Genomic DNA, 167,251 nt, shown 5'->3' on the forward strand with positions numbered 1-167,251 from the left:
GGCAGACGGGTGACAGCTTCCAGCACGGCCTCGGTACGGTCCTCCTCGGAGGAGTACGAATCGAGGAAGTAGGCCGGTTCCTGCCGCAACTCCGAGGCCCACACCATCTTTGCCCGCCGCGGGCGGGCAAAGAGATTTTCCAGGGTGCGCACCTGCTGCTGCGTGAGAGTGGCGCTCATGGCGACGGTCCGTGGCGCCCGACCCGGCAGAGCCGCCGTCATCCAGGAGCGGCGCTGTGCGGCCAGGGATTGGAAAGCCGTGCGGAAGTCGTTGCCCCACTGCTCGACCAGGTGAGCCTCGTCCAGGACGAGGTAGTTGAAATGTCCTGCTTTGGCGGCCTCCAGCAATGCTGCCTGCAGCCCCATGGTCACGGCTTCGGGAGAGGCCACCACCAGACCTTGGCGTCCGGAGACGATGCTGTCGCGCATTTCTTGTTTGGTGGCAGCATCGAGCGAGCCGACATAGGCATAGCGGCGGTGGGAAGCGCTGGGATCGTTGCGGCCCAGCAGGCTGCGGATTCTGCGTTCCATGTCGATGGCCAACACCACCGTGGGGACCACGAGCACCGACACGCCGCCGTGGGCGCCGGCCAGCATGCACGCTGCCAGAGCGACCGGTGTCTTGCCGTGCCCGGTGGGAAGGCACACGATTGCGGTTTCCCCCGGCGGCATCATGGCGAGCGAACGAGCGGCCTGCTGCTGGCCCCGCGACAGGTAGTGGTGGTAATCCCAGACATGGGTCCAGAAGGGGTCGGCTGGCGTGTGGTCCAACGCGCGCCGCATCGGGGAGTCGGTGCCCAAAACCGCGTGGCGGACCTGGTCAAGCCCTGCTTCCCGTGCTGCAGCGGATTCCTCGGCCGGCGCCCACATCACGCCCCGCAACAGAACGCGCTCGCGGTCGAAGAGCGCGTCACATCCGCCCGCCCGCCACTGCTCGAGCGTCGGCAGCCCGGCGCGCAGCGGGACCGGCAGTCGATCGGTGTTGCCCAGGACTTGTGCCCGCAACAGAATCTGATGCGTCAGCGTGACGACGTCGCGCCATCCGCTGTCGCCACTGTGCAGTCCGGCCAGTGCGTCGCCCAACCGGCGCACCGTTCCTTCCTGCGTAGGATCCGGGGTGACGGTCGGCCACGCGGCAAACAGGTGCCGTGCCTGCCCCCATTCGTCTTTGCTCATTTCTGCACATGCTCCAAGCCGCGACGCACGACACACACCGCGGCGACGATGCGGATCACCGGACGGGACAGACCATTGGCCAGGGCCTGCAAAATGGCCGCGTCGGTGACCAGGCCTTCGGTGTCTCCCACCAGGTGTCCTGCGGCGCGCCGCGCACCGCACTGGGCGTTGAGAACGGCTGCTACTTCCAGGGCCTGCAGCTGGGCTTCTTCGCAGGTGGCCGCCAGATTCGTGTGCTGGTGCAAGAAGCCCAGGGCGGCCTCCGCAGCCTCGCGGGCAAAGGAGCCGGCAGCCTCCTGCCCGCCAAACAAGGCAAAGTACTCATCAGCGCGTGCGCTGTTGTAGTTGCGATCACCCTTGCTCTTGTCGTAGGGGCGATTCAGCCAGTCGCACTGCGCCGGGTGGGTTACCGCCCGGTTAGTGCCCCCTTGCACCCACACCCGACGCACGAACGGAGCCAGGATGCGGTCCGCCTGCCGACGCAGGGCACGCGCCGCATCCGGGCTGTCTTCCACACACGACAGAGCGTCCGAGACGTCGGCTTCAACGAGAAAGTCAAAGCCGTAGTACGGCTGGGGCTCCTCACCGCGAGGCATCTGTGGATCGATCCGGCGAAAGACCGCGCTTTGGCCCAGGTCATCGTTGAGGACTGCTTCACTGAGCAGGTCCACCAGCGGGCTGCCCAGCCGGAACAGCCGTGTGCCAGGGCGCCGCAGCGCCGATGAACGGTTGAACAAGCCCAGCGCCAACGCGTCATCGCTGATCCGTTGTTGTACCCGCTGCCAGTGCCGAGGCGCCAGCAGGGGGTGCGCTGTCCGCACGCTGAACTGCACCGCTGGCGCGCCATCCACCGAGCGCGTCACGTGCGGCAGTTTGATCCCTCCTCCGTCCGCGGCGGTGTAGCCCAGAAGCGCCGACTGCATGTGCGTCCAGTCCGTTTCCGCATCGATCAAGGACGCCGGCACGCTGCGCAGACCCTGGCCCGCGGTGTGGATGGACTCCAAGAGGTCCATCTTGGCGATCTCCTGCTGCTCCTCACGCAGTCGTCCCCGCACCTTTTCCCGCTGCGCCAGCAGCCCTTCGGGGCCGGCGGCAAAGGCCTGTGCCCACACCCCGTCTAGGGACTGGGCAATGGCATCCTGCAAAGTCGAGGTGGAGGCGTCAAAGACCTGGTAGCCCTCGGTCAGCAACGTCGCCCACGCCTCAGTAAAGGAGGCATCGCTGCCGTTCTCGTCGGCCAGACGGAACTGCGCTGCGGGCACGTCCGCTCCTGCCTCCTGCGCACCGGGGTAACGGTCGACTCGGCCCATCCGCTGCTCCAGTTGGTTCGCGGACCAGGGCAGCCGCAGGTGGAACACTCCGTCGGCCACCTGCAGGTTCAAGCCGTCCTCGGCGGAGTCGTCCGCAACGAGCACCGCCTGTCCCGTGGCACCAGACCACGCTGTCAGCGCATCCGCAGCATTGCCTGGCCCCTGGCGATGAGTGTGCTCGGCCACCGTCAGACGGCCGAAGCGGCTGCGCAGATACTCGGCCAGGTGACCGGCCAACTGCCCCGGTCCGCAGAAGATGACCGACTTCGTTAGCCCACGCAGGTGCGGCAGCAGAGCATCCACGAGTACCCGCAGGTCCTGCCGAGCAGGAGAGTGGTCCTGTTCCTCCACGCCGCTGAGCAGGCTGCGCTCCTCGGCCACCACCGGCGCCGCGGCCAGCAGAGCCACCTCCGGCGCGCTCAAACCGGCCCGCTTGGCGGCAGCATGGTCCTCGTCCACACGCCACCGCAGCACGTCCACGACATCCCCCGGCCACACCGTCGCCCGAGCCACAAGGACCGCGAGGACCATGCCGTAGGCGCCGCTGCGCTTGTCGGTGGTTTCCTCGTTGTCCATATGGTCGCGCAGTTGACTCCACCAGCGCAGGACCAACTCTTCCCCCGCTTCGCCGGCGCCGGGGGGAGCGGGTATGAGCGTGGGCTGCATCCGCCCCCGCACCGCATACGCCAACCCCACCGTGTCCGGGTCGGGGCTCTCCCGCAGCACCGCCTCGCGGCGGTGCCGGATCACACGCCGGTGAATGCGGTAGGACTCGCTGAGATGAGCACGCACCTGCGCGACCCGGTAGCTGAACTCGCCCTGCAGTGCGTCATCAACCAACTCGTCCTCATCGTCCAGCAACGCCAGGACATCCTGAGCAAGTTGGTGGAAACGGGTGTCGGTGTCCGGGAGCAGTTTGGCGATGTCCTCGAGGCTGTCGCGGATCACGTAGTTCAAATCCGGATCGAGCGATTGGACACTGTCGGCCAGGGCCGAGCGCATCGCATAGCGCTGCTCGAACTCTGATTGCCGATCCCACCGGTACAGCTCCGGATCCAGCAGGTGCAGCAGGCCCAGATTGGTCAGATAGTGCGAGGTGACGGGCGTCGCGGACAGCAGAAGCAACCGCTCCGCAGAGTGCGCCAGCGCACACAGTTCCCGATAGGGCGACTGCTGCGGGCCCGACTGCACCAAAGCGTGCGCCTCATCCACAACCACGAGCGCACACCCCTCGTAAGCCTGCCACTTGTGCGGAGTCTCATGCGAGGTGACGACCAGTCGCTCCATCGGGAAGTCTCCGACGTGAAACTTCTCCTGAAGTTCCCGCAGCCACTGCCGGCGCAGCGCCGCGGGAGAGACGACCACCACCCGCGCAGAAGGATCATCCAGCAGGACCTGCCGGATCACATATCCCGCCTCGACCGTCTTGCCCAGACCCACCTCGTCGGCCAGAAGATAACGCTGGACGGGATCAGACAACACCGTCAACGCAGCCTCTACTTGATGCGGGTAAATCTCCACCGAAGAGGACAAAAACGTCGCCATGCCTGCGCAGGCGCCACGCTGCCGCACCAGGCTGCGCAGCATCGGCAGACGGGCGTCCCGGAAGGGAGCCGTGCTACCTCCCCGCACGGCGAGATTGGCCACGGGATTCTGCACCGGACGATCCCAGCGGACGTAGAGATCGTCCACGGGGACCGGGAGGTCGTAGTCCGCATTGGGGAACCGCACGATGTACTCACGCTCACTGGCATGAACCACCCGCCCCGCGTTCCACGCCCCGCTGCGGCTCTTCCACCAGATGCGCTCCTCGCGCTCCAGGAGCACCCGCTGTACCAGTTGATCCGCAACCCACTGCGAGTCCGCGACCGTCGCGACCGGCGACTCGAAGTAGTCGACGCGGACGCGCCCCCCCTCTACCTCCCCAATCTTGCCGATCCCCAGGCCGCCCGACACTCGGACAAAAGCACCACGTCTGAAGCCACTCGCGTGACCGTTCTTCATGATCTTGCCCCCACCTGCTGTGCGGCTAGCCCCTCCCCAAGGCGCACCCCCCAGGTGCTATAGCCGCATATCCTTCGCCATTTGATCACATGCTCTATGGGTTGTTGAACCCTTGATAATCCGCTGATCTCGAAGAGGAGATGCGACGACACACTAAAGATGTAGCGCGCAACGGATAATAGGGGGCGGAAGACTCCCCTCGTCACCGTTTCCGCAGGTCGGACGCCACAAGGGACAAAACCCCATGTATCAGCCGGACGGGACAGCTCGCCCATAATCGACGTCACCGCGTCGCTTGCGCCCGCCCTGCGTCCAGAAGTCACGTCACCCTCCAAAGTCCCAAGTTTTCGCCCCAATCGACGACGCTGCCCGACTTCGCGACCCGCGCATTGCGTCCTCCGGTGGACTCTGCAGCAGTGCAGGCGCACGGTCCTCCATGGCCCAGGGGCGCCGACGGGACGGTAACTGGCGGGCGTTCGCGTCCTCTCCCCAACACGTATCCGAGTCCAGGTACTTCTTGACGGTGCCCGATAGGGGCGGCGCGACAGCGCCGCCCCTATCGGTTACTTCCTCCAGGTTCCTTCCGGGTCGCGCTCGGGCATTCGGCTCGGGTGGCCAAGCTGTCCGGTGGCGGCTTTGGCAAACCAATCGGTCCACCTGTCGATGAACTCGTCCAGGTCCCCGACCGTGAGCGGGATGAAGGGCCAGGCCACCTGGTTCATAGCCATGCCAGGGCTGACCGCCCCACGAGCCTCGTGGTGAGGGTTGAGCGCGAAGGGGTCCATTAGGGATGACATACCACGCAGCGGGCTTGCCATGAAGGCGGTCTCGAACCACTGGTACCGCTCCGCTGTCTGAGCGTCGGAGTACCAGAGGGAGTGGCTGCGTCCCTCGTAGCCCTGTCGGTTCTGAGGGATCTTTAGTTGCACGGCGGCGTAGGCGATCACATCGAACGGCGCCCTCGTATCCGTGTCCCAGGCGCCGGGATCAGTTTCCTTCGAGCTGGTGAAGGTCAGCTGAGCATCGGATAGTCGGACGGTCCAGCCTCCGTCTTTCCCCTTGCGGACGTCCGCCGTGGAGACAATGTTCGTGATCGTCGTCAGGAGTTGGTCGGAGATGAAGTTGAGCGACGTGCGGGCGGCTTCCAGAAGGTCCCGTCGGCGTTCGGCTTCGGTGGCTTCCGCTGACGCCTGACGATCGGTTTCGGCGCGGCGCGCGGCCTCGGCCCGGTTGGCCTCGGCCAGGGCGGCCAGTCCGCCTGACAGGGCGGCGGCGGGGAGGCGGCGCAGCCTCTCCAACACGTTGCCGGCCGCGGGGCGGCCCTGCGGGGCTCGGAAGAGGCATTCGGTGATCAGCGCCGCCAGGAGGGCGGGAGCGGTGGTGAGGGGCGGCGGGGTTCCGTGCAGGTGCTGCTCGTAGAAGTCATGCTCGTGCGGTCCGGTGAAGGGCGTGGCGCCTTCCAGAAGCTCGTACGCGAGGACACCCAAGGCGTAGATGTCACTCGCGCTCGTGGCCCGGCCACCCTTCCAACGTTCGGGGGCCATGTAGGCAAACGTGCCAGCGAACTTGTAGGTCTGCTGGGCGGTGGTCGCCTCGGCGTAGCGCGCTATTCCGAAGTCGGCCAGACACCAGCGTCCGTTGAGCAGCAGGACGTTCTCCGGCTTGAGGTCGCGGTGAACGATCCGGTCGTCGAGGTCGACCAGAGTTTCGGCCAGGTCGGACAGCACAGAGACGGACTCGCTCAAGGACAGCGCTCCGTTCTGCTCAAGATGGGCGCGCAGAGACTTCTCAGCACGGGGCATCACCAGCACCCACTGGTCTTCGTGCTCACCGCTGTCGATGATCGGCACGATATTGCGGACGCCGCCCAAGTCGGTGAACAGCATCTCGCGCTCGGCGCCAGGCTGCTTGTGCACGAGCTTCACCGCCGCCCGCTCTCCGGCGGCGTTCTCGGCCTCATACACGGTGCCGAAGCCGCCGTTCCCGATGGGCTCGCCAACGACCCATTCCTCGTTCAGTACCAGCCTCATGGTGCGTGTTGTCTCCATCGTCAACTGCGGTCCCTGTAGGGCACCTTCGCCCACACTTCTATCGTCCCAGGCCCCACTGACAATCGAGCGTCTGTCCAGGTCAGGACAGGTCGGTGGTGCCGACGGCGGCGCGACGCCCGTTGCGGGCCCACCGCTTGAGGTCGACGACCTGGTAGAGGAGTTCAGCGCCACGCTTGCCCGCTGGGACTGGGAAGGTCGGGTCGTTCGCGCGGGCGTAGCGCAGTGCGGCGAAGCCGGTCTCCGGCAAGTGGTGTTCGTGGGCTTGGCGCAGGCCCACCGCCTCGTCGTCTGCGTCCGCCAGCGACGCAGCCGCCCAGACTGCCGAGGCACTGCGATGAGCCAGCAGCACCAGGACGAACGGACTCGCATCCACGAGGCCATGGACCGGACCCTGGTCGGGTGACGGCGGCCACGACATCTACTGGCGCCGTCACCCGAGGCGAGCAGCACGCGATCAAGGTCCTGTTGCAGCTCCTCGACGAATTCGCTGCCGAGCGAGAGGCAGGCAGCACAGGGCGCACAAGTATCAGACTGACCGAGACGTCCCATCGGTCATGGCTAAGCACCCCCTACATAGCAGCAGATCCCCGGTTAGCGAAACCGGGGATCCACCGCACCCTTAAGTAATCCACCGCCACTCCCTGACCACTACATCGAAAGGCAGCGCCACGACGAAGTCCCACAACCGCATAACCCGCCCGGCCGTCCGCCAGGACGAGAAGCCACTACGCCGCGGCGTAGCTGAGGCGGAACAGGTCCTGGGCGCGTTCCAGGTCCCGGTCCGTGCGCAACTGCACCTCCAGATCGCCGGTTCCGTGGTGTCCGAGCCCCGTCACGTCCCGGGTGAAGCTGGGGGCGAGGTCGACCTCCTTGGGGTCGGCCTTGAGGTAGACGAGCAGCTTGGTCTTCTGCGGCGGGCAGACGCAGGCGAAGTTCCGCAGCCGCTGGTACGCCCGGTAGGTCCTGTTCTCGACCTTGGTGATGTCGTCACCGAGCCCGAGCAGCACCTCGTCGACCGCGGCGGCCAGCTCCGTCATCGCCCTGTCCTCCCGACGGCCGCGCGGCGTCTCCGCCCCGCGGCGACGCCGGGCGGCCCTGGAGACGGCGGTCTGGCCGGTGACGGAGGCGACCGTCTCAAGGCCGATGTGCTCGTTGCCGAAGAATCGGTAACGGACCAGGTCGATCGAGCGGCGGTGCTCGCGCACGGCATGAACGTCGTAGCGAGTGAAGTCGCCGGCCACGCAGATCAGCCTCGGCGCGCTCCACAGCACCTGGGACGCGACCGCAGCCCCGAGCCGGTCGCGGACCAGGTGCCGGAACGCGTCCTTGTGGTCCATCAGCCACGCCATGTAGAAGAGGCCCTGATGGATCACGCCTGCGTCGGTACCGCGCTTGTATTCCACGACCGCGGGCGCGTTGTTCTCGTCGATACCCAGCGAATCGATGCGCCCGCCGTGGACGGGACCGGTGCTGTACTCGCTCGCCAGGAACCGCACCCCGAGCATGGTCTCCATGTGCGCCTCGATGAGGTCCTGCACATCGGCCTCTTCCTCGGCCAGACGCGGCATGACCTCGGTCACGCCGCCTTTCGTCGTGTGGAACAGCTTCAGGCCCGACACCTTCCCCTCCTCGGCTCGGAGAGCACCAACGCCGGGCGGGAGCAGAATTGTTTCCGCGAGGGGCTTCGGAGCCGTGAAGAAAGTGTGAGACCCTACGTTCGGTCTAACTGGGGAGCGCTTGCTTCCCCCAACCACCAGGGATTTACGATTCCCCCATGCGTCCCCCGCACCCCGGGGGACACCGCTAGGAAGCCGCGTTTTCGCAGGTCATCCCCGTAGCTCAGTGGATAGAGCAGGCGCCTTCTAACCTTGATCGTTCATGAGTCCCCGTCACTTGCTGACGGGGATTCTGTGTCTGTGTGGTGGGGTCTTTTCAGGGTTGGGGCAGGTTGAGGGCCCGGCTGTCGTGTCGGGTGGGCGCCGGGTTCCACTTCGCCGGTGTGATGGTGCGGGTTGTCGGGACGGTTGAAGTGGCTGGTCAGCCGGGGTTCGGGAGGGGTGTGGAGCCGGTCGATCGCGTGGGTGATGACGTCGGTCCAGGGCCATCGGGTGGTGAAGCGGAGCCAGTGGCGGCGGCCGGTGTTCACGAGCTGAGCGGCGGCGGAGAACAGGCGCAGGCGGAGTTTCTTGGGTTCCCAGCGGCGGGCCTCGCCGGGCGGTGCGAGCATCGGCATCCAGGCGAGGAGGGCGAGCGCGAGGGAGATGATCTCCAGCCAGATCTGGTTCTGGGCGGTGTTGTGCAGGGGCAGGTTGCGCAGGCCGGTGGCGCGGGCGTTTCGGATGCGGTCCTCGCAGCGGGCCCGTCGGCGGTGGCGCAGTTCGAGGTCGGCGAGCTGGCCGCCTTTGGTGTTGGTGGCGAAGCAGGTGAGCCGGTTGCCGTCGATGTCGGTGAAGCGCAGCTGGGCGCCGGGGTGCGGGCGTTCCTTGCGGACGATCAGCCGCATTCCCTTGGGCCAGGTGCTCAGGTCGGGCATGTCGGTGATCTCTGCGACCCAGGCGCCGGGCCGCTCGCTGCCACCTGCGTCGTAGACCGGCGTCCACGCCTTCTTCGGGATCTTCAGCACGGCCTGGTGGATGGCGTCGGTGATGGTCATTCCGACGGAATACGACAGCCATCGTCCGCGCCGGGAGAGCCAGTCGAGGAAGGCGTGGGTGCCGCCGCCGGAGTCGGTGCGGATCAGTGTCTGCCGTCCCCGCCGCAGCCGTTTCGGCAGTTGAGCCAGGGCGAGTTGGGCGGTTTCGATGTGGTCGGCGGCGGTGTTGGATCCCGCGTTGCCGGGCCGCAGCAGGGCGGCCACCGGCTCCCCGGACCCGGCCTGGCCATGGTCGACGAACGCGACGAGCGGGGTACCGGTAGGCCACCGGCGAGGTGCCCGCGCGGAGCGCGGGTCCTTTTCCGGTGGCCCCCGGCCCGAACCGCCCGTGCGGCTTTCACCGCAGGCGGCTCTCCAGTGATCTTCGTGGTTCCGTCAGCGGTCGGTGTGGATGGTGGCGTGACAGGGCTGGCAGGTCACGAGGGACTTGCGCCGTTTCCTGAGCATTACCGTCATCCATGCCGGGTGTGGCTGCCTGCGGGTCGACAGGTCCGTGAGGCTGTGGACGTGGTGGACGGTGATGCCGTCCGTTGCGCCGCAGATCTCGCAGCGCCCGGCGAGGAGCCGGGAGATGAGCTCTTTGCGCCGGGGGGCCGCTCTGGCCGTGGTCTTGTCCACGATCAGGGCGGTTCGCTGTCGTCGCAGCGGAATACCGCCGAACCGTACGACCAGCGCTTTCCTGCCGGGACGCTCGGTGGTGACCTGGAGGCACCTTCGGGGCCCGACCGGGGTGTCGACCTTGGACCGGTACTTGCGGGCCATGGCCGCAACCCTGGTGCGGTGCTTTCCGGCGAGTGTCTTGAGCAGCGATGTCTCCATGACCCAGCGGAGCCGGGACAGGCGGAAGACATCGCTGGCGAGCAGGTAGTACTGGACGATGCCCCGGTACTCGGCTCCGTAGATCCTGATGATGTCCCGGTCCGGGGCACTGAACAGGTCGGAGCGGTGTGCGGGTTTGCCGCGTTTGAGGTAGCGGGAGCAGTTGGCGTTGATCACCGCGATCGGCACGCGGAGTCGGATCACGCCGTTGACGGATCTCCGTCCGTTCGTGACCTTCGTGCTGCTGTGCTGGACGGTGATCTCGTAGCCGAGGAACCGTGCCGCCTGGGAGCGGGCGTGGGTGATCAGGGTCTTGTCCGGCGACAGTTCGAGCTTGAGGTCCTCGTGCAGGAACCGCGCCAGCCGCTTCTTGATCTCCTCGGCTTCGGCCCGGGGGCCGATGAACCCGAGCAGGGTGTCGTCGGCGTAGCGGACATAGCGGAGTCTGCGATAGCCCGGGTCCTGTGGATCCGAGCTGGGCAGCGACCGCAGCCGCTGGCGCAGTTTCCGGAACGTGGCGTCGTCGCCGCGTTCGCGGGCCCTGCGCAATTGCGTAGTACGTCCTGTGGTACTCCCGGCTGGGCCGCCGGGAGTGTCCTCGGGTGTATTCCGGGATGAGGACGTTCTCGATGAAGGAGTCCAACCTGTCCAGGTAGATGTTCGACAGGATCGGGGACGCCACCCCACCCTGCGGCGAGCCGCTGAGGGTCGCGTGATGGATCCAGTCCTCCAAGTACCCGGCGCTCAGCATGTGTCGGACGAGCCGGAGGAACCGGCCGTCGTGGATCTTCGCCGCCAGCGTCGCCATCATGACGTCGTGGTCGAGGCTGCCGAAGCAGTCGGCGATGTCCCCTTCGATGAACCAGGTCGTGCCCTGCCAGGTGTCCGCGATCTTGCGGAGCGCGGTGTGGCAGCCCCGGCCTGGGCGGAAACCGTGGGAGGCGTCGCTGAATGCCGGCTCGTAGTACGCCTCCAACAACAGGCGTACCACCTCCGCCACCAGCTTGTCCGACCACGAAGGCAGGCCCAGCGGGCGGCGTTTGCCGTTCTTCTTCGGGATGTAGACCCGTCGTGCGGGACTCCATCGGAAGCGCTCGTGGCGCAACGCGTCGATGACGCGTCCGATCTTGTCCAGTGACATGCCGTCCACGGTTTCCCCGGTCACCCCGGGCGTCATCGCTCCCTGGTTGGAGTACAGACGCCCGTAGGCCAGTAGATACAGCTGCGGGTTGAACAGTTGTCGATACAGCTCCTCGCACGGCAGGCCGCGCCTGCCGCGTTCACGCAGGACACCCAGCACCGTTTCGGCGCTCTGCATTTCGCATACCTCCCAGACCGGGATGTCCGATCACCTGTGCCCCTTCGCCCTGCGGACGGCGTTACCGTCCTCCCCGGCAGGCCGTGACCCCTGGTAGGGTCGGCCGAGCGGCGAGGTGCCAGCTTGTGAGCTGGTCCTTTTCCGCTCGGCCTCCCACCGAACCCGGCGGGCCCGTTTCCGGGCACCGGGCTCTCCAGCGATTTATGCCGCGTGCGTGACCGGGTTCGCGTGGATCCAGTCATGGCACGGCGCGCAGACTACGAGCGTCTTGCGCCGCATTCTGGCCATGAGTTCGGCCCACGCAGGCCGGTCCATTTCTGGCCGTTCGAGTTCTTTGAGGCCGGCAACCTGGTGCACTGCTACCGTGGTGCCGGCCTCGCAAAGCTCGCATTTCCGTGTCCGGAGCCGCATAAGCAATTCTTTGCGTGGGACACGGGCCGGGACCGGGGCCGGGTCGGTGATGACCGCTCGCCGGTCTTGCCGCAGGATGATTCCGCCGAATCGTGCTACCAGGTCCGGCTTGCCCTTTCGCTTTCGCTTGGCCTCGAAGCAGGTCCTGAGGCCGTCGCCGGTGATGACCTTCGCCTGGTGGCGGGCGGCCATCTTGGTGACGGTGGACCTGTGCTTGGCAGCTAGCGTTTTCAGCATCGATGTCTCGGCGTGCCAGCGCAGTGTGCGCAACCGCCAGACGTCCTGGGCGAGCAGGTAGTAGTTCACGACGCCCCTGTATTCGGCTCCGTAGATCCGTACGATGTCGTAGTCGTGCAGATTCTGGAGCCGAGACCGGTGCCACGGCTTGCCGTGTTTCCGGTAGCGGGCGCACTGGGCCTTGACCGCGTCCGACGGCACCCGCAGCGCAATCTTCCCATTCACCGATCTCCGGCTCCTGGTGATTTTCGTGCTGGAGTGCTGGACGGTGATGTCATAACCGAGGAACCGCGCCCGCTGGCTGCGGGCATGCGTAATCAAGGTCTTGGTTGTGTTGAGTTCCATTCCGAGGGTCTCCCGGAGGAACGTCGCAATCCTGGCCTTGATCTCTTCGGCTTCGGCCTTCGGCCCGGTGAATCCCAGCAAGTGATCGTCCGCGTACCTCACATACTTGAGGCGGCGGTAGCCAGGGTCCATCGGGTCGGTTGACGGGAGCGAGCGCATCTGGTGTTCCAGGCGCCGGGCCTCTGCCCGGTCCCCGCGCCGCCGTGCCCTCCTGAGGTGACTGTCTACCAGTCTGTAGGCGGGATTGGCGGTTCGGAGCGCGCCTCGTGTGTACTGCGGAATCAGTTCCCGCTCGACGAATTCGTCGAGCTTGTGCAGGTAGATGTTGCTGAGGATTGGGGATACCACTCCGCCTTGCGGAACGCCGCTGAGCGTGTCACTGTATTCCCAGTCTTCCAGATACCCGGCTTGCAGCATGTGGCGAATAAGCCGAAGAAGCCGCTGGTCATGGATTTTCTCTGCCAGTATCCCGAGAAGGATCTCATGGTTGAAACTGCCGAAGCAGTCAGAGATATCGCCCTCGACAAACCATGCGGTTCCGGTCCAGGTGTTGTTTATCTCCCGCAGTGCGGTGTGACACCCTCGTCCTTTCCGGAATCCGTGTGAGCGATCGGAGAACCCCGGATCGTAGTACGCCTCTAAAAGTAGGCGGACCACTTCCCCCACTAGCTTGTCAGACCATGACGGAAGCCCGAGAGGGCGGAACTTCCCGTTCTTTTTCGGAATGTAAACGCGGCGGGCGGGTGAGAACCGATACCGCTCCTGCCGCATCAGCCCAATGATCTGTTCGATCTTGTCCTCGGACATACCGTCTGCGGTTTCTTCGCTGGCCCCAGGCGTCATCGCCCCCTGGTTGGAGTAGATGTTCCCGTACGCCAGCAGGTACAACTCCTTGTTAAACATCTGCCGGTAAAGCTGCGTAAGCGGCAGGCCCTTCCTGCCACGCTCGCGGAGAACGTTCAATACCACTTCGGCTTCCTGCATTGCGCATCCCTCATGGCTCTTAACCGTTCATCGCCTGTGCCCCTTCGCCCTGTGGACCGTCATTAGCGGTCACCAGATTGGCCGGACGTTACCCCGACGACTACTGCGGGCACTCCGTCGCCATAAGACTCGCGTCTCTTAGGCGATCCCATGTTCACGACTGCTGTACGTATCGAGCACGACGTAGGCGTCCTGTTCGTCTCCTTAAATGCCCTGACAGGACATCGCTCCTGCGCCCCAGAGGATTGCAGCGGGCAAGTCGCTAACCCACCGCAGGGGCCGGTACCGGTTTCAGGCGTCTTTCCGGCAGGTGCCATATTTCACCTTCTGGAGACTAGGATTCAGGCAATCCAGCTTTCGCCATATCGTGCGGATCCCCCGGCACGCCACCCCGTACGCCTGGGCGTGAACTGCCGGTTTCCTGGCATGCTATTTTCCCCGGCTACCCTTTCGAGGCCGGGTCAGCCATCAGATCCAGAGACAACTCCTCTCGTCCCTGCCCGCTGCGCGGGCGATACACCAGCGCACCTCATGGCGCACCGACTACTACGGGCACTCCGTCGCCTTGGGACTCTCATCCGGTAGGCGATCCCATGTTCGTCTCCGACGTACGTAACAGCGTGAGGTAGGCGCCCTACTCATCCCCTTGAACATCCTGACTGGACGTCGCGTCGCCGTCCGGAAGGTGCAGCAGCCACACCATCAAGCCGCCGCAGACGACGACACCGGCCTCAGACGCCTTGCCGGTGGAGTCTTCGTTGCCTCCGCTGGGGATTGGGGTTCAGGCAATCCAGCTTTCGCCATGTCACGCGGGCCACCTGACGCACCGCCCGCAGCGTCTCGGCACGGCCACCAGTTTCCTGACATGCTCTTGTCCCGTCACCGTTTCCGGATCGGGTAAGTCATCAGGCCCAGGAACCTCCTTCCAAGTCCCTCCCGGCTCAGCCGGGGATACGCCAGTGAGGTCGACCCGGAGCGCGGTACTGGCCTCTCGACCAGCCCGTTTCTCCGGGTCGCCTCCCGAACCCGGCGTGCACCGCTAAGCGCACCGGGCTCTCCACAAGTCCCGTGAGTCGGTGTTCACTTCATGCCGTGCTCGGCCATGGTGTCGGGATGCGTGTTCCCCGGTAGTAGTAGCGCTTGGCGCTCACTCTTGCCGGATCGAACAGTTCCATCCCGCCCTCGGCGGGCCAGATGCCGTAGCGTCGGCGCAGTACCTTCCAAGGCACGCGCTTGTGCTTGCGCTCCTGCCATCTGATGATCTCCTTCCAGAGGTAGGCCCTCAGATAGCTGAAAGTCGCGTTCGAGCATCCGTACTTGAAGTACGCGGTCCAGCCCCGCAGCATCCGGTTGAGCTGACGCAGCAGGTCTTCGAGCGACAGGTTCATGCTCCGCCGGCAGATCGTCTTCACCTTGGCCATGACGGCCGCCAGGGCTTTCTTGGCCGGATAGACGTAGACGTACCGTTTGCCGGTGCCTCGTTTCCGGTGGCGCTGGATGCACCAGCCGAGGAAGACGAGGCCCTCGTCGATATGGGTGATCAGAGTCTTCTCCGGGGACAGGCGCAGGCCCATCCCGGAGAGGACCCCGGCGAGTTCTTCCCGCAGGGCTTCGGCATGCGCTTCGGTGCCAGAAACGAGCAGGCACCAGTCGTCCGCGTACCGCACGAGGCGGTAGTTCGGCAGACCTTGACGGCGCCGCTTTGCCCTTCCATACGGGCTGGCTCCGGGGCCGCCCGGACCTTGGGCGATATGCTCGTCCAGGGCCGAGAGAGCCACATTGCTCAGCAACGGGGAGAGAATCGACCCTTGCGGAGTCCCCGCGTTGGTATCCACCAGCGTGCCGTCCTCGTCGAGGATACCCGCCTTCAGGAACGCCTTCACCAGATCCAGGACGCGTTTGTCTCCGACACGTTCCCGCACCCGGTCCATGAGAGCCGAGTGCGAAATTTCGTCGAAGCAGGCTTTGATGTCACCCTCAACAACCCACTCATACGAGCGGGATGCGAAATGGTGCACCTCAGCCACTGCGTCATGAGCCCGGCGATTCGGGCGGAACCCGTAGGAACACGGGAGGAAATCCGCCTCGAAAATTGGCTCCAACACCAGTTTCAAGGACGCCTGGGCAACTCGGTCACGGATGGTCGCGATTCCCAGGTAGCGGACCTTGCCGCCAGCCTTGGGGATCGCGCGCCGCCGGGCCGGGAGGGGCCGGAAGGTGCGGGCTTTGAGATCTTCCCGTAGTTCCGAGAGGAACCCTTCCAGCCCACGCACGGACTCAATGTAGTAGGCGGTCTCGCCGTCCACTCCCGCCGTGCGCGCGCCCTTGTTGTTCCGCACCCGGTCCCAGGCCACCAGCAGGAAGCCCGGGTCCGCAGCGAGGTTGTACAGATCATCGAACCTGCGATGAGGGTCATCACTGGCCCAACGGTGCAGCTTGGTCTGGATTTCCAGTACCCGGCGTTCCGCCTTGAGTAAGACGTATTCCAGTTCGTCGGTATTCACCAACGGCCTCCCGGCATTCCAGCATCCATACTGCCGACTTGCTGGCCCCCTTCGCCATGCGCGAACCTCTCGTCCGCTCGGACTACTACGGGGCCTCCGCCCCGTCCCGCGCCTTCAACAGACGACGTATCTATCCCACCGGCCCGAATGGATTCCGGGCCAGGGGAACAACGCGGGACGGTTCCCGTGTTCACGGTGAATCGATCGATCAGTCCGGCATCCAGCTTTGCCCCGGCAGCATCGCCACGGTTACGCCGCAGGCTTTCACCGTGGCCTCCCCACCGACACGCCAAGTCGGCTACGGAGTCAGTCCGTTCAGTTAACGGACTGTGCACTGCAACCCGGCCCATATCCACCAGATTTGAGCCGGTGCCACGCTTACGGAGCTTTACCACTGGTTCCTCTCGTATGCCCTCTGATCTCGCTCGCCGGACCCGGCCCGTCTGGTAGTTCCGAGCAGTCCCGGCTTTGTCAGCGCTGCTTCCCGCCCTTCCCGGCGTCTCCCGGGTCGGACTGCGCTCAGCTCCCACCAGGCTGCTGCGACAGCCTGGCGAGGAGGTCTTGCACCTCCTTCGATTCACCGCGCCTCACGGCGCACGAGCGCCTCATGGCGCACTGATGGCCGAAGGTCTTCTTCCAGGTCGGGGTGGCGTCCTGCTTCTCGGAGTGTGCGAGCACCAGCACGCCGTCGATGTCCACGATCACCTGGCCGTTGGCGGCCGGACTGCTCTCACCGGCCAGCTCCCAGACTCGCTCGCGCACCTCGGAACGTGCACTCCGGATCGCCGAGGGGGTCTTGGGGCCGGACGCGGCGAGCACGTCGATGAGACGGGAGACCGTCGGATCGGAGGCCACCGGGCCGAACACAGCCGGCTCGGCCCGCACCATGCCGACGTCGGCCAGGCAGTCGCCGCCGAGTGCGACGGCCATGGCCACATCCAGCAGGATCTTGCCCGGGTCGTGCACCGCTCGCGGCTTGCGCCAGGCGTGAGTGCCGCCGATATCGCGGTGTCCAGGCCGGACTTGCGGACCGTCTCGACCAACAGCACCGACCCGGACTGTGAGACCACCCCGCGGCCACCGCCCTCGACACGGACACGTGGGTACGACCCGCTACGCTTCTTCACCTGGAGAGTGCTTCTTTCCTTGCAGCTGACAGGACCCTCGACAAGTCCCATCGTTGCAGGTCAGCAGCACTCTCCACTTATTTGATCAAGGCGTGGACGAGCGCGCTCATGAAAGCGCGAGGCTAAGGGGTCCTTTCAAATAGCTGGGATCTTGCGGGCGAGGGTCATGCAGTGGGCGATCTGTAGGAGGGCCTCGTGCATGTCGTCTCGGGTTTCCCAGCGGGTCCGTAGGCGGCGCGGGCCGTGGAGGCAGGCGATGGCGGACTCGGCAACCCATCGCACCCGACCCAGGCCCGAGCCGTGCGGTTCACCGCGCCGGGCGATCATCGGGACGATGCCGCGCTCGCGCAGACGGCGGCGGTAGCTGTCGTGGTCGTAGCCGCGGTCGGCGTACAACGCCCGGGGCTTGCGCCGGGGCCGGCCCCGTTTGCCACGCACCGGCGGTACGCCGTCGACCAGCGGCAGCAGCTGGGTGACGTCGTTACGGTGTCCGCCGGTCAGCGACACCCGCAGCGGGGTGCCGTGCCCGTCGGTCAGCACGTGATGCTTCGAGCCCGGCCGCGCACGGTCAACCGGACTCGGGCCGACTTTTGGGCTGCTTCGCCCCCGCTTGGCCGGCACGTGCGAGGCATCGACGGTGACGCGAGAGAAGTCCAGGCGGTCCGCCGCTCGAAGCCGGTCCAGCAGCACGCGCTGGAGTTCCTCCCACACCCCGGCCTCCTGCCATTCGGTCAGCCGCCACCAGCAGGTAGAACCAGAGCCGAAGCCCAACTCCTGCGGTAGGTACTCCCATTGGATACCGGTGTACAGGACGAACAGCACACCCTGCAGCGTCTTGCGGTCATCGATCCGCTTGCGCCCCGGGTACCGAAACCGCCGCTCATGCTTCGGCAGCAGCGGCTCGATCACCGCCCACAACTCGTCGCTGACCTCCCACGGCTTCCGCCGTGTCATGGTCACCCCCACACAGCACGGGACCACATAGATCTCCACCGTGCCACAACAAGATCTTTCTGCAAGGACCCCTAAGTCGAGATGGTCTCATCACGCGGGGATGCTGACGCCCGACAGCAGATGGGCCCTCAGTTGCGAAAAATCTGCAACTGAGGGCCCATCTGTGAGTCGGCCCATCTCCGCCGGACTGCGGGGTCCTCCGCGACCCCAGGGGCGTGAGGCTGTCCCTGGGGGTTTCACCAGCCGATCCAAGGCGGGATCCGCGGCGGTGGCCCTCAGGTACAGCAAGGCTGCGGGCTAAGGGTCGACGGCTACTAGATCAGCGTCGACCGGGGCGTGGGTGTCTAGTTGGTGGGCTCGGATTCGCCACTAGTGAGGTCGGTCCAGGTGTCGGACAGGATCTTGTTCTCGACCTGGCTGATGTGCGCCGGGGTGTTCGAGGCTGCCGCTGCGACGACGGTCTCCCCAGTGCTCTTGAGCTTCACCGTCTTCTTGGTGCCATTTTTCTCCTGCAGACAGCCTGTGATCCGAATCCAGTGCCGGCGGTCACGCCGCCAGTCGATGGCAGCCAGACGCTGCTTGAACTCGTCAAAGGACACCGCCGGAGTAGGCACCGACTGTTCCGCGATGATCTCGGTGAACCTCTTCACCAACTGCTCAGTCGTGTCGTCTCCAGTTGCAGTCTCCTTCTGCATCGCGTCCATGATCGGCCCGAGTTTGTCGCGCCGCACCTGGTTGTAGGCCAATGCGAGGGCCTTGAGGGCGAACGCCCATCCATGGACGTACAGCCGTCGGTAGGTGTCGGCCTGCTTGGTGTCGCTCCAGGCGCCGCCGAATTGACCTTCCAACGTTTGCAGGAACTCGCGGCAGTACGGCAGCACCGCCTCGATGTGGTGGTGCTTGATGTGCTCGCGCTTGCGGTTGCCGTGGGAGATCACGTTGAGCAGCATCTGTTCGAGCGTCGATGCGTCGACGATATTTTGCACCGCGGTGAGCGTGGCTCCCGTACTGCGGCCATCGGCGACGCGGTTCTCGAAGATGGTGCCCTTGACTGCCTGGTTGCGCAGCTTGGCCAGGGCGGACGAGGTGTCGAAGGTCGCCACCAGGTTGGTGTTCTTCTTCGTGCCGCGTCCATTGCGATCTGCGAAACTCTGGGCCGCCGCGTCGACGTCAACCTTTAGTTCGACCTCAAGGGTCACGAAGAAGGTGTCAAGTGCACCGTTCTGGAGAGCGAGACGATTCTGCGCTGCCTCGAAGAGGGCTGCGGTCTGGGTCTGTCCGTCGGCCTGCATGATGGGTCGTTTGGGCAGGTAGATCTCGCCGTAGAGGGCAGCCGGGTTCGCTTCATCGAATGCGACGAAAATGGGCTGAGGGTCCTCCTCGAACTCCTCGACCGACTGCCATCCGGTGACGGTAGGCAGGTATGCGACCCGCTCACCGCGGACGGCCTCCAAGATGTACCGACTGAAGTCACCACGGTTGGCGGCCTTCGCGCCCTTGAAGTCGCTCTGCGTCTTGAGGTGGGCGGCCTTCATGCCGTTGGCCTCGTAGTCGACAGCGCGTGGCGGATCGGAAGGGTTATACCTTACGAGGTCCGTAAACTGCCGCAGGCTGGGATGGACTGTGACGCAGATGCGGTATCCGTCCTCCGCACCTTTTAGGCACAGAGTGCCGCGGATAGCATGCCGCTTCTCACTCTCATGCTGGAAGCGGTAGCGATGCTGCTCGAAGTTGGCTCGTGCCTCCTCGTCAGAGCTGACACGCAGGATGCGCAGGCCCCGGTACCTCTCATCCTCGGGGATGTCGTCGGTGTTGATCAGCTTCTGCTGAATGATGAACGGCGTACTCATGGCGTCTCCTGCTGGTGGGGCTCGGCCCCCGTCGAGGCGAGCAGCCCGGACTGGCGGGGAATCTCGGGAAGCGATGTGGGTTCTGCATAGGTCGGGATGCCGCCTGCGTGGGCGAGGACGGGCGGCAGAGCGACTAGCTCGATCGAAAGGTTCAACCTTTCAACGGTGTAGACGATCTCGGGTTGAAAATCGAACGCTGCGATGACGCCACGGATTAAGCAGTCGCTGCCGGCGGCTTCCTCAGCCCGGCGCGCCATGGCCACATAGACCAGGATCTGTCCAAGCGCCTCGTAACTCGCACTGATCTTGAACTCCCACAGGCGAGTGATGTTGCTCCGATCGATCGTGCGCATGTCCGCGCGCACGGCCGTGCCGTCGTAACTGTTCTCCCGCGCGATAAGCAGCTCGCCTGGACGGTGCTGGGCCAGTTCCGAAGCGTAGTAGTCCCGCACTCTGCACTCGCGTTCATGCAGCACCACCCGATCTCGCGTCATTGCGTCCAACTCTCGGCTCGTCAACCCCTGCCTCGAAGAGGTTAGTTGACACCTCGTCAGTCTGCAAGTAAATCTCGGAGATGCAAGAGGGAACCGCCGAGACGACTGCGTGCACGCACAGTTGAACATCCACCGGCAGCCTGAGTGATGCACTGCGCCCGGACTCCACCCTCCGCAGAGGCCGCGGCCTCCGTTCTGTCCGGTGGCGAGACTCATCAGAGCGTGGCGGGTGTCGGTGCGTCGTTTCCGATCGCGCCTGAGGACATGCGACAGCCTCAACCGGTGAGGGCCGGCGCTGTGTTGAGTCTGGGGCGCTTCAGTACGACCTCTGACTCCCAAGCCCTTCCAACGAAATCCGAAGCTGTCCAGGGACTTCGGCAACCTCCGAAGGCGCCTAGCCTCGATCTCTCGTGACGGGTCGTCGGATTCTCCGGCGGCCCGTTTCGGTTCGTCGGACTGTTCGCGGGCATGGTGAGGTCCCGGCTGTCGCGACGGGTGGGCGCCAGGTTCCACGGCACCGGTCGGGGTGGCGCTGCTCGTAGGGACGGGAAGCTGCTGGTCAGCCAGGGTTCGGCAGGGCCGCGAGCCGTCGCACGGCTTCGGTGATCACGTCGGTCCAGGGCCAGTGGTTCGCGAGGCGGAGGATGCGACGCCGGCCGGTGGTGACGACTCGGGCGGCGGCGGAGAACAGCCGCAGCCTCAGGCGCTTGGGTTCCCATAGCCGGGCGGGGCCGGTCAGAGCCAGCATCGGCAGCCAGGCCAGCAGGTCGAGGGCGATCTGGACGATCTCCAGCCAGAGCTGGTTCTGCGCGGTGTCGTGGAGAGGCAGGTTGGTAAGGCCGGTTGAGCGGGCGGTGCGGATGCGGTCCTCGGCGCGGGCCCGCTGGCGGTGGCGCAGTTCCAGCGCCGCGATCGCGGCGTCCTTGGTGTTGGTGGCGAACGCCGTCAGGCGCATGCCGTCGGCATCGGTGAACCGCAACTGGGCGCCGGGATGCGGGCGTTCCTTGCGGATGATCAGCCGCATGCCCTTGGGCCAGCCGTCCAGTACGTCTCCGGCGAGTTCGGCGACCCAGGCACCGTCACGGATGTGGCCGCGCGGGTTCGACGGCCGGGGTCCACGCCGAGGCGGGGATCTTCAGCACCGCCTGATGGATCTGCTCGGTGATGGTCATGCCGACCGAGTACGACAGCCACCGGCCGCGCGCGGTGAGCCAGTCGAGGAACTTGTGGGTACTTGCCGGCGGAATCGGTGCGGATCAGGGTGTGCCGACCGCGCCGGAACTTCCTCGGCAGCTGGGCCAGCGCCAGGCGGGTCGTCTCGATGTGGTCGGCGGCGGTGTTACTGCCCGCCCTGCCCGGCCGCAGCAGCCCCGCGACCGGCTCTCCGGTGCCGCCGCCTGCGTGGTCGACGAAGGCCATGAGCGGATGATGCCCATAGGTCTTCTTCCAGGTCCGTGTGGCGTCCTCCTTGTCGGAGTGGGCCAGCACCAGTACGCCGTCGATGTCCACGATCACATGCCCGTCGGCGTGCGGAGCATCGGACCCGGCCAACCGCCAGATGCGGTCGCGGACTTCGGCCCGCGCGGTTCGGATGGCGGCCAGTGCCCGAGGGCCCGCTGCGGCGAGCGTGTCGACCAGGCGGGAGACGGTCGGGTCGGAGGCCACCGGCCCGGAGAGGGCCGGTTCGGCCCGCAGCATCGCGACATCGGCCAAACAGTCCCCGCCCAGGGCGGTCGCGAGCGCAAGGTCCAGCAGGATCTTGCCTGGGTCGTACACCGCCCGCGGCTTGCACCACGGCGCCATCGCCTGATCCAGGCCGGTCTTGCGGACCGTCTCCACCAACAGCACGGCACCGGCCTGCGAGACCACCGCACGGCCGTTGCCCTCGACTCGGACAGGCGGGTACGACCCGCTTGGGAGCGCTTCTCTCTCGGCGACGAACAGGACCCTCGACAAGCCCTATCGTCCCAGCTCAGAGGCACTCCCCGCTTATTTGATCAACCCTCGGACGGCCCTCTTCATGAAAGCCCGAGGCTAGATGGTGGCCGCTCTGACCTAGGCTGACCGATCCGTAGATACGGATCAGAAGGTGGCCGTGCCACTCTCGTGCACATCCACGCCTGTCGAATGCGCGTCGAAGTCGCCGGGCTTCTGATCGCGGCAACCTGATGAGGCCAGGTCAGAGGCCATCCTCTCGTGAACCGGCCCAGCCCCTCCTAAGCGCCCACTCCATTCTTCGCTCCCTCACCTGCCGTGCCCCTCAACGGCCCACGTCAGAAGAGCAAGGCAGCCTCGCCTCGCTTTGCCGACCACCCCTGACAGGTCTGAGATCCCGGATGCCGGCGACATCACACCGCCGCACAGGTGACGATCGAGTTGCATCAGTAAACGGTCAGTTCCACATCCTTCCGATGAACGAGCGAGCCGCACTTCTGTTCTGGGAAGCCGTCGGTACCCCCCACCCAGGGAGCCACGCGGGAACCCTCCTGGGGCTCACGCCCCGGTCGTGAACGCGCCTCAACCCGTCCAACGAGGAGCACCGCACGGTCTGCAAGCGATCGACATCGGCGACATCCACGACCGGCGCATACGAGGCACGGCGGGGTGACTATTGACCCTCGGGATCAGCGAAGAGAGCCGCCGACCGACCCGCTCAAAGCCGGGTTGGTCGGCGACCTTCCCGCACCTGATTACTCGTCAGAACATGCGTCAAACGTGCGTCAAACATACGCCGCATGCGTCAAACATGCGTCAAGGTATCGCCCGTAACGCCCACAGCGCACATAACGCACACCACCCGAACCTGCAGGTCAGGAGCCCTTTCCGGCAGGCTCAAGGATCGCCACACACTCCACATGATGCGTCATCGGAAACAGATCGAACGCCCGCAGCATCCGCACCCGGTACCCGCCCTCCCCGAAGTACGCGATGTCCCGTGCGAGCGCCGCCGGGTCGCAGGCCACGTAGGCGATGCGGCGGGCGCCGAGGGCGGCGAGCTGGGCGACCGTCTTGCGGCCGGCGCCCGCGCGGGGCGGGTCGAGGACGATGAGGTCGACGTCGGTGATACCCGTGCGGGGCAGGATCGCGTCGACCTTGCCCTGCTCGACGCGGACGCGCGGGAACTCGGCCAGGTTGTGCCGGGCGTCCTCCACCGCGCGCTTGCCCGACTCGATGCCGAGGACCGCGCCCTTCTCGCCGATCCGGTCGGCGAGGGCGCCGGCGAACAGGCCGACGCCGCAGTAGAGGTCGAGGCACATGTCGCCCTTGCGGGGCAGCAGGCCCTGCATGACCGCCGTGACGAGCGTGTCGGCGGCCTTCGGGTGGACCTGCCAGAAACCTCCGCTGCCGACGCGGTGGGTGCGGCCGTCGGCGCGCTCACGGACGAACGGGCGGCCGTGGACACGGTGGACACCGCCGTCCTTCTCCTCGACCCGCATCACGGAGACCGGCTTGTCCAGCTCGACCAGGGGCAGCCGGCCGCCCGGCCGCGGCGTGAGGATCACCTGGCGGTCCTGAGAGCCCGTGGCCGCGATGGCCTCCACCGACTCCATGCCGGTCCAGTCGCGCTTCTCCACACCCAGCTCGCTGACGCCCTCGGCGGCGATCATGCAGTGGTCGACGCGCTCGACCTCGTGGGAGCGGTGGCGGCGCAGGCCGGCGTGGCCGTCGGCGTCGACGGCGTACTGCACACGGGTGCGCCACTGCGGTACCTGCCCGGCGGGCAGCTTGTCGCCCTCGGCGGGCATCACCGTGCCGTCCCAGCCGACCTGCTCGGGGGTGAGGCCCGCGAGCCGCTGGAGCTGCTCGGCGATCACCTCGCCCTTGAAGCGGCGCTGGGCGCCCGGCTTGGCGTGCTGCCAGTCGCAGCCGCCGCAGCGGCCGGGGCCGGCGTAGGGGCAGGGCGCCTCGACGCGGTCCTTGGACGCCGACAGCACCTCGACGGCGTCCGCGCGCAGGAAGCGGTCGCCCTCCTCGCCCTCGGTCACCCGGGCGACGACCCGCTCGCCGGGCAGCGTGTGCCGTACGAACAGCACCTGCCCCTCGGACGTACGGGCGATGCAGTGCCCGCCGTGCGCGACGGGTCCCACCTCGACCTCGTACTCCTCGCCCACCAGCGACTTCTTCGGTTCTGCCTGCATGGCGGGTGACTCCAGATCGGGGAAGGGTACGGCGGGACGGCGGACGGCCCGCGGACAAGGGACGACGGACGCCCGTGCTCGCGGGACACTCGCGGGACAACAGCCCACCAGTTTACGTCGTCCGGGGCGGCGTACGGGCCGCCCCGGAATCCGTCATTCCTTGCCGGTCGACTCCTTGGGCCGCTCCTGCGCGGGCCCCCTGCGCACCGAACCCGGCGCGTTCCACTCCGACCGCTTGCGGGCGCGCTGCTTGGCGGCCTCGGAGGACTCGAGCTGGTAGGGGACGGAGGTGACCATGATGCCGGGCGTGAAGAGCAGCCGGCCCTTCAGGCGCAGGGCGCTCTGGTTGTGGAGCAGGTGCTCGTACCAGTGGCCGACCACGTACTCGGGGATGATCACGGACACCGCGTCCCGCGGCGACTCGCGGCGCAGGCTCTTGACGTACTCGATGACCGGCCGGGTGATCTCGCGGTAGGGCGAGTCGAGGACCTTCAGGGGGATCTCGATGCCGCGCCGTTCCCACTCGTCGCGCAGCGCCTTGGTCTCGCCCGGGTCCACGTTGACGGTGAGCGCCTCCAGGGTGTCGGAGCGCATCAGTTTGGCGTAGGCGAGGGCGCGCAGGGCGGGGCGGTGGATCTTGGAGATCAGGACCACCGAGTGCACGCGGGAGGGGCGGACGCTGTCGTCGCTGGGACCCTCCGGGGCGGCGAGCTCCCGGGAGACGTGGTCGTAGTGGCGGCGGATCGCGGACATGGTGACGTAGAAGATCACCATGCCGAGCAGGGCGACCCAGGCACCGTGGGTGAACTTGGTGACCAGGACGACGACCAGGACCAGGCCGGTGAAGAACGCGCCGAAGGTGTTGATCGCGCGGGAGCGGACCATGTGGCGGCGCTTGCCGGGGTCACGCTCGGTGGCCAGGTGGCGGTTCCAGTGCCGGACCATGCCGATCTGGCTCAGCGTGAAGGAGACGAACACGCCCACGATGTAGAGCTGGATCAGGCGCGTGGAGTCGGCGCCGTAGATCCAGACCAGCAGCACGGCCGCGCCGGCGAGGAGCACGATGCCGTTGGAGAACGCCAGCCGGTCGCCGCGGGTGTGCAGCTGGCGCGGCAGATAGCGGTCCTGGGCGAGGATCGAGCCGAGCACGGGGAAGCCGTTGTAGGCGGTGTTGGCGGCCAGGAACAGCACGAGGGCGGTGGCGGCGGCCAGCACGATGAACAGGAAGCTGCCCGCGCCGAACACGGCCTCGGCGACCTGGGAGATCACCGGGTGCTGGATGTAGTCCGGGCCGACGGGTACGCCGTTGTCGAGGAGGTCCTTGGCGGGGTTCTCGGCCATCCGGACCTCGGACACCATGGCGAGCGCGATGATCCCGCAGAACATGGTGGTGGCCAGCAGGCCCATCATGGCCAGCGTGGTCGCGGCGTTGCGGGACTTGGGCTTGCGGAAGGCGGGGACGCCGTTGGAGATGGCCTCGACGCCGGTGAGAGCCGCACAGCCGGAGGAGAAGGCGCGCAGCAGCAGGAAGACGAGGGCGAAGCCGGCGAGGCCCTGGTGCTCGGGCTTGATCTCGTAGCCGGAGGTCGGTGCCCGCAGGGTGTCGTCCAGGACCAGGCCCTTGAAGGCGCCCCAGGCGATCATGATGAAGACGCCCGCGACGAAGACGTACGTCGGGATCGCGAAGAGCGCGCCGGACTCCTTCACCCCGCGCAGGTTCATCAGCGTCAGGAGCACGATCACGGCGATCGCGCAGAGCACCTTGTTCTCCACGACGAACGGGACGGCGGAGCCGAGGTTCTCGATGCCTGAGGAGATGGAGACGGCGACGGTGAGGACGTAGTCGACCAGCAGGGCGCTGGCCACGGTGAGGCCCGCCTTGGGCCCGAGGTTGGTGTTCGCCACCTCGTAGTCGCCGCCGCCGCTGGGGTACGCGTGGACGTTCTGCCGGTAGGAGGCCACCACCGTGAACATCAGCACGACGACGGCGGCCGCGATCCAGGGGCTGAAGTGGTAGGCCGACACACCCGCGATGGACAGGACCAGCAGCACCTCCCCGGGGGCGTACGCCACGGAGGACAGCGGGTCGGAGGCGAACACGGGAAGCGCGATGCGCTTCGGCAGGAGCGTTTCTCCGAGCCGGTCGCTGCGCAGTGCGCGCCCGATCAGAATCCGCTTGGGCACGTCGGTCAGTTTGGACACAACAGAACATCGTAAGGGTTCGAACAGCAGCCCGCCCACCGGCCCACCCGTAACACCCGCGCGCCAGTTCACGGCGGGTGCCGGGGCGTGTCGCGGGCGGGCCGTGCCCCCTCTGCCTCACGGGTGAAATCGGCCTCCGGTCCCGCAGGGCGTGGCCCCGTCGCGAGCGCCCCCATGCCTATATGACAAACCCGCCCCTCCCCGCAGCCGGCCCAGGAGTCCTCATGTCGTCCGCCGCAGAACTGATCGGGGCGAGCGCCACGCTCGTCGCCCTCGCCGTCCTGACCCTCGCGAGCGTGCGCAGCATCAGCCGCCGCTGAGTCGGTGGCACGCCGACCGGCACGCCCGTGCACGGGGGTGCCGCCCGCGGACCGTGCGTGTGTAGCTTGGGCGGCGGTCTGAGACCCTGTTCAAGCCAAGTCAACAACTCGTGACACCGGAAGGACGGTCGTGCACATCGTCATCATGGGCTGCGGCAGAGTGGGTTCCGCTCTCGCGCAGACCCTGGAGCAACAGGGGCACACGGTCGCGGTGATCGACCAGGACCCCACCGCCTTCCGTCGCCTCGGCTCCTCCTTCGGCGGCCGCCGGGTCACCGGCGTCGGCTTCGACCAGGACACCCTGCGCGAGGCGGGCATCGAGGAGGCCGGGGCGTTCGCCGCCGTCTCCAGCGGTGACAACTCCAACATCATCGCCGCGCGTGTCGCCCGCGAGATGTTCGGCATCGAGAACGTCGCGGCCCGGATCTACGACCCCCGCCGCGCCGAGGTCTACCAGCGTCTGGGCATCCCGACGGTGGCCACCGTGCGGTGGACGGCCGACCAGATGCTGCGCCGGCTGCTGCCCTCCGGGTCCGAGCCCCTGTGGCGCGACCCCACGGGCGGCGTCCAGCTCGCCGAGGTGCACGCGTCGGACGACTGGGTCGGTCACAAGATCAGCCGCCTCCAGGAGGAGACGGGTGTGCGGGTGGCGTTCCTGACCCGGCTCGGCGAGGCGATGCTGCCCACGTCGCAGACGGTGCTCCAGGAGGGGGACCTGGTCCACGTGATGATGCGTGCCGACGAGGTGGAGAAGGTCGAGGCGGCGTTCGCCGAGGGTCCGAAGGAGGGCGGTCACTGATGAGGGTCGCCATTGCCGGTGCCGGCGCGGTCGGCCGGTCGATCGCCGGTGAGCTGCTGGAGAACGGCCACGAGGTCCTGCTGATCGACAAGGCGCCCACCGCCATCTCGGTCGAGCGCGTCCCGCAGGCCGAGTGGCTGCTCGCCGACGCCTGCGAGATCACGTCCCTGGACGAGGCCGCGCTGCAGCGCTGCAACGTCGTGATCGCCGCGACGGGTGACGACAAGGTCAACCTGGTCGTCTCCCTGCTGGCCAAGACGGAGTACGGCGTCCCGCGCGTCGTCGCCCGCGTCAACAACCCCAAGAACGAGTGGCTGTTCAACGAGTCCTGGGGCGTGGACGTGGCCGTGTCCACCCCGCGGCTGATGTCGGCCCTGGTGGAGGAGGCGGTGAGCGTCGGCGACCTGGTCCGGCTGCTGCGCTTCAGCCACGGCGACGCCAACCTCGTGGAGCTGACGCTGCCGGAGGAGTCGGCGCTGGCCGGCACCCAGGTCGGCGCCGTGGAGTGGCCCGAGGACACGTCCCTGGTCACCATCATCCGCGGTACCCGCGTGCTGACGCCGTCCAAGGACGACTCCCTGGAGGCGGGTGACGAGCTGCTGTTCGTCGCCGCGCAGGCGCGCGAGGAGCAGCTGGAGGACCTGCTGTCGGTGCGGCGCGACGACACCGACTGACGTCTCCCGGGAAGACGGGTGGACGCGAAGGGCGCCCCGGCCGTTCGGCCGGGGCGCCCTTCGCGTCGTACGGGTCGGGGGCGGTGTCTACTCGCCCGCGCGGGCCGCGGCCTCGCGCTCCTTCTCCGCCTGCTCGGCCGCTTCCATCTCGGCGAACACGTCGATCGGCGGCGGCGCCTTCGCCAGGAAGACCCAGGTCAGATAGACGGCGAGCAGGAACGGCGGGATCTTCAGCGCGACCAGCACCCAGCCTAGCTGGGTGGTGTCGGCCCACCAGTACAGCGGGAAGAGGATCGCGCACTTGGCGAGCAGGATCAGGCCCCAGGCGTAGCTGGCCTTGGCGTACGCCTTCTTGCGGCCGGGGTTGCGGGTACGCCAGGAGAGGTTCTCCTTGAAGACCGGCCCGAGGATCAGGCCGATCAGCGGCACCCCGCACAGGGTCGTGACGATGTAGGCCAGTGCCAGGCCCAGCGTGTAGAGCATGCCGGGCAGATAGAAGTCCTTGGCGTTGCCCGTCATCATCGCGAACACGACACCGAAGGCCACGCCGAAGACACCGCTGAAGGCGTGCTTGACGGTGTCCTTCATCGCGAGGCGGACCACCACGAGGACCAGCGACACCGCGAGCGCGGCGATCGCGGACATGTGGAGGTCCTTGTTGATGGTGTAGATGGTGACGAAGAGAAGGCCCGGCACCACCGTCTCGACCATGCCCCGGACCCCGCCGAACGCCTCGAACAGCGCGGCTTCCGTCACCGCCCGGGCATCGTCCGCTTGAGTGTCCTGGGTCGGCTTGTCGAGCGACGTCACCGGCTACTCCCTACCGAGGGGTCTCAGTTCGTACTTCGGGTTGAAAAGCACCCGGCGGCCCCGGCTCATCGAGATCCGGCCGGACGCGATCAGTCTGCGTCCCGGCTCGATCCCGGTGATGGAACGCCGGCCCAGCCACACCACGTCCAGGGCGGCGGAGCCGTCGAACAGCTCGGCCTCCAGGGCGGGCACGCCCGCGCGCGGGCGCAGGGTGACCGTGCGCAAGGTACCAGTAACGGTGACGACCTCGCGGTCGTGACAGTCGCCGATGCGGGTGCAGCCCGCTGTCTCGGCGTCCTCTCGCAGCTCCTCGGACTCCAGGTCCTCCTGCGACGAGGAGAGCCGGTCTAGCATGCGCCGGAACCGGCCCACCGGCTTGTCGGATCGAGGAACAGCACTCATGTCTGAAGGGTACCGGGGGTCACCGACAGGCCAGTAGCCCCGCCCGGCGGGAGATCGCTCACTCGCCCTTCCTCGCCCGGGCCGGCCCCACCCCCACTTCTCGAAGCGGTAGCCGTCCCCGGCTCCGTGACGAAGTGCTTCGGATGCGACGGATCCGCCTCCGGCTTCCGGCGGAGCCGGGCCGTGTACACCCGCAGACAGTTCGTCTCCGTGCCGTACGAGGGCCCCCACACCTCCTGGAGGAGCCGCTTCCGGCCGACCGGACGGCCGGCGCCCCCGCAGCCGGGCAGCCTGATGGGTCCTGCCCCCGCCAGGCCGACCACGGAGGCCACCGAGAGCCCGATCCCGATGAAGATCGCGATGGCGACGATGTCCTTGGGGTCGGCGATGGTGAAGCGGTGCAGCGGCGGTGTGTAGAAGTAGTTCGGCAGCAGCGAGCCGAAGGCCGCCGAGGCCAGCGCCGGGAACAGTCCGCCGAGCAGGGCCGCCGCCACGACGATGGCGAGGAACAGCAGCATGCCGTTGGCGAGGCCGAGGTCGACGGTGTTCAGCAGCGCCGCCGCCACGACGGCGATGGCGTCCTCGCGCTCGTCCGTGCAGCCGTGGTCGAGGTCGGAGTACGAGCCGCATCCGACCACGGCGCGGGGTTTCGGGGCGCGGTTCGGGTCGGCGTGCTTGCTCGCCATCATCTGGTCCCAGGCGCCCTTCCAGGACTGGGCGCCGGCCGGCACCCGGTCGCGGGCGAAGTCCAACTGCCCCCGGGAGACGGTGACTCCGGGGTGGGCGAAGGTGGCGGAGGCGGCCGTCGCGGGCCGCTGCGCGAGGGCACCGCCGAGCAGGAGGGCGAGGGCGGGGAGGGGGTACGACGCAGGACAGCTCTGATCTCGTATGCGAACGATGGTCGCTCTCATGAATCGAGCGCCGCCCGGTGACCACAGGTCCAGACCAATCACCCGTCAAGGGGTCCGGACACGCCGAAGGGCCGCACCCCTGGTCGGGGGTGCGGCCCTTCGGGACCTCGCGGGTCAGCGGACCTCGGTGATCTCCGGGCCCCGCTGGAGCTGGCCCATGCCACCGGAGAAGCGCGAACCCTCCTCCTGGGTGACGCCCTCGGGCACCATCTGCGCGTCGTTCGGCAGCTTCAGGACGATCGGGTCGCGGGGCGCCATCGGGCCCTCGCCGCGGACCACGACCGTGTCGCGGAAGATCTGCTCCAGGAGACCGGCGGCCTGCGGCTGGACCGCGCCCTGGCCGGAGATCACACCGCGCAGGAACCAGCGCGGACCGTCCACACCCACGAACCGCACGACCTGGAAGCCGCCCGTGCCGTCGGGCAGCTGCACCGGCACCTGCGCGCGCAGCTCCCAGCCGAGGGGACCCTCGACCTCGTCGACGATTCCGCCCTGCTGGGTGATGCCGGTGGCGATCTCCTCGCGCACCTCGCCCCAGATGCCCTCGCGCTTGGGCGCCGCGAAGGCCTGCAACTGGACCGCGCTGTCACGCAGCACGACCGTGGCCGCGACGATCGCGTCGCCCGCGACCTCGACCCGGAGCTCCATGCCGTCGACGCCGGGGACGAAGATCCCGCCCAGGTCCACACGGCCCTCACCGGGCTCGCGCACCTCGGTGCTGTCCCACGGCCCGTCGGGGCGCGGTTCCGGCTCGAGCCTCACGCGCTCGCGGCCGCCCGCGTTCCCGTCCGCCTCAGTGTCGACGCTGTCGACGACCTGCTCGGCCTCGCCGGCCGCGCCCTCGGCGGCATCCCTCTTCTTGCGACGTCCGAACACGTCACTGTCCTTCCCGGTCGGATACGACCGAAGCGTATCGATTCCCACCCGTCGTGCCGCCGTCGGCGGCCGGACCCCTCGTCGCGGTTGTGCCGCTCCCGCCGCCCACGGCGCCATGGCCGCCGGTGGACCCGAAGCCCCCCTCGGCCCGCGCCGAGCCGGGAAGCTCCGCCACCTGCTGGAAGCGGACCCTCTCGACCTGCTGGACGACCAGTTGGGCAATCCGGTCGAAGCGCTCGAACCGCACGGACTCGCGCGGGTCGAGATTCACCACGATCACCTTGATCTCCCCACGGTACCCGGCATCAACCGTCCCCGGGGCATTCACCAGGGCTACACCGCAGCGGGCGGCCAGCCCCGAGCGCGGGTGCACGAAGGCCGCGTACCCGTCCGGCAGCGCGACGGCCACCCCGGTGGGCAGCACGGCCCGTTCCCCCGGCCCCAGTTCGCACGCCTGGGTGGTCCGCAGATCCGCCCCCGCGTCACCGGGGTGCTCGTACGCCGGAAGCGGTACGTCCGGATCGACGCGCCTGATGAGCACGTCCAGCGGCGCACGGCTCACGGGTTCACCTCGAAGGCACGGGCCCGCCGGACCTGGTCGGGGTCGCTCATGGCCGCCTGGATCTCCTCCTGGCGGCCGTTGTCGATGAAGTGGTCGACCTTCACCTCGATGAACAGGGCGTCGGCACGGACCGCGACCGGCCCGTCGGGGCCGCCGATCCGGCCGGTGGCCGTGGAGTAGATCTTCCGCCCGGCCACCGCGGTGACCTCGGCCTCCAGATACAGCGTGGTACCCACCGGCACCGGCCGCCGGAAGTCCGTCTCCAGCCGCCCGGTCACCGCGATCGTGCGCAGCAGCCAGTTCAGGGAACCCAGCGTCTCGTCCAGGGCCGTGGCGAGGACACCGCCGTGCGCGAGCCCCGGAGCGCCCTGGTGGGCGGCCTGCACGGTGAACTCGGCCGTGATGCTGACGCCGTCCCCGGCCCGGGCCTGGAGATGCAGGCCGTGCGGCTGTCCGCCGCCGCAGCCGAAGCACAGGTCGTAGTGGGCGCCGAGGAGCTCCCCCGGAGCGGGGGCGTCGGGGTGCCGGACCGGCTTCGCGGCGTCGGCCGGCGGCTGAAGGCTTGCGGAAGTACCACTCACAGGCGCAGACCTTACCCGCGCGTCGGTGATATCAGGACACCGTGCCAAGCTTGGCACCATGCAGCTCTCCACCACCCCGTACGAAGAACGCCTCACGGCCCCCCGCTCCTGGTGGCTGGTGTGCTTCCTGGTCGGCGTCTCGCTGGCGCTGATCCTGCTGCCGTTCGGCACCCTGCTGATGCTGGGCGGCCTGGTCGGCGGCACCGCGGCCTCGGCCGTCGTCGCCAGTTCCTACGGCTCGGTGCGCATCCGCGTCGTGAACGGCTCGCTGATCGCGGGCGAGGCGAGGATCCCGGTGACCGCGCTGGGCGAGGCGGAGATCCTGGACGCCGAGGAGGCGCGCGCCTGGCGCACGTACAAGGCAGACACCCGCGCCTTCCTGCTGCTGCGCTCCTACATCCCCGGGGCGCTCAAGGTCGAGGTCACCGACCCGGCCGACCCGACGCCGTACCTGTACCTGTCCACGCGGGAGCCGGAGCGGCTCGCGGAGGCCATCCGGGCCGCGCGCACGGCGGCCGCGTAACCCCTTCCGAGAGGCCAGGCGGCCGCTCAGCGGCCGCCGAGCTCCCTGGCGATGTCACCGACCTCCAGCGGCTGCCGGGGCTGCTCCAGCGGCGGCAGGGCGGGCAGGGCGTCCCAGGGCACCTGAAGTCTGCGCAGGTCCGTCCGGATGCGGGCGGCGAGCTTCTTGGTGTCACGGCGGTTCATGACCGCTCCCACGGCGGCGCCCACCATGAACGGCATCAGGTTCGGCAGGTCGCGCACCATGCGCTTCATGATCTGCTGACGCAGCTCGCGCTTCATGTGGCCGCCGACGGCGGAGTTGATCGACGTCGGCTTCATGACGTCGATGCCGCGCTCGCCCGACCACGAGCGCAGATACGCGGTGCTGCGCTCCATGAGCGTGCCGGGCGGCCGTACGCCGTAAACCTCGTGGAGTTCGGCGATGAGCTTGAGCTCGATCGCCGCGACGCCGGTGATCTCCGCGGCCAGCTCCGCCGGCATCGCGGGCGGCACGGGCAGCATGGCCGCCGCGCCGACTCCCGCGCCGACCGTAGCGGAGGCGTTCGCCGCGCCCGCCACGAGCTTGTCGGCGATCTGCTCGGGCCCGAGGCCAGGGAACTGCCGGCGCAGCGCCGCGAGGTCGCGCACGGGGATTCTGGGCGCGATGTCGATGATCCGGTCGGCGACGTATCCGAGGCCCGCCCGAGCCCGGTCGCCGCTCCTGCGGGCGCCTTCCCTGGCCAGGTCCTTGGCCCGGTCGCGGATCACCGCCGCCCGCCGACGGGCGACGGGCGCGGGGCTGGGCGCCGGAACCGGCGCACGGCCGGGGTCTCCGGCCGGTCCGAGCGAGGCCGATCCAGGGGTGGACTGCACCGGAAGAACCGTTCCCGTGGGAGGCGGTTCCGGGGCAGCCGTGCCCGTGGGAGCCGGTTCGCCAGGAACCGGTCCCGTCATGGATGAGCCCCGCTCGTCGTCACGCGCGCCGTACGGGCCGTCGTGCGGCCCAAGGTCCGTCCTCCCGAAGGAGAGGCGGCGCTTCCGAGGCGGGGTCGAGCCAGTCACGCCCGACCCGTCCTCAGTCGCAGTCGCGGCAGATCGGCTGGCCGTTCTTCTCGCGGGCCAGCTGACTGCGGTGGTGGACCAGGAAGCAGCTCATGCAGGTGAACTCGTCCTGCTGCTTCGGAAGCACCCGGACAGCCAGCTCCTCGTTGGAGAGGTCTGCGCCGGGCAGTTCCAGGCCTTCTGCGGCCTCGAACTCGTCGACGTCGACGGACGACGCGGACTTGTCGTTCCGCCTCGCCTTCAGCTCTTCCAAGCTGTCCGAGTCGACGTCGTCGTCGGTCTTGCGTGGGGTGTCGTAGTCGGTTGCCATGTCGCTCTCCCCCTCCGGGTGTCTGCGGTGTCTCCAGCGCACGTAACGCGTGAGAGGCCGGACTTGTGCCCGACCTGAGGCGGAGATTTTGCCTCACATCAAGGTCTGTTACTCAATCGACACCCAACCGGACTCCTCACGAGTGATCGGGTTTGGGTGGCGATCGGGACCGTACACGGCCCTATCTCTGCACTTCAAAGGCGCCTCCCCGTGTACTTCCCGTGATCAAGACCCCGGAAAACACGGATTTTCCCGACTTTCCGACGGTCCACATGATCACGGAGAGTAGATGACTGGAAATTCGCCTTTGTGATCGATCACACACGTGGAACCTCACCGGGTGCCCGGAAAATTCCGCGCAAAGCGAACATCCCCGCGTGTGTCGGCGACATGATCTCAGACGGGGAAGGTGACTCGCATCACGAGCCCCCCTCCCTCCCTCGGCTGGGCCGCGATATGCCCGCCGTGCGCCCGTGCCACGGACCGCACGATGGACAGACCCAGCCCGACCCCCTTGTCGCTTCCGGTGCGCTCGGTGCGCAGCCGGCGGAACGGCTCGAAGAGATTGTCGACCTCGTACGCCGGAACGACCGGCCCCGTGTTCGACACCACCAGCACCGCCCGGCCGTGCTGCACCTCGGTGGCGACCTCCACCCAGCCGCCCTCGGCGAGGTTGTAGCGCACCGCGTTCTGGACGAGGTTCAGGGCGATCCGCTCCAGCAGCACGCCGTTGCCCTGGACCACCGCGGGCGCGCGCGTACCGCGGATCTCCACGCCCTTGGCGTCCGCCTCGGCGTGCACCTGGTCGACCGCCTGCGAGGCCACCTCGGCGAGGTCGACCGGCTTGCGCTCCACGATCTGGTTGTCGCTGCGGGCGAGCAGCAGCAGGCCCTCCACGAGCTGCTCGCTGCGCTCGTTGGTGGCCAGCAGCGTCTTGCCGAGCTGCTGGAGCTCCACCGGCGCGTCCGGGTCGGAGAGATGCACCTCCAGCAGCGTGCGGTTGATCGCCAGCGGGGTGCGCAGTTCGTGCGAGGCGTTGCCGACGAAGCGCTGCTGGGCCGTGAAGGCCCGCTGGAGGCGCTCCAGCATGTCGTCGAAGGTGTCGGCGAGCTCCTTCAGCTCGTCGTCCGGGCCGTCCAGCTCGATCCGGCGGGACAGGTCCGAGCCTGCCACCTGACGGGCGGTGCGGGTGATCCGGCCCAGCGGCGACAGCACCCGGCCCGCCATCGCGTAGCCGAACGCGAAGGCGATCACGGCGAGCCCGAGGAGGGCCAGCAGCGAGCGGCTGAGGAGGTTGTCCAGGGCGTCGCGGCGCTGGTGGTCGGTGCACTCGCTGATCGCTTCGTTGAAGGCGGTCAGCGGGAGGTTGTCGGTGTTGATCGCGGGACAGCTGTCGCTGGTGACCTCGATGGCCTTGCCGCCGACGATCTTGAACAGCGGCTCGTTGCCCGAGTTCAGGGCCTGGGCCGCCAGCAGGTAGATGATCGACAGCAGCATGATCCCGGCGATCAGGAACATCCCGCCGTACAGCAGCGTGAGCCGTATCCGGATGGTCGGGCGCAGCCAGGGGAAGGGGATCTCCTGTCGTCGCGGGTCCCAGGTGGGTTTCGGAGGCGCCTGCGGGGGCGCGGGGGTCGCGGCCACGGGGGATCAGATCCGGTAGCCGGAACCGGGGACCGTGACGATCACCGGAGGCTCGCCCAGCTTGCGGCGCAGGGTCATCACGGTCACCCGCACCACGTTGGTGAACGGGTCGGTGTTCTCGTCCCAGGCCTTCTCCAGCAGTTGCTCCGCGGAGACCACCGCGCCCTCGCTGCGCATGAGCACCTCCAGGACGGCGAACTCCTTCGGCGCGAGCTGCACCTCCTTGCCGTCGCGGAAGACCTCGCGGCGGTTGGGGTCGAGCTTGATGCCGGCCCGCTCCAGGACGGGCGGCAGCGGCACGCTGGTACGCCGCCCGAGGGCGCGCACGCGCGCGATCAGCTCGCTGAAGGCGAAGGGCTTGGGAAGGTAGTCGTCGGCGCCGATCTCCAGGCCCTCGACACGGTCGCTGACGTCACCGGACGCGGTGAGCATCAGCACGCGCGTGGGCATGCCGAGCTCGACGATCTTGCGGCAGACGTCGTCGCCGTGGACCAGGGGCAGGTCGCGGTCGAGGACGACCACGTCGTAGTCGTTGACGCCGATGCGCTCCAGGGCCGCCGCGCCGTCGTACACGACGTCGACGGCCATGGCCTCCCGGCGCAGTCCGGTGGCCACCGCATCGGCGAGCAGCTGCTCGTCCTCGACGACGAGTACGCGCACGTCGCTGTCCTTCCTGATGTCCACCCGCGTAGCGGAGCGCACGCGGGCAGGGGCTTGGTGGGTGTTGGCGTCCATCCTGCCCTTTTCGGCCATAAGTCGGGGGTAAGGCGAGGTGAGCGGGAGATGGCGGGGCCGGGGACTGCGGTCGGCCGGGCCGGGAATGCCAGATTTTCTCGGGCTGTTGAGGTTTCCGCGGAAGGGAGCACGGGGAGGACGGATTACACCCCGCGATCACACTCTGCTTGTGCCGCAGCACCATGCGGTACGTCGTGTTCCGCTTGCCGCGGAGCGGGCGTGGAGGTCCTGGCACCGTAGCCGCCCGGCACGGTACGCCCGGGCAGCCACGGGAGACGTGATCGCCCCTTCCCATCCGGCACACCCCCGTGCCATCGACCCACGACCCAGGACGAGGGGGCGCAGCATGGACGCATTCACCACAGGACTTCTGCAGCGCATAAAGGCGACCGAGTCCGACCTGACGCGGGCCCGGAACGACGGCGACGACTTCCTCGTCGAGGTGGAGCAGGGCGAGCTGGACGACCTGCGCCGCCTCGCGGCCGAACACGGTGTGGAGGTCGGCGCGTACCGCGTCTGACCTGATCTTCGCGTAAGACGGCGGGCCCCCGGTGAATCCAGCACCGGGGGCCCGCTGCTGTGCCGGGGGCGCCGCGGTCTCACCCCGGGGCCTGTGGCTGCGCCGGGCGCTGTGGCACCGTCCCGAGGGCGGCCTGCGGCTTCGCCGGGCACTGGGGACCCTGCCCCAGGGGGCCTGCGGCTTTGCTGGGGCACTGTGGCCCCGTCCCAGGGAGCCTGTGGCTTCGCCGGGCACTGGGGACCCCGCCCCAGGGGGCCTGCGGCTTTGCCGGGGCGCTGTGGCACCGCCCCGAGGGCGGCCTGCGGCTTCGCCGGGCACTGGGGCCCCGCCCCGAGGGCCTCAGTGCTCCGGGACGTCGGCCTCAGTGCTCCGGGACGTCGGCGGGAGCGCTCAGTCGTGCCAGGCTCCGAAGTCCTCCAGGAGGCGCTGGAGGGGCTCGAAGACGCCCGGGGTGGCGGCGACCGTGAGAGCCCGCGAGGGGCGCTCCGAGGGGCGTCCACCGGTCAGCGCGCCCGCCTCCCGCGCGATCAGGTCACCCGCCGCGTAGTCCCAGGCGTTCAGGCCGCGTTCGTAGTAGCCGTCGAGACGGCCGGCGGCCACGTCGCACAGGTCGACCGCGGCCGAACCGCCGCGCCGGATGTCGCGCAGCAGCGGGATCAGCCGATGGGCGACCTCGGCCTGGTGGGCGCGGACCTCGGAGACGTAGTTGAAGCCGGTCGACACCAGCGCCTGGTCCAGCGGGGGCGCGGGGCGGCAGGCGAGGGCGCGCTCGCCCTCCCAGACGCCGGTGGCCCAGGCACCGCGTCCGCGCACCGCGCAGTGGGTCTCGCCCCGCATGGGGATCGCGACCACGCCGACCACGGTCTCGCCGTCCTGCTCGGCCGCGACGGAGACGGACCAGGTGGGCAGTCCGTAGAGGTAGTTGACCGTGCCGTCGAGCGGGTCGATCACCCAGCGGACGCCCGAGGTGCCGTCGCTGGAGGCGCCCTCCTCGCCGAGGAAGCCGTCCTGCGGGCGGTGCTCGGAGAGATAGCCGGTGATCAGCTTCTCCGCCGCGATGTCCATCTCGGTGACGACGTCGATGGGGCTCGACTTGGTGGCGGCCACCGCGAGGTCGGCGGGGCGGCCGTCGCGCAGCAGGGCGCCCGCGCGGCGGGCGGCCTCCCGGGCGAGCCGGAGCAGTTCCGTGTGCAGGGGGTCGGTCACGTCGCTCCTCAGGCGAAGGGGCTGTCGGCGCCCGCGGCGGCCGCGCGGGGGGCACGGGCCGGACAGCAGCCGACGGGGCAGAGGTCGTGGCTCGCGCCGAGCGCGCCCAGGGCGCACGGCGTGACCTCCTGGCCGCGCTCGACGGCGGCACGCTCCAGGACCAGGTCGCGGACGGCGGCCGCGAAGCGCGGGTCGGCGCCGACCGTGGCCGAGCGGCGCACGGGCAGGCCGAGCTCGGCGGCCTTGGCGGTGGCCTCGGTGTCGAGGTCGTACAGGACCTCCATGTGGTCCGAGACGAAGCCGATGGGGGCCATCACCACGGCCGGCACCCCGGCGGCGTGCCGCTCCTCGAGGTGGTCGCAGATGTCGGGCTCCAGCCACGGGATGTGCGGGGCACCGGAACGGGACTGGTAAACGAGCTGCCAGGGGTGCTCGGCGCCGGTGCGCTCGCGGACCGCCTCCGCGATCAGCCGGGCCACCTCGAGGTGTTGCGCCACGTACGCGCCGCCGTCGCCGTGACCCTCGACGGGGCCGGAGGTGTCGGCGGCGGAGTCGGGGATCGAGTGGGTGGTGAAGGCGATGTGGGCGCCCGCGCGGGCGTCCTCGGGCAGGTCGGCGAGCGAGGCCAGGACGCCCTCGATCATCGGCTCGACGAAGCCCGGGTGGTTGAAGTAGTGCCGCAGCTTGTCGACCCGGGGCGGTTCGAGACCCTCGCCCTGGAGCGTGGCCAGCGCGTCGGCGAGGTTCTCGCGGTACTGGCGGCAGCCGGAGTAGGAGGCGTAGGCGCTGGTGGCGAGGACGAGGATGCGGCGCCGCCCGTCGGCGACCATCTCGCGCAGGGTGTCGGTCAGATACGGCGCCCAGTTGCGGTTGCCCCAGTAGACCGGCAGGTCCAGGCCGTGCTCGGCGAAGTCCTTGCGCAGGGCGTCCAGCAGGGCGCGGTTCTGGTCGTTGATCGGGCTGACCCCGCCGAAGAGGAAGTAGTGCTGCCCGACCTCCTTGAGGCGTTCCTTGGGGATGCCCCGGCCCCGCGTCACGTTCTCCAGGAACGGGACCACGTCGTCCGGGCCCTCGGGACCGCCGAAGGAGAGCAGGAGCAGGGCGTCGTAGGGGCTGGCTTCGAGCGCGTCTGGCATGCCTCCGATCCTGCCACCAGCCACTGACGGCCGGGAAACCGCCACCGCTCCCGGGGGTGCGTTAGGGTTACCTAACTCGTAAGCTGTGTGGGTTCACTTCGTGCCTTACTGAGTCGCCGCCCCTCGCCCTGTCCATGTCCCGGACGCGGCGTCCCGTTCCCTCGGAGTGCCCTGTGCCAAGCCCTTATCGCGCCTTGTTCGCCGCCCCCGGCACCAGAGCCTTCTCCGCGGCGGGCTTCCTCGGCCGCATGCCGCTGTCGATGATGGGCATCGGCGTGGTGACCATGGTGTCGCAGCTGACCGGCCGGTACGGCCTGGCCGGCGCGCTGTCGGCGACCATCGCGCTCTCCGCGGCGGTGGCCGGGCCCCAGATCTCGCGGCTGGTCGACCTGCACGGGCAGCGCCGGGTGCTGCGGCCGGCGACCCTGCTGTCGCTGAGCGCGGGCGCGGTGCTGCTGCTGGCCGCGCACTACGGGTGGCCGGACTGGGTGCTGTTCGTGTCCTGTGTGGGGATCGGCTGCGTGCCGAGCGTCGGGGCGATGATCCGGGCCCGCTGGGCGGCCCTGTACCGCGGCACCCCGCAGCTGCACACCGCGTACTCCTTCGAGTCCGTGGTGGACGAGGTCTGCTTCATCTTCGGGCCGATCATCTCCATCGGTCTGTCCACCGTCTGGTTCCCTGAGGCCGGGCCGCTGCTCGCCGCGTGCTTCCTGGCGGCGGGCGTCTTCTGGCTGACCGCGCAGCGCGCCACCGAACCCGAGCCGCATCCGCGCGAGCACCACGGCGGCGGCACGGCACTGCGCTCCCCCGGACTCCAGGTGCTGGTCGGCACGTTCGTGGCCACCGGCACGATCTTCGGCGCGGTCGACGTGGTCACCGTGGCCTTCGCGGAGGAGCAGGGCCACAAGGCCGCCGCGAGCGTCGTGCTCGCGCTGTACGCGGCGGGTTCCTGTGCCGCGGGCGTGGTGTTCGGGCTGCTGCAGTTCAAGGGAGCACCCGAGCGCCGCTGGCTGCTGGGCGTCTGTGCGATGGCCGTGAGTATGATCCCCCTCCTACTGGTCGGAAACTTGCCGTTTCTGGCCGTGGCACTGTTCGTTGCGGGTCTGGCCATCGCTCCCACGATGATCACGACCATGTCCCTCATCGAGCAGCACGTACCCCGCGCACGGCTGACCGAGGGCATGACCTGGGTGAGCACCGGGCTGGCGGTCGGGATCGCGGTGGGCTCCTCGGTCGCCGGCTGGGTGATCGACGCCTCGGGCGCGCGCACCGGGTACGTGGTTCCGGCGGCCGCCGGGGCCGTCGCGGTCGCGGTGGGTTTCCTTGGCTACCGCCGGCTCGGCAAGCCGGCTCCGGGTCGGGGAGGCACCGTTGAGCAGCACAGCGAGCGGGAAGAACGGCACGTGGCGTAACTGGGGCGGCAACGTCAGCGCCCGTCCCGCGCGGGAGGCCACACCCGCCTCCGTGGAGGAACTGGCCGCCGTGGTGCGCTCGGCGGCGCGGGAGGGGCTGAAGGTCAAGCCCATAGGCAGCGGCCACTCCTTCACGTCCATAGCGGCCACCGACGGTGTGTTGATCCGCCCTCAACTGTTGACGGGCATCCGCACCATCGACCGGGACACCATGACGGTCACGGTCGAGGCGGGCACCCCGCTCAAGAGACTCAACATGGCCCTCGCGCGCGAGGGGCTGTCGCTCACCAACATGGGCGACATCATGGAGCAGACCGTCTCCGGCGCCACCAGCACCGGCACCCACGGCACCGGCCGTACGTCGGCCTCCATCGCCGCGCAGATCAGGGGCCTGGAACTGGTCCTGGCCGACGGCTCGGTGCTCACCTGCTCGGAGACGGAGAACCCGGACGTCTTCGCCGCCGCCCGCATCGGCCTGGGCGCCCTGGGCATCGTCACCGCCATCACCTTCGCCGTGGAGCCGGTCTTCCTGCTCACCGCGCGCGAGGAGCCGATGCCGCTGGACCGCGTGCTCTCCGAGTTCGACCAGCTGTGGGCCGAGAACGAGCACTTCGAGTTCTACTGGTTCCCCCACACCGGGAACACCAGCACCAAGCGCAACAACCGCAGCGCGGGCCCGGAGCGGCCGGTGAACCGGCTCGCGGGCTGGTTCGAGGACGAGTTCCTCTCCAACGGCGTCTTCCAGGCCGCCCAGTGGGTCGGCCGCGCGGCGCCCGGCACGATCCCCTCGATCGCCAGGATCGCCAGCACCGCGCTGTCCGCCCGCAGTTACACCGACATCCCCTACAAGGTCTTCACCTCGCCGCGGCGCGTGCGGTTCGTGGAGATGGAGTACGCCGTTCCGCGCGAGGCGCTGGTCGGCACCCTGCGCGAGCTGAGGGCCATGGTCGACCGCTCGCGGCTGCGCGTCAGCTTCCCCGTCGAGGTGCGCACCGCCCCGGCCGACGACATCACCCTGTCCACCGCGTCGGGCCGGGACAGCGCGTACATCGCCGTCCACATGTTCCGGGGCACGCCCTACCAGGAGTACTTCACCGCCGCCGAGCGCATCTTCACCGCGCACGAGGGGCGGCCGCACTGGGGCAAGGTGCACACCCGCGACGCCGAGTACTTCGCGGACGTCTACCCGCGCTTCGGGGAATTCACGAAGCTGCGGGACCGGCTGGATCCGCAGCGGCTGTTCCAGAACGACTACTTGCGGCGGGTCCTGGGGGCGTGACGCAGGCGTGGGGCGGCGGGGCGCCGGGGCCTCGGGTGTCACAGATCCGCTTCCCCGCGCGCTGGAAGGAATGCCGCTGGAGCGAATGCCGGAGGACGTCGCCCCACAACTCGCCTTCCTTGTCGGGCCTTTCACGCATTCCGGAATTCCATCCCCTTTCCGTCACGCACCCGACGGACCGTACGAGAGGGGGACGTACGGTCGAAACAGTTCGTTCCGTTTCGGTCGATTGCGTGAAGTGCGCCACGCCCAAGATCAGGAAATCCGCTCGAGGCGGCCTACTCCCGCGTTCCGGGGGAAGTTGAGCGGTGCGCCCATCACCGCACATGGCCCGAATGGAGTACTGTTGCGAGCCCTGGGTCCGGCCTCCCGCCAGGGTGTCCACGACCTTCAAGGACCGCCGGGAGGGGGCTTGTTGCACAGGGTGACGGAGTTGGTCACTTAGCGTTGCGAATAGGTAACCGTGCCATAACGGCGGTCCAGGGCCCGTGCCCGACACGCCGGGCAACTCGGCAAGGTTGTGGCAGGCTGCACCCGGGCAGGCCACACTCGACTAGCGGAAGCAGCGACGCACGTGACGTCGGCAGGCACCACCCGGGAGGTCCCCATGCCCGAACTGCGTGTCGTGGCCGTCTCCAATGACGGCACACGGCTGGTGCTGAAGGCTGCGGACAGTACGGAGTACACGCTTCCGATCGATGAGCGGCTCCGCGCCGCCGTGCGCGGCGACCGTCCCCGCCTCGGCCAGATCGAGATCGAGGTGGAGAGTCATCTCCGCCCCCGCGACATCCAGGCGCGTATACGCGCCGGCGCGACCGCGGAAGAGGTCGCCCAGATGGCCGGCATCCCCGTCGATCGCGTACGGCGTTTCGAGGGCCCCGTGCTGGCCGAGCGCGCCTTCATGGCCGAGCGCGCGCGCAAGACACCCGTACGGCGTCCCGGCGAGAACTCCGGCCCACTGCTGGGCGAGGCCGTCCAGGAGCGACTGCTGCTGCGCGGCGCCGAGAAGGACACCGTGCAGTGGGACTCCTGGCGCCGCGACGACGGCACGTGGGAGGTCCTGCTGGTCTACCGCGTCGCCGGGGAGCCGCACTCCGCGAGCTGGACGTACGACCCGCCCCGGCGGCTCGTCCAGGCCGTCGACTCCGAGGCGCGCTCGCTGATCGGCGAGTCCGACGACCTCGGCTCGCCGGAGCCCAGCTTTCCGTTCGTACCGCGGATCGCCCGGCTGCCGCGTGACCGCCCGCTGGACCGTACGGCCGACCGTGAGCGGCCGAGCCTGCCCGCGCCCGCGCCGGAGCCCGTGGAGGAGACCGCGAGCGAGCGGGACTCGCTGACGAGTCTGCTGGAGGCGGTGCCGAGCTTCCGGGGCGACCTGGTGGTGCCGGAGCTGCCCTCCGCGGAGCCCGTGGAGGAGCCCGTCGACGAGCCGGTGGCGGAGGAGCCCCCGGCCCCCGCGGCCTCGGCCGGTTCCGCCTACGCGGACGTCCTCATGCCGCGCTCCGTCGGCAGCCATCGCGACCGTCTCGTCGGCGCCACCGACCGCCAGGCCGAGGCCGACGGCGTCCGGCCGGGCCGCCGGGCGGCCGTCCCGAGCTGGGACGAGATCGTCTTCGGCACGCGCCGCAAGAAGCAGGAGTAGCTCAGGAGCGGCGAGGGAGCGGTGCAGGGGTAGCACTCCTCCGAGTGTCAGGGCCCGCGCGCGGGTTGACGCCCTCGCCGTCGGGTAGCCGCCTCACGCTGTGCGTGGCGCGAGGTCGTGTGTCCGTCCTGCCTGCCTCGAAGAGACGGCGCCAGGGCACCCATTCCAACGGCGTTCCGGCCGACGGCCCTTGGGCGTCGGCCGCGACGCCGAGGGCGTCTCACCCGTCGACCCGGGGCCTACACCCCCCGCGCCCCGCGGCCTCCGCCCGCGTCACTGCGGGTCCGGGCCCACCGCCACCGGACGGGAGGGGTCACGGGACCACTCCGACCACGAACCGACGTACAGGGCTGCCGGAATGCCCGCGACGGCCAGGGCGAGGACCTCGTGGGCCCCGGAGACGCCGGAACCGCAGTAGACGCCGACCCGGGTGCCGTTCCCGGCGCCCAGGGCCGTGAAGCGCTGCCGCAGGGCCTCCGGGGACAGGAAGCGGCCGTCCTCGGCCACGTTGTCGTCGGTCGGGGCGGACACCGCGCCGGGGATGTGGCCGCCGACCGGGTCGATGGGCTCGACCTCGCCCCGGTAGCGCGCTCCCGCGCGGGCGTCGAACAGGACGCCGGAACGGGCGAGTCCGGCCGCCCCGTCGGCGTCGAGCAGTCCGACGGCACCCGGGGCCGGCTGGAAGTCGCCCTCGGCGGGCGCCGGGCGGTCGGTCGACAACGGGCCCTCCCAGAACGGCAACCCGCCGTCCAGAACACGCACGTCCGGGTGACCCGTCCACCGCAGCAGCCACCAGGCCCGCGCCGCCGCCCAGCCCTGGCCGCCGTCGTACACGACCACACCTCGCGTGGAGGTGACGCCCGCGCGGCGCATCGCGGCACCGAATCCGGTCACATCCGGCAGCGGATGCCGCCCGTTCGTGCCCGGCTCGGAGGCCAACTCCCGGTCCAGGTCGACGAAGACCGCGCCGGGAACGTGCCCGGCGGCGTACTCGGCGCGCCCGTCGAAGGGCGGTTCGCCCGCGGCCTTGGCGACGCTGAGCTGCCAGCGGACGTCGAGCACCACCGGCGGGTTCTCACCGGTCAGTTCGCTCGCGAGTTCGGGTGCGGAGATGATGGCGTTCATGGCCCCCATCCTTGCGCACGGGGTGGCCCGAGCGTCCAGGTCCGGCTACTCTGCCGGACCTGACCGGTCACCGCACGTACGGAATCGGGCACATGCTGTACAGCCGATCTCCACCCGTCGGCAACCACACGGAAACGGCCGGGAAACCGCGCGCCGGGCATCCTCCGGCGTGGAGCGGCTCACCGGCCGCACCACGGCGGCGCGCCCGGAGCGCACCGGACCACGGGTGGTGCGAGCATCGGCACCGGAATCCGCAGAGCGAAGGCGACACGGCCACCGCGAAGGGGCCGAGGAGAGAGTGACGATGACCGAGGCACGGGGTTCGGCCGGCCAGAACGGCGCAGCACACGCCCGGCGCGCGCCCGGCACGCCCTGCTGGGTGAGCCTGATGGTGCACGGGCTGGCCTCGACCCAGGAGTTCTACGGAGCGCTGTTCGGCTGGGAGTTCCGGCCGGGCCCGCGGCAACTCGGGCCGTACCTACGGGCCGTGCTGGACGGCCGGGAGGTGGCCGGCATCGGTCAGCTGCCCCCGGACCGGCAACTGCCGATCGCCTGGACGCCCTATCTGGCCTCGGACGACGTGAACCAGACCGCCGAGACCGTCCGGTTGTGCGGCGGCACGATCGGGGTGGGGCCGCTGGACGCCGACGAGGCCGGACGGCTCGCGATCGGCTCGGACCCCTCGGGCGCGGTGTTCGGCATCTGGCAGGCGGCTTCGCACCTCGGCGTCGCCGTCACCGGCGTACCCGGCGCGACCGCCTGGAACGAACTGCTGACCTTCGAGTCCGCCACCGTCCTGAAGTTCTACGAGACGGTCTTCGGCTTCGAGCGCCGCCCGGCCGACTCCCCCGACTCGGACGACATCACCCTGCTGCTGCGCGGCAGCCCCGTCGTCAACATCCGCGGCGTCGGCAACGCCCTTCCGAGGGACCGTGGCTCCCACTGGCTGACGTACTTCGAGGTCGCCGACGTCGACGGGACGCTCCCCCGTCTCACCGCCCTCGGCGGCCACGTCCTCACCCCGGCCCATGACGGCCCCTGGGGCCGTACAGCGGTCGTCACCGACCCGGAGGGCGCCCGCTTCGCCCTGATCCGCAGCAACGCCTGACGCTCGGCTCCCGGCGGGGTACGTACGGGCGCGGCCGGTGCCGTCAGGCCGGCTGCACCGGCAGGACGTCCGGGGAGAGCGCCGCCGCGCGGGCCGAGGCGGCGGTCATGCGGCGGCGGTGGTGGCGGCGGCACAGGACCTCGTAGCCGACGATCTCGTCGGCGGACTGGGTGACGTCGCCGACGACCACCTGGGCGCCCTCGACGACCATCTCGCCGCCGACGGTACGGGCGTTGTGGGTGGCGCGGGCGCCGCACCAGCACAGTGCCTCGACCTGGAGGACCTCGACGCGGTCGGCGAGCTCCACGAGGCGCTGGGAGCCGGGGAAGAGCTTGGAGCGGAAGTCGGTGGTGATGCCGAAGGCGTAGACGTCCAGACCCAGGTCGTCGACGACACGCGCGAGCTGGTCGATCTGCTCCTCCGCGAGGAACTGCGCCTCGTCGGCGATCACATAGTCCGCGCGCCCACCCTGCGAGAGGAGGTCGACGAGGTAGGCGTACAGGTCGGTGCCGTCCACGACCTCGACCGCGTCCGTCACCAGGCCGAGGCGCGAGGAGAGCTTGCCCTCGCCCGCGCGGTCGTTGCGGGTGAGGATCACACCCTGGAGGCCGCGGGCGGAGCGGTTGTGCTCTATCTGGAGAGCCAGCGTCGACTTCCCGCAGTCCATGGTTCCGGAGAAGAACACCAGCTCGGGCATGGGAAAGTGAGCACCTTTCGGCGTGGGGGACATACGGAGCGGGGTCAGGAGCGTACTTCGAGCAGCGGGACGAGCTGCTCGACCGGGGTCATCGAGCCGTGGTTGCCGACCATGACCGACTCCTTGGGCTCCCGCTCGGAGGCGATGATCAGGACGTCGTCCCGGGCGGCCGCGACGACATCGCCGATCCGGCCGTACACCCGCTCGTCGATGTGCGGACCGAACCAGCCCGCCGCGATCGCCTCGTCCCGGGAGGCCACCCAGAACTGCTCGCCGAGCACCTCGCGCCAGCAGGTCAGGACGTCGTTCTCGGCGCCCGGGAGCGCGTAGACGTGCCGGGCGCGGCCCTCGCCGCCGAGCAGGGTGACGCCGGCCTGGAGCTCCCAGTCCTCGTCGAAGTCGATCCGGTGCTGCTCGTCGAACGGTACGTCGATCATGCCGTGGTCGGCGGTGACGTACAGCGCGGTGCGCGGCGGGAGCTGCTCGGCGAGGCGCTGCACGAGCCGGTCGACGTACATCAGCTGGCCGCGCCAGGTGTCGGAGGCGACGCCGTAGCGGTGCCCGGCGCCGTCCAGTTCGGCGTAGTACGTGTAGACCAGGGCGCGGTCGGCGGCGGCCAGCTGCTCGGCCGCGAAGTCCATGCGCTCCTCGCCGGTCAGCCGCCCGTGGAAGGTGCCGCCGCTGAGGGCGACCTTGGTGAGCGGGGTGTTCTGGAAGGCCGGCGAGGACACCTGCGCCGCGTGCACACCGGCGTCGGAGGCGAGCTGGAAGACGGTGGGGTACGGCTGCCAGGCGACCGGGTCGCTGTAGGGCTGCCAGCGGAGCTGGTTCATCAGCTCGCCGGTGGCCGGATTGCGCACGGTGTAGCCGGGCAGGCCGTGGGCGCCGGGCGGCAGACCGGTGCCGACGGAGGCGAGGGAGGTCGCGGTGGTCGCCGGGTAGCCCGCGGTGATCGGGCGGCCGGTGCCGCCCCGCGAGCTCGCCAGCAGCGAGGCCATGAACGGGGCCTCGTCCGGGTGCGCCCGCAGCTGCTCCCAGCCGAGGCCGTCGATCAGGAAGACGCAGGCACGGTCGGCGGCGGCCAGCTCGGGGATGGCCGCTGCCGTGCCGGGCACGCCCATGCCGGCGGCGAGCGTGGGCAGCAGGTCGGCGAGCGAGCCGCTGCCGTACTCGGGTACGGGCGCGGACGCGACGGCGAGGGGTTCCGGGTGGTCCCAGGAGGCGGCGTGCACCATCAGCGGGCGGTGTCCGCGGTGGCCTCGGAGATGGCCTGGGCGAAGACGAGCGCCTGGCGCACCGTCTCCGGCCCGTCCCCGGCCTCGCTGACGCGCAGGCTGAGGTCGTCGGCCGTGGAGCTGCCGGTGTAGCCGTGGTCGGCGTCGCAGTTGGGGTCGCCGCAGGCGGCGGGCTCCAGGTCGATGCGGGAGACCGCGCCCCAGCCGATGGTCAGCACGACCTCGCGGGGCAGGGTGCCCGGCGCGTACTGCTCGGGGTTGGCCACGACCCGGCTCACCACGACCGACGAGATCCGGTCGAGCTTCACCGACTCCGTGGAGGTGGTGGCGTACGGCGTCGGAGAGGTGGTGTCCGCGGCCTGCTCGTCGGTGTGGCTGACGATGAACCGGTTGCCGGTGAGGACGAGCACGGTCACATGCCTGCGGACCTCGTTCTGGTCGAACGTGGTCTCCTGGTGGACCAGGTACGACCGGATGGGCTCGCCGCCCACGGCGGCCTCCACCGCCTCGGCCACGAGGGCCGGGTAGTAGCCGCTGCGCTCGATCGCCGCACGCAGCCCCTGGGTCGTCGTACTGGTCTTGGCCATGACGTCCATCCTACGGTGGCGCACTGACTGCGAGGGACCGGTCACGCACTCCCCGGTGTACCGGGGAGTGGCCTGAGGTCCTCATACCCAGGGACGGCCCGTGGGCATCAGTACGCGGGCAGGGTGCGCGGGCCGAGGTCGTCGCGCGCGGGCGGCGGGGCCAGGCGGACGGTGGCGCCCAGGACGCTCAGGCCGTGCGGCGAGACGACGACCGGCTCCAGGGTGACGGCCACCACCTCGGGATGGTCGTCGACCAGCCGGGAGACGCGCAGCAGCAGCTCCTCCAGGGCCGGGGTGTCGACCGGTGTCGAACCGCGCCAGCCGAACAGCAGCGGCGCCGTCCGGATCGACCTGACCAGCGAGGTCGCCTCCCGGTCGGTGACCGGGATCAGCCGGTGCGCGGTGTCCCCGAGCAGCTGGGACGCGGCCCCGGCCAGCCCGAACGACAGCACGGCACCCGCCGCCGGGTCGATCACGGCCCGTACGACGGTGTCGACGCCGCGCGGTGCCATCCGCTGCACGACCGGACGCAGTTCCTCGGGCGAGCCGAACAGCTCGGTCAATTCGGTGTACGCCCGCCTCAGTTGCTCCTCGTCGGCGAGGTCGAGCCGGACCCCGCCGAGGTCGGCGCGGTGGCGCAGGTGGGGCGCGGTGGCCTTCAGGGCGACGGGGTACCCGAGGTCCAGTGCGGCCCGGGCGGCGGCGTCGGGGGCGGGGGCGGGCAGGGCGCGCAGCACCCTTATGCCGTAGGTCCCGAGCAGGTCGCAGGTCTCGTCGGTGCCGAGGGTGAGCCCCTGCCCGCGTGCGAGCAGTCCGCCGATCAGTCCGGCGGCCCCCTTCTCGTCGACGTCCTCGTACTCGGGCACCTTGCCCGGGTCCGTCGCCTCCCGCCGCCACTGGGCGTACTTCACGGCTTCGGCGAGGGCGCGCACGGCCCGCTCGGCGGCGGGGTAGGCGGGGATGAGGCGGGGGGCCGTGGGGCCCGCGGGGGTGGTGGGGCTGGTGCCCGGCGCCACGGCGGGCGGGTCGGCCGGGGCGGCGGGCTGTCCGGCCGGGGTGGCGGTGGCGCGGCGCAGGGGCCGGAAGGGGTGGGGGGCGGCCGCCCGGTCCCCGCTCTGGGGCGCGGTGCTCGTCGCGGCCGACAGCGCGGCGGCCAGTCCGCCGAGCTCGACGTGCACGACCAGTACGGGCTTGCCCGGTGTCTCCGCCGCCGCCGACCGCAGGGCCTCCGCCAGCTCCGCGTCGTCGGGCGAGCCCTCCCCGATCGCCGGGATGGCCGTCACGACGACCGCGTCACACGTCTCGTCGGCCAGCGCCCGGGACAGCGCTCGCCGGAAGTCCTCCGCGGAGGCCCCCGTCGTCAGGTCCAGCGGCGGCAGCGGCCGCAGGTCCTGGGACAGGCAGGCGTCGTACGTCAGCAGCCCGAGGGACTCGGAGTTGCCGAGGATCGCCACCCGGGGGCCGCCGGGCAGGGGCTGGCGCGCGAGCAGCAGTCCCGCGTCGACCAGCTCGGTGATCGTGTCGACGCGGATCACCCCGGCCTGCCGCAGCAGCGCGGACACCGTGTCGTGCGGCAGCCGCGTCGCCCGTACCGCGTGGCCCTGCGGCGCGGCGCCTCCGTGCCGGGCGCCCTGCACGACGACCAGCGGCTTCATCGCCGCCGTCCGCCGGGCGAGGCGGGTGAACTTGCGGGGGTTGCCGATGGACTCCAGGTACATCAGGGCGACGTCGGTGTCCGGGTCGTCGTACCAGTACTGCACGACGTCGTTGCCGGAGACGTCCGCGCGGTTGCCCGCGGAGACGAAGGTGGACACGCCGGTGACACCGGTGACGCCGCCACCACGCCGGTGCAGCCGGGACAGCAGCGCGACGCCTATGGCGCCGGACTGGGTGAACAGGCCGATGCGGCCGGGCCGGGGCGGTTCGGGCGCGAGGGAGGCGTTCAGGCTCACCTCGGACGAGGTGTTGATGATCCCGAAGGCGTTGGGCCCGATGATCCGCATGCCGTACGCGCGCGCGTGGCGGACGAGTTCGCGCTGGCGCGCGCGGCCGTCCTGCCCGCTCTCGGCGTATCCGGCGGAGATCACCACGAGCCCCTGCACCCCGTGCTCGCCGCACTCGGTGACGACGTCGGGCACGCGTGGGGCGGGTACGGCGACGACCGCGAGGTCCACCGGCCCGGGGATGTCCCGCACCGAACGGTGGGCGGGCACCCCGTCGATCTCCTTGAGGTCCTCCGGGAAGGCCCGGTTGACCGCGTACAACTGCCCGGTGAAGCCCGCCTGCCGGATGTTGTCGAGGATGCCGCGGCCCACGCCGCCGGGCGCGCGTCCGACGCCGACCACGGCGACGGACCCGGGGGCGAGCAGCCGCCGCACGGACCGCGCCTCCGCACGCTGCTCCCGCGCGCGCTGCACGGCGAGCGAGCGGTCGGTGGGTTCGAGGTCGAACTCCAGGCGTACGACGCCGTCCTCGAAGCTGCGCTTCTGGGTGTACCCGGCGTCGGTGAACACCTTGATCATCTTGTTGTTGGCGGGCAGCACCTCGGCGGCGAACCGGCGGATCCCGCGCTCGCGCGCGACGGCCGCGACATGCTCCAGGAGGGCGGAGGCGACACCGCGCCCCTGGTGGGCGTCCTGCACCAGGAACGCCACCTCGGCCTCGTCGGCGGGGGCGGAGGCGGGCAGGCCGTCGGCACCGATGCGGTCGTAGCGCACGGTCGCGATGAACTCGCCGCCGACGGTGGCCGCGAGGCCGACCCGGTCCACGAAGTCGTGGTGGGTGAAACGGTGGACGTCCTTTGCGGACAGGCGCGGGTAGGGAGCGAAGAAGCGGTAGTACTTCGACTCGTCGGAGACCTGCTCGTAGAAGCTGACCAGGCGTTCGGCGTCGTCCGCGGTGATGGGGCGGACGCGCGCGGTGCCGCCGTCGCGCAGCACCACGTCGGCTTCCCAGTGGTCGGGGTACTCCTGCCGGTCCGGCGCGCTCTGCATGGGGCCCAGCGTACGGCTCGCGTACGACAACGGCGCGGGGCAGTCTGTGGAGAAAACAAGCCGGGCCGCGGTCCGGCGGCCGGGCCGGCGCGGGACGGAGGGCCCTTCCCGTGCGGGACGGAGGACTGCTCCGGCGCGGGACGGAGGACCGTTCCGGGCACCCTCACAGCGGACCGTTCCGGGCACCCTCCACGGTGTGGAACACTGGTCTAGACAACCCTGGGAAAGTGAAGGGCAGCATCACATGGCTGAGCGCCGCGTCAACGTCGGCTGGGCCGAGGGTCTCCACGCCCGCCCCGCCTCCATCTTCGTCCGAGCCGCCACTGCCTCAGGCGTCCCGGTGACGATCGCCAAGGCCGACGGCAACCCCGTCAACGCGGCCTCCATGCTGGCCGTCCTCGGCCTGGGCGCCCAGGGCGGCGAGGAGATCGTGCTCGCCTCCGAGGCCGAGGGCGCGGACGTCGCCCTCGACCGTCTGGCCAAGCTGGTCGCCGAGGGTCTCGAGGAGCTCCCCGAGACCGTCTGAGCGGCCCGAGCAGCTCACGTACAGAAGCCGCGTCACCCGTCCGGGTGACGCGGCTTCTGCCGTTTCCCGGGACACCGGCAGCAATTCCCGCGGCGGGCGAGAGAACTCTCCGGGCATACCTTGGAGCGCACAGCCGGAATTACCGGCGCACGCGAAAAAGGCAGCGGAAATACACCTCCACCGCGAATATCTCCTCTTTGTATACGGCGCGCTTGTTAATGCCGCAGACCCGACATGTTTACGGGATGTTGCGAAGTCCTCACGCGGTCGGCGCGGTCCACCGCGCCGGGAATGCGCAGCCGGTGCGCCGCGCTCGCCCGCTCGGCGTGCAGGGCGGTGACCGCCCGCGCGCGCTCGCTGTCGCCGCGCGCCACCGCGTCCACGATCGCGCCGTGCTCGGCCCAGGACTCCACGGGACCGGCCGGCGGCTCCACGGAGTACATCCAGGCGATCTTGTGTCGCAGCAGGGTCAGCACGGAGATCAGCGCGGGGCTTCCGGAGGCCTGGGCGAGCGTCTCGTGGAACCAGCTCCCCAGGGACCTCAGATCGTCGCTGCTGCCCCGTCTGGCCCGCTCCTGGCCCAGCCGCACCAGACCGCGCAGCACCTTCAGATGGGCCTCGGTGCGGCGCTGCGCGGCCCGGGAGGCGCCGAGCGGCTCCAGCAGCATGCGCATCTCCAGCAGGTCCGCGGCCTCCTGCTCGGTGGGTTCGGCGACACAGGCGCCCGCGTGCCGCCGGGTCACCACGAACCCCTCCGCCTCCAGCGTGCGCAGGGCCTCCCGGACGGGGACGCGCGAGACGCCGTAGCGCTTCGCCAGCACTTCCTCGGTGAGCCGGCCGCCGCGTTCGTAGACACCCGCGACGATGTCGTCCCGGATCGCCGTGCACACCGAGTGCGCCGGAACACGCATGACCGACCTCCGCATTAATCCCCGTGAAACGTCGACGATTGACGTGTGTTCAGCGACTCTATTGCAATCACGCCGAATTTCCGAAGGCCGGCCGGAATCCATGAATATTTTTTGGACATACGACCGCCTCCGGACGGCCGAATCGAACGCTCGGCGACGGGCGGCGAACACCTGGGCTACAGGAGCGGCGCCCCTCCGAGGGGGCGGGAACGTCGAAAGCCCCGGCCGTGACGGCCGGGGCTTTCGGTACGGCGTACGTGGTCACCCGCTGAGCGGTGCCCACGTGGGCGCGGACACGGGGATCAGATGTTCACGCCGTGCGAGCGCAGGTAGGAGACCGGGTCGATGTCCGAGCCGTACTCCTCGCCCGAGCGGGCCTCGAAGTGCAGGTGCGCGCCGGTGACGTTGCCGGTGGCGCCGGACAGCCCCAGCTGCTGGCCCGGGACGACCGACTGGCCCACCGCGACGGCGATGGAGGACAGGTGGCCGTACTGGGTGTAGGTGCCGTCGTGCATCCGTACGACCACCTGGTTGCCGTACGCGCCGCCCCAGCCCGCCTCGACGACGGTGCCCATGCCGACGGCCTGGACGACCGTGCCGCTGGCGGCGTGGAAGTCGACACCGGTGTGGCTGCCGGAGGACCACACGGCGCCGCCGGTGCGGTAGCCGGTGGAGACGTAGGAGCCGGCGATCGGCGACACGAAGGTGTTCAGACGCTTGCGCTCGGCCTCGCGGGCGGCGCGCTCCTCGGCCTCGCGGGCGGCCTCCGCACGCTCCTCCGCGCGCTTCTTGGCGGCCGCCTCGGCACGCTGCTCGGCGAGCGCCTTCTCGGCGGCCAGCTTCTGCGCGTCGGCCTGGGCGTCGATCTGGTCGGCGACCGAGTCGCCGAGGGTGATGACCGGCAGCAGACCGGTCTGCTCGGTCTCGGGCTGCTCGGCTGCGAGGGCCGGAGCGGCCAGGGTGCCGATGGCGCCGGTGGTGGCGAGCGCCGCGACGCCCGCCGCGCGGACGGTGCCGCGCTGCATCCGGCTGGGACGGCGGTGCTTCCCGGTGGCGCGGGTGAACGCCATGTAGTGGCTGGTCCTTTCCTTCCTTCTCGCCTACCGGGTTAGCTGACGGGTTCGGAGCAGGAAGGTCTCCTACGGACCCCCTCGCCTGCGCGCGGGCGTCCGATTCACCCCAGGGACTTCGGTGGGTCCCCGGCTCCCCTGGCTCGCGCCGTGGGGGACTCGGCGATGACTGTCCGGTGCCGCGGCTGCGGCGCACTGCCTGACGAACAGCCCGCATGACGCTAAGGGGACTGTCTTCCAATCCTCAAACCGATCAGAGGATTTGTAGCGCATGCCACAGGGCAGATGGGACTTCTCTCCCGCAATCCCCTGTCAATACAGACAAAAACGGGCCCTGGTGACACTCCGGTCACCAGGGCCCCGCGCGCGCGTGACGTGGATTGTCCGCGTTCGGGTCCTTCGCGCTCGTCACCGCAGGACCTCACGCGCGTGACGCCGGCCTCCTCGCCACGCGCGCGTGCCCTCACGTCCCTACTCGGCCGCCACGACGGTCACTTCACCGATGCCGAGGGCCTCCACCGGCTCCTTGATCTCCGCCGCGTCGCCGACCAGGACCGTCACCAGCCGGTCCACGGGGAAGGCGTTCACGACGGCCGCCGTGGCCTCCACCGTGCCGGTGGCGGCGAGCTGCTGATACAGCGTCGCCTGGAAGTCGTCGGGCAGGTGCTGCTCGACCTGGTCGGCCAGCGTGCCCGCGACCGCGGCGGCGGTCTCGTACTTGAGCGGCGCCACCCCGACCAGGTTCTGCACCGCGACGTCCCGCTCGGCGTCGGTCAGGCCCTCCGCCGCGAGCGTGCGCAGTACCGTCCACAGGTCCGCCAGGGCGGGGCCGGTGTTCGGGGTGTCGACGGAACCGCTGATGGCGAGCATCGACACGCCCGAGCCGTCGGGCGCGGAGCGCAGCACCTGGCCGAACGACCGCACGCCGTAGGTGTAGCCCTTCTCCTCGCGCAGGACGCGGTCCAGGCGGGAGGTGAGGGTACCGCCCAGGCAGTACGTGCCGAGGATCTGCGCGGGCCACACGCGGTCGTGCCGGTCGGACCCGACGCGGCCGATGAGCAGCTGCGTCTGGACGGCGCCGGGCCGGTCCACGATGACGACCCGGCCGGTGTCGTCGGCGGTCACCGCGGGGACCGGCCGGGGCGCGGCCTTGGAGCCCGTCCAGGCGCCCAGGGTGTCGCCGAGAAGCGCGTCCAGGTCGACGCCCTCCAGGTCGCCCACGACGACCGCCGTGGCCGTGCCGGGGCGCACGTGCCGCTCGTAGAAGGCGCGCACGGCCGCGGAGTCGATCGCGGTGACCGTCTCCTCGGAGCCCTGACGCGGGCGGGACATGCGCGAGTCGGCCGGGAACAGCTCCTTGGAGAGCTCCTTGGCCGCGCGCCGGGCCGGGTTGGCCAGCTCGTGCGGGATCTCGTCGAGACGGTTGGTCACCAGCCGCTCGATCTCGCTGTCGGCGAAGGCGGGGGCCCGCAGCGCGTCGGCGAGCAGGCCGAGCGCCTTGGCCAGCCGGGAGACGGGAACCTCCAGGCTGAGACGGACGCCTGGGTGGTCGGCGTGCGAGTCGAGGGTGGCGCCGCAGCGCTCCAGCTCGGCCGCGAAGTCCTCGGCGGAGTGCTTGTCGGTGCCCTCGGAGAAGGCCCGGGCCATGATCGTGGCCACGCCCTCCTGGGCGGCCGGCTCGGCGTCGAGCGGCGCGTCCAGGAGCACCTCGACGGCGACGACCTGCTGGCCGGGGCGGTGGCAGCGCAGCACGGTCAGGCCGTTGTCGAGGGTCCCGCGCGCGGGCGCCGGGAACGCCCAGGGCCGGGCGTCGCCGGGCTGCGGCTGGGGGTGGAAGTCCATGGTGGCGAGCTCGGTCACTTGGCCGTCTCCTCGTTCGTGTCGGCACCGGCCTCGACGGTGGCCTCGGCCTCCGGGTCCTCGGGGAAGTCCTCGTCCTCGGTGTGCTGCGCGGACTCCGGGGACAGCGGCTCGTAGACGAGCACCGCGCGGTTGTCGGGCCGCAGCCGGGCCGCGGCGACCTCGCGGACCTCCTCGGCCGACACCTCCAGCACGCGCTTCACCGCCGTCAGGGCGAGCTGCGGGTCGCCGAACAGCACGGCGAAACGGCACAGTTCGTCGGCCCGGCCCGCGACCGTGCCGAGCCGGTCCAGCCACTCGCGCTCCAACTGCGCCTGGGCGCGCTCCATCTCCTCGGCGGTCGGCCCCTCGGCGGCGAACCGCGCGAGCTCCTCGTCGATGGCGGCCTCGATGACCGGCACCTCGACGTCCCCGGAGGTCTTGACGTCCAGCCAGCCCAGCGAGGGCGCCCCGGCCAGGCGCAGCAGGCCGAAGCCGGCCGCGACGGCCGTACGGTCACGGCGTACCAGCCGGTTGTACAGGCGCGAGGACTCGCCGCCGCCGAGGACGGTGAGCGCGAGGTCGACGGCGTCGCACGCGCGCGTGCCGTCGTGCGGCAGCCGGTAGGCGGCCATCAGGGCCCGCGCGGGGACCTCCTCCTCGACGACCTCGCGCAGCTGCTCGCCGATGACGTCGGGGAGGGTGCCGTCGCGCGGGGCCGGCTTGCCGTCGTGGGCCGCGATGGAGCCGAAGTACTTCTCGATCCAGGCGAGGGTCTGCTCGGGGTCGATGTCGCCGACCACGGACAGGACCGCGTTGTTGGGCGCGTAGTACGTCCGGAAGAACGCGCGCGCGTCCTCCAGGGTCGCCGCGTCCAGGTCGGCCATCGAGCCGATGGGGGTGTGGTGGTACGGGTGGCCCTCGGGGTAGGCGAGGGCGGTCAGCTTCTCGAACGCGGTGCCGTAGGGCACGTTGTCGTAGCGCTGGCGGCGCTCGTTCTTGACGACGTCGCGCTGGTTCTCCATGGACTCGTCGTCCAGGGCCGCGAGCAGCGAGCCCATGCGGTCGGCCTCCAGCCAGAGGGCGAGCTCCAGCTGGTGGGTGGGCATGGTCTCGAAGTAGTTCGTGCGTTCGAAGCTGGTGGTGCCGTTGAGCGAGCCGCCCGCGCCCTGCACCAGCTCGAAGTGGCCGTTGCCCTTGACCTGTCCGGAGCCCTGGAACATCAGGTGCTCGAAGAGGTGAGCCAGACCGGTTCGTCCCTTGACCTCGTGGCGGGAACCGACGTCGTACCAGAGGCACACCGCCGCGACCGGGGTCAGGTGGTCCTCGGACAGCACCACGCGCAGGCCGTTGGCCAGTCGGTGCTCGGTCGCTGTCAGGCCCCCGGAGCCTGCCTGGTCTGTGGCCGTGTGACCCATGGGCATGTACGTCCCTTCGATCGCTGTCGCGGTCGCTGAAAACCGCTGTTCTCCTGCCGGTCCTGCCACTGTATGCAAGCGTGCGGACCACCGGTGGAGTTCCCGGCCGCCGTACGCCGAGAGCGAGATCCCGTAGCCTGCGGGCACGTGTGGCCGGGTCCTCGTCCGGTGTTGTCAGTACCGAGGTCCACAATGGTCCGCGTCAGATCCCGTTCACGCTTCAGATCAAGGAGCCGGCAGCGATGGCCCGCCGCAGCACGAAGACCCCGCCGCCCGACGAGTCGTTCGAGGAGAAGATCCTCGACATCGACGTCGTGGACGAGATGCAGGGCTCCTTCCTCGAGTACGCGTACTCGGTCATCTACTCCCGCGCCCTGCCGGACGCCCGCGACGGCCTCAAGCCGGTGCACCGCCGCATCGTCTACCAGATGAACGAGATGGGGCTGCGCCCCGAGCGCGGCTACGTGAAGTGCGCCCGGGTCGTCGGCGAGGTCATGGGCAAGCTCCACCCGCACGGCGACGCGTCGATCTACGACGCCCTGGTGCGAATGGCCCAGCCGTTCTCGATGCGGGTCCCGCTGGTCGACGGACACGGCAACTTCGGCTCGCTGGGCAACGACGACCCGCCCGCCGCCATGCGGTACACCGAGTGCCGGATGGCCGAGGCCACCAGCCTGATGACCGAGTCGATCGACGAGGACACGGTCGACTTCGCTCCGAACTACGACGGCCAGGAGCAGGAGCCGGTGGCCCTGCCCGCCGCCTTCCCGAACCTGCTGGTCAACGGCGCCTCGGGCATCGCCGTCGGTATGGCGACGAACATGCCGCCGCACAACCTGCGCGAGGTCATCGCGGCCGCCCGCCATCTGATCAAGTACCCGAACGCCGATCTCGACACCCTGATGCGGCACGTTCCGGGCCCGGATCTGCCCACCGGCGGCCGGGTCGTGGGCCTGGCCGGCATCCGCGACGCCTACGAGAGCGGCCGCGGCACCTTCAAGATCCGCGCCACGGTCGCCGTGGACACGGTCACAGCGCGCCGCAAGGGCCTGATCGTCACCGAGCTGCCGTTCACGGTCGGCCCGGAGAAGGTCATCGCCAAGATCAAGGACCTGGTCGGCTCGAAGAAGCTCCAGGGCATCGCCGACGTCAAGGACCTCACCGACCGCGAGCACGGCCTGCGCCTGGTCGTCGAGATCAAGAACGGCTTCGTGCCCGAGGCGGTCCTGGAGCAGCTCTACAAGCTGACGCCGATGGAGGAGTCCTTCGGCATCAACAACGTCGCGCTCGTCGACGGCCAGCCGCTCACCCTCGGCCTCAAGGAGCTGCTGGAGGTCTACCTCGACCACCGCTTCGAGGTCGTGCGGCGCCGCAGCGAGTACCGCCGCGGCAAGCGCCGCGACCGGCTGCACCTCGTCGAGGGCCTGCTCACCGCCCTGGTGGACATCGACGAGGTGATCCGCCTGATCCGCTCCAGCGAGAACTCCGCGCAGGCCAAGGAGCGCCTGATCGAGCGCTTCTCGCTCAGCGAGGTCCAGACGCAGTACATCCTCGACACGCCGCTGCGCCGCCTGACCAGGTTCGACCGGATCGAGCTGGAGTCGGAGAAGGACCGGCTGAACGCCGAGATCGAGGAGCTGACCCGGATCCTGGAGTCGGACACCGAGCTGCGCCGGCTGGTCTCCAACGAGCTGGCCGCGGTCGCCAAGAAGTTCGGCACCGACCGCCGTACGGTCCTGCTGGAGTCCGCGGGCGCCCCGGCCCCCACGGTGTCCCTCCAGGTCGCCGACGACCCGTGCCGGGTGCTGCTGTCCTCGACGGGCCTGATGGCGCGTACGGCGACGGGTGAGCTGCCGGAGGACACCGACGGGCGGCGCACCAAGCACGACGTGATCGTCTCGGCCGTGCCGGCCACCCAGCGGGGCGAGGTGGGTGTGGTCACCTCGTCCGGCCGGCTGCTGCGGCTGAACGTGATCGACCTGCCCCAGCTGCCGGACACGGCGACCGCGCCGAACCTGTCGGGCGGGGCGCCGCTCGCGGAGTTCGTCTCCCTGGAGGGCGACGAGACGATCGTCTGCCTGACCACGCTCGACGAGTCCTCCCCCGGTCTGGCGCTCGGCACCGAGCAGGGCGTGGTCAAGCGCGTCGTGCCCGACTACCCGTCGAACAAGGAGGAGCTGGAGGTCATCACCCTCAAGGACGGCGACCGGATCGTCGGCGGGGTGGAGCTGCGCACCGGCGAGGAGGATCTGGTCTTCATCACGGACGACGCGCAACTGCTGCGTTACCAGGCCGCGCAGGTGCGTCCGCAGGGCCGTCCGGCGGGCGGTATGGCGGGCATCAAGCTCACCGAGGGCGCGAAGGTCATCTCGTTCACGGCGGTGGACCCGGCGGCCGACGCGGTGGTCTTCACCGTGGCGGGCTCGCGCGGCACGCTGGACGACTCCGTGCAGACCACGGCCAAGCTGACCCCGTTCGACCAGTACCCGCGCAAGGGCCGGGCCACCGGTGGTGTGCGCTGCCAGCGGTTCCTGAAGGGCGAGGACTGTCTGTCCCTGGCCTGGGCGGGCCCCGCTCCGGCGCGAGCCGCGCAGAAGAACGGCACGCCGGTGGAGCTGCCCGAGCCCGATCCGCGCCGTGACGGCTCGGGGGTCTCGCTGGCGAAGACGGTGTCGGTGGTGGCGGGGCGGGTGTTGTAGGGCGGGCTTCTGGGGCGGGTCTTCCAGGGTGGGTGCCCTGGAAGGGCCGGTCTTCCGGAGGAGGCGTCCTCTGGAGGGGGGCTTTGGGAGGGTGCCCTCTGGTGGGCGCCTTCTCGGGGGCGGGCTTCTAAGGGCGCGTGTCTTCTGCGGGGCCGGGGTCGTCGCCCGGTTCCGCCGCCGGTTGCGGGCCGAGGTCGGCCTCGGGGTCGCGGACGTAGCGCAGAACGCCCCACATGCCGTGTTCGTCGGCGTGCGGGACGTCGCTCCTGCACGCGTCGAGCTCCTTGGCGAGGGCGGCCGCGTCGATACCGGAGCCGATGAGGACGAGCTGGGTCAGGCGGTCCTCGGCCTCCGCACCGGCCGCCCAGGGCTCCGGCCGGAACCGCAGGAACCGTCCCACGGCGTGCACGGCGTACCGGTTGCGCGGGTCGTGGGGTCCGAAGTCGACGTAGCCCTTGATCCGGTAGAGCCCCTCCGGTCGGCTGTCGAGGAAGCTCATCAAGCGGCGCGGGTCGAGGGGCAGTCCGGAGACGAAGGACACGCTGTCGTAGGCGGTGTGGAGGTGGCCGGCGTGACGGGCGTGGCCGTCGGCCGAGGGGTGGTCCGCGTGGTGGTGGCCGACGGCTCCCTCGGCCACCTCGCGGTCGTCGTGGGCCGTGTCGTCGTGCCGTTCGCGGCGTTCGTAGAGGTCGTCGAAGGAGAGCTGTCCGACGCGTTCCTCGGCGGGCCGGCAGTCGAAGAGGAACTCCGGGTCGATGCGGCCGTAGGCGGCGGGGACGACGGCCGCGCGGTCGGCGAGGGAGCGGACGAGGCCGATCACGCGCTCGGCGTCCGTCGCCCGGTCGGTCTTGTTCACCACGACCAGGTCGGCGAGGGCGAGATGCCGGTCGATCTCCGGGTGCCGCGCGCGCGTGTCGTCGAACTCGACCGCGTCCACGACCTCGACGAGCCCGCCGTAGACGATGTCCGGCAGCTCGCTGGCCAGCACCATCCGCACGAGTTCCTCGGGTTCGGCCAGGCCGCTGGCCTCGATGACGATGACGTCGATCCCGGCCGCGGGGTGGGCGAGCCGCTCCAGGTAGGCGTCTAGTTCGCTGGCGTCCACCGCGCAGCACAGGCAGCCGTTGCCGAGGGAGACGGTCGAGTCGCCCAGCGCGCCGGCCACGGCCAGGGCGTCGATCTCGATCGCGCCGAAGTCGTTGACGATCGCGCCGATACGGCTGCCTCCGCTGTGGTGCAGGAGGTGGTTGAGCAGTGTGGTCTTGCCGGAACCCAGGAATCCGGCTAGCACGACGACGGGGATCTGCCGCGGACTCTGACCCAATGTGCGACCTCTCTCGCGCCCACGCGCACACCGGATCGCAACCGTGCGCGCCTTTGAGGACTGACTGCCGCCCCAGGATACGAGCCGCAGGAAACCCGGTGTTGTGAACGATTGTTAGCAGCATTTGCGGGGCAGACGTCTGGCAAGGCGCCGGGGAGTGCGAGACGCGTGCGACCCTCGCATCCCTCCGTGCGCCTCCTCCCTCCGCCTCCCCGCCGATCAGAGCCGCTCGGCACTCTGGGAGACGGCCGGAGACGCCTGCCGTGGGCCGGGTCCGGGGTGAGTCGGCTCGAGGGGTTCTCGGGGCCGTCGGCTTTACGGGCTGTCGGAGCTGTCGGCTCGGCGCGCTGTCGGGGCTGTCGGCTCGGTGGCGTCGGCGAAGGGGGCTCGGCAGATCGGGGGAGGTACCCCCGCAGGCCAGGAAAGGCCCTGGACGCCAGAGTGCCTCCCGCTCGTCCACCGCACGACGCTCTGGCGCCACCCATCGCTCGCCGGATCCCCCGTCGACCCGCACCCGACGACCGGCGGCCTGCCGCACGATTCGGGGGTTGACATGGGCACACTGAGTTTTGGAGCACGGGGGCCGGGTACGGCGGTCGCCGCCGGCCTCGGGCTGATGACGGGAGCGCTCGTCACCCTGGCCGTCCACCGCCAGGCGCTCGCGACACTGACGACACGCCTGGAACGACTGGAGTCACTCGCCACCCGGCTGGACCGGCTGGAGACGCTCGCGTCACGCCTTGACCAGCTGGACCGGGCCGCCCGCGCCCAGCATCACGCCAACCTGGCCCATCAGCAGCGTCTGCACTGGGAGCTGCTGAGCAAGGCCATCGACGACCCCGAGCTCGCCGAGGTGCTCGACCTGTACGAACCTCCCGTCTCCCCCGGACGGCGACGCCAGTACCTCTTCGCCAACGCCCTCTACACGAACGCCCTGTTCTACTACCGCATCGGCAACATCAGTCGCGAGGAGTTCCACGGTTTCGTCCGCGGCATCCTGCAGAACCCCGTCGTACGCGAGTACTGGTACGCCACCAGCCACCAACGGGCCACCATCGCCGACGACTCCGACGAGGCCGAGCTCGGCCGCATGGTGGACGAACTCCTCGCACAGCTGGAGGAGGCGGACGGGGACGAGTGGTGGGTGGTGGGAGAGCCGCCGGAGGCGCCGGAGTAGCGGGGGGCGTAGAGGAGGCTTCTGAGCCGGGGGTGGGGGCGGGACGCCGGGGGCGTGAACCGCGTTCACAGCGGAAATCACACCCCCGGCCCATAACGAACCTGTGAAGTCCCCAGTTGTCAGAGTCGCCACAGGAGTTGACTCACGCATGACCGTGCCGAGGGCGACTCCGCAGCACTCGCTTGCACCACCGCTTGGAGAGCCGCACCCCACAGGGCCGCCCTCGTTCCACGGTCGCCCGTGCAGGCTCTTCCGTACGCGACACCAGAGGGAATCCAACAGTGAGTCAGATCATCCGTCGGATCGGCGTCTCCCCGCGCGCCAGAGGCAGCGTGAGTGGAGCGAACTGCCCCGACATCTTCGAGTTGGCCGACGGCAACTTCGCGGTCATCGGAACGGACGCCACGGACTCACTCGAACCCGACCTGCCCTCGGACGCCTCACGCGCGGACTACGAGCGCATCGTCGTCATCAGCCGCGAGACCCTCGTCCGCGCGAAGGCCGACATCCCCGACGTCTGATCCGGCCTTGCCGGGGGCCCGGCGTCGTCCCCCGTACGACGCCGGGGCCCCGGCCCGTTCCCGGGCAGGCCCGCCCCTTGAGCGGCCCAGGCCTGCCCCATGCCTGCCCCAAGCCTTCCGGCTCGGCCTCAGGCGGCCCGGCCGGGAACCGGTACCGGCGGCACCGGCCCGACGTACCGCGCCGCAGGCCGGATGATCTTCGAGTCCTCGGCCTGCTCCAGGATGTTCGCGCTCCAGCCCACCACCCGCGCCGCCGCGAAGGTCGGTGTGAACATCTGCCGCGGCAGCCCGCACAGTTCCATGACGAGGCCCGCGTAGAACTCGACGTTGGTGTGCAGCTCGCGGCCCGGCTTCAGCTCGGCGAGCACCGCCTCGACCCCACGCTCGACCTGCACGGCGAACTCCACCCGCTCGCCCCCGAACCCCTGCGCGATCTCCCGCAGCATCCTCGAACGGGGGTCCTCGGTGCGGTACACCGCGTGCCCGAAGCCCATGATCCGGTCGCCCGCGAGGACGCGCTCCCGCACCCATGGGTCGATACGGTCCGGCGTGCCGATGGCGTCCAGAGTGTCGAGCGCACGGCTGGGGGCACCGCCGTGCAGCGGACCGGAGAGCGCGCCGACAGCGCCCACGAGGCAGGCGGCGACGTCCGCGCCGGTCGAGGCAACCACGCGCGCCGTGAAGGTTGACGCATTGAATCCGTGGTCAATAGTTGAGATCAAGTATTGCTCGACGGCACGGGCATGCCGCGGGTCGGGCTCCGAACCGGTCAACATGTACAGGTAGTTGGCCGCGTACGACAGATCCTCACGGGGCTGGACGGGATCAAGTCCCTGGCCCAGCCGGTGCAGTGCCGTCAACAGCGTCGGCACCGCGGCGGTCGCCGTCACGACGTCCACCCGTCGCTGCGCCGCGTCGATGTCGTACACGGGCCGGAAGCCCTTGGCGGCCCCCAGCAGCGACAGCGCCGTACGCAGACCCGCGAGCGGACCGGATCGGCCGCCGCCCGCCGCGATCGCGGACAGCGCCGCCGCCACCTCGTCGGGCAGCCGCCGCAGCGCGGCGGTCTCGGCGGCGAACGCGGCGCTCCGCCCGGCATCGGGGAGCTCGCCGTGGACCAGGAGATGCCAGACGTCCTCGAAGCCGCGGGTCTGCGCTAGCTCGACGGCCGAGTACTGGCGGTAGTGGTAGAAGCCCTCGTGTCCTCGTACGTCGCCGATCTCGGTGTCGGTGACGACGACGCCCGAGAGCCCTCGCGGTACGTCGACAAGAGTTGATGCGGACCGGTTGACGGACATGTTTCCTCCCTGGACTTGATTTGACTGTCCATGGTTGACTCTATGCCTGTCAATATTGATTGAATCAATATAAAATCAATGCTTCACAGATGTGGATACGGTGGCCGCCATGCGCGATCAGCAAGCTGGTACCGGCCCCTCGGAGCGACGCCTGAGCACAAAGGAGGCCGCCGAGGTGCTCGGTGTGAAGCCCGAGACGGTGTACGCCTACGTCAGCCGCGGCCAGCTCAGCAGCCGTCGCTCGCCCAGCGGCCGCGGCAGCACTTTCGCCGCCGAGGAGGTCGAGGCGCTCGCCCGGCGCAACAGGCGTGAGAGCGCGGTGAGTCAGAGCGCCGGCGGCGAGCTGTCCGTGCGCACCCGCATCACGCTCATCGAGGCGGACCGGTACTACTTCCGGGGCGTCGACGCGTCCGAACTGGCCGTGCGCCACTCCTACGAGGAGATCGCCGAGTGGCTGTGGACGGGCCGGATGCGGTCCGGGGTCACCTTCACCGCTCCCGAGGCCTCCATGGCCGTGGCGCGCCAGGCCGTCGACGCGCTGCCCGAACACGCCGGACCCACCGACCGGTTGCGCGTCGCCGCCATCGCCGCCGCCACCGCGGACCCGCTGCGTTTCGACCTGTCCGAGGAGGCGGTGCTCGGCACCGCGCGCACCCTGATCCCGACGATCGTCGACGCCCTGCCGCCGGTGCTGCTGGGCGCGAGCCGGCCCGACAGTCCGCTCGCCCACCGCCTGTGGACCCGGCTGTCCGGCAAACAGCCCGACGAGGCGTCGCTGCGCGTCCTGGACACGGCGCTCGGCCTCCTCGCCGACCACGACCTGGCCGCCTCCACCCTCGCGGTGCGGGTCGCCGCCTCGGCGCGCGCACACGCCTACGCGGCGGTCTCTGCGGGGCTGGGCGTGATCGAGGGCCCGCTGCACGGCGCGGCCAGCGGGCTCGCCCACCGCATGCTGCTGGAGGTGCTCGACCAGGGCGACGCGGCACCCGTGGTCGCCGACGAACTGCGCGCGGGACGCCGCGTGCCCGGCCTCGGTCACCGGCTCTACTCCGGTGAGGACCCGCGCGCGCGGGTCCTGTTCGGTCTCCTGGAGGAGATCCCAAACGCCGGACCCGCCCTCGCCGCCGCCCGCCACGTCGTGGAGACGGCCGCGCGCCACACCCCGCTGCACGCCAACGTGGACCTCGCCCTGGCCGTCTTCACGGCGTCCGCCGGGATGTCGTCCACGGCGGGCGAGACGATCTTCGCGGTGGCCCGCACGGCCGGCTGGATCGCGCACGCGCTGGAGGAGTACGGCGAGCGCCCGCTGAGGATGCGGCCCAGCGGCCTCTACGTCGGCCCCAAACCGCCCCAGCCGCTGCCGGGCGGCGGCGGCGAATCACCACCGCCCCACCCGTAACGGGGCGTCTCGGCCCCCGCGCCGGAGGACACGGGCCCTCCAGGAAGTCATGCCGAGCCAAGTCAGGTTAGGCTCACCTCTGTGAGTACGTGTGCAAGCGTCTCGCGGGACTTCGACGAGCCCGTTACCGGGACCGCGGCCCCCGCGAAGACCTGGCTGCTGCTGGAACAGCCCGGCCCGTGGGGTGCCCGAGCTCTCACCTCCAGCCACCTCGACCCCGTCCTCGGGCGCGCCCTCGAGGCCGCCGCGAAGGGCACGGGCGTGCGCATCGCGCTCATCCGCCGGTCCGGCCGTCACGCCGACAGCCACTCGCCGTCCGTGCGCCGGGTGTACGTCTCGCACACCGTGCCGGGCAACGTCTGGCTGCGCGAGGCCACCACCGTCGACCCGCGACGGCTCCTGGACCTGGACTTCACCGCGCTCGGCCGGGGCGACCACAGCTCCTTCGACGCCGTCCTGGACGGCCGCCGCCACACGGGCGGCCCGCTCGCGCTCGTGTGCACCAACGGCAAGCGAGACCGCTGCTGCGCCCTCCTCGGCCGCCCGCTCGCGGCCGAACTCACGGCCTCGGGCGTCGACGGGGTCTGGGAGGTCACCCATCTGGGTGGTCACCGCTTCTCCCCCACCGTGCTCGTCCTGCCCTACGGCTACGCGTACGGCCGTGCCGAGGCTCACACCGTCAGGGAGGCCCTGCACGGTGTCCGCGAGGGCCGGGTGGCCATGGACGGATGCCGCGGTGCCTCCGCCTGGGAGCGTCCCGGCCAGGCGGCGGAACTGGCCGTGCGCGAGGCGGTCGGCGAGTACGCCGCCGAGGCGCTCACCGTCGTACGGACGGACGGCGCGGCTCCCCGCTGGGAGGTCACCGTCGGGCACGTCGACGGGCGGCACTGGCGGGTGACCGTGGCGCAGGGTGCGTCCCAGCCGCCGCGTCCGGAGAGCTGCGGGACGTCGATCCTGGGGGCGCCCGCGCGGATGGACGTGGTGGCCGTACGGGAGCTGATTGCGGCAGCACTGGCGAGCTGACGCCCTGCCCCACAGTTGGATCGCCACCGCCACTCCGTCCGTGTTGATCAACTCTCGACGGCCGATCAATGCCACGCATCGACCCATGCACTGGGTTGACTGGGTTGACCCACCGCACCACGTTGACTCGCGTCCGGCCCGCCTCTCGGCCGGCTCAAGAGATCAAGCCCACACCATTGCGGCAGTCCCGGTGCGTCCACGTACCGTCGTGGCCATCCCCACCACTCCCCCCGCACGCCGCCTGCGGCTCGGCCTGCCGCGCCGGGTGTTCTCGCAGGTGCTGCCCATGCAGGTGGCGATCGCCGCAGGAGTCGCGGTGCTCGCGACCGGCCTGTTCCTCGCTCCGCTCGGTGAACAGCTGGACGACCAGACGATGCGCCGCGCGCACGCCATCGCACAGACGACCGCCGCCCAGCCGCAGGTCGCCGAGGATGTGGTCCGCACGTCCGCGACACCCGACAGGCCCGTGCAGCGGGAGGCGGAGCACATCCGGGAGGCCACCGGGGTCGAGTGCGTCGTGGTGATGGACCGACGGGGCGTACGCTGGTCGCACACCGGGCCCAGGGCGATCGGCGGCACGGTTTCCACCGACCCCAGCCAGGCGCTCGCGGGCCACGAGGTGATGGAGATCTACGACGGCGCCCTGGGCCGCTCCGCCCGCGGCAAGGTGTCCGCCGCGACGGAGCCTGATCTGCCCAAGGGCCCCTTCACCACCGCGGAACTGGTGCGTCAGGCCCTGATGGACGCCGACGGCCCGCTGTCGGCCCAGGAGATCGCCGAGCGCACGGGGCTGAGCCGCCAGACCGCCCAGCGCTGTCTGAAGCTCCTGGAGCGCACCGGCCGCGCCACGCCGACCCTCGAGTACGGCGACGCGGCCCGCACCTGACACGGCCTGAAGCGCGGGGGCCGACGGCACCGAGGTCAGGGCGCGGCCGAGGCACCGCGCCCGGTCGGCGAGCGCACCATGAACACGGCGGGCCGCCCCACGGCTGGCCTCATCCGGCCCAGCGCCCGCTACACCGCGCCCGCGCCCGTGAGCGACCTCACCTCGGTCTCGGCGTGCTTCGCCTCGTCCGCCTTCTCTGCGGAGGTCACCGTGCCGATCCAGCCCGCGAGGAAGCCGAGCGGGATGGAGACCAGGCCCGGGTTCTGGAGCGGGAAGAGCTGGAAGTCGACAGCCGGGAAGAGCGCGTCGGGACTGCCCGACACCACGGGTGACAGCAGTACCAGCACCACGGCGGGGATCAGTCCGCCGTAGACCGACCACACGGCTCCGCGCGTGGTGAAGCCGCGCCAGAAGAGCGAGTACAGCAGGACGGGCAGGTTCGCGGACGCGGCGACCGCGAACGCCAGGCCGACCAGGAACGCGACGTTCAGGTCGCGGGCCAGCAGACCCAGCCCGATCGCGATCACCCCGATGCCGACCGCGGCGACCCTGGCCACGGCCACCTCGCTGCGCGGCGGCCGGGTGCGGCGACGCCGCAGGGACGCGTAAAGGTCGTGGGCGACGGAGGCCGACGAGGCGAGGGTGATCCCGGCGACCACCGCCAGGATGGTGGCGAAGGCGATGGCGGCGACGATGGCGAAGAGCACCGTGCCGCCCATGGAGTCCGCGCCGCCGCCGAGGTCGAGGGCGAGCAGCGGTACGGCCGTGTTCCCCGCCGCGTTCGAGCCGCGTACGGCGTCCGGTCCCACGACGGCGGCGGCGCCGAAGCCGAGCACGATCGTCATCAGGTAGAAGCCGCCGATGAGCCCGATCGACCAGACCACCGACCGTCGGGCGGCCCGCGCGGTGGGCACGGTGTAGAACCGGGACAGGATGTGCGGCAGTCCGGCCGTGCCCAGCACGAGGGCCAGGCCGAGGCTGATGAAGTCGAAGCGGGCGGTCCAGTCGCCGCCGTACTTCAGCCCGGGGGCGAGGAACTTGGCGCCGTGGCCGCTGCGTTCGGCCGCGCTGCGCAGAAGGTGGTCGAAGTCCCCGTGGAACCGCAGCAGTACGAGCACGGTCAGGGCGATCGCCCCGCCCATGAGCAGGACCGCTTTGACGATCTGGATCCAGGTGGTGGCTCGCATCCCTCCCATCGAGACATAGACGACCATCAGTGCACCGACCACGACGACGGTCCAGGCCTGCGCCGCCTCGCTGGTGCCGCCCAGCAGCAGTGCGACCAGGCTGCCCGCACCCACCATCTGCGCCACCAGATAGAGAACGGACACGACGACCGAGGAAGTTCCCGCCGCGATCCGCACCGGCCGCTCACGCATCCGCGCGGCGACCACGTCGGCGAGTGTGAACCGCCCGCAGTTGCGCACCAGCTCGGCGACCAGGAACAGCACCACCAGCCAGGCGACCAGGAAGCCGACCGAGTACAGCAGCCCGTCGTAACCGAACAGGGCGATCAGGCCCGAGATGCCGAGGAAGGACGCGGCCGACATGTAGTCGCCCGCGATGGCGAATCCGTTCTCCATCGGCGAGAACAGCCGCCCGCCCGCGTAGAACTCCTCCGCCGAACCCTGCCGGTTGCGGCTCACCCAGGTGGTGATCGCCAGAGTGACGGCGATGAACACGCTGAACAGCGCCAACGCCAGCGTCTGGTGATCGTCCGTCACCGTGCACCGCCTCGGACGCCGCGCGTCAGTTCCTGGGTGTCCCAGCGCAGTTCGAGGGCCGCACGGTCCCGGCACAGGCGGGCGTGCCGGGCGTAGGCCCAGGTGAGGGCGAAGGTCGTGAGGAACTGTCCGAGCCCGGCGAGCATCGCCACGTTCACGGCTCCCGCGACCGGACGGGCCATCAGGCCGGGCGCGGTCGTGGCCGCGACGACATAGCCCAGGTACCAGGCGAGGAAGGCGACGACGGCCGGCACCACGAACCTGCGGTAGCGGCTGCGCACCTCCTGGAAGGCCGCGCTGCGCTGGACCTCCAGGTACACGTCGGCCGCGGCGAGTGCGGTGCGGCCGCCCTCCGCGCGCGCGGGGGACACGGCGCCGACGGGTCCGGCCGACTCCCCCCAGCCCGCCGCGAGCGCGTCGTACCAGGGGTCGTCGTAGCCCATGGGCTCCGGCGCGTCGGCGGACGGATCTGTCGCGGTGTCACGGGTGTCCGCCGGTCTTCCCGGACCGCCCCCGTGCACGCGGGGGCGACCATTGCTTGAGTGCATGTCCAAGGATGGACAGAACGGGAAGATCCCCGACTCTTCTTCCTCGGGCGCTTCACCCCTTCAGGTGAAGCGCCCGAGGCCGGGGACGGTCAGGCGTCGATACGGGACCGGTCCAGCGTCGCCGCGGAGCTGGAGATGAACTCCTTGCGCGGCGCCACGTCGTTGCCCATGAGGAGGTCGAAGACCTGCTCGGCCGCTTCCAGGTCGGACAGGTTGATCCGGCGCAGGGTGCGGTGGCGCGGGTCCATGGTGGTCTCGGCCAGCTGGTCGGCGTCCATCTCGCCCAGACCCTTGTAGCGCTGGATCGAGTCCTTGTAGCGGACGCCCTTGCTCTGGAACTCCATGAGGGTGTCGCGCAGTTCGCGGTCCGAGTACGTGTAGACGTATTTGTCCTGCCCCTTCTTGGGCTGGACGAGCTCGATCCGGTGCAGCGGCGGCACCGCGGCGAAGACCCGGCCGGCCTCGACCATGGGCCGCATGTAGCGCTGGAAGAGCGTCAGGAGGAGGCAGCGGATGTGGGAGCCGTCCACATCGGCGTCGGTCATCATGATGATCTTGCCGTAGCGGGCCGCGTCGATGTCGAAGGTGCGGCCCGACCCGGCACCTATGACCTGGATGATCGCGCCGCACTCGGCGTTCTTCAGCATGTCCGTGACGGACGACTTCTGGACGTTGAGGATCTTGCCGCGGATCGGCAGCAGCGCCTGGAACTCGGAGTTCCGGGCGAGCTTGGCGGTACCGAGCGCGGAGTCTCCCTCGACGATGAACAGCTCGCTGCGGTCGACGTCGTCGCTGCGGCAGTCGGCCAGCTTCGCGGGCAGCGACGAGGACTCCAGGGCCGTCTTGCGGCGCTGGGCGTCCTTGTGCTGGCGGGCCGCGATACGCGTACGGGCCGCGGCGACGATCTTCTCCAGGACCACCCGGGACTGCTGGGCGGCGTCACGCTTGGTGGCCGTGAGGAACGCCTTGAGCTCCTTGGTCACCACGCCGTTCACGATGCGGCGGGCCGCCGAGGTGCCGAGCACCTCCTTGGTCTGCCCCTCGAACTGCGGCTCGGCGAGACGGACCGTGACGACCGCGGTCAGACCTTCCAGGGCGTCGTCCTTGACCACGTCGTCCTCGGCGACGCGCAGCAGCTTCTTGGTGCGCAGGACCTCGTTGATCGTGCCGGTCACGGCCGACTCGAAGCCGGCCACGTGCGTGCCGCCCTTGGGGGTGGCGATGATGTTGACGAACGACCTGACGGTCGTGTCGTACCCGGTGCCCCACCGCAGGGCGACGTCGACGACCAGCTCACGGGTGACCTGGGTGGGGGTCATCTGGCCGTGCTCGTCGAGCACCGGGACGGTCTCCTTGAAGGTGCCCTGCCCGGTGAAGCGGAGGATGTCGCAGATGGCCTTGTCACTGGCCAGGTACTCGCAGAACTCGCTGATGCCGCCGTCGTAGCGGAAGGACTCCTCGCCCTTGCTGCCGCCCTCGCCGAGACCGAACTCGTCGCGCACGACGATGGTCAGGCCGGGCACCAGGAAGGCGGTCTGCCGGGCGCGCTGGTGGAGGGTCTCCAGGGCGAGCTTGGCGTCCTTGAGGAAGATCTGGCGGTCGGCCCAGTAGCGCACGCGCGTGCCGGTACGCGTCCTCGGCAGCTTCTTGGTCCTGCGCAGTCCGCCCTTGGCCTCGAACTTCGCGTCCGGGCCGACGCCGGCGAACGCTCCGGGGACACCGCGCCGGAAGCTGATGGCGTGGGTGTGACCACTACGGTCGACCTCGACGTCCAGGCGGGCGGACAGGGCGTTGACGACCGAGGCTCCGACGCCGTGCAGACCGCCGGAGGCCGCGTAGGAGCCACCGCCGAACTTTCCGCCGGCGTGGAGCTTGGTCATCACGACCTCGACGCCCGACAGACCGGTCTTGGGCTCGACGTCGACCGGGATGCCGCGGCCGTTGTCGCGCACCTCCACCGAGCCGTCGTCGTGCAGGATCACCTCGATGTGGTCGCAGTAGCCCCCGAGGGCCTCGTCCACGGAGTTGTCGATGATCTCCCACAGACAGTGCATGAGACCACGACTGTCGGTGGATCCGATGTACATACCCGGGCGCTTGCGCACAGCCTCGAGGCCCTCGAGGACGAGGAGGTGCCGCGCGGTGTAGTTGGAACCGTCCCGGTCTGCTCCTGCCAGCAGCGCTGTGGACGGCACGGACGTTTCGGCGGTCACGCGGTTCGCTCCTCGCTGAATTTCAGTTGGGGCCCTTCTGGGTAAGGGCGCGGCTTCGGTCGCCGCTCAGAGGGTACCGAGGCCTGGTAGAGCCGTTGTAACGCCACCCTCGTCCGAAACACAGCCTAGTCCAGTATCGCATGGGTGTTCGATCCCTCGATGGAGTGAAGCAGGAATCACGTTCCCTTCGGCGCATGAACCATTTAGGCTCCGGGCACGTCCTCATGAACAACCGGCAACCCAGCCGGGAGGACCGAGACCCGACACAGCGCGAACCCGTACGACTCATAGACACGCGATACGGCACATTCGCCGCCAACCGGCAGCAGACAACCACTCGGAAAGATTTTTTCGAGAGGAAGCCCCGAGCGGGAACGAATTCGGGCTGGTTGGATGTTGACCCTGGTACGACAGCTCGTCGAGCTAGAGAAGAGGCGACGTGACTACTGTTCTGACCCCCGCGAGCCCACTGACGGCCGCTGATCGCTGCGACCGCTGCGGCGCCCAGGCCTACCTGCGCGTCGTGCTGCTGAGCGGCGGAGAACTGCTCTTCTGCGCCCACCACGGTCGCAAGTTCGAGCCGGAACTCAAGAAGATCGCCGCTGAGATACAGGACGAGACCGAGCGACTCACCACCGTTCCCGGATCCTCCTCCGAAGAAGAGCGCTGACCTTCCGCGTCCACGACGAGCGAGCACCGGCGCCGGCCGGTGGACGGGCGGTGGCCCCTGGGCCTCAGGGGCCACCGCCCGCACTCGTGGACGGAAGGCCGACGGACGGACGGCCCCCACTGCGGTGCGGCGGAGCCCACAAGCCCTACGGCAGGGCTCCTGGGCCGCCCGGAGCGCTCAGGCCCACCATGGCCGCATCACGGCCCCTCAGGCGCCCCCGCGGCCCCCAGCGGCACGCAGGTCACCGCTCCAGCCCAGCACCCGCAGGGCATCGGACACCCGTGTGTAGACCCCCGGATCACCGGCACGGCCACAACCGCTGCCCCAGGACACCAGCCCGATCAACCGCCCCTCGGCGACCAGCGGACCCCCGCTGTCCCCCTGGCAGGCGTCCGGGCCCCCGGATTCCTCACCGGCACACACCATGCTGTCCGCGCTGAAGGTCCCCTCGGCGCTGCCCGGATAGGCTTCGGCGCACATCTCGTCCGGCAGCACGTGCACCCGGGCCCCCCGCAGGCCGTAGGCGTAGTCTCCGGCTCCTGTGACATCACCCCACCCGTAGACCGTGGCCGGCGTGCCCGGCTGGTACGCGGCATCGCCCGCGGCGGCCATCGGGACGACCGCGTCCTGCGCCACGGGCTCGGCGAGGGAGAGCACGGCGAAGTCCCCGGCGTTGCTGACGCTGTCGTAGTCCGGGTTCACCCATACCTCGCGCACCTGGATCTCCCGCCCCTGTCTCGACCGCAGATCGGTGCGGCCGGTGATCACCTTGAGGTCGTTCGCCCTGCCCGGCGGGCCACCGAGGACCTCCTCGCTCAGACAGTGGGCGGCGGTCAGCACGGTGGACCGCCCGACCGCCACGCCGCCGCAGAACTGTCCCGAGCGCGTACCCCCGAACCGGTCACGACTGGACAGGGCGACCGTCCAGGGGCTGTCGGAGATGTCGACGGGGAATCCGCCCACCACGCTGTCGGCGGTCGCCGGCGCGGTGGACATCAGCGGTATGGCGGTGGCCGCGGCCGCCAGGACAAGCGGCCTTGCCAGGGTCCGGACAAAGGGACGACGCATGCGCGCTCCTCACTCTGAGGTGTTGATCAGACACTCAGAGTGTTCCAGGGGCAGCCCCCTCGCACCCGCCACCCCGCCCATACGACGAGGGCCCGGCTCCCTGTCGGGAAGCCGGGCCCTCATGGCCGTACGGAGACTCAGTCGAGGTAGTCGCGCAGCACCTGCGAACGGGACGGGTGGCGCAGCTTCGACATGGTCTTGGACTCGATCTGGCGGATGCGCTCACGCGTGACGCCGTAGACCTTGCCGATCTCGTCGAGGGTCTTCGGCTGACCGTCGGTGAGACCGAAACGCATGGAGACGACGCCCGCCTCGCGCTCGGACAGGGTGTCGAGGACCGAGTGCAGCTGCTCCTGGAGGAGCGTGAAGCTGACCGCGTCGGCCGGGACGACGGCCTCGGAGTCCTCGATGAGGTCACCGAACTCGCTGTCGCCGTCCTCGCCGAGCGGGGTGTGCAGCGAGATGGGCTCGCGGCCGTACTTCTGGACCTCGATGACCTTCTCGGGGGTCATGTCGAGTTCCTTGGCCAGCTCCTCCGGGGTGGGCTCGCGGCCCAGGTCCTGGAGCATCTGGCGCTGCACACGCGCGAGCTTGTTGATGACCTCGACCATGTGCACCGGGATACGGATGGTGCGGGCCTGGTCGGCCATCGCGCGGGTGATCGCCTGACGGATCCACCAGGTGGCGTACGTGGAGAACTTGTAGCCCTTGGTGTAGTCGAACTTCTCGACCGCGCGGATCAGACCGAGGTTGCCCTCCTGGATCAGGTCCAGGAAGAGCATGCCGCGACCGGTGTAGCGCTTGGCCAGGGAGACCACCAGTCGGAGGTTGGCCTCCAGGAGGTGGTTCTTGGCGCGGCGGCCGTCCTCGGCGATGATCTCCAGCTCGCGCTTGAGCTTGGGGGCCAGCTTGTCGGCGTTGGACAGCTTGTCCTCGGCGAACAGGCCCGCCTCGATGCGCTTGGCGAGCTCGACCTCCTGCTCCGCGTTGAGCAGGGGGACCTTGCCGATCTGCTTGAGGTAGTCCTTGACCGGGTCGGCGGTGGCACCCGCGGCGGCGACCTGCTGCGCGGGCGCGTCGTCCTCGTCCTCGTCGGACAGCACGAATCCGGCGCTCTCGGTGCCCTCCGGCTCGTCGCCGGGCTTGGCGTCCTCGAGGACCTCTTCCTCGACCAGCTCGGCGTCGTCCTTCTTGCCCGCGGTCTTCTTGGCCACGGTCTTCTTGGCGACGGTCTTCTTCGCGGCCGCCTTCTTGGCGGTCGTCTTCTTCGCGGCCGCCTTCTTGGCGGGAGCGGCTTCCTCGGTGGGGTCGACGTCGGAGTCGGCGGCGGGCGCGGCCGGTGCGGCGGCCGTGGTGGCGGTGGCCTTCCGCGTGGTCACCGTCTTCGCCGCGACCGTCTTCGTGGCGGTGCGCTTGGCCGGGCTCTTCGCTGCGACGCTCTTGCGGGTGCGCTTGGGCTCTGCGGCACTGACCATCAGCGTCACACCCTCTTCCTCGAGGATCTGGTTGAGGCTGCGCAGTACGTTCTTCCACTGAGTGGCCGGAATCTGGTCAGCTTCGAAGGCCCGACGCACGTCATCGCCGGCGATCTGCCCCTCAGCCTTTCCCCGCTCGATGAGCGCCATGACAGAAACGGACTCGGCGATCTCCGGCGGGAGCGTACGGGATGTGCTGGCCGACACGAACAACCTCTCGGAACGTTGGAAAACGGCTTCCGGCCCCGTCCACGACGGACAGGAGCCGACCACCGGCTTGGGGATGGGCCGACGGTGCGGGCGGGGGCCGGGAAGATGCACAGCGCCTTCCAAGGCGTCCGTATTCCCTCCGCGGCTGTCACCTCTTAGGTCATCGCGCTGCCCTCGCGAGCGTTACGCCCAATCCGCGTGGCCCGAGTCACACCCCGTAAGCGATCAAAAGCAGTCAAGCGCGGACAAAGAGCGACGGGCCGGTGCGGACGCGGGCTCGCCGGGGCGAGCGGGCTGCACCGGGGCGCCTAGGCGCCCCGGGACCCCGTCGGACCCTGCGGGACCCCGCAGGACCCCGCAGGAAGAAGGCCCTGCGGGGTCCGACGGGGAGTGGTCCGCCGGCCGACGATGCCACAGGAGGGGAGAGGCACCCCCGGGCGGGCCGCCCGTGGCGCGCGATCAGTGCTCGCGCGGGGCGGGCACGACGCGCTCCACCTCGGGGTGGACGATGAGCAGCTGACGCATGGCGGCCTCGGCCCCCGCGCCGTCGCCCGTGGCGAGGGCGTCGACGATCCGGCCGTGGTGCGCCAGCGAGGCCTCGTTCGGGCGGTCACAGCCCGTGACCGGGCCGCCGGAGACCTGGAGGGCGGCGGAGACGATCCCGGAGAGGTGCTCCAGCATGCGGTTGCCGCCGACCTGGATGAGCAGCGAGTGGAACTCGGCGTCGGCGCGCGAGAAGGTCAGCGCGTCACCCTGAGCCATGGCGTGGCCCATGATCTCGACCATGTCGGCCAGCCGCTGCTGGACCTCCTCCCGGCCGTGCCCTGCCGCGAGGCGCGCGGCGAGCGGCTCGATCGTCCAGCGCATCTCGGTGAGCTCACGCCGCTGGTCGTCGCGCTGCGGCCCGAAGGCGCGCCATTCGATGATGTCCGGGTCGAGCAGGTTCCAGTCGCTGACGGGGCGCACCCGCGTGCCCACATTGGGGCGGGCGCTGACCAGGCCCTTGGCCTCCAGGACGCGCAGCGACTCACGGACGACGGTGCGGGACACCTCGAAGCGCTGCCCGATCTCCTCGGGCACCAGCGGACGGTCGGCTCCCAGGTCGCCCGAGACGATCATCTGACCGAGTTGCTGGACGAGTTGGCCGTGGAGTCCGCGTCCACGGCTGCCCGCGGCGCGCCGGCCCACGCGGCCCAGCTCGGGGTCCGCGCTCTCCCAGGCAGGGGGCCCGACGCGGTCGGCGGCGGGGGCCTCCGCGTAGGGGTAGCGGTCGAGTTCGCCCGGACCGGCGAGACCGGCGTCGGCGGTGCGGGCGGGGGTCATCATGGTGTGCGCAAGGGTACTCACGCATCCTTTGTCGGCGTCGCCTCCAACTCCCTTGAGGGCTTTGGTGAAAAGCACACGAAAGGGTGATCGCTCCCCCCGTCGCAATTGACGCCTTATCGGAAAGAAATGGCCTTTCTCGGGGGAGTTGTGCGCAGTCCGGGCCCGGAACCGCCCGGACACCGCTCATCGGACCCTCCCGCGCAGGGTCATGAGCAGATATGCGCAGAACAGCGTGGTGAGCGACAACGCCAGCGCGCCACCGACGGGTTGGGCCAGCACCCGCACCACACCGCCCAGATAGCGCTCTCCGCCGAAGGGCCACTGCGACAGCAGCACCTCACGCAACCGCACCGGGAATCCGGCCGCGTTTCGCACGGACGGTCCCTCCCAGGCCTTCTGTACGAGCGGTACGACCACCACCGGCACCGCGACGACGGCCGCTAGCCCTGCCGTCGTGGACCGGAAGATCCCGGCCGCCAGTACGCCCGCCCAGGCACAGCCGACCACGAGCCCGATCCAACTCGCGCCGAGAGAGAGCCAGTCCGCGGGAACTCGGGAGAGCTCCCGTCCGTATACGAGGTACAGCACCTCGGCGTCGCATCCCACGGTGAGGACGGCCAGGGCCAGGGCGGTGGCCGCGGCGACGAGGAGCTTGGCGACTAGCAGCCCCAGCCGGCGGGGCACCGTGCCCCGGTCGGCGGCCAGGGCGGGGTGACGGAACTCGTCCCCGAAGGCGAGCGCGCCCAGCAGCCCCGCACCGAGCGCCGCGGGTGGCAGCGGCAGTTCCCTCGGCCAGGCGGCGAGCAGCCGCGCCTGTGGGGTGTGGCCGATCCGCGCCAGGATCACCGCCGTGAGCGCGGAGACGACCAGCACGGCGGCCCCGGTGAGAAATCCCGTCCCGATCCCGGCCGCCCTGCGCAGCTCGTAGCGGAGCGGGCGCAGAGGGCTGGGGGCGGAGCGGACCGAGATGGGGGGTGGCAGAGAGGACAGCGCGTTCGGGGCGGGCCTGGCGTCTTCGGGGAGGTCGGCCTGTGGCTCTCGGGCGTTTGTCCCGGCCTTGCCCTCGGGCGGATTCGCCTGCGCTTCGGTCGCGGGCTCGGTGTCCGCGGTGACGTCCGAGCCGGGCTGTACGGAAGCCGGACTGTCAGCGACCGGCTCGGTGGCCGCGGCCGACTCGCCCTCCACGGCACTCTGCGCCGCGCTCGCCCCCATGTCTCCCGTCTCGTCGGCGAGTTGGTGCACGAGGACGCCGTGCCGGAACGCCGTCTCGCCGACGTCGGCACAGGTGCTGCCGTAGACGTAGAGGCGGTTGCCGTCCTCGCGCAGGACCTCCACGGAGCGCCTCTTGGTGCGGGCCTCCTTGGCCAGCAGGGTCGCCAGACGGGCGGCGTGGGGGCTGCGGACTGCGACGCGGGGTCGCAGTCGTGTGCGGGCGAAGTCCCCGGCGTCCTGGTCGGCGACGACTCTGCCCTGTTCGAGCGAGACGATCCGGTCTGCCGTACGGGCCGCCTCCTTGGGGTCGTCGAGGGTGAACAGCACCGTGCCGCCCTGATCCGCGTGCGCCCGCAGCACGCCGTACAGCCAACGGCTTTCCCGCGCGGAGAGCCCGTCGGCCGGGTCGTCGAGCACCAACGTGTGCGGGTCGGACAGCAGCGCGCAGCCGAGGCCCAGCCGGCGGTCCATGGCACGGGAGAGGGTGCCGAGCCGTTCGTCGCGCAGGCTGACGAGGCCCACGACTTCGAGCACCTCGTCCGCTCGCCGCACCGGTACGCCCGCCGCGGCGCACAGCATGCGCAGGTGCCCCCGGACGCTACGCGCGGGATGGCCGGGCACATCTCCCAGCAGCACGCCGACCTCGCGCGAGGGGTGCGCGATGCGATGGAGGGGTCTGCCTCTGAAGTAGGTGATCCCGCGGCCCTGTTGGAGTTCGAGCATCAGCCTCAGCACGGTCGTCCTGCCCGAACCAGGGGCCCCGAGCAGCGCGGTGAGATGTCCCGCGCGGGCGTCGAACGAGACGTCGTCGACGGCGGCCGGAAGGCCCTTACGAGAGTTGCTGGTCAATCCGAAGGCCTGGATCACCCGCAGCAAGATAGCGCGCTATGTCCCTTTTTCCTGGCACCGAACGGCCCGTTGGAAAAGGCGGGACGCCCGAGTGCGGCACTTGAGCCCGTTGCCGCGACCGCTCCCGGTCCTGAGGCCGGCCGACTTCGTATCGACGCCCGCCTCACACCTCGGGGCGCAGCATGGGCGGGTTGAGCAGCGTGGCGCCGCCGGCCCGGAAGAGCTGGGCGGGACGACCGCCCTGGCGCGTGGTGGTACCGCCGGTGGGCACCAGGAAGCCCGGCGTACCCGTCACCTTCCGGTGGAAGTTGCGCGGGTCGAGCGCGACGCCCCACACCGCCTCGTAGACGCGGCGCAGCTCACCGACGGTGAACTCCGGCGTGCAGAACGCCGTCGCCAGTGACGAGTACTCGATCTTCGAACGCGCCCGCTCGACACCATCGGCCAGGATCTGCGCGTGGTCGAAGGCGAGCGGCGCCATCGGCTCCCCGTCACGGCCGTAGCCGCCCTGCTCCAGCAGTTCCTCGACCGGAGCCCAGCGGGCGTTGCTCGCGTCCCCTCCGGCGCGGGGCGCGGGCAGGTCCGGGGCGAGCGCGAGGTGCGCGACACTGACCACCCGCATCCGCGGATCACGCTTGGGGTCGCCGTAGGTGGCGAGCTGTTCCAGGTGAGCACCGTTGTCCTGGACCGGCACGGACGGGTCGTGGGCATGCAGCCCCGTCTCCTCCACCAGCTCGCGCGCCGCGGCCTGCGAGAGATCCTCGTCCTCCCGTACGAACCCTCCCGGCAGCGCCCAGCGCCCCTGGAACGGCGGCTCTCCCCTGCGCACCGCCAGCGCGCACAGAGCATGGCGTCGCACGGTCAGCACGACCAGATCCACGGTGACGGCGAAGGGCGGGAAGGCTGACGGGTCGTAGGGCATGCCGTGATCATAGTCGTCTTCCTGACGATAAACACTCCCTTCCTGGGCCGCATCGGCGACTGGTCGTCTCGTTGACCGGTATGCGGCTGCCGGGGCGGTACGGGCGGTGGGGCGGGCGGGGTCACATGTGATCGTTCGGGCGGCCGTACGGGGGCGCGGGGGCCCGTTGTACGAGGTCAGACGCCCTGCCGGGAAAGGCTCGGGCTTCGGTCGTGCCGGGGTTCGGGCGTGGTGGCGGGGGTGTCCGGCTCGGCTGGTGCGACGGTCACGACCCCAGTTGCAGTCCGTCCGCCGCCTCCTCGACCATCGCGAGGCCGAGCCTGTTCACCCGCACGGAGAAGGGGGCGGCCGCGACCCGCAGGCCGGTCAGGGCGATCTCGCCCAGGGGTGCGCCGCGCAGGGGGCGCAGTGTGACCGTCCTGGCCGGGGCGTCCGGGCGGATGCCGACGAGTGCGGTCAGCAGCAGCACCCCCGCCGCCGTGGCCGTGGCCGCGGGGCGGCAGGCCGCCGGGTGGGCGAGGGGGACACTGGCGTCGGTGCGCTGCTCCCCCGCGCACATCTCCGGCAATCGGTAGCCGAAGGCCTCGGCCGCGGCCAGCAGTCCCCGCAGCAGGGCGGCCGACTCCTTCTCGTGGCCCGCGACCGCGAGCCCGGCCACCGCCACCGCCGTCTCGTGGAAACGCACCGCTCCCGTGCGGTGGCCGAAGGGGTTGTACCCGGCTTCCTTCGTGCCCAGGCTCCGCAGGCCCCAGCCCGAATCCCACACCGGGCTGCCCATCAGCCGCGCCAGCTGTTCGACCTGCGCTTTGCCGAGCAGCCCGTCGGCGTACCGGCCACCGCCGAGGAGACCGGTGTCGAGGAGATGGGCGGCGCCGGCGCCCAAGTGCGGGAGCAGACGGCCGCCGGGGGTGCGGGCAGCGGCCGGGCGGCCTCCGCTTCGGTCCTCCATCCAGAACTCGTCCCGGAACGCCACCCGCAGCGTCCGGGCCCACTCCCGCAGTGCGGCTCCGCCCGGTCTGCCGCAAGCGTCGAGCAGGTCCGCTCCGAGGCAGGCCGCCCGGTGGGCGTGCGCCTGTGTCTCTGCGCGTGCGGGGCCCGCGGGCTGCGGGTCCGGCAGGTAGACGCCGTCGACGGCTCTGAGCAGCCAGTCCAAGCAGCGCTCGGCCACGGGCAGCAGTTCCTCCGTCTCCTGCTCCGCCATGCCCCAGAGACGGGCTTCGGCCAGAAGAGCGGGGAACAGCAGTGTGGCCTCGGTGCCGGTACAGGCCGGGGGCAGATGCGCGCCCGCGTCCCTGCGAGGCCCGGGAATCATGCCCGACTGCGGCCCCGAGCGTCTGAGTTGGGTCCTTGCGAGGGTGCGCAGGGTTCCGGCCGCCAGACGGGTGCCGAGTGGCAGTGCCATCCGGGCGGCCGCCAGCGCCTCGGCCGGGGCCAGGCCGCAGCGCCAGGGGGCACCGGCCGCCAGACAGATGTCGGTGGGCTGGGCGGGGTCCCTGATCAGCAGGGCTCGGAGATCTTCGACGCCGGTTCTCAGCAGCGCCGTGACCCTGGCGTCGTCGCCGCGCGCCTCTGCCGCGGAGATCGGGTTGGCGGCCGTCCGCCCGACCGGCCGGGCGGCACCGGAGCCCGCCGCGTCCGGGCGGACCCGCAGCTCCACGGTGGTGCTGCCGCCCGGCGGAATCTCCAACTCCCAACGGAGCAGCCCGGCGGAGGCCAGGGCGTCGGCGGGCGGCGGTTCTGCCGTGACCGAGCATCCACCTCCGGGGCCGGACCATCGCAGGCCCAAGGCATGCACGCTCGCGGGCAGTTCGGGTCCCGCTCCGCCCGCGGCGATCGCCCCGAGAGGGGCGAGGTCCGCGCCGAGCGCGACCTCGACGGGCAGTCGCAGGGGACGAGGAGCCGAACTGTGCAGGGTGATGCGCTCCGTGCCGTCGGCGTGACGGACACGTTCGACCACGACGTCCGGGTCCGGACCCGCTTGTGCGGAAGTACGCACCGTGCCCACGAACCGGGCCCGGTCGGCCCCGGTCATCCACGCCCGAATCGCCAGCGGCTCACGCCCCGCCACCCGGACCAGGCAACGGGACAGTACGCGTCGGCCCGCGTGGTAGACCCCCTCCAGGCCCCGGCCCGTCAACTGCCCCTGATCGGTGGAGATGGCGAGGCTCGGGAGGGCCACGCAGATCATGACCGCGTGGGCGGGCGGCAGTTCGGCGGGGTTGCGGGGTGGAGGAAGGGCGCCTGGGGACTGTTGCGGCTGCCGGCTCGCACCTCCGGCCGGGCGATCCGTGTCGGCGCGCGGCCCGGATGACCGTCGGTTCGTGGCCCCCGTCAGCGGCGGCGGCACTGCGGTCCCCGCCCTCCTCGAAGGACCAGGAACGCTGGGGGTGGAGCGGGCGTCGTCGGCAGGGGGCGGGGGCGGCTGGTGCATACGGCGACTTTTCTGCGGTGGGTTCGCCTCGGGCGGTTGCGGTGGCGGTCGACGGAGACGACGGGGCGTGTGTGAAGTGGCGGTACGACTGGGCCGCGAGAGACATCCGTCACCCAGGTGAACGGGGCCGGGGTCTCCCGGGTCACGCCCTGGCCCCCGGGACCGAGCCGAATGGCGGCGTCGACGGTTCTGGACTGTCACGACCGCCCGCACGACCCACCCGGCCACCGCCCGGCACCGTCCGACGGCCCCGACCGTGTGGCGGCTCACGAGTCGTCCCGCGCGCGGTCGTGCTCGGGCCACGCGGCCGTGGAGGAGTCGTAACGCTTGTGCCGGCCGCCGCCCCTCGTCGACGTACGCGGGGGACCTGAGACGTCGCGCCGTGCAGGGGAGCCCTCTCGCGAGGCACGGGAGCTCTGCCGCGGCGGACGGGAGATGCCCGGCCGTGCGGTTCCACGTCCTGTGCGTCGGGCACCGGGCGAAGAGGTCTGGTGGGTGCCGTCGGACCTCACATCGGCGGTGACGGTTCGGGCGCGACCTGGGCGGAAGCGTCGCGCGGCCGGGCCCAGGGGCCGGGCCGACGACGGCTCGCAACGGCTGTCGTCGCCGGGGTCGCCCTCGGCGGAGACCACCGCGTCGGCGTCACGTGTCGCGTCGACCGGGCCGGACCCGGCGCTTTCCGGCTCCGCTCCCTGATCTGTGCTTCCCACTCCCCCGCCCTCGCGTTCGCGCTCGCCGCGCTCCGCGCGCAGGCAGCGACGCAGGGACTCCGGGTCGAGGCCCTCGTTGCATGCCTGGTGCAGGAGGCGGGCGAAGAGGTAGTCGGGGTCGGCTCCCAGGGCCATGGCGAGGGCTTCGCGGGACTCGAGTTCGTCACCGCTGGACCAGGCGACCCAGCCCGCCAGGGTCAGCGGGGCGGCGGCATGCTCGGCGTAGGGGCCCACGCAGCGCCGGGCCAGGGCCCGCCAGAGACGCAGGGCGGGGCCGGCCTCGTCGCCTTCCATCCACTCGGCGGCGCGGTCGCGTGTTCCACGGTCCTGGAGGCCGAGGATCAGGGCGGCCGCCTCGTCGTGGCCGAGGAGTTCGTCGTCGCGCAGGTCCGCGGCGAAGGCGCCCTGTACCGACGGACCCTCCGCGAGGCGGCTCATCACACGACGGGCCAGGTCGAGGGTCTCCTGGGCGACGGCTGCGCGGCTCTCCTCGTCGAGGATCCTGGGGACGAGGGCCATTCCCGCGGTGTCCAGGGCGATTTCCTGCCGCAGCGCGGCCGAGGTCTCCCAGGGCTGGAGCCGGGCGCGCAGTTCTCGCAGGGTCCCGCGGACCTGAAGGCCGGCGTAGGTGGCCGCCGCGGCCAGGACCGACGTACCGGGCAGGCCCATCGGGCGGCCCTCGGACGGGCAGCAGTCCTCCCGGTCGCAGCAGTAGGACCAGCAGCGGCCGTCGGAGACGCACAGTGCCTCGATCACCGGCACGTCGTGGTTTCCGCACTCGACGCGCAGGTCGTGGGCGAGGGGCCTCAGCCGGTCCATGACCTCTCGGCCCGTCTCCCCCTTCTCGGGCTCCTGGCAGAGGTAGACGACCATCTGCTCGGGCGGGGAGCCGCGCCGCACACTGCCCGTGATGAGGCCGTGCGCGAGCTGCCTGGCCGCGCCGGGCCAGTCCTCCTTGTTCGCGGGGATACCGAGCCGGGCCCGGCCGCCGAACCTGCCGCGACCGTCCGCGTCGTGCAGCGCGACCATCACGACGCTGTCCTCGGGACGGTAACCGAGGAGATAGGGCAGCGCGTCGGCCAGCTCGGCCGGGGTGCGCAGGGTGACCTGGTGCGGGCCGAGCGCGCCCGTGGTGAGGGGGTGCGCGTGATCCGCGGGCGGCGTGCGCTCACCTCGTACACCGTCGCCGTTCGGCCTGATGCGCTCGTCCGGGCCGTTCGGCCGGATGTGTCCGCCCTGGCCGGTGATGTCGTCGTTTCCGAAGGATCCGGTCGTTTCGCTGTGATTCGTCATGCGCAGACGATCTCGTGGATCGCCGATTTCCGCTTGGCCCTGTGGATAACTCCGGTCGGGAACATGCCACAGACGTGCGGACGCCAGCGGGCTCACGCAGGCCGCGCATTCTCGGCGACGGCGTGCTCGCACGGCTCGTCCGTCGCCGTGCGGCCTCGCGGAGTCAGCCGTGCGACTTCGCCGGGTAAGCCGCGGTGCCTCGCGGGAGTCGGCCACACGACTTCGCGGGAGTCAGCGGCGCGACCACGCGATGTCAGTGGCGTCCTGTTGTATGGACCCATGGAGCACGTGAGCAACGCGGATCTGCGGGCGGAGGCCGACTCGGCCCTCGCACGCCTCGTCGGAGATGCCACCGGCACGGCACGGCTGCGTGAGGACCAGTGGCGGGCCATCGAGGCACTGGTCGCCGACAAGCGCAGAGCCCTGGTCGTGCAGCGCACGGGCTGGGGCAAGTCCGCGGTGTACTTCGTCGCCACGTCGCTGCTGCGGTCGCGGGGCAGCGGCCCCACCGTGATCGTCTCCCCGCTGCTCGCGCTCATGCGCAACCAGGTCGAGGCCGCCGCACGGGCCGGCATCCACGCCCGGACGATCAACTCCTCGAACACCGAGGACTGGGACGCGATCCAGGACGAGATCGCGGCCGGCGAGGTGGACGTCCTGCTCGTCAGCCCCGAGCGGCTCAACAACCCCGACTTCCGCGACCAGGTACTGCCCCGGCTCGCGGCGGCCACCGGCCTGCTCGTGGTGGACGAGGCCCACTGCATCTCCGACTGGGGGCACGACTTCCGTCCGGACTACCGCAGGCTGCGGACCATGCTCGGCGACCTGCCACCGGGCGTACCCGTCCTCGCCACCACCGCCACCGCCAACGCGCGTGTGACGGCGGACGTCGCGGAGCAACTGGGCACGGGCGGGTCGTCCGACGCACTGGTGCTCCGGGGCCCGCTGGACCGGGAGAGCCTGAGCCTCAATGTGCTGGCGCTTCCCGACGCCGCACACCGCATGGCCTGGCTCGCCGATCATCTGGACGACCTCCCGGGTTCGGGCATCGTCTACACCCTCACCGTCGCCGCCGCCGAGGAGGTCACGGCCTTCCTGCGGCAACGCGGTCACACCGTCGCCTCGTACACCGGCAAGACGGAGAACGCCGACCGTCAGCAGGCGGAGGACGACCTGCTGAACAACAAGGTCAAGGCGCTGATCGCCACCTCCGCGCTGGGCATGGGCTTCGACAAGCCCGATCTCGGCTTCGTCGTGCACCTCGGCTCCCCGTCCTCCCCCATCGCCTACTACCAGCAGGTCGGCCGCGCCGGACGCGGCGTCGAGCACGCCGAAGTCCTGCTGCTGCCCGGCAAGGAGGACGAGGCGATCTGGCAGTACTTCGCCTCCCTGGCCTTCCCTTCGGAAGACCTGGTCCGCCGTACCCTCGACGTCCTGTCGAGTACGGACCGCCCGCTCTCGCTGCCCGCCCTCGAACCACTGGTGGAGCTGCGGCGATCCCGGCTGGAGACCATGCTCAAGGTCCTCGACGTGGACGGCGCGGTCCGGCGGGTCAAGGGCGGATGGATCGCGACGGGTCAGCCGTGGACGTACGAGGGCGAGCGCTACGAATGGGTCGCGCGCCAGCGTGCCACCGAGCAGCAGGCCATGCGGGAGTACGCCTCGACGACGGGCTGCCGCATGGAGTTCCTGCAGCGCCAGCTGGACGACGAGGCGGCCCGCCCCTGCGGTCGCTGCGACAACTGCGCGGGGGCCCGCTTCACCGCGGACACCGCCGACGCCTCTGTGGACGCCGCACGGGTCGACCTCGGGCGGGCCGGAGTCGATGTCGAGCCGAGGCGCATGTGGCCGACGGGCCTTCCCGCGATCGGCGTGAATCTCAAGGGGCGCATTCCTGTCGGCGAGCAGGCCGCGCCGGGGCGCGCACTGGGGCGGATGTCGGACATCGGGTGGGGGAACCGGCTGCGTCCGATGCTCGCGCCGCAGGCCGGGGACGGTCCCGTTCCGGACGACGTGGCACGCGCGGTCGTGGGTGTCCTCGCGGACTGGGCCAGGGGCCCGGGTGGCTGGGCCTCCGGCGACGCGGACGCGCCACCCCGCCCCGTGGGTGTCGTCACCATCGCCTCCCGCACCCGCCCCCAGTTGATCGGCTCCCTGGGGACCCGGATCGCCGAGGTCGGCCGGCTGCCTCTGCTGGGCGCCGTGGAGTACGCGCACGACGGGTCGCACATCTCCCGCAGCAACAGCGCGCAACGCCTCAAGGCCCTCGACGGGGCTCTGGTCGTACCTCCCGCTCTGAAGGCGCCCCTCGAGCAGACGCGGGGACCGGTCCTCCTGGTGGACGACTTCACCGAGACGGGCTGGACTCTCGCGGTGGCGGCACGCATGCTCCGCCAGTCGGGTGCGGCCGGGGTGCTGCCCCTGGTGCTTGCCGTCCAGGGCTGAATTGGCCGGTCCTCCGTCCGACACCTACAGTTCCCCGCGAGGTTCCCGGTGCGTCACGGTCTTCCCAGCATCATCTGGGGCCGCACGGGGTAGTGATATAAGCCACGCATCGCCTGTTAAGGGGCGGTGGCCCCAATTGCTCGTTGCCGCATCCCAGTTCGACAGGAAGAATTGGAGTCCGCTCCCCGCACGGCCCGGCCCGTGGCCCGGAAGGGCTTCACTGCGGTGCGCGCTCCCCTGAATTCCACCCCGCCCGCAGTGTGGGCGCGTAGCCGAAGGGAGGATCGTGACCTTCGGATTCGCTCCGTCTCCCACGGCATCGACGTCGACGTCCGCCGACCTGTCCACCGCTTCCGCCGCCCGTGTGCTGGAGCCTGCGGAATGGGCCGCGGCCGGTATCCCTCTGCTGCGCAATCCCCGCGAGGTCGTCAGCGGACTGCACGCACGGCACCGCCCCGGGCTCTCGACGGCGATCGTGGCCGTGCTGGACCAGGACGAACGGCTGCGGGCGAGCGCCTCGTTCACCCGCCGGTCGGCGCCCGCCGACGGCTGGATGTTCCGCAACTCCCTGCTGGCCCAGCTCCGCCGGGTCATCCCGCACGACCTGCGGCGCCGTACGCCCGCGCGCACCGCGATCCTGCTCTACTGCCGGGACGGCGACGCCCGCTGGACCGAGGAGGACGGCGCCTGGATGTGGGGGCTGCGCGACGCCTGCACACTGCACGGGCTGCGGTGCGGGGCGTACATCACGCTCACCCACGACGGCTGGCAGGTGCTCGGCGAGGGCCGCGCCGGCCGCCGCCCCAGCGTGGACTCGGCTCCCGAGCCCTTCGACGCCATCCAGGTTCCCCCGGCGCTGCCCCGTACCGGCGGTGCGGGATCCGGTGGCCTGCGGCGCGTGGCGGCCCGCTGAAGGATTCCGCCGACGCTCTCACGCGCGGCGGCCCGCCGGTTCCGACGGGGGCGGGCGGGCGGCGGCCCGCTGCTCCGACGTCGTGTTCACCGATGTCGGCCAGTTGGTTCCGGTGGGGAACCGCACGGGTGGCGGCGGCACACCGAGAGGTCCCGTCAGCGTCCTCGCAGATCGCCAATGGGAGCGTCGGCAAGGGAGATCGGGCGGTTGCCGCCTGGGAGAAGGCGACGGTGCCTCGCCCCAGGGCCCGAACCGGCCAGGTCGGCACCGGGCGGGCCGGTGAACCCGGCCTGCCCGCAGTCGCACCACTCGTAAGGCTCCGCGCCGCACCGCAAGCCGCGGCGCACACCAAACGGAGGCACGCTTCAGCGCGCTTCCGGTCGTCCGTGCCTCGGCCCTTGTGAGGTGACGGCCGAGACAGCGGCCTCGTCGCCCCGTCTCGTCCCGAACGTCTCAGGACGGGATCAGACGCCCGCGCCCAGAACCGAGTTGATCTGCTGCGGGTCGCCACAGACGACCAGCAGGGCACCGGCCCGGGTGAGGGCCAGCGGCAGCGTCCGGGCGGCCGCGGCGTCGGACCCGCCGTTGACCGCGACCACGACCACGGACCTGGTCGCCGCACGGCCGACGTGCGAGGCGTCGGCGTAGAAGACGTCGTCGCCGGAGTCGTGCAGAGCCCAGTAGGCGGTCTCTCCGAAGGAGAGCTCGTGCGCGGCCCACGGGTGCTGTTCTCCGGTGGTGATCACCAGAACGTCACCCGGGGCTCGGCCCGAGTCCAGAAGCATGTCCACGGCTTCGTCGGCGGCGTCGAGCGCGCCTTCGGCGGAGGCCGGGATCAGCTGGATCTGCGGCGCGGCCGAAGCCTTGCCGGAAGCGGTGGGGGTCGCCGGGCCCGAAGGACCGGGCTTGACGGTGGCCACGTCGCGCGGGGTGCGCTGGGCCGGCGGCGTGGGCCGAAGCGGTCCCGGGCGACCGGGGCGCGGCGGCGCCACGGGGCGGGGGCCGGGTACGGGGCGGGGGGTCGGCGCGGTACGGCCGCTGGACGGCGTGGCGCGGGGACCCTGGGCACTCTCGTGAATCTGAGGCTCCTCGGGGATGAGAGGCATGAGCTGATGTCTATCAAACGTTGGTGCGGCTCGCGTCAGCGGGTGGCACATACGTGCGAGCGGAACCGTCAGAAATCGAAGCCGAGCTGACCCTCGATTTCCGGAGCGCTTCCGTCCGCCCAGCTGCGGGCCTTCTTGAGGTGCCGCCACTGGGGCAGCGCATCAAGATACGCCCATGACAGCCGGTGGAAGGGAGTGGGCCCCCATTCCTCCAGCGCGGCCTTGTGCACGGGCGACGGATACCCGGCGTTGTCCGCAAAACCGAAGTGTGCATGTTCGCCACCCAGTTCGGCCATCATTTTGTCGCGCTGGACCTTGGCGATCACCGAGGCCGCGGCGACGGCGACGCAGGAGCGGTCGCCCTTGATCACCGTGCGGACCTGCCACGGGGCGCCCAGGTAGTCGTGCTTGCCGTCGAGGATGACCGCGTCGGGGCGCACCGGCAGGGCGTTCAGAGCGCGCCCCGCGGCCAGCCGCAGGGCGGCCGTCATGCCCATCCGGTCGATCTCCTCGTGAGAGGCGTGACCCAGCGCGTAGGAGGTCACCCATTTCTGGAGTTCTCCGGCGAGCTCGGTCCGCCGCCTGACGGTGAGGAGTTTGGAGTCGGTGAGACCTTCGGGGGGCCGGCGAAGACCGGTGACCGCCGCGCAGACGGTGACGGGGCCGGCCCAAGCGCCGCGCCCCACCTCGTCGACACCAGCGACGATCTTCGCTCCGGTCGTGGCTCGAAGGGAGCGCTCGACGGTGTGAGTAGGTGGTTCGTACGCCATGACGCCCTTAGCCTACGACGCCCGGAAGCCCCCGCGACACCCCGGTTTCCCCGTGAAGCTCCCAGCGGCCGGGGGAGCCTGTCAGAGAGCGACCGGCCGCAGCAGCGGCATCATCAGCAGGTCGATGAGTTCCTCGAGATCCACGTCGTTCCATTCACTCGCGCACATCTTCGAGCGGTACATCATCATCGCCGGAATGACGTCCAAGACATAGCCGTTGGCCGCGTCGCCCCTCACCTCTCCTCGCTCTATTCCACGGGTGATGACCTCTCGGAGCAGCTTGATCGTCGGCTCCACGACCCAGGCGAAGATCACCCCCCGGAAGCGCTCGACCTGAGTGGGATCACATTCGTGAATGACCGCGCGCAAGGCGTGCCCGGGGCGGGAGTACATCGCGTCCCGCGCCTGGCGGCACAGGGCCAGCAGATCCTCACGCACGCCGCCCAGGTCCGGCACTCCTTCCAGCCGGGGCAGTCCCGCCTGCAGCGCGTCGACGACGAGGTCTTCCTTGGAGGGCCAGCGACGGTAGACGGCGGCCTTCCCGGTCTGGGCGCCGGCAGCGACCCCCTCCATGGTCAGGCCCTTCCAGCCGACCGTGCCGAGCTGCTCCAGGGCGGCGTCGAGGATCGCGCGTTCGAGTACCGCGCCGCGCCGACGGACCGAGGCCGGCCGAGCGGGGACGGCCCTCCAGGGCGAGGTAACCATCGAGTCTCTCCAGCGAACAGAAGCGGGGAATCCCGGAAGCGGTCCGGGACAACGGGGACGCGTCACCTTGCGGGGACGGGGGAATCGACGCGCCGAGGCGGCGCCAGTGAACGCTTGCGTTCCCTACAAGGGCCTCACTACCGTGGACACAACAGTGAACGCCATCGTTCACTAAGGCATTTGTGGGGGACCCATGGTGACGACCTCTCAATTGACTCAGCACCAGAAACGAGGTGAGGCACGCCGGGCGGGGCATCCCGGCATCGCGCTCACCGTCATCGCGGCCTGCCAGCTCATGGTGGTCCTCGACGCGACGATTGTGAACATCGCGCTCCCGCACATTCAAGGCGCTCTCGACTTCAGCACGACCGATCTCACTTGGGTGGTCAGCGCCTACACGCTCACCTTCGGCGGGCTGCTGCTTCTGGGCGCACGCGCCGGTGACATCCTCGGCCGCCGCCGGGTCTTCCTGGCCGGCATCCTGCTCTTCACCTTCGCCTCGCTGCTGGGAGGACTCGCCCAGGAACCCTGGCAGCTGCTCGCGGCACGCGCCCTCCAGGGTGTGGGTGGCGCGATCGCCTCGCCCACCGCGCTGGCGCTGGTCACGACCACGTTTCCCGAAGGCCCGGAGCGCAACCGGGCGTTCGGCGTCTTCGCCGCGGTCTCCGCGGGCGGTGGCGCCGTCGGTCTCCTCGCCGGCGGCATGCTCACCGAGTGGCTCGACTGGCGCTGGGTCCTCTTCGTCAACGTGCCCATCGGCGTACTGATCGCCGTCCTCACGCCGATCTACATCAGCGAGTCCGAACGGCATCCCGGCCGCTTCGACATCGCCGGCGCGCTGACCTCGACCCTGGGTATGGCCTCGCTGGTCTACGGCTTCATCCGCGCGGCGGAGGACGGCTGGCGCGACGGACTGGCGCTCGGTTCCTTCGGTGCCGCCCTGGTGCTGCTGCTCGCGTTCGTCTTCATCGAAACGAGGGCCAGGGAGCCGATCACCCCGCTGAAGATGTTCGCCGACCGCAACCGCTCCGGCACGTACGTGATCATGCTGTGCCTGGCCGCGGCGATGTTCGGCATGTTCTTCTACATCGTGCTGTTCGTGCAGAACGTGCTCGGCTACAGCCCGATCAAGGCGGGCCTGGCCTTCCTTCCCGTCACGGTTGCGATCGCGGTCGGCGCGGGGCTGTCGCAGCGGTTCCTGCCCACCCTCGGGCCCAAGCCGTTCATGATCACGGGCTCCGCCCTGGTGACGGCCGGTCTCGCCTGGCAGAGCCTCGTCACCCCGGACAGCTCGTACGCGGGCGGGGTCCTCGGGCCGATGCTGGTGTTCGGTTTCGGTATGGGGCTCATCTTCGTGACGGTGACGGTGACCGCGGTCTCCGGAGTCGCCCAGCACGAGGCAGGTGCCGCGTCCGGGCTGCTCAACGCCACGCAGCAGGTCGGCGGTTCGCTCGGTCTGTCCATCCTGACCACCGTCTTCGGCACGGCCAGCGCTGATGAGGCGAAGAAGCAGCTGCCGGACTTCATGGCCGACGGCACGGCCGAGCAGAAGGCGCAGTTCGCCCAGACGCACCAACTGCCCGCGCCCTGGGGGCACGAGGTGCTCTCGCACGGCATCGCGGCCTCCTTCGTCCCGGCCGCCGCGATGGCCGTACTCGCCCTGGTCACCGCCGTGTTGGTGGTGCGGTTCCGCAAGAGCGACCTGGACGCGCTGGCGGGCAACGCCGGGCCGATGGGCGGCTGACGGAGGAACACCCCGGTCTGGTCCCGGCAGTCCGTCGACGGGCGTCGCAGGAAGACGCCCAGGGCTGCCGGACCGTATCGCCCACGGCGCCGTCCGCACGACCGCGGACGGCACGGCCGTTCGCCCGCTCCGGCGCATCGCCGCGGCCACCGCGCAGCGCACGATCACCGTCAGCACCCACAGCGACTCCATGCCCGATCACCCCCACCGCCACCGTCGTCCGGTATCCGCATGCACCCATCTCGTGCAGCGCCCACCCCGACAACGCCCGGCAATCACGGAGGGTTCCCAGCCGACACGGAGAGTTCTCAAGTGCAGGACTCGGACGGTGCACTCCCGCGGACACGCCAGGACTCGGACAGGGCTCTCCCCCAGACACACCAAGGCTCGGTAGGCCGAGGGTCAAGCCCGCCCGGCCCGCTAAGCGCCGGTCGGCACCCAGTCCGGTACCGCCTCGGTCCGGTCCACCCAGGCGGCGGGCGGCGCCCCGGCCTTCCCCGCGGCGAGCACTCCACCGACGATCGCGCAGGTGGTGTCCACGTCGCCGCCGACCTGGGCCGTGGTCCAGAACGCCTGCTCGTAGTCCCCGAGACTGCGGGCGGCGGACCAGAGGGCGAAGGGCACGGTGTCGTGAGCCGACGTACGCCGTCCGCATCCCAGCACCGCGGCGACCGTGGCCGCGTCGGCGTAGTCGAGCATGTCCCGGGCGCGGCGCAGCCCGGCGCCCACCGCGCTCTTGGGCACGAGGGCGATCACGTCGTCGAGAAGCGACTCGGGGCTCGGCGGCCCGCTGGGCGCACCGGCCAGCGCCGCCGCGGCGGCCACGGCCATGGCGCCGACCACGGCCTCACGGTGCTGGTGCGTGGGGTAGGCGGAGATCTCCGCCTGGTGGGTGGCCTGCTCGGGATCGTCCGCGTACCAGGCGCCCAGCGGCGCGATGCGCATCGCGGCGCCGTTGCCCCAGGACCCCTGGCCGTTGAAGAGCTCGGCTGCCAGTTCGCGCCAGTCGCCACCCTCCCGGACGAGTCGCAGGAGGCGGTTGACGGCGGGCCCGTAACCCCGGTCGAAGTCGTGGTGCTCGGCGAAGGACAGGGCCAGGGCGTCCTGGTCGATGCGGTGGTGGGTGGCGAGCACGGCCACCACGGAGCAGGCCATCTCCGTGTCGTCCGTCCACTGCCACGGGCCGTCCGGGAGCTCGCGGCGCTTGAGCAGCGGGTAGTTCACCGGCACGAAGAACTGCGAGCCCAGCGCGTCACCCACCGTCAGTCCGCGCAGGCTGGACAGGGCGCGCTCGAAGCGCCCTTGGGAAGAGGAATCAGCGGTCATCGCCCTGCCACCCTATCCGGTGATCCCGTACGGCTCAGGATCCCGCCAACGTTCGAATGGCCGGTCGAGCGTGTACTTGTCGTCGTCTCCGAGAACGAGCATCCGCATCTCTCCGTTCCCGGGATTGGACAACGACTCGAAATCCGCGACCGACCAGTGGAACCAGCGCATGCAGAACAGCCGCATGGCCAGGCCATGGGTCACCAGCAGCACGTTGGGCGGATGGTCGGGGGCCTCGAAGCTGCGGTACAGGCTCTCCAGGAAGCCGCCCACCCGGTCGTAGACGTCGGCGCCGCTCTCGCCCTGGGCGAAACGGTAGAAGAAGTGACCGTAGGCGTCCCTGTACGCCTTCTGGAGCCGTACGTCGTCGCGGTCCTGCCAGTTCCCCCAGTCCTGCTCGCGCAGCCGTGGTTCCTCGCGCACGCGTATGCGTTCGGGGTCCAGGTGGAAGGCGCGGAGGGTCTCGAGCGTGCGGCGATAGGGGGAGACGTACACGCTCACGTGTTCGCGGCCGAACAGTTCGCGCAGGTGCTTGCCCCTCTCCTCGGCCTGCCGCCAGCCGCGTTCGGTGAGGGCGAGCGCATGGTCGGGCTCGCGCTCGTAGACGGTGTCATCAACGTTGCCGGTTGACTCGCCGTGCCGGACAAGGATGATGCGCCGTGGTCGTGCCATGCCAAAACCCTAGATCGAGCGAGGCCGTACAGAGCACTGGTACGGGCTCCATACGGCGTAGGTCACACCATCCGCACACCCGTGGACACCACTGTGCGCACACGGCACTCGTGGGCGCGTGACGACCGTGGCGGCCGTGGAGACGTGGCCGGCGGGAAGCGGTCGCCTCGCGCGGCGACGGAGGAACCGTCACACCGTCCAGGAGGGCTCCAGTCCCACGATGTCTCCCGTGAGGGCGGCCACGTCGGCCTCGGTCTGGGCGCGCAGCGCGAGCCGTTCCACCCGCTCGGTCCGGTATTTTCCGTGCTCGGCGGCCGACCGCCACATCGACAGGACCATGAACTCGTGTCCCGGCGCCTCGGCGAACAGCCCGCGGATCATGCCGGGCGAACCGGCCATCGCCGGATTCCAGACCTTCTCCTGCATCAGCGTGAAGTTGTCCACGCGCTGCTCATGGACACGGCACAGGGCGACCCTTATCAGGTCCGCGTCGGTGAAGCGCGGCTCGAAGCCGGTCTTCACGTCGAAGCGGTACTCGAACAGCCTGACCTGGGCGTCCTTGAAGGTGCCGGTCTGGGACGCGGCGAGCCGGTCGTGGGAGCGCGCCATGAAGGAGTCGTAGAAGGCGCGGCTCTCCCAGAAGGCGAAGACATGGGCCACCGACGGCCGTCCCCGGCTCCAGCCGCCGCCCTGCCCGCGAAAACCCGGTTCGCCGGGAAGCCCCGCCCATTTCCGCTGCCCGCGCTCGAAACCGCGGCGGTCCACCACGGTGCAGCGAATCCACTTGACCAGCACCGCGCCATGGTAAGGCCATGGAGCGTGGCGAGGGTCGCGCTCGTCCACAGAGCTCACCGGCGGCGGTACGCGTGGACGTGACAGGATGGCAACCGGCTTCCATCGCAGGGAAGTTGGGTCCGCAGACGAAACGGGGAAGGGGAGTTCGGTGAGCGACCTCATCAAGGGCATCCACAAGGTCGAGGTGGCTCTGAAGTGGGATCCGAGCCCAGCGGGACAGCCGCCCACGGACCTGGACCTGGTGTCCGCGGCCTATCTGCGCGACGCGCCGTACGGCGATCCCGCCTACGTGGTCCACTTCGACAGCCGCTCCCCCGACGGCACGATCCATCTGAACCGGGACAGCAAGGACGGCAAGGGCCTCGGCTGGGACGAGGTCATGATCTTCGAGCTGGACCGCCTCGATGCGCGCTACGCGCGCGTGGTCGTCGGTGTCATCCTCCAGCAGCGGCCCGCCGGGCGGACCTTCGTCACGGTCGCCAACCCGGGCCTGAGGATCCGTGAGGGGTACACCGACCTCGCCGTGGACGACTTCGGGACGGTCCTGGGCGCGACCGCCGTGACCGTCGCCGAGTTCATCCGTGACGAGGCCGGCAACTGGGACTTCCAGCCGGGCCTGCACGCCTTCGAGGACGACCCGGCGGCGTTCATCCCCTCCATGGGCGCCCTGAGGCGTCTCTGACCGCTCGGAGCGGCCCTGGGCGAGTGGTCTTCTCCGCCGGGGTACGGCACCCGCGTCCGTCACCCCGTACGAGCGGCCGGTGTCATCCGGTGTAGGGCGCCACGACGGCGAGGGTCGCCGCGACCGCCTCGAGGACGGCCTCCCGGTGGTTCACCTCGTGCGCCGGTTCGTCGGTGTTACGGGTGCGCAGGCCCCGGTCGGCCAGCAGGTAGACCATCCGCAGGGTCCGCATGGTGTTCGACACCCACGGCGGGACCGGGCCGGGTTCGCCCGTCCTGAAGGCCTTCTCGACCGGCACGAGCCACGCGGTGGCCTCCTCCGCGCCGAGGTCCGGATGACTGAGGATCTGCGCGAGCGCGTACGCCAGGCGGTCGTCCTCCTGCGCGTCGAAGAGGTGCCCGGTGGGCGCGAGCAGCCGGGCGACCGCGAGGTCCGCGAGCCGCGACGGGTCCTGACCGGGGTGCCGGGCCAGCGCCGCGAGCAGATCGGCTCCGTGCGCGGCCGCGTGCAGCCAGCCCAGTTCGGCGTCATGGCCGCGCAGGTCCGTCTCGGCCGGGTACCACTCGGCGAAGGGGCTCCACCACGCCTCCAGCCAGTCGCCCGCCGCGACGATCCGGGCCAGGACCAGTGGCGCGAACGTCCGCGCCTGTACGGCCGGGTCGGTGAAGTACGCGGCCATCCGGTCACCCAGACACTGCCGTTCGGCGCGCTCCAGTACGGGTATCCAGCGTACGGCCGTGGCATACGCGCCGTCGTCCCGGACAAGGGGGTCCGCCGCGCGGAGGCCCTCGACGAGTACGTCGAGCGCGGCCGCGCGGGACGCGCCGGTCAGCGCGCGGATGTCACCGTCGTGTCGCCGTGAGAGATCCATGGGCGGAGCGTACGGGTCGACGCCGGGCGCATGGGCACGTGAGCGGAGCGGGACCGGCACAGGCGCGGCACGGAAACCGAGAACGCGGTACGAAGACCGAGAAGGGGCGCCGGTACTGGACCGGCGCCCCTTCTCACTCACTGCTCAGCGGATCAGCTGCAACCGCTCGTCGAGCCGCAGCCCTCGCAGATGTAGCAGGAACCGGCCCGCTGCATCTTGGTGCCGCAGGAGAAGCAGAGCGGGGCGTCGGCCTGGATGCCCAGCTGCATCTCCACCAGCTCGGCGCTGGTGTGGGCCTGCTTCGGCGCGGGCTCGGCCGGCTCGGTCCCGGCCTTCGGAGCGGCGACGGCCTTGAGCTCCTGGGTGCGCGGCGCCGACTGGGCGAGGCCCTCGACGTCGACGTCCTCGTCGTCCAGCGGCTCGTAGGAGCCCGTCTCGAGGTGACGCTGACGCTCCTCGGCGGAGTGGATGCCGAGGGCGGAGCGGGTCTCAAAGGGCAGGAAGTCGAGCGCCAGGCGGCGGAAGATGTAGTCGACGATCGACTGGGCCATCCGCACGTCCGGGTCGTCCGTCATACCGGCCGGCTCGAAGCGCATGTTGGTGAACTTCGAGACGTACGTCTCCAGCGGCACGCCGTACTGCAGGCCCACCGACACGGCGATGGAGAAGGCGTCCATCATGCCCGCGAGGGTCGAGCCCTGCTTGGACATCTTCAGGAAGACCTCGCCGAGACCGTCGTCCGGGTAGGAGTTGGCGGTCATGTAGCCCTCGGCGCCACCGACGGTGAAGGAGGTGGTGATGCCGGGACGACCCTTCGGGAGGCGCTTGCGGACCGGGCGGTACTCGACGACCTTCTCGACGGTCTCACGGATCGTCGCCTCGGTCTTCGCGGTCACCTCGGCCTTCTCGTCCTCCTTCTTCTTGGCGGAGAGCGGCTGGCCGACCTTGCAGTTGTCGCGGTAGATCGCGAGCGCCTTGACGCCCATCTTCCAGGCCTCGAAGTAGACCTCCTCGACGTCCTCGACCGTCGCCGTCTCCGGCAGGTTGACGGTCTTGGAGAGGGCGCCGGAGATCCAGGGCTGGATCGCGGCCATCATGCGGACGTGGCCCATCGCGGAGATGGAACGCTCGCCCATGGCGCAGTCGAACACCTCGTAGTGCTCGTGCTTGAGGCCGGGGGCGTCGATCACGTTGCCGTTGTCGGCGATGTGGGCGACGATCGCCTCGATCTGCTCCTCCTGGTAACCCAGGCGGCGCAGGGCCTGCGGGACGGTGCCGTTGACGATCTGCATCGAGCCGCCGCCGACCAGCTTCTTGAACTTGACCAGGGCGAGGTCGGGCTCGAGACCGGTGGTGTCGCAGGACATCGCCAGACCGATGGTGCCGGTCGGGGCGATGACGGACGCCTGGGAGTTACGGAAACCGTTCTTCTCACCGAGGCGCAGGACGTCCTGCCAGGCCTCCGTGGCGGCGGCCCAGATCGGCGTGTCGAGGTCATCCATGCGGACGGCCTGGCCGTTGGCGTCGGCGTGCTGCTTCATGACGCGGTTGTGGGCGTCGGCGTTGCGGGCGTAGCCGTCGTACGCGCCGACGACCGCGGCCAGCTCGGCGGAGCGGCGGTAGGCCGTGCCGGTCATCAGCGAGGTGACGGCACCGGCGAGGGCGCGGCCGCCGTCGGAGTCGTAGGCGTGGCCGGTCGCCATCAGCAGGGCGCCGAGGTTGGCGTAGCCGATGCCGAGCTGGCGGAACGCGCGCGTGTTCTCGCCGATCTTCTGCGTCGGGAAGTCCGCGAAGCAAATGGAGATGTCCATCGCGGTGATGACGAGCTCGACGACCTTGGCGAAGCGCTCGGCGTCGAAGGACTGGTGGCCCTTGCCGTCGTCCTTGAGGAACTTCATCAGGTTCAGCGAGGCGAGGTTGCAGGACGTGTTGTCCAGGTGCATGTACTCGCTGCAGGGGTTCGAGCCGTTGATACGGCCGGACTCCGGGCAGGTGTGCCAGTGGTTGATCGTGTCGTCGTACTGGATGCCCGGGTCGGCGCAGGCCCAGGCGGCCAGGGCCATCTTGCGGAAGAGCGCCTTGGCGTCGACGTCCTCGATGACCTCGCCGGTCATCCGGGCGCGCAGGCCGAACTTGCCCCCGCTCTCGACCGCCTTCATGAACTCGTCGTTCACGCGGACCGAGTTGTTGGCGTTCTGGTACTGGACGGACGTGATGTCGTCGCCGCCCAGGTCCATGTCGAAGCCCGCGTCGCGCAGGGCGCGGATCTTCTCCTCTTCCTTGACCTTCGTCTCGATGAAGTCCTCGATGTCGGGGTGGTCGACGTCGAGGATGACCATCTTGGCCGCGCGGCGGGTGGCGCCACCGGACTTGATGGTTCCCGCGGACGCGTCGGCACCGCGCATGAAGGAGACGGGGCCGGAGGCGTTGCCGCCGGAGGACAGCAGCTCCTTGGAGGAGCGGATGCGGGAGAGGTTCAGGCCGGCGCCGGAGCCGCCCTTGAAGATCATGCCCTCTTCCTTGTACCAGTCGAGGATCGACTCCATGGAGTCGTCGACGGACAGGATGAAGCAGGCGGACACCTGCTGCGGCTGGGGTGTGCCGACGTTGAACCAGACGGGGCTGTTGAAGCTGAAGATCTGGTGCAGGAGGGCGTACGCCAGCTCGTGCTCGAAGATCTCGGCGTCGGCGGGCGAGGCGAAGTACTTGTAGTCCTCGCCGGCCTTCCGATACGTCTTCACGATGCGGTCGATCAGCTGCCTGAGACCGGTCTCGCGCTGCGGGGTGCCGACGGCACCACGGAAGTACTTGCTGGTGACGATGTTGACCGCGTTCACCGACCAGAAGTCGGGGAACTCGACGCCACGCTGCTCGAAGTTGACCGAGCCGTCGCGCCAGTTGGTCATGACGACGTCACGGCGCTCCCACTGGACCTCGTCGTACGGGTGCACGCCGGGGGTGGTGTGGATGCGCTCGATACGCAGTCCCTTGGTGGCCTTGGCGCCCTTCGCTCGGGAACCTCGTGCCGGACCGCTCGCCGTCTCTGTCATGCCGCCTCCCTGTACGGGCGTAAACGCCCTGAAGTGCCTCGAATGTTCCCGTGGCACGGTGTTCTGTCTGGTGTTGCGGGCACCCGCGTACCGCCCGCAACAGGTCTTCTCCTGGCCGCCGTCGACCGGCCGGCCCTTGCCGCCTCGACCCGGCCGGCCCGGACTGTGCGTCCGGTCCGGCCCGTCGGTCAGTCGGCGGTGCCGGCGGGCTCGGGGACCTGGACGATCTCCCCGCTCCCGCGCTCGTCTTCCTGGCTCCCCGCGTCCGCTTCCCCGCGGTCCTCGTCGTCCGCGCCGGGGCGGTTCGCCTGCCTCAACTCCGTGATGGCCGCCTCGAAGTCCTCCAGCGAGTCGAACGCGCGGTAGACCGACGCGAAGCGCAAGTAGGCCACGAGGTCGAGCTCCTGGAGCGGTCCGAGTATGGCCAGACCCACGTCGTGGGTGGTCAGCTCGGCGCTTCCGGTGGCCCGCACCGCCTCCTCGACCCGCTGGCCGAGCTGGGCGAGCGCGTCCTCGGTGACAGGCCGTCCCTGGCATGCCTTGCGCACGCCGTTGATGACCTTCGTACGGCTGAAGGGCTCGGTGACTCCGGACCGCTTCACCACCATGAGCGAGCACGTCTCCACGGTCGTGAAACGACGGGAGCAGTCGGGGCACTGGCGGCGCCTGCGGATCGACGTGCCGTCGTCCGTCGTACGACTGTCGACGACCCGGCTGTCGGGGTGCCTGCAGAAGGGGCAGTGCATGGAACTCCCAACCCTCCTCACAGCAGACTCAATAGCCCCAGGAGCCCCTTGGGCCCCTCGGAGCAGCCACAAGCATAGGTGATGTCGGAGGGCCTGGAGACCCGGGGGACCACAACTTATGGGCTGCTGCCGCAATCCAACCACTAGATGTAGGGAATGGCGCATACATGCAGCGAGAGCCGCGTGTCGCGTCCAGCGGCCCGCACGAGGGCCGGAGCGCGGCGCGGCCGGACTCCGGGCACGACACGGCCGGGACGCGGCTCTCCGGCCAGGCGGGGCGGTTTCAGGGATACCGTGGGCGCCGCAGGGAGGAGATGCGGGACTCCCGCGCGAGGCGAGGGCCGGTGCCCGGTCGACAGGGCGGCGGATGGCAGACTGGGGCACGCCCCCACGAGGGCGAGCCTCGGCGGTGAAGAGTACAACGACGGGCCCTTTCGCTCGCCAGGCGGCGCGTCAGCCGATACACCCGGACACATGATCACGTCAGGCGAAACGCGTTTTTTCACTCGAACGTGTGTTTGGCGCAACCTTTCGAAAGCAACTACCGTTGTCCGGGCAGGGAGACAATCGAGAGGGGCCGACGTGACCACCACCACAGACAGTGCCACCATGACCGCCCAGGACCGCTCCCAGGGCCGAGTCGAGCCGGTGCATGCGATGAACGAGACCGCGAACCCCGAAGGGCACAAGCGCTCCCTGCCGGGCCGACCTCCAGGTATCCGGGCCGACAGCTCCGGACTCACCGACCGTCAGCGCCGGGTGATCGAGGTCATCCGGGACTCCGTGCAGCGCCGCGGCTACCCGCCGTCCATGCGGGAGATCGGCCAGGCGGTCGGCCTGTCCAGCACGTCCTCCGTCGCGCACCAGCTGATGGCCCTGGAGCGCAAGGGCTTCCTGCGCCGCGACCCGCACCGTCCGCGCGCGTACGAGGTACGCGGCTCCGACCAGGCGGCGACCGTGCAGCCCACCGACACCGCGGGCAAGCCGGCCGCGTCGTACGTCCCGCTCGTCGGCCGGATCGCCGCGGGGGGCCCGATCCTCGCCGAGGAGTCCGTCGAGGACGTCTTCCCCCTGCCGCGGCAGCTGGTCGGCGACGGCGAGCTGTTCGTCCTGAAGGTCGTCGGCGACTCGATGATCGAGGCCGCGATCTGCGACGGCGACTGGGTCACGGTCCGCCGTCAGCCCGTCGCCGAGAACGGCGACATCGTCGCCGCCATGCTCGACGGAGAGGCCACCGTGAAGCGCTTCAAGCGCGAGGACGGGCACGTCTGGCTCCTCCCGCACAACGCGGCCTACGAGCCCATCCCGGGCGACGACGCGACCATCCTCGGCAAGGTGGTTGCCGTCCTGCGTCGCGTCTGAGCCCACCGGCCGGCGGGCCCGACGGCAACCCGCCTCCCTGACCGGGCCCCGGAACCTCTGCGCCGGTTCCGGGGCCCTGTGCTGTCCGGGGTCGGTAACCGGTTTCTGGCCTGATATCGGTAACCGGTTTCCGACCTGATCAGGGCAGGACCTCTGCCGGATGATCGGGGCGGGGCGCATCAACCGGGCGACACGACCTGCGACCGCCGTACCGGCGACGGATGACCGGCGACGGATGACCGGTGACAGGTGCCGCTGAGAGGTGAGCGGCAACTGGCACTGGGGCTTCGAATCGGGGCGGGCGGTCTGTCCCTGTGCAGGAACGAGGCCACCCGCCACGATCATCCGCCTTCCGTCTGCTTCGCCATGGCGTCGATGGCCGCCAGCGACTTCCGCACCTGATTGCGGTCGGTCGTGTACCAGAAATCGGGCAGCGAGGCCTTCAGATAGCTGCCGTAGCGGGCCGTGGCCAGCCGCTGATCGAGTACGGCGACCACGCCCCGGTCCCCCGTCGCGCGTACGAGGCGGCCCGCGCCCTGGGCCATGAGCAGGGCGGCGTGGGTCGCCGCGACGGCCATGAAGCCGTTGCCCCCCGCTTCCTCCACGGCCTTCTGGCGGGCGCTCATCAGCGGGTCGTCGGGGCGCGGGAACGGGATCTTGTCCATGACGACGAGCTGGCAGCTCGGGCCGGGGACGTCGACGCCCTGCCACAAGGACAGCGTGCCGAAGAGACAGGTCCTCGGGTCCGCCGAGAAGTTCTTGATCAGCTCGCCCAGGGTCTCCTCGCCCTGGAGCAGGATCGGGAACTCCGGGATGCGCGAGCGCAGTTCCTCGGCGGCCAGCTGGGCGGCCCGCATGGAGGAGAAGAGGCCGAGCGTACGGCCGCCGGCGGCCTGGATGAGCTCGGTCAGCTCGTCCAGCATGTCGCCGCGCTCGCCGTCCCGCGCGGGGCGCGACAGATGCTTGGCGACGTACAGGATGCCCTGCTTGGGGTAGTCGAACGGCGAGCCCACGTCGACGCCCTTCCACGGCGGCGCGTCGTCACCCGTCGTGCCCTCCGGGGCAAGCCCCAGGGACGCTCCCACGCCGTTGAAGTCGCCGCCCAGTTTCAGCGTGGCCGACGCGAGCGTCACCGAGCGCTCGTTGAAGAGCTTCTCCCTCAGCAGCCCCGAAACCGACATCGGAGCCACCCGCAGGGACGCGCCGAAGCGGTCGTGGCGCTCGTACCAGACGACGTCCCACTCCGAGCCGTTCGTGATCCGCTCGGCGACGTCGTGCACCGTCTCCACGGAGGCCAGCGCCTGCTTGCGGACCGCGTCCTCGTCCTGGACGGACTTGTCGCGGGTGGCGCCGATCGCGGAGATGACCGTACGGCAGGCGTCGCGCAGTGCCATGAGCGCGTAGCCCAGATCCTCGGGGATCTCCTCAAGGCGGCCGGGCAGCGCCAGCTCCATCAGCCGCTCGAAGCCCTCCGAGGCGGTCTGGAGCTGGTCGGCGGCCTTCTCGTCGACGAGCTTCGCGGCGCGGCGCACCGCCCGGTTGACCTGCCCGGGGGTGAGTTCGCCGGTGGCGACGCCGGTGACACGGGAGACGAGTTCGTGGGCCTCGTCGACGATCAGCACCTCGTGCTGGGGCAGCACCGGGGCGCCCTCGATGGCGTCGATCGCGAGCAGGGCGTGGTTGGTGACGACCACGTCCGCCAGTTTGGCCCGTTCACGCGCCATCTCGGCGAAGCACTCGGCGCCGTACGCGCACTTCGTGGCACCGAGGCATTCGCGCGAGGAGACCGACACCTGGCCCCAGGCGCGGTCGGACACACCCGGCGTGAGGTTGTCGCGGTCGCCGGACTCGGTCTCGTCCGACCAGTCACGCAGCCGCAGCAGGTCCTGGCCCAGTTTGCTGGTGGGCGCCGCGGCCTCGAACTGGTCGAAGAGGCCCTCTTCCTCGTCCTGCGGCACGCCCTCGTGGAGACGGTGCAGGCACAGGTAGTTCGACCGGCCCTTGAGCATCGCGAACTCCGGGCGGCGGCGCAGCAGCGGGTGCAGGGCGTCCACCGTGCGCGGCAGGTCCCGCTCCACGAGCTGGCGCTGGAGAGCCAGTGTGGCCGTCGCGACGACGACCCGCTCCCCGTGCGCGAGCGCGGGCACGAGGTAGCCGAGTGACTTTCCGGTGCCGGTGCCGGCCTGGACGAGCAGATGGGAGCCGTCGTCGATCGCCTCCGCGACGGCTTCGGCCATGGCCACCTGGCCGGGGCGCTCCGTACCGCCGACAGCGGCGACGGCGGCGTGCAGGAGTTCGGGGAGAGAGGGCTTCGTCATAGCGCGACCACCCTACGGCTCGGCACTGACAAACGGGTGATCGCGGGTGATGCGAGGGGTGGGATCAAGGCAGTGGGTCTCTTGTGCGTGAGCGGGTGTGTGCGGACGGGGGTGGTCGATGGAGGCTCGTGGTTGGTCGGGGGCCACCGGACGGTGTACCAGGAGTGACGACGCTGTCGCACATGGTTACGGCAGATGGCGCGGCGACCGGTCCCGAACCATCAGGGCGGCCCGTTTCCCGGGAAGGTCGACCTCGGCGGCGAACCGGAAGCCCGCGGTGAGGAAGGCGGCGATGCAAGGCGTATTGCGAAGGTCGGGCTCGGCGATCACGCGCGCACAGGCGGAGCGGCGGTCGAGCGTGCGGTCGGCGACGGCTCGGAGAAGAACGCTGCCGAGCCCCCGTCCCCGGTCGGCGACGCCGCCGATGAGGAGGTGGATACCGGTGTCGTGCGGGCGGACGGGACAGTGACGGGCCAGGGGATCGAGGTCGGCCCGGTAGATCTCCCAGTAGCTCATCGGGCTGCCGTTCAGCACACCGAGACAGGGGACGCTGCGTCCGTCGCCGGCGAGCTGCCCTGCCAGGTGCCGTTCGGTCACGTACGGTGGGCCGGCGAGGTCCCAGAACGTCACGACGGCCGGGTCGTTCATCCACCGCGCGACGAGGGGCAGGTCCCGTTCCAGGTGTACGGGGACCAACTGGAACACGCCTGCCGTGGTGGCGATCGAGCCCCATGTGTGGACCCGGTCCAGCAGGTCGTGCCTGGGAGGCAGGTCCTCGGCGACTTCTCGCGCCAAGGCCTCGTCCGTCTCCCCCGCCGTGCCCGCCTCGGCAACGGGGACGGCGGCTGCACCGGCAGCGAGGGAGAGACCCGCGAGGAAGTCGTCGGGCAGCCGTAGGTCGAGGGTGTCCTCGACGTCCGTTCCCAGCGCCGGGCCGCACCTCTCGGGGAGCCGGGTGACGGAGGTGGGGCCGGGGTTCACACCGGGGTCGACGGGAGACACGGCGACGCTCCTCTCAGGAGGCGGGACGAGGCATGGTCCTCGGACGCGAAAGGGGCCGGTGTTCAGCAGCAGGGGGAGGAGACGCGATGCCGGTCATGGAGAAAGGGGGTTGGCGATGGTGACGTAGACCGACTGGGTGTCCACGGGGCCCACGAGTTCGTCGAGGCCGTGCAGCCGGGTGAGGAGATTGGCCTTGCAGCGCAGGACGGGCGAGTCGAGCAGTCGGCCGGGCAGGGAGGTGCGCAGCCGCGTGGGACCGGCGGCGACGCCCTCCAGGAAGCGGCGGAACGCGGCGAGCAGCAGCCGCTCGTCCGCGAGGCGCTGCGAGCCGAACGCTCCGACGAGTCCGAGCACGTTGTTGATCGCGAGGTAGTAGGCGAAGCGCTCGTCGGTGACCTCGTCGGAGACGAACGTGTCGCTGAGCTTGCCGATCCCGGGGAGCAGCCCGTCGAGCTCGGCGCGCCGGGACTCGCGGAAGTAGTACCCCTGGTTGTCGCGGTAGCGGCCGCCCGCGGGCCAGCCGTCGGCGTCCAGCAGGAGCAGCGTGTTCTGCTGGTGGGCTTCCAGGGCGATGCCGGCCTCGGCGTCCAGCCACAGCACGGGACGGACGACCTGCTCGAGGTAGCGCAGGAACCACTCGGCGGCCACCGCTCCCCGGGAACGGCCGGTGCGGCCGGCCAGCCGGGCGACCACCTCGGCGAGCCGGGACGTCATCACCGTGCTGCCGGGCTCCGAGGAGTCGCCGCCCCGCGGGTCCGCCTGCTTCCGCGGCCGGGGAGCGAGGAGCCCGGCGACGCAGCTGACGTCGTCCGACGGCGCGAAGGGGTTGTGCCGGATCACCACGTCCAGTCCCGGTACGGGGTCGCCGTCCGGCCCGTCCACGGCGAGCCAGGCCGGGTCCCGGACGATGTCGAAGCCGGGGTGGGCCGCATGCCAGCGCCCGGCCACGCCACCGCGCAGCAGGCGGTGGACCTCGACACCCCGGTGGAGTTCCTTGCGGAGGTTCTCGCGGCGGGAGTTGGTGATCCGCAGCGCCAACGACAGCTTGAGCATGGCGGGTGCGCCGGTGCGGTGCACGGTCCGTACGGAGGAGGTGGGATGCCATGGGGCGCCGTGCGGGCCCAGGTCTTTGAGCAGTCCGGCTGCGAACAGGGGTGCGATGTCCGGTCGGTCGCGGATCTCCCGCATCTGCCAGGGATGCAGGGGCAGTGCGGCGCAGCCGTCGGGCAGCTCCAGGCCCGGTCCGGCGAGGCGGGCGGTGAGCCGCGTCGCGGGAACGGGACGGCCTCGCTCGGTCCAGGCCGAGTCCATGGCGAGGGCGGAAGGTGAGACGGCGATCCAGTGCAGTGGGAAGGAGCCGCGCAACTCGGGTGAGTAGAGCCGGCTTTCGGAATCCGTGAGCCCCTCGCGGCTCTTCGGGGTCGGGTGGAGAGGGTGGCCGAGCACGAGGGCCTGCTCGGCGGAGAGGAAGAGGTCCGGTCCGTCGGTGGGGTGTGCCCGTCTTTCACCGATGAACGTGGCCGTGCGGCGGACCGAGTCGGCGACGCGCGCGACGAGGTCGGCGGCCTCGGCTGTGGCCGGCCCCGCGGCGGCGGTCCCGTCGCCGTTCGTCTCCCTGCCGAGCAGGGCGGCGAGCATGACCGCGTCGACCGAGGGGGCGTGGACGGGTGCCTCGGCCAGGGACGGCCGGCCGAAGCGGTGGCAGCCGGTCGGGGACCAGTAGCGCACGGGGGCCAGCAGAGTGGTGCCCGTCGCCGGGAGCGGAATGCGCAGGACACCGTCCTCGGGGGCGGTGAGCCCGGCCTCCCGGACCCAGCACCGTAGGAGTGCGTCCGTGGCTGCGGCCTGGGCAGCGAGGTACGGGTCCGGTTGGTCGAGGGGCTCGGGGAGTTCGGCGAGTTCGGCGGCCGGGGTGTGCTGGCGAGGGAGTGCGGTGTGGTCGTCGGCGCGGTCGGACAGGGGCGGGGGCGGGGGTGTCGGGGGTTGGGAGGAGACGGCGTGAGGGCTGGAGGTGATGTTCAAGGGGTTCCTCAGAAGGAGATGCCTCGGGGGTGGTCTGTCACGGGGTGACGGGCGGCTGCCTCCACCGCTTCGGAGAGCCGGTCGAGTACGGCAGCGGTCTGTTCGTCGCTGATGGTCAGGGGTGGGAGCAGCCGTACGACGTGCGAGTGGGTGCCGGTGAGGCCGACGATCAGGCCTCGGTCCAGACACTCGCGTTGGACGGTTGCGGCCAGTGCGGCGGCGGCAGGGCGCCTGGGGTCCGAGCCCGGCTCCGAGGCCGAGGCCGGTTCACGCCCCACCCCTACCTCTGCCTCCAGCGGCAGGAACTCGATGCCCGTCATCAGGCCCCTGCCGCGCACAGGGGCGATGCAGGGGAAGGACCGGGCGAGCTCGCCGAGACGGGTCAGCATCCGGTGGCCCAGGAGGGCGGCCCGTTCGGCGAGGTGATGCTCGCGGACGTGGGCGAGGGTGGCCGTGCCGGCGGCCATGGCCAGCTGGTTGCCGCGGGCGGTCGGGGCCGGGGCGCCGGGTTCGAGGTCGGTGTGATGGACGACAAGGGACAGGGGCAGGCTGCCGCCGACGGCCTTGGACAGGATCATCAGGTCGGGAGTGACTCCGCTGTGTTCGACGGCCCAGAAGACGCCGGTTCGGCCGACGCCGGTCTCGGTCTCGTCGGCGATCAGCGGGACGGCCCGGGTGGACGCGAGGCGACGGACCTCTCGGGTCCATGCGTCCGGGGTGGGACTGACGCCATCGTCGCCGCGGACGGCTTCGACGATCACCCCGGCCGGGTGGGCGGACTCTGGCCAGGGGGTACTGAGTTCGCCCCCGGGGCGCGGGACAGGAGACGGGGGCCCGTCGGGCCGGGCGGCCGCGCGCGGACGCGGACCGAGCGCGGGCGTGGGCGCGGTGGAATCGAGGGTGAGGACGTCCGTGCGGCCCGTGGCGGCGCGGGCCACCCGGTGCGCCTCTTCCAAGGCGCTCGCACGGGAAGGGCCGCAGAACCGCACGCGTGCGTGGTCGGCCAGGCCGGGCGGGAGGGTGTGGAGGAGTTCGGCGACGAAGCCGTCCTCGACTGGGGTTGCCAGGTCGGGGACATGGAGGGGCGCGCCCGAGTCGAGGACCTTTCGGATGGCTTCCAGGACGACCGGGTGGTTGTGTCCGAGGGCGAGTGTGCCGGCGCCCGAGAGACAGTCGAGGTAACGGCGGCCGTCGGCGCCTTCGATGGTCAGTCCACGCGCGCGTACGGGCACGATCGGCAGTGCCTGCGCATAGGTGTGCGCCGCCGGTTCGCGCGCCGTGCGGCTGCGCGGAGTCCCCTCGGTCACGGTCACGGTGCTCCGTCCTCCCGCTGTCCGGAGGCGAGACCTCGCTCGCGCTCCCCACCCGCCACGGGTCCGACACCCATGGCCTGTCCAGACCTGCCCGGCCCGGCTTCCCCGCGGATCCGCCGAGTTCGCGCCTGCAGGCCGGTGTTCCGGCAGCGAAGTCCACTCGGCATGTCGGCCGTCCAGCCCGTTCGGCGGCGTTCCGGCCTCAGGTCGATTCGCCCGCTGTCAGGTGTTCCGGCCCGTTACGAACCACCAGGCGCCAACCGCCTCGGTGATCCACGAACCCGCCCCCGGCCACGTTCGAATCGCCCGCCCACCCCTACCAACCCCGCATCGGCCACGTAGTTACGGGTCTGCGCAAGATCACCGGCGGTGTGTCGGCCCGGGAGCCACCGCCGGGAAGCCGTGCAGTGCACCCGAGCCGTGTGAGCCAAGGGCCGGAGGCCGCAGGACCGCTCGGAACAGGCACCCGCCGGGCGCGTGGACGAAGAGGTGCGAGGGAGGTGCGAAAGAGTGCGAAAGAGGTGCGAGGAGATGCGGATGAACTCGTGCGGCGCGCAGGTACGCACGCGCGCCGCGCAACCTCGCGGAAGCGCCCGCTCGAAGGCCTGCCCAGGTCAGGCGGCTTGTATCCGAACCGTTGCCGTTCCGTCGGAAGTCGCCCACGGCGACGGCATAGTGTGGGGTGCCGTTCCAGGAAGCCGTGCTCAGCGCGGCACTTGGCGTGCAGCGCCACGTTCGTCCACATCAGGGGGAGTCAGCACATGCGATCCATACGGCCGTCGACCACCGCTCGCCGAGGAGGCGCAGGCGCCCGCCGCCGGACCTCCCCTGTCCTGGCGGCCGTAGCCCTCGTGTCGGCCCTCGCGCTCACCGCCACCGCCTGCGAGTCGGGCGACGACACGGCGGGGGGCGACCCGTCTGCGACCGCGGTGGCGGGCGACGACAAGATCAAGATCCCGGACGACATCAAGGACCGTCTCAAGGAACACGGGATCGACATCGACAAGTGGCGCAACGGCGCCTGGAAGAACTGGGACAAGGACGACTGGCTGCGCGAGGCCGACGAATTCATCAACCCGATCATCGCGGACCTCTGGGACCCGGACCGGATGCGGGACGCCGAGCAGCCGGACAAGGGTGTCGACGAGAACGACATCTCCGGTGACCAGGGCGTGACGGACCCGACCCCCGAACCGGTGGAGGCGCAGGCCGTCTCGACGCCGTACCACTCCGCCGTTCCCGTGGCGGGCAAGGTCTTCTTCGACTCCCCCCAGGGCACGATGGTCTGCTCGGCCACCGTCGTGCAGGACCCGGCCAACCCCGGCAAGTCCAACATGGTGTGGACGGCGGGCCACTGCGTGCACGCCGGCAAGAGCGGCGGCTGGTACCGCAACATCGCGTTCGTGCCGTCGTACAACGACTCGGGCCTGTCGGCGAAGGAGATGGAGAACGAGAGCACCGCCAAGGAGCAGGTCGCTCCGTACGGTGTCTGGTGGGGCGACTGGGTGCAGACCTCCGACCAGTGGATCGAGCAGGGCGGCGCGACCGGCGGTGACGGCGCCTCCTACGACTTCGCCGTCATCCATGTGACGCCGGAGGAGGGCGGTTCGGGCAAGTCCCTGGAGGAGACGGTCGGTTCGGCGCTGCCGGTCGACTTCAACGCCCCTGCCGTGCCCGAGGTGGACAGCATCACCGCGACCGGTTACCCGGCGGCGGCCCCGTTCGACGGTCAGACGATGCACCAGTGCGAGGACAAGCCGGGCCGGCTGTCGCTGAACGACTCCGACCCGACGATGTACCGGATCGGCTGCACCATGACGGGCGGTTCCTCGGGTGGCGGCTGGGTGGCCGCGGGCTCCGACGGCAAGCCCGCGCTGGTCTCCAACACCTCCATCGGCCCGATCACCGGCGGCTGGCTGGCCGGTCCGCGCCTCGGCGATGTCGCCGAGGGCGTGTTCAACAAGGTGAGCGAGAAGTACGCCGGCCGGTGACGACCCCGACAAACCCTCGCGTACGCCGGCCGGTGACGGCCTCGTACGCGGGGGCCGGTCGTGACGACTCGACGCGTACTCCGGTCAGGTCGCTGGTGACCGGCCGAGCACGCCGGTCAGGTCACTGACCGACCCGCCGAGCACGCCGGTCCGCGACAACGGGCCGGGTGTACGCGGAAGGCCCGTCCCCTCACTGGGGACGGGCCTTCCTTCGCTTTCCGCGCGGGTCAGTTGAGCGTGGCCGGGACGTACGGCGCGAGATCCGCCGCCAGTTCCTCGTGCACGCGCACCTTGAGCAGCGTGCCCTCCGCGGTGTGCTCCTCGGAGAGCACCTCGCCCTCGTCGTGCGCACGGGCGACCAGCTTGCCGTGGGTGTACGGCACGAGCGCGTCGACCTCGACCGAGGGCCGGGGCAGTTCGTTGTCGATCAGCGCGAGCAGCTCGGTCATGCCCTGGCCGGTGCGGGCCGAGACGGCGATGGAGCGCTTCTCGTTCCGCATCAGCCGCTGGAGCACCAGCGGGTCGGCCGCGTCGGCCTTGTTGATCACGACGATCTCGGGTACTCCGGTGGCGCCGACGTCCCTGATCACCTCGCGCACGGCCGCGAGCTGCTCCTCCGGGACCGGGTGCGAGCCGTCGACCACGTGCAGGATCAGATCGGCGTCGCCGACCTCCTCCATGGTGGAGCGGAACGCCTCGACCAGGTGGTGGGGCAGGTGCCGGACGAAGCCGACGGTGTCGGCCAGCGTGTAGATCCGGCCGCTCGGGGTCTCGGCCCGGCGTACGGTCGGGTCCAGGGTCGCGAACAGCGCGTTCTCGACCAGGACGCCCGCGCCGGTGAGGCGGTTGAGCAGCGAGGACTTGCCGGCGTTGGTGTAGCCCGCGATGGCGACCGACGGCACCTTGTTGCGTCGGCGCTCCTGGCGCTTGATGTCGCGGCCGGTCTTCATGTCCGCGATCTCCCGGCGCATCTTCGCCATCTTCTCGCGGATACGACGCCGGTCCGTCTCGATCTTGGTCTCACCGGGACCACGGGTGGCGAGGCCGCCGCCCTTGCCGCCGCCCATCTGACGGGACAGGGACTGACCCCAGCCTCGCAGCCTCGGCAGCATGTACTGCATCTGCGCGAGCGCGACCTGTGCCTTGCCCTCTCGGGACTTGGCGTGCTGGGCGAAGATGTCGAGGATCAGGGCCGTACGGTCGATGACCTTGACCTTGACGACGTCCTCCAGGGCGATGAGCTGGCCGGGGCTGAGCTCACCGTCGCAGATGACCGTGTCCGCGCCGGACTCGATGACGAGGTCGCGCAGCTCCAGGGCCTTGCCGGAACCGATGAAGGTCGCCGGGTCGGGCTTGTCGCGGCGCTGGAAGACACCGTCGAGGACGAGGGCGCCGGCGGTCTCGGCCAGCGCGGCGAGCTCCGCGAGGGAGTTCTCCGCGTCCTGAAGGGTTCCCGTGGTCCAGACGCCGACGAGGACGACCCGCTCCAGGCGGAGCTGTCGGTACTCGACCTCGGTGACGTCCTCGAGCTCGGTGGAGAGGCCGATCACACGGCGCAGAGCCGCGCGGTCGGAGCGGTCGAACTGCTCGCCGTCCCGCTCTCCGTCGATCTCGTGGCTCCAGGCGACGTCCTCTTCCATCAGGGCATCGGCCCGAAGACCCTCGGGGTAGCTGTGCGCGAGGCGCTTGTTGTCCTGGGAAGGGGAAGAAGAGGAGGTCATCGGTTCCTTACGTCGATACGGATTCCGTCACTGGTCACAACGTACGAGTGCCCCGGGAGATTCCCGGCCCGGCGCCGTGTCCGTCTGAAGATGGTCGCACGGTACGCCACGTCTCGTCACCGCCTTATTTACAGGCCTTGCGGCCGTTCCGGCGGGCCGGCCCCCACCGCCTCAGTTCCGGGCCTCGGCGGGTGCCACGGTCCTCCAGTCCGGGTGGCCCGGCATGGGCGGGGTCTTCTCGCCGTACAGCCAGGCCTCGGCGAAGGCTCCGAGGTCGCGTCCGGAGACCTCCTCGGCGAGGGCGACGAAGTCGGCGGTGCTCGCGGTGGCGTCGTCGTGGCGGCTCACCCAGGCGCGCTCCAGGTTCTCGAAGGCGGGGCGGCCGATCTCCTGGCGCAGGGCGTAGAGGACGAGGGCGGCCCCGTCGTACACGTTCGCGCGGAAGATGCCGATCTTGCTGCCCGGCCGGGGCGCCTTCGGTGCCGCCGGGGGTCCGCCGACCGCGCGCCAGCGGTCGGAGGCGCCGTAGGCGGCCTTCATCCGGTCCTGGAGCGGCCGGTCGGCCTTCTCCTCCGCGTACAGGGCCTCGTACCAGGTGGCGTGGCCCTCGTTGAGCCAGAGGTCGGACCAGGTGCGCGGGGTGACGCTGTCGCCGAACCACTGGTGCGCCAGCTCGTGCACCATGATCGACTCGACGTACCACTTCGGGTAGGCGGGCTCGGTGAACAGGTCACGCTCGAAGAGGGAGAGCGTCTGTGTCTCCAGTTCGAAGCCGGTCGAGGCGTCGGCCATGAGCAGGCCGTACGTCTCGAAGGGGTAGCGCCCGACCTTGCCCTCCATCCAGGAGATCTGCTCGGGGGTCTTCGCCAGCCAGGGTTCGAGCGCCTCGCGGTGCTCGGTGGGGACGACGTCGCGCAGGGGCAGTGCGTGCGGGCCGGTGCGGTGGACCACGGTGGAGCGACCGATGGAGACCTGGGCCAGCTCGGTGGCCATGGGGTGGCGGGTTCGGTACGTCCACGTCGTCGTCCCGCGCGCGCTGTCCACGCCGGTCCGGAGACCGTTGGCGACGGCCGTGTAGCCCTCGGGGGCGGAGACCCGGATGGTGAACACGGCCTTGTCGGAGGGGTGGTCGTTGCACGGGAAGACCAGGTGGGCGGCGTCGGCCTGGTTGGCCATGGCGAGCCCGTCCGAGGTGCGGACCCAGCCGCCGTCGCGGCCCTCGGGCGAGACCGGGTCGCTGGTGTGGCGCACGGTGATCCGCATCCAGTTGCCCGGGGCGAGCGGTTCCTTCGGGGTGACCACGAGGTCCTCGCCGACGGTGGCGAACTCGGCGGGTTCTCCGTCGATCTCGACCGAGCCGACCTTTCCGTGGGCGAAGTCGAGGTTCACGCGGTCCAGCGCGGCGGTGGTCCAGCCGTCGATCGTGGTGACGGCCTGGAGCGGCTCGGTGTTGGAGCCGCCATAGACGAACGACAGGTCGTAGGCCGCCACGTCGTAGCCGGGGTTGCCCAGGTTCGGGAAGAGGCGGTCACCGACGCCGAGCGGTGCCGGCGGCGCGCTCGCGGCGACGAGGCAGACGGAGACGGCTGAGGCCAGCAGGGAGGCCGTCAGACGCCGGGAGCGGGTGCCGGGACGGGCGGCACGCGCGCGTGGCGCGACAAAGGCAGCCGCGCGCCGGGTGACACGGGAAGTGAGCAGCATGCACCACGGCTACCAGCGCGCGCGTGCCGGGCCGTGCCGACGCGCGCCGGGCCCACCCGAACGGGGGCTTCCACGCGGCGGTGTGACGAGACGTCACTCCTCGGGGGTGTCACCGGCCTGCGCGCGGCTGACGTCGTACACGCCGGGCACGTTGCGCATGGCGCGCATCAGCTCGGGCAGCCGTGCGGCGTCGGGCAGGGTGACGGTGTAGGTGTGCCGGACGCGCTGCTGGCTGGGCGGTTCCACGGTCGCCGAGACGATCTCGGCGCCCTCCAGCGCCATGGCCTCGGTGAGGTCGGCGAGCAGATGGGGGCGGACGAACGATTCCGCGAACAGGGTCACCCGGCACTCGACGCCCTCGCCCCAGCGCACGGGCACCTCCGCGCGCCCGGCGTCCGTCATACGCGCCACCGCCGGGCACGCGACGCGGTGCACGGTCACCACGCCACCGCGCACGGCGAAGCCGGTGACCTCGTCCAGCGGTACCGGCGTACAGCAGCCCGCCAGCCGCGCGATCGCGCCGGGCCGGTCGACGACGAAGGCGCCCCCGCCCGTGGGCTCCGCCGGGGCGTCCGCGTCCCCTTCGGCGTCGGTGGTCGCGGGGGACGGCCGGTAGCGCCGTTCCGGCGCGGGTACGCGTGCGCCCTGCGCGGTGGCCTCGCCCGGCTCGCCGGGCAGGGGCTCCGCCGGTTCCTCGGCGGCCGTCGGATGGGTGGCGATCCAGCGCTGGATCGCGATCCGTGCCGCGGGCGTGGTCGCGTGGTCCAGCCACTCCCGGGAGGGCTCCGAGGCGGGGTCCTGGCCCATGAGGAGCTGCACGCTGTCGCCGTCGCGCAGAATCGTGCTCAGGGTCGCGAGGCGTCCGTTGACGCGGGCGCCGATGCAGGCGTGCGCGTCCTCGCCGTACTGCGCGTAGGCCGCGTCCACGCAGGTGGCGCCCTCGGGCAGGCCCAGGGTGCCGCCGTCGGGGCGGTAGACGGTGATCTCGCGGTCCTGGGCGAGGTCCTCGCGCAGGGTGGACCAGAACGTGTCGGGGTCCGGAGCGGCCTCCTGCCAGTCGAGGAGTCGGCTCAGCCAGCCGGGGCGGGTGGGGTCGACGCGCTCGCCGTCGACGGGTTCGTCGGCCCCGGGCGTGTACGGATTGCCGAGCGCGACCACGCCGGCCTCGGCGACCTTGTGCATCTGGTGGGTGCGGATGAGGACTTCGGCGACCTGGCCGTCGGCGCGGGCCACCGCCGTGTGCAACGACTGGTACAGGTTGAACTTCGGTACGGCGATGAAGTCCTTGAACTCCGATACCACCGGGGTCATACAGGTGTGCAGTTCGCCGAGGACGCCGTAACAGTCTGCGTCCTCGTTCACGAGCACCAGCAGCCGGCCGAAGTCGGCTCCGCGCAGCTGCCCGCGTTTGCGGGACACCCGGTGCACGGAGACGAAGTGCCTTGGTCTGATGAGGACTTCCGCCGTGATGTCGGCCTCGCGCAGCACGGTGCGCGTCTCCTCGGCCATCTCCGCGAGGGGGTCGTCCGCGCGGGCGGTGTTGCCGACGATCAGCTCGCGCGTGTGCTCGTACTCCTCCGGGTGCAGGATGGCGAAGACCAGGTCCTCCAGTTCCGTCTTGAGGGCCTGGACGCCGAGTCGTTCGGCGAGCGGGATCAGTACGTCGCGGGTCACTTTGGCGATGCGCGCCTGTTTCTCGGGGCGCATCACGCCGAGGGTGCGCATGTTGTGCAGGCGGTCGGCGAGTTTGATCGACATCACGCGGACGTCGTTGCCCGTGGCGACGAGCATCTTGCGGAACGTCTCGGGCTCGGCGGCCGCACCGTAGTCGACCTTCTCCAACTTCGTCACGCCGTCGACGAGATAGCGCACCTCCGCGCCGAACTCATCGCCGACCTGATCCAGCGTCACATCAGTGTCCTCGACGGTGTCGTGGAGGAGGGACGCGGTCAACGTCGTCGTCTCCGCGCCGAGTTCGGCGAGGATCAGCGTCACGGCGAGCGGATGCGTGATGTACGGCTCGCCGCTCTTGCGCATCTGGCCGCGGTGCGAGGACTCCGCGAGGACGTACGCGCGGCGCAGCGGGTCCAGGTCGGCGTCGGGGTGATGGGCGCGGTGCGCGTCGACGAGATGGCTGATGGCGTCGGGCAGCCGGTCGCGGGCGGTGGGGCCGAGCAGCGCGGCCCGGCCCAGTCGGCGCAGGTCGATACGCGCACGGGCGCGCTTGCGGGACACGGACACCGGGCTGGTCGGCGTGGTCGGCAGCCCTGTCAGGGCGCCCGTCACCGGGCCTGGCGTCGCAGGGTTCGTGGCCTCCGCACTCATGGGCACCTCCGGCTGCGTGGACCGGCGGACGGGTGCCCCATGGCGGACACGGCTCAGGGGATGGCAGCCATCCCCCGTCCGGGCCGGTGCTTGATGCTACCGAGCCCATCACGCCCGGCTGACCGCCTCTCGCCGAGCGTGAAACGGATCACCCATTCGAGGGATGCGATTGAGGTTTACGATTTGCGATCCGCATGAGCTGGGGCGACCCGGGTGTCGAACCCGAGTCCGGTCACTCGCCCGGGGCGGGGCGTGTCTGTGAATGCCCGGACCGGCGTGAAAGGCGCGGGTCCTGGCGCACGCCGGCCATCGGTGGGGTGCCCCGTACGAGGGGTACCGGGCTCGCGATGGAGTAGCGGGGTCCGGGGCCCTTCTGACGGATCTCCGCGGCGTCGCGACGCCCGGCACGTTTTCCCTCACCGCCTCAAGGGCGTGGGAGGTACCCCAGCCGCACGGCGCGAAAGGACAGGTGGCGGCTCCGCCACATGCTCCTCCGCACCGCACGCCGATCGCCCGCACCGAACGCCGCTCCTACTCCCACGGAGATCCGTCAGAAGGGCCCCAGGCTCACGCAGCCCGGGACGGGAGGACCGAGGCGGGCTCGAGGCGCACCGGCCGGGAGGGCCGAGACCGGGTCGACGCGCCCTCGACCCGGGGCGGGAGGACCGAGGCGGGTTCAGCCTCTGACGCCCTCCAGCCACTCCGCGTCCAGCTCGCCCTCGGCGACGATCACCGCCGGGCCGGTCATCTCGACGGTTCCGTCGGGGTGCTCGGTGATCAGCAGGCGGCCTCCGAGGACGTCGACTGTGTAGGTGACGGGCGTACCGGTGGCCGCCGGGTCGGCGCCGTCGCGGCGGGCGGTGGCGACGGCGACCGCGCAGGCGCCGGTGCCGCAGGAGCGGGTCTCGCCGGAGCCGCGCTCGTGCACCCGCATCGCCACATGCCGGGGGCCACGGTCGACGACGAACTCGACGTTCACCCCGTCCGGGTACGCCGAGGCCGGGCTGAACGGCGGGGCCTCGTGGAGCGTCCCCGCGTCGGCGAGGTCGTCGACGAAGGCGACCGCGTGCGGGTTGCCCATGTTCACATTGCGCGCGGCCCAGGTGTGCCCGCCGACGGCGACCGTGACGTCTCCCTCGGGCAGGAGGGCTCTGCCCATGCCGACGGTGACGTCACCGTCCTTGGCGAGGTGCACGCTCTTCACCCCACCGCGCGTGGCGACGGCGAGGTCCCCCTCGGCGGCCAGGCCGGCGTGCTGGAGGTAGCGGGCGAAGACCCGCACGCCGTTACCGCACATCTCGGCGATGGAGCCGTCGCTGTTGCGGTAGTCCATGAACCACTCCGCCTCCGCGGCCATCCCCCGCGCCTCCGGGTGCGCGGCGGACCGCACCACGTGCAGCAGTCCGTCGCCGCCGATGCCCGCGCGACGGTCGCACAGGGCGGCCACGGCGGACGGGGGCAGGTCGACGGCGTTCTCGGGGTCCGGGACGATCACGAAGTCGTTCTCGGTGCCGTGCCCCTTGAGGAAGGCGATCCGCGTGCTCATTCCTCGATCGTACGGTGTGGGTACGACACTCCGGCGTGCCGTATCGCCTGACGGCCGGTACGGCAGCCGCGGCCGCGGGCGGGCCCGGTGTCAGCGCAGCCGCGCGACCCGCCACACCGCCAGGACCACGACGGCCAGGACCACGACGGCGTAGGCGATCACGACCCGCCAGTCGGGCCGTCGTCCGGACCCGCGCTGCGGGAGGCCGGGCCAGGTGTAGCCGACGCGGCGGGCGGCCATCATGCCCCAGCCCGCGGCGCAGAGGGAGATCAGCAGGCCCAGCATGGCGATCACGGCACCGCTGTCACCGAAGTCGAAGGCCAGCGGGAAGGCGAACATCAGGGAGCCAAGCGCGGCGAGGCCCACGATCGGGGCGAGCTGCCAGATCCGCAGTCTGCGCTGGGGACGCAGCTCGACCTCGACCTCGGGACCGCCCGCGAACATCTCCTCCGGCTCGGGGCCGTCGTCGGTCACCCCGTCCGGTGTCTCGTCGGGACCGTCGGCGCTCAGACGCTGCTCGTCCGGCTCCGTCGGACCGCTGTCGGCGGTGACGGGTTCGGTGTCTTGTGCGGTGTCGCGAGGGCCGGCCTCCATCGCCACGCGCCCTCCCAACTCGGACTCCACTTGGTCGATCGAAGCTCGATGATGGCACGGCGCCGGAGCCCCGGATGACGGCCGGAGCGTCCCGATGCCATCACGTGATCAGGCTGTAACCGGTCGTTCGACCAACGCCAGCGCGCGGTGCGGAAGTTCTGTGAGATCCGCCGCAGCCCCACTCAGCCAATGCACCCGCGGGTCCCGCCTGAACCATGAATCCTGGCGGCGCGCGAAGCGCTTGGTGGCACGAACGGTCTCGTCACGTGCCTCGTCCATGGTGCATTCCCCGGACAGCGCGGCGAGAACCTGCTGGTAACCGAGTGCGCGGGCGGCCGTACGCCCCTCGCGCAGTCCCTGCGCCTCCAGGATCCGCACCTCCTCCACCAGACCGGTCTCCCACATCCGGTCGACGCGGCGCGCGATGCGGTCGTCCAGCTCGGGGCGCGCCACGTCGACGCCGATCTGGACGGTGTCGTAGACGGAGTCGTGGCCGGGCAGATTGGCGGTGAACGGCCGGCCGGTGATCTCGATCACCTCCAGGGCGCGCACGATCCGGCGGCCGTTGCTGGGCAGGATCGCCCGCGCGGCCTCCGGATCGGCGGCGGCGAGGCGCGCGTGCAGCGCCCCGGAGCCGCGCAGCGTGAGCTCCTCCTCCAGCCTGGCCCTGACCTGGGGGTCGGTGCCGGGGAACTCCAGGTTGTCGACGGCGCCACGGACGTACAGGCCGGAACCGCCGACCAGGATCGGCCAGCGTCCCTCGGAGAGCAGGGCGTCGATGCGCTCACGCGCGAGCCGCTGGTACTCGGCGACGGACGCCGTGACCGTGACGTCCCAGATGTCGAGGAGGTGGTGCGGGACACCGCCCCGTTCCTCGGGCGTCAGTTTCGCGGTGCCGATGTCCATCCCCCGGTACAGCTGCATGGAGTCGGCGTTGACGACCTCGCCGCCGAGCTGCCGGGCGAGAAATACGCCCAGATCTGATTTTCCGGCCGCGGTGGGTCCGACGACGGCGATGACTCGGGGGGCGGGGGCTGCGCTGCTCACCGCACCAGTCTCCCAAACCCCGAGGGGTGGCCCCGAACGAGTTACGTGACGGCGGCGGTCCGGTGTCGTTCCCCGATGCGAGGTGCTAGCCGCCCACGCACGGAGGCGGTGACCCGGGCGACGCAATCGGACACACCGGGCAACGCGGGATTTCGCCCGCACGAGTAACGTATGGAGTTGATATGGGCGTTTTTGCGCGACTTCTCCGAAGGTCCAAGGCCACGGAGAAGACGCCGACCGCCGAGACCCAGGCCGCCACCCCGGCGACCGGGGCCGACGCGGGTGAGGCGGCGGAAGCCACCGGGACCACGCGGGAGCCGGCCGGGGCCACGGCACGGACGGCGAACGAGGTGCCGGTGCAGGGGCAGGGCGAGGAGTCCGCCGCGAAAACCGCGGGTGACGGCGTCGCCATCCCCAAGCAGCAGTCCGCCGACGAGGCGGCCGACAACGAGGCCGGCGAGGGCGCCCACAGATAACCCACCGCTACGAAAGGTGGACCATGGGTCTCCTGAACAACCTGAAGGGCAAGCTCTCCCCGGCCAAGGACAAGGTCTCCGGCCTCGCGCAACAGCACGGGGACAAGATCCATCACGGTCTGGACAAGGCGGCGAAGGTCGTCGACGAGAAGACCAAGGGCAAGTACAGCGGCAAGATCCACACGGGGACGGGCAAGGCCAAGGGAGCCGTGGACCGCCTCGCGCACAAGGAGGGCACCGGGACCGCCGACCGTCCCGGCACGTCGCCGGACTCCCCGCCGCCGGCCTCCTGACCCCGCGTCGGTCCGACGGCGGGCGGCCGGGAGCTGGGCTCCCGGCCGCCCGCCCTTCCTGCGTGCGACCGGCCGCCCTCGTCGTCGCGAGGTGCGGCGCCCGGCCACCGCGGGACCTATGAGTCCGGTCGATCCGGGGGTCCGCGTCCCTCTGTGTCGCGTGCCTCAATATCGCGTCGCGTGCATCGGTGTCGCGTCCCTCGGTGTCGCGTCCCTGCGTGTCGCGCTGCCCTACGACCAGGCAGCGACCAGGTATCCCACTCCGTAGGGCGCGTCCTCGTACAGCAGGGCGCCTCGGAGGGCGGCCCCGTCGGCCGCGCCCGCGAGGACCTGCCACGGTGCCCGGCCGGACACCATCAGCTCACGGGCCAGATCGGCGTCCAGCCCCTTGAGGGCCGCGAGGTCCGCCGTCTCCAGGGCCCGCGCGGCCTCCGCGTCGAACGGTTCGGCCCGCTCGTCCAGGTAGCCGGGGGCCTTGAGTGTGCGGCACGCGCTGGCGTCGCCCATCACCAGCAGGGCCACCCGTTCCGTCCGGGCGGCGATCCCGCTTCCGATCTCGATGCACCGGTCGACCGCGAGCGGTTCCCCCACGCCGAGTCCCTCGATCGGGGCGTCCGCCCATCCGGTCCGCTCCAGCAGCCATCCGGCGACGGCCAGCGACGGCGGAAGAGTGCCGACGACGCCGTCCCGCGCCTGTCCCAGCGTCACGTCCCGCTCGACGCCGAAGCCCCGGAACGAGCCGGGCGTGCCCTGCGCGTACGCCGTCGGTCCCGTCTCCGCGTCCGGGCCGACAACCACCAGCAGATCGGGCCGGGCCGCGGCGAGCAGCCCCAGGGCGTCCGCGCACGCGGCACGGGCGGCGTCGAGTTCGGGCGCGGCACCCGCGGCGACGTCGGGGACCAGCAGCGGAGGGCAGGGGCAGACTGCGGCGGCGACAAGCATGATCGGCAGCGTAACCCGCGCACGCGCGCGTGGGGCGCGCGACCGGCGCGTCCTGCGGGCTCCGGGCCCCGGCGGGGCGAACCGTCACCCGTCGCGGCCTCGCCGACCCGGCGAGGCCGCCCCGTCGTCACCCCCGTCGCCGGGCTGCTCGGCCCGCCGCTCAGTCGCAGCCGCAGCCGCTGCCTGCGGCCACCGGCAGGGGCGCCGGGACGCCCACCTTGGGCAGGCCGAGCATGACGCCCTGCTTCTTGTCCTGCTCCTGGGCGTTGCGCTGCTCCCAGGCGTCGCCCGCGCGCGTGCGGCGCACACTCAGCACCTGGCCCTCGGCGAGGAGGTGGTGCGGGGCGGCGTAGGTCACCTCGACGGTGACGACGTCGCCGGGGCGGACCTCCTGGTCCGGCTTGGTGAAGTGGACGAGGCGGTTGTCGGGGGCCCGGCCGGACAGACGGTGGGTCGCGCCGTCCTTGCGGCCCTCGCCCTCGGCGACCATCAGCTCCAGGGTGCGGCCGACCTGCTTCTTGTTCTCGTCCCAGGAGATCTCCTCCTGGAGGGCGACGAGCCGCTCGTAGCGCGCCTGGACGACCTGCTTGGGGATCTGGCCGTCCATCGTCGCGGCCGGGGTGCCGGGGCGCTTGGAGTACTGGAAGGTGAAGGCGTTGGCGAACCGGGCCTCGCGCACCACGTGCATGGTCTGCTCGAAGTCCTTCTCGGTCTCGCCGGGGAAGCCCACGATGATGTCGGTGGAGATGGCCGCGTGCGGGATCGCCGCGCGGACCTTCTCGATGATCCCGAGGTAACGCTCCTGCCGGTAGGAGCGGCGCATCGCCTTCAGGACGGTGTCCGAGCCGGACTGCAGCGGCATGTGCAGCTGCGGCATCACGTTCGGGGTCTCCGCCATCGCCGCGATCACGTCGTCGGTGAAGTCGCGCGGGTGCGGGGAGGTGAAGCGGACCCGCTCCAGGCCCTCGATCTCCCCACAGGCGCGCAGCAGCTTGCTGAAGGCCTCGCGGTCGCCGAGGTCGGAGCCGTAGGCGTTGACGTTCTGGCCGAGCAGCGTGATCTCGGAGACGCCCTCGCCGACCAGCGTCTCGATCTCGGCGAGGATGTCGCCGGGGCGGCGGTCCTCCTCCTTGCCGCGCAGCGCCGGGACGATGCAGAAGGTGCAGGTGTTGTTGCAGCCGACGGAGATGGAGACCCACGCGGCGTAGGCGCTCTCGCGGCGGGTCGGCAGCGTGGACGGGAACGCCTCCAGCGACTCGGCGATCTCGACCTGCGCCTCCTGCTGCACCCGCGCGCGCTCCAGCAGCACCGGCAGCTTGCCGATGTTGTGCGTGCCGAAGACGACGTCCACCCAGGGCGCCCGCTTCACGATGGTGTCGCGGTCCTTCTGGGCGAGGCAGCCGCCGACCGCGATCTGCATGCCGGGGCGCTGCGCCTTCATCGGCGCGAGGTGGCCGAGGTTGCCGTAGAGCCGGTTGTCGGCGTTCTCGCGCACGGCACAGGTGTTGAAGACCACGACGTCGGCGTCGCCGTTCGCTCCGTCGGGGGCGCGGACGTATCCGGCGTCCTCGAGCAGTCCGGACAACCGCTCGGAGTCGTGGACGTTCATCTGGCACCCGTAGGTGCGCACTTCGTACGTCTTGGTCCCTTGAACGTCCACGGCCGGGCTCCGGTCACTGCTGCTGGTCATGCGGTCAAGGGTAGGCGGTCCGGGGAGGGCCTCGTCCCGGGCTTCCCCGCGGGGCCGGACGGTACCGGCGCCGGACCAGGTCAGGCCCCGTTGCCGGATGTCCAGCCCTGGCGGCGCAGGACGGCCGAGACGTCCGGGGCCTGGTAGTGCTCGCCCTTGAGGACCTTGCCGTCGGCGCGGCGGGCGACCTGGCCGTCGGGTCCCAGCTTGGTCATGTTGGAGCGGTGGATCTCGGCGAGCACGGCGTCCAGGTCGATGCCGTGCACGAGGGCGGTGCCGTAGGCGACGTACACGACGTCCGCCAGTTCGTGCGCGAGCCGGTCCAGCGGGCCGGACACCGACACCTCCGCGACCTCCGCCGCCTCCTCCGCGAGCAGCTCCCCACGGTGCGCGGCGAGCTCCGGGGCGACCTCGGCGGGCGTACTGCGGGTGGCGAGGCCGAAGGTCTGGTGGAACTCACGGACGAGATCGGCGGGCGAGGGGTTCATGCGCCGACTCTAACGGCCGCCACTGACAGTCCCCGGGCATGCACACCGTCCGCCTCCGGCACTCCCCCGCGCCCGCACAACGGCCGCCACCGACGGTCCCCCGGGCGCGCGCACCGTCCGCCTCCGGTACTCCCCCGGGGACGCACACCGCCCGCCACCGACAGTTCCCCGGGCACGCCCACCGTCCACCCCGGACACTCCCACCACCCGCGCACCAGGGCCTCGTCGGGCCCGCTCCCCCTCCGCCCCTGGTCAGCACCCTGCCCGGCCTGGCAGGATCGCGCCCATGTTCAAGGCGTTCCCCCGAATCGGCAGGCGACGTGCCCTCCAGGGCGCGGGCGCCGTGTTCGTGGCGCTCGGGCTGCTGCTGTGGTGGCTGCTGCCGTTCGGGGACGAGCCGCCGAGCGGGAACGTCACGTTCAGCACGGGTTCGCCGCACGGCGTCTACCAGAAGTACGGCAGCCTGCTGCGCAACGCGCTGAAGCGGGACATGCCGGACCTGGACGTACGGCTCCAGCTCAGCGACGGGTCGCAGAAGAACGTGGCCCGGGTGGCCGCGGGCACCGCCGACTTCACCATCGCCGCGGCCGACGCCGTGGAGACGTACCGCGAGGACGCCGGTCCCGGGGCCGGGCAGCTGCGCGGAGTCGCACGGCTGTACGACGACTATGTGCATCTGGTCGTGCCGAGCGGCTCGGACGTGGAGTCGGTCGAGGACCTCAAGGGCAAGCGGGTGGCCATCGGTCTGCCGGACTCCGGAGTGCGGCTGATCGCCACCCAGGTGCTGAAGGCGGCGGGCATCGACCCGCGTACCGACATCACCCCGCTCCCCGACGGCATCGCCACCGGCCCCGAGGGGCTCGAGAACGGCCGGATCGACGCGTTCTTCTGGTCCGGCGGACTGCCCACGGACGGTCTGACGGCGCTCGCCGACGACTTCGCCTTCCGGTTCGTCCCGCTGGACGCCGACTTCGTGGCCCGGCTCCAGGGACAGGGCGGCGCCGCCCGCTACTACCGGGCCACGACCATGCCGGAGTCGGCCTACCCGGCCGTCCAGCACGGCACGCCCGTACCGACGATGGCCGTCTCCAACCTCCTCGTCACGCGCGCGGACGTGGACGCCAGGCTCACCGAGTGGCTGACCCGGACCGTGATCAGGAGCCGGGACAGGATCGGCGCGGACGTCCACTCGGCCCAGCTCGTGGACCTGCGCACGGCCATCTACACCGACCCGGTGCCCCTGCACGAGGGCGCCCGGCGCTACTACCGCTCGGTCAAGCCCTAGGGATTTCGCACCCCGGGCCGGGCCCCCGCCGCACCGGTCGCGTCCGCAGCAACCCCGGCCGGCACAGCTGCCCCCAGCGCACCGGACGCCCCTAGCGCACCGGCCCCGACCTGGGCACCGACACCGTCACCCGCAGCCCGTGCGGCTCCCGGCGGTCGTACGCGATGGAGCCGCCGCCCGCCTCCAGCAGGACCCGGGAGATGGACAGGCCGAGCCCGGAGCCCTTGATGTTCTGGTGCTGCCCGCTGCGCCAGAAACGATCGCCGACACGGGTCAGTTCCTCGTCGGTCAGGCCCGGCCCGCGGTCGGTGACCACGATGGTCGAGACATCGCCGTTCGACGCGACCGCGACCTCCACGCACTCGTCCTCGGGCGTGAACTTCACGGCGTTGTCGATCACCGCGTCCAGGGCGCTGGACAGGGCGACCGGGTCCGCCCAGGCGGTGGTCGGCGGGCAGTCCCCCAGCAGCCGTACGCCCCTCGCCTCGGCCGTCGGGGACCAGGCCGCGACCCGCTCGGCGGTGAGCGCCCCGATGTCGGTCAGGCTCAGGTCGGCCTGGGCGTGCTCGGCCAGGGCCAGGTCGAGCAGGTCGTCCAGGACCTGGGCCAGACGCTTGCCCTCGGCCTGGACCGAGGCGATCTCCTCGTTGCCCTCGGGCAGTTCGAGGGCGAGCAGTTCGATGCGCAGCAGGAGCGCGGCGAGCGGGTTGCGCAGCTGGTGCGAGGCGTCGGCGACGAAGGCGCGCTGCTGCTCCAGGACGTCCTCGACGTTGTCGGCCATCTCGTTGAACGACCGGGCCAGCCGTCTGAGTTCCGGCGGACCGCTCGCCACCGCGACCCGGGACTTCAGCCTGCCGCTCGCGATGGAGTGCGTGGTCGCGTCCAGGACCCGCACGGGCCGCAGCACCCAGCCGGTCAGCCGCAGGGCCGCGCCGACGGCGAGCAGCATCGCGGCGAACTCGCCCGCCGCGACGAGCAGCCAGCCCTGCAGGATGCGGGAGCGCATCGCGCCGGTCGGCGAGTCGGTGACGACGACCGCGACGACGTCACCGTCCCGGATGACCGGTGAGGCGACGACCATGCTGCGGCGCTGCCAGGGCCAGATCTGCTTGGGGTCCTGGCTGCGCCGGCTGAGCAGCGCCTCGGCGAACGCCCGGCGCACCTCCCCCTCGTCGGGCAGCAGCCAGTCGGTGGGCGCCTGGGCCATCGGGGAGCCGTTGCGGTAGAAGACCCCGGCACGGATGCCGTAGACCTCGTGGTAGCTGGCCAGTTCGCGGCTGAGGGTGCGCTGGTCGGGGGAGGTGGCGCCGGGGCCGGTCGTCGTGGGCGTGACGTACTGGGCGAGCGCGGCGAAGCGGGCCGTGTCGTCGATCCGGTCGACGATCACACGCTGCTGCTCCCCCGCGGCCACGCTGACGGCCAGCGGCACGCCCAGCGCCAGCAGTACGGCCGCCATCAGGACGATGAGCAGCGGCAGAAGTCGAGTGCGCACCCCGGCCCGCTAGGCGGCGGGGGCGACGAGCCGGTACCCGACGCCTCGCACGGTCTCGATCAGCGCGGGCATCCGCAGTTTGGCCCGCAGGGACGCCACATGCACCTCGAGAGTGCGCCCCGTCCCCTCCCAACTCGTGCGCCACACCTCACTGATGATCTGCTCCCGGCGGAACACCACTCCGGGCCGCTGCGCCAGGAGGGCGAGCAGGTCGAACTCCTTGCGGGTCAGCTGGACGACCGAACCGTCGACGCTGACCCTGCGCGTGGGCAGTTCGATGTGCACGGTTCCCAGGCGCAGCACGGCGTCGCCGCCGCCCGCGGCGTCCTCGGGCACGGTGCGCCGGCTGACCGCGTGGATGCGCGCGAGCAGTTCTCCCGTGTCGTACGGCTTGACGACGTAGTCGTCCGCCCCCAGGTTGAGGCCATGGATGCGGGAGCGGACGTCGGAACGCGCGGTGACCATGATGACCGGGGTGCTGGTGCGTTTGCGGATCTTCCCGCAGACCTCGTAGCCGTCCTGGTCGGGCAGGCCGAGGTCGAGCAGGACCACGCCGAAGCCCGGCCCCTCGGGGACGAGTGCCTGAAGGGCCTCCTCGCCGCTGCGGGCATGGGTGACGTCGAAGCCGTGCCGCGCGAGTACCGCGGACAGGGCCGCGGCGACATGGTTGTCGTCCTCGACGAGGAGCAGTCTCATCCCGGCCTCCTTCGGTTCATGGCGCGTACGGTCTCGTCGTCTGCAAACGCATGCACGCGCGCGCGTGCATCAAGGCAGTCACGCCGATTGACGAGGACGGCGTCAAGAGGGTTCCGGTTGCTCGCGGCTTCCGTTATCCGGCCGATACGCGGCCAGGCCGCAAGTGCTACGACACGTGTCCGATTGCTATCGGATCGTGATGCTCAGATTCCCCTCAGATGTAATGACGCTGGTCGCGTAGGGTTATTACTGTCCTCCGAAACCGAGGAGGACGGAGCCAGAGAGCGATGACCGAAGTATCGGTGGCCAAGGATGACGTGGCCGCGCCCGACGAACTGGTCGTCCTGAAGAGCGTCAACAAGCACTTCGGCGCGTTGCACGTACTCCAGGACATCGATCTCACCATTGCGCGCGGTGAGGTCGTCGTGGTCATCGGGCCCTCCGGGTCCGGCAAGTCCACCCTGTGCCGCACCATCAACCGCCTGGAGTCGGTCGACTCCGGCGCCATCACCATCGACGGCAAGCCGCTGCCCACCGAGGGCAAGGGCCTCGCGCGTCTGCGCGCGGACGTCGGCATGGTGTTCCAGTCCTTCAATCTCTTCGCGCACAAGACCGTGCTCGAGAACGTCATGCTCGGCCAGGTCAAGGTCCGCAGGACGGACAAGAAGGCGGCCGAGGAGAAGGCCCGCGCACTCTTGGACCGCGTGGGTGTGGGTACTCAGGCGGACAAGTACCCTGCCCAGCTCTCCGGTGGACAGCAGCAGCGTGTCGCCATCGCGCGGGCACTCGCGATGGGCCCCAAGGTCATGCTCTTCGACGAGCCGACGTCGGCGCTCGACCCGGAGATGATCAACGAGGTCCTGGAGGTCATGCAGCAGCTCGCCCGAGACGGCATGACCATGATCGTCGTCACCCACGAGATGGGATTCGCACGATCGGCGGCAAACCGCGTGGTGTTCATGGCGGACGGCCGGATCGTCGAAGAGGCTGCGCCAGACCAGTTCTTCAGCAACCCGCGCAGCGACCGCGCCAAGGACTTCCTGTCGAAGATCCTGCACCACTGACGTTTCGTCGCTCCCGTGATGTAAAGCGTCTTCCAGCAACACGGCATCTCCTCACCACACGAAGGATGTTCACCATGAAGCTCCGCAAGGTCTCCGCCGCGGCCGCTGCTGCGCTCGTCCTGTCCCTGACCGCGACGGCCTGTGGGGGCGACGACGGCGACAACGACAGCGGCTCCGGCTCCGGCACCGGTGGCGGCGAGACGATCAAGATCGGCATCAAGTACGACCAGCCCGGTCTCGGTCTGAAGGAGCCGGGCGGCAAGTTCTCCGGCTTCGACGTGGACGTGGCCACGTACGTCGCCAAGGAGCTCGGCTACGAGCCCGACCAGATCGAGTTCGTCGAGACCAAGAGCGCCGACCGTGAGAACGCGCTGGCCCGTGGCGACGTGAAGTTCATCGCCGCGACCTACTCGATCACCGACGAGCGCAAGCAGAAGGTCGACTTCGCCGGCCCGTACCTGCTGGCCCACCAGGACCTGCTGGTCAAGTCGGACTCCGACATCACCAAGGGCACCGACCTCAACGGCAAGAAGCTGTGCTCGGTGACCGGCTCGACGTCCGCGCAGAACGTCCAGAAGGAGATCGCCCCGAAGGCCCAGCTCCAGGAGTACAGCTCGTACTCCGAGTGCATCGCCAACCTCCAGAGCGGTGCCGTCGACGCGGTGACCACGGACGACTCGATCCTGGCCGGCTTCGCCGCGCAGGAGCAGTACAAGGGTCAGTTCAAGCTCGCCGGTCTGAAGCTGAGCAACGAGAACTACGGCATCGGTGTGAAGAAGGGTGACACCGCGACCGTCGACAAGATCAACGCGGCCCTCGAGAAGATGGTCGCCGACAAGGCCTGGGACAAGGCCGTGGCGGACAACTTCGGCCCGGCCAACTACCAGAACGAGGCCGCCCCGAAGATCGGCGTCATCGTGAGCTGAGGCCCCTGGCCTGGAGGTGCGCCGCCCCTGGGGGCGGCGCACCCGCACACCCCTACCCCCGGAAGCGCGGGAAACTGTGTTCGATTTTCTATCTGAATATAACGACCCGAGCCTGTTGGGGGCGTTCTGGGTCACGGTGCAGCTCACCGTCTTCTCCGGTATCGGCTCCCTGATCTGGGGCACCCTGCTGGCCGCCATGCGGGTCAGTCCGGTACCGCTCATGCGCGGCTTCGGCACCGCGTACGTGAACATCGTCCGTAACATCCCCCTGACGGTCATCATCGTCTTCACCTCGCTCGGCCTCGCCGGCGTCTTCCGGGTGAGCATGGGAGCGCCGGACAACTTCGAGACCCGTGACTTCCGCCTCGCGGTCCTCGGTCTCGTCGCCTACACCGCCGCGTTCGTCTGCGAGGCGCTGCGCTCCGGCATCAACACGGTACCCGTGGGCCAGGCCGAGGCCGCCCGCGCCCTTGGGCTGAGCTTCAGCCAGGTGCTGCGACTGGTCGTGCTGCCGCAGGCGTTCCGCGCCGTCATCGGCCCGCTCGCCAACGTGCTGATCGCGCTGACCAAGAACACGACGGTGGCGGCGACGATCGGTGTGGCCGAGGCGGCCTATCTGATGAAGGCAATGATCGAGAACGAGGCACAGACACTGCTGATCGGCGCCGTCTTCGCCTTCGGGTTCGTGGTTCTGACCCTGCCGACCGGCCTGTTCCTCGGCTGGCTCAGCAAGCGACTGGCGGTGAAGCGATGAGTTCCGTCCTCTACGACGCTCCGGGCCCCAAGGCCAAACGGCGCAATCTCCTGCTGTCCATCGTCTTCTTCGCCGTACTCGCCCTGGCGCTGTGGTGGGTGTGGCGGGTCATGGACGACAAGGGACAGCTGGAGTGGGCGCTCTGGGAGCCCTTCACCACGTCCGAGGCCTGGACGACGTATCTGCTGCCCGGGCTCGCCAACACCCTCAAGGCCGCGGCGCTCGCGATGGTGATCGCCCTCCCGCTGGGCGCGTTCTTCGGCATCGCCCGCATGTCCGACCACCGCTGGGTCCGCGTCCCGTCCGGCGCCGTGGTCGAGTTCTTCCGGGCCATCCCGGTGCTGCTGCTGATGCTGTTCGCCAACGAGTTCTACGCCCGCTCCACCGACGTCTCCAGCGCGGACCGGCCGCTGTACGCGGTCGTCACGGGCCTGGTGCTCTACAACGCCTCGGTGCTCGCCGAGGTCGTACGGGCCGGCATCCTCGCTCTGCCCAAGGGCCAGACGGAGGCCGCCCAGGCGATCGGTCTGCGCAAGGGCCAGACGATGTCCAGCATCCTGCTGCCGCAGGCGGTCACGGCCATGCTGCCGGCCATCGTCAGCCAGCTCGTCGTCATCGTGAAGGACACCGCACTCGGCGGTGTGATGATCGGCTTCACCGAGCTGCTCAACTCCCGCGGCACGCTCGCGGCGTTCTACGCCAACGTCATCCCGAGCTTCATCGTCGTCGCGGTCATCTACATCATCCTCAACTTCATCCTGACCAGCTTCGCGAGCTGGCTGGAGGCCAGGCTGCGGCGCAGCAAGCGGAGCACGGGCGCGGTGCTCTCGGCCGAGGACGAGGAAGTGAACCCGGCCGGAACGGGCGGTACGTTCGGCACCGGAGCCGGCGGCACGGTCTGATCCCGGTCGATCTCGTCGAGTGACACGAAGGCAGTGGCGATCACGCCACTGCCTTCGTCACTTGACGCAAGCACCGGCAATGGGTTGCATACGTTCTGTGATCGTGCACCCTGCTCAAACCTCCTGTTCACAGACGTCTCCTGAGACACCGCCACGAGCAGGGAGCGCCACGCCGTGGACCCGGTGATCATCGTCGGAGCGGGGCCCGTCGGGCTCACGCTCGCCCTGGCGCTGGCCCGCCAGGAAGTGCCGTCCGTCGTCCTGGACGAGGGCCCCGGCAAGGACGAGCCGCGCCTCGCCCGGACGGTCGTGCTGCGCGAGGACACCGCCGCGCTCATGGAGCGGCTGACCGGTCTGCCGCTCGACGAGGCCGGTGCCCGGTGGTCCGGCTGGCGGTCGGTCAGGCGCAGGCAGGTCATGCGGGAGATCGACTTCGACGCCCCGGCCGATCCGGAGACCGAACCCGAGGCCCCGCAGGCCTCCCCGCCCCTGCACCTCGCCCAGCACGTCCTCACCGGCGCGCTGCGCGCGGCCCTGGCCGGTGAACGGCTCGTCAGGATCGCGGTGGACAGCAGGCTGGACGCCCTCGAACAGGAACCTTCCGGTGTCACCGCACGCACCCGCGGCTCCAAGGGGACCTGGTGGCGCGGCAGCTACCTGGTGGGCTGCGACGGGCCCCGCTCCACCGTGCGCAAACTCCAGGACATCCGCTTCCCGGGCCGGACCGCGGTGGAGCGACACGCCGTTGCCGCGCTGCGCGCGGAACTTCCGTGGCCCGGTCGCGCGTTGCTCCATCGGACACCGCCGTGGCGGATGTCGGGACCCTCTGCCGGGGAGGTGACCGCACGCCCGCTGCCGGACGGTGTCTGGCGGCTGGACTGGCTGCTGCCGCCGGGCAAGGACCTGGTCACCCCCGAACTGCTGGTCGCCCGCGTCCGGGAGACCCTGACGGGCTGGACCGACGGCGCCACACCGTCGTACGAACTGCTGGACACGGGTGTGCACACCGTGCACCACCGGCTGGCCCGCCGCTGGCGGGTGGGCCGCGTCTTTCTCGCCGGGGACGCCGCCCACCTCCTCGGCGCGCTCGGTACCCAGGGACTCGACGAGGGGCTGCGGGACGCCGACAACCTCGCCTGGAAACTGGCGCTCGCCTGGCACCACGGGCCGCACCCGTCGCTGCTCGACAGCTACCAGGCCGAGCGGCGCGCCGTCGTCGCCGCCCGGCTGCGCGCCGCCGACCAGGTGCTGCCGCTGCTGCGCGGCGGGAAGGGCCTGCGCGCCTACGTCCCGGGCTCGGGGCGCGGCCATGACGCGCTGCTCACGGACGGCCATCTGGGGCAGGGCCCGGTGGGCGCCCCGGGCGGCTACGCCGACTCTCCGCTCGCCGCCCGGCACATCGAGGCAGAGGTCCCGGTCGACACGCCCGTGGGCGCGCCCGTCGCCGACGTACGGGTCACCGCCGAGGACGGCACCTTCGTACGGCTGCGGGACCGGCTCGGCCGGGGCGCGCTGCTGGTGGTGCTGATCGCGCCGGGCACGGGGGTGTGGGAGCGCAGGCACTGGGTGTCGGCCGGGCTGATGCCCCGCCTGGCGGCGGCGGTGACGGCCCTGCCGCATCCCGCCGAGCTGCTGGTCGCCGAGAGCTACCCGGGCGCGTCCGCCCACACCGTCCTCCTCGTACGTCCCGACGGCCATCTCGTCACGGCGCTGAACGGCGTGCGTCCGGCCGACCTGTACGCGGCGGCCGAGGCGGCGATCGGGGGGCCCGGGGAGGGGCCCGGGGAGAGGGAGGCGGAGGGGCACGCGGCTGCCGCGTCGGCTTCCGGCTCCGCGTCCGCGTCCAGCTCCGCTTCCGCTTCCGTTTCTGGGCCCAAGTGATCTTGGGGCCGTCCGCGCCGAATGACGGTGGGGCCACCGTCCGGTGGCCCCCGCGCTCGTTGCCACGCGACTGTCACCCTGCGTCCGCATGGTGACAGTGAGTTGACCCGTCCGGACCGGCGTGGTCTACTCCGGATCGTGACCGACACCGATGTGCGCCTGTGGCGGAGGGTCCATATGGACCTGGTCCGCTATGCGGGCTGCGTGTGTCGTCCGTCCTGCTGAACTCGCATCCCTTTCCTTCCGCGCGTGCCGCCGCCCTTCCGCCGCCGCGCGCGCTCTCGCGATTTCTCCAGGACGGTGTCCGATGTCTGTCTCTCCCGCCTCCGCCGTGTCCGCGCCCGCCCGGGTCCCGACCCAGGCGGACCTTCTCGACTTCGTACGGCGCACGGCCGCCGACGCCGAGCTGATCGCTTCCCTGCCGCTCGACCCCGAGGGCCGCACCTGGGTCCGGCTGGAGGGCCCCGGCGGCAGTGAGGCGTGGCTGATCGGCTGGCCGCCCGGCACGGGTACCGGCTGGCACGATCACGCCGACTCGGTCGGCGCCTTCCTCACCGCCCGCGGCGAGCTGACGGAGTACTCGCTCGCCACCCGGCTGCCCACCGACGGCTGGAAGACCCTGGAGCTGACCGAGGGCGTGGACCGCGAACGCCGGCTGCCCGCCGGGGAGGGCCGTGCGTTCGGACAGCACCACGTCCACGAGGTTCTCAACGAGTCCACCGAGCACCACGCGGTCTCCGTCCACGCCTACTACCCGCCGCTGCCCCGAATCCGCCGCTTCAGCCGCACCGGCCCGGTGCTGCGCCTGGAGCAGGTCGAGCGCCCGGAGGACTGGCAGTGAGCATCGAGCCGGGGAGTGGTGGTGTAGTGCTTCGGGGATCCTCGGGGCGCGGACGCGGGGTCGACGACGGGGACGGAGGGGCCGAGGTGGGTACGGAAGATCAGCCGGGTCGTGCGGCAGACGGCGGTGGACACGAGGGCCGGGTCCCGCTCCCCTCGGTTCATCGGGGCGGCGGCCGGACCGTGGACACCCGGGGCGGCGAAGGTGACGCGGCCGGCGGCGAGACCGGTCGGCCGGTCGGTATCGACGCGTTGCTGGAACGGGTGCGTTCCGGCTACGAGCGGGTCGGACCCGCCGAGGCCCACACCGCCGCGCTCGCCGGAGAGGCGCTGCTCGTCGACATCCGCTACGCCGCCCTGCGCGAACGGGACGGACTGATCCCCGGCGCCCATGTCGTCGAGCGCAACGAACTGGAGTGGCGCCTCGACCCCCTGGGCAGCCACCGTCTCCCCGAGGCCACCGGCCATGACCTCCGGGTCGTGGTGCTCTGCAACGAGGGCTATGCCTCCAGCCTGGCCGCCGAGTCCCTGCACCGTCTGGGCCTCCACCGGGCCACTGACCTGGTGGGCGGCTTCCAGGCGTGGAGGGAGGCGGGGCTTCCGGTGACGGGGCCCACCGGGGCCTCGTGACACAGCCGTGGTGCCGGTGACAGAGCCGGGGCTCCGCTGACGACCGGGGCCCGTGCCAGATCCGCTGCCCGTCCCAGATCCGAGCTTCCGGTCACGGAACCGCGCGTCCGGTCACGCAGGCTGCGCTCGGTCACGGAGGCCGCGCTCCCGGGGCGGCGGTGCCGAACCCCTGGGCGGCCGGGGCTCAGAAACCCTCGTCGCCCAGGTGGTCCGTCTCCTCGCCCTCCTCCTCCAGCGCCTGCCGGACGAGGCGCAGGGCCATGCCCTCGGAGTAGCCCTTGCGGGCGAGCATGCCCGCGAGCCGGCGGAGTCGCTTGTCGCGGTCCAGGCCGCGGGTGGAGCGCAGTTTGCGGTCGATGAGTTCGCGCGCGGTCGCCTCCTCCTGCTCGGAGTCGAGCTGGGAGACGGCCGAGTCGATCAGTGAGGGGTCGACGCCCTTGGTGCGCAGTTCCTGGGCGAGCGCGCGACGGGCCAGGCCTCGGCCGTGGTGCCGGGACTCCACCCAGGCGTCGGCGAAGGCGCCGTCATCGATCAGGCCGACCTCCTCGAAGCGGGAGAGCACCTCCTCGGCGGCCTCGTCCGGGATCTCCCGCTTGCGCAGGGCGTCCGCGAGCTGCTTGCGGGTGCGCGGGGTCCCGGTGAGCAGACGCAGGCAGATCGCCCGTGCCCGCTCCACCGGGTCCCCCGAGGACTCCCCCGTCTCGGCCCTCGACGAGCCAGGGGTGCCTCCGTCCTCGCCGAACGGCTCCGCCTCGCCCCGCCGACGGCGCCCACGCCCCGTGCGTGAGCCACCCTCACCGGGCCGGCGGCGCCCACCGCGGCGGCCTCCGTCGTCGTCGGAGCGCGTGGGGCCGTCCGGCCAGTCGTCACCGTCCCCGGCGAAGCCCGCTTCCCCCTGCCGCCCCGGCTCCCGGGGAGTGCCGGGGCGGGCGTACTCGGCCCAGTCGGTTCGCCGTGTCACGCCGTCAGCTCTTGGCGGCCGCGGCCTTGGGCTTGGCGGTCTTGGCCGCCGCGGGAGCCGGCACCGACTTCGCGTCGTCCGCGGGCGTGGAGACCGCGGCGTCCGTGCCCGGCTCGGTGGCGGGGTCCCCGGGACGCACGCCGACGCCGAGCTTCTCCTTGATCTTCTTCTCGATCTCGTTGGCCAGGTCGGGGTTGTCCTTGAGGAAGTTGCGCGCGTTCTCCTTGCCCTGGCCGAGCTGGTCGCCCTCGTACGTGTACCAGGCGCCGGCCTTGCGGACGAAGCCGTGCTCCACGCCCATGTCGATCAGGCCGCCCTCGCGGCTGATGCCCTGGCCGTAGAGGATGTCGAACTCGGCCTGCTTGAAGGGCGGCGCGACCTTGTTCTTGACGACCTTGCAGCGGGTGCGGTTGCCGACCGCCTCCGTGCCGTCCTTCAGGGTCTCGATGCGACGGATGTCGATGCGCACGGAGGCGTAGAACTTCAGCGCCCGGCCACCGGTCGTGGTCTCCGGGGAGCCGAACATGACGCCGATCTTCTCGCGGAGCTGGTTGATGAAGATGGCCGTGGTCTTGGACTGGTTGAGCGCGCTGGTGATCTTCCGCAGGGCCTGGCTCATGAGGCGGGCCTGGAGGCCGACGTGGCTGTCGCCCATCTCGCCCTCGATCTCCGCGCGCGGGACGAGCGCGGCGACGGAGTCGATGACGATGAGGTCGAGGGCGCCGGAGCGGACCAGCATGTCCACGATCTCCAGGGCCTGCTCGCCGTTGTCCGGCTGGGAGAGGATCAGGTTGTCGATGTCGACGCCGAGCTTCTTCGCGTACTCGGGGTCGAGTGCGTGCTCCGCGTCGACGAAGGCGACCTGGCCGCCGGCCTTCTGCGCGTTCGCCACGGCGTGCAGGGTCAGGGTCGTCTTGCCGGAGGACTCCGGGCCGTACACCTCCACCACGCGGCCGCGCGGCAGGCCGCCGACGCCCAGGGCGACGTCGAGCGCGGTCGACCCGGTGGGGATGACCTCGATGGGCTCGTTCGGCCGCTCGCCCAGGCGCATCACCGCACCCTTGCCGAATTGCCGTTCAATTTGTGCGAGCGCGGCGTCGAGCGCCTTCTCGCGGTCGGTTCCTGCCATGGGTTCCACCCGGTTTGCTTGAGTCGATCGCTTCACGTCAAAGACGCTAACGCCTGCCACTGACAATGCGCCCCGACGCCGGTCCGGCCTGTGGATAACTCGGGCATTTCTCTGTGTGAACTACATCAAATCACCCACGGAGAACCCCGCCGGAGCCCCCATGAGAATGGATGTTCGATTTTCGTGTCAAGCGCACCACGCGGCTCCGGGAGCGTGTCTCCGGAACGGCGGACCCCCTGCCGCGAACGGCCGGCAGGCCTCGTGCCGCCATACGACCTGGCCTCGTCGCCACGGTCCAGGTGCCGTCGGACCCCGTCGCCCTGACCCAGGTACCGCCGGGCCCCGTCGCCCCGGCCCAGGGTGCCCTCGGATCACTGCGCCTCGGGCAGCCTGACGATGTTGCCGTTCTCGTCGAGCGTGCGCGTGTCCCAGTACACGTCCCACTTGTCGCCGACGACCTCCGGCACCTTGCCCTCCGGGTACCGCGCGTACCCCTCCCCGGGCTCCTCGCCCTTCCGGACACAGTCCGAACCGCTGCTGTTCACCGCCAGGACCGGATACTCCGTGCTCATGCACATCTCCTCCCGGATCTCGAAGGCCGAGCATCCGGTGAGCCCCGCCACTGCTGCCGCGCCCACGAGGACGGCGGTGACGCCGGGAAGCCGGCGGGGGCGCGCCGCGGGGGCGGGCCGGCGGGCGCTGCGGGGCTTGAACATGATCGTCTCCAGTCGGTCGGTGTGCCCTCAGTCTTGTCACCGACCGTCGCCGATCCCTGAGTACGCGTACTCAACGCCGGATGTGCGGATGCTCAACATCGCGGCTCCGACTGCGGGGCACGCGGCGCGGCACCGACTGCGTGGCACGCGGGACGGAGACGCGGACCGTCAGTCCGAATCCGGTCCGTTCGGCGGCGCCTCACCGTCGGAGCGGCCCTCCGGGCGGTTCTCCGAGCCGTCCCCCGGGCGGTCCTGCCGCAGCCGGTCCAGCAAGCGGCGGCCGCGGCCGAGCAGACCGGGCTCGCCGCGGGCCCGGTGGCCGTGCACGCGCGGGTCGTCGGTGACGTCGTAGCGCTTCACATAGGCGCCCAGGAATGCCTGAAGCGTGGCGACCGCCGGGATGGCGATCAGAGCGCCGACCGCGTTGAGCAGGGCCGTGCCCGCGATGACCGAGCCGAAGGCGACCGCGGGATGGATGTCGACGGTCTTGGAGGTCAGCTTGGGCTGGAGCACGTAGTTCTCGAACTGCTGGTAGATCACGACGAAGATCAGCACCCAGAGCGCGTACCAGGGGTCCACGGTGAAGGCGATCAGCATCGGCAGGGCGCCCGCGAGATAGGTGCCGATGGTCGGGATGAACTGCGACACCAGGCCCACCCACACCGCGAGCACGGGCGCGTAGGGCACGCTCAGCGACTGGAGCAGGATGTAGTGGCAGACGCCCGAGATCAGCGCCATCAGACCGCGTGAGTACAGGTAGCCGCCGGTCTTGTCCACGGCGATCTCCCACGCGCGCAGCACCTCGGCCTGCTTGGCGGGCGGCAGTACGGAGCACAGCGCGCGGCGCACCCGGGGCCCGTCGGCGGCGAAGTAGAACGCGAACAGCACGATCATCAGCAGCCGGAAGAGCCCGCCCAGCACCTGCGCGGAGACGTCCAGCACCCCGGTGGCGCTGTTCTCGACGTAGCTGCGCAGCCAGTCCGAGCGGAGCACGCCCTCCTGGACGTCCACCCGCTTCAGGTCGGTGTTGAAGTGGGCGTTGATCCAGTTGATGACGGAGTCGAGATACTGCGGGAAACCCTCGACGATCTTGATGATCTGGCCGGCGAGCAGCGACCCCAGGGCGATCACGAACCCCGCGGACAGGACGATCACCAGGAGGAAGACCAGTCCGGTGGCCAGGCCCCGGCGCACCCCCCGGGAGGCCATCCAGCTCACGGCGGGCTCCATGGCGAGCGCCAGGAAGAACGCGATCAGGATGTTGATCAGCAGCCCGGTCAGCTGGTGGAAGGCCCAGCTGCCGAGCTGGAAGCAGGCGACGAGCGCGAGGGCGAGGACCATGGCACGCGGCAGCCAGCGCGGCATGCGGTCGCCCGGCCGTCCCGCGCCGCCTGCCGGGGGCTGTGCGGGTGGTGTCGTGCCGATCGCGGATGCCTGCGGGGCCGCCTGCCCCGTCTCGTCAGTTGGTGCCACGGAGAAAGTCTCGCCCACGCCACCGACACTCGTACGACAGCCCTGTGTTCTGGCGCCCGCTCAGTGCCTTTCCCGCGGGACGTTCATCACCGAGCAGACCACTCGCCACACGTCCTTGGCCTCCCAGCCGGAGTCCAGCGCCTCGACCACCGTGCGCCCGCCGAGCTCCGACATCACGTGATCGCGCGCGAAGGTTTCGGCGTACCCCGCACCGAAGTGCTCCGCCATCCGCTCCCAGAAGACCGTCAACCGCATGACCCCAGTATCCCGCCCCTGAGAGTGGGCCCCGGCCGGGGCGGCTCTCCCGGACCGCTTTCGGCCCTACGGTCTGACCATGTCCGAAACCGGAGCTTCCCCACTCCCCGCAAGGCCCCCGGCGCACTCCCCGCTCTTCCGCGCCGAGCACTTCGTCTGGCTCACCGCGCGCGTGCTGGAACAGCGGCTCTTCGCGTACCACTTCCTGGACGGCACCGCCGATCCGGTGGAGACCGCGCTGGACGCCTACCGCAACGAGGACGGCGGATACGGGCACGCCCTGGAGCCAGATCTGCGCGGCCCCGTCAGCCAGCCGCTGCACACCGCGCACGCACTGCGCGTGCTGGACGCCATCGGGCGCTGCGGCGGACAGCGCGTGGAGCGCGTCTGCCGCTACCTGACCCTCGTCTCGACGCCGGACGGTGCCCTTGCGGCGGTGCATCCCAGCCAGCGTGGCTATCCGGCGGCCCCGTTCGTGCCGATCGTGGACGACCCGCCCGGCGAGCTGCTGGCCACCGGGCCGGTGGTGGGGGTGCTGCACCGCAACGAGGTGTGGCACGCATGGCTGTTCCGGGCCACGGACTTCTGCTGGGAGGCGGTCGAGTCGCTCAAGAGTTCGCACCCCTACGAGATCCATGCCGCGGTCGCCTTCCTGGACTCGGCACCCGACCGGTCACGCGCGCAGTCGGCTGCGGACCGGCTGGGCCGCCTGGTGCGCGAGCAGCGGCTCGCGGCGCTGGACCCGGCGGACCTCGACGCCTACCCGGTGGCTCCGGGATACGGGCCGGACGAGCACCACTTCCCGCACGACTTCGCGAGGACACCGCAGTCCCTCGCGCGCGCGTGGTTCACCGACGAGGAGATGGCGCGCTCCCTGGACTTCCTCGCCGCCGAGCAGGAGGAGGACGGCGGCTGGCCCGTCCGCTGGCGCCGGTGGGCGCCGGGCACCGCCCTGGAGGCGCGTCCCATGGTGACGATCGAGGCCCTGCGCACCCTGAGGGCGTACGGCCGGTTCATCGGATGAGGCGCCGGCCGGGGGTGAGGCACCAGCCAGCCGGGGGTGGGGCGCCGGGCAGCCGGGGGAGTGAGGCGCAGGCGTGCTACGGAGGTGCCGAGGAGCGAGGCCCTGTCGCACCGAGGCTCCGAGGCGGGCGCTGTCCTGCATCGTCCGCCCAGCCCCGGAGTCGGCCGCCTCTCATCCGCCCAGCGCCCGCACCCCCGCCGTGACCAGCACCGCGGCCGCCACGACGGCCAGGAAGGGAGCGCGCAGCACCAGTGCCACGGCGGCCGCGGCGAGCCCGGCCGCCCGCGCGTCCAGCACCAGTGTCCGGCCGTCGGCGAAGGTCTGCTGCGCCGTGAGGGCGGCGAGCAGCGCCACCGGGAGCAGCTCGGCGAGCCGCCTGACGAGGGGGCGCTCCAGGGCACCCGCGGGGACGAGCAGTCCGGCGAGCTTGACGGCGTAGCAGCCGACCGCGGTGATGGCGATCGCGATCCAGAAGTTCATCGCCCGTCCTTCGCGCTCTCGTCCTCGCCGGAGGGCGTCTCCCCGCGGCCGGGCGCACCCGAGTCACCACCGGAGGTCGTGTCCGAACCGCCGGACACGCTCCCGTCACCGCGGGACGCCCTCCCGTCACCGCCGGCACTCGCGACCGGCCCCGGCCGACGTGGTTCGGCTCTCCGGCGGCGTCCCTGTACCCACAGCACGGCGGGCGCCGCCAGCGCGGCCAGCAGCACCGGCACTCCCGCGGGCAGCACCGGCAGCAGGGCGAGCCCGAGGATCACGGCGAGGCCGGCGACGGCCCGCTCGGTGGCGCTGGTGAGCATGGGCGCGAGCAGCGCCAGGAAGACGGCGGGCCCCGCGGCGTCCAGACCCCACGCGTCCGTGTCGCCGATGGCCTCGGCACCCAGCGCGCCGAGCAGCGTGGTGAGGTTCCACAGCACGTAGAGGCTGAGCCCGGTCACCGTGAAGCCGATCCGCGCGGCACGGCGTGTGGGCTGGGCCAGCGCGACGGCCGTGGTCTCGTCGATGACCCACTGCGCGGCGAAGGGCCGCAGCGCGCGCGGGAGCGCGAGCAACTGCGACAGGCGCAGCCCGTAGAACGCGTTGCGCACGCCCAGGAAGAAGGCACCCGCGGCCGCCGTGAACGGGTTCCCTCCGGCCGCCAGGGCCCCCACGAGCGCGAACTGGGACGCCCCGGTGAAGACCAGGAGGCTGAGCGCACAGGTCTGCAGGAGGGTGAGCCCGCCGCCCGCCGACGTCACCCCGAAGGCGAAGCCGGACAGCCCTACGGCGACCCCGACTCCGAGGGCGTCCCGTACGACGGCCGCGTCCGGCTTCCGCGGACCACCGGTGTCCGCCGCGCGGCCGGTGTCCCGCCTTCCCGGGCCGCCGGCCCGTGTGTCCGCTGTGAGCGCTGTCTGTTCTGCCACGCCTCGGACGGTACGAGGAGCCCGCGCGTGCCGTCTTGTACGTTCTTGCGCTCCCGCTGGTACGCGCCCGGCGGTACGCCCACGATGCGGCTGAAGTGCCGGTTCAGGTGCGGCTGGTCGGTGAAGCCCACCGCCACGGCGGCCTCGGCGGGCGAGGTGCCCGCGTCCAGCAGCGCCCGCGCCCGCCGTACGCGCGCGTCGGTGAGCCAGGCGTGCGGCGGCATCCCGTAGGCGTCACGGAACGCGCGCAGCAGGGCGAAGGGGCTGGTGCCGAGGTCCGCGGCGAGGCGCTCCAGGGTCGGCGGCCCGGTCATCCGGTCCTCCAGCGCGGCACGCGCGCGTGCGGCGACGCTCGCGCCCGCGGTCCGGACCGCCCGCTGCGGAAGGGGCCCGCCGTTCAGCCGGAGCAGCCGGGTCACGGCCACCCGCAGCAGTGTGTCGGCGGCCAGGGCGTTGCCCTCGTCGGCGGCGCGCAGCACCCTGTGGACCAGGGCGACGGTGTAGGGGTCGTCGAGCACGGGCCTGACGAAGCCCGGGGTGCCGCGGATCGTGGTCGTCTCGGCGGCGATGGCGGACACGACGTCCGGGGAGGGGTAGACCGCCCCGTACCGCCAGCCCTCGGGCACTCCGGCCCGTCCGGTGTGCGGGGTGTCCGGGTTGACCAGGGCCAGCGCGCCCGCGCCCGCGTACTGGTCGCCGCTGCCGTGGTGGAAGATCTCGACGCCGTCGGCGATGGCGGCGATCACGAAGTGCTCGTGGGTGTGCCGGACGAACGTCTTGCGGATGTACCGGGCCCGCAGCAGATCGACACCGGGCAGTTCCGCGTACTGCCAGTGCCGTGCCCGCTCCCCGGAACCCGCCATGCGCCCATTGTCGGCCAACCGGATCGGCGCGCGGAAACCCGCCCGGCACGGGCCGGGACGCCCGGGACCGGCCCACCCGGCACGCCCAGGACACCCGGGACGGGCCCACCCGGATCGGCCGCCGAAGCCCGTCGGCCCGCTGCCCGGCGGCGGCACACCGGCCGCCCGCACAGCCCGCCCGCACCACGACCCGCAGCTCAGCGCCCGCCGCCCACGCACCCCGCCCGCCCCGAAACCCCCAGCTCAGCGCCGTTGTCAGTGTGTGGGTGCAGGATGGACGCATGGTCAGCTCCGCCCACCGGGCCCTCGACGGCTTCTCCCCCGCGACCCGCGGCTGGTTCACGGGGGCCTTCTCCGCGCCCACCGCGGCCCAGGCGGGCGCGTGGCAGGCCATCCGGGAGGGCTCGGACGTGCTGGTGGTCGCGCCGACCGGGTCCGGCAAGACGCTGGCCGCGTTCCTCGCCGCGCTGGACCAGCTCACCACCACTCCCCCGCCCGCGGACCCCAGGAAGCGCTGCCGCGTGCTGTACGTCTCGCCGCTGAAGGCGCTGGCCGTGGACGTCGAGCGCAACCTCCGCAGTCCGCTGACCGGCATCCGGCAGGAGTCCGTCCGGCTGGGCCTGCCCGAGCCGGAGGTGAAGGTGGGCATCCGCTCCGGCGACACCCCGCCGGCGGAGCGCCGCGCGCTGTCCACACGTCCTCCGGACATCCTGATCACCACCCCGGAGTCCCTGTTCCTGATGCTGACCTCGGCCACGCGCGACGCGCTGACCGGCATCGAGACGGTGATCCTCGACGAGGTCCACGCGGTGGCCGGCACCAAGCGCGGCGCCCACCTCGCCCTGACCCTGGAGCGGCTGGACGAGCTGCTGCCGAAGCCGGCCCGCCGCATCGGCCTGTCGGCGACCGTGCGCCCGGTCGACGAGGTGGCCCGCTATCTCGCGCCGCGCGGCAAGGTGGAGATCGTCCAGCCGAAGTCGGGCAAGGAGTTCGACCTCTCGGTCGTCGTCCCGGTCGAGGACCTCGGCGAGCTGGGCACCGCCCCGGCGGTCGACGGCGACTCCGCCGCCGAGCGCCCCTCGATCTGGCCGCATGTCGAGGAACGCATCACCGACCTGGTCCAGTCGCACCGCTCCACCATCGTCTTCGCCAACTCGCGCCGCCTGGCCGAGCGCCTGTGCAACCGGCTGAACGAGATCGCCTACGAGCGCGCCACCGGCGAGCCCCTGGACGAACAGCACGGTCCCGCCCAGCTGATGGGCGGCTCCGGCGCGGCGATGGGCGCCCCGCCGGTCATCGCGCGCGCCCACCACGGCTCGGTCTCCAAGGAGCAGCGGGCGCTGGTCGAGGAGGACCTCAAGGCGGGCCGCCTGCCCGCGGTGGTCGCCACCTCCAGCCTCGAACTCGGCATCGACATGGGCGCGGTCGATCTCGTCGTCCAGGTGGAGTCCCCGCCCTCCGTGGCCTCCGGGCTCCAGCGCGTGGGCCGTGCCGGGCACCAGGTGGGCGCGGTCTCCACGGGCGTGGTGTTCCCGAAGTACCGCGGCGACCTCGTGCAGGCGGCCGTGGTCACCGAGCGCATGCGCACCGGCTCCATCGAGTCGCTGAAGGTCCCGGCCAATCCCCTGGACGTGCTGGCACAGCAGCTCGTGGCGATGACGTCCATGGACACCTGGCAGGTCGACGACCTGCTCGCCGCGGTCCGCCGCGCGGCGCCCTTCGCCTCGCTGCCCGAGTCCGCCTTCACGGCCGTCCTCGACATGCTCGCCGGCCGCTACCCCTCCGACGCCTTCGCGGAACTTCGCCCACGCGTGGTGTGGGACCGCGTCGCGGGCACGGTGACCGGCCGGCCAGGAGCGCAGCGCCTCGCCGTCACCTCCGGCGGCACGATCCCCGACCGCGGTCTGTTCGGCGTCTTCCTCGCCGGTTCCGACCCCAAGAAGGGCGGCGGGCGGGTCGGCGAGCTGGACGAGGAGATGGTCTACGAGTCCCGCGTGGGTGACGTCTTCACGCTGGGCACCAGTTCGTGGCGGATCGAGGACATCACCCGCGACCGCGTGCTGGTCTCCCCCGCGCCGGGCGTGCCGGGCCGGCTGCCGTTCTGGAAGGGCGACCAGCTGGGCCGCCCGCTCGAACTGGGCCGCGCGGTGGGCGCGTTCCTGCGCGAGGTCGGCTCCCTGGGCAAGGACGACGCCCGGCTGCGCCTGCTCGCCGCGGGCCTCGACGCCTGGGCCGCCGACAACGTCCTGTCCTACCTGGACGAGCAGCGCGAGGCCTGCGGCCACGTCCCGGACGACCGCACGATCGTCGTGGAGCGCTTCCGGGACGAGCTCGGCGACTGGCGCGTCGTCGTCCACTCCCCCTTCGGCGCCCAGGTCCACGCCCCCTGGGCGCTGGCGCTCGGCGCCCGCCTGTCGGAGCGCTACGGCATGGACGCCCAGGTCATGCACGCCGACGACGGTATCGTGCTGCGCCTACCCGACGCCGACCTGATGAGCCTGGAGCTGCTCGACCAGGAGCCCATGAAGACGGGCACCCCCCTCGACACGGCGGCTGACGCCGACCAGGCGCCCGTGGGCGCGGCGGACGTCGTCTTCGACAAGGGCGAGGTCGACCAGGTCGTCACCGACCAGGTCGGCGGCTCCGCGCTGTTCGCGTCGCGCTTCCGCGAGTGCGCCGCCCGCGCGCTGCTGCTCCCGCGCCGCAACCCGGGCAAACGCACGCCGCTGTGGCAGCAGCGCCAGCGTGCCGCCCAACTGCTCCAGGTAGCGAGCGAGTTCGGCTCGTTCCCGATCGTCCTGGAGGCGGTCCGCGAATGCCTCCAGGACGTGTTCGACGTCCCGGGCCTCGTCGAGCTGATGGGTGACCTGGAGTCGCGCAAGGTGCGCCTCGTCGAGGTCACCACCCCCGAGCCGTCCCCCTTCGCCCGCTCTCTCCTCTTCGGATACGTCGCCCAGTTCCTCTACGAGGGCGACTCACCGCTCGCCGAACGCCGGGCGGCCGCCCTGTCGCTGGACTCCCGCCTGCTCGCCGAGCTGCTCGGCCAGGCGGAACTGCGCGAACTGCTCGACGCCGAGGTGCTCACCGAACTGGAGCGGGAGCTGCAGTGGCTCACCGAGGACCGTCGGGTCAAGGACGCCGAGGGCGTCGCCGACCTGCTCCGGATGCTGGGCCCGCTCACCGACGCCGACCTGGCCGAGCGCGGCGCGCAGCCCCAGTGGGCACACGACCTGGCCGCGGCCCGGCGCGCCATCCGGGTCCGCATCGCGGGCGCCGACAACTGGGCCGCCGTCGAGGACGCGGGCAGACTGCGCGACGCGCTCGGCACCGCGCTGCCGGTCGGCGTGCCGGAAGCCTTCACCGAACCCGTGAAGGACCCCTTGGGCGACCTCCTCGCGCGCCACGCCCGCACCCACGGCCCGTTCACCTCCGCCACGGCGGCGTCCCGCTTCGGGCTCGGCGTCGCGGTCACCGAAGGCGCCCTGCAACGGCTGGCGGCGGCCGGCCGGGTCGTGCAGGGCGAGTTCCACCCGGCCGGGATCGGCCAGGAGTGGTGCGACGCGACGGTCCTGCGCCGGCTGCGCCGCCGTTCGCTCGCCGCGCTGCGGCACGAGCTGGAGCCGGTGCCGCCGCCCGCGCTCGCCCAGTTCCTCCCGCAGTGGCAGCACATCGGCCGTGGGCACGGGCTGCGCGGCGTCGACGGCCTGGTGCGGGCCGTCGAGCAGTTGCAGGGCGCGTCCGTACCCGCGTCCGCCCTGGAGAAGCTCGTGCTGCCCTCCCGGGTCTCCGACTTCACCCCGGCTCTGCTGGACGAACTCACCGCGTCCGGTGAGGTGGTGTGGGCCGGAGCGGGCTCCCTGCCCGGCAAGGACGGCTGGGTCTCGCTGTACATGGCCGACGCCGCCCCGCTGCTGCTGCCACCGCCCCACCCGCTGGAGCCGACAGCCCTGCACGAGTCCGTCCTGGGGACCCTGTCCGGCGGCTACGGCCTGTTCTTCCGCCAGATCGCCGACCAGGTCCGGGCCACCACGCACCCGGACGCCACCGATCCCCAACTGGCCGACGCCGTATGGGACCTGGCCTGGTCCGGCCGCCTCACCAACGACACGCTGGCGCCGATGCGCGCCCTGCTGGGCTCCGGCCGTACGGCGGGCTCCACGGCCCACCGCGCCAAGCGCACGACCCCGCGCGGGCGTTACGGCTCGCTGACCGCCGCCGCCCGCCCGGCCTCCCGCACCGGCCCCCCGACGGTCGCCGGCCGCTGGTCGCTCCTGCCGGAGCGCGACGCCGATCCGACCGTGCGGGCCCACGCGCTGGCCCGGGTCCTCCTCGACCGGCACGGCGTGGTGACCCGGGGAGCGGTGTCCTCCGAGGGCGTCGAGGGAGGGTTCTCGGCGGTGTACCGCGTGCTGTCCGCCTTCGAGGAGACCGGACAGGCCCGCCGCGGTTATGTCGTGGAGGGGCTGGGCGCGGCCCAGTTCGCGATGGACGGGGCGGTGGACCGCCTGCGCGCGGTCTCCAACGCCCGCGAGGGCCTGCCCGTCCCCGGTTTCGCCGACGGCCGGGGACAGAACCCGGCGGCGGCCGCCTTCGGCACGAACGCGCCCTTCACCGACGAGGCCTTCGCCCTCCCCGACGGGCCCGCGTCGCCCGGCGACTTCACTTTCCCGAACGACCCCGTCACGCCCGGGGAGTTCGCGTTCCCCGACGACCCGACCTCGCCCGGCGGCCGCCCGTACGCCGGCAACCGGACCGCCCCGGGCGACTACGTCTCCCCACGCGACCTCGCCCAACCGCGCGAGCCGAACGACTCGTACGGCGCGAACGACCCGTACCGCACGAACACCCCGTACGACCGCTACGGCTCGAGCGGCCGGCCGTCCCAGAACGCCCCCTGGCGAGGCGCCGGCACGCCCCCCTACGCCCCGGGCCACGGCAGACGCCCCGCCCCCGCCTCCCGCGCGGTCGTCCTCGCCGCCGCCGACCCGGCCAACGCGTACGGCGCCGCCCTGTCCTGGCCGGAGCCGCCCACCGGCGCCGGGCACAAGCCGGGGCGCAAGGCGGGCTCGCTCGTGGTCCTGGTCGACGGCGAGCTGACCCTCTACATGGAGCGCGGCGGCAAGACCCTGCTGGCCTGGCTCCCCGACCCGGACGGCACGAGCGGCTCACCCTCGGACGACCCGCGGCTGCACGAGGCCGCCGAGGCGCTCGCGGCGGCCGCCCGCGCGGGCTCCCTCGGCACGGTCACCGTGGAGCGCGTCAACGGCGTCCCGGCCCTGACCTCACCCATCGGCACCGTTCTGGAGGGAGCGGGCTTCATCGCGACCCCACGCGGTCTGCGCCTGAGAGCGTGACACACATGTCCCCGTGCCACCCTTGACCCATGCCCGAAGGCGACACCGTCTGGCAGACCGCGAAGAGGCTGCACACCGCCCTCGCGGGCCAGATGCTGACCCACTGCGACCTCAGGGTGCCGAAGTACGCCACGGTCGACCTCACCGGCCGCTCCGTCCTGGACGTCACCCCCCGCGGAAAGCACCTGCTCACCCGTTTCGAGGGCGGCATCACCCTCCACTCGCATCTCAGGATGGACGGCTCCTGGAAGGTGTTCACGGCGGACCAGCGGTGGAGCGGTGGCCCCGCCCATCAGATCCGGGCCGTCCTCGGCAACCCGGCGCACACCGCCGTCGGCTACCGCCTCCCCGTCCTGGAACTGCTGCGCACCTCCGAGGAGGAACGCGTCGTCGGCCACCTCGGCCCCGATCTGCTGGGCCCCGACTGGGACCCGGACCGCGCCCTGGCGAACCTCCTCACGGACCCGTCCCGCCCCCTCGGCGAGTCGCTGCTCGACCAGCGCAACCTCGCCGGGATCGGCAACGTGTACAAGAGCGAGCTCTGCTTCCTGCTCGGCGTCACCCCCTGGCTCCCCGTGGGCGCCCTCCCCGCCGACCGCACGGCCGCGCTGCCCGTCCTCGCCAAAAGACTCCTGGAGGCCAACCGCGAACGCCCGGTGCGCACCACGACGGCCCGCCGCGGGCAGGACCTGTTCGTGTACGGCCGGGCGTCCCGGCCCTGTCTGCGCTGCGGCACGCCCGTGCGCCTCGCGGACCAGGGCGACGGCTCCCGCGAGCGCCCCACCTACTGGTGCCCGACCTGCCAGCCGGGCCCGGCCCCGGCACCGGGCTCCCCGGCCGCCCGCAGAAGCCGCCGACCCACTGATTGACGATCCGTCAGAAACGCTCGTACGGTCCCTTCATGGCCGTCGACGCGTACGACCTCAACGGACGCACCGCCTTCGTCACCGGCGCCGCCGGAGGCATCGGACGGGCCAGCGCGGTTCTGCTGGCCCGCGCGGGCGCCCATGTGCACTGCGCCGACCTCGACGCCTCCGGTCTCAACGGGACGGCCGCACTGATCAAGGCCGAGGGCGGCACGGCCGTGACCCACCTCCTGGACGTCACCGACCGCGCACGGCTGCGGCAGGCCGTCGCGGGCTGCGAGCGGCTGCACGTGCTGGCGGCCGTCGCCGGGATCATGCACAGCAGCCCGGTCCTGGAGACCCGCGACGAGGACCTCGACCGGGTGCTGGACGTCAACTTCAAGGGTGTGCTGTACGCCTGCCAGGAGGCGGCACGGCTGATGATCGCCCGCGGCATCAGGGGCAGCATCGTCACCATGGCATCCGGTGCCGTCGACACGGGCGGCCCGGGCCTGCTCTGCTACGGCGCGGCCAAGGCGGCGGTGGTGCAGCTGACCAGGACTCTCGCGAACGAGGTCGGCCGGCACGGCATCCGCGTCAACGCCGTCGCGCCGGGCTGGATCCGTACGCCGATGACCGACCGGCACGAGGCCGGGGAACAGGCCCGTGCGGAGGCGCTCATGGCCCGCAGATCGCCGCTGGGCCGAGTGGGCGAGCCCGAGGACGTGGCCCACACCGTTCTCCACCTGGCGTCGGACGCCTCCGCCTTCATGACGGGCCAGATCCTCCGCCCGAACGGCGGCGTCGCCATGCCATGGTGAGAAACGCCGGCGTCACCGGGCCCCGGTCTGCGCCCGCTCACCCCCGTCGGCCCACTCCACCCCGCCCGCCGGGGCCAGGAACCCCCGCTTATCGGGACCCCGTCTCGACCGACCGTCGAGCAGTCCTCCAATCGGCACGGCCGCCGAGAGCCGACCATCAGCCCCGGCGTCCCCCTCCCGGCCCCCCGAGACCGCCCCCCAGCCCCCTGTCGCCCACCCGCCAGGCCCGCACCCAGCGACCCGTGGCGAGCGCTCCCGTCGCCCGCTTCTTCGGGACGCAGTGCACCGGCAGCAGGCTCAGCCCCCAGCCCCCGGCCGCCACGGCACCCTCCAGCACCCCGGCGTCCGGCGTGACCGTGAGCCGCACCACGGCCCACCACCACAGGGCGCCGAACCCCAGACCGGCCCCCCAGCGCGCTATCCGCCCCACCATGGCGCCACCTCCAGCCCGATCCCGTCGGCCACCGCCTCAGCGGACCGTCGCCCGACGAACGACGCTGAGTACGCCTCACTTCCGTCACCAGGGCGCACCCCGGGCACACGGACGCAGGATGTCCCGCACGGCGTACGGGCGGATCTCCGCGGGCCGCGGCGGGACATGCCCCTCCACCATGACCGCGCCGCCCGACAGCGGCAAACGGAGGCAAGCGGGTTGATTTGTGGCATATTCCACACGGCCGCACCCACGCGAAAGGCCCCGGCCGACCTCCCCGGCTACCCGGAGAAGCCCTGACCAGGGCCTCACACAACGCATCGCGTCGCATCACGCGCTCATGCGCACGACCGTCAGGCGGCGACGACGTCCACCGCCTCGGCGGGCGCCTTGATCGTCACCCGTTCCGGTGGCACACCGGTCACCGAAACGGAACCCAGCATGGGTCGCACCGGCGTGGGCACGGGTTCGCTGGGGGTGGCCGCTGCGGACTGGGCCAGCTCGGCGAGGGCGAGCTCGTCGCTCACTTCCCGCATGAGCTCGGACATCCGTACGTCCAGCGCGTCGCAGATGGCGGAGAGCAGTTCGGAGGAAGCCTCCTTCTGCCCCCGCTCCACCTCGGAGAGATAGCCGAGTGAGACTCGGGCGGACGAGGAGACTTCGCGCAGAGTACGGCCCTGGCGCTGGCGCTGCCGACGCAGCACGTCACCCAGCAGGCGACGGAGCAGAATCATCGGTGGCTCCCTCCTCGGACCGCGTAGCCGCATCCTTCACGCCCCACCGTACCGCCTCGCGCCGCGGCCGTGCGGGGAGCGATGTCGTGTTCACTCAGGGCTGCAAACATCAAAACCCCCCGTTCTGTTCCGTATCCTGTGCCCGCTCATTCCCGGTCTGTTCGCCCGCGAGCTCCCTCAGAAGCAGGCCGAGCACGCTCCGTACACTCTCCATACGAATTTCCGCACGGTCGCCGTTCAACCGCAGCGCCTCCACTTTTCCGCCACCGGCGGAAACGGAATGCGCCCCCAGGGGGCCGTCGACGGCGATGAAGACCGTGCCCACGGGCCGGCCGTCCTGGGGGTCGGGGCCGGCCACACCGGTCGTCGCGATGCCCCAGTCGGCACCCAGTGCCCTGCGCACACCGGCCGCCATCTGAGCCGCGACCTGCGGATCGACCGCGCCGCGCTCCTCCAGCAGGGTGGCGTCGACCCCGAGCAGCTCATGCTTCAGAGCCGTGGCGTACGCCGTGACGGAGCCCCGGAAGGCCTTGGACGCCCCGGGGACCGCGGTCAGTGCGGAGGCCACCATTCCGCCGGTGAGCGACTCGGCGACGGCGAGCGTCTCGCCCTTCACCGTCAGTAGTCGCACCACATCGGCGGCGGTGGAACTCACGCTTCCGTCTCCTCCGACGCCCGCTCGCGCTCGGCCATTCCCTGTCGGCGCAGGACAATGGCCTGTCTTACGTAGTCCAGCCCGGTCACGACCGTCAGCACGACGGCCGCGGCCATCACCCACCACCTCAGGCTGGCCAGCCACCCCGTCAGCGCCAGGATGTACATCCCCACGGCCACGCCCTGGGTGAGCGTCTTGAGCTTGCCCCCGCGGCTGGCGGGGATGACGCCGTACCGGATGACCAGGAAACGCATCAGCGTGATCCCGAGTTCCCGGCCGAGGATCACCGCGGTCACCCACCACGGCAGGTCGCCGAGGTAGGAGAGACAGATCAGCGCCGCGCCCATGATCGCCTTGTCGGCGATGGGGTCGGCGATCTTCCCGAAGTCGGTGACCAGGTTGTAGGTGCGCGCCAGATGCCCGTCGAACAGGTCGGTGATCATGGCGATGGCGAAGGCCGCCCAGGCGAACGAGCGCCAGGCGGGGTCGTATCCGCCGTCGGCCAGCATCAGCGCGACGAAGGCCGGCACCAGGACCAGCCGGAGCATGGTCAGCAGGTTGGCGATGTTCCAGACGCTCGCCTGGTTGACGGCCGCGGCCGCCAGCTTGCCGCCGCGCGGGGTCCGCGCGGTGCCGTCGCCGGCCGCGGAGGAGCCGCCGTCGCCGGCCGGAGCGGCGGCGGATGTGCCGGGCCTGACCGGCTGGCTCTTGGAGAGGCCCAGGGCCGACGCGCCGGCCGGGGAGACACCGCTCGCGGAGGAGCCCGCCTTGGCGGGGCCGCCCGCGGCGGATGCCGGTACTCCGGTCATCTGCCCGCCTCCTCGCTACACGCGTGCGAGCCCGCCAGCGGCTCGGCCACCAGGTCGACACCCTCCGTGCCGACCACCTTCGCCTCGACCATACGGCCGACGCTCAGTCCCTCGCCGCTCGTGAGCAGCACCTGGCCGTCCGTCTCGGGCGCCTGGTGGGCCGCACGGCCGAAGACGCCCTCCTCCTCGTCCACGGACTCCACGAGCACACGCACGGTTTCGCCCAGCCGCTCCTCGGCGCGCTGGGAGACGAGTTCCTCGGCGAGCCGGGAGACGTGCGCGAGGCGCTCGGCGACGACGTCCTCGTCGAGCTTGTTGCCGTAGGTGGCGGCCTCGGTGCCCTCCTCGTCGGAGTAGCCGAAGACACCGATGGCGTCGAGTCTCGCCCCGGTCAGGAAGCGCTCCAGCTCGGCCAGGTCGGCCTCGGTCTCACCGGGGAAGCCCACGATGAAGTTCGAGCGCACACCCGCCTGCGGCGCCTTGCCGCGGATCGTGTCGAGCAGTTCCAGGAAGCGGTCGGTGTCGCCGAAGCGGCGCATCGCGCGCAGCACGTCGGGCGCGGAGTGCTGGAAGGACAGGTCGAAGTACGGCGCGATCCTCGGGGTGCCGGTGAGCACGTCGATGAGGCCGGGGCGCATCTCGGCGGGCTGGAGGTAGCTCACCCGCACCCGCTCGATGCCGTCGACCTCGGCGAGCTCGGGCAGCAGCGACTCCAGCAGACGGATGTCGCCCAGGTCCTTGCCGTACGAGGTGTTGTTCTCGGAGACCAGCATGATCTCCTTGACGCCCTGCTCGGCCAGCCAGCGCGTCTCGTTCAGGACGTCCGAGGGGCGACGGGAGATGAAGGAGCCGCGGAAGGACGGGATGGCGCAGAAGGTGCAGCGCCGGTCGCAGCCGGAGGCCAGCTTCACCGAGGCGACCGGGGCGCCGTCCAGCCGGCGGCGCAGAGGCGCGCGGGGGCCGGAGGCGGGCGCGAGACCGTCCGGGAGGTCGGTGGGGCCGTGCCCGGGCAGGGCGACCTCGGCGGCCGAATCCTGACGCTCGGCCGGACTGATCGGCAGCAGCTTGCGCCGGTCGCGCGGGGTGTGGGCGGCGTGGATGCCACCGGACAGGATGGTCTGGAGGCGGTCGGAGATGTCGGAGTAGTCGTCGAAGCCGAGCACGCCGTCGGCCTCCGGGAGCGCCTCGGCGAGTTCCTTGCCGTACCGCTCGGCCATGCAGCCGACCGCGACGACGGCCTGGGTGCGGCCGTGCCCCTTGAGGTCGTTGGCCTCCAGCAGGGCGTCGACGGAGTCCTTCTTGGCGGCGTCGACGAAACCGCAGGTGTTGACCACGGCGACGTCCGCTTCCGCGGCGTCCTCCACGAGGTGCCAGCCGTCCGCCTCCAAGCGGCCTGCGAGCTCCTCCGAGTCCACCTCGTTACGGGCGCAGCCAAGTGTGACGAGTGCGACGGTACGGCGTTCAGGCATGGGCTCAAGACTACTTCGTCCCACCGACACCCCACGTCGACGGGGTTGGCCGATCTTGGCCAACCCCGTCCACATGCGCGTGCTGTGGGCCCGAAGGCCCCACCTCAGCCGACCTGGGGGTCGCCCTTGGTGTAGGTCAGACGCTCCACCGCGCCGGGCTGGAAGTCGTCGTCGATCTTCTTGCCGTTGACGTAGAGCTGGATGGCCCCGGCGTCGCCGAGGACCAGGTTGATCTTGGAGCTGTCCTGGAAGGTCTTGGACTGCCCCTGCTTGAGCAGGCCGTCGAACAGCAGCCGGCCGTTGTGGTCCTTGGCCGCGACCCAGCTGCGCCCGTCCGTGGCGCTGACCTGGACGGTGACCTTGTCCTGGGGCGCGGCCGCGATGGCGCTCTCGGTGGGGTCCGGCTTGGGGGCGGCCGGCTTCTTGCCGCCCGCGGAGGGCGAGGCGGTCTTCTTGGTGGTGGGCGAGGGGCCGCCGGCCACCTCGTTCTTCGCGCCGCTGTCGGAGTCGCCCTTGACCACGGTGAACCCGACGAAGCCGACCACCGCGACGATCGCGGCGACCATCGCCGCGGTCCAGTTCGGACCGCGGCGTTCGGGGCGGATCCGCTCCGCCTCGAACAGGGGTGCGGCAGGGGTGGGGGCCGGACGGCCGCCGTGCTCGTCGTCGTACTGGGCGAGCAGGGGCGCCGGATCGAGACGGACGGCCCGGGCCAGCGTCCTGAGGTGGCCGCGGGCGTACACGTCGCCGCCACAGGGTGCGAAGTCGTCAGCCTCGATCGCCTGCACGATGGCGATCCGGACCCGGGTGGCGGTACTGACGTCGTCGACAGTCATCCCGGCCGCGACACGCGCGTCGCGCAGCGCACGGCCGATGGAGGGGCGGGCTTCCTCGGAAACGTCTTCGAACGGACGCTCGTCTTCAGGGGAGTTGCCGATGGACACGGGGGCGCCTTTCGAGCGTGTAGCCGCCTGCGCTGGAGGTTCAGTCTAGGGGGGTGCAAATGGGGTGGGGCAACCGGGCGGAGGAAATCTGTACGCCATCGGAATGGCCGGTCAACCCGATGGTGGGGTACCTCTTTGTCGCTTCCCTCAACTTGACGTACGCCACAGGGAAACGGTTGCTCAATGATCCCTTACGGGTGAGTCACGATCGGACAACCGGCAGGTCGCGGTGCGGCTCGCGCGGTCCCTGTTCCGCTACCCGTCGGACTCCCCGCGAATCACCGCGAGCACACCGTCCATCTCGTCCGGCTTCACCAGAACGTCACGGGCCTTGGAGCCCTCGCTCGGCCCGACGATGTTCCGCGACTCCATGAGGTCCATCAGCCGCCCGGCCTTGGCGAAGCCGACCCGCAGCTTGCGCTGGAGCATGGACGTCGACCCGAACTGCGTCGACACCACCAGCTCCGCCGCCTGGCACAGCAGGTCGAGGTCGTCGCCGATGTCCTCGTCGATCTCCTTCTTCTGCTTGGTGCCCACGGTGACGTCGTCCCGGAAGACCGGCGCCATCTGGTCCTTGCAGTGCTGCACGACCGCCGCGACCTCGGCCTCGGTGACGAACGCGCCCTGCATACGGGTGGGCTTGTTGGCCCCCATCGGCAGGAACAGGCCGTCGCCCTTGCCGATGAGCTTCTCGGCGCCCGGCTGGTCGAGGATGACGCGGCTGTCGGCGAGCGAGGAGGTGGCGAACGCCAGCCGCGACGGCACGTTCGCCTTGATCAGACCCGTGACGACGTCGACCGATGGCCGCTGCGTCGCCAGGACCAGATGGATGCCGGCCGCGCGCGCGAGCTGCGTGATGCGCACGATCGAGTCCTCGACGTCCCTCGGTGCCACCATCATCAGGTCGGCCAGCTCGTCCACGATCACCAGCAGGTACGGATACGCCTGGAGCTCGCGCCCGCTGCCCTCCGGCGGCTTCACCGAGCCTTCGCGCACCGCCTTGTTGAAGTCGTCGATGTGCCGGTACCCGTACGCCGCCAGGTCGTCGTACCTGAGGTCCATCTCCCGCACGACCCACTGGAGCGCCTCGGCGGCCCGCTTGGGGTTGGTGATGATCGGCGTGATCAGATGCGGGATGCCCTCGTAGGCGGTCAGCTCGACCCGCTTGGGGTCGACCAGGATCATGCGGACGTCCTCGGGGGTCGCCCGGATCATGACCGAGGTGATCAGACAGTTGATGCAGGAGGACTTGCCGGAGCCGGTGGCGCCGGCGACCAGCATGTGCGGCATCTTCGCCAGCGAGTGCATGACGTAGCCGCCCTCGACGTCCTTGCCGAACGCGACCAGCATCGGGTCGTCGTCCTCGGCGGACTCCGCGAGCCGCAGCACGTCGCCGAGGTTCACCATCTCCCGGTCGGTGTTGGGGATCTCGATGCCGACCGCCGACTTGCCGGGGATCGGGCTGATGATCCGCACGTCCGGGCTGGCGACGGCGTACGCGATGTTCTTGGTCAGCGCGGTGATCCGCTCGACCTTCACGGCCGGGCCCAGCTCGACCTCGTAGCGGGTGACCGTCGGGCCGCGGGTGAAGCCGGTGACGGCGGCGTCGACCTTGAACTCGGTGAAGACGTTGGTCAGCGAGGCGACCACGGCGTCGTTCGCGGCGCTGCGCGCCTTGCCGGGGCCGCCGCGGGTGAGGAGGTCCAGCGAGGGCAGCGAATACGTGATGTCCCCGGAGAGCTGGAGCTGCTCGGCGCGCGGCGGCAGGTCCCGCGTCTCCTCCGGCGGCGCCTTGGTGAGGTCGGGCACCACCCCCGACCGGGACTTCTCCTGTCGGGGCCTGTCCTGCCTGGCCCGTCCCGCCGGGGCCGGCACGGGCGTCGGCATGGTGTCCTCGCGGTCGGACACGCTGACGCCCTGGGTGAGGTCGGCGACGATCGGCGAGGGTGGCATGCCGTGCAGCACGGCCCCGTCCAGATCGGCGGCGGCGGCCGCGGCGAAGTCCACGGCGTCCATCTGCCGGTCCGCCCCGTGCCCCGACGCGGCAAAGCGCCGGGGGCGGCCACGGCGCCGGGAGAGCGCCTCCCCCTCGGCGGTCTCCGGATCGTACGCCTCGGGCGCGGAGCCACGCCTGCGGGGGCGCGCGGGCAGCGCCTCGCGCCACTGCTCGTCGTAGCGCTCCTCGTCCCCGGTGAACTCCTCGCGCACCGGATCGTGCATCACGCCCAGCCGCACGCCCAGCTGACGCAGCCGCTGCGGAATGGCGTTGACCGGCGTGGCCGTGACCACCAGCAGCCCGAAGACGGTCAGCAGCACCAGCAGCGGTACGGCGAGCACCTCGGTCATGGTGAAGGTCAGCGGGGTGGCCGCGGCCCAGCCGATCAGACCGCCGGCGTCCCTTATCGCCTGCATGCCGTCCTCGCGGGCGGGCGAGCCGCAGGCGATGTGCACCTGCCCGAGCACGCCGGTCACCAGCGCGGACAGGCCGATGACGATCCGCCCGTTGGCGTCCGGCTGCTCCGGGTGCCGGATGAAGCGGACGGCGATCACCGCGAGCAGGATCGGCACGAGCAGGTCCAGCCGCCCGAAGGCGCCGGTCACCAGCATCTCGACCAGGTCGCCGACGGGCCCGCGCAGGTTCGACCAGGTGCCCGCGGCCACGATCAGCGCGAGGCCGAGCAGCAGCAGGGCGACACCGTCCTTGCGGTGGGCCGGGTCGAGGTTCCTGGCGCCCTGCCCTATGCCGCGGAACACGGCACCCACCGCGTGCGCGAGGCCGAGCCAGATCGCCCGCACCAGCCGGTAGACGCCCCCTGTCGGGCTCGGGGCCGGCGGGGGTGCCGCCTTCTTGGCCGCGGCCTTCCTGGCGGGTGCCTTCTTCGCGGGAGCCTTTTTCGCGGCGGCCTTCTTCGCCGGAGCCTTCGCGGGAGCGGCCGCCTTCCTGGCGGGCTGCTTCTTGGCTGCGGAGGGACGTGAGGCCATAGGTGTGAGGTTACCTGTGGAGGCGACGGCGGACACGTGTGCCCGCTGCTTCACCCGTTCGTGTCGCCCTTGTGGACACGCGAAACTGACGCCGAGCCAGGAGGGCCCCGGCGGGCGTCAGTTCTGCGAGGGCAGCACGGACGGTCCGCCGGTGCCGGGCTCCAGGGCGTCCAGCGCCCGCCTCAGTCCGGTGAGTTTGCGCTCCAGATGCGCGGCCGTCGCCACCGCGGCGGCGTCCGCCGAGTCGTCGTCGAGCTGCTTGGACAGCGCCTCGGCCTGCTCCTCGACGGCCGCGAGGCGCGCCGACAACTCGGCCAGCAGACCGGCCGACTCCTTGCCGGGGCCGACCGAACCGCCCTTGCTGCCGCTCTCCAACTGGAGCCGCAGCAGCGCCGCCTGCTCACGCAGCTGGCAGTTCTTCATGTACAGCTCGACGAACACCGACACCTTCGCCCGCAGCACCCAAGGGTCGAACGGCTTGGAGATGTAGTCGACCGCCCCCGCCGCGTACCCGCGGAACGTGTGGTGCGGGCCGTGGTTGATCGCCGTGAGGAAGATGATCGGGATGTCTCTCGTGCGCTCGCGGCGCTTGATGTGCGCGGCCGTCTCGAAGCCGTCCATGCCCGGCATCTGGACATCCAGCAGAATGACCGCGAAGTCGTCCGTGAGCAGCGCTTTGAGTGCTTCCTCCCCGGACGATGCCCGAACCAGCGTCTGATCGAGCGCCGAGAGGATCGCCTCCAGCGCCAGCAGATTCTCCGGCCGGTCATCGACCAGGAGGATCTTGGCCTTCTGCACCATGGCCCGCCCTCCTCGCCCCGGCTTGGGGCCTCCCCTGTCCTCAGGACTCGGGGTGACATCCGCGGATGCCGCCCCAGGGGACGACTCCCTTTCGCCGCCCGTCCTCGTGCCGGTCATGGTAGCCGCACCCCGCTCGTCGCCACACCCTGTCACCGCGATGTCACTGTGCACATAGCGGAAACGCGGTGTGAGACCAGAAGGTTCCCCGATTCCCGTACTTCTACACGGCGTCGGCCACACTCGACCAGCAACTCCGCGTGAACACACAACGTTCCCACGACCCGTCCCCACGCCCGCCCTCACCTGCGGGTCTTCACTCCCCTCGCATCCACTGCTCCATCACCGACAGCAGATGGTCGGGGTCGACCGGCTTGGTCACGTAGTCCGAGGCGCCCGACTCGATCGCCTTCTCCCGGTCGCCCTTCATCGCCTTCGCGGTCAGCGCCACGATCGGCAGCCCGGCGAACTGCGGCATCCTGCGGATCGCCGTCGTCGTCGCGTAGCCGTCCATCTCCGGCATCATGATGTCCATCAGCACCACCGCCACGTCGTCGTGCTGCTCCAGGACCTCGATGCCCTCCCGTCCGTTCTCCGCGTACAGCACGGACAGGCCGTGCTGCTCGAGGACGCTCGTCAGCGCGAAGACGTTGCGGATGTCGTCGTCGACGATCAGCACCTTCTCGCCGGCGAACCGGATGCCGCCGCGCGGCTGCGGCGCGGTCTCCTGCTCACCGGACGTCCACCGCTCCACCGCCCGCTCGCCGAGCCCGTCCACGGCCGCGGCCCGGCGGCGGCGCCGGAACAGCGCGGCGGCACCGTTCTGCGTCTCGATGTACGACTTCACCTCCGCCGGCGTCTCGATCGGCGGCTCGGACACCAGCAGCTCCTCGACCGCGCCGGACTCCCCGGCGGGCAGCGCGGCCTGGTTGTAGCCGTGCGGAGGCAGCTCGCCGGGGTGCAGCGGCAGGTACAGGGTGAACGTGGAGCCGCGGCCCGGCTCGCTCTGCGCGTGGATCTCACCGCCGAGCAGCTGCGCGATCTCCCGCGAGATGGACAGCCCCAGGCCGGTGCCGCCGTACTTGCGGCTGGTGGTGCCGTCCGCCTGCTTGAACGCCTCGAAGATCACCCGCATCTTGCTCGCCGCGATGCCGATGCCGGTGTCCGTCACCGAGAACGCGATCAGCGGCGCGGCCGGATCGGTCAGCGAGCCCGCCTCCAGCAGCTGCTCCCTGATCGCCACCGGCACATCGCCGCCGGCCGGCCGGATGACCAGTTCGACCGAACCGGAGTCGGTGAACTTCACCGCGTTCGACAGCAGGTTGCGCAGCACCTGCAGCAGCCGCTGCTCGTCGGTGTGCAGCGTGGCCGGCAGCTCCGGCGAGATCCGCACCGACAGGTCGAGGCCCTTCTCCGCGGTCAGCGGCCGGAAGGTCGCCTCCACGTAGTCGACGAGCTGGACGAGCGCGATCCGCGTCGGGGAGACGTCCATCTTGCCCGCCTCGACCTTCGACAGGTCGAGGATGTCGTTGATCAGCTGGAGCAGGTCGGAACCGGCCCCGTGGATCGTCTCGGCGAACTCGACCTGCTTCGGGGTGAGATTGCCCTCGGCGTTGTCGGCGAGCAGTTTGGCCAGAATCAGCAGCGAGTTCAGCGGCGTACGCAACTCGTGCGACATGTTGGCCAGGAACTCGCTCTTGTAGCGCATGGAGACGGCCAGTTGCTCGGCGCGCTCCTCCAGGACCTGCCGCGCCTCCTCGATCTCGGTGTTCTTCACCTCGATGTCGCGGTTCTGCCGGGCGAGCAGCTCCGCCTTCTCCTCCAGCTCCGCGTTGGACGCCTGGAGCGCCTTCTGCCGGTTCTCCAACTCGGCCGAGCGCTCCTGGAGTTGCTCGGTCAGCTCCTGCGACTGCTTCAGCAGCACCTCGGTCTTGGTGTTGACGGAGATGGTGTTGACGCTGGTCGCGATCATCTCGGCGATCTGGTTCAGGAAGTCCTTCTGGATCTGCGTGAACGGCGTGAACGACGCCAGTTCGATCACACCGAGGATCTTCGCCTCGAACAGCACCGGCAGCACGATCACCTGCGCGGGCGGGGCCTCACCGAGCCCGGAGGAGATCTTCAGATAGCCGCTGGGCGCGTTCTCCACCAGGATCGTGCGCCGCTCCAGGGCCGCGGTGCCCACCAGGGCCTCACCGGGCCGGAACGAGGTCGGCATCGACCCCATCGAGTAGCCGTAGCTGCCGAGCATCCGCAGCTCGTACTGGTCCTCGCTCTCGGCGGCCAGGTCCTGCTCGTCGATCAGCGGCATCGCCAGGAAGAACGCCCCGTGCTGCGCGGAGACCACCGGCGTCAGCTCGCTCATGATCAGCGAGGCGACGTCGTCCAGGTCGCGGCGGCCCTGCATCAGGGCGGAGATACGGGCGAGGTTGCCCTTGAGCCAGTCCTGCTCCTTGTTCGCGATCGTGGTGTCGCGCAGGTTGGCGATCATCTTGTTGATGTAGTCCTGGAGTTCCTGGATCTCCCCGGACGCGTCCACGTCGATCTTCAGGTTCAGGTCCCCGCGGGTCACCGCGGTCGCCACGCGCGCGATCGCACGCACCTGCCGGGTCAGGTTCCCGGCCATCTCGTTCACGGACTCCGTCAGGTCCCGCCAGGTGCCGTCCACGTCACGCACGCGTGCCTGCCCGCCGAGCTGCCCCTCCGTGCCCACCTCACGGGCGACCCGGGTGACCTCCTCGGCGAAGCTGGACAGCTGGTCGACCATGGTGTTGATCGTCGTCTTGAGCTCGAGGATCTCGCCGCGGGCGTCGATGTCGATCTTCTTGGTCAGGTCGCCCTTCGCGATGGCCGTCGTGACCATCGCGATGTTGCGCACCTGGCCGGTCAGGTTGGACGCCATCTGGTTCACCGACTCGGTGAGGTCCTTCCAGGTGCCCGCCACACCCGGCACATGCGCCTGACCGCCCAGGATGCCGTCCGTGCCCACCTCACGGGCCACCTTGGTGACCTGGTCGGCGAACGAACTCAGCGTCTTCACCATCGTGTTGAAGGTGTCCGCGAGCTGCGCGACCTCGCCGCGCGCCTCGATCGTCACCGTACGGGTCAGGTCGCCGTTGGCGACCGCCGCCGCGACCTGGGAGATGTTGCGCACCTGCATGGTCAGGTTCTTGGCCATCAGGTTGACGTTGTCGCTCAGGTCCTTCCAGATGCCCGTGACGCCCTGGACATGCGCCTGACCGCCCAGGATGCCCTCGGTGCCCACCTCACGGGCCACCCGGGTCACCTGCTCGGCGAAGCTGGACAGCTGGTCGACCATGGTGTTGACCGTCGTGACGAGCTGGAGGATCTCGCCCTTGGCGTCGACGGTGATCTTCTTCGACAGGTCGCCCTTGGCGACCGCGGTCGTGACGTCGGCGATGCTGCGCACCTGCACGGTGAGGTTGTTCGCCATGAAGTTCACCGACTGGGTCAGGTCCTTCCAGGTGCCGGACACGCCCTGCACCTCGGCCTGACCGCCCAGCATGCCCTCGGTACCCACCTCACGCGCCACCCTGGTGACCTCCTCCGCGAAGGAGGACAGCTGGTCGACCATGGTGTTCAGGGTGTTCTTCAGCTCGAGGATCTCGCCGCGCGCGTCGACGGTGATCTTCTGCGACAGATCACCCCGCGCCACCGCCGTCGCGACCTGCGCGATCTGCCGCACCTGGGCCGTCAGGTTCCCGGCCATGCCGTTCACCGAGTCGGTCAGATCGCGCCACACCCCGGCCACGCCCGGCACCTGCGCCTGCCCGCCCAGCCGGCCCTCGGTACCCACGTCACGGGCCACCCGGGTCACCTGGTCGGCGAAGGCCGAGAGCTGGTCGACCATCGTGTTGATCGTGTTCTTCAGCTCGAGGATCTCGCCGCGCGCGTCGACGGTGATCTTCTGCGACAGATCACCCCGCGCCACCGCGGTCGTCACCTGGGCGATCTGCCGCACCTGAGCGGTCAGGTTGCCGGTGATGGAGTTGACCGAGTCGGTCAGCTCCTTCCAGGTGCCCGACACCCCGTCGACCCGTGCCTGCCCGCCGAGCCTGCCCTCCGTACCGACCTCCCGGCCGATCCGCGTGACCTGGTCGGCGAAGGAGGACAGCTGGTCCACCATCGTGTTCACGGTGTTCTTCAGCTGGAGCATCTCGCCGGCCACGTCGACCGTGACCTTCTGCGACAGATCACCGTTGGCCACCGCCGTCGTCACCTGCGCGATGTTCCTCACCTGTCCGGTGAGGTTGCGGAACGCCGTGTTGACGCTGTCGGTGAGGTCCTTCCACGTCCCCGCCGCGCCCGGCACCTGCGCCTGACCGCCGAGCTCGCCCTCGTCGCCGATCTCCCGCGCGACCCGGGTCACCTCGGAACCGAACGCCGACAGCTGGTCCACCATGCCGTTGACGGTGTTCTTCAGCTCCAGCATCTCGCCGGCCACGTCCACCGTGACCTTCTGCGACAGATCACCGTTGGCCACCGCCGTCGTCACCGCGGCGATGTCCCGCACCTGCGTCGTCAGGTTCCGGAACACCGTGTTGACCGAGTCCGTCAGGTCCTTCCAGGTGCCCGCGGCCCCCGGCACGTTCGCCTGGCCGCCCAGCCGCCCCTCCGAGCCGACCTCGTTGGCCACACGCGTGACCTCGTCCGCGAAGATCCGCAGCGTCTCGGTCATCTGGTTGATCGTCTCGGCGAGCTGGGCGACCTCGCCCCGCGCCGGGACGGTCACCTTCCGCGACAGGTCACCGTTGGCGACCGCCGTCGTCACCTCGGCGATCCCCCGCACCTGGGCCGTCAGATTGCCGGCCATGGTGTTCACCGAGTCGGTGAGTTCCTTCCACACCCCGTCCACCCCGGGCACCCGGGCCTGAGCGCCCAGAATGCCGTCCGTTCCGACCTCACGGGCCACCCGGGTCACCTCGGACGAGAACGCCGAGAGCCGGTCGACCATCGTGTTGACGGTCTCCTTCAGCTCCAGCATCTCGCCGGCCACATGCACGGTCACCTTGCGTGACAGGTCACCCTTGGCGACCGCCGTCGTCACCAGCGCGATGTCCCTCACCTGCGCGGTCAGCCGGTCCGCCATCGTGTTGACCGACTCCGTCAGGTCCTTCCAGGAACCCGACATGCCGCGCACCTGCGCCTGCCCGCCCAGCTTGCCCTCGGTGCCCACCTCGCTGGCCACCCGCGTGACCTCGTCGGTGAACGTCGACAGCTGGTCGACCAGGTTGTTCACCGTCCGCCCGACCTTCAGGAACTCCCCGCGCAGCGGATGCCCGGTCCCGTCCGGCGCCTGCGTACGCAACTCCATCCGCGGCGACAGATCACCCTCCGCGACCGCCGACAGCACCCGTCCCACCTCGGAGACCGGCCATACGAGATCGTCGACCAGCGCGTTCGAGGCGTCGATCGCGGCCGCCCACGACCCCTCGCTCGCCCCCACCTCCAGCCGCTCGGTGAGCTTGCCCTCCCGCCCCACCACACGCCGCACCCGCGACAGCTCGCCGGTCAGATGCATATTGCGGTCGGCGACCTCGTTGAAGACCGCCGCGATCTCCGACATCACGCCGTCCCCGGACACCGTGAGCCGCCTGCGGAAGTTGCCGTCCCGCATCGCCGTCAGAGCCGCCAGCAACCGGTTCAGGGCAGCGGTGTCCACCACCGTGGTCCCACCGCGCCCCTTGCGCGGATCGCGCGGCTTCGCACCCCGCGCTGCTTCCCGCGTCGCTGCGCCAGACTCCACTGTGTCCCTCCCGCAGGGGTCGACCGTCACTGCCGTGCTCAGATGCCGTTGCTCTCCGTACCGCGTGCCGTGTGTCTACAAGGTCACCGGCCAGGGAAGGAGCCCATCAGGGACCACTGCCCGCGGAACCGGGAAGTCACTCTGCCTGCCCATACTTCCGACACAAAGCCCGTCCAGTGTTTCACCCCGACCCGACCAGGCCATAACAGTTCGGCAGCTTCGTACAACGTGCGCACACCCTCCGGACGTAAAACACCGGCGACCGGCATCCGCGCGGGCAGGGAAGGTAAGTAACCTTGCATGCGGCTGTCCAGCCGCGCCGGTCCGTCCGGCCTGGACGGTGGCACGAGGACGAGCGGGCATCGGAGGGGCGGCCGCACACATGACCACCGGACTGATCCCGGGAGCACAGCCCCCGGAACCCCGGCCCGACAGCGCGCTGCCCGCTCAGACGCGCCACGACCCCGCGGACCGGGCAGCCCAGCACACCGACGACCGGCCGAGGAGTTCCGTGATCACCGCGCGCGCGGCTGCCAGCTTCGAGCCCGTCGGCCGTTCGGTCGCCTCCGCCCGCTCCTTCGTCCGCGACACCCTCCAGGGCTGGGGCTTCGCCGACATCGTCGACGACGCCGTGGTCCTGACCAGCGAACTCGTGACCAACGCGGTCGTACACGCGGGCACCTCCGCCGACGTGCTCTGCCTGCGCATGGACGACGGCGTCCGCATCGAGGTCGCCGACCGCTACCCCGAACGTGAGATCCCCCTCCAGGGCGCCGCGATCAGCATGGGCAGCCCCGACCGCGAGGGCGGCCGCGGCCTCCAGCTCTGCGCGGCCCTCGCCGGCCGCTGGGGCGTGGAGTACACCCCCACGCACAAACAGGTCTGGTTCCAGCTGGAACTCCCCGCCCGGCCCGTGGGCACCCGCGCGGCCGGCCCCTCCCTCCCGGCCGCCCTGCTGCCGCTCGCCGACGGCCGCGTCCGCGTCGCCGTCGTCCAGATCGACCGCAACGGCGCCATCACCGCATGGAACGAGGACGCCGAGGACCTCTTCGGCTACACCTGCGACCAGGTCACCGGCAAACCCCTCACCGACCTCGCCGCCTGGCCGCACACCCCCGGCACCGGCACCGGAGTCGCCGAGGCCCTCCGACTCTCCCGCTGGGAAGGCAGTTACGGCATCCGCGACGCGGCCGGCCGGGTCGTCCCCGTCTACGCCTCCCACCTCCGCGTCCGCGACACCGGCGGCGACCCCTCCACGGTCTGCCTCCTCGTGCGCGACCACGAACGAGCCGTGCTCCAGACGCCGTTGCGCGCCGCCGGCGGCGACTCCGGCGCCTCGGGCGACGGGCCGAACTCCGACCCCTTCGAGGTCTTCATCGGCTCCCCGGCCCCGGACGACCTCGACGGCCTCCTCCAGCGCACCGTCGAACGGGCGCGCGACATGCTCGACGCCGACTCAGCGTTCCTCCTCCTCGCCACCGACGACGAGACGGAACTGGAGGTCCGCGCCTCCACCGGACTGCCCTCCGCCCGCCAGCGCTTCGCCCGGGTCCCCGTCGAGGCCGGCCCCGGCCGCTACGGCTCCGCCCGGATGCCCGCCGTCCACGACGACCTCACCGCGGTCCCCGGCGCCGTCCCCCTCCTGAGCGGCACCGGCATGCGCTCGGTCGTCACCGTGCCCCTCAAGGTCGAGGGCCGCCTCACCGGCTCCCTCGGCGTCGCCGCCGAAGCCCCCGGCCGCTACTCCAACGAGGAGGCCCTGCGCCTCCAGTTCGCCGCCGACCGCATCGCCCTCGCCGTCGAGTCGGCCCGCCTCGGTGAGCTCGAACGTCTGCGCCGCGGCTCCCTGAGCTTCCTCGTGGAGGCCTCCGACCTGCTCGCCGGCACCCTGGACCGCGACCAGACCCTGGCCCTGATGGCCCAGATGACCGTGCCGACCCTGGCCACCTGGTGCGCCGTCTACACCATCGCCGACCAGGCCTCGGAGCCGTATCTCTCGTACGTCCTGCACGAGGACGAGGAACTCATCGACGGCATCAAGTCGTTGCTGTCGAAGATGCCCCCGCCCGACCCGGTCCCCACGCCCGGCGCCCGCGTCTGGACCGCCCCCGCCGAAGTCGCCCACCAGGCCGCCCTGCGCACCTCCATGCGCAGCCTCGGCCTCGGCGAACCCGCCACCGTCAGCTCCGGCATCGGCCCCACCCTCGCCACGGCCGGCGCGGTCGGCGGCGAGACGGTCGTCCTGCCGCTGGTCGCCCGCAACCGCGTCATCGGCATGCTGACCCTCGGCAAGCCCACCGACGAACACTTCCGCCAGGAGATCCTGGAACTGGCCGAGGACCTGAGCCGCCGGGCCGCGCTCGCCCTCGACAACGCCCGCCTCTACTCCGAGCGCACGGCCATCAGCCAGTCGCTCCAGCGCAGCCTCCTGCCGCCCGAACTCCCCCAGATCGACGGCGTGGAGGTCGAGGTCATCTACCGCGCGGCCGGCGAGGGCAACGAGGTGGGCGGCGACTTCTACGACGTCTTCCCCATCCGCGACGGCGCCTACGGCTTCGCCATCGGGGACGTCTGCGGCACCGGCCCCAACGCGGCGGCCGTCACCGGCCTCGCCCGGCACGCCCTGCGCCTGCTGGCCCGCGAGGGCCTCAGCGGCCCCGCCGTCCTGGAACGCCTCAACTCCGCCATCCTGGACGAGGGAGCCCGCAGCCGCTTCCTGACCCTCCTGTACGGCGAGATGCGTCCCCAGCCCGACGGCAGCGCCGAGTTGAAGGTGGTCTGCGCCGGCCACCCGCTCCCGCTGCGTCTGCGCCAGGACGGCAGTGTGGAGGCCGCGGCCGAACCCCAGCCGCTGCTGGGCGTCCTGGAGGACCTGGAGCTGTACGAGCAGACCGTCACGCTCGACCCGGGTGACGTCCTGCTCTGCGTCACGGACGGCGTCACCGAACGCCGCGAGGGCACACGCATGTTGGGCGACGACGGCCTCGCCGACGTCCTGACGACCTGTACGGGCCTCACGGCCGGCGCGGTCGCCGCCCGCATCATGCGCGCCGTGGAACGCTTCGCCTCCGACGCCCCGTCCGATGACATGGCGATCCTGGCCATGCGTGTCCCGGGTCTGCACAACGCGTAAGCGGGTTGTCCCAGTTGCGCTGGGGCAACCGATACGTACCGAGATAAAGCAAAAGGCCTCCGCCCGAATGGGCGGAGGCCTTTTCTTCGGAGCCCCCAAACGGAATCGAACCGTTGACCTTCTCCTTACCATGGAGACGCTCTACCGACTGAGCTATAGGGGCCGGTCGCTTCTTGAGGTTTCCCTCGCAGCAACTGAATAGATCGTACCCCGAACGGACCCGAATTCCCAAACTCGTTCAGAGGGCCGGCTGAAGCAGTCCTCCCAGCGCATTGCAGGCGGCGACGATCCGCTGCATGTCCCGCTTCGTCAACGCCGCGTCCACAGGCAGCGCCAGAGTCTCGTCCGCGGCCCGCTCGGTCTCCGGCAGGGACACACACCGCCGGAACTCGGGCAGCCGGTGCACAGGAGTCTTCACCGGCACCCGGCAGTCAACTCCACGAGCTCGTATGGCCCGTGCGAAGGCGTCCCGGTCCGGCCGCCCGTTGCCCGGCACACGCACGACGTACTGCTGGTAGGTGTGCCCCACGCTGCTCTCCGGCGTGAGCACGCCCTTCAGCCGTCCGTCCAGGTAGCCGGCCCGCTGCCGACGCTGGGCTGTCTCGTCGTAAGGTGCCTCGGACTCGCCCTCCTGAAGGACCAGCAATCCGTGCCGCTCCCCCGCTTCGAGCAGCCGCGCGACCTCGGCGGGCCGCCCGAAGCGATGCACGGCGACGACGGCCGCGGTACGCGTTGTGACTGCGGCCTCGACGGCTATGGGGTCGAGACAGTACGTCGCGGGATCTATGTCCGCGAACACCGGGAGTCCACCGGCCAGGGTCACGGCCTCGGCGATCTCCACGTTGCCGAAGGCCGGCACGATGACCTCGTCACCCAGTCCGACACCGGCAGCCCTGAGCATTGCAGCAGTACCCATGTCTGGATGCTGTGCGCGCAACGTGAACTTCAAGTGACAGTCAACAAAAAAGGGTTGGACCCGGAACGGAAGTTCCGGGTCCAACCCTTTTAATAATTGTTCGGCGGCGTCCTACTCTCCCACAGGGTCCCCCCTGCAGTACCATCGGCGCTGTAAGGCTTAGCTTCCGGGTTCGGAATGTAACCGGGC

At 70.8% G+C, this 167,251-nt stretch carries 124 protein-coding genes, 1 tRNA gene, 1 rRNA gene, 8 pseudogenes and 1 riboswitch (1 of these 135 cut by a window edge); of the genes and pseudogenes, 39 read left to right on the forward strand and 95 right to left on the reverse strand.

Annotated elements, in window-relative coordinates; translation table 11 throughout:
* The 16 genes and pseudogenes from dpdF to ACFYR0_RS15015 all read right to left on the reverse strand — a co-directional run.
* A protein-coding gene (gene dpdF, locus ACFYR0_RS14940; protein WP_389326760.1) for a protein DpdF crosses the window boundary here: on the reverse strand, positions 1–1,175 show its 5' portion. It extends 1,405 nt beyond the left edge of the window; only the first 1,175 of its 2,580 coding nucleotides appear in the window; it begins with the start codon at positions 1,173–1,175; the stop codon falls past the left edge of the window.
* A complete protein-coding gene (gene dpdE / locus ACFYR0_RS14945) occupies positions 1,172–4,489 on the reverse strand; it encodes a protein DpdE (protein ID WP_389326763.1) in 3,318 nt (1,105 codons plus the stop codon). Before dpdE ends, dpdF begins: the two co-directional genes overlap by 4 nt.
* A gap of 563 nt (positions 4,490–5,052) precedes the next feature.
* Complete coding sequence (locus tag ACFYR0_RS14950) at positions 5,053–6,519, reverse strand: serine/threonine protein kinase (RefSeq protein ID WP_389326767.1); 1,467 nt, start codon at positions 6,517–6,519, stop codon at positions 5,053–5,055.
* Between the two features lie 100 nt (positions 6,520–6,619).
* Complete coding sequence (locus ACFYR0_RS14955; RefSeq protein ID WP_389326770.1) at positions 6,620–6,913, reverse strand: hypothetical protein; 294 nt, start codon at positions 6,911–6,913, stop codon at positions 6,620–6,622.
* Positions 6,914–7,265: 352 nt separating this feature from the next.
* Entirely contained in the window at positions 7,266–8,159 is an 894-nt protein-coding gene (locus ACFYR0_RS14960) for a DUF5655 domain-containing protein (protein WP_389326773.1), read from the reverse strand.
* A gap of 425 nt (positions 8,160–8,584) precedes the next feature.
* Positions 8,585–9,445, reverse strand: a pseudogene (locus ACFYR0_RS14965) (IS1380 family transposase); the annotation flags it as partial.
* A gap of 123 nt (positions 9,446–9,568) precedes the next feature.
* Positions 9,569–11,330: pseudogene (locus ACFYR0_RS14970) on the reverse strand (reverse transcriptase domain-containing protein).
* A gap of 201 nt (positions 11,331–11,531) precedes the next feature.
* Positions 11,532–13,307 (reverse strand): reverse transcriptase domain-containing protein, encoded by a 1,776-nt coding sequence (locus tag ACFYR0_RS14975; protein WP_389326776.1) that lies wholly within the window; start codon positions 13,305–13,307, stop codon positions 11,532–11,534.
* 1,085 nt (positions 13,308–14,392) lie between these two features.
* A complete protein-coding gene (gene ltrA / locus ACFYR0_RS14980) occupies positions 14,393–15,811 on the reverse strand; it encodes a group II intron reverse transcriptase/maturase (RefSeq protein WP_389326779.1) in 1,419 nt (472 codons plus the stop codon).
* A gap of 618 nt (positions 15,812–16,429) precedes the next feature.
* A pseudogene (locus ACFYR0_RS14985) lies at positions 16,430–16,938 on the reverse strand (transposase); the annotation flags it as partial.
* 135 nt (positions 16,939–17,073) lie between these two features.
* Positions 17,074–17,892 (reverse strand): IS5 family transposase, encoded by an 819-nt coding sequence (locus ACFYR0_RS14990; RefSeq protein ID WP_389326782.1) that lies wholly within the window; start codon positions 17,890–17,892, stop codon positions 17,074–17,076.
* A 344-nt stretch (positions 17,893–18,236) separates the two neighbouring features.
* Complete coding sequence (locus tag ACFYR0_RS14995) at positions 18,237–19,742, reverse strand: DNA sulfur modification protein DndB (RefSeq protein WP_389326785.1); 1,506 nt, start codon at positions 19,740–19,742, stop codon at positions 18,237–18,239.
* A complete protein-coding gene (locus tag ACFYR0_RS15000) occupies positions 19,739–20,221 on the reverse strand; it encodes a hypothetical protein (RefSeq protein ID WP_389326788.1) in 483 nt (160 codons plus the stop codon). Before ACFYR0_RS15000 ends, ACFYR0_RS14995 begins: the two co-directional genes overlap by 4 nt.
* Before the next feature lie 574 nt (positions 20,222–20,795).
* Positions 20,796–22,180: pseudogene (locus ACFYR0_RS15005) on the reverse strand (IS1380 family transposase).
* Positions 22,181–23,046: 866 nt separating this feature from the next.
* Complete coding sequence (locus ACFYR0_RS15010) at positions 23,047–24,375, reverse strand: class I SAM-dependent RNA methyltransferase (protein WP_389326791.1); 1,329 nt, start codon at positions 24,373–24,375, stop codon at positions 23,047–23,049.
* A 153-nt stretch (positions 24,376–24,528) separates the two neighbouring features.
* On the reverse strand, positions 24,529–26,577 hold the full coding sequence (locus tag ACFYR0_RS15015; protein ID WP_389326794.1) for an APC family permease: 2,049 nt from the start codon (positions 26,575–26,577) through the stop codon (positions 24,529–24,531).
* Positions 26,578–27,027: 450 nt separating this feature from the next.
* Here ACFYR0_RS15015 and ACFYR0_RS15020 point away from each other — a divergent pair, with 450 nt between their 5' ends.
* Entirely contained in the window at positions 27,028–27,696 is a 669-nt protein-coding gene (locus tag ACFYR0_RS15020) for a potassium channel family protein (RefSeq protein WP_386387527.1), read from the forward strand.
* The gene (locus ACFYR0_RS15025) at positions 27,696–28,370 is read left to right on the forward strand and encodes a TrkA family potassium uptake protein (RefSeq protein WP_356690299.1); all 675 of its coding nucleotides are present in this window, start codon (positions 27,696–27,698) and stop codon (positions 28,368–28,370) included. The genes ACFYR0_RS15020 and ACFYR0_RS15025 overlap by 1 nt, the downstream gene beginning before the upstream one ends.
* An 87-nt stretch (positions 28,371–28,457) precedes the next feature.
* On the opposite strand, the gene ACFYR0_RS15030 is transcribed toward ACFYR0_RS15025, so the two are convergent.
* The 8 genes and pseudogenes from ACFYR0_RS15030 to ACFYR0_RS15065 form a co-directional block, all read right to left on the reverse strand.
* Positions 28,458–29,180 carry a DUF3159 domain-containing protein gene (locus tag ACFYR0_RS15030; protein WP_389326797.1) on the reverse strand — a complete coding sequence of 241 codons (723 nt, stop codon included), beginning with the start codon at positions 29,178–29,180 and terminating at the stop codon, positions 28,458–28,460.
* 3 nt (positions 29,181–29,183) lie between these two features.
* Positions 29,184–29,582, reverse strand: a complete 399-nt coding sequence (locus ACFYR0_RS15035) for an OB-fold nucleic acid binding domain-containing protein (protein ID WP_386387321.1) — start codon at positions 29,580–29,582, stop codon at positions 29,184–29,186.
* Entirely contained in the window at positions 29,579–29,878 is a 300-nt protein-coding gene (locus tag ACFYR0_RS15040; protein ID WP_389327096.1) for a helix-turn-helix domain-containing protein, read from the reverse strand. The genes ACFYR0_RS15035 and ACFYR0_RS15040 overlap by 4 nt, the downstream gene beginning before the upstream one ends.
* A pseudogene (locus ACFYR0_RS15045) lies at positions 29,859–30,148 on the reverse strand (DUF4118 domain-containing protein); the annotation flags it as partial. The gene ACFYR0_RS15040 and the pseudogene ACFYR0_RS15045, both read right to left, overlap by 20 nt.
* Positions 30,134–30,493, reverse strand: a pseudogene (locus ACFYR0_RS15050) (hypothetical protein); the annotation flags it as partial. The pseudogenes ACFYR0_RS15045 and ACFYR0_RS15050, both read right to left, overlap by 15 nt.
* A 114-nt stretch (positions 30,494–30,607) precedes the next feature.
* Complete coding sequence (locus ACFYR0_RS15055; RefSeq protein WP_389326800.1) at positions 30,608–31,369, reverse strand: DUF3710 domain-containing protein; 762 nt, start codon at positions 31,367–31,369, stop codon at positions 30,608–30,610.
* A gap of 1 nt (position 31,370) precedes the next feature.
* On the reverse strand, positions 31,371–31,931 hold the full coding sequence (gene dut / locus ACFYR0_RS15060; RefSeq protein WP_389326803.1) for a dUTP diphosphatase: 561 nt from the start codon (positions 31,929–31,931) through the stop codon (positions 31,371–31,373).
* On the reverse strand, positions 31,928–32,512 hold the full coding sequence (locus ACFYR0_RS15065; RefSeq protein ID WP_389326806.1) for a PaaI family thioesterase: 585 nt from the start codon (positions 32,510–32,512) through the stop codon (positions 31,928–31,930). The genes dut and ACFYR0_RS15065 overlap by 4 nt, the downstream gene beginning before the upstream one ends.
* A 58-nt stretch (positions 32,513–32,570) precedes the next feature.
* Here ACFYR0_RS15065 and ACFYR0_RS15070 point away from each other — a divergent pair, with 58 nt between their 5' ends.
* Complete coding sequence (locus ACFYR0_RS15070; RefSeq protein ID WP_389326808.1) at positions 32,571–33,035, forward strand: DUF3093 domain-containing protein; 465 nt, start codon at positions 32,571–32,573, stop codon at positions 33,033–33,035.
* A 26-nt stretch (positions 33,036–33,061) separates the two neighbouring features.
* On the opposite strand, the gene ACFYR0_RS15075 is transcribed toward ACFYR0_RS15070, so the two are convergent.
* The 4 genes from ACFYR0_RS15075 to ACFYR0_RS15090 form a co-directional block, all read right to left on the reverse strand.
* Positions 33,062–34,078, reverse strand: coding sequence for a hypothetical protein (locus ACFYR0_RS15075; RefSeq protein WP_389326810.1), 1,017 nt, complete (start codon positions 34,076–34,078; stop codon positions 33,062–33,064).
* Positions 34,079–34,091: 13 nt separating this feature from the next.
* Complete coding sequence (locus ACFYR0_RS15080) at positions 34,092–34,388, reverse strand: DUF4193 domain-containing protein (protein ID WP_043504706.1); 297 nt, start codon at positions 34,386–34,388, stop codon at positions 34,092–34,094.
* A 396-nt stretch (positions 34,389–34,784) separates the two neighbouring features.
* Complete coding sequence (locus ACFYR0_RS15085) at positions 34,785–36,032, reverse strand: sensor histidine kinase (protein WP_389326812.1); 1,248 nt, start codon at positions 36,030–36,032, stop codon at positions 34,785–34,787.
* 6 nt (positions 36,033–36,038) lie between these two features.
* Positions 36,039–36,692, reverse strand: coding sequence for a response regulator transcription factor (locus ACFYR0_RS15090; protein ID WP_003993508.1), 654 nt, complete (start codon positions 36,690–36,692; stop codon positions 36,039–36,041).
* A gap of 421 nt (positions 36,693–37,113) precedes the next feature.
* Here ACFYR0_RS15090 and ACFYR0_RS15095 point away from each other — a divergent pair, with 421 nt between their 5' ends.
* Positions 37,114–37,287 carry a hypothetical protein gene (locus tag ACFYR0_RS15095; protein WP_389326814.1) on the forward strand — a complete coding sequence of 58 codons (174 nt, stop codon included), beginning with the start codon at positions 37,114–37,116 and terminating at the stop codon, positions 37,285–37,287.
* Positions 37,288–37,677: 390 nt separating this feature from the next.
* Here ACFYR0_RS15095 and ACFYR0_RS15100 read toward each other — a convergent pair whose 3' ends face one another.
* On the reverse strand, positions 37,678–38,493 hold the full coding sequence (locus ACFYR0_RS15100) for an inositol monophosphatase family protein (RefSeq protein WP_389326816.1): 816 nt from the start codon (positions 38,491–38,493) through the stop codon (positions 37,678–37,680).
* Positions 38,494–38,501: 8 nt separating this feature from the next.
* The gene (locus ACFYR0_RS15105; RefSeq protein WP_389326818.1) at positions 38,502–39,629 is read right to left on the reverse strand and encodes a ferrochelatase; all 1,128 of its coding nucleotides are present in this window, start codon (positions 39,627–39,629) and stop codon (positions 38,502–38,504) included.
* A 173-nt stretch (positions 39,630–39,802) separates the two neighbouring features.
* Between ACFYR0_RS15105 and ACFYR0_RS15110 the strand changes: the two genes are divergently transcribed.
* From ACFYR0_RS15110 to sepH, 3 genes are all read left to right on the forward strand, one after another.
* Positions 39,803–41,041: an MFS transporter gene (locus ACFYR0_RS15110; protein WP_389326820.1), complete on the forward strand. Its 1,239-nt coding sequence runs from the start codon at positions 39,803–39,805 to the stop codon at positions 41,039–41,041.
* Entirely contained in the window at positions 41,001–42,320 is a 1,320-nt protein-coding gene (locus ACFYR0_RS15115) for a D-arabinono-1,4-lactone oxidase (protein WP_389326823.1), read from the forward strand. The genes ACFYR0_RS15110 and ACFYR0_RS15115 overlap by 41 nt, the downstream gene beginning before the upstream one ends.
* A 607-nt stretch (positions 42,321–42,927) precedes the next feature.
* Positions 42,928–43,962, forward strand: a complete 1,035-nt coding sequence (gene sepH, locus ACFYR0_RS15120) for a septation protein SepH (RefSeq protein ID WP_389326825.1) — start codon at positions 42,928–42,930, stop codon at positions 43,960–43,962.
* A 273-nt stretch (positions 43,963–44,235) separates the two neighbouring features.
* Here sepH and ACFYR0_RS15125 read toward each other — a convergent pair whose 3' ends face one another.
* A complete protein-coding gene (locus ACFYR0_RS15125; RefSeq protein WP_389326827.1) occupies positions 44,236–45,087 on the reverse strand; it encodes a sulfurtransferase in 852 nt (283 codons plus the stop codon).
* A 304-nt stretch (positions 45,088–45,391) separates the two neighbouring features.
* Between ACFYR0_RS15125 and ACFYR0_RS15130 the strand changes: the two genes are divergently transcribed.
* A complete protein-coding gene (locus tag ACFYR0_RS15130; protein WP_389326829.1) occupies positions 45,392–46,195 on the forward strand; it encodes a VOC family protein in 804 nt (267 codons plus the stop codon).
* 43 nt (positions 46,196–46,238) lie between these two features.
* Here the strand turns inward: ACFYR0_RS15130 and ACFYR0_RS15135 are convergent, their stop codons facing one another.
* From ACFYR0_RS15135 to ACFYR0_RS15150, 4 genes are all read right to left on the reverse strand, one after another.
* A complete protein-coding gene (locus ACFYR0_RS15135; protein ID WP_389326831.1) occupies positions 46,239–46,892 on the reverse strand; it encodes a thymidine kinase in 654 nt (217 codons plus the stop codon).
* A gap of 44 nt (positions 46,893–46,936) precedes the next feature.
* Entirely contained in the window at positions 46,937–48,127 is a 1,191-nt protein-coding gene (locus ACFYR0_RS15140) for an alkaline phosphatase family protein (protein WP_389326833.1), read from the reverse strand.
* Entirely contained in the window at positions 48,127–48,723 is a 597-nt protein-coding gene (locus ACFYR0_RS15145) for a DUF5998 family protein (RefSeq protein WP_389327099.1), read from the reverse strand. The genes ACFYR0_RS15140 and ACFYR0_RS15145 overlap by 1 nt, the downstream gene beginning before the upstream one ends.
* Before the next feature lie 98 nt (positions 48,724–48,821).
* A complete protein-coding gene (locus ACFYR0_RS15150; RefSeq protein WP_389326835.1) occupies positions 48,822–51,707 on the reverse strand; it encodes a GNAT family N-acetyltransferase in 2,886 nt (961 codons plus the stop codon).
* Between the two features lie 244 nt (positions 51,708–51,951).
* Between ACFYR0_RS15150 and ACFYR0_RS15155 the strand changes: the two genes are divergently transcribed.
* A complete protein-coding gene (locus ACFYR0_RS15155; RefSeq protein ID WP_266474265.1) occupies positions 51,952–52,233 on the forward strand; it encodes an HPr family phosphocarrier protein in 282 nt (93 codons plus the stop codon).
* 215 nt (positions 52,234–52,448) lie between these two features.
* Here the strand turns inward: ACFYR0_RS15155 and ACFYR0_RS15160 are convergent, their stop codons facing one another.
* From ACFYR0_RS15160 to ACFYR0_RS15175, 4 genes are all read right to left on the reverse strand, one after another.
* The gene (locus tag ACFYR0_RS15160; protein ID WP_389326837.1) at positions 52,449–53,144 is read right to left on the reverse strand and encodes a GntR family transcriptional regulator; all 696 of its coding nucleotides are present in this window, start codon (positions 53,142–53,144) and stop codon (positions 52,449–52,451) included.
* A gap of 302 nt (positions 53,145–53,446) precedes the next feature.
* Positions 53,447–54,214, reverse strand: a complete 768-nt coding sequence (locus ACFYR0_RS15165; protein WP_389326839.1) for a M23 family metallopeptidase — start codon at positions 54,212–54,214, stop codon at positions 53,447–53,449.
* Between the two features lie 13 nt (positions 54,215–54,227).
* A riboswitch (cyclic di-AMP (ydaO/yuaA leader) is annotated at positions 54,228–54,389 on the reverse strand.
* Between the two features lie 296 nt (positions 54,390–54,685).
* The gene (locus ACFYR0_RS15170; protein WP_389326841.1) at positions 54,686–56,074 is read right to left on the reverse strand and encodes a M16 family metallopeptidase; all 1,389 of its coding nucleotides are present in this window, start codon (positions 56,072–56,074) and stop codon (positions 54,686–54,688) included.
* Positions 56,071–57,477: a M16 family metallopeptidase gene (locus ACFYR0_RS15175; protein WP_389326843.1), complete on the reverse strand. Its 1,407-nt coding sequence runs from the start codon at positions 57,475–57,477 to the stop codon at positions 56,071–56,073. Before ACFYR0_RS15175 ends, ACFYR0_RS15170 begins: the two co-directional genes overlap by 4 nt.
* Before the next feature lie 236 nt (positions 57,478–57,713).
* On the opposite strand from ACFYR0_RS15175, the gene ACFYR0_RS15180 reads away from it, so the two are divergent.
* Positions 57,714–60,170 (forward strand): DNA topoisomerase (ATP-hydrolyzing) subunit A, encoded by a 2,457-nt coding sequence (locus ACFYR0_RS15180; RefSeq protein ID WP_389326845.1) that lies wholly within the window; start codon positions 57,714–57,716, stop codon positions 60,168–60,170.
* Between the two features lie 127 nt (positions 60,171–60,297).
* Here the strand turns inward: ACFYR0_RS15180 and ACFYR0_RS15185 are convergent, their stop codons facing one another.
* The gene (locus ACFYR0_RS15185) at positions 60,298–61,494 is read right to left on the reverse strand and encodes a CobW family GTP-binding protein (RefSeq protein ID WP_389326848.1); all 1,197 of its coding nucleotides are present in this window, start codon (positions 61,492–61,494) and stop codon (positions 60,298–60,300) included.
* A 553-nt stretch (positions 61,495–62,047) separates the two neighbouring features.
* On the opposite strand from ACFYR0_RS15185, the gene ACFYR0_RS15190 reads away from it, so the two are divergent.
* Positions 62,048–62,671, forward strand: coding sequence for a DUF6082 family protein (locus ACFYR0_RS15190; protein WP_389326851.1), 624 nt, complete (start codon positions 62,048–62,050; stop codon positions 62,669–62,671).
* A 281-nt stretch (positions 62,672–62,952) separates the two neighbouring features.
* Entirely contained in the window at positions 62,953–63,192 is a 240-nt protein-coding gene (locus tag ACFYR0_RS15195; RefSeq protein ID WP_386382806.1) for a hypothetical protein, read from the forward strand.
* Positions 63,193–63,320: 128 nt separating this feature from the next.
* Here the strand turns inward: ACFYR0_RS15195 and ACFYR0_RS15200 are convergent, their stop codons facing one another.
* A complete protein-coding gene (locus ACFYR0_RS15200) occupies positions 63,321–64,490 on the reverse strand; it encodes a citrate synthase/methylcitrate synthase (protein WP_389326855.1) in 1,170 nt (389 codons plus the stop codon).
* Positions 64,491–64,599: 109 nt separating this feature from the next.
* On the opposite strand from ACFYR0_RS15200, the gene ACFYR0_RS15205 reads away from it, so the two are divergent.
* The 4 genes and pseudogenes from ACFYR0_RS15205 to ACFYR0_RS15220 all read left to right on the forward strand — a co-directional run bounded on the left by ACFYR0_RS15205 (position 64,600) and on the right by ACFYR0_RS15220 (position 67,798).
* Complete coding sequence (locus ACFYR0_RS15205) at positions 64,600–65,889, forward strand: citrate synthase (protein WP_389326858.1); 1,290 nt, start codon at positions 64,600–64,602, stop codon at positions 65,887–65,889.
* 81 nt (positions 65,890–65,970) lie between these two features.
* Positions 65,971–66,912: a sucrase ferredoxin gene (locus ACFYR0_RS15210; protein ID WP_389326860.1), complete on the forward strand. Its 942-nt coding sequence runs from the start codon at positions 65,971–65,973 to the stop codon at positions 66,910–66,912.
* Between the two features lie 214 nt (positions 66,913–67,126).
* Positions 67,127–67,582 (forward strand): annotated as a pseudogene (locus ACFYR0_RS15215) (histidine kinase); the annotation flags it as partial.
* A 69-nt stretch (positions 67,583–67,651) separates the two neighbouring features.
* Entirely contained in the window at positions 67,652–67,798 is a 147-nt protein-coding gene (locus ACFYR0_RS15220) for a helix-turn-helix domain-containing protein (protein ID WP_389327101.1), read from the forward strand.
* Positions 67,799–67,926: 128 nt separating this feature from the next.
* On the opposite strand, the gene ACFYR0_RS15225 is transcribed toward ACFYR0_RS15220, so the two are convergent.
* The 3 genes from ACFYR0_RS15225 to ACFYR0_RS15235 form a co-directional block, all read right to left on the reverse strand.
* Positions 67,927–69,522, reverse strand: coding sequence for a cation acetate symporter (locus ACFYR0_RS15225; protein ID WP_389326863.1), 1,596 nt, complete (start codon positions 69,520–69,522; stop codon positions 67,927–67,929).
* Positions 69,519–70,070 carry a DUF485 domain-containing protein gene (locus ACFYR0_RS15230; RefSeq protein WP_389326866.1) on the reverse strand — a complete coding sequence of 184 codons (552 nt, stop codon included), beginning with the start codon at positions 70,068–70,070 and terminating at the stop codon, positions 69,519–69,521. The genes ACFYR0_RS15225 and ACFYR0_RS15230 overlap by 4 nt, the downstream gene beginning before the upstream one ends.
* 89 nt (positions 70,071–70,159) lie before the next feature.
* Positions 70,160–72,283 carry a type IIA DNA topoisomerase subunit B gene (locus ACFYR0_RS15235; RefSeq protein ID WP_389326869.1) on the reverse strand — a complete coding sequence of 708 codons (2,124 nt, stop codon included), beginning with the start codon at positions 72,281–72,283 and terminating at the stop codon, positions 70,160–70,162.
* 439 nt (positions 72,284–72,722) lie between these two features.
* Here ACFYR0_RS15235 and ACFYR0_RS15240 point away from each other — a divergent pair, with 439 nt between their 5' ends.
* The gene (locus tag ACFYR0_RS15240) at positions 72,723–72,953 is read left to right on the forward strand and encodes a hypothetical protein (RefSeq protein ID WP_389326872.1); all 231 of its coding nucleotides are present in this window, start codon (positions 72,723–72,725) and stop codon (positions 72,951–72,953) included.
* Between the two features lie 207 nt (positions 72,954–73,160).
* On the opposite strand, the gene ACFYR0_RS15245 is transcribed toward ACFYR0_RS15240, so the two are convergent.
* The 7 genes from ACFYR0_RS15245 to ACFYR0_RS15275 all read right to left on the reverse strand — a co-directional run bounded on the left by ACFYR0_RS15245 (position 73,161) and on the right by ACFYR0_RS15275 (position 84,449).
* Positions 73,161–74,021, reverse strand: coding sequence for a S1 family peptidase (locus tag ACFYR0_RS15245; protein ID WP_389326875.1), 861 nt, complete (start codon positions 74,019–74,021; stop codon positions 73,161–73,163).
* Between the two features lie 137 nt (positions 74,022–74,158).
* A complete protein-coding gene (locus ACFYR0_RS15250) occupies positions 74,159–75,703 on the reverse strand; it encodes an RNA polymerase sigma factor (RefSeq protein ID WP_389326879.1) in 1,545 nt (514 codons plus the stop codon).
* 462 nt (positions 75,704–76,165) lie between these two features.
* Positions 76,166–77,053 carry a FadR/GntR family transcriptional regulator gene (locus tag ACFYR0_RS15255; RefSeq protein WP_389326882.1) on the reverse strand — a complete coding sequence of 296 codons (888 nt, stop codon included), beginning with the start codon at positions 77,051–77,053 and terminating at the stop codon, positions 76,166–76,168.
* Between the two features lie 162 nt (positions 77,054–77,215).
* Positions 77,216–79,111: an ATP-binding cassette domain-containing protein gene (locus tag ACFYR0_RS15260; protein ID WP_389326885.1), complete on the reverse strand. Its 1,896-nt coding sequence runs from the start codon at positions 79,109–79,111 to the stop codon at positions 77,216–77,218.
* 145 nt (positions 79,112–79,256) lie between these two features.
* Positions 79,257–80,015 (reverse strand): NUDIX domain-containing protein, encoded by a 759-nt coding sequence (locus ACFYR0_RS15265; protein WP_389326888.1) that lies wholly within the window; start codon positions 80,013–80,015, stop codon positions 79,257–79,259.
* A 265-nt stretch (positions 80,016–80,280) separates the two neighbouring features.
* Positions 80,281–82,203, reverse strand: a complete 1,923-nt coding sequence (locus tag ACFYR0_RS15270; protein ID WP_389326891.1) for a glycogen debranching N-terminal domain-containing protein — start codon at positions 82,201–82,203, stop codon at positions 80,281–80,283.
* 509 nt (positions 82,204–82,712) lie between these two features.
* Positions 82,713–84,449 carry a DUF4192 family protein gene (locus ACFYR0_RS15275; RefSeq protein ID WP_389326893.1) on the reverse strand — a complete coding sequence of 579 codons (1,737 nt, stop codon included), beginning with the start codon at positions 84,447–84,449 and terminating at the stop codon, positions 82,713–82,715.
* Between the two features lie 279 nt (positions 84,450–84,728).
* Between ACFYR0_RS15275 and ACFYR0_RS15280 the strand changes: the two genes are divergently transcribed.
* Together ACFYR0_RS15280 and ACFYR0_RS15285 are read left to right on the forward strand one after the other, a co-directional pair.
* Positions 84,729–86,894, forward strand: a complete 2,166-nt coding sequence (locus ACFYR0_RS15280) for a RecQ family ATP-dependent DNA helicase (RefSeq protein WP_389326896.1) — start codon at positions 84,729–84,731, stop codon at positions 86,892–86,894.
* A gap of 286 nt (positions 86,895–87,180) precedes the next feature.
* Complete coding sequence (locus ACFYR0_RS15285) at positions 87,181–87,807, forward strand: hypothetical protein (RefSeq protein ID WP_389326899.1); 627 nt, start codon at positions 87,181–87,183, stop codon at positions 87,805–87,807.
* Between the two features lie 464 nt (positions 87,808–88,271).
* Here ACFYR0_RS15285 and ACFYR0_RS15290 read toward each other — a convergent pair whose 3' ends face one another.
* The 3 genes from ACFYR0_RS15290 to ACFYR0_RS15300 all read right to left on the reverse strand — a co-directional run bounded on the left by ACFYR0_RS15290 (position 88,272) and on the right by ACFYR0_RS15300 (position 90,388).
* On the reverse strand, positions 88,272–88,913 hold the full coding sequence (locus ACFYR0_RS15290; RefSeq protein ID WP_389326902.1) for a hypothetical protein: 642 nt from the start codon (positions 88,911–88,913) through the stop codon (positions 88,272–88,274).
* 68 nt (positions 88,914–88,981) lie between these two features.
* Positions 88,982–89,683, reverse strand: coding sequence for a ribonuclease HII (locus ACFYR0_RS15295; RefSeq protein ID WP_389326905.1), 702 nt, complete (start codon positions 89,681–89,683; stop codon positions 88,982–88,984).
* Positions 89,684–89,764: 81 nt separating this feature from the next.
* A complete protein-coding gene (locus tag ACFYR0_RS15300) occupies positions 89,765–90,388 on the reverse strand; it encodes a TetR/AcrR family transcriptional regulator (protein WP_389326908.1) in 624 nt (207 codons plus the stop codon).
* A gap of 193 nt (positions 90,389–90,581) precedes the next feature.
* Between ACFYR0_RS15300 and ACFYR0_RS15305 the strand changes: the two genes are divergently transcribed.
* A complete protein-coding gene (locus ACFYR0_RS15305; protein ID WP_389326911.1) occupies positions 90,582–92,132 on the forward strand; it encodes an MFS transporter in 1,551 nt (516 codons plus the stop codon).
* 420 nt (positions 92,133–92,552) lie between these two features.
* On the opposite strand, the gene ACFYR0_RS15310 is transcribed toward ACFYR0_RS15305, so the two are convergent.
* The 3 genes from ACFYR0_RS15310 to ACFYR0_RS15320 all read right to left on the reverse strand — a co-directional run bounded on the left by ACFYR0_RS15310 (position 92,553) and on the right by ACFYR0_RS15320 (position 94,925).
* Entirely contained in the window at positions 92,553–93,458 is a 906-nt protein-coding gene (locus ACFYR0_RS15310) for an ADP-ribosylglycohydrolase family protein (RefSeq protein WP_389326914.1), read from the reverse strand.
* A gap of 12 nt (positions 93,459–93,470) precedes the next feature.
* A complete protein-coding gene (locus tag ACFYR0_RS15315; protein WP_389326917.1) occupies positions 93,471–94,130 on the reverse strand; it encodes a histidine phosphatase family protein in 660 nt (219 codons plus the stop codon).
* Between the two features lie 189 nt (positions 94,131–94,319).
* A complete protein-coding gene (locus ACFYR0_RS15320; RefSeq protein ID WP_389326920.1) occupies positions 94,320–94,925 on the reverse strand; it encodes a YdbC family protein in 606 nt (201 codons plus the stop codon).
* A 148-nt stretch (positions 94,926–95,073) separates the two neighbouring features.
* Here ACFYR0_RS15320 and ACFYR0_RS15325 point away from each other — a divergent pair, with 148 nt between their 5' ends.
* Positions 95,074–95,607 carry a TerD family protein gene (locus ACFYR0_RS15325; RefSeq protein WP_389326923.1) on the forward strand — a complete coding sequence of 178 codons (534 nt, stop codon included), beginning with the start codon at positions 95,074–95,076 and terminating at the stop codon, positions 95,605–95,607.
* An 82-nt stretch (positions 95,608–95,689) separates the two neighbouring features.
* Here the strand turns inward: ACFYR0_RS15325 and ACFYR0_RS15330 are convergent, their stop codons facing one another.
* From ACFYR0_RS15330 to nrdR, 3 genes are all read right to left on the reverse strand, one after another.
* Positions 95,690–96,478, reverse strand: a complete 789-nt coding sequence (locus ACFYR0_RS15330) for a DUF2785 domain-containing protein (RefSeq protein ID WP_389326926.1) — start codon at positions 96,476–96,478, stop codon at positions 95,690–95,692.
* 152 nt (positions 96,479–96,630) lie between these two features.
* Positions 96,631–99,528: a vitamin B12-dependent ribonucleotide reductase gene (locus ACFYR0_RS15335; RefSeq protein ID WP_389326928.1), complete on the reverse strand. Its 2,898-nt coding sequence runs from the start codon at positions 99,526–99,528 to the stop codon at positions 96,631–96,633.
* 188 nt (positions 99,529–99,716) lie between these two features.
* The gene (nrdR, locus tag ACFYR0_RS15340) at positions 99,717–100,274 is read right to left on the reverse strand and encodes a transcriptional regulator NrdR (protein ID WP_389326931.1); all 558 of its coding nucleotides are present in this window, start codon (positions 100,272–100,274) and stop codon (positions 99,717–99,719) included.
* A gap of 582 nt (positions 100,275–100,856) precedes the next feature.
* Here nrdR and lexA point away from each other — a divergent pair.
* Complete coding sequence (gene lexA / locus ACFYR0_RS15345; RefSeq protein WP_386382726.1) at positions 100,857–101,636, forward strand: transcriptional repressor LexA; 780 nt, start codon at positions 100,857–100,859, stop codon at positions 101,634–101,636.
* Positions 101,637–101,977: 341 nt separating this feature from the next.
* Here the strand turns inward: lexA and ACFYR0_RS15350 are convergent, their stop codons facing one another.
* The 4 genes from ACFYR0_RS15350 to ACFYR0_RS15365 form a co-directional block, all read right to left on the reverse strand.
* Positions 101,978–103,954 carry an ATP-dependent DNA helicase gene (locus tag ACFYR0_RS15350; protein WP_389326934.1) on the reverse strand — a complete coding sequence of 659 codons (1,977 nt, stop codon included), beginning with the start codon at positions 103,952–103,954 and terminating at the stop codon, positions 101,978–101,980.
* Between the two features lie 186 nt (positions 103,955–104,140).
* A complete protein-coding gene (locus ACFYR0_RS15355; protein WP_389326937.1) occupies positions 104,141–104,956 on the reverse strand; it encodes a GNAT family N-acetyltransferase in 816 nt (271 codons plus the stop codon).
* A 93-nt stretch (positions 104,957–105,049) separates the two neighbouring features.
* On the reverse strand, positions 105,050–106,978 hold the full coding sequence (locus ACFYR0_RS15360; RefSeq protein WP_389326940.1) for an IucA/IucC family protein: 1,929 nt from the start codon (positions 106,976–106,978) through the stop codon (positions 105,050–105,052).
* Between the two features lie 8 nt (positions 106,979–106,986).
* Entirely contained in the window at positions 106,987–108,291 is a 1,305-nt protein-coding gene (locus tag ACFYR0_RS15365; RefSeq protein WP_389326942.1) for an aminotransferase class III-fold pyridoxal phosphate-dependent enzyme, read from the reverse strand.
* A gap of 761 nt (positions 108,292–109,052) precedes the next feature.
* On the opposite strand from ACFYR0_RS15365, the gene ACFYR0_RS15370 reads away from it, so the two are divergent.
* Complete coding sequence (locus ACFYR0_RS15370; RefSeq protein ID WP_389326945.1) at positions 109,053–110,282, forward strand: trypsin-like serine peptidase; 1,230 nt, start codon at positions 109,053–109,055, stop codon at positions 110,280–110,282.
* 227 nt (positions 110,283–110,509) lie between these two features.
* Here the strand turns inward: ACFYR0_RS15370 and hflX are convergent, their stop codons facing one another.
* The 6 genes from hflX to miaA all read right to left on the reverse strand — a co-directional run bounded on the left by hflX (position 110,510) and on the right by miaA (position 119,216).
* Positions 110,510–112,003, reverse strand: a complete 1,494-nt coding sequence (gene hflX / locus ACFYR0_RS15375; protein ID WP_389326948.1) for a GTPase HflX — start codon at positions 112,001–112,003, stop codon at positions 110,510–110,512.
* A 171-nt stretch (positions 112,004–112,174) separates the two neighbouring features.
* Entirely contained in the window at positions 112,175–113,704 is a 1,530-nt protein-coding gene (locus tag ACFYR0_RS15380; RefSeq protein ID WP_389326951.1) for a M1 family metallopeptidase, read from the reverse strand.
* 93 nt (positions 113,705–113,797) lie between these two features.
* Positions 113,798–116,029 (reverse strand): RelA/SpoT family protein, encoded by a 2,232-nt coding sequence (locus ACFYR0_RS15385; RefSeq protein WP_389326954.1) that lies wholly within the window; start codon positions 116,027–116,029, stop codon positions 113,798–113,800.
* A 676-nt stretch (positions 116,030–116,705) separates the two neighbouring features.
* Positions 116,706–117,575: a diaminopimelate epimerase gene (dapF, locus tag ACFYR0_RS15390; protein WP_389326957.1), complete on the reverse strand. Its 870-nt coding sequence runs from the start codon at positions 117,573–117,575 to the stop codon at positions 116,706–116,708.
* A 90-nt stretch (positions 117,576–117,665) separates the two neighbouring features.
* Positions 117,666–118,169, reverse strand: a complete 504-nt coding sequence (locus ACFYR0_RS15395; RefSeq protein WP_389327104.1) for a hypothetical protein — start codon at positions 118,167–118,169, stop codon at positions 117,666–117,668.
* A gap of 108 nt (positions 118,170–118,277) precedes the next feature.
* On the reverse strand, positions 118,278–119,216 hold the full coding sequence (miaA, locus tag ACFYR0_RS15400; RefSeq protein WP_389326960.1) for a tRNA (adenosine(37)-N6)-dimethylallyltransferase MiaA: 939 nt from the start codon (positions 119,214–119,216) through the stop codon (positions 118,278–118,280).
* Between the two features lie 182 nt (positions 119,217–119,398).
* Here miaA and ACFYR0_RS15405 point away from each other — a divergent pair, with 182 nt between their 5' ends.
* Positions 119,399–119,692, forward strand: a complete 294-nt coding sequence (locus ACFYR0_RS15405) for a hypothetical protein (RefSeq protein ID WP_389326963.1) — start codon at positions 119,399–119,401, stop codon at positions 119,690–119,692.
* A gap of 23 nt (positions 119,693–119,715) precedes the next feature.
* Entirely contained in the window at positions 119,716–119,985 is a 270-nt protein-coding gene (locus tag ACFYR0_RS15410) for an antitoxin (RefSeq protein WP_389326966.1), read from the forward strand.
* A 231-nt stretch (positions 119,986–120,216) separates the two neighbouring features.
* Here ACFYR0_RS15410 and ACFYR0_RS15415 read toward each other — a convergent pair whose 3' ends face one another.
* The 3 genes from ACFYR0_RS15415 to ACFYR0_RS15425 all read right to left on the reverse strand — a co-directional run bounded on the left by ACFYR0_RS15415 (position 120,217) and on the right by ACFYR0_RS15425 (position 123,105).
* Positions 120,217–120,927 carry a class III extradiol dioxygenase subunit B-like domain-containing protein gene (locus ACFYR0_RS15415; RefSeq protein WP_389326969.1) on the reverse strand — a complete coding sequence of 237 codons (711 nt, stop codon included), beginning with the start codon at positions 120,925–120,927 and terminating at the stop codon, positions 120,217–120,219.
* A gap of 160 nt (positions 120,928–121,087) precedes the next feature.
* Complete coding sequence (miaB, locus tag ACFYR0_RS15420; RefSeq protein WP_389326972.1) at positions 121,088–122,617, reverse strand: tRNA (N6-isopentenyl adenosine(37)-C2)-methylthiotransferase MiaB; 1,530 nt, start codon at positions 122,615–122,617, stop codon at positions 121,088–121,090.
* Between the two features lie 80 nt (positions 122,618–122,697).
* Positions 122,698–123,105 carry a MazG nucleotide pyrophosphohydrolase domain-containing protein gene (locus ACFYR0_RS15425; protein WP_389326975.1) on the reverse strand — a complete coding sequence of 136 codons (408 nt, stop codon included), beginning with the start codon at positions 123,103–123,105 and terminating at the stop codon, positions 122,698–122,700.
* A gap of 286 nt (positions 123,106–123,391) precedes the next feature.
* Here ACFYR0_RS15425 and ACFYR0_RS15430 point away from each other — a divergent pair, with 286 nt between their 5' ends.
* Positions 123,392–124,390, forward strand: a complete 999-nt coding sequence (locus ACFYR0_RS15430; RefSeq protein WP_389326978.1) for a TAXI family TRAP transporter solute-binding subunit — start codon at positions 123,392–123,394, stop codon at positions 124,388–124,390.
* A 91-nt stretch (positions 124,391–124,481) separates the two neighbouring features.
* On the opposite strand, the gene ACFYR0_RS15435 is transcribed toward ACFYR0_RS15430, so the two are convergent.
* Positions 124,482–125,882, reverse strand: a complete 1,401-nt coding sequence (locus ACFYR0_RS15435) for an ATP-binding protein (RefSeq protein WP_389326981.1) — start codon at positions 125,880–125,882, stop codon at positions 124,482–124,484.
* Positions 125,883–125,891: 9 nt separating this feature from the next.
* Positions 125,892–126,578: a response regulator transcription factor gene (locus ACFYR0_RS15440; protein ID WP_386386095.1), complete on the reverse strand. Its 687-nt coding sequence runs from the start codon at positions 126,576–126,578 to the stop codon at positions 125,892–125,894.
* Positions 126,579–126,865: 287 nt separating this feature from the next.
* Between ACFYR0_RS15440 and ACFYR0_RS15445 the strand changes: the two genes are divergently transcribed.
* From ACFYR0_RS15445 to ACFYR0_RS15480, 8 genes are all read left to right on the forward strand, one after another.
* A complete protein-coding gene (locus tag ACFYR0_RS15445; protein WP_389326984.1) occupies positions 126,866–127,642 on the forward strand; it encodes an amino acid ABC transporter ATP-binding protein in 777 nt (258 codons plus the stop codon).
* A gap of 74 nt (positions 127,643–127,716) precedes the next feature.
* Positions 127,717–128,568, forward strand: coding sequence for a glutamate ABC transporter substrate-binding protein (locus ACFYR0_RS15450; protein ID WP_389326987.1), 852 nt, complete (start codon positions 127,717–127,719; stop codon positions 128,566–128,568).
* A gap of 76 nt (positions 128,569–128,644) precedes the next feature.
* Positions 128,645–129,322 carry an amino acid ABC transporter permease gene (locus tag ACFYR0_RS15455; protein ID WP_389326990.1) on the forward strand — a complete coding sequence of 226 codons (678 nt, stop codon included), beginning with the start codon at positions 128,645–128,647 and terminating at the stop codon, positions 129,320–129,322.
* Positions 129,319–130,224, forward strand: a complete 906-nt coding sequence (locus ACFYR0_RS15460) for an amino acid ABC transporter permease (protein ID WP_389326993.1) — start codon at positions 129,319–129,321, stop codon at positions 130,222–130,224. Before ACFYR0_RS15455 ends, ACFYR0_RS15460 begins: the two co-directional genes overlap by 4 nt.
* Positions 130,225–130,398: 174 nt before the next feature.
* Positions 130,399–132,105, forward strand: a complete 1,707-nt coding sequence (locus tag ACFYR0_RS15465) for an FAD-dependent monooxygenase (protein WP_389326996.1) — start codon at positions 130,399–130,401, stop codon at positions 132,103–132,105.
* Positions 132,106–132,126: 21 nt separating this feature from the next.
* On the forward strand, positions 132,127–132,330 hold the full coding sequence (locus ACFYR0_RS15470; RefSeq protein ID WP_389326999.1) for a putative leader peptide: 204 nt from the start codon (positions 132,127–132,129) through the stop codon (positions 132,328–132,330).
* 82 nt (positions 132,331–132,412) lie between these two features.
* Positions 132,413–132,946: a cysteine dioxygenase gene (locus ACFYR0_RS15475; protein ID WP_389327002.1), complete on the forward strand. Its 534-nt coding sequence runs from the start codon at positions 132,413–132,415 to the stop codon at positions 132,944–132,946.
* Between the two features lie 182 nt (positions 132,947–133,128).
* Positions 133,129–133,575: a rhodanese-like domain-containing protein gene (locus ACFYR0_RS15480; RefSeq protein ID WP_389327005.1), complete on the forward strand. Its 447-nt coding sequence runs from the start codon at positions 133,129–133,131 to the stop codon at positions 133,573–133,575.
* A gap of 184 nt (positions 133,576–133,759) precedes the next feature.
* On the opposite strand, the gene recX is transcribed toward ACFYR0_RS15480, so the two are convergent.
* From recX to ACFYR0_RS15505, 5 genes are all read right to left on the reverse strand, one after another.
* Positions 133,760–134,536, reverse strand: a complete 777-nt coding sequence (gene recX / locus ACFYR0_RS15485; RefSeq protein ID WP_389327008.1) for a recombination regulator RecX — start codon at positions 134,534–134,536, stop codon at positions 133,760–133,762.
* A gap of 4 nt (positions 134,537–134,540) precedes the next feature.
* Positions 134,541–135,665, reverse strand: a complete 1,125-nt coding sequence (gene recA, locus ACFYR0_RS15490; protein ID WP_389327011.1) for a recombinase RecA — start codon at positions 135,663–135,665, stop codon at positions 134,541–134,543.
* Between the two features lie 371 nt (positions 135,666–136,036).
* The gene (locus ACFYR0_RS15495; RefSeq protein ID WP_389327014.1) at positions 136,037–136,381 is read right to left on the reverse strand and encodes an SCO0607 family lipoprotein; all 345 of its coding nucleotides are present in this window, start codon (positions 136,379–136,381) and stop codon (positions 136,037–136,039) included.
* Positions 136,382–136,549: 168 nt separating this feature from the next.
* A complete protein-coding gene (locus ACFYR0_RS15500; RefSeq protein ID WP_389327017.1) occupies positions 136,550–137,854 on the reverse strand; it encodes an AI-2E family transporter in 1,305 nt (434 codons plus the stop codon).
* 60 nt (positions 137,855–137,914) lie between these two features.
* Positions 137,915–138,109 carry a DUF3046 domain-containing protein gene (locus tag ACFYR0_RS15505; RefSeq protein WP_386386115.1) on the reverse strand — a complete coding sequence of 65 codons (195 nt, stop codon included), beginning with the start codon at positions 138,107–138,109 and terminating at the stop codon, positions 137,915–137,917.
* 79 nt (positions 138,110–138,188) lie between these two features.
* Between ACFYR0_RS15505 and ACFYR0_RS15510 the strand changes: the two genes are divergently transcribed.
* Complete coding sequence (locus ACFYR0_RS15510) at positions 138,189–139,133, forward strand: hypothetical protein (RefSeq protein WP_389327020.1); 945 nt, start codon at positions 138,189–138,191, stop codon at positions 139,131–139,133.
* Positions 139,134–139,304: 171 nt separating this feature from the next.
* Here the strand turns inward: ACFYR0_RS15510 and ACFYR0_RS15515 are convergent, their stop codons facing one another.
* The 3 genes and pseudogenes from ACFYR0_RS15515 to ACFYR0_RS15525 all read right to left on the reverse strand — a co-directional run.
* Positions 139,305–139,613 (reverse strand): AzlD domain-containing protein, encoded by a 309-nt coding sequence (locus ACFYR0_RS15515; RefSeq protein ID WP_389327023.1) that lies wholly within the window; start codon positions 139,611–139,613, stop codon positions 139,305–139,307.
* Positions 139,610–140,539: an AzlC family ABC transporter permease gene (locus ACFYR0_RS15520; protein WP_389327026.1), complete on the reverse strand. Its 930-nt coding sequence runs from the start codon at positions 140,537–140,539 to the stop codon at positions 139,610–139,612. The genes ACFYR0_RS15515 and ACFYR0_RS15520 overlap by 4 nt, the downstream gene beginning before the upstream one ends.
* A 113-nt stretch (positions 140,540–140,652) precedes the next feature.
* A pseudogene (locus ACFYR0_RS15525) lies at positions 140,653–141,402 on the reverse strand (AraC family transcriptional regulator); the annotation flags it as partial.
* Positions 141,403–141,683: 281 nt separating this feature from the next.
* Here ACFYR0_RS15525 and ACFYR0_RS15530 point away from each other — a divergent pair.
* The 3 genes from ACFYR0_RS15530 to ACFYR0_RS15540 are packed head-to-tail and all read left to right on the forward strand — an operon-like array spanning position 141,684 to position 148,422.
* Positions 141,684–146,756, forward strand: a complete 5,073-nt coding sequence (locus tag ACFYR0_RS15530; RefSeq protein ID WP_389327028.1) for an ATP-dependent helicase — start codon at positions 141,684–141,686, stop codon at positions 146,754–146,756.
* Between the two features lie 29 nt (positions 146,757–146,785).
* The gene (locus ACFYR0_RS15535) at positions 146,786–147,625 is read left to right on the forward strand and encodes an Fpg/Nei family DNA glycosylase (protein ID WP_389327031.1); all 840 of its coding nucleotides are present in this window, start codon (positions 146,786–146,788) and stop codon (positions 147,623–147,625) included.
* A 32-nt stretch (positions 147,626–147,657) separates the two neighbouring features.
* On the forward strand, positions 147,658–148,422 hold the full coding sequence (locus ACFYR0_RS15540; protein ID WP_389327034.1) for an SDR family NAD(P)-dependent oxidoreductase: 765 nt from the start codon (positions 147,658–147,660) through the stop codon (positions 148,420–148,422).
* 157 nt (positions 148,423–148,579) lie between these two features.
* Here ACFYR0_RS15540 and ACFYR0_RS15545 read toward each other — a convergent pair whose 3' ends face one another.
* The 9 genes from ACFYR0_RS15545 to ACFYR0_RS15585 all read right to left on the reverse strand — a co-directional run bounded on the left by ACFYR0_RS15545 (position 148,580) and on the right by ACFYR0_RS15585 (position 162,929).
* Positions 148,580–148,855, reverse strand: coding sequence for a hypothetical protein (locus tag ACFYR0_RS15545; RefSeq protein WP_389327037.1), 276 nt, complete (start codon positions 148,853–148,855; stop codon positions 148,580–148,582).
* Positions 148,856–149,208: 353 nt separating this feature from the next.
* Positions 149,209–149,589 (reverse strand): helix-turn-helix domain-containing protein, encoded by a 381-nt coding sequence (locus ACFYR0_RS15550; RefSeq protein ID WP_003993396.1) that lies wholly within the window; start codon positions 149,587–149,589, stop codon positions 149,209–149,211.
* A 109-nt stretch (positions 149,590–149,698) separates the two neighbouring features.
* Positions 149,699–150,244: a CinA family protein gene (locus ACFYR0_RS15555; protein WP_389327041.1), complete on the reverse strand. Its 546-nt coding sequence runs from the start codon at positions 150,242–150,244 to the stop codon at positions 149,699–149,701.
* The gene (gene pgsA / locus ACFYR0_RS15560; RefSeq protein WP_389327044.1) at positions 150,241–151,053 is read right to left on the reverse strand and encodes a CDP-diacylglycerol--glycerol-3-phosphate 3-phosphatidyltransferase; all 813 of its coding nucleotides are present in this window, start codon (positions 151,051–151,053) and stop codon (positions 150,241–150,243) included. The genes ACFYR0_RS15555 and pgsA overlap by 4 nt, the downstream gene beginning before the upstream one ends.
* Positions 151,050–152,522 (reverse strand): 30S ribosomal protein S12 methylthiotransferase RimO, encoded by a 1,473-nt coding sequence (gene rimO / locus ACFYR0_RS15565; RefSeq protein ID WP_389327047.1) that lies wholly within the window; start codon positions 152,520–152,522, stop codon positions 151,050–151,052. The genes pgsA and rimO overlap by 4 nt, the downstream gene beginning before the upstream one ends.
* Positions 152,523–152,626: 104 nt before the next feature.
* On the reverse strand, positions 152,627–153,466 hold the full coding sequence (locus tag ACFYR0_RS15570; RefSeq protein WP_389327050.1) for a helix-turn-helix domain-containing protein: 840 nt from the start codon (positions 153,464–153,466) through the stop codon (positions 152,627–152,629).
* A 255-nt stretch (positions 153,467–153,721) separates the two neighbouring features.
* Positions 153,722–156,448, reverse strand: a complete 2,727-nt coding sequence (locus tag ACFYR0_RS15575; protein WP_389327053.1) for a DNA translocase FtsK — start codon at positions 156,446–156,448, stop codon at positions 153,722–153,724.
* Between the two features lie 117 nt (positions 156,449–156,565).
* On the reverse strand, positions 156,566–157,249 hold the full coding sequence (locus tag ACFYR0_RS15580; RefSeq protein WP_389327056.1) for a two-component system response regulator: 684 nt from the start codon (positions 157,247–157,249) through the stop codon (positions 156,566–156,568).
* A 313-nt stretch (positions 157,250–157,562) separates the two neighbouring features.
* Positions 157,563–162,929: a HAMP domain-containing protein gene (locus tag ACFYR0_RS15585; RefSeq protein ID WP_389327107.1), complete on the reverse strand. Its 5,367-nt coding sequence runs from the start codon at positions 162,927–162,929 to the stop codon at positions 157,563–157,565.
* A 466-nt stretch (positions 162,930–163,395) separates the two neighbouring features.
* Here ACFYR0_RS15585 and ACFYR0_RS15590 point away from each other — a divergent pair, with 466 nt between their 5' ends.
* Positions 163,396–166,146 carry a SpoIIE family protein phosphatase gene (locus ACFYR0_RS15590; RefSeq protein ID WP_389327059.1) on the forward strand — a complete coding sequence of 917 codons (2,751 nt, stop codon included), beginning with the start codon at positions 163,396–163,398 and terminating at the stop codon, positions 166,144–166,146.
* A 90-nt stretch (positions 166,147–166,236) separates the two neighbouring features.
* Here ACFYR0_RS15590 and ACFYR0_RS15595 read toward each other — a convergent pair.
* The 3 genes from ACFYR0_RS15595 to rrf form a co-directional block, all read right to left on the reverse strand.
* Positions 166,237–166,309, reverse strand: a tRNA-Thr gene (locus ACFYR0_RS15595).
* Between the two features lie 75 nt (positions 166,310–166,384).
* Positions 166,385–167,047: a DegT/DnrJ/EryC1/StrS family aminotransferase gene (locus tag ACFYR0_RS15600; RefSeq protein ID WP_389327110.1), complete on the reverse strand. Its 663-nt coding sequence runs from the start codon at positions 167,045–167,047 to the stop codon at positions 166,385–166,387.
* Between the two features lie 113 nt (positions 167,048–167,160).
* Positions 167,161–167,251: ribosomal RNA gene (rrf, locus tag ACFYR0_RS15605) — 5S ribosomal RNA — on the reverse strand; the annotation flags it as partial.

This window comes from Streptomyces sp. NPDC005017 (assembly GCF_042873115.1).
In the GTDB taxonomy this organism is placed as follows: Bacteria; Actinomycetota; Actinomycetes; order Streptomycetales; family Streptomycetaceae; genus Streptomyces.

Coding starts and splice junctions, on each gene's coding strand:
- ACFYR0_RS15145 (WP_389327099.1), bottom strand. CDS start 48,723: ATGGACGTCATGGCCAAGACCAGTACGACGACCCAGGGGCTGCGTGCG.
- ACFYR0_RS15165 (WP_389326839.1), bottom strand. CDS start 54,214: ATGGCGTTCACCCGCGCCACCGGGAAGCACCGCCGTCCCAGCCGGATG.
- rimO (WP_389327047.1), bottom strand. CDS start 152,522: ATGCCTGAACGCCGTACCGTCGCACTCGTCACACTTGGCTGCGCCCGT.
- ACFYR0_RS15350 (WP_389326934.1), bottom strand. CDS start 103,954: ATGACGAAGCCCTCTCTCCCCGAACTCCTGCACGCCGCCGTCGCCGCT.
- ACFYR0_RS15310 (WP_389326914.1), bottom strand. CDS start 93,458: ATGACCGCTGATTCCTCTTCCCAAGGGCGCTTCGAGCGCGCCCTGTCC.
- ACFYR0_RS14990 (WP_389326782.1), bottom strand. CDS start 17,892: ATGACACGGCGGAAGCCGTGGGAGGTCAGCGACGAGTTGTGGGCGGTG.
- ACFYR0_RS15010 (WP_389326791.1), bottom strand. CDS start 24,375: ATGCAGGCAGAACCGAAGAAGTCGCTGGTGGGCGAGGAGTACGAGGTC.
- ACFYR0_RS15280 (WP_389326896.1), top strand. CDS start 84,729: ATGGAGCACGTGAGCAACGCGGATCTGCGGGCGGAGGCCGACTCGGCC.
- ACFYR0_RS15540 (WP_389327034.1), top strand. CDS start 147,658: ATGGCCGTCGACGCGTACGACCTCAACGGACGCACCGCCTTCGTCACC.
- pgsA (WP_389327044.1), bottom strand. CDS start 151,053: ATGACCGGAGTACCGGCATCCGCCGCGGGCGGCCCCGCCAAGGCGGGC.
- ACFYR0_RS15370 (WP_389326945.1), top strand. CDS start 109,053: ATGCGATCCATACGGCCGTCGACCACCGCTCGCCGAGGAGGCGCAGGC.
- ACFYR0_RS15175 (WP_389326843.1), bottom strand. CDS start 57,477: ATGCCCATGGGTCACACGGCCACAGACCAGGCAGGCTCCGGGGGCCTG.
- ACFYR0_RS15095 (WP_389326814.1), top strand. CDS start 37,114: ATGGACGCATTCACCACAGGACTTCTGCAGCGCATAAAGGCGACCGAG.
- hflX (WP_389326948.1), bottom strand. CDS start 112,003: ATGACCTCCTCTTCTTCCCCTTCCCAGGACAACAAGCGCCTCGCGCAC.
- ACFYR0_RS15205 (WP_389326858.1), top strand. CDS start 64,600: ATGCGCGATCAGCAAGCTGGTACCGGCCCCTCGGAGCGACGCCTGAGC.
- ACFYR0_RS15025 (WP_356690299.1), top strand. CDS start 27,696: ATGAGGGTCGCCATTGCCGGTGCCGGCGCGGTCGGCCGGTCGATCGCC.
- ACFYR0_RS15160 (WP_389326837.1), bottom strand. CDS start 53,144: ATGCGTGTTCCGGCGCACTCGGTGTGCACGGCGATCCGGGACGACATC.
- miaB (WP_389326972.1), bottom strand. CDS start 122,617: ATGACCAGCAGCAGTGACCGGAGCCCGGCCGTGGACGTTCAAGGGACC.
- ACFYR0_RS15105 (WP_389326818.1), bottom strand. CDS start 39,629: ATGCCAGACGCGCTCGAAGCCAGCCCCTACGACGCCCTGCTCCTGCTC.
- ACFYR0_RS15330 (WP_389326926.1), bottom strand. CDS start 96,478: ATGGATCTCTCACGGCGACACGACGGTGACATCCGCGCGCTGACCGGC.
- ACFYR0_RS15245 (WP_389326875.1), bottom strand. CDS start 74,021: ATGCGTCGTCCCTTTGTCCGGACCCTGGCAAGGCCGCTTGTCCTGGCG.
- ACFYR0_RS15425 (WP_389326975.1), bottom strand. CDS start 123,105: ATGAACCCCTCGCCCGCCGATCTCGTCCGTGAGTTCCACCAGACCTTC.
- ACFYR0_RS14975 (WP_389326776.1), bottom strand. CDS start 13,307: ATGCAGGAAGCCGAAGTGGTATTGAACGTTCTCCGCGAGCGTGGCAGG.
- ACFYR0_RS15575 (WP_389327053.1), bottom strand. CDS start 156,448: ATGGCCTCACGTCCCTCCGCAGCCAAGAAGCAGCCCGCCAGGAAGGCG.
- ACFYR0_RS15150 (WP_389326835.1), bottom strand. CDS start 51,707: ATGCAGAGCGCGCCGGACCGGCAGGAGTACCCCGACCACTGGGAAGCC.
- ACFYR0_RS15580 (WP_389327056.1), bottom strand. CDS start 157,249: ATGGTGCAGAAGGCCAAGATCCTCCTGGTCGATGACCGGCCGGAGAAT.
- ACFYR0_RS15070 (WP_389326808.1), top strand. CDS start 32,571: ATGCAGCTCTCCACCACCCCGTACGAAGAACGCCTCACGGCCCCCCGC.
- ACFYR0_RS15545 (WP_389327037.1), bottom strand. CDS start 148,855: ATGGTGGGGCGGATAGCGCGCTGGGGGGCCGGTCTGGGGTTCGGCGCC.
- ACFYR0_RS15475 (WP_389327002.1), top strand. CDS start 132,413: ATGTCTGTCTCTCCCGCCTCCGCCGTGTCCGCGCCCGCCCGGGTCCCG.
- ACFYR0_RS15125 (WP_389326827.1), bottom strand. CDS start 45,087: ATGAACGCCATCATCTCCGCACCCGAACTCGCGAGCGAACTGACCGGT.
- ACFYR0_RS15300 (WP_389326908.1), bottom strand. CDS start 90,388: ATGGTTACCTCGCCCTGGAGGGCCGTCCCCGCTCGGCCGGCCTCGGTC.
- ACFYR0_RS15295 (WP_389326905.1), bottom strand. CDS start 89,683: ATGGCGTACGAACCACCTACTCACACCGTCGAGCGCTCCCTTCGAGCC.
- ACFYR0_RS15140 (WP_389326833.1), bottom strand. CDS start 48,127: ATGGTGCACGCCGCCTCCTGGGACCACCCGGAACCCCTCGCCGTCGCG.
- ACFYR0_RS15290 (WP_389326902.1), bottom strand. CDS start 88,913: ATGCCTCTCATCCCCGAGGAGCCTCAGATTCACGAGAGTGCCCAGGGT.
- ACFYR0_RS15470 (WP_389326999.1), top strand. CDS start 132,127: ATGACGGTGGGGCCACCGTCCGGTGGCCCCCGCGCTCGTTGCCACGCG.
- ACFYR0_RS15385 (WP_389326954.1), bottom strand. CDS start 116,029: ATGAGTGCGGAGGCCACGAACCCTGCGACGCCAGGCCCGGTGACGGGC.
- ACFYR0_RS15180 (WP_389326845.1), top strand. CDS start 57,714: ATGGCCCGCCGCAGCACGAAGACCCCGCCGCCCGACGAGTCGTTCGAG.
- ACFYR0_RS15530 (WP_389327028.1), top strand. CDS start 141,684: ATGGTCAGCTCCGCCCACCGGGCCCTCGACGGCTTCTCCCCCGCGACC.
- ACFYR0_RS15395 (WP_389327104.1), bottom strand. CDS start 118,169: ATGGAGGCCGGCCCTCGCGACACCGCACAAGACACCGAACCCGTCACC.
- ACFYR0_RS15440 (WP_386386095.1), bottom strand. CDS start 126,578: ATGAGACTGCTCCTCGTCGAGGACGACAACCATGTCGCCGCGGCCCTG.
- ACFYR0_RS15515 (WP_389327023.1), bottom strand. CDS start 139,613: ATGAACTTCTGGATCGCGATCGCCATCACCGCGGTCGGCTGCTACGCC.
- ACFYR0_RS14950 (WP_389326767.1), bottom strand. CDS start 6,519: ATGAGGCTGGTACTGAACGAGGAATGGGTCGTTGGCGAGCCCATCGGG.
- ACFYR0_RS15460 (WP_389326993.1), top strand. CDS start 129,319: ATGAGTTCCGTCCTCTACGACGCTCCGGGCCCCAAGGCCAAACGGCGC.
- ACFYR0_RS15505 (WP_386386115.1), bottom strand. CDS start 138,109: ATGCGGTTGACGGTCTTCTGGGAGCGGATGGCGGAGCACTTCGGTGCG.
- ACFYR0_RS15450 (WP_389326987.1), top strand. CDS start 127,717: ATGAAGCTCCGCAAGGTCTCCGCCGCGGCCGCTGCTGCGCTCGTCCTG.
- dpdE (WP_389326763.1), bottom strand. CDS start 4,489: ATGAAGAACGGTCACGCGAGTGGCTTCAGACGTGGTGCTTTTGTCCGA.
- ACFYR0_RS15430 (WP_389326978.1), top strand. CDS start 123,392: ATGTTCAAGGCGTTCCCCCGAATCGGCAGGCGACGTGCCCTCCAGGGC.
- ACFYR0_RS15445 (WP_389326984.1), top strand. CDS start 126,866: ATGACCGAAGTATCGGTGGCCAAGGATGACGTGGCCGCGCCCGACGAA.
- sepH (WP_389326825.1), top strand. CDS start 42,928: ATGCCCGAACTGCGTGTCGTGGCCGTCTCCAATGACGGCACACGGCTG.
- ACFYR0_RS15510 (WP_389327020.1), top strand. CDS start 138,189: ATGTCCGAAACCGGAGCTTCCCCACTCCCCGCAAGGCCCCCGGCGCAC.
- ACFYR0_RS15305 (WP_389326911.1), top strand. CDS start 90,582: ATGGTGACGACCTCTCAATTGACTCAGCACCAGAAACGAGGTGAGGCA.
- nrdR (WP_389326931.1), bottom strand. CDS start 100,274: ATGCACTGCCCCTTCTGCAGGCACCCCGACAGCCGGGTCGTCGACAGT.
- ACFYR0_RS15535 (WP_389327031.1), top strand. CDS start 146,786: ATGCCCGAAGGCGACACCGTCTGGCAGACCGCGAAGAGGCTGCACACC.
- ACFYR0_RS15220 (WP_389327101.1), top strand. CDS start 67,652: ATGGACGCCGACGGCCCGCTGTCGGCCCAGGAGATCGCCGAGCGCACG.
- ACFYR0_RS15600 (WP_389327110.1), bottom strand. CDS start 167,047: ATGCTCAGGGCTGCCGGTGTCGGACTGGGTGACGAGGTCATCGTGCCG.
- ACFYR0_RS15590 (WP_389327059.1), top strand. CDS start 163,396: ATGACCACCGGACTGATCCCGGGAGCACAGCCCCCGGAACCCCGGCCC.
- dapF (WP_389326957.1), bottom strand. CDS start 117,575: ATGAGCACGCGGATCGCCTTCCTCAAGGGGCACGGCACCGAGAACGAC.
- ACFYR0_RS15080 (WP_043504706.1), bottom strand. CDS start 34,388: ATGGCAACCGACTACGACACCCCACGCAAGACCGACGACGACGTCGAC.
- ACFYR0_RS15495 (WP_389327014.1), bottom strand. CDS start 136,381: ATGTTCAAGCCCCGCAGCGCCCGCCGGCCCGCCCCCGCGGCGCGCCCC.
- ACFYR0_RS15265 (WP_389326888.1), bottom strand. CDS start 80,015: ATGCCCTACGACCCGTCAGCCTTCCCGCCCTTCGCCGTCACCGTGGAT.
- ACFYR0_RS15275 (WP_389326893.1), bottom strand. CDS start 84,449: ATGACGAATCACAGCGAAACGACCGGATCCTTCGGAAACGACGACATC.
- ACFYR0_RS15035 (WP_386387321.1), bottom strand. CDS start 29,582: ATGAGTGCTGTTCCTCGATCCGACAAGCCGGTGGGCCGGTTCCGGCGC.
- ACFYR0_RS15230 (WP_389326866.1), bottom strand. CDS start 70,070: ATGCACTCAAGCAATGGTCGCCCCCGCGTGCACGGGGGCGGTCCGGGA.
- ACFYR0_RS15380 (WP_389326951.1), bottom strand. CDS start 113,704: ATGCTGCTCACTTCCCGTGTCACCCGGCGCGCGGCTGCCTTTGTCGCG.
- ACFYR0_RS15190 (WP_389326851.1), top strand. CDS start 62,048: ATGGGCACACTGAGTTTTGGAGCACGGGGGCCGGGTACGGCGGTCGCC.
- ACFYR0_RS15335 (WP_389326928.1), bottom strand. CDS start 99,528: ATGACAGAGACGGCGAGCGGTCCGGCACGAGGTTCCCGAGCGAAGGGC.
- ACFYR0_RS15135 (WP_389326831.1), bottom strand. CDS start 46,892: ATGCCCGAGCTGGTGTTCTTCTCCGGAACCATGGACTGCGGGAAGTCG.
- recA (WP_389327011.1), bottom strand. CDS start 135,665: ATGGCAGGAACCGACCGCGAGAAGGCGCTCGACGCCGCGCTCGCACAA.
- ACFYR0_RS15155 (WP_266474265.1), top strand. CDS start 51,952: ATGGCTGAGCGCCGCGTCAACGTCGGCTGGGCCGAGGGTCTCCACGCC.
- ACFYR0_RS15550 (WP_003993396.1), bottom strand. CDS start 149,589: ATGATTCTGCTCCGTCGCCTGCTGGGTGACGTGCTGCGTCGGCAGCGC.
- ACFYR0_RS15130 (WP_389326829.1), top strand. CDS start 45,392: ATGACCGAGGCACGGGGTTCGGCCGGCCAGAACGGCGCAGCACACGCC.
- ACFYR0_RS15415 (WP_389326969.1), bottom strand. CDS start 120,927: ATGCTTGTCGCCGCCGCAGTCTGCCCCTGCCCTCCGCTGCTGGTCCCC.
- ACFYR0_RS15405 (WP_389326963.1), top strand. CDS start 119,399: ATGGGCGTTTTTGCGCGACTTCTCCGAAGGTCCAAGGCCACGGAGAAG.
- ACFYR0_RS15410 (WP_389326966.1), top strand. CDS start 119,716: ATGGGTCTCCTGAACAACCTGAAGGGCAAGCTCTCCCCGGCCAAGGAC.
- ACFYR0_RS15270 (WP_389326891.1), bottom strand. CDS start 82,203: ATGATCTGCGTGGCCCTCCCGAGCCTCGCCATCTCCACCGATCAGGGG.
- ACFYR0_RS15200 (WP_389326855.1), bottom strand. CDS start 64,490: ATGTCCGTCAACCGGTCCGCATCAACTCTTGTCGACGTACCGCGAGGG.
- ACFYR0_RS15315 (WP_389326917.1), bottom strand. CDS start 94,130: ATGGCACGACCACGGCGCATCATCCTTGTCCGGCACGGCGAGTCAACC.
- ACFYR0_RS14995 (WP_389326785.1), bottom strand. CDS start 19,742: ATGAGTACGCCGTTCATCATTCAGCAGAAGCTGATCAACACCGACGAC.